Origin of the sequence: Pseudomonas lalkuanensis, assembly GCF_008807375.1 — a bacterium.
Classification (GTDB): Bacteria; Pseudomonadota; Gammaproteobacteria; order Pseudomonadales; family Pseudomonadaceae; genus Metapseudomonas; species Metapseudomonas lalkuanensis.
In genome coordinates this window covers 1953780-2181338 of sequence record NZ_CP043311.1, presented here as the reverse complement: position 1 = coordinate 2181338, position 227559 = coordinate 1953780, and the positions used below count along the sequence as shown (strand labels likewise).

201 protein-coding genes, 10 tRNA genes and 1 pseudogene (2 of these 212 running past the window's edge) are annotated in these 227559 nt (G+C 64.6%); 60 read left to right on the top strand and 152 right to left on the bottom strand.

Translation table 11 applies throughout. The features are described from left to right. Positions 1-189, top strand: partial view of a class II poly(R)-hydroxyalkanoic acid synthase gene (gene phaC, locus FXN65_RS10260; protein WP_151133092.1) — the 3' portion only. The gene continues 1497 nt to the left of window position 1, outside the view; the window shows 189 of its 1686 coding nt (coding positions 1498-1686); the start codon falls outside the window, past its left edge; its stop codon occupies positions 187-189. Positions 190-251: 62 nt separating this feature from the next. Here phaC and FXN65_RS10255 read toward each other — a convergent pair whose 3' ends face one another. The 11 genes from FXN65_RS10255 to FXN65_RS10205 form a co-directional block, all read right to left on the bottom strand. Further along, complete coding sequence (locus tag FXN65_RS10255; protein WP_151133091.1) at positions 252-1337, bottom strand: AI-2E family transporter; 1086 nt, start codon at positions 1335-1337, stop codon at positions 252-254. Positions 1338-1436: 99 nt separating this feature from the next. After that, on the bottom strand, positions 1437-2240 hold the full coding sequence (locus tag FXN65_RS10250) for a DUF4892 domain-containing protein (protein WP_151133090.1): 804 nt from the start codon (positions 2238-2240) through the stop codon (positions 1437-1439). A gap of 167 nt (positions 2241-2407) precedes the next feature. Then, positions 2408-3271 (bottom strand): alpha/beta fold hydrolase, encoded by an 864-nt coding sequence (locus tag FXN65_RS10245; RefSeq protein WP_151133089.1) that lies wholly within the window; start codon positions 3269-3271, stop codon positions 2408-2410. Next, complete coding sequence (locus FXN65_RS10240; protein WP_151133088.1) at positions 3268-4074, bottom strand: alpha/beta fold hydrolase; 807 nt, start codon at positions 4072-4074, stop codon at positions 3268-3270. Before FXN65_RS10240 ends, FXN65_RS10245 begins: the two co-directional genes overlap by 4 nt. Before the next feature lie 85 nt (positions 4075-4159). Continuing rightward, positions 4160-4810, bottom strand: coding sequence for a LysE family translocator (locus FXN65_RS10235; RefSeq protein ID WP_151133087.1), 651 nt, complete (start codon positions 4808-4810; stop codon positions 4160-4162). A gap of 42 nt (positions 4811-4852) precedes the next feature. Then, on the bottom strand, positions 4853-5656 hold the full coding sequence (locus FXN65_RS10230) for an AraC family transcriptional regulator (RefSeq protein WP_151133086.1): 804 nt from the start codon (positions 5654-5656) through the stop codon (positions 4853-4855). Between the two features lie 123 nt (positions 5657-5779). Beyond that, positions 5780-6223, bottom strand: a complete 444-nt coding sequence (locus FXN65_RS10225) for a hotdog fold thioesterase (protein ID WP_151133085.1) — start codon at positions 6221-6223, stop codon at positions 5780-5782. Between the two features lie 50 nt (positions 6224-6273). Continuing rightward, positions 6274-7941, bottom strand: coding sequence for an AMP-binding protein (locus FXN65_RS10220; protein WP_151133084.1), 1668 nt, complete (start codon positions 7939-7941; stop codon positions 6274-6276). A gap of 104 nt (positions 7942-8045) precedes the next feature. Then, on the bottom strand, positions 8046-8510 hold the full coding sequence (gene sixA / locus FXN65_RS10215) for a phosphohistidine phosphatase SixA (RefSeq protein WP_151133083.1): 465 nt from the start codon (positions 8508-8510) through the stop codon (positions 8046-8048). After that, positions 8507-8854 carry a DUF4389 domain-containing protein gene (locus FXN65_RS10210; protein WP_151133082.1) on the bottom strand — a complete coding sequence of 116 codons (348 nt, stop codon included), beginning with the start codon at positions 8852-8854 and terminating at the stop codon, positions 8507-8509. Before FXN65_RS10210 ends, sixA begins: the two co-directional genes overlap by 4 nt. A 29-nt stretch (positions 8855-8883) precedes the next feature. After that, positions 8884-9906 (bottom strand): NAD(P)H-dependent glycerol-3-phosphate dehydrogenase, encoded by a 1023-nt coding sequence (locus FXN65_RS10205; RefSeq protein ID WP_151133081.1) that lies wholly within the window; start codon positions 9904-9906, stop codon positions 8884-8886. A gap of 323 nt (positions 9907-10229) precedes the next feature. Here FXN65_RS10205 and FXN65_RS10200 point away from each other — a divergent pair, with 323 nt between their 5' ends. The 4 genes from FXN65_RS10200 to FXN65_RS10185 all read left to right on the top strand — a co-directional run bounded on the left by FXN65_RS10200 (position 10230) and on the right by FXN65_RS10185 (position 15958). Continuing rightward, positions 10230-12137, top strand: a complete 1908-nt coding sequence (locus FXN65_RS10200; protein WP_151133080.1) for an ATP-binding protein — start codon at positions 10230-10232, stop codon at positions 12135-12137. Between the two features lie 261 nt (positions 12138-12398). Next, entirely contained in the window at positions 12399-12914 is a 516-nt protein-coding gene (gene fabA, locus FXN65_RS10195; RefSeq protein WP_151133079.1) for a 3-hydroxyacyl-[acyl-carrier-protein] dehydratase FabA, read from the top strand. A gap of 11 nt (positions 12915-12925) precedes the next feature. Beyond that, positions 12926-14143: a beta-ketoacyl-ACP synthase I gene (gene fabB / locus FXN65_RS10190; protein WP_151133078.1), complete on the top strand. Its 1218-nt coding sequence runs from the start codon at positions 12926-12928 to the stop codon at positions 14141-14143. Positions 14144-14332: 189 nt separating this feature from the next. Beyond that, positions 14333-15958 (top strand): methyl-accepting chemotaxis protein, encoded by a 1626-nt coding sequence (locus FXN65_RS10185; protein WP_151133077.1) that lies wholly within the window; start codon positions 14333-14335, stop codon positions 15956-15958. 86 nt (positions 15959-16044) lie between these two features. Here FXN65_RS10185 and mddA read toward each other — a convergent pair whose 3' ends face one another. From mddA to FXN65_RS10160, 5 genes are all read right to left on the bottom strand, one after another. After that, positions 16045-16818, bottom strand: a complete 774-nt coding sequence (gene mddA, locus FXN65_RS10180; protein WP_151133076.1) for a methanethiol S-methyltransferase — start codon at positions 16816-16818, stop codon at positions 16045-16047. 99 nt (positions 16819-16917) lie between these two features. Continuing rightward, entirely contained in the window at positions 16918-19740 is a 2823-nt protein-coding gene (locus tag FXN65_RS10175) for a PAS domain-containing hybrid sensor histidine kinase/response regulator (RefSeq protein WP_151133075.1), read from the bottom strand. A gap of 154 nt (positions 19741-19894) precedes the next feature. Continuing rightward, on the bottom strand, positions 19895-20614 hold the full coding sequence (locus tag FXN65_RS10170; RefSeq protein WP_151133074.1) for a response regulator: 720 nt from the start codon (positions 20612-20614) through the stop codon (positions 19895-19897). Between the two features lie 65 nt (positions 20615-20679). Then, positions 20680-21144, bottom strand: coding sequence for a DUF3859 domain-containing protein (locus FXN65_RS10165; RefSeq protein ID WP_151133073.1), 465 nt, complete (start codon positions 21142-21144; stop codon positions 20680-20682). A 63-nt stretch (positions 21145-21207) separates the two neighbouring features. After that, positions 21208-22230 carry an amidohydrolase family protein gene (locus tag FXN65_RS10160; RefSeq protein WP_151133072.1) on the bottom strand — a complete coding sequence of 341 codons (1023 nt, stop codon included), beginning with the start codon at positions 22228-22230 and terminating at the stop codon, positions 21208-21210. Positions 22231-22368: 138 nt separating this feature from the next. Here FXN65_RS10160 and FXN65_RS10155 point away from each other — a divergent pair, with 138 nt between their 5' ends. Next, positions 22369-22788, top strand: coding sequence for an OsmC family protein (locus tag FXN65_RS10155; protein WP_151133071.1), 420 nt, complete (start codon positions 22369-22371; stop codon positions 22786-22788). 20 nt (positions 22789-22808) lie between these two features. Further along, entirely contained in the window at positions 22809-23669 is an 861-nt protein-coding gene (locus FXN65_RS10150) for a pirin family protein (RefSeq protein WP_151133070.1), read from the top strand. Between the two features lie 160 nt (positions 23670-23829). Here the strand turns inward: FXN65_RS10150 and FXN65_RS10145 are convergent, their stop codons facing one another. From FXN65_RS10145 to FXN65_RS10120, 6 genes are all read right to left on the bottom strand, one after another. Next, on the bottom strand, positions 23830-24555 hold the full coding sequence (locus FXN65_RS10145) for a dienelactone hydrolase family protein (RefSeq protein ID WP_151133069.1): 726 nt from the start codon (positions 24553-24555) through the stop codon (positions 23830-23832). A gap of 3 nt (positions 24556-24558) precedes the next feature. Further along, the gene (locus FXN65_RS10140) at positions 24559-25347 is read right to left on the bottom strand and encodes a dienelactone hydrolase family protein (RefSeq protein WP_151133068.1); all 789 of its coding nucleotides are present in this window, start codon (positions 25345-25347) and stop codon (positions 24559-24561) included. 160 nt (positions 25348-25507) lie between these two features. Continuing rightward, positions 25508-27406 (bottom strand): molecular chaperone HtpG, encoded by a 1899-nt coding sequence (gene htpG, locus FXN65_RS10135; protein ID WP_151133067.1) that lies wholly within the window; start codon positions 27404-27406, stop codon positions 25508-25510. Between the two features lie 142 nt (positions 27407-27548). After that, complete coding sequence (locus tag FXN65_RS10130; protein WP_151133066.1) at positions 27549-28796, bottom strand: MFS transporter; 1248 nt, start codon at positions 28794-28796, stop codon at positions 27549-27551. Between the two features lie 40 nt (positions 28797-28836). Next, on the bottom strand, positions 28837-29280 hold the full coding sequence (locus tag FXN65_RS10125) for a PaaI family thioesterase (protein ID WP_151133065.1): 444 nt from the start codon (positions 29278-29280) through the stop codon (positions 28837-28839). Further along, positions 29277-29732, bottom strand: a complete 456-nt coding sequence (locus FXN65_RS10120) for a PaaI family thioesterase (RefSeq protein ID WP_151133064.1) — start codon at positions 29730-29732, stop codon at positions 29277-29279. The genes FXN65_RS10125 and FXN65_RS10120 overlap by 4 nt, the downstream gene beginning before the upstream one ends. 167 nt (positions 29733-29899) lie before the next feature. Between FXN65_RS10120 and FXN65_RS10115 the strand changes: the two genes are divergently transcribed. After that, a complete protein-coding gene (locus FXN65_RS10115) occupies positions 29900-30124 on the top strand; it encodes a hypothetical protein (protein WP_151133063.1) in 225 nt (74 codons plus the stop codon). Between the two features lie 59 nt (positions 30125-30183). Here FXN65_RS10115 and FXN65_RS10110 read toward each other — a convergent pair whose 3' ends face one another. The 12 genes from FXN65_RS10110 to sdhC all read right to left on the bottom strand — a co-directional run bounded on the left by FXN65_RS10110 (position 30184) and on the right by sdhC (position 44404). After that, positions 30184-30573: an MAPEG family protein gene (locus FXN65_RS10110; protein WP_151133062.1), complete on the bottom strand. Its 390-nt coding sequence runs from the start codon at positions 30571-30573 to the stop codon at positions 30184-30186. Continuing rightward, entirely contained in the window at positions 30570-31304 is a 735-nt protein-coding gene (locus FXN65_RS10105) for a DUF599 domain-containing protein (protein WP_151133061.1), read from the bottom strand. Before FXN65_RS10105 ends, FXN65_RS10110 begins: the two co-directional genes overlap by 4 nt. A gap of 124 nt (positions 31305-31428) precedes the next feature. Beyond that, positions 31429-32742 carry a branched-chain amino acid transport system II carrier protein gene (brnQ, locus tag FXN65_RS10100; protein WP_151133060.1) on the bottom strand — a complete coding sequence of 438 codons (1314 nt, stop codon included), beginning with the start codon at positions 32740-32742 and terminating at the stop codon, positions 31429-31431. Between the two features lie 311 nt (positions 32743-33053). After that, positions 33054-33941 carry a succinate--CoA ligase subunit alpha gene (sucD, locus tag FXN65_RS10095; protein WP_028629428.1) on the bottom strand — a complete coding sequence of 296 codons (888 nt, stop codon included), beginning with the start codon at positions 33939-33941 and terminating at the stop codon, positions 33054-33056. Further along, positions 33941-35107, bottom strand: coding sequence for an ADP-forming succinate--CoA ligase subunit beta (gene sucC / locus FXN65_RS10090; protein ID WP_151133059.1), 1167 nt, complete (start codon positions 35105-35107; stop codon positions 33941-33943). The genes sucD and sucC overlap by 1 nt, the downstream gene beginning before the upstream one ends. Positions 35108-35306: 199 nt before the next feature. Continuing rightward, positions 35307-36743: a dihydrolipoyl dehydrogenase gene (gene lpdA, locus FXN65_RS10085; RefSeq protein WP_151133058.1), complete on the bottom strand. Its 1437-nt coding sequence runs from the start codon at positions 36741-36743 to the stop codon at positions 35307-35309. A gap of 69 nt (positions 36744-36812) precedes the next feature. Beyond that, positions 36813-38042 carry a 2-oxoglutarate dehydrogenase complex dihydrolipoyllysine-residue succinyltransferase gene (odhB, locus tag FXN65_RS10080; protein WP_151133057.1) on the bottom strand — a complete coding sequence of 410 codons (1230 nt, stop codon included), beginning with the start codon at positions 38040-38042 and terminating at the stop codon, positions 36813-36815. A 44-nt stretch (positions 38043-38086) separates the two neighbouring features. Beyond that, positions 38087-40918 carry a 2-oxoglutarate dehydrogenase E1 component gene (locus tag FXN65_RS10075; protein WP_151133056.1) on the bottom strand — a complete coding sequence of 944 codons (2832 nt, stop codon included), beginning with the start codon at positions 40916-40918 and terminating at the stop codon, positions 38087-38089. Positions 40919-41163: 245 nt separating this feature from the next. Beyond that, entirely contained in the window at positions 41164-41880 is a 717-nt protein-coding gene (locus FXN65_RS10070; protein ID WP_151133055.1) for a succinate dehydrogenase iron-sulfur subunit, read from the bottom strand. Between the two features lie 11 nt (positions 41881-41891). Next, positions 41892-43664 carry a succinate dehydrogenase flavoprotein subunit gene (sdhA, locus tag FXN65_RS10065; RefSeq protein ID WP_151133054.1) on the bottom strand — a complete coding sequence of 591 codons (1773 nt, stop codon included), beginning with the start codon at positions 43662-43664 and terminating at the stop codon, positions 41892-41894. A gap of 3 nt (positions 43665-43667) precedes the next feature. Further along, positions 43668-44036, bottom strand: a complete 369-nt coding sequence (gene sdhD, locus FXN65_RS10060; protein ID WP_044875205.1) for a succinate dehydrogenase, hydrophobic membrane anchor protein — start codon at positions 44034-44036, stop codon at positions 43668-43670. Continuing rightward, on the bottom strand, positions 44030-44404 hold the full coding sequence (sdhC, locus tag FXN65_RS10055; RefSeq protein ID WP_151133053.1) for a succinate dehydrogenase, cytochrome b556 subunit: 375 nt from the start codon (positions 44402-44404) through the stop codon (positions 44030-44032). The genes sdhD and sdhC overlap by 7 nt, the downstream gene beginning before the upstream one ends. A gap of 362 nt (positions 44405-44766) precedes the next feature. On the opposite strand from sdhC, the gene gltA reads away from it, so the two are divergent. Next, a complete protein-coding gene (gene gltA / locus FXN65_RS10050; RefSeq protein ID WP_151133052.1) occupies positions 44767-46053 on the top strand; it encodes a citrate synthase in 1287 nt (428 codons plus the stop codon). A 65-nt stretch (positions 46054-46118) separates the two neighbouring features. Here the strand turns inward: gltA and FXN65_RS10045 are convergent, their stop codons facing one another. Genes FXN65_RS10045 through FXN65_RS10035 form a run of 3 tightly spaced genes read right to left on the bottom strand, consistent with a single transcriptional unit; the run spans position 46119 to position 47928 of the window. Beyond that, entirely contained in the window at positions 46119-46721 is a 603-nt protein-coding gene (locus FXN65_RS10045; RefSeq protein WP_151133051.1) for an START domain-containing protein, read from the bottom strand. 46 nt (positions 46722-46767) lie between these two features. Next, positions 46768-47025, bottom strand: a complete 258-nt coding sequence (locus FXN65_RS10040; protein WP_151133050.1) for a YkgJ family cysteine cluster protein — start codon at positions 47023-47025, stop codon at positions 46768-46770. 45 nt (positions 47026-47070) lie between these two features. Further along, complete coding sequence (locus tag FXN65_RS10035) at positions 47071-47928, bottom strand: hypothetical protein (RefSeq protein ID WP_151133049.1); 858 nt, start codon at positions 47926-47928, stop codon at positions 47071-47073. Positions 47929-48001: 73 nt separating this feature from the next. Here FXN65_RS10035 and FXN65_RS10030 point away from each other — a divergent pair, with 73 nt between their 5' ends. Further along, on the top strand, positions 48002-48343 hold the full coding sequence (locus tag FXN65_RS10030) for a DMT family protein (RefSeq protein ID WP_151133048.1): 342 nt from the start codon (positions 48002-48004) through the stop codon (positions 48341-48343). Here FXN65_RS10030 and FXN65_RS10025 read toward each other — a convergent pair. Further along, positions 48333-49211, bottom strand: coding sequence for an NAD(P)-dependent oxidoreductase (locus FXN65_RS10025; RefSeq protein ID WP_151133047.1), 879 nt, complete (start codon positions 49209-49211; stop codon positions 48333-48335). The genes FXN65_RS10030 and FXN65_RS10025 overlap by 11 nt on opposite strands. Positions 49212-49327: 116 nt before the next feature. Between FXN65_RS10025 and FXN65_RS10020 the strand changes: the two genes are divergently transcribed. Both FXN65_RS10020 and ppnP read left to right on the top strand, forming a co-directional pair. After that, positions 49328-49870, top strand: a complete 543-nt coding sequence (locus FXN65_RS10020) for an exonuclease domain-containing protein (RefSeq protein WP_151133046.1) — start codon at positions 49328-49330, stop codon at positions 49868-49870. A gap of 77 nt (positions 49871-49947) precedes the next feature. Next, complete coding sequence (gene ppnP, locus FXN65_RS10015) at positions 49948-50229, top strand: pyrimidine/purine nucleoside phosphorylase (RefSeq protein ID WP_151133045.1); 282 nt, start codon at positions 49948-49950, stop codon at positions 50227-50229. Between the two features lie 115 nt (positions 50230-50344). Here ppnP and murB read toward each other — a convergent pair whose 3' ends face one another. From murB to FXN65_RS09975, 8 genes are all read right to left on the bottom strand, one after another. Then, entirely contained in the window at positions 50345-51364 is a 1020-nt protein-coding gene (gene murB, locus FXN65_RS10010) for a UDP-N-acetylmuramate dehydrogenase (RefSeq protein WP_151133044.1), read from the bottom strand. Continuing rightward, entirely contained in the window at positions 51361-51825 is a 465-nt protein-coding gene (locus FXN65_RS10005; RefSeq protein ID WP_151133043.1) for a low molecular weight protein-tyrosine-phosphatase, read from the bottom strand. The genes murB and FXN65_RS10005 overlap by 4 nt, the downstream gene beginning before the upstream one ends. Further along, positions 51825-52589 (bottom strand): 3-deoxy-manno-octulosonate cytidylyltransferase, encoded by a 765-nt coding sequence (gene kdsB, locus FXN65_RS10000; RefSeq protein ID WP_151133042.1) that lies wholly within the window; start codon positions 52587-52589, stop codon positions 51825-51827. Before kdsB ends, FXN65_RS10005 begins: the two co-directional genes overlap by 1 nt. Next, complete coding sequence (locus FXN65_RS09995) at positions 52586-52771, bottom strand: Trm112 family protein (protein WP_077525327.1); 186 nt, start codon at positions 52769-52771, stop codon at positions 52586-52588. Before FXN65_RS09995 ends, kdsB begins: the two co-directional genes overlap by 4 nt. A gap of 39 nt (positions 52772-52810) precedes the next feature. Beyond that, on the bottom strand, positions 52811-53815 hold the full coding sequence (gene lpxK / locus FXN65_RS09990; RefSeq protein WP_151133041.1) for a tetraacyldisaccharide 4'-kinase: 1005 nt from the start codon (positions 53813-53815) through the stop codon (positions 52811-52813). Further along, positions 53815-54261 (bottom strand): ExbD/TolR family protein, encoded by a 447-nt coding sequence (locus tag FXN65_RS09985; protein WP_151133040.1) that lies wholly within the window; start codon positions 54259-54261, stop codon positions 53815-53817. Before FXN65_RS09985 ends, lpxK begins: the two co-directional genes overlap by 1 nt. Next, a complete protein-coding gene (locus FXN65_RS09980; RefSeq protein ID WP_151133039.1) occupies positions 54258-54893 on the bottom strand; it encodes a MotA/TolQ/ExbB proton channel family protein in 636 nt (211 codons plus the stop codon). The genes FXN65_RS09985 and FXN65_RS09980 overlap by 4 nt, the downstream gene beginning before the upstream one ends. A 72-nt stretch (positions 54894-54965) precedes the next feature. Further along, positions 54966-57191 (bottom strand): DNA internalization-related competence protein ComEC/Rec2, encoded by a 2226-nt coding sequence (locus FXN65_RS09975; protein WP_178119296.1) that lies wholly within the window; start codon positions 57189-57191, stop codon positions 54966-54968. 173 nt (positions 57192-57364) lie between these two features. Here FXN65_RS09975 and FXN65_RS09970 point away from each other — a divergent pair, with 173 nt between their 5' ends. Then, a complete protein-coding gene (locus tag FXN65_RS09970; protein ID WP_151133038.1) occupies positions 57365-57892 on the top strand; it encodes a DUF2062 domain-containing protein in 528 nt (175 codons plus the stop codon). Between the two features lie 128 nt (positions 57893-58020). On the opposite strand, the gene FXN65_RS09965 is transcribed toward FXN65_RS09970, so the two are convergent. From FXN65_RS09965 to FXN65_RS09955, 3 genes are read right to left on the bottom strand one after another with little or no spacing between them, the layout of a single operon-like run. Next, on the bottom strand, positions 58021-59265 hold the full coding sequence (locus FXN65_RS09965; protein ID WP_151133037.1) for a lipoprotein-releasing ABC transporter permease subunit: 1245 nt from the start codon (positions 59263-59265) through the stop codon (positions 58021-58023). Position 59266: 1 nt separating this feature from the next. Continuing rightward, positions 59267-59950: a lipoprotein-releasing ABC transporter ATP-binding protein LolD gene (lolD, locus tag FXN65_RS09960; protein ID WP_151133036.1), complete on the bottom strand. Its 684-nt coding sequence runs from the start codon at positions 59948-59950 to the stop codon at positions 59267-59269. Further along, entirely contained in the window at positions 59943-61193 is a 1251-nt protein-coding gene (locus FXN65_RS09955; protein WP_151133035.1) for a lipoprotein-releasing ABC transporter permease subunit, read from the bottom strand. The genes lolD and FXN65_RS09955 overlap by 8 nt, the downstream gene beginning before the upstream one ends. A 167-nt stretch (positions 61194-61360) precedes the next feature. Here FXN65_RS09955 and FXN65_RS09950 point away from each other — a divergent pair, with 167 nt between their 5' ends. The 3 genes from FXN65_RS09950 to FXN65_RS09940 are packed head-to-tail and all read left to right on the top strand — an operon-like array spanning position 61361 to position 62970. After that, on the top strand, positions 61361-61945 hold the full coding sequence (locus tag FXN65_RS09950; protein ID WP_151133034.1) for a PilZ domain-containing protein: 585 nt from the start codon (positions 61361-61363) through the stop codon (positions 61943-61945). 9 nt (positions 61946-61954) lie between these two features. After that, positions 61955-62245 (top strand): phosphodiesterase, encoded by a 291-nt coding sequence (locus FXN65_RS09945; RefSeq protein ID WP_151133033.1) that lies wholly within the window; start codon positions 61955-61957, stop codon positions 62243-62245. A 2-nt stretch (positions 62246-62247) separates the two neighbouring features. Next, positions 62248-62970: a glycerophosphodiester phosphodiesterase gene (locus FXN65_RS09940; protein ID WP_151133032.1), complete on the top strand. Its 723-nt coding sequence runs from the start codon at positions 62248-62250 to the stop codon at positions 62968-62970. A gap of 215 nt (positions 62971-63185) precedes the next feature. Here FXN65_RS09940 and sthA read toward each other — a convergent pair whose 3' ends face one another. The 11 genes from sthA to FXN65_RS09885 form a co-directional block, all read right to left on the bottom strand. Next, entirely contained in the window at positions 63186-64580 is a 1395-nt protein-coding gene (sthA, locus tag FXN65_RS09935) for a Si-specific NAD(P)(+) transhydrogenase (RefSeq protein ID WP_151133031.1), read from the bottom strand. Positions 64581-64730: 150 nt separating this feature from the next. Next, entirely contained in the window at positions 64731-64958 is a 228-nt protein-coding gene (gene nqrM, locus FXN65_RS09930; protein WP_151133030.1) for a (Na+)-NQR maturation NqrM, read from the bottom strand. Between the two features lie 2 nt (positions 64959-64960). Continuing rightward, positions 64961-65968: an FAD:protein FMN transferase gene (locus FXN65_RS09925; RefSeq protein ID WP_394351288.1), complete on the bottom strand. Its 1008-nt coding sequence runs from the start codon at positions 65966-65968 to the stop codon at positions 64961-64963. After that, the gene (nqrF, locus tag FXN65_RS09920) at positions 65961-67187 is read right to left on the bottom strand and encodes an NADH:ubiquinone reductase (Na(+)-transporting) subunit F (protein WP_151133028.1); all 1227 of its coding nucleotides are present in this window, start codon (positions 67185-67187) and stop codon (positions 65961-65963) included. The genes FXN65_RS09925 and nqrF overlap by 8 nt, the downstream gene beginning before the upstream one ends. A gap of 9 nt (positions 67188-67196) precedes the next feature. Then, positions 67197-67805 (bottom strand): NADH:ubiquinone reductase (Na(+)-transporting) subunit E, encoded by a 609-nt coding sequence (nqrE, locus tag FXN65_RS09915; protein WP_151133027.1) that lies wholly within the window; start codon positions 67803-67805, stop codon positions 67197-67199. Next, positions 67805-68479, bottom strand: coding sequence for an NADH:ubiquinone reductase (Na(+)-transporting) subunit D (locus FXN65_RS09910; RefSeq protein WP_151133026.1), 675 nt, complete (start codon positions 68477-68479; stop codon positions 67805-67807). The genes nqrE and FXN65_RS09910 overlap by 1 nt, the downstream gene beginning before the upstream one ends. Then, positions 68476-69264 carry a Na(+)-translocating NADH-quinone reductase subunit C gene (locus FXN65_RS09905; protein WP_151133025.1) on the bottom strand — a complete coding sequence of 263 codons (789 nt, stop codon included), beginning with the start codon at positions 69262-69264 and terminating at the stop codon, positions 68476-68478. The genes FXN65_RS09910 and FXN65_RS09905 overlap by 4 nt, the downstream gene beginning before the upstream one ends. Next, on the bottom strand, positions 69257-70468 hold the full coding sequence (locus FXN65_RS09900) for an NADH:ubiquinone reductase (Na(+)-transporting) subunit B (RefSeq protein WP_151133024.1): 1212 nt from the start codon (positions 70466-70468) through the stop codon (positions 69257-69259). Before FXN65_RS09900 ends, FXN65_RS09905 begins: the two co-directional genes overlap by 8 nt. 1 nt (position 70469) lies before the next feature. After that, the gene (locus tag FXN65_RS09895) at positions 70470-71807 is read right to left on the bottom strand and encodes a Na(+)-translocating NADH-quinone reductase subunit A (protein ID WP_151133023.1); all 1338 of its coding nucleotides are present in this window, start codon (positions 71805-71807) and stop codon (positions 70470-70472) included. A gap of 275 nt (positions 71808-72082) precedes the next feature. Next, positions 72083-73480 carry an amino acid permease gene (locus tag FXN65_RS09890; protein WP_151133022.1) on the bottom strand — a complete coding sequence of 466 codons (1398 nt, stop codon included), beginning with the start codon at positions 73478-73480 and terminating at the stop codon, positions 72083-72085. 93 nt (positions 73481-73573) lie between these two features. After that, a complete protein-coding gene (locus FXN65_RS09885; RefSeq protein ID WP_151133021.1) occupies positions 73574-75040 on the bottom strand; it encodes a glyceraldehyde-3-phosphate dehydrogenase in 1467 nt (488 codons plus the stop codon). Between the two features lie 136 nt (positions 75041-75176). On the opposite strand from FXN65_RS09885, the gene mfd reads away from it, so the two are divergent. From mfd to FXN65_RS09870, 3 genes are read left to right on the top strand one after another with little or no spacing between them, the layout of a single operon-like run. Further along, the gene (gene mfd, locus FXN65_RS09880) at positions 75177-78617 is read left to right on the top strand and encodes a transcription-repair coupling factor (protein ID WP_151138727.1); all 3441 of its coding nucleotides are present in this window, start codon (positions 75177-75179) and stop codon (positions 78615-78617) included. 34 nt (positions 78618-78651) lie between these two features. Then, the gene (locus tag FXN65_RS09875; RefSeq protein WP_151133020.1) at positions 78652-79173 is read left to right on the top strand and encodes a CsiV family protein; all 522 of its coding nucleotides are present in this window, start codon (positions 78652-78654) and stop codon (positions 79171-79173) included. Positions 79174-79179: 6 nt separating this feature from the next. After that, entirely contained in the window at positions 79180-81810 is a 2631-nt protein-coding gene (locus tag FXN65_RS09870) for a DEAD/DEAH box helicase (RefSeq protein WP_151133019.1), read from the top strand. Between the two features lie 38 nt (positions 81811-81848). On the opposite strand, the gene FXN65_RS09865 is transcribed toward FXN65_RS09870, so the two are convergent. Genes FXN65_RS09865 through FXN65_RS09850 form a run of 4 tightly spaced genes read right to left on the bottom strand, consistent with a single transcriptional unit; the run spans position 81849 to position 84880 of the window. Continuing rightward, entirely contained in the window at positions 81849-82586 is a 738-nt protein-coding gene (locus tag FXN65_RS09865) for an S-methyl-5'-thioinosine phosphorylase (protein WP_151133018.1), read from the bottom strand. A gap of 9 nt (positions 82587-82595) precedes the next feature. Continuing rightward, positions 82596-83594, bottom strand: coding sequence for a beta-N-acetylhexosaminidase (gene nagZ / locus FXN65_RS09860; RefSeq protein WP_151133017.1), 999 nt, complete (start codon positions 83592-83594; stop codon positions 82596-82598). 9 nt (positions 83595-83603) lie between these two features. Next, the gene (locus FXN65_RS09855) at positions 83604-84128 is read right to left on the bottom strand and encodes a L,D-transpeptidase (RefSeq protein ID WP_151133016.1); all 525 of its coding nucleotides are present in this window, start codon (positions 84126-84128) and stop codon (positions 83604-83606) included. A 44-nt stretch (positions 84129-84172) separates the two neighbouring features. Then, the gene (locus FXN65_RS09850; protein WP_151138725.1) at positions 84173-84880 is read right to left on the bottom strand and encodes a TetR/AcrR family transcriptional regulator; all 708 of its coding nucleotides are present in this window, start codon (positions 84878-84880) and stop codon (positions 84173-84175) included. A 222-nt stretch (positions 84881-85102) separates the two neighbouring features. Here FXN65_RS09850 and lexA point away from each other — a divergent pair, with 222 nt between their 5' ends. After that, positions 85103-85714, top strand: a complete 612-nt coding sequence (lexA, locus tag FXN65_RS09845; protein WP_151133015.1) for a transcriptional repressor LexA — start codon at positions 85103-85105, stop codon at positions 85712-85714. A 10-nt stretch (positions 85715-85724) separates the two neighbouring features. Further along, entirely contained in the window at positions 85725-86198 is a 474-nt protein-coding gene (sulA, locus tag FXN65_RS09840; RefSeq protein WP_151133014.1) for an SOS-induced cell division inhibitor SulA, read from the top strand. Between the two features lie 80 nt (positions 86199-86278). Here sulA and FXN65_RS09835 read toward each other — a convergent pair whose 3' ends face one another. The 6 genes from FXN65_RS09835 to fadB form a co-directional block, all read right to left on the bottom strand. Further along, positions 86279-86512: a hypothetical protein gene (locus tag FXN65_RS09835; protein WP_151133013.1), complete on the bottom strand. Its 234-nt coding sequence runs from the start codon at positions 86510-86512 to the stop codon at positions 86279-86281. A 70-nt stretch (positions 86513-86582) separates the two neighbouring features. Beyond that, on the bottom strand, positions 86583-87101 hold the full coding sequence (locus FXN65_RS09830; RefSeq protein WP_151133012.1) for a DUF6586 family protein: 519 nt from the start codon (positions 87099-87101) through the stop codon (positions 86583-86585). 66 nt (positions 87102-87167) lie between these two features. Continuing rightward, positions 87168-89774, bottom strand: a complete 2607-nt coding sequence (gene topA / locus FXN65_RS09825) for a type I DNA topoisomerase (protein WP_151133011.1) — start codon at positions 89772-89774, stop codon at positions 87168-87170. A gap of 116 nt (positions 89775-89890) precedes the next feature. Beyond that, positions 89891-90127 carry a DUF1653 domain-containing protein gene (locus tag FXN65_RS09820; RefSeq protein WP_178119295.1) on the bottom strand — a complete coding sequence of 79 codons (237 nt, stop codon included), beginning with the start codon at positions 90125-90127 and terminating at the stop codon, positions 89891-89893. Between the two features lie 173 nt (positions 90128-90300). Beyond that, entirely contained in the window at positions 90301-91476 is a 1176-nt protein-coding gene (gene fadA / locus FXN65_RS09815) for an acetyl-CoA C-acyltransferase FadA (RefSeq protein ID WP_151133010.1), read from the bottom strand. Between the two features lie 19 nt (positions 91477-91495). Continuing rightward, positions 91496-93643: a fatty acid oxidation complex subunit alpha FadB gene (gene fadB / locus FXN65_RS09810; protein ID WP_151133009.1), complete on the bottom strand. Its 2148-nt coding sequence runs from the start codon at positions 93641-93643 to the stop codon at positions 91496-91498. 475 nt (positions 93644-94118) lie between these two features. On the opposite strand from fadB, the gene FXN65_RS09805 reads away from it, so the two are divergent. Next, the gene (locus FXN65_RS09805) at positions 94119-94925 is read left to right on the top strand and encodes a hypothetical protein (RefSeq protein WP_151133008.1); all 807 of its coding nucleotides are present in this window, start codon (positions 94119-94121) and stop codon (positions 94923-94925) included. 44 nt (positions 94926-94969) lie between these two features. Here FXN65_RS09805 and FXN65_RS09800 read toward each other — a convergent pair whose 3' ends face one another. Next, positions 94970-95404 carry a hypothetical protein gene (locus tag FXN65_RS09800; protein ID WP_151133007.1) on the bottom strand — a complete coding sequence of 145 codons (435 nt, stop codon included), beginning with the start codon at positions 95402-95404 and terminating at the stop codon, positions 94970-94972. An 87-nt stretch (positions 95405-95491) separates the two neighbouring features. Between FXN65_RS09800 and FXN65_RS09795 the strand changes: the two genes are divergently transcribed. Next, positions 95492-95932 carry a universal stress protein gene (locus tag FXN65_RS09795; RefSeq protein WP_151133006.1) on the top strand — a complete coding sequence of 147 codons (441 nt, stop codon included), beginning with the start codon at positions 95492-95494 and terminating at the stop codon, positions 95930-95932. 27 nt (positions 95933-95959) lie between these two features. Here FXN65_RS09795 and FXN65_RS09790 read toward each other — a convergent pair whose 3' ends face one another. Together FXN65_RS09790 and FXN65_RS09785 are read right to left on the bottom strand one after the other, a co-directional pair. Then, positions 95960-96646 carry a DUF6901 family protein gene (locus FXN65_RS09790; RefSeq protein ID WP_151133005.1) on the bottom strand — a complete coding sequence of 229 codons (687 nt, stop codon included), beginning with the start codon at positions 96644-96646 and terminating at the stop codon, positions 95960-95962. 20 nt (positions 96647-96666) lie between these two features. Next, positions 96667-98568 carry an ATP-binding cassette domain-containing protein gene (locus tag FXN65_RS09785; protein ID WP_151133004.1) on the bottom strand — a complete coding sequence of 634 codons (1902 nt, stop codon included), beginning with the start codon at positions 98566-98568 and terminating at the stop codon, positions 96667-96669. A gap of 185 nt (positions 98569-98753) precedes the next feature. Between FXN65_RS09785 and FXN65_RS09780 the strand changes: the two genes are divergently transcribed. Next, a complete protein-coding gene (locus FXN65_RS09780; RefSeq protein WP_151133003.1) occupies positions 98754-100688 on the top strand; it encodes a transglycosylase SLT domain-containing protein in 1935 nt (644 codons plus the stop codon). Positions 100689-100789: 101 nt separating this feature from the next. Here FXN65_RS09780 and FXN65_RS09775 read toward each other — a convergent pair whose 3' ends face one another. From FXN65_RS09775 to yegS, 3 genes are all read right to left on the bottom strand, one after another. After that, complete coding sequence (locus FXN65_RS09775) at positions 100790-101593, bottom strand: MOSC domain-containing protein (protein ID WP_151133002.1); 804 nt, start codon at positions 101591-101593, stop codon at positions 100790-100792. Positions 101594-101661: 68 nt separating this feature from the next. Then, positions 101662-102588, bottom strand: a complete 927-nt coding sequence (locus tag FXN65_RS09770; protein ID WP_151133000.1) for a chemotaxis protein CheV — start codon at positions 102586-102588, stop codon at positions 101662-101664. 132 nt (positions 102589-102720) lie between these two features. After that, positions 102721-103620: a lipid kinase YegS gene (gene yegS, locus FXN65_RS09765; protein ID WP_151132997.1), complete on the bottom strand. Its 900-nt coding sequence runs from the start codon at positions 103618-103620 to the stop codon at positions 102721-102723. A 207-nt stretch (positions 103621-103827) separates the two neighbouring features. Between yegS and FXN65_RS09760 the strand changes: the two genes are divergently transcribed. Then, complete coding sequence (locus tag FXN65_RS09760; protein WP_151132995.1) at positions 103828-104526, top strand: pirin family protein; 699 nt, start codon at positions 103828-103830, stop codon at positions 104524-104526. 81 nt (positions 104527-104607) lie between these two features. Here the strand turns inward: FXN65_RS09760 and FXN65_RS09755 are convergent, their stop codons facing one another. The 3 genes from FXN65_RS09755 to FXN65_RS09745 are packed head-to-tail and all read right to left on the bottom strand — an operon-like array spanning position 104608 to position 109358. Then, on the bottom strand, positions 104608-106167 hold the full coding sequence (locus tag FXN65_RS09755; RefSeq protein WP_151132993.1) for an FGGY-family carbohydrate kinase: 1560 nt from the start codon (positions 106165-106167) through the stop codon (positions 104608-104610). An 18-nt stretch (positions 106168-106185) separates the two neighbouring features. Further along, on the bottom strand, positions 106186-107760 hold the full coding sequence (locus tag FXN65_RS09750; RefSeq protein WP_151132991.1) for a glycerol-3-phosphate dehydrogenase/oxidase: 1575 nt from the start codon (positions 107758-107760) through the stop codon (positions 106186-106188). A gap of 2 nt (positions 107761-107762) precedes the next feature. Continuing rightward, positions 107763-109358 (bottom strand): FAD-binding oxidoreductase, encoded by a 1596-nt coding sequence (locus FXN65_RS09745; protein ID WP_151132989.1) that lies wholly within the window; start codon positions 109356-109358, stop codon positions 107763-107765. A 125-nt stretch (positions 109359-109483) separates the two neighbouring features. Between FXN65_RS09745 and gliR the strand changes: the two genes are divergently transcribed. After that, positions 109484-110512, top strand: coding sequence for an AraC family transcriptional regulator GliR (gene gliR, locus FXN65_RS09740; protein ID WP_151132987.1), 1029 nt, complete (start codon positions 109484-109486; stop codon positions 110510-110512). Between the two features lie 126 nt (positions 110513-110638). Here the strand turns inward: gliR and FXN65_RS09735 are convergent, their stop codons facing one another. Together FXN65_RS09735 and moaB are read right to left on the bottom strand one after the other, a co-directional pair. Beyond that, positions 110639-111853, bottom strand: a complete 1215-nt coding sequence (locus FXN65_RS09735) for a molybdopterin molybdotransferase MoeA (RefSeq protein WP_151132985.1) — start codon at positions 111851-111853, stop codon at positions 110639-110641. Next, entirely contained in the window at positions 111850-112389 is a 540-nt protein-coding gene (moaB, locus tag FXN65_RS09730) for a molybdenum cofactor biosynthesis protein B (RefSeq protein WP_151132983.1), read from the bottom strand. The genes FXN65_RS09735 and moaB overlap by 4 nt, the downstream gene beginning before the upstream one ends. A 67-nt stretch (positions 112390-112456) precedes the next feature. Between moaB and mobA the strand changes: the two genes are divergently transcribed. The 3 genes from mobA (at position 112457) to FXN65_RS09715 (ending at position 113583) form a co-directional block, all read left to right on the top strand. Beyond that, the gene (gene mobA / locus FXN65_RS09725; RefSeq protein ID WP_151132981.1) at positions 112457-113044 is read left to right on the top strand and encodes a molybdenum cofactor guanylyltransferase MobA; all 588 of its coding nucleotides are present in this window, start codon (positions 112457-112459) and stop codon (positions 113042-113044) included. Positions 113045-113122: 78 nt separating this feature from the next. Continuing rightward, positions 113123-113344, top strand: coding sequence for a YgdI/YgdR family lipoprotein (locus FXN65_RS09720; RefSeq protein ID WP_151132979.1), 222 nt, complete (start codon positions 113123-113125; stop codon positions 113342-113344). Between the two features lie 162 nt (positions 113345-113506). After that, positions 113507-113583 (top strand) — tRNA-Pro (locus tag FXN65_RS09715). 221 nt (positions 113584-113804) lie between these two features. Here FXN65_RS09715 and FXN65_RS09710 read toward each other — a convergent pair. From FXN65_RS09710 to FXN65_RS09700, 3 genes are all read right to left on the bottom strand, one after another. Continuing rightward, positions 113805-114041: a glutaredoxin family protein gene (locus FXN65_RS09710; RefSeq protein WP_151132977.1), complete on the bottom strand. Its 237-nt coding sequence runs from the start codon at positions 114039-114041 to the stop codon at positions 113805-113807. Positions 114042-114087: 46 nt separating this feature from the next. Then, positions 114088-115239: a DUF5610 domain-containing protein gene (locus tag FXN65_RS09705; protein ID WP_151132975.1), complete on the bottom strand. Its 1152-nt coding sequence runs from the start codon at positions 115237-115239 to the stop codon at positions 114088-114090. An 88-nt stretch (positions 115240-115327) separates the two neighbouring features. Next, positions 115328-115885: a TetR/AcrR family transcriptional regulator gene (locus tag FXN65_RS09700; protein ID WP_151132973.1), complete on the bottom strand. Its 558-nt coding sequence runs from the start codon at positions 115883-115885 to the stop codon at positions 115328-115330. Between the two features lie 157 nt (positions 115886-116042). Here FXN65_RS09700 and FXN65_RS09695 point away from each other — a divergent pair, with 157 nt between their 5' ends. From FXN65_RS09695 to FXN65_RS09680, 4 genes are all read left to right on the top strand, one after another. After that, the gene (locus FXN65_RS09695) at positions 116043-116636 is read left to right on the top strand and encodes a glutathione S-transferase family protein (RefSeq protein WP_151132971.1); all 594 of its coding nucleotides are present in this window, start codon (positions 116043-116045) and stop codon (positions 116634-116636) included. Positions 116637-116653: 17 nt separating this feature from the next. Next, positions 116654-117580, top strand: a complete 927-nt coding sequence (locus FXN65_RS09690) for a pyridoxamine 5'-phosphate oxidase family protein (protein WP_151132970.1) — start codon at positions 116654-116656, stop codon at positions 117578-117580. Positions 117581-117584: 4 nt separating this feature from the next. Next, positions 117585-118451: an MBL fold metallo-hydrolase gene (locus FXN65_RS09685; RefSeq protein ID WP_151132968.1), complete on the top strand. Its 867-nt coding sequence runs from the start codon at positions 117585-117587 to the stop codon at positions 118449-118451. A gap of 106 nt (positions 118452-118557) precedes the next feature. Next, entirely contained in the window at positions 118558-119826 is a 1269-nt protein-coding gene (locus tag FXN65_RS09680) for an OprD family porin (RefSeq protein ID WP_151132966.1), read from the top strand. A gap of 82 nt (positions 119827-119908) precedes the next feature. Here FXN65_RS09680 and FXN65_RS09675 read toward each other — a convergent pair whose 3' ends face one another. After that, positions 119909-121117, bottom strand: coding sequence for an ammonium transporter (locus FXN65_RS09675; protein ID WP_151132963.1), 1209 nt, complete (start codon positions 121115-121117; stop codon positions 119909-119911). 354 nt (positions 121118-121471) lie between these two features. Here FXN65_RS09675 and FXN65_RS09665 point away from each other — a divergent pair, with 354 nt between their 5' ends. The 6 genes from FXN65_RS09665 to FXN65_RS09640 all read left to right on the top strand — a co-directional run bounded on the left by FXN65_RS09665 (position 121472) and on the right by FXN65_RS09640 (position 126269). Then, positions 121472-121786, top strand: a complete 315-nt coding sequence (locus FXN65_RS09665) for a DUF883 family protein (RefSeq protein ID WP_151132959.1) — start codon at positions 121472-121474, stop codon at positions 121784-121786. A gap of 2 nt (positions 121787-121788) precedes the next feature. Next, a complete protein-coding gene (locus FXN65_RS09660; protein ID WP_151132957.1) occupies positions 121789-122178 on the top strand; it encodes a phage holin family protein in 390 nt (129 codons plus the stop codon). Next, positions 122175-122492 carry a hypothetical protein gene (locus FXN65_RS09655; RefSeq protein ID WP_151132955.1) on the top strand — a complete coding sequence of 106 codons (318 nt, stop codon included), beginning with the start codon at positions 122175-122177 and terminating at the stop codon, positions 122490-122492. Before FXN65_RS09660 ends, FXN65_RS09655 begins: the two co-directional genes overlap by 4 nt. A 121-nt stretch (positions 122493-122613) precedes the next feature. Further along, positions 122614-123786, top strand: a complete 1173-nt coding sequence (locus FXN65_RS09650; RefSeq protein WP_151132953.1) for an EAL domain-containing protein — start codon at positions 122614-122616, stop codon at positions 123784-123786. A 61-nt stretch (positions 123787-123847) separates the two neighbouring features. Next, positions 123848-125179, top strand: coding sequence for a deoxyguanosinetriphosphate triphosphohydrolase (locus FXN65_RS09645; protein WP_151132952.1), 1332 nt, complete (start codon positions 123848-123850; stop codon positions 125177-125179). Between the two features lie 25 nt (positions 125180-125204). After that, positions 125205-126269: an FUSC family protein gene (locus FXN65_RS09640; RefSeq protein WP_151132950.1), complete on the top strand. Its 1065-nt coding sequence runs from the start codon at positions 125205-125207 to the stop codon at positions 126267-126269. Between the two features lie 12 nt (positions 126270-126281). Here the strand turns inward: FXN65_RS09640 and FXN65_RS09635 are convergent, their stop codons facing one another. Together FXN65_RS09635 and FXN65_RS09630 are read right to left on the bottom strand one after the other, a co-directional pair. After that, positions 126282-129902 carry a transporter substrate-binding domain-containing protein gene (locus tag FXN65_RS09635; RefSeq protein WP_151132948.1) on the bottom strand — a complete coding sequence of 1207 codons (3621 nt, stop codon included), beginning with the start codon at positions 129900-129902 and terminating at the stop codon, positions 126282-126284. 8 nt (positions 129903-129910) lie between these two features. Then, a complete protein-coding gene (locus FXN65_RS09630) occupies positions 129911-130579 on the bottom strand; it encodes a response regulator transcription factor (protein ID WP_178119433.1) in 669 nt (222 codons plus the stop codon). A gap of 349 nt (positions 130580-130928) precedes the next feature. On the opposite strand from FXN65_RS09630, the gene FXN65_RS09625 reads away from it, so the two are divergent. Continuing rightward, positions 130929-133883 carry an HD domain-containing phosphohydrolase gene (locus FXN65_RS09625; RefSeq protein WP_151132945.1) on the top strand — a complete coding sequence of 985 codons (2955 nt, stop codon included), beginning with the start codon at positions 130929-130931 and terminating at the stop codon, positions 133881-133883. A 202-nt stretch (positions 133884-134085) separates the two neighbouring features. On the opposite strand, the gene FXN65_RS09620 is transcribed toward FXN65_RS09625, so the two are convergent. Next, positions 134086-134427: a YggL 50S ribosome-binding family protein gene (locus FXN65_RS09620; protein ID WP_151132943.1), complete on the bottom strand. Its 342-nt coding sequence runs from the start codon at positions 134425-134427 to the stop codon at positions 134086-134088. 224 nt (positions 134428-134651) lie between these two features. Between FXN65_RS09620 and dacB the strand changes: the two genes are divergently transcribed. Continuing rightward, on the top strand, positions 134652-136109 hold the full coding sequence (gene dacB, locus FXN65_RS09615) for a D-alanyl-D-alanine carboxypeptidase/D-alanyl-D-alanine endopeptidase (RefSeq protein ID WP_151132941.1): 1458 nt from the start codon (positions 134652-134654) through the stop codon (positions 136107-136109). 33 nt (positions 136110-136142) lie between these two features. On the opposite strand, the gene FXN65_RS09610 is transcribed toward dacB, so the two are convergent. Together FXN65_RS09610 and rlmKL are read right to left on the bottom strand one after the other, a co-directional pair. Further along, positions 136143-138920, bottom strand: coding sequence for a sensor domain-containing diguanylate cyclase (locus tag FXN65_RS09610; protein WP_151132939.1), 2778 nt, complete (start codon positions 138918-138920; stop codon positions 136143-136145). A gap of 174 nt (positions 138921-139094) precedes the next feature. Further along, positions 139095-141272, bottom strand: a complete 2178-nt coding sequence (rlmKL, locus tag FXN65_RS09605) for a bifunctional 23S rRNA (guanine(2069)-N(7))-methyltransferase RlmK/23S rRNA (guanine(2445)-N(2))-methyltransferase RlmL (RefSeq protein ID WP_151132937.1) — start codon at positions 141270-141272, stop codon at positions 139095-139097. A gap of 432 nt (positions 141273-141704) precedes the next feature. On the opposite strand from rlmKL, the gene rmf reads away from it, so the two are divergent. Continuing rightward, the gene (gene rmf, locus FXN65_RS09600) at positions 141705-141920 is read left to right on the top strand and encodes a ribosome modulation factor (RefSeq protein WP_151132935.1); all 216 of its coding nucleotides are present in this window, start codon (positions 141705-141707) and stop codon (positions 141918-141920) included. 100 nt (positions 141921-142020) lie between these two features. Here the strand turns inward: rmf and FXN65_RS09595 are convergent, their stop codons facing one another. After that, positions 142021-143043, bottom strand: coding sequence for a quinone-dependent dihydroorotate dehydrogenase (locus FXN65_RS09595; protein WP_151132934.1), 1023 nt, complete (start codon positions 143041-143043; stop codon positions 142021-142023). A 57-nt stretch (positions 143044-143100) separates the two neighbouring features. Then, complete coding sequence (locus FXN65_RS09590) at positions 143101-143322, bottom strand: DUF2835 domain-containing protein (RefSeq protein WP_151132932.1); 222 nt, start codon at positions 143320-143322, stop codon at positions 143101-143103. A gap of 147 nt (positions 143323-143469) precedes the next feature. On the opposite strand from FXN65_RS09590, the gene FXN65_RS09585 reads away from it, so the two are divergent. Next, on the top strand, positions 143470-144339 hold the full coding sequence (locus tag FXN65_RS09585) for a DUF6685 family protein (RefSeq protein ID WP_151132930.1): 870 nt from the start codon (positions 143470-143472) through the stop codon (positions 144337-144339). Between the two features lie 189 nt (positions 144340-144528). Here the strand turns inward: FXN65_RS09585 and FXN65_RS09580 are convergent, their stop codons facing one another. Further along, positions 144529-149391 carry an NAD-glutamate dehydrogenase gene (locus FXN65_RS09580; RefSeq protein WP_151132928.1) on the bottom strand — a complete coding sequence of 1621 codons (4863 nt, stop codon included), beginning with the start codon at positions 149389-149391 and terminating at the stop codon, positions 144529-144531. 408 nt (positions 149392-149799) lie between these two features. Here FXN65_RS09580 and FXN65_RS09575 point away from each other — a divergent pair, with 408 nt between their 5' ends. The 6 genes from FXN65_RS09575 to FXN65_RS09550 all read left to right on the top strand — a co-directional run bounded on the left by FXN65_RS09575 (position 149800) and on the right by FXN65_RS09550 (position 156624). After that, positions 149800-150759 (top strand): AAA family ATPase, encoded by a 960-nt coding sequence (locus FXN65_RS09575; RefSeq protein ID WP_151132927.1) that lies wholly within the window; start codon positions 149800-149802, stop codon positions 150757-150759. Positions 150760-150881: 122 nt separating this feature from the next. Continuing rightward, positions 150882-151757 (top strand): DUF58 domain-containing protein, encoded by an 876-nt coding sequence (locus tag FXN65_RS09570; protein WP_151138721.1) that lies wholly within the window; start codon positions 150882-150884, stop codon positions 151755-151757. Further along, a complete protein-coding gene (locus tag FXN65_RS09565) occupies positions 151754-152245 on the top strand; it encodes a DUF4381 domain-containing protein (protein WP_151132925.1) in 492 nt (163 codons plus the stop codon). The genes FXN65_RS09570 and FXN65_RS09565 overlap by 4 nt, the downstream gene beginning before the upstream one ends. Beyond that, entirely contained in the window at positions 152238-153257 is a 1020-nt protein-coding gene (locus FXN65_RS09560) for a vWA domain-containing protein (RefSeq protein WP_151132923.1), read from the top strand. The genes FXN65_RS09565 and FXN65_RS09560 overlap by 8 nt, the downstream gene beginning before the upstream one ends. Beyond that, positions 153254-154975 (top strand): VWA domain-containing protein, encoded by a 1722-nt coding sequence (locus FXN65_RS09555; RefSeq protein WP_151132921.1) that lies wholly within the window; start codon positions 153254-153256, stop codon positions 154973-154975. Before FXN65_RS09560 ends, FXN65_RS09555 begins: the two co-directional genes overlap by 4 nt. After that, positions 154975-156624 (top strand): BatD family protein, encoded by a 1650-nt coding sequence (locus FXN65_RS09550; protein WP_151132919.1) that lies wholly within the window; start codon positions 154975-154977, stop codon positions 156622-156624. Before FXN65_RS09555 ends, FXN65_RS09550 begins: the two co-directional genes overlap by 1 nt. Before the next feature lie 263 nt (positions 156625-156887). Here the strand turns inward: FXN65_RS09550 and FXN65_RS09545 are convergent, their stop codons facing one another. The 10 genes from FXN65_RS09545 to FXN65_RS09500 all read right to left on the bottom strand — a co-directional run bounded on the left by FXN65_RS09545 (position 156888) and on the right by FXN65_RS09500 (position 171227). After that, the gene (locus FXN65_RS09545) at positions 156888-159263 is read right to left on the bottom strand and encodes an efflux RND transporter permease subunit (RefSeq protein WP_151132917.1); all 2376 of its coding nucleotides are present in this window, start codon (positions 159261-159263) and stop codon (positions 156888-156890) included. 19 nt (positions 159264-159282) lie between these two features. Continuing rightward, positions 159283-160371 (bottom strand): WD40/YVTN/BNR-like repeat-containing protein, encoded by a 1089-nt coding sequence (locus tag FXN65_RS09540; RefSeq protein WP_151132914.1) that lies wholly within the window; start codon positions 160369-160371, stop codon positions 159283-159285. Positions 160372-160572: 201 nt separating this feature from the next. Then, positions 160573-161940, bottom strand: a complete 1368-nt coding sequence (locus FXN65_RS09535) for a DUF1329 domain-containing protein (RefSeq protein WP_151132911.1) — start codon at positions 161938-161940, stop codon at positions 160573-160575. A 63-nt stretch (positions 161941-162003) separates the two neighbouring features. After that, positions 162004-164040 (bottom strand): DUF1302 domain-containing protein, encoded by a 2037-nt coding sequence (locus FXN65_RS09530; protein ID WP_151132908.1) that lies wholly within the window; start codon positions 164038-164040, stop codon positions 162004-162006. Positions 164041-164559: 519 nt separating this feature from the next. Then, complete coding sequence (pepN, locus tag FXN65_RS09525) at positions 164560-167217, bottom strand: aminopeptidase N (RefSeq protein WP_151132906.1); 2658 nt, start codon at positions 167215-167217, stop codon at positions 164560-164562. A gap of 155 nt (positions 167218-167372) precedes the next feature. Next, the gene (locus FXN65_RS09520; protein WP_178119293.1) at positions 167373-168203 is read right to left on the bottom strand and encodes a DUF2797 domain-containing protein; all 831 of its coding nucleotides are present in this window, start codon (positions 168201-168203) and stop codon (positions 167373-167375) included. Then, a complete protein-coding gene (locus FXN65_RS09515) occupies positions 168203-168463 on the bottom strand; it encodes a YeaC family protein (protein WP_151132903.1) in 261 nt (86 codons plus the stop codon). The genes FXN65_RS09520 and FXN65_RS09515 overlap by 1 nt, the downstream gene beginning before the upstream one ends. Before the next feature lie 39 nt (positions 168464-168502). Beyond that, the gene (locus FXN65_RS09510; protein ID WP_151132900.1) at positions 168503-169369 is read right to left on the bottom strand and encodes a rhomboid family intramembrane serine protease; all 867 of its coding nucleotides are present in this window, start codon (positions 169367-169369) and stop codon (positions 168503-168505) included. Beyond that, on the bottom strand, positions 169366-170340 hold the full coding sequence (locus FXN65_RS09505) for a metallophosphoesterase (protein ID WP_151132897.1): 975 nt from the start codon (positions 170338-170340) through the stop codon (positions 169366-169368). The genes FXN65_RS09510 and FXN65_RS09505 overlap by 4 nt, the downstream gene beginning before the upstream one ends. Next, on the bottom strand, positions 170340-171227 hold the full coding sequence (locus tag FXN65_RS09500) for an NAD(+) kinase (RefSeq protein WP_151132895.1): 888 nt from the start codon (positions 171225-171227) through the stop codon (positions 170340-170342). The genes FXN65_RS09505 and FXN65_RS09500 overlap by 1 nt, the downstream gene beginning before the upstream one ends. A 94-nt stretch (positions 171228-171321) precedes the next feature. On the opposite strand from FXN65_RS09500, the gene FXN65_RS09495 reads away from it, so the two are divergent. Further along, positions 171322-172266, top strand: a complete 945-nt coding sequence (locus FXN65_RS09495) for a DUF1853 family protein (RefSeq protein WP_151132892.1) — start codon at positions 171322-171324, stop codon at positions 172264-172266. Positions 172267-172350: 84 nt separating this feature from the next. On the opposite strand, the gene FXN65_RS09490 is transcribed toward FXN65_RS09495, so the two are convergent. The 6 genes and pseudogenes from FXN65_RS09490 to FXN65_RS09460 form a co-directional block, all read right to left on the bottom strand. Then, complete coding sequence (locus FXN65_RS09490; RefSeq protein WP_151132889.1) at positions 172351-172650, bottom strand: hypothetical protein; 300 nt, start codon at positions 172648-172650, stop codon at positions 172351-172353. 129 nt (positions 172651-172779) lie between these two features. Beyond that, positions 172780-173610, bottom strand: a pseudogene (locus FXN65_RS09480) (hypothetical protein); the annotation flags it as partial. 486 nt (positions 173611-174096) lie between these two features. Beyond that, a complete protein-coding gene (locus FXN65_RS09475; protein ID WP_151132881.1) occupies positions 174097-175203 on the bottom strand; it encodes a cyclic nucleotide-binding domain-containing protein in 1107 nt (368 codons plus the stop codon). A gap of 4 nt (positions 175204-175207) precedes the next feature. Further along, a complete protein-coding gene (locus FXN65_RS09470) occupies positions 175208-176173 on the bottom strand; it encodes a 1-aminocyclopropane-1-carboxylate deaminase/D-cysteine desulfhydrase (RefSeq protein WP_244620754.1) in 966 nt (321 codons plus the stop codon). A 70-nt stretch (positions 176174-176243) separates the two neighbouring features. Beyond that, a complete protein-coding gene (locus FXN65_RS09465) occupies positions 176244-177614 on the bottom strand; it encodes a coiled-coil domain-containing protein (RefSeq protein ID WP_151132876.1) in 1371 nt (456 codons plus the stop codon). A gap of 388 nt (positions 177615-178002) precedes the next feature. Beyond that, positions 178003-180039 (bottom strand): NADPH-dependent 2,4-dienoyl-CoA reductase, encoded by a 2037-nt coding sequence (locus FXN65_RS09460; protein WP_151132874.1) that lies wholly within the window; start codon positions 180037-180039, stop codon positions 178003-178005. 205 nt (positions 180040-180244) lie between these two features. On the opposite strand from FXN65_RS09460, the gene FXN65_RS09455 reads away from it, so the two are divergent. Together FXN65_RS09455 and FXN65_RS09450 are read left to right on the top strand one after the other, a co-directional pair. Then, positions 180245-181177 carry a carbon-nitrogen hydrolase family protein gene (locus FXN65_RS09455; RefSeq protein ID WP_151132871.1) on the top strand — a complete coding sequence of 311 codons (933 nt, stop codon included), beginning with the start codon at positions 180245-180247 and terminating at the stop codon, positions 181175-181177. Continuing rightward, a complete protein-coding gene (locus FXN65_RS09450; protein WP_151132869.1) occupies positions 181174-182211 on the top strand; it encodes an AraC family transcriptional regulator in 1038 nt (345 codons plus the stop codon). Before FXN65_RS09455 ends, FXN65_RS09450 begins: the two co-directional genes overlap by 4 nt. 253 nt (positions 182212-182464) lie before the next feature. Here the strand turns inward: FXN65_RS09450 and FXN65_RS09445 are convergent. The 12 genes from FXN65_RS09445 to gspE form a co-directional block, all read right to left on the bottom strand. Beyond that, positions 182465-182541: transfer RNA gene (locus tag FXN65_RS09445), tRNA-Asp, on the bottom strand. Positions 182542-182643: 102 nt separating this feature from the next. After that, a tRNA-Asp gene (locus FXN65_RS09440) sits at positions 182644-182720 on the bottom strand. Between the two features lie 36 nt (positions 182721-182756). Beyond that, positions 182757-182832: transfer RNA gene (locus tag FXN65_RS09435), tRNA-Val, on the bottom strand. A 147-nt stretch (positions 182833-182979) separates the two neighbouring features. Further along, a complete protein-coding gene (locus FXN65_RS09430; RefSeq protein ID WP_151132867.1) occupies positions 182980-183498 on the bottom strand; it encodes a type II secretion system protein M in 519 nt (172 codons plus the stop codon). Between the two features lie 2 nt (positions 183499-183500). Continuing rightward, positions 183501-184643, bottom strand: coding sequence for a type II secretion system protein GspL (gspL, locus tag FXN65_RS09425; RefSeq protein WP_151132864.1), 1143 nt, complete (start codon positions 184641-184643; stop codon positions 183501-183503). Continuing rightward, positions 184640-185611, bottom strand: coding sequence for a type II secretion system minor pseudopilin GspK (gspK, locus tag FXN65_RS09420; protein ID WP_151132862.1), 972 nt, complete (start codon positions 185609-185611; stop codon positions 184640-184642). Before gspK ends, gspL begins: the two co-directional genes overlap by 4 nt. Continuing rightward, positions 185608-186330: a type II secretion system minor pseudopilin GspJ gene (gspJ, locus tag FXN65_RS09415; RefSeq protein ID WP_151132860.1), complete on the bottom strand. Its 723-nt coding sequence runs from the start codon at positions 186328-186330 to the stop codon at positions 185608-185610. Before gspJ ends, gspK begins: the two co-directional genes overlap by 4 nt. Beyond that, the gene (gspI, locus tag FXN65_RS09410; protein ID WP_151132858.1) at positions 186327-186719 is read right to left on the bottom strand and encodes a type II secretion system minor pseudopilin GspI; all 393 of its coding nucleotides are present in this window, start codon (positions 186717-186719) and stop codon (positions 186327-186329) included. Before gspI ends, gspJ begins: the two co-directional genes overlap by 4 nt. Next, the gene (gene gspH, locus FXN65_RS09405) at positions 186716-187303 is read right to left on the bottom strand and encodes a type II secretion system minor pseudopilin GspH (RefSeq protein ID WP_151132856.1); all 588 of its coding nucleotides are present in this window, start codon (positions 187301-187303) and stop codon (positions 186716-186718) included. Before gspH ends, gspI begins: the two co-directional genes overlap by 4 nt. Then, the gene (gene gspG / locus FXN65_RS09400; RefSeq protein WP_244620753.1) at positions 187303-187689 is read right to left on the bottom strand and encodes a type II secretion system major pseudopilin GspG; all 387 of its coding nucleotides are present in this window, start codon (positions 187687-187689) and stop codon (positions 187303-187305) included. The genes gspH and gspG overlap by 1 nt, the downstream gene beginning before the upstream one ends. Positions 187690-187738: 49 nt before the next feature. Next, a complete protein-coding gene (gene xcpS, locus FXN65_RS09395) occupies positions 187739-188953 on the bottom strand; it encodes a GspF family T2SS innner membrane protein variant XcpS (protein WP_151132852.1) in 1215 nt (404 codons plus the stop codon). After that, positions 188954-190441, bottom strand: coding sequence for a type II secretion system ATPase GspE (gspE, locus tag FXN65_RS09390; protein ID WP_151132850.1), 1488 nt, complete (start codon positions 190439-190441; stop codon positions 188954-188956). 265 nt (positions 190442-190706) lie between these two features. Between gspE and FXN65_RS09385 the strand changes: the two genes are divergently transcribed. Together FXN65_RS09385 and gspD are read left to right on the top strand one after the other, a co-directional pair. Further along, positions 190707-191351, top strand: a complete 645-nt coding sequence (locus FXN65_RS09385; protein WP_151132849.1) for a type II secretion system protein N — start codon at positions 190707-190709, stop codon at positions 191349-191351. A 4-nt stretch (positions 191352-191355) separates the two neighbouring features. Continuing rightward, a complete protein-coding gene (gene gspD / locus FXN65_RS09380; protein ID WP_151132847.1) occupies positions 191356-193314 on the top strand; it encodes a type II secretion system secretin GspD in 1959 nt (652 codons plus the stop codon). A 103-nt stretch (positions 193315-193417) separates the two neighbouring features. Here gspD and FXN65_RS09375 read toward each other — a convergent pair whose 3' ends face one another. The 17 genes from FXN65_RS09375 to leuC all read right to left on the bottom strand — a co-directional run bounded on the left by FXN65_RS09375 (position 193418) and on the right by leuC (position 211770). Then, positions 193418-194197: an SDR family oxidoreductase gene (locus FXN65_RS09375; RefSeq protein ID WP_151132845.1), complete on the bottom strand. Its 780-nt coding sequence runs from the start codon at positions 194195-194197 to the stop codon at positions 193418-193420. Next, positions 194194-195405 carry an O-succinylhomoserine sulfhydrylase gene (locus FXN65_RS09370; RefSeq protein ID WP_151132843.1) on the bottom strand — a complete coding sequence of 404 codons (1212 nt, stop codon included), beginning with the start codon at positions 195403-195405 and terminating at the stop codon, positions 194194-194196. The genes FXN65_RS09375 and FXN65_RS09370 overlap by 4 nt, the downstream gene beginning before the upstream one ends. A gap of 78 nt (positions 195406-195483) precedes the next feature. Further along, on the bottom strand, positions 195484-196989 hold the full coding sequence (gene purF / locus FXN65_RS09365) for an amidophosphoribosyltransferase (protein WP_151132842.1): 1506 nt from the start codon (positions 196987-196989) through the stop codon (positions 195484-195486). Positions 196990-197078: 89 nt separating this feature from the next. Then, positions 197079-197591 (bottom strand): CvpA family protein, encoded by a 513-nt coding sequence (locus FXN65_RS09360; protein WP_028631332.1) that lies wholly within the window; start codon positions 197589-197591, stop codon positions 197079-197081. 95 nt (positions 197592-197686) lie between these two features. Next, a complete protein-coding gene (locus FXN65_RS09355) occupies positions 197687-198367 on the bottom strand; it encodes an SPOR domain-containing protein (RefSeq protein ID WP_151132841.1) in 681 nt (226 codons plus the stop codon). A 5-nt stretch (positions 198368-198372) separates the two neighbouring features. After that, positions 198373-199659, bottom strand: a complete 1287-nt coding sequence (folC, locus tag FXN65_RS09350; RefSeq protein ID WP_151132839.1) for a bifunctional tetrahydrofolate synthase/dihydrofolate synthase — start codon at positions 199657-199659, stop codon at positions 198373-198375. After that, positions 199656-200528: an acetyl-CoA carboxylase, carboxyltransferase subunit beta gene (gene accD, locus FXN65_RS09345; RefSeq protein ID WP_151132837.1), complete on the bottom strand. Its 873-nt coding sequence runs from the start codon at positions 200526-200528 to the stop codon at positions 199656-199658. The genes folC and accD overlap by 4 nt, the downstream gene beginning before the upstream one ends. 37 nt (positions 200529-200565) lie before the next feature. Beyond that, positions 200566-200829, bottom strand: coding sequence for a hypothetical protein (locus FXN65_RS09340; protein WP_151132835.1), 264 nt, complete (start codon positions 200827-200829; stop codon positions 200566-200568). 1 nt (position 200830) lies between these two features. Beyond that, on the bottom strand, positions 200831-201448 hold the full coding sequence (locus FXN65_RS09335) for a phosphoribosylanthranilate isomerase (RefSeq protein ID WP_151132834.1): 618 nt from the start codon (positions 201446-201448) through the stop codon (positions 200831-200833). A 56-nt stretch (positions 201449-201504) separates the two neighbouring features. Further along, a complete protein-coding gene (gene truA / locus FXN65_RS09330; RefSeq protein WP_151132832.1) occupies positions 201505-202365 on the bottom strand; it encodes a tRNA pseudouridine(38-40) synthase TruA in 861 nt (286 codons plus the stop codon). A 3-nt stretch (positions 202366-202368) separates the two neighbouring features. Then, complete coding sequence (locus FXN65_RS09325) at positions 202369-205329, bottom strand: FimV/HubP family polar landmark protein (protein ID WP_151132830.1); 2961 nt, start codon at positions 205327-205329, stop codon at positions 202369-202371. A gap of 142 nt (positions 205330-205471) precedes the next feature. Continuing rightward, positions 205472-206500, bottom strand: a complete 1029-nt coding sequence (locus tag FXN65_RS09320) for an aspartate-semialdehyde dehydrogenase (protein ID WP_151132828.1) — start codon at positions 206498-206500, stop codon at positions 205472-205474. 108 nt (positions 206501-206608) lie between these two features. Further along, positions 206609-207721: an aspartate-semialdehyde dehydrogenase gene (gene asd / locus FXN65_RS09315; protein ID WP_151132826.1), complete on the bottom strand. Its 1113-nt coding sequence runs from the start codon at positions 207719-207721 to the stop codon at positions 206609-206611. Between the two features lie 57 nt (positions 207722-207778). Next, complete coding sequence (leuB, locus tag FXN65_RS09310; protein WP_151132824.1) at positions 207779-208861, bottom strand: 3-isopropylmalate dehydrogenase; 1083 nt, start codon at positions 208859-208861, stop codon at positions 207779-207781. Positions 208862-208903: 42 nt separating this feature from the next. Continuing rightward, complete coding sequence (locus FXN65_RS09305) at positions 208904-209668, bottom strand: class I SAM-dependent methyltransferase (protein WP_151132822.1); 765 nt, start codon at positions 209666-209668, stop codon at positions 208904-208906. Between the two features lie 17 nt (positions 209669-209685). Beyond that, positions 209686-210330 (bottom strand): 3-isopropylmalate dehydratase small subunit, encoded by a 645-nt coding sequence (gene leuD, locus FXN65_RS09300; protein WP_151132820.1) that lies wholly within the window; start codon positions 210328-210330, stop codon positions 209686-209688. Positions 210331-210345: 15 nt separating this feature from the next. Further along, positions 210346-211770 (bottom strand): 3-isopropylmalate dehydratase large subunit, encoded by a 1425-nt coding sequence (gene leuC, locus FXN65_RS09295; RefSeq protein WP_151132818.1) that lies wholly within the window; start codon positions 211768-211770, stop codon positions 210346-210348. 170 nt (positions 211771-211940) lie between these two features. Here leuC and FXN65_RS09290 point away from each other — a divergent pair, with 170 nt between their 5' ends. Together FXN65_RS09290 and FXN65_RS09285 are read left to right on the top strand one after the other, a co-directional pair. Further along, positions 211941-212828 carry a LysR family transcriptional regulator gene (locus FXN65_RS09290; protein WP_151132816.1) on the top strand — a complete coding sequence of 296 codons (888 nt, stop codon included), beginning with the start codon at positions 211941-211943 and terminating at the stop codon, positions 212826-212828. 112 nt (positions 212829-212940) lie between these two features. Beyond that, a complete protein-coding gene (locus FXN65_RS09285; protein WP_151132814.1) occupies positions 212941-216627 on the top strand; it encodes a sensor domain-containing protein in 3687 nt (1228 codons plus the stop codon). A 48-nt stretch (positions 216628-216675) separates the two neighbouring features. Here FXN65_RS09285 and FXN65_RS09280 read toward each other — a convergent pair whose 3' ends face one another. Further along, complete coding sequence (locus FXN65_RS09280; protein WP_151132812.1) at positions 216676-217122, bottom strand: Hsp20 family protein; 447 nt, start codon at positions 217120-217122, stop codon at positions 216676-216678. 122 nt (positions 217123-217244) lie between these two features. On the opposite strand from FXN65_RS09280, the gene FXN65_RS09275 reads away from it, so the two are divergent. Further along, positions 217245-217979: an SDR family oxidoreductase gene (locus FXN65_RS09275; protein ID WP_151138717.1), complete on the top strand. Its 735-nt coding sequence runs from the start codon at positions 217245-217247 to the stop codon at positions 217977-217979. Positions 217980-218000: 21 nt separating this feature from the next. Here FXN65_RS09275 and FXN65_RS09270 read toward each other — a convergent pair whose 3' ends face one another. Then, on the bottom strand, positions 218001-218975 hold the full coding sequence (locus FXN65_RS09270) for a tRNA dihydrouridine synthase (RefSeq protein WP_151132810.1): 975 nt from the start codon (positions 218973-218975) through the stop codon (positions 218001-218003). A gap of 126 nt (positions 218976-219101) precedes the next feature. On the opposite strand from FXN65_RS09270, the gene FXN65_RS09265 reads away from it, so the two are divergent. Further along, the gene (locus FXN65_RS09265; RefSeq protein ID WP_151132808.1) at positions 219102-219491 is read left to right on the top strand and encodes a hypothetical protein; all 390 of its coding nucleotides are present in this window, start codon (positions 219102-219104) and stop codon (positions 219489-219491) included. 3 nt (positions 219492-219494) lie between these two features. Here FXN65_RS09265 and FXN65_RS09260 read toward each other — a convergent pair whose 3' ends face one another. The 12 genes from FXN65_RS09260 to FXN65_RS09205 form a co-directional block, all read right to left on the bottom strand. Further along, positions 219495-219944, bottom strand: coding sequence for an acyl-CoA thioesterase (locus FXN65_RS09260; RefSeq protein WP_151132806.1), 450 nt, complete (start codon positions 219942-219944; stop codon positions 219495-219497). After that, positions 219941-220591 carry a bifunctional 4-hydroxy-2-oxoglutarate aldolase/2-dehydro-3-deoxy-phosphogluconate aldolase gene (locus FXN65_RS09255; RefSeq protein WP_151132804.1) on the bottom strand — a complete coding sequence of 217 codons (651 nt, stop codon included), beginning with the start codon at positions 220589-220591 and terminating at the stop codon, positions 219941-219943. Before FXN65_RS09255 ends, FXN65_RS09260 begins: the two co-directional genes overlap by 4 nt. Positions 220592-220705: 114 nt before the next feature. Then, complete coding sequence (locus FXN65_RS09250; RefSeq protein WP_151132802.1) at positions 220706-221548, bottom strand: alpha/beta hydrolase; 843 nt, start codon at positions 221546-221548, stop codon at positions 220706-220708. A gap of 11 nt (positions 221549-221559) precedes the next feature. Then, entirely contained in the window at positions 221560-222099 is a 540-nt protein-coding gene (locus FXN65_RS09245) for a TetR/AcrR family transcriptional regulator (RefSeq protein ID WP_151132800.1), read from the bottom strand. Between the two features lie 168 nt (positions 222100-222267). Next, positions 222268-222343, bottom strand: a tRNA-Glu gene (locus FXN65_RS09240). Positions 222344-222405: 62 nt separating this feature from the next. Further along, positions 222406-222481 (bottom strand) — tRNA-Ala (locus FXN65_RS09235). 43 nt (positions 222482-222524) lie between these two features. Further along, positions 222525-222600 (bottom strand) — tRNA-Glu (locus FXN65_RS09230). A 63-nt stretch (positions 222601-222663) separates the two neighbouring features. Continuing rightward, positions 222664-222739, bottom strand: a tRNA-Ala gene (locus FXN65_RS09225). Positions 222740-222782: 43 nt separating this feature from the next. Beyond that, positions 222783-222858 (bottom strand) — tRNA-Glu (locus FXN65_RS09220). A gap of 39 nt (positions 222859-222897) precedes the next feature. Continuing rightward, positions 222898-222973: transfer RNA gene (locus FXN65_RS09215), tRNA-Ala, on the bottom strand. Positions 222974-223119: 146 nt separating this feature from the next. Further along, the gene (gltX, locus tag FXN65_RS09210; RefSeq protein ID WP_151132798.1) at positions 223120-224601 is read right to left on the bottom strand and encodes a glutamate--tRNA ligase; all 1482 of its coding nucleotides are present in this window, start codon (positions 224599-224601) and stop codon (positions 223120-223122) included. Positions 224602-224627: 26 nt separating this feature from the next. Continuing rightward, complete coding sequence (locus tag FXN65_RS09205; protein ID WP_151132796.1) at positions 224628-225548, bottom strand: LysR family transcriptional regulator; 921 nt, start codon at positions 225546-225548, stop codon at positions 224628-224630. Between the two features lie 108 nt (positions 225549-225656). Here FXN65_RS09205 and FXN65_RS09200 point away from each other — a divergent pair, with 108 nt between their 5' ends. Together FXN65_RS09200 and FXN65_RS09195 are read left to right on the top strand one after the other, a co-directional pair. After that, entirely contained in the window at positions 225657-226703 is a 1047-nt protein-coding gene (locus FXN65_RS09200) for an HlyD family secretion protein (protein WP_151132794.1), read from the top strand. Then, positions 226693-227559, top strand: partial view of an MDR family MFS transporter gene (locus FXN65_RS09195; RefSeq protein ID WP_151132793.1) — the 5' portion only. It continues 693 nt past the right edge of the window; the window shows 867 of its 1560 coding nt (coding positions 1-867); the start codon lies at positions 226693-226695; the stop codon falls past the right edge of the window. The genes FXN65_RS09200 and FXN65_RS09195 overlap by 11 nt, the downstream gene beginning before the upstream one ends.

Here is a 227559-nt window from a genome sequence, read left to right as displayed (position 1 = left end):
AGCAAACTGTCGTCCGACCCGCGAGCCTGGTATTTCGACGCGCAGCAGCAGATTGGAAGCTGGTGGCCTGCGTGGCTGGACTGGATCCAGGCGCGCTCCGGTGGGCAACGCAAAACCTTGAAGACCCTGGGCAATCAGGCCCATCCACCCATGGAGGCGGCGCCGGGCACCTATGTGCATTCAAGCTGAGGTCCAGGCACGGCTTCATCCTGCCAGCCCGGAAGGGTTTCCTGCACGGGCAGACGCCCCCCTCAGGATGGCGGGTTTTCCTGTTCCTTGACCTCAGGCGGAACCACCAGTTGCGGCGGTGCATGGCCGATCCAGTCGGAGATCAGGCTGTACGCCACCGCCAGCAGCGTCGGGCCGAGGAACAGGCCCATGAAGCCGAACGCAAGGATGCCGCCAAACACACCCAGCAGCACCACCACCAGCGGCAGGTTGCCGCCGCGGCTGATGAGGTAGGGCTTGAGCACGTTGTCCACGCCGCTGATGACGAACATGCCCCAGATGCCGAGGAACACCGCGTAGCCGTAATCGCCGTGCCAGGCCAGCCAGGCCGTCGCGGGCACCCAGACCAGCGGCGGCCCCATGGGGATCAGGCTGAGAGCGAAAGTGACGATGCCCAGCACCAGGGCGCCGGGCACGCCAGCGATCCAGAAGCCGACCAGTGCCAGCACCCCCTGGGCGGCAGCGGTGCCGATCACGCCGTTGACCACCCGTTGCACGGTGCCGGCCACCAGGCCCAGGTAATGCTCGGCGCGGTCGCCGATCAGGCGTTCCAGCGCCTTCTCGACGAACAGCGCCATGCGCGGGCCATCACGATAGAAGAAGAACACCAGCACCAGGCTGAGCACCAGCTCGACCATGCCGCCGCCGATCTGTGCGGTACGCGCCAATACCCAATTGCCGGCCTGCCCCATGTAGGGCTTGAGGCTGGCGAAAAAGGCTGCCCCCTGGGCGTCGATGGAATGCCAGGCACGCACCAGCCGTTCACCCAGCAGCGGTACCTGATGCAGCCACTCCGGGGGTGGCGGCAGCCCCTCCATCTGGACGTTCTTCGCCAGCTCGGTGGCATCGCGTACGTGCTCGGCCAGGTTGCCCAGCAGCCACGCCAGCGGCAACGCCACCAGCAGCATCCAGCCTGCGGTGAGCAGAGCAGCGGCAGCAGATTCGCGTCCTTTCAGCGCACTGCTGAGCAGACGCATCAGAGGCCAGCTGGCGAATGCCAGCACCGCGGCCCAGAACAGCGCCGAGACGAAGGGCGCGAGCACCCAGAGGCTGGCACCGAGCAAGGCGAGCAGGAGGATCTGCACCAGTAGTCGGTCGTTGTTGAACATCCCAGGGTCACTCCGGCGATCAGAAAGAAAGGGCCGTACCTGCCACCACGCAACGTGCGCGAGGCAGTCACAAGCATAGAGACTGCTGTCGAGGGTTTCTCAGCGCAGCAGGTTCAGGTGCAGTCCGGGCTCCCTGCCCTCGCCCAGTTCCAGCCGCGCGGCGCGCACACCCTGCTCCACCAGCGCTTCGCGCCAGGCTTCGGCACCGGCGCCGGCCAGGCTGATGCGCAGGGTGCTGTCGAGGTTCAGGCAGCGTCCCAGCAGGGTCGCCCAGGCCTCCGAAGGCTGGTCGGACAGGCGCGCCAGGTGCAGCTCGCCGCTGCTCTTGAGTTCACGCATCAGGGTGTCGGGCGTGGGCAGCAGTTCGCCCAGTGGCGCATTGGCGTCAAGCTGCTCGGCGTGCAGGTAGGCCCTGCGGTTGCCGCGGGTGATGCTGTAGAGGGCCAGGAGGCTGTCCTGGCGGGGCTCGGCCAGGCGTAGCAGGAGGTAGGCCTGTTGCTCGTCCGGACCAAACAGCTTGGAGTTGCCGAAGATGGCATTGGCCCAGAGGTTGCTGGAGCCGCAGTCGCGCCCCTGGCACCAGTAGAGCAGCTCGGCGCCGCTTTCCAGCAGGTCCCTGCGGGCGCGGTCGAAGGCTTCGTTCGAGCTGTGGTCGGCGGGCAGGCGGTAGGTCACCGAGGTCTGCCGGCCTTCGGCCTCGACCTTGCGCTCCATGCGCAGTTGATTGCTGATGCGGCGGATGGAGCTCTGCGGGTAGACCCGTTCCTGGTCCGGGCTCTCGCGGAAATCGGTGATCTCCGCATGGGGGAAGCGCGGCAGCGCCGCCAGGTCGTGGCTGTCAGGCAGGTCGGCTGCCTGGGCGGATGCTGCCAGCAGCAGGCCGGCAAGAAAGGTGAGGCGCATGCGCATCCTTAACGATATGTCCTGGAGTGAGCAGTCTGGACCAGCTTTCCGGTCTTTTCCTGCCGCGCCCCACCGAAGGCGCCCCCTGCGCAACGGCGTCGAACAGGTCGACCATCCTGCTGTTCCCTGACCAAAAGCCGCCAGCCTTCCCGGTTGGCGGGTGCAAGTCAAGGAACGGCAAAGAAGGGATTGAAACAGTCTGCTACGGCCTGGGCGCCGGCCTCGTCGTCCAGGTGCAGGTGATGTTTGCCGGGCAGGCGGCGCACCTCTAGCGCCAGCCCTTCCACCAGCCCCGCGAACCTGGGCTCGGTGTGCAGCAGACCCTGCTCGGCCAGCACCAGCATGGCCGGGCACTTCACGGCCTGGGCGAAAGCCAGGGCATGGGCACGGGTGAGGCGCAGTGGCGACGGCAGCGTCAGGCGGCTGTCGGTGCGCCAGGTATAGCCGCCGGACACCGGCATCAGGCCACGTTCGGCGAGCAGCTCGGCGGCCTCGCGGCTGACTCCGCCGGTGCCGTGCATGCGCGCCTCGACTGCGCGATCGATCGCTGCGTAGACCGGCTTGCGCTTGCCGGCCAGGGCGAGTTGCGCGCGCAGCGCCTCACCCAGCTTGGCCGGGGCCTGCTCGGCTTCGCCGGTGTAGGGCATCAGGCCGTCGATCAGGGCCAGGCGCTCGACCCGCTCCGGCATGGCGCCGGCCAGCATCACCGAGACGATCGCGCCCATGGAGTGGCCCAGCAGGGAGAAACGCTCCCAACCCAGTTGTTCGGCCACCAGCAGCACGTCGGCGGCGTAGTCCCACAACAGGTAGCTGGCGCCGGGCGCGCGGTGGGCGGACAACCCGTGGCCGGCGAAATCCAGGGCGACGATGCGCAGGCCCGGCAAGCGCGGCGCCAGGCGGGAAAAGCTGTTGGCGTTGTCCAGCCAGCCATGCAGGGCGATCACCGGCTGGCCGTCTTCCGGACCGTGGAGGTGCGCGGCCAGTTCGATATGGGGCAGGTTGAGGCGGATTTCCTGGACCTGGGCAGTCATGCAGTGGCCTCCTGGCGGCGGCCGTCCCAGCGGCCGAATACGGATTTGAGCAATTCGGCGGTTTCCTGCGGGCGTTCCAGGGGGAACATGTGCCCGCCGGGCAAAGACAGGTACTCCCCTTGCGGCACCCGTTTCACCAGACGCGCATGGTGCGGCAGCACCACCCTGCTGTGGCGGCCGCGCACCAGTGCCAGGGGCACCTTGAGCTGCTGCGGCTTGCCCGGAATGCGATGGGGCACGCTGCGGTAGATGTTGATTTCGGTGGCGGCGTCGAACTTCAGCCGCAGGGATTCTCCCTGACGCGCCAGGCCATGGCGGACGTAGGCGTCCAGGCACTCGGGGTCGAAGCGGCGGAACAGGGTCTTGCCGGCGAAATAGTCGCGGGCTTCGCTGAAATCGCTGAACTCTTCGCGTCGGCCGAGGGTGCGGCCGGCGGGAGTGATACGGTCGATGAAGCCGAAGCGCTTGGCGGCGCGGATGACGATGCGGTCGGCCAGGGTCAGCACCGGCGAATCCAGCATCACCACGCCGCGATAGAGGTCGGGCCTGCGCAGCGCGGCGTGGTAATGCAGGACGCCGCCGAGAGAGTGCCCCAGCCCCCACACCGGCTCGCCACGTCCTTGCAGGTGATGGATGAGTTCGTCCACCAGGTTTTCCCAGTTGTCGTTCACCGGGAAGCGCGGGTCGTGGCCGTGCTGCTCCAGGTGCTCGACGCGGAAGTCCGGCGCCAGGGCGGAGAACAGCTTGCCGTAGGTGGCCGAAGGGAAGCCGTTGGCATGGGCGAAGAAGATGGTGTGCGACATGGCGTCCAGCTCGTCGGGGAATGCAGGAGATTCTCCGGCAGCCCCGCGAGCGCGGCAATGACTGTAACCGCCAGTGATGATGGCGCTATTGCCATAAGCCCGGTGCCAGTAGTCGCCCCGCCAGCCCCAGGGCCACCAGCAGGAACACCAGTCCGCAGGCCAGGTCGATGGCCGGGGCCGCACGCAGCAGGCGCTGCTGGTTGCTGGCGCGGGTGAGCACCAGCCCCAGCAGGCTGAACCAGCCCAGGCCCATGCCGAAGAGGATCGCGGCGGCGCCGAACTTGCCGGCGGCGGACATATCCGCCGGAATCAGTCCCGTCAGCAGGGCAAGGAAAAACACCAGCGCCTTGGGGTTGGACAGGTTGGTGGCCAGGCCGCGCAGCCAGGGCCCCAGGCGGGAAGATGACAGTTCACCGCCGAGGGTTCCCCTATCGCCCTGCCCGCGCCGGAACCAGCTGCCCACGGCACCGACGCCGAGCCAGCCGAGGTAGCTCGCTCCCAGCAGTTGCAACAGGTCGAAGAGGATGGGCGAACGGCTGACCAGCAAGGCCACGCCCGTCAGCACCAGGATGCCGTGGATGAGGATGCCGCAGGCGAGACCCAGGGCACTGAGCAAGCCGGCGCGGCGCCCCTGGTGCACGGCGGTGCGGACCACCAGCGCGACGTCGGGGCCGGGGCTGACCAGGGCGATGGCGAACACGGCCGCCAACGACAGCAAGACGGAAGTCTCCTGCATGGAAGTTCTCCAGGATCGGGGGGATTCAGCGCTATGGGCGGCTCAGCGGCTGCGCAGCTTCGCCGGTGGCAGGCCGTAGGTACGGCGGAACAGCCGCGAGAAATGCGCCTGGTCGTAGAAGCCCAGGTCCAGGGCCACTTCGCTCAGGTTCTCACCGCGCAGCACGCGTGGCAGGGCACGTTCCAGGCGCAACTGGGTCAGCCACTGGTGGGGAGGCAGCCCGCACTGGCGGTTGAAGCGCCGCAACGCCTGCCAGGGACTGAGGCCGCAGAACGCGGCCAGTTCCTCCAGGGAGGGTGGCGAGTCCAGCCGCGATTCGAGCCATTCCCGCAACCGCACCCAGGTACGCGCGTCGAAGCCTTGTTCCGGTTCGCGGACACGCAAGGTGGAACCCCGCCCCAGCAGGTTGGCCAGGGCCGGCCACAGCAGGCTCTCCTGCTCCAGCCGCGAGCCCTCGAGCAGCGCGCCGTGCAGGCCCTGCAACTGGCCGCGCAGTCCGGCGTCGCGAAGGATGCTGGTGGTCAGGCGCGGCGCGCCCTGGCGGTCGTCGCTGAGGGTGCGGCTGGCTTCGTCCAGCCAATGCGGATCAAAGGCCAGCACGCGGATCTGGTAACCCTGGCCATCGACGCCGGCGCCATCGTGGATCTGCTCCGGCGCCATCAACAGCACATCCCCGGTGTCGGCCTGGTGGCTTTCACCCTGGTGCAGGTAGCGCTGCCGGCCACGCACAACCAGCCCCAGGTGGTACTCCAGATGGAAGTGCCGGGGGAAGCTGAAACGCTGGTGCTGGGCGTCGATCAAGCGAACGCCGGGCAGGCAGCTGGGGATGTGATGAGTCTGGTCCATGGGCGCCACTCTACTCCTTGGCGCCGGGTGGTTCTTGGACAAAATTGCGGGGCGGATCGATGGGTATCGCTTCGCTCCACCCATCCTACGAGTCTGACCTCCGATGGTGGGCTGAAGCCCACCCTATGCCCGTGGAGGCTCGGCACCCAACGGGACGATGGCCATGGTCAGGCGGGAGATGCAGCTCGGCTTGCCGTCCTCCCCGGCCAGACGGATGTCCCACACGTGGGTCGTGCGTCCCAGGTGCACCGGCCGGGCAACGGCGGTGACGCGGCCACTGCGCACACCGCGCAGGTGGTTGGCGTTGACTTCCAGGCCGACACAATAGAAGCGGCTGGTGTCGATGCACAGGTAGCTGGCGGTAGAGCCCAGGGTTTCCGCCAGCACCACCGAAGCGCCGCCGTGAAGCAGGCCGTAGGGTTGGTGGGTGCGCTGGTCGACCACCATGCTGGCGGTCAGGGATTCGTCGTCGTAGGCCTCGAAGCGGATATCCAGGCCCTCGCCGATGGTGTTTTTCAGGGATTCGTTGAGTTGCGCAAGATCAGGGGGTTGATTCCACAGGCCCATGGGGTCACTCCTTGTGGGAAGCCGGGACGCGGAGTCCCGGCCAGGCGGATTCACTCGTGCCAGACCACGGCTTCCTGGCGTTCGAGCCATTCGGGGAAGCGCTTGCCGTAGGCATCTTCGACGATGTTGCGCTTGATCTTCAGCGTCGGGGTGAGGAAGCCGTTGTCCACCGCCCAGACATCCTTGACCAGCACCAGCCCCTGCAGGCGTTCATGCTTGTCGAGATCTCCATTGACCTCCTCCAGCAGGCTGCGCAGGCTGATTTCCAGATCGGAGCGGGCAGCGTTCGCCGCTTCCTGCCGCCCCACTTCGGACAGCACGCAAAGCGCCATCGGCTGCGGCAGGCCATCGCCCACCACGCAGACCTGCTCGATACGCGGGTGCACGGCCAGGCGGTTCTCGATGGGCGCCGGGGCCACGTACTTGCCCTTGCTGGTCTTGAAGATTTCCTTGATGCGCCCGGTCAGGCGCAGATTGCCCTTGGCGTCCTGCTCGCCCTTGTCGCCGGTGCGCAGGTAGCCATCCGCCGTAATGGTTTCGGCGGTCTTCGCCGGGTCCTTGTAGTAGCCCTGCATGGTGGCGCCGCTGCGTACCAGCACCTCGCCCTCCTCGCTGATGCGGACTTCCACGCCGGGGCTGTTGCGGCCGATCCAGCCGGGCATCACTTCGCCCTTGCGGCACAGGTGGGAGTAGCCGCAGTTTTCGGTCATGCCGTAGACCTCCAGCACTTCCAGTCCCAGGCGCTTGTACCAGTCCAGCAGCGCCCCGGGCACTGGCGCTGCGCCGCACAGGGCGTTGCGCACGGCATCCAGGCCCAGGCCGGCGAGCACCTTGCGGCCGACGATGCGGCCGATGATCGGCAGCCTGAGCATGCGATCGAGCTTCTTCGCCGGCATCTTCGAGTAGACGCCCATCTGGAACTTGGTCCAGATCCGCGGCACGCCGAAGATGGCGGTCGGCCGGGCACGGCGCAGGTCGTCGAGGAAGGTTTCCAGGCTTTCGGCGAAGAACACCGTCTGCCCGGCGTAGAGCGAACCCATTTCGACGAACATGCGCTCGGCCACATGGCACAGCGGCAAGTAGGACAGCAGGCGGTCTTCCTCGCCGGTCTGGAACATGTCCATGCCGTGGGTGGCGGCGAACGCGAAGTTGCTGAAGTTGTGCATCACGCCCTTGGGCGTGCCGGTGGTGCCGGAGGTATAGATGATGGTGGCGAGCTGGTCGGGGGCGCTGCGGGGGCTGTCCTGGATCGGGTTGGCGGCCTGCAGGTCGGCCCAGCTGAAGTCGAACTCACCGGCCGGGTGGATCGGCAGGGCGATGGTTGGAACGCCCTCGGGCACGCCACTCGCCATCGCGGGCCAATCGTCGAGCTTGCCGATGAAGGCCAGCGCCGATTCGGAATGTGCCAGCACCTGCTGGACCGATTCGGCGGTGAGGTTGGGATACAGGGGAACGGAAACGTGGCCGGCCATCCAGATGGCGAGGTCGGCGATGATCCAGTGGGCGCAGTTCTTGGAGATGATTGCGATGCGGCTGCCCTGGGGCAGGTCGCGCCCCCGCAGCCAACTGGCGGCCCGGCGGGCCTGCTCGCCTACTTCCCCCCAGGTCAGCTCCTCGATCCTTCCGCCGCCTAGTGGCTGGATCAGGTAGCGCTTGTTCGGGTGACGGGACTCACGATCGAAAAACACTTCAAGCGGCAAACGGACTGCATCAGCCACAGGGCCTCCTCCTTTGTTCTTTTTGTGGGGGACAACCAAGCACTTGCTTGGGTGACTATTCCACGCACCCGGAGGAGGCGCAAGTTAAGAAATGTTGCGATTCGTCAGTGACGGCGAACGTGATGCACGGTGCGCAGGGACATCAGGCCGGGCACCAGCAGATCGCCTTCCAGCTCGGCCAGACTGGCCGTGCCCATGGGCACCGGTTCCTGGCGATGGCCGTGGATGAGGAAACCCGCGAGGTCACTGACGAAGGGGTTGTGGGTGACCAGCAGGAGGTCCTGTTCGCCGCGCTCGGCGAGGAAGTCGAGGGCTTCCCGCGGATCGCTGTCGGGGGTCAACCAGGGGACTGTTCCGACAGCGGCAATGAAGCCCAGGGCATCGCGAACCAGTTCGGCAGTCTGCTGCGCCCGGACGTACGGGCTGGCGAGAATCGCCCCCAGAGGCCGGCCGGCAAGCACGGCTGCGGTCTGCAGCACATCCTTGCGGCCGTGACGGGTCAGTTCGCGCTGCGCATCGGTAGCGGCGCGGGGCTCGGCCTCACCGTGGCGCAGCAGCCAGAGCCTCATAGCTTGGGCTCTTCGTCACGCACAGGGTGGGCGGCCGGCGGTACTTCGTGTGCGGCTTCCCCCTGGGGCGCGCGGGCCTCGGGCCAGTCGGCGAAGGGCCAGGGCTTCTCTTCGGTGTTGAAGGTGCCGAAGCGGCCGATCTGCGCCAGGTACTGGCTGAGACTGTCGCCGAAGGACAGCAGGCCGCCGTTGGGTGCACCGTAGAACGCGCGATAGCCGAGTTGCAGCAGCACCACGGCGCCGAGGACGATCTCGGCCAACTGCCAGACGATGACGAAAATGAGCATCCACAGGACGCGCAGCAGGATGTGCTCGCGCTGCAGATCTTCGCGCTCTTCACTCATGGGGGGATCTCCTTGTCCGAAAGGGTGAATCAGAAACCGGTGGTTGGAATGAAGTCTACGTCGGTCTTCGGCTCGCCGCGCATCAGCAGTTCGATCACCTGAGCCAGCGTACGCCCCTCGAAAAGGATGGCATGCAGGCCTGCGACCAGCGGCATGTAGACCTGCAGCTCTTCGGCACGGGTCTTGAGTACCTTGAGGGTGTTGACGCCTTCGGCCACCTCGCCCAGGCGCGCCACGGCGTCTTCCAGCGACAGACCTTCGCCCAGCGCGTAGCCCACCTGATAGTTGCGGCTCTTGGGCGAGGAGCAGGTGACGATCAGGTCGCCCACGCCGGCCAGGCCAAGGAAAGTCATGGGATTGGCGCCGAGCTTGACCGCGAAGCGGGTCATTTCCGCCAGGGCGCGGGTGATCAGCATGCTCTTGGTGTTCTCGCCCATGTCCAGCGCGGCGGCCATGCCGGCGATGATGGCGTAGACGTTCTTCAGGGCCCCGCCCAGCTCGACGCCGAAGCGGTCCTGGCTGGCGTAGACACGGAAGGTGCGGCCATGCAGGGCCGACTGCACGCGCTTGCAGAGCTCGGCGTCCTCACTGGCGACCACAGTGGCGGTCAGTGCGTGGTCGGCAATTTCCTTGGCCAGGTTGGGGCCGGAAATCACGCCGATTCGGGCGTCGGGGGCCACTTCTTCGAGAATCTGGCTCATCAGCTTGAAGCTCTGCGCCTCGATGCCCTTGGTGGTGCTGACCAGCAGCTTGCCGGCCAGTTGCCCGGCCACCGGCTCCAGCACCTTGCGCAGCGCGCTGGACGGCAGGGCAACGAACACCAACTCGCAATCGGCGAGTACGGCGGACAGGTCGGTATCCGGCTCTACGCCGGGGAGGATCGTCACACCCTTGAGGTAGCGCGGGTTCTCGCGCTGGGTACGGATCGCCTCGGCCTGTTCCGGGTCGCGCATCCAGTGCCGTACGCGCTGGCCGTTCTCGGCCAGCAGGTTGGCGATGGCGGTGCCGAAGCTGCCGCCGCCGAGCACCGCAACGGGTTGCTGTTCAGTCATAACGGGTCCATGTAGGCCATAGGAATGGCGAATCCGCGCATTATACGGAGGCGCCGCCTGCCAGCCAGCCTCTATCCGGGGCCTTTTGCGCTGGAAAGGCGCCCATCCTCGGTTAAGATGCTGCAGTTTTTGGCGCCAGAAGCGCCCCTTGGTTCCCCGGCAACCTCAACGCAGCAAAAATTCCCCCGGCAACGGGGCGCAACGGGACTAAAGTTCCAGCATAGAACCGCTCCACGGATGACCCTGCACCGAGGCAATAGGAAGATGTGCCCACCCTCCCCACGACGCCCGCCCCCTCCCGCAGCTCAGGGAGCGGCGCACTTATGACCTTGCGGCGCCGCTGGGACATCCATACCCGCACTCAGCTCATCAGCCTCGGCCCGGCATTGCTACTGACCCTGCTGCTCACCGGTTTCTTCACCTTCGCCCGCTTGCAGGACCTGCGCCAGGAGCTGAACCACACCGGCCAGCTGATCGCCAGCCAACTCGCCCCGGCGGCGGAATACGGTGTGGTCACCGGCAATCTGGAAGTGCTGGAGGGCCTGCTCCAGGCCAGCCTGGGCACACCCCATGTGCGCTTCCTCGAAGTGCGCGACCGCGCCGACAATATCCTCGTCTACCTGGAGCAGCAGGAAAGCCTGGAAAAGACCGGCACCCAGGTCGAGGTCTTCCACGCGCCCATCATCCAGCAGCAGCTCCACCTGCAGGCCCGGCGCACCTATGCCAGGGGCGATGGACGCAGCAACGACAGCAACTACCTGGGCCGAGTCGTGGTGGGCATGTCCAACGACGCCTTCAGCAGCCGCCAGCAGGAAATCCTCTTAAAGGCCACGGTGCTGGCCGTGATCGCGCTGCTCCTCACCTTTCTCCTCGCCCGCCGCCTGGCCACCCGCCTGTCGCAACCCATCAGTGCCATGGGCGACGCGGTCAAGGCGATCCAGGATGGCAACTACAACGCCAGCTTGCCGGTGGTAGATGACAGCGAGTTGGGCGACCTCGGTCGCCACATCAACAACCTCGCCAGCGGCCTTGAACAGGCCAGCCAGGAGCAGCAGCAGGCGATGGGCCAGTTGATCAAGGCGCGCGAGGAAGCGGAAATGGCGAACCGCGCCAAATCCGATTTCCTGGCCATGATGAGCCACGAACTGCGCACCCCCATGAATGGTGTCCTGGGCATGCTGCAGTTGCTGGAAACCACCGAGATGACCGATGAACAGGCCGAGTACGCGGCGCTGGCCACGGAATCCACCGAGCACCTGCTGAAGGTGATCAACGACATCCTCGATTTCTCCCGCATCGAGCGTGGCGCGCTGGAACTGGAGCGCATCCCCTTCAACCTTCTGGACCTGATCCTCGGCTCGGTGCAGGTGTTCCAGCACAGCGCCCAGCAGCGCGGGCTGACCCTGACCCTGGACACCCAGGAAGGCCTGGAGAGGGTCGAGGTGCACGGCGACCCGACGCGCCTGCGGCAGATCCTGGTCAATCTGGTGGGTAATGCGCTGAAGTTCACCGAAGAAGGCGGCATCAAGGTGGAAACCCGCTGGCAGGCGCTGGACAGCGAAGTGCTCTGGCTCACTTGCGCGGTACATGACAGTGGCATCGGCATCCCGCCGGACCGCCTGGAACATATGTTCGACGCCTTCCAGCAGGCCGATCACTCGATTTCCCGCCGCTACGGCGGCACCGGCCTCGGGCTGCCCATCGCCCGCACCCTGGCCGAACGCATGGGTGGCACCCTGCGCGCCGAGAGCCATGAAGGCTCGGGTTCGATCTTCACCCTGGAGATTCCTCTGCCCTTCCGCCCCCAGAGCTCGGAAACGCTGACCGATCAGGCCCATGGGCACGGCGCGGGCACCGGCCAGCACGTACTGCTGGTGGAAGACAATCCGGTGAACCAGACCGTGATCGAGGCCATGCTGCGCAGCCTCGGCTATCAGGTGAGCCTGGTGGGCGACGGCGCCCAGGCGGTGCATCAGGCCTCGCGCCATCACTATGCGGCCATCCTCATGGACTGCCGCCTGCCGGTTCTCGACGGTTACGAGGCCACGCGCCAGATTCGCCAGATGAATGGCGGCGCCACGCTGCCGATTATCGCCCTGACCGCCAACGCCCTGCAGGGCGACCGCGAGGCCTGCCTGGCCGCGGGGATGAACGACTACCTGGCCAAACCCTTCAAGCGGGCGGATCTGCTGCGCGTCATGCAGCGCTGGTTGAGCAAGCCGTCGGACTGAAACGATTGGTGCCGTTTCCAGACATTCGTCGAGTGTCCGGGGATGTTAAAGTGCGACACGCTTTGCGAGCGGGAGGTCCCCCGGCAGCCCCTTGCGACGGGCCGCTGTCATACCAGGTGAACGACTGTGCTCGGCATTCTGTGACTTTCACCGCAACGCAACAGTCTATGACTAGTCTGCCGCCTGACGCCCCCTACAACGGCCACGGCAGAAGGATGAATGCAAAGCCCTGTGCCAGACGGGGACCATTGAGGAGCTCGCATGACCAAACAAAACGCCTATACCCGGGAAGACCTGCTGCGCTGCAGTCGCGGCGAGCTGTTCGGCCCTGGTAATGCGCAACTGCCCGCCCCCAACATGCTGATGATCGACCGCATCGCGCATATCAGCGAAACCGGCGGGAAGTACGGCAAAGGCGAGATCGTCGCCGAGCTCGATATCAACCCTGACCTGTGGTTCTTCGCCTGCCACTTCGAAGGCGACCCGGTCATGCCCGGCTGCCTCGGCCTCGACGCCATGTGGCAGCTGGTCGGTTTCTTCCTCGGCTGGCAGGGCAATCCCGGCCGTGGCCGCGCCCTCGGCTCCGGCGAAGTCAAGTTCTTCGGCCAGGTCCTGCCGTCCGCGAAAAAGATCACCTACACCATCCACATCAAGCGCACTATTAATCGTTCGCTGATCCTCGGTATCGCCGATGGCACCGTTGCCGTCGACGGCCGCGAGATCTACAGCGCCGAAGGCCTGCGCGTCGGCCTGTTCACCTCTACCGACAGCTTCTGAAGGACATCCGCATGCGTCGCGTCGTGATTACTGGCCTGGGCATCGTCTCCTGCCTGGGCAATGACAAAGCCACCGTCTCCGAGAACCTGCGCGCCGGCCGTTCCGGTATCCGCTACAACCCCTCCTATGCGGAGATGGGTCTGCGCAGCCAGGTTTCCGGCTCCGTGAACCTGAACCTGGAAGAGCTGATCGACCGCAAGCTCTTCCGCTTCATGGGCGATGCCGCTGCCTACGCCTACCTGGCCATGCAGCAAGCCATCGAAGACGCCGGCCTGAGCGCCGAGCAGATCTCCAACCCGCGCGTGGGCCTGATCGCCGGCTCCGGCGGCGCTTCCACCGTCAACCAGATGGAAGCCATCGACACCCTGCGCGAGAAAGGCGTCAAGCGCATCGGCCCATACCGCGTGACCCGCACCATGGGCAGCACCGTTTCCGCATGCCTGGCCACCCCCTTCCGGATCAAGGGTGTGAACTTCTCCATCTCCTCCGCCTGCGCCACCAGCGCACACTGCATCGGCCAGGCCATGGAGCAGATTCAGCTGGGCAAGCAGGACATGGTCTTCGCCGGCGGCGGTGAAGAAGAGCATTGGAGCCAGAGCTGCCTGTTCGACGCCATGGGCGCCCTCTCCACCCAGTACAACGACACCCCCGAGCGCGCTTCCCGCGCCTATGACGCCAAGCGCGACGGCTTCGTCATCGCTGGCGGCGGCGGCATGGTCGTGGTCGAGGAGCTGGAACACGCCCTCAAGCGCGGCGCCAAGATCTACGCCGAGATCGTCGGCTACGGCGCGACCTCCGACGGCTACGACATGGTCGCCCCGAGCGGCGAAGGCGCCATCCGCTGCATGCAGCAGGCGCTGTCCACCGTCGACACCCCGATCGACTACCTGAACACCCATGGCACCTCCACCCCGGTGGGCGACGTGGCGGAGATCCGCGGCGTACGCGAAGTATTCGGCGACAAGGCCCCGGCCATCAGCTCCACCAAGAGCCTGTCCGGTCACTCCCTGGGCGCCGCCGGCGTACAGGAAGCCATCTACTGCCTGCTGATGATGGAAGGCAAGTTCATGGCTGGCTCGGCCAACATCGACGAACTGGACCCGGAGGTGGCAGACATGCCGATCCTGCGCGAGACCCGCGAAGGCGCCAAGATCGACACCGTCATGTCCAACAGCTTCGGCTTCGGCGGCACCAACGCCACCCTGGTACTGCGCCGCTTCAACGGCTGATCCCAGACCCGGCGGTATCCACAACGCCCGTATCCCCCCGGATACGGGCGTTGTCGTTTATGGGGCGTCCACTTCTTCCATCAGGTTTGTAGGGCTTTTCCGAACCGTCTATCCCGCCATCAAGAAGCACCGCCCTCCTCCGCTAAAGGGACCAGCAACACCCCATTCGTCCCGGATCGGAGTAGACAGATGTTCCTTCGCCAATTCCCCATCGCCTACCGTGCCGCCTTCGGCTTCGCCATCATCACCCTGATGCTGGTCGGCCTCGGTGGCTTCGCCCACAACCGCATGACTGCCATCAACAAGGCCTCCACCGAGATCAGCGAATTCTGGCTCCCCAGTGTGCAGGCCTCCGGCCAGATGGGCCTGCTCATGGCCACATTCCGCCTCAGCGAGATGAACCACGTGCTGGCCCAGGACAGCGACACCATGAATGCCCAGGAGCGACGCATGGATATGCTGCTCGCCGAACTTGCAAAGGTGGAGACGGCGTACCAGTCATTGCTGCAGCTGCCGGAGGAGAAGCAATTGTTCGAGGAGGTACTCAGCGCCAGCCGCGACTACATGAACAGCCACGAGGCCCTGTTGCAGCTGTCGCGCCGTAACGACACCGAACGCGCCTACGCGCTGATGCGTGGCGAGCAGTACCAACGCTACGAAAACCTGTCACGAAACCTCGCCGCATTGATCGACCTCGACCAACGCCAGGCGGGGGAATCCAGCCGCCGCGGCGACGAAGTCGTCAAGGACGCCACTCGCTCCGTAGTGCTGGTAATGGTGCTGGCGGTCCTGGCCAGCATCGCCATCGCCTGGCTACTGACCCAAAGCATCGTCGGCCCCATCCGCGAGGCCATGCGCACCGCAGAGCGGGTGGCCGGTGGCGATCTCACCGGCGAACCGGACAGCTCCGGCCGCGACGAACCCGCCCGGCTGATGCAGGCCCTGCAGTCCATGCGACAGTACCTGCGCGGCACCATCGAACAGATCGGCCATTCCGCCACACAGCTCGCTTCGGCAGCGGAAGAGCTCTATGCGGTAACCGAGGAAGGCAACCGCTCGCTGAACCGCCAGCACGACGAGATCGAGATGGCCGCGACAGCGGTAAACCAGATGAGCGCGGCGGTCGAGGAAGTGGCACGCAATGCCGCCTCCACCTCAGAGGCCTCCACCACTTCGGAAGGCGTCGCGCTCAGCGGCCGCGAACAGGTAGAGGAAACCGTCCAGGCCATTCGCGGAATGGGCGAGGAAGTCACCCGTTCCACGCAAATGGTGGCGGACCTCGCCGGACAGGCCCAGGGCATCGCCACGGTGCTGGACGTAATACGTTCCATCGCCGAGCAGACCAACCTGCTGGCCCTCAACGCCGCCATCGAGGCGGCCCGTGCCGGTGAGCAGGGACGCGGCTTCGCCGTGGTGGCCGACGAGGTACGTGCCCTCGCCCACCGCACCCAGGAGTCGACCCGAGAGATCGAACAGATGATCGCCGCCATTCAGGCCGGCTCCGATGCGGCCGTCAGCGCCATGAACAAGAGCGATACCCATGCGCAGGATATGGTCAAGTTGGCGGAAAGTGCTGGGCAGGCCCTGCAAGACATCGCCCGGCGGGCCGGCGAGATCAACGAGCGCACCCTGGTGATCGCCACCGCCGCCGAGCAGCAGGCCCAGGTGGCCCGCGAGGTAGACCGCAACCTGGTGAACATCCGCGATATCTCGGTGCAGACCTCGGCCGGCGCCAACCAGACCGCCGCCGCCACCCATGAGTTGTCGCGCCTGGCGGTGGAGCTCAACGGCATGATCGCGCGCTTCGTGGTCTGACTCCCGGGGAACAGGGCCTTGGCCCGGCACCCATCGCCGAACATGAAAAAGGGCGCCACTGAGGCGCCCTTCTGTATTCCCGGCGATCAGGCCGCTTCGCGGCCACCCGCCGCCTTCTCCCGCCCGCCAATGCGCGGCAGCAGCATGGGCACCTGGCTGCGATAGTCGGCGTACTCCGGATGCGCCCGCAGCAGGTCGCGCTCTTCCAGCTGGATGGCGGCCAGGATGTAGATGCTGGTCAGCACGGCGAACAGCAGGTGGGTCGCACTCATGGTCGGGGTGGCCCAGAAGCACAGGAACCAGCCCAGGTAGAGCGGGTGGCGTACCAGCTTGTAGGCCCCCGGCGTCTTGAACTCCAGCTCGGTGTAGGGCGTGCCCAGCAGGTTCAGCCAGACCTGGCGCAGGCCGAACAGGTCGAAGTGGTTGATCAGCAGGGTGGCGTAGAACACCAGCGCCCAGCCGAAACCGAAGGTGGCGCCCAGTACCAACCGGCCGGAGCGGTTCTCGATATTCCAGATCTCGCCACCGAGTGGCTGCCAGTAGCTGTACAGCAGGATCAGCGCCAGGCTGGAAAACAGCACGTAGGTGCTGCGCTCGGCCGCCGGCGACACCCACTGGGTCCACCAGGCCTTGAAGGCCGGCCGTGCCATCAGGCTGTGCTGGACGGCGAAGATGGCCAGCAACAGCACGTCGATTCCCAGGGCGGTCCAGAACGGCAGGCGCGGCTCGCCATCCAGGGTTCGCGGCGCGAACGGCAGATTGGCGATGAAGCCGATGGAATAGACGAAGGTCGCGAAGAAGATCAGGTAGCTGATCAGACCATAGGAAAAGATCGAAATGCGCTTGAAATAGGTGAACATGATGCGCTCCTGCCGGGGGTTCTGGTCGGCGGGATCGCTCCGCTCCGCCTTGGACACCAGCTTCGCCCCGGCCTGTATCAGCCCGATGGCTGACAGCGCTCAGTTTGTTTCCGCTTTGTATCCGCTCCCGGGGCTCTCCAGCCAGACCTGCAACAACTGGTGCAGGCGCTGCTGGTCAAGCGGCTTGGTCAGCAGCGCCTTGACACCCTGTTGCTGCACTTCGCTTTCCAGCAGGGAGTCGCTGAAACCGGTGTAGAGCACAATGGGCAGGTCGGCGCGAGACGCCAGCAGACGCCGCGCGAGTTGCAGGCCGGACAGGCGCGGCATGCTCTGGTCGAGGATGACGAAATCCCAGGCGTAGGGATCGGCGCAGAGCAATTGGCTGGCCTGCTCGGCATCACAGAAGATGCCGGGTTCCAGCCCCCAACCCTCCAGCAATTCACCCATGAACTCAGCCACCGTGGCGTCGTCGTCCACCACCGCCACGCGGCCGCACAGGGCCGAGCGCAGGAATGGCCGGGCAGCGGCCGGCGCACTGGCCTGTTCCCCCCCTGCCGCGGGACTGTGGGCCGGCATCAGCACGCGAAAAGTGGCGCCCTGCTCAGGGGTGCTGTCCAGGTGGATATGGCCGCCGTACTCATGGACGATGCCATGCACCATGGACAGCCCCATGCCACTCCCCTGGCCGGTGGCCTTGGTGGAGAAGAACGGTTCGAAGATCTGTGCCCGAAGCGCCGGGTCGATCCCCGGACCGCTGTCGCTGACCGTCAGTGCTACATAACGACCCTTGATCCGCTGCTGGCAGGAGGCGCAGACCCCCTCCAGCTCTTGCTGGCCCAGGCTCACCCGCAGCTGGCCGACGCTGCCCATGGCATCGCGGGCGTTGATGCAGAGGTTCATCAGCACCTGCTCCAACTGCACCGGATCGGCCAGCACCCGTGGCAGGTCGTGGTCGAGCTGAACTTCCAGCTCCACCGTGGCCGGCAACGTGGACTCCACCAGGCGGATGAAGTCCCCCAGCAGCAGGTCCAGCGCGACCACCTGGGGCTTGCCACGGCTGCCCCGGCTGAAGGTGAGCATCTGCTGGATCAGGTCGCGAGCCTTTTCCGCCGAACGCTGCACCCGCGACAGGTACTTGCCCAGGCGCTCGTCGCTGCCCTGCTCCGCCAGCTCCTGGGCCATCACGGTGTAGCCCAGCATGCTGGTCAGCAGGTTGTTGAAGTCGTGGGCGATGCCCCCGGTCAGATGCCCGATGGCCTCCATCCGCTGGGCCTGGCGCAGCTGCTGCTCCAGGCGCGCGCGCTCCTCCTCGGCCTGGGTGCGTTCGGTGATGTCGCGCAGGTAGCAGATGAAACGCGGCCCCTCGTCCCCCGGCACCTGGGTCAGGGCCAGTTCGGCGGTGAATTCGCGTCCGTCGGCACGCTGCGCCACCACTTCCATGCGCTTGCCGAGGAAGGCGCCGTGACCGGTCTGCAGGTAGTGCTCCAGGGCGTGCTCGTAGGCCTCGCGGAAGCGCGGCGGAATGATCAGTTTGAGCAACGAATGCCCCAGCGCCTGCTCGCGGGTGAGGCCGAAGCACTGCTCGGCGGCAGGGTTGAACGCCAGCACCTGCCCGGCCTCGTCCATGCTGATGAAGCAATCCAGGGCGGTATTGGTGATGGCGCGGTACTGCAACTCGCTGGCACGCAGGGCCTGTTCGGCCTCCTTGCGCTGGGTGATCTCGCGGGTGATGCCGAGGATTCGGTCGATACCGCCGATGGTCACGCGCTTGAGCAGCACCTCATCCCAGTGCAGGCTGCCGTCGCGGTTGCGCCGGTGCCATTCGAAGCGCTGCACCTGGCCTGCTGCGGCCCGTGCCAGGTAACCGGCGGCTTCCTTGCCGGTATAGGGCGCGTAGCCGGCACTGAAGGCATCGATTTCCAGCTTGAGCATTTCCTCATAGCTGTAGCCGTAGGCGCGGCAGGCCTTGGGGTTGACGTCCACCAGGGCGCCGCTGTCGATGTCGTGGACGAAGATGGCGTCCTCGGAGGTATCGAAGATCGCCCGGTAACTGGCTTCCGCCTCCAGCCGTTCGATTTCTGCCGCCGCCCGTACCGAGAAGATGCGCAGCACCGATTCCACCTTGTCGCGATCGGACATCGGCCCCAGCCGGCCAGCGGCGATCAGGCCCAGGGGACGGCCGTCGCTGGCGAACAGCGGGTAGCCGGCGTAGCTGTCGACGCCGAAGGCAGCCAGCACTTCGTCTGTGGGGTAGGAACTACGCAGGTCGCGGGGCACGAAATGGAAACTGCGGCCGAACACCTCGGAGCAAGGCGTGCCCTTGAGGGAATATGTGGCGTTCTGGTGCAGCTTCCCGCCGTAGTAGAGGGCCAGGGTGGTGAGGCTTTGCGGCCCTTCGTCGCTGATGCGGCTGACGTAGGCGAAATCGGCGTTCAGCGAACGCACCATGTAGCGGGCGATGGCCTCGAACACCTCGTTCCCGGTGGCGGCCGACACACCCAGGGCAACGAAGCGCAGCACCTCTTCCAGGCTCTTGCGTGAACTGATGTCGGTGGAGATGCCGCAGATGGCGCTGACTCTGCCCTCGCCGTCGAACAGCGGGAACTTGTTCGACAGATAGGTGCGGATGCTGCCGCCCATCGGCACCTGCTCCTCGAACTCCAGCTCATGGCCGAGCTGGATCACCCGCAGGTCGTTGGCCCGCAGTACGTCGGCAATTTCCGGGGGAAAGAATTCGTGGTCGGTGTGCCCCAGCACCCGGTCGGCGCGCACCTTGAACAAGCGCTCGAAGGCCCGGTTGACCAGCACCAGGCGGCCGTCGAGGTCCTTCACGTAGATCACCGCACTGCTGCTGTCGACGATCTGCCGCAAGCGATGCTCTTCGGCGCTGATGGCGAAGCGGCTGGTCAGGGGCTGGCTCACCGTAAGGCCCTCCGGGGCTGGCGGACTCGCCTGATTATGGAACAGCCCGGCTACGGCCGAACGGCCCGGGTTGACATTGAAACAATTGAAACAAAGCAGCGATGCGAGATGGATTGAGCACTGCCCGCCCCATCTTGCAGATACAGTTCCGCTTTCAGCCCGGCACGAACATGTAACCCACGCCGCGAACGGTGCGAATGATCTGCGGCTTGTCCGGGTCCTGTTCCAGCTTGCGGCGCAAGCGGGCGATACGGATGTCGATGGAACGGTCGAAGGGGTTCCAGTCGCGGTGCTGGGTGAGGTTCAGCAGCTGGTCGCGGGAAAGCGGCCGGTTGGGGCGCTGGGCGAAGGCCTGGAGCAGGTCGAACTCCATGGCAGTCAGGGGGATTTCCTCGCCCGCGGCGTCGAACAACTGACGGCTCTGCAGGTCGAGGCGGCACAGGCCGAGTTGCAGGCAGGGGCTATCGTTGTCCGCGACAGGCTGGGCGGCGGGCGCAGGATTGCGGCGATAACGCCGCAGCACGGTCTTGAGCCGTGCCAGCAACTCGCGCGGGTCGAAGGGTTTGGCCAGGTAATCGTCAGCCCCGACTTCCAGGCCGACGATACGGTCCAGCGGCGTGCCGGCGCCGGACACCATGATCACCGGCAGGTCGTGATGCTCGCGCAGGTAACGCGCCAGGCTCAGGCCGTCCTCGCCTGGCAGCCCCACGTCCAGCAGCACCAGGTCGGGCAGCGCTTCGGCCAGCCGCGCACGCAACTGGGCGCTGTCGCCCACGGCCTGCACCTGATAACCCTGGCCGCCGAGGTAATCCAGCAGCATTTCGCGGATTGCCTCATCGTCGTCCACCACCAGGATGCTGATCTGTTCGGCCATGGGCCCGCGCCTCGCGCCTGCTTCAGACCCAGCGACTATAGCGCGCCATCACGACGCGCGTGGGATCAACGAACGGTGAAGCGCTGGCGGGCCAGCAGGCGGTCGCCCTGGAAGACCATGAACTGCCACTCGCCCGGCACCACTTCGTAGTGTTCGGTGAACTCGAAGGCCATCACGTCGGTGGGGGCACCCGGTGCCATTTTCTGCTCCACGACGAACTTGTCGTGGCGCTTGCCGTCCGGGCTGATCACGCCGGGGGTGAGATAAAGCAGGGTCAGCGGGGTGTCCTTTTCCTGCTTGCCGACCAGGGTGTAGCGCATGCCGAACTTGGTGCCCAGCTTGGCCGGGATCTCGTCGGTCGGCTGGATCGTCTGGTTGCTGCGGGTCAGCACACGCTCGCCCGGCTGGTAGTCCTGGTACTGGGATTCGAAGATGCCGTATTCCACCGGCCCCTCCACGCGCACGTCAGCCAGGGCAACGCCGGAAGCCAGGCCGAGGGCCACGAGTGCTGTCAATCGAAAGGGGATCATGTCGCGCTCCTTGTTTGCGGTGGCGCGAGGTTATGACGCGGCCATGACAACCTCGTGACAGGCTCACTGCGCTGCGGCATTTCCCGGTTTCCGGGGCAGTACGGCGAGGAAATTGTCCCGCGCCACCTTGTGCGCCACCGGCTCCGGCAAGGCATCGAGGAAGGGGCGGTAGGTCGACAGGTAATCCCCCAGCCCGTCGAAACGCCCCACTACATCCGAGCCCAGCATGAAGCGCTCCGGGTGACGTTCCACCAGCGCCAGCCAGCGGCGGTCCGGCTTGCCATCGGCGTCCAGCAGGTAGGGTTCCAGCACGCTCCAGGAGAGGTCGATGTAGAGGTTGGGGTAATCCGCCAGCAGGCGTTCCAGGGTGGGCAGGAGGAAATCCAGCTTCGTCTGGTGGCGGTGGATTTCCATGCTGGACCCGGCGTGGGCCCAGATGAAGCGCACATGGGGATGGTTGCGCAGCGGCTCTTCAATTTCCTGCAGGAACAGCGGATTGCGCTCGCGTTTGGAGGTGATGTTGGAGTGCAGCAGCACCGGCAGGTCGTATTCGGCGGCCAGGTGATAGATGCGGCTCATGGCCTCGTTGTTGGCCCGCGGCGTGTCGCCATCGATCAGGGCGGTGAGGTCGTCGTGGCGGGTGAAGACTTCGCCGATCCCCTGCCAGAGCCCCGGATCCAGCTCCAGCATGCGGCGGATGTGGGCATCGGAGTTCTTGTCGTTGGGATTGAAACCGCTGAGAAAGGGATGGAAGCGCTTGCGCTGTTGATCCGGCAGTTGCTTCACCGCAGCGGCCACCAGCACATCCGTGGCGCTGTACCAGTAGGCGCCCGCGTCGTCTCCGGCGTAGTAGCGAGGCCGCTTGGGTTCGTCCTCGTGCCACTTCTTGGCCACCGGAATGCCGGAAATCATCACGTGGTCGATGCCGCCCTTGTCCATCGCCTGCAACAGGGCCTGCATGCCGTCGCTTTCCTGGAAGAAATCCACGTAGTGCAAATGGGCGTCGCTGTAGCGGTAATCGCGCGCCTCGCCGGGAATCGCCAGCGCCAGCAGGAGCGCGGCGAGACTGGTCCTGAATGGAAACAAGGCTCTTCCTCCGGGATGGGTGAGTGACGTTGGACCGGCGTCGCGATGGCCGTGTTCAACACCACAAGCCGCTGCCCGGCTGCTGGCCTTTGCGCTAGCCTAGCGAGACTCAATCGCTCACAGGCCAGGAGGCCCTCGATGACTATCCGTCTCACCCGTGATTCCGCTACCGGCACTCGCCAGCGCATCGAACTGGAGGGCAAGGCACCGCTGTTCACAGACCTGCCGACGGACCTGGGCGGTGCCGGTGCGGACCCGGAGCCCCATGACTACTTCGATGCCGCCCTGGGCAGCTGCAAGGCCCTGACCGTCACCTACTACGCGCAGAAGAACGGTATTCCGCTGACCGGCGTGGACGTCGAGGTGAACCGCGACGACAGCGAGGAACGCAAGGGACACTACCGCCTGGACGTTAAGCTGACCCTGCGCGGCCCCCTCAGCGACGAACAACGCGCCACCCTGCTGCGCATCGCCGACAAGTGCCCGGTGCACAAGCTGATGACCCAGGTGGAGGTAAGCATCGAAACGCGCCTTGCCGAAGGCAACTTCAGCCAGTGACCCGCGCAGGAAGTCCGAGCATGAACATTCTCACCATCCGCCCGCGCGCCGAAGAGGTTGCCGGGCAACCGATCCTCCGCCCGCTGCCCTCGGCCCAGTGCCGCAGCGTCGGGCCCTTCGTGTTCTTCGACCACATGCTGGAGGCGGACTACGCGCCCGGCGAGGGCATGGACGTGCGCCAGCATCCGCATATCGGTCTTTCCACCCTCACCTACCTGTTCGAGGGCGAGCTGCAGCACAAGGACAGCCTGGGTTCGGACCAGTTGGTGAAGCCGGGAGACGTCAGCTGGATGACCGCCGGCCACGGCGTCGCCCACGTCGAACGCACCCCGGCCAACCTCATGGCCAGCGGCTCCCGCGCCCATGGCCTGCAGGTCTGGCTCGCCCTGCCGAAGGAACTGGAAGATTGCGAGCCCAGCTACAGCCATCACCCGGCAGCCAGCCTGCCGACCCAGGACGCCCTCGGCGTGCGCATCCGACTGATCGCCGGCAATGGGTTCTGCCTGGAATCCCCGGTACCGGTGCTCTCCCCTACCCTCTATGCCGACCTGCAACTGGAAGCCGGCGCCACCCTGACCATTCCCTGTGAGCATTCACAACGGGCGCTCTACCTGCTGGAAGGTGAAGCCCTGCTGGACGACCAGCCGCTGGAACCGCGCAGCATGGTGGTCCTGCCGGAAGGCGTCGAGTTCGTGCTTTCTGCCTGCAGCGGCTGCCAGCTGGTGATGATCGGCGGCGCCCCGCTGGACGGGCCACGGCGGATGAACTGGAACTTCGTGGCCAGCAGCCCGGAACTGATCGACCAGGCACGCAGCCGCTGGGCGGCCGGCGACTGGCCTGTGGTGCCGGGGGAAACCAGCCGGATCGAATTGCCGCGTTGATGGCATAGCGGCGAATTGATTCGCCAGACGGGACGTAGTGCCGCCACAGGTTGGAGGGGATTGAGCGCTTTTTTGTGGGAGCGATTTGGTCGCGAAAGGGTATGGCACCGAGTCCGGGGCAAGTTCGCGAATGAATTCGCTCCTACAAATGGCGTGAAGCTCAGGCGAAAACCTCGTCCAGCAAGGCATACATCGCGGCAAAGGCCCGTTTTGAGACCTTGGCGTTGTATTTCGCCGTGCCAGGATTGTCGGCCGCAGGGTCGGTAAAGGAGTGCACCGCTCCGCCGTAGCTGATCAACTGCCAGTCCACGCCCGCTTCGTTCATTTCCCCGGCGAAGGCCGCAAGCTGGTCACGCGGCACCAGCGGGTCCAGGGCGCCATCCAGCACCAGCACTGCACCGCGGACATTGCGCGCATCGGCCGGATCGGGCGTATCCAACGCGCCATGGAAGGACACCGCGGCCTTCAGCGGTGCTCCGGCCCGCGCCAGCTCCAGCGCGCAGGTGCCGCCGAAACAAAAGCCAAACACCGCCAGCCGAGCCGCATCCATGGGTGCCGTCTGCTGGCCGCGCAAGGCTTCCAGGGCCGCCAGCAGGCGCCTGCGCAACAGCTCGCGGTCCTGCTTCAGCAGCAGCATGGCGGCCCCCGCCTCCGCCGGGTTTACCGGTCGCACCGTCGCGCCATAGACGTCCACCAGCAACACGCGATAACCGCGACTGGCGACCTGCCCGGCGAGCTCCTCGGCCGCACTGCTGACCCCGAACCAGTTGGGGGCCATCAGCAGCCCCGAACGCGGTGCCGGGTCGGCGACATCGAACAGCAGGCGGCCTTCGAAAGCCACACCATCGACTGAGTAGCGGAGAGTCCGGGCCTCGATCTGCGTCATGGATTACCTCGCTCCGGTGAAGACCTCGTCGAACAGATCGTTCATTGCCTGGTAGGCCCGCGCGGCGACCTTGGGATTGTATTCATTACGTCCCGGCACGTTGGCGCCGGGCTCGGTGAAGGAGTGCACCGCGCCTCCGTAGCTGACCAGCTGCCAATCGGCCTTGGCGGCGGTCATTTCGGCGATGAAGGCGTCCACCTGGGTCTTGGGCACTGCCGGGTCATCGGCACCATGCAGTACCAGGACCGGCGCGCGGATGTTACGGGCATCGGCCGGGTTGGGCGTGTCCAGGTTGCCGTGGAAGGATACGAAGCCCTTCAGCTGCGCCCCGGAGCGTGCCAGCTCCAGCACGCTGCCACCGCCGAAGCAGAAACCGATGGCACCAAGGCTGGCCAGGTCCAGCGGCACCTTCGCCCCCTGGGCCTTGAGCGTCTCGACGCCAGCCTGGGCGCGCTTGCGCATCAGCGGCCGGTCACTCCGCACCGCAGTGGCGGCGGCCCTGGCTTCCTCCGGCTTGGTCGGGCGGACGCCCTTGCCATACATGTCGGCGATGAAAATCACGTAGCGCTGGCCGGCAATGCCCTTTGCCTGATCGGCAGCAGCCGTCGTCACCCCCATCCAGTTGGGCACCATCAGCAGGCCTGGACGCGGGGTTTTCACCGCGTCGTCATAGACCAGGGTGCCCTCGAACGGCTTGCCGTCGATTTCATAAGGCACCGCCTGGGTGACCATGGCCGCCCAGGTCGGGCCGGCGAATGCGAGCAGCAGCGAGGGCAGCAGCAATCTGTTCATGGACGATCTCCTGTCACGGAGGGATGACTGAGCTTAGACCCTCTGGCGGAGTGAACTTCCCAACCTGTTTCACGAAGGATCTCAAGCCCTCGAACGACCCGGAATCCCGCGCCAAATAAAAAGGCCCGCAATCGCGGGCCTTTTCCACTCCTGTCGTCTATCAGGCAGAGAGCTCCACCAACAGCTTGTTCAGACGGCGCACGTAGGCGGCCGGGTCCTTCAGGCTGTCGCCGGCGGCCAGGGCTGCCTGGTCGAAGAGGATGTGGGACAGTTCGCCGAAGCGGTCTTCGTCCTGCTCGCCGTCCAGTTTCTCGATCAGCGGGTGGGCCGGGTTGATCTCGAAGATCGGCTTGGAGTCCGGAACCTTCTGGCCGCTGGCTTCGAGGATCTGGCGCATCTGCAGGCCGAGGTCCTGTTCGCCAATGGCGAGGATCGCCGGGGAATCGGTCAGGCGGTGGGAAACGCGCACTTCGCTGACCTGCTCATCCAGTACCTGCTTCAGTCGCTCGATCAGCCCTTCCTTGGCCTTGGCGACTTCTTCCTGGGCCTTCTTGTCCTCTTCCGAGTCCAGCTTGCCGAGGTCGAGGTCTCCACGGGCGACATCGACAAAGCCTTTGCCGTCGAAGTCGGACAGGTAGCTCATCAGCCACTCGTCGATGCGGTCGGTGAGCAGCAGAACTTCGATGCCCTTCTTGCGGAAGACTTCCAGGTGCGGGCTGTTCTTGACCTGCGAGTAGCTCTCGCCGGTGAGGTAGTAGATCTTGTCCTGGCCTTCCCGCATGCGGCCGGTGTAGTCGGCCAGGGACACGCTCTGCTCGCCCGACTCGTCGCTGGTGGCGGCGAAGCGCAGCAGGCCGGCGATCTTTTCCTTGTTGGCGAAGTCCTCGGCCGGGCCTTCCTTGAGCACCTGGCCGAAGTTCTTCCAGAAGCCCTTGTACTGCTCGGGTTCGTTCTTCGCCAGCTTCTCCAGCATGTCCAGCACGCGCTTGGTCAGGGCCGACTTCATGGAGTCGATCACCGGGTCCTTCTGCAGGATTTCGCGGGAGACGTTCAGCGACAGGTCATTGGAGTCCACCACGCCCTTGATGAAGCGCAGGTAGAGCGGCAGGAACTGGTCAGCCTGATCCATGATGAACACGCGCTGCACGTACAGCTTCAGGCCACGCGGGGCCTCACGGTGGTACAGGTCGAACGGGGCGCGGGCCGGAACGTAGAGCAGCGAGTTGTACTCCAGCTTGCCTTCGACCTTGTTGTGGCTCCAGGTCAGCGGGTTCTCGAAGTCGTGGGCGACGTGCTTGTAGAACTCCTGGTATTCCTCGTCCTTCACCTCGGTGCGCGGACGTGTCCAGAGGGCACTGGCGCGGTTGACGGTTTCCCATTCCACCTCGGCAGGCGCCTCTTCACCGTGCAGCTCCTTCGGCAGCTCGATGGGCAGGGCAATGTGGTCGGAGTATTTCTTGATGACGTTGCGCAGGCGCCAGCCGTCGGCGAATTCCGCTTCATCGGCCTTCAGGTGCAGGACGATGCGGCTACCGCGCTCGGCCTTTTCGATGGTAGCGACGTCGAACTCACCCTCACCCTTCGATGCCCAGTGCACGCCCTCGGCGGCAGGCAGGCCGGCGCGGCGGGTGAAGACGTCGACCTTGTCGGCAACGATGAAGGCGGAATAGAAACCCACGCCGAACTGGCCGATCAGATGGGAATCCTTCTTCTGGTCGCCGGACAGGTTCTTCAGGAAGTCGGCGGTGCCGGACTTGGCGATGGTGCCCAGGTGCGCGATCACCTCGTCACGGCTCATGCCGATGCCGTTGTCTTCGATGGTGACGGTGCGGGCATCCTTGTCGAAGCTGACCCGGATCTTGAGATCGGCGCCGCCTTCCAGCAGCTCGGGCTTGGCCAGCGCCTCGAAGCGCAGTTTGTCGGCAGCGTCGGAAGCGTTGGAAATCAGCTCGCGAAGGAAGATTTCCTTGTTGGAATACAGGGAATGGATCATCAGGTGAAGCAATTGCTTCACCTCGGTCTGGAAGCCCAGGGTCTCTTTTTGAGTTTCCACACTCATGGTCGTCTAACTCCACTTGGATGGCTTGAGCCGCATGTGCGGCGGCGGATGTCATCCAGATGGGGCCTTCGACAAGGATTTCAAGTGTTTAGCAAAACGCGGGTGTCATCGCTGTGATGGGGGCTTCAGCGCCCCATACAGTTCAGGGCTCGAGCAGCTCGACGTGGGAAACCTCGTCCAGGTCGAAGCTGAAGCTGGCGGCACCCGCTCCGCCCAGGTTGCGGCGGATGAGGATGCGGCCTTCGTGGTCCAGGCCGGTGAAGCGGCCTTCGGCGGTGCTGCCACGCACCGTGTACACACGCATGCTGAGCGCCTGGTACTGGCTGGGATTGCTCAGCAGGCGCTGCAGCGAGAACCGCAGGCGACGATCCACCGGGCGGGCGGCGTCCGCAGCGGGTGCCGAGTCTTGTGCCGCACTGGGTGCCTGGGGTGCCGAATTGGGTTCGGCCAGGGGCGGGAAACTGTCGCGGCCCACACGCCAGCCCTTGGTCTCGCTCTTGGCAAGTTGAAGCGCCAGGCGCTGGGCCTGGCCATCGACCCGGGCCTCCACTTCAAGGTCCAGCTCGCGCGCCGGCAGGCTGACAGCCGGCAACGGCATCAGCTCGACATTGCGGGTGGTGAATCGTCGTTGCAGATAGTCGCGTATCACGTAGGCCAGGGTGTCGCGAGAATCGTAGGTCGGGTCCACCCGGCCTTCGCGGTAGCGCAAGCGGTCGGTGAAGACCTCAAGGTGGCCGGTGAGCGTCGTGGCGAACTTCGGCGGCAGTACCAGGTGGAAATCTCCTGCGAGGCGGTTCGGCGCCACCGGCCGGAGGTCCAGGTGCAGGGTGTAGCCACGGGGAATGCGCCGTGCTTCCGGCAGTTCCTGCTCCGGCAGCAGCCAGTTGATCTCGACTTCCGGTTTCGGGCCGACGTCCTGGGGCAGTATGTCCAGGCGCAGGGCGCCCTGGGGCTGGTTGCCGAGGCGGATGGTCAGCTCACGACGGGCGTAGAAGTCCTGCCCTTCACGCAGGCTGAGAATGCCATCCACCAGTTCGGCCTCCAGCGGTGAAAAGCGCTGGCCGTTGAGTTCGCCGTTCAGGCGGATATCCAGCTCGGACCTGACCCGATCCTCCTCGCCCAGCCAGCGCAGGCTGAGAATCGCCTGGAGGCGCTCCGGATCCTGGGCGGCGAGCATGGTCAGCCCCACCACCAGCGGGATGAAGCCCATGGCGCCCAGTGCCACGGCCTTGCGTGCGTTACGCCAGTGGTAGAGCACGTAGGCCAGGGTGACCGGCGGCAACAGGCTGCCGAAGCCCCAGAGCAGGCTGGTGCCGAACGCCAGCATGACCAGCCAGACGAGACCGGTGACGATCAGCAACAGGCCGCCAAGAATCAGTAACGCAACCATCGGGCTTTCCTTGTGAACGACCGGACGCGCCTGGCGCGCCTCAGGGTTCGTCGACCTTGAAGTGGGCGCGCGCGGTGGCGATGGGTTCGGTCTGGGTGGTCTGCCAGGCGGTGATGGCAACGTTGGCGACGCGGCGGCCTTGTCGCCAGACCTGGCACTGGACGTAGGTGTCACGATAGTGCCCGGCGCGAAGGTAATCTATCGAGAAGTCGATGATTTTGGGCATATGTGGCGTACCCATGAACATCAGCAGGTGAAGCATGGCCGCATGCTCCATGAAACCGGCGATCACGCCGCCATGGATGGCCGGCAGGGTCGGATTGCCGATGTTGTCCTTGTTCGCCGGCAGGCGGAACACCATGTCGTCCCCGAGACGCAGGCATTCCATGCCGATCAGCTTGGCGTAGGGAATCAGGCACACCAGCGAGTCGTAGTCATTCTTCTCATGGGCTTCACGCACCAGGGCGTTGAGGTCAAGGCTCATGCCGCACCTCCCTGCTTCAACTGACCCGGCTTGCCCATACGCATGAATGCGCCGACCACGTGGGCGATGGGCTGGGCCGGATCGTCCTGGTAGGCATAGCCGCGGGTGAAGATGACGTTGGGCGTCACCCGGTAGCACTCAGCGAAACCGAAGACGTCCTTGTGGGGTTCGGCCGGATGCATGTAGTCGATGCGCAGATCCAGGGTCGGGCAAATCTCGAATTCCGGCAGCACGCAGACGGTGGAGATGCCGCAGGTAGTGTCCATCAGGGTGGTGATGGCGCCGCCGTGGATCACGCCGGTTTCCGGATTGCCGATGATCTGGGTGCTGTAGGGCAGGCGCAGGGTCAGGCCCTGAGGGGTCGCATCGTGCACGCTGAGGCCGAGCACCTGGCAATGGCGCAGCGCCGCGAGAAAGCGCTGCGCCCGTTCGATAAGGGAGTTGTCCGTCATGACTGCAACCTTGGCGGAAGTTGGCTAAAGAGCCGAATAATACCCTGCGGACGGGCGGTCGTTATCGACAAGTGCTGGAACCAGATTTTTTTAAAAGACGTTGAACTTAGAATCAGCTAAGAAACTCCAACGGCTATCTACGAGGAAAGCCACACATGGAGGCTCAAATGAAGAAAACCCTGTCTCTCGCCCTGCTGCTGGCCGCCAGCCTTGGTCTCGCCGCCTGCGACAAGAAGGAAGAGGCTCAGGCACCGGCTGCACCGGCGACCGAATCCCAGCCGAGCGCTCCGGCGCCCGCCCCGACCCCGGCTCCGGAAACCGCCCCGGCTCCGAGCGCACCGGCCGCTCCGGCCGCTCCGGACACCGCACCGTCCGAGGAGCAGAGCCAGTAAGCTTCCGGCAGCACCAACGACAAGGCCCGCAATGTGCGGGCCTTGTCGTTTACGGGGGATCAGAGCACGGGGCTGAGCATCAGCAGGAGAGAACAAACCAGGCCGACGCCCCAGACCAGGCTGCGCAGGCTGGCCTTGTCGTTCCAGTAGAGGAACAGGTACAGCACCCGCGACACGATGAAGACTATTGCCAGCAGGTCGACGAACCAGCCCTGACTCTGGGTGACATGGGCCACCAGCACGCCGGCCGCGAACAACGGGAATATTTCCAGGGTGTTCTGGTGTGCCGCCACCGCCCGTGCGCCGAAGCCGGTCAGCCGCGCCTGCTGCGCACGTGGATTGCGGTTGTCATACCCCCTGCCCTCTTCGTGCATGGCCTTGGCCACCGGCACCTTGGCCAGGTAGATGAGCAGAGCGGTGAAGAACAGGCACCAGAACGGAATACTCATTCGACTTTCTCCTTGGGCGCTTCCAGCGCCTGGGTCGGGGTGTAGACCATCACATCCAGTACATCCGAGTGGAACTCGCGGCGGTAGAGCACCAACACCACCCCGGCGGTGACGAGCATGAAGAACCAGGGGTTGATGAACCAGGCCAGCATGGCCAAGCCGAAGTAGTAGCTGCGCAGGCCGAAGTTGAACTGGTTGGCCGCAAGCGAGATGACCCGTGCGGTGCGCTCGGCAAAGGCTTTCCTTTCCTGTTCGCTGACGTGCTTCTCGCCGATCATCGGCGCGGACCCCACCAGAATCGCGGCGAAGTTGTACTGGCGCATGCACCAGCTGAAGGTGAAGAAGGCGTAGACGAAGACGACCGCCAGCCCCAGCAGCTTGAGTTCGGAAATGCCGCGGCTGGCAGGTTGAACGAATGGCAGGTCCGCCAGCACCGACACCGCTCGGTCGGTGGATCCGAGCACGGTGAGGATGCCGGCCAGGATGATCAGGGTGCTGGACGCGAAGAAGGAAGCATTGCGCTCCAGGTTGCCGATCACGCTGGCGTCGGCAATGCGGTTGTCGCGCAGCAGCAGACGACGCATCCAGTCCTCGCGATAGAGATGCAGGACAGACGCCAGGCAGGCGGTGTCCCTGCCCTTCCAGATGGCGTAGCGGGTATAGCCCACCCAGCAGGTGAGGAACCAGAGGATGGCCAGCAGGTGGGGCCAGTTGCGCAGAATGGTGGACATGCGAATTCCTTTTAAGAACACGGCCGATTATAGCGACCCATTAGCAAGCCCCTGCAGGGTCTGACGGCACCTGATCGCAATAAAAAGGCCGCCCGGAGGCGGCCTTTTTCGCACTTGCCGTCAATCAGACAGCGACTTCCACGGGCTTGCCCAGCAGGCGGTCGTAGATGCTGGCCGCGGCCAGGGCGGCGACGGACGGCAGCAGCCAGGCGAGCCCCTGTTCAGACAGCGGCAGGTGAGACAGCCATTGCGGCATCCAGCCCGCGAGTTCGGCACCCTTGAGGGCGTCGATCAGGCCGAACAGCAGCGACACCAGCATCACCGGCGCCACGACGCGGCCCGGGGAGTGCCACAGCCCCACGCAGAAGCTCAGGGCCACCAGCACGATGCACGGCGGGTAGATGGCGGTGAGTACCGGCACCGAAACCTGAATCAGCTTGGTCAGGCCGAGATTGGATACCACGAGGCTGAACGCGGCGAGGATGATCACCAGGCTGCGGTAGGACAGCGGCAGCAGACGGCTGAAATACTCGGCGCAGGCACAGGTCAGGCCGACGGCGGTCACCAGGCAGGCCAGGGAGATCAGCAACGCGAGGAAGGTGCTGCCGAGGTTACCGAAGGTGTGCTGCACGTATGCATGCAGGACCGCGGCGCCGTTGGTGGCGGCACCAGCGATGTCGTGGCTGTTGGCACCCAGGCGGAACAGGCTGATGTACACCAGCGCCAGACCGACACCGGCGATCAGGCCGGCGATGATGGCATATCGGGTGATCAGGCGCGGCGACTCGACGCCACGGGAACGGATCGCGTTCACGATGACGATGCCGAAAACCAGGGCACCGAGGGTGTCCATGGTCAGGTAGCCGTTGATGAAGCCCTGGGAGAAAGGCGCGGCCTGGTAGGCCGGGGTGGCGTCACCGATTTCGCCCATGGGCAGCATGAATGCCGCGATGCCGAGGATGGCCAGCGCCACGATCTTCATCGGCGCCAGCACTCGGCCGACGGTATCCAGCAGGCGGCCGGGATACAGGGACACCGCCAGTACCACGATGAAGTACAAGAGGCTGTAGGCGAACAGGGCCAGCGGGGTATCGCCGGTCAGCGGCGCCAGGCCGACTTCGAACGAGACGGTCGCGGTACGCGGGGTGGCGAACAGCGGGCCGACCGACAGGTAGCAGATCGAGGCCAGGAGCACGCCCGCCGTCCTGCCGATGGGGCTGCTTAGGGAGTCCATGGCGCCCCCGACCTTGGCCAGGGCGATGACCGTTACCACCGGCAGGCCGACGGCGGTGATCAGGAAGCCCAGGGCTGCCATCCAGACGTGGGGACCGGACTGCAGGCCGACAATGGGCGGGAAAATGATATTGCCGGCTCCGACGAACAACGCGAACGTCATGAAGCCGAGTGCCAGGACATCCTGGCCTTTCAAGGATTTCATTGGGGAATTACCACATCGCTGAAACAGGGTTTACCGAAGGGGTTTCCCGATCGGGTCGGGGGAAACGTCATCCATCCGTTTGGGATTGATCGCTGGTGCCCGACCTTCGCCCTTGTGGGGCATGGTGAGCGGCATGGTTGCTAGCCTAGGGATTTTACCGAGGGAAGCGCCTGACGTGGGTCAGGTTGTCGGAGTAGCAACCGTTTCTGTCGCTTGGCCGACAAGCGGTTGCACTTTCACGCAAGAGGGTTGCACCTCGAACGACAAAGGCCACCCCGAAGGGTGGCCTTTGTTGGGGGAATCAAGTCGCCTTAGGCGTTCTTGACTTCCCAGCCGGTCAGCTCGGCCAGGGCCTTGCCGATGTCGGCCAGCGAACGCACGGTTTTCACACCAGCGTCCTGCAGGGCAGCGAACTTCTCGTCCGCGGTGCCTTTGCCACCGGAGATGATGGCGCCAGCGTGGCCCATGCGCTTGCCGGGCGGTGCGGTCACACCAGCGATGTAGGACACCACCGGCTTGGTCACGTTGGCCTTGATGAAGGCAGCAGCTTCTTCTTCAGCGGAACCGCCGATCTCGCCGATCATGACGATGGCTTCGGTCTGCGGGTCTTCCTGGAACAGCTTCAGGATATCGATGAAGTTGGAGCCCGGGATCGGGTCACCACCGATGCCCACGCAGGTGGACTGGCCGAAACCGGCGTCGGTGGTCTGCTTCACGGCTTCATAGGTCAGGGTGCCGGAACGCGACACGATGCCTACCTTGCCCGGCAGGTGGATGTGACCCGGCATGATGCCGATCTTGCACTCGCCGGGAGTGATCACGCCCGGGCAGTTCGGGCCGATCAGGCGTACGCCCAGCTCGTCGCACTTGACCTTGGCGTCCAGCATGTCGAGGGTGGGGATACCCTCGGTGATGCAGACGATCAGCTTGATGCCGCCGTTGGCCGCTTCCAGGATGGAGTCCTTGCAGAAGGGGGCCGGAACGTAGATCACCGAAGCTTCGGCGCCGGTGGCTTCAACGGCTTCCTTGACGGTGTTGAACACCGGCAGGCCCAGGTGGGTGGTGCCGCCCTTGCCGGGGGTCACGCCGCCGACCATCTTGGTGCCGTAGGCGATGGCTTGTTCGGAGTGGAAAGTACCCTGGCTACCGGTGAAGCCCTGGCAGATGACTTTGGTGTCTTTGTTGATCAGGACGCTCATTACTTGCCCTCCGCGGCCTTGACGACTTGCTGTGCAGCGTCGGTCAGGCTGGTCGCCGCGATGATGTTCAGACCGCTCTCGGCCAGTACCTTGGCGCCGAGGTCAGCGTTGTTGCCTTCCAGACGGACGACCACCGGGATCTTCACGCCAACTTCCTTCACCGCGCCGATGATGCCTTCGGCAATCATGTCGCAACGAACGATGCCGCCGAAGATGTTCACCAGTACGGCAGCGACGTTGCTGTCGGACAGGATGATCTTGAACGCTTCGGTCACGCGCTCCTTGGTCGCACCGCCGCCAACGTCGAGGAAGTTGGCCGGCTTGCCGCCGTGGAGGTTGACGATATCCATGGTACCCATGGCCAGGCCGGCACCGTTGACCATGCAGCCAATGTTGCCTTCCAGGGCCACGTAGTTCAGTTCCCACTTCTGCGCATGGGCTTCACGAGCGTCGTCCTGGGACGGGTCGTGCATGGCGCGCAGCTTGGGCTGGCGGTACATGGCGTTGCTGTCGATGTTGATCTTGGCGTCCAGGCAGTGCAGGTTGCCGTCAGCCTTGATTACCAGCGGGTTCACTTCCAGCAGGGCCAGATCGTAGTCCTGGAACAGCTTGGCCAGGTTCACGAAGATGTGGGTGAACTGCTTGATCTGGTCACCTTCCAGGCCCAGCTGGAATGCCAGCTCACGGCCCTGGTAGGGCTGGGCGCCGACCAGCGGGTCGATGGTGGCCTTGAGGATTTTCTCGGGAGTTTCGTGAGCAACTTTCTCGATGTCCACGCCACCTTCGGTGGAAGCCATGAACACGATGCGGCGGCTGGAACGATCTACCACGGCGCCCAGGTACAGTTCCTTGGCGATGTCGGTGCAGGATTCAACCAGGATTTTGCTGACCGGCTGGCCATTGGCGTCAGTCTGGTAAGTCACCAGGCGCTTGCCCAGCCAGTTGGCGGCGAAGGCCTTGGCGTCTTCCTTGCTCTTGACCAGCTTCACGCCGCCCGCTTTACCGCGGCCGCCAGCGTGGACCTGGGCTTTCACAACCCATTCGCTACCACCGATTTTTTCGCAGGCTTCTGCGGCTTCTTCCGGGGTGTCTACGGCAAAGCCCTTGGATACGGGCAGGCCGTATTCAGCGAACAGCTGCTTACCCTGATACTCGTGGAGATTCATGCTTGTCTACCGTCTTCGTTTAGGTATTGCGCATTCGGCGCTGCATTCGTGGTGCCGCGCCACCTGTGACTGCTTATGAAGGCAGTCCGGCGGGCGTTCCGCGGTGAGCCCCTGCCGTCTGGCCAGGACTCACGACGGGCTACCCGCCGTGGTTCCGGACCCTGCACAGGCCACGCGCGATCTGTGCAGGGGGTGTTGCTCAGCGCTTCTTGCGGTTGGCGATGTGGATGGCGTGACCATTCACAGCGAGGGCCGCTTCATGCAGCGCTTCGGACAGGGTCGGGTGCGAGAAGACCATCATGCCCAGGTCTTCGGCGCTGGTGCCGAATTCCATACCGATGGCACCTTGCTGGACCAGTTCTGCGGCGCTCGGGCCGATCACGTGGACACCCAGTACGCGGTCGGTCTTGGCATCGGCGATGACCTTGACGAAACCGGCGGTGTCGTTGGCAGCCATGGCACGGCCGCTGGCGGCGAACGGGAAGGTACCGACGTTGATCTCGACGCCTTCGGCCTTCAGGGTCTGCTCGGTCTTGCCGACCCACGCGATTTCCGGGTGGGTATAGATGACCGACGGAATGAGGTCATAGTTCATCTGGGCTTTGTGGCCGGCGATGCGCTCGGCGACCATGATGCCCTCTTCCGAGGCCTTGTGGGCCAGCATCGCGCCACGTACCACGTCACCGATGGCGTACACGCCCGGAACGCTGGTAGCGCAATGGTCGTCGACGAAGATGAAGCCACGCTCGTCCAGGGTCACGCCGCTGTCGGCAGCCAGCAGATCGGTGGTCACCGGGCGACGGCCCACGGCCACGATCAGCTTGTCGAAGGTTTCCTTCTGCTCGCCATTGGCGTCGGTGAAGCTGACGGTAACCTGCTTCTTCTTCACCTCGGAGCCGGTCACGCGGGCGCCCAGGCGAATCTTCAGACCCTGCTTGGTCAGGACCTTCATGGCTTCCTTGGAAACCTGCTCGTCGGCGGCCGGGAGGAACTTGTCCAGGGCTTCCAGCACGGTCACTTCGGCACCCAGGCGGGCCCAGACGGAGCCCAGCTCCAGGCCGATCACACCGGCACCGATCACGCCCAGCTTCTTCGGCACGGCCTGGAAATCCAGGGCGCCGGTGGAATCGACGATCACGTCCTGGTCAACGGGAGCCGGCGGAATGTCTACCGGCTTGGAACCGGAAGCGAGGATCACGTTCACGGCTTCGACGATCTGTACCTTGCCGTCGGAACCGGTCACTTCGACCTGCTTATTGGCCAGCAGCTTGCCATGGCCTTCCAGCAGGGTGACGCCGTTGGCCTTGAACAGGGTGGCAACGCCACCGGTCAGGTTCTTCACGATGGTGTTCTTGCGACCAACCATGGTGGGAACGTCGATGGAGACGCCCTTGGCTTCGATACCGTGGACTTTGAAGGCCTCGTGGGCCTCATGGTACTTGTAGGAGCTGTCCAGCAGCGCCTTCGACGGAATGCAGCCGACGTTCAGGCAGGTGCCGCCCAGAGCGGTCTTGCCTTCCTTGTCCTGGTACTTCTCGATGCAGGCGGTCTTCAGGCCGAGCTGAGCAGCCTTGATGGCGGCAACATAGCCGCCAGGGCCCGCACCAATCACTACCACGTCGAATTTCTGGGTCATAACTCATTCCTTCTCGTATGAAACCGGACGGCCCCTGCAAGGGGGGCCGCCGTTAAGAGAGACTGCCGATCAGACGTCGAGCAGCAGACGAGCCGGGTCTTCCAGCAGGTCCTTGATGGTCACCAGGAAGCTTACGGCCTCCTTGCCATCGATCAGGCGGTGGTCGTAGGACAGCGCCAGGTACATCATCGGCAGGATCACGACCTGGCCATTAACGGCCATCGGGCGCTCCTGGATCTTGTGCATACCGAGGATGGCGGTCTGCGGCGGGTTGACGATCGGGCTGGAGAGCAGCGAGCCGAACACACCACCGTTGGAGATGGTGAAGGTACCACCAGTCATCTCTTCGATGGTCAGCTTGCCTTCTTTGGCCTTCTTGCCGAAGTTGGCGATGCCGCCTTCGATTTCGGCCAGGCTCATGAACTCGGCGTTACGCAGTACCGGAACCACCAGACCGCGGTCGCTGGACACGGCAACGCCGATGTCCTGGTAGCCGTGGTAGACGATGTCGCTGCCGTCGATGGAAGCGTTAACACCCGGGAAGCGCTTCAGGGCTTCGGTGGCGGCCTTCACGAAGAAGGACATGAAGCCCAGGCGAACGCCGTTGTGCTTCTTCTCGAACAGGTCCTTGTACTTGGCGCGCAGGTCCATGACCGGCTTCATGTTGACTTCGTTGTAGGTAGTCAGCATGGCCATGGTGGACTGGGCTTCGACCAGACGCTCGGCGACCTTGGCACGCAGGCGGGTCATCGGTACGCGCTTCTCGATGCGATCGCCGGCAGCGAAGATCGGAGCCTCGCCAGCCGGGGCAGCCGGCTTGGCAGCGGCCGGTGCGGCGGCCGGGGCGTTCTTCTTGGCTTCAACGGCGGCAACCACGTCTTCCTTGGTCACGCGACCGCCCTTGCCGGTGCCGGCAATGCTGTTCGGGTCGATGCCATTCTCTTCGGCCAGCTTGCGGGCAGCCGGAGAGAGGATGGCGTCGTCGGCCCCCGCGGCGGCCGGAGCAGCGGCCTGGGCCGGAGCGGCAGCCGGGGCAGCAGCGGCAGGAGCAGCAGCCGCGGCGCCAGCGTTAAGCTTGCCCAGCAGTTCGCCGCTGAGAACGGTGTCGCCTTCGTTCTTGACGACTTCAGCCAGGACGCCGTCGGCTTCCGCCAGGACTTCCATGACCACTTTGTCAGTTTCGATGTCGACGATCAGCTCGTCGCGCTTGACCGCATCGCCCGGCTTCTTGTGCCAGGTAGCCACGGTGCCGTCGGCAACCGATTCCGGGAAAGTGGGGGCTTTGATCTCGATAGCCATTGTTCAGGGTTCCTATCTAATTCGGTTTCTTCAGCGCGAAGGCGTTAAACAGTAAAGGCATCTTGCAGCAGTTTTTCCTGCTGCTCAGCGTGCATGGAGGCGTAGCCGCAAGCCGGGGCTGCAGAACCTTCACGACCGGCGTACTCGAGGAACAGGCCCTTCTTGTGGGCTGTCGCGACACGACGCATGTGGTGCTGGCTGCAGTACCAGGCGCCCTGGTTCATCGGCTCTTCCTGGCACCAGACGATGTGCTTGAGGTTCTTGTACGGAGCCAGAATCTCAGCCAGTTCGTCCTCGGGGAACGGATACAGCTGCTCGATACGCACGATGGCGATATCTTCGCGGCCTTCGGCACGGCGTTTCTCCAGCAGGTCGTAGTACACCTTGCCACTGCACAGGATAAGGCGATCCACCTTCTTCGGATCGATCGCGTCGATCTCGTCGATGACGGTCTGGAAGGAGCCTTCGGCCAGATCTTCCAGGGTCGAGATAGCCAGTTTGTGACGCAGCAGGGACTTCGGAGTCAGGGCCACCAGCGGCTTGCGCAGCGGACGGATCACCTGGCGACGGAGCATGTGGTAGACCTGGGCCGGAGTGGTCGGCACGCAGACCTGAATGTTGTGCTCGGCGCACAGCTGCAGGTAACGCTCCAGGCGCGCGGAGGAGTGCTCCGGACCCTGGCCTTCGTAGCCGTGGGGCAGCAGCATGGTCAGGCCGCACAGACGGCCCCACTTGTGCTCGCCGCTGGTGATGAACTGGTCGACCACTACCTGGGCGCCGTTGGCGAAGTCACCGAACTGGGCTTCCCAGATCACCAGCGCGTTAGGCGTGGTGGTGGAGTAGCCGTATTCGAACGCCAGCACGGCCTCTTCCGAGAGGTAGGAGTCGTACAGATCGAACTTCGGCTGGTCGGCGAACAGATGCTGCAGCGGCAGGTAGGTGCTGGCGTCCTTCTGGCTGTGCAGCGCCGCATGACGGTGCGAGAAGGTGCCGCGACCCACGTCCTGGCCGGTGATACGCACCGGGTGGCCTTCGAACAGCAGGGTGGCGTAGGCCATGGTCTCGGCGAAGCCCCAGTTGATCGGCATCGCCCCGGCGCCCATCTTCTGACGGTCTTCGAGGATCTTGGCGACCTGACGCTGGACCACGAAGCCTTCCGGGATTTCCAGCAGCTTGGTGGAGAGCTCCTGCAGGGTCTTCAGATCGAAGCGAGTATCGTGACGAGCGGTCCAGGCGTGACCCAGGTAGGGGCGCCAGTCGACGAAGAGCTCCTTGTTGGGCTCCTTCACCAGGCTCTTGACCACGTGCTGGCCGTTGTCCAGGGCGGTACGGTACTCGTCCACCTTGGCCTGGATGCCGGCAACGTCGAGCACGCTGGCGGCGCTCAGGGCATCGGCGTACAGCTCACGGGTGGTGCGCTGCTTGGCGATCTGCTGGTACATCAGCGGCTGGGTGCCGTTCGGCTCGTCAGCTTCGTTGTGACCACGACGGCGGTAGCAGACCAGGTCGATGACCACGTCACGCTTGAACTGCATGCGGTAGTCGACAGCCAGTTGGGTGACGAACAGCACGGCTTCCGGATCGTCGCCGTTCACGTGCAGGATCGGCGCCTGGATCATCTTGGCGACGTCGGTGCAGTACTCGGTGGAACGCGAGTCTTCCGGACGGCTGGTGGTGAAACCCACCTGGTTGTTGATCACGATGTGAATGGTGCCGCCCGTCTTGTAGCCACGGGTCTGCGACATCTGGAAGGTTTCCATCACCACGCCCTGACCGGCGAAGGCTGCGTCACCGTGGATGGAGATCGGCAGTACCTTGTCGCCGGTCTTGTCCTGGCGACGGTCCTGGCGGGCACGCACGGAACCTTCGACCACCGGGGAAACGATTTCCAGGTGGGACGGGTTGAACGCCAGGGCCAGGTGAACTTCGCCACCGGGGGTCATGACGTTGGAGGAGAAGCCCTGGTGGTACTTCACGTCACCGGACGACAGGCCTTCGGTCTTCTTGCCTTCGAACTCGTCGAACAGGTCGCGCGGGTTCTTGCCGAAGGTGTTGACCAGGACGTTCAGGCGGCCGCGGTGGGCCATGCCAATGACGATTTCCTTCAGGCCATAGGAGCCGGAGCGCTGGATGATCTCGTCCAGCAGCGGAATCAGGCTCTCGCCGCCTTCAAGGCCGAAACGCTTGGTGCCCGGGTACTTGGTGCCCAGGTACTTTTCCAGGCCCTCGGCAGCGGTCAGGCGCTCCAGCAGGTGGCTCTGGACTTCCGGCGAGAACGCGGGACGGCCGCGCACGCTTTCCAGGCGCTGCTGGAACCACTTGCGCTGCTCGGAATCGACGATGTGGGTGAACTCGGCACCGATGGTGCGGCAATACGTCTCGTTGAGGGTCTGCTGAATCTCGCGCAGAGTAGCCTCTTCTTTGCCGATGTAGAGCTCACCAGTGCGGAAGGTGGTATCGAGGTCGGCGTCAGTCAGCCCGTAATGGCGGATCGACAGGTCAGCCGGAGCCGGACGCTGCCACAGACCAAGCGGGTCGAGCTTGGAAGCCTGGTGGCCGCGCATGCGGAATGCCTGGATCAGACGCAGGACTTCAACCTGCTTCTTCTCGTGCTCAGAGCTCACTGCACCAGCGGACACCGGTTGGGCGCGGCGCTGATTCTTGGCGAGCAGGACGAAATGATCCCGGATGGTGGAGTGCGAAACGTCGGTGGCAAGATTGCCGTCGGTCGGCAGCTTCTGGAAGTAAGTGCGCCACTCTTCGGGCACAGCGTTGGGATCGTGCAGGTAAAGCTCATAGAGCTCTTCCACATATGCAGCGTTACCACCGGATAGGTGGGCACTGTTCCACATGCGCTGCATTTCGCTTTCTTGCATGCTTTGTCACCCTCGATAAGGGGACACCATCGGCATGGACACCACTAGGGCTAAGAAGTCCTGGCACAGCGACTTCGGTAAAGCCACCAAGGATCCCGCAGATAGTCCGGGCACCAGCCCGGTTGCCCCTGCTGGTCATCTATATATTTTTCAAATAAGGGACACGGCTTTGTGAGCTGCGTTCCTGGTTTTACTGCGGTACCGACCAGGCCGGTACCGCAGGTGTTACGCGTACAGCAATCGAATCAGGTACCGCTTTGCAGCAGCATGTTACGTACGTGGCCGATTGCCTTGGTGGGGTTCAGACCCTTCGGGCAAACGTTCACGCAGTTCATGATGCCGCGGCAACGGAACACGCTGAACGGATCGTCCAGCGCAGCCAGTCGCTCTTCGGTCTTGTTGTCACGGCTATCGGCCAGGAAACGATAGGCCTGCAGCAGCGCAGCGGGACCGAGGAACTTGTCCGGGTTCCACCAGAAGGACGGGCAGGAAGTCGAGCAGCAAGCGCACAGGATGCACTCGTACAGACCGTCCAGCTTCTCGCGATCTTCCGGGGACTGCAGACGCTCGATGGCCGGAGCCGGAGTATCGTTCTGCAGGAAGGGTTTCACCTTCTCGTACTGCTTGTAGAAGATGCTCATATCGACGACCAGGTCACGGATGACCGGCAGACCCGGCAGCGGACGAATCACCAGCTTGCCGCCCTTCAGGCCAGCGGCCGACAGCGGAGTGATGCACGCCAGGCCATTCTTGCCGTTGATGTTCATGCCGTCGGAACCGCAGACGCCTTCACGGCAGGAGCGACGGTAAGAGAAACCTTCGTCCTGTTCCTTGATCAGCGCCAGTACGTCGAGGACCATCACGTCCTTGCCGTCGGTGTCGATCTGGAAGTCCTGCATGGTCGGAGCGCTGTCGCTCTCCGGGTTGTAGCGATAGACGCTGACAGTAAGAGTCTTGGACATCTCGGCCACCCTTAATAAGTACGTACTTTGGGTTCGAACGCCGGAACAGTCTTCGGCGCGAAGTTGACAGCGCGCTTGGCAACGCGCTTCTCACCCGGGAAGTACAGGGTGTGGCACAGCCAGTTCTCGTCGTCGCGGTCTTCGAAGTCTTCACGGGCGTGAGCACCACGGGACTCTTTGCGCACTTCGGCGGCGATGGCGGTGGCTTCAGCGACTTCCAGCAGGTTCTGCAGCTCCAGCGCTTCGATACGCGCGGTGTTGAAAGCCTGGGACTTGTCGTTGATCTTCACGTTGGCGATGCGCTCACGCAGCTCGGCCAGCTGAGCGATACCCTTCTGCATGTATTCGCCAGTACGGAATACGCCGAAGTAGTTCTGCATGCACTGTTGCAGCTCGCGCTTCAACGGAGCGACTTCTTCGCCGCTGGTGCGCTCGTTGACACCGGACAGACGCTTGAGGGACTGCTCGATGTCGGTCTCGCTGGCGCCGCGCGCCTCGATACCTTCCTTGAGCGCCTTCTCCAGGTGCAGACCGGCGGCACGGCCGAATACCACCAGGTCGAGCAGCGAGTTGCCGCCCAGGCGGTTGGCGCCATGAACCGATACGCAAGCCACTTCGCCCACGGCGAACAGGCCTTCGACAATGGTGTCGTTACCGTTGGCGTCCTGGGTGATGGCCTGACCATGAATGTTGGTGGCAACGCCGCCCATCATGTAGTGGCAGGTCGGGATAACCGGGATCGGAGCGACGACCGGGTCGACGTGCGCGAAAGTTTTGGACAGTTCGCAGATGCCAGGCAGGCGGCTGTGCAGGACTTCCTCGCCGAGGTGGTCGAGCTTCAGCAGTACGTGGTCCTTGTTCGGGCCCACACCGTTGCCGGCGATCACTTCCTTGACCATGGAACGGGCGACCACGTCGCGGCCGGCCAGGTCCTTGGCGTTCGGAGCGTAACGCTCCATGAAGCGCTCGCCATGGGCGTTGATCAGGTAACCACCTTCACCACGGCAGCCTTCGGTGACCAGTACACCAGCGCCGGCGATACCGGTCGGGTGGAACTGCCACATTTCGATGTCCTGCACCGGCACACCAGCACGCAGGGCCATGCCCACGCCGTCACCGGTGTTGATCAGGGCGTTGGTGGTGGAGGCGTAGATACGACCAGCACCGCCGGTGGCCAGAACCACGGCTTTGGAACGGATGTATACGGTTTCGCCGGTCTCGATGCAGATGGCGATGATGCCGACCACGGCGCCGTCCTGGTTCTTCACCAGGTCAACGGCGTACCACTCGTTGAGGAACGAGGTGCCGTTCTTCAGGTTGGCCTGGTACAGGGTGTGCAGCAGTGCGTGACCGGTACGGTCGGCAGCGGCGCAGGTACGGGCAGCCTGACCACCCTTGCCGAAGTCCTTGGACTGACCACCGAACGGACGCTGGTAGATACGCCCCTGTTCGGTACGGGAGAACGGCAGGCCCATGTGTTCCAGTTCGAACACGGCTTCCGGACCTACGGAGCACATGTATTCGATGGCGTCCTGGTCACCGATGTAGTCGGAGCCCTTGACGGTGTCGTACATGTGCCAGCGCCAATCGTCGTTCGGGTCGGCCGAAGCGATGGCACAGGTGATGCCGCCCTGGGCGGATACGGTGTGGGAGCGGGTCGGGAAGACCTTGGTCACCACAGCGGTCTTGTGGCCACCCTGGGCCAGTTGCAGCGCAGCGCGCATGCCGGCGCCGCCACCACCTACGATGATGGCGTCGAAGGAAAGAGTACGAATGCTAGCCATGGATCACACACCCCAGAGAATCTGCACGCCCCAGACGAAGAACGCGAACATTGCCATGCCGCATACCGCCTGGAACAGGAAACGCACGACAGTCGCCGCCTTGCCCAGCGCCATGGGCGTCAGGTAGTCGGTGGAGATGGTCCACATGCCAACCCAGGCGTGAACGCTCAGGGCGACCAGGGCCAGCAGGCTGAAGATGCGCATTGCGGTGTGGGAGAACAGACCGTGCCAGTCGGCATAGGTCAGACCCGGATTGAACAGCAGGTAGCCCAGCAGGAAGAGGAAATAAGCCGCGAGAACGACCGCAGAAACACGCTGAGCCATCCAGTCATATAGGCCCGAACGCGAGAAGTTCGTGACGTTGGTTACCATACCCACACCCCCAGCAGCACGATCAGCACCGCAGAAACTACGATGACGATTTTCGAGCCCAGCGCACCGCCCTCGAGCGTTTCGCCGACGCCCGCATCCATTACCAGGTGGCGCACACCGGCGACCAGGTGGTAAAGCAGCGCGGACAGGAGGCCCCAAATCACCAGCTTGGCCAGCGGACTGGTCAGGCACGCTTTTACCTGCTCGAAGCCTTCCTCGGAGCTCAGCGACTTGTCGAGCGCGAACAGCAGCACGGCAATACCGAAGAAGAGGATGACGCCGGAGATACGATGCAGGATGGACGTGTAAGCAGTGATGGGGAGTTTGATGGTCCTGAGATCTAGGTTTACAGGTCGTTGGCTATTCACGGCTTTTTTTTCACACTGAGGCCCCTAACAAACAGGGCAAGTTGTCGGGAAGTGCACTGATCAGGTACCCCTCACCAAAGGGAGTGCCGACCTCCAGAATATGGGCCCAGGGCCCCTGGCGATCGGGCGCTGAGTATAGACAGTTAGCTGACTAATGACAATGCGAACTCCTGCCCCCAAAAGCGGATTGCGCTGCCTATATAAAAGGCGTAAATAGCCCCTCTTTTTTCGCCGAAAAACCCACGCAAACCCCACTGCCACATGGGTTTCTTCAAATTGACATTCGAATTTATAGCTCTATAGTGTCCCGGGCCCTGCGTGGGGGGCTGTCTGATGATTTCAAGCATAACTAGGAGGCCGCTATGGCTGACAAAAAAGCGCAGTTGATCATCGAGGGCGCAGCCCCCGTAGAGCTGCCCGTTCTGTCCGGAACCATGGGACCCGATGTAGTCGATGTGCGGGGCCTGACCTCCACGGGCTGCTTCACCTTTGATCCTGGCTTTATGTCGACCGCCTCTTGCGAGTCGAAGATCACCTACATCGACGGCGACAAGGGCGTATTGCTGCACCGTGGCTATCCGATCGAGCAGCTGGCAGAGAAGTCCGACTACCTGGAAACCTGCTACCTGCTGCTGAACGGCGAACTGCCGAACGCTGAAGAGAAGGCCAAGTTCGTTGGCACCATCAAGAACCACACCATGGTTCACGAGCAGTTGAAGAGCTTCTTCAACGGCTTCCGCCGCGACGCCCACCCGATGGCGATCATGTGCGGCGTGGTGGGTGCCCTCTCCGCCTTCTACCACGACTCCCTGGACATCAATAACCCGCAGCACCGCGAAGTTTCGGCGATGCGCCTGGTCGCCAAGATGCCGACCATCGCGGCAATGGCCTACAAGTACTCCATGGGCCAGCCCATGATGTACCCGCGTAACGACCTGAATTACGCGGAAAACTTCCTGCACATGATGTTCAACACCCCGGCCGAGATCAAACCGATCAGCCCGGTGCTGGCCAAGGCCATGGACCGCATCTTCATCCTGCATGCGGACCACGAGCAGAACGCTTCTACTTCCACCGTTCGTCTGGCCGGCTCCTCCGGCGCCAACCCCTTCGCCTGTATCGCTGCCGGCATCGCGGCCCTCTGGGGCCCGGCACACGGCGGCGCCAACGAAGCGGTGCTGACCATGCTGGACGAGATCGGCGACGTATCGAACATCGAGAAGTTCGTGGCCAAGGCCAAGGACAAGAACGATCCGTTCAAGCTGATGGGCTTCGGCCACCGCGTCTACAAGAACTTCGACCCGCGCGCCAAGGTCATGAAGCAGACCTGCGACGAGGTTCTGGCCGAGCTGGGTATCAACGACCCGCAGCTCGAGCTGGCCATGAAACTGGAAGAGATCGCGCGCAACGATCCTTACTTCAAGGAGCGCAACCTCTACCCGAACGTGGACTTCTACTCGGGCATCATCCTCAAGGCCATCGGCATTCCGACCAGCATGTTCACCGTGATCTTCGCGCTGGCGCGCACCGTGGGCTGGATCTCGCACTGGAAGGAAATGCTCTCCGGTCCGTACAAGATCGGTCGTCCGCGCCAGCTGTACACCGGTTACGAGAAGCGCGATTTCGTCGCGCTGGAAGGCCGCAAGTAAGACATACCGCCAATGAAGAAGGCTGCCGATAGGCAGCCTTTTTTATTTCAACTTCGTCTAGGCGTTCAGCGTTTTTCCGCCCGCTGGCGCATCGCTTTCAGGGTATTGAAGGGCGCATCGACCACGAAACTGTTCGCCAGCCAGGATGGCACGCTTCCTCCTGGTTCGGTGTGTACCTGATAGGTCACCTCCACCTCCCCCGCGCCCTTGGGCACCAGTTTCCAGAAACCTTGCACCTCGGTCACCCGCACGAAGCCATCGGCTTCCGGCAGGTATTTGGGCACGCCCTGCAGAACGCGCGTCACGCTGCCATCGCCTCCGGTCTCGGAGGTGACGTGCAACACCGAGTCGCGCGGAGTGACCGGCCAGGGCGTATTGAAGCGGGTGTAGGTCCAGCTCTGCGCCCCTTCACTCTTGAGCAGCTTCTGCTCCTTGCACTCGTGGATCCAGGCGCAAGAACCAACGACGTCTTCCTGCAGCGCACGCAGGGTGGCCATGTCGGCCTTCATCGTGGCGACGCCGCGATAGGCCTTGTACCTGGACCCGGGCACCTCGCTCAGGAACACCTTGATGCCGTCCTCATCCTTGGCCAGTTTCCAGTCCTCGGCCTGGACGGTGGATGCCGCCAGCAGCCCCAGGGCACAGAGCGCCGCAACCTTGATTCTCATGATCTCTCCTTGCTCAGGCGGTACCGGCAACCTGCCGGCAGATTGATTAGGCGGCCGAAGTTACCTGCTCCAGCCAACCGAGCAGGCGGATGGCCTCTTCGCGACTCTCTCCACAGACCTCGGAGTCCGCATCGAAATCGCCACAGACCGCCGGTCGGCGCGGATCACCGAACAGCTGGCAGAGGTTCTCCACGGACAGATGCAGGCAACGCTCACCCGCGGGCTTGCCTTCAGGCATGCCGGGCAGCGGGGAACTGATGGATGGAGCTATGCAGCAGGCGCCACAGCCTGGGCGGCAATGCATGGCGAAGAACCTCGAACGACGGGAATGACGACACGAAGCGCCATTTTACTTGGGCGAAGCCGGTGTTGACACGACCCCGGACACCGAAGATTGCCGGGCACGCAGCTCTTCGAGGCTGTCCCCCTTGTAGATGCGCGCCTTGAGCCGCCCCTCATGCACTTCCAGTCCAACACGTTGAGGATCACGCAGATCGAATACCTGATAGGCACTGGACTGGCTGTGGAAGGCCCGCAGGCGCGAAGTCACGAAAAAGGCCTGAGTCGCTGAAGTGCTCCAGCCCCCCGCCTCCGCCGGTCGACTGCCGGCCGCCGGCACCGTCAGGCGCCGCCCCGACATGTCATAGATGCCGGACACCTCGCCAAAACCGAAGATCCGCTCCCCCGCCTCGCGGCGCCAGCCCAGGTACAGTCGATTCAGCGCCGGATCGCCCAGGTACACGACCAGCACCAGACCGCGCTCGCCATCATCCTCCAGGGCCAATACGTAACTGCTCAAGCCCCCATCGGCACAGCGCAACTGCCCCTTCAGCGTGAGCCTGCCCCCCATGCGCTCGAAGGCTTCCAGGCTCTGCTCGCGGCATAGCCGGTCACGACGATCATGCAGCTCCCGCCCCGAATCGAGCAGACCCGGTGCCGCCTGCCCCGTTCCGGCCGCCAGAAAACCATCCTCGGCGGCCCAGAGCACTTTTTCCGGCCGCCCCTGGGGATAGACGCTAAAGCCCCGACCGCTCCACGACAGCCGATAGCGACCGAAGTCAAAATCCCGCCCCACCTTGAACGCGGGCGGCACATGCAGCGTCGCGATCACGGGCTCCTTGCGCCAGGCATCGATGCCGCGCAGCACTGCGATCGCCATCCCGAGCAGCACGATTGCCACAAACCCCAATTCACGCCAGAAGACCATGGCTCGCCCCTTTCCTTGAGAATCAGCACCCATTAGGCTTGCGCGCTCCTCCCAGACTCAGAGCACCCCCATCATGCCTGTATGGATGCAGACCGCCGCCCTGCTCGCGCTGTCCAACGTATTCATGACCTTCGCCTGGTATGGCCATCTCAAGACCCTCAACACCAAGCCCTGGGTGATTGCCGCACTTATCAGCTGGGGAATAGCCCTGTTCGAATACATGATCATGGTGCCGGCCAACCGCATCGGCTACACCGAACTCTCGGTCGGCCAGCTGAAGATCATGCAGGAGGTGATCACCCTGGCCATCTTCGTCCCGTTCAGCGTGCTCTACATGCAACAACCACTGAAGCTGGACTATCTGTGGGCGGGGCTATGCCTCTTGGGCGCGGTCTATTTCATCTTCAGGAGCTGATCGGCCTCTTCAACCGCGCGATCAGGCTTGATGTGTCCCAACGCCCGCCACCCATGGCCTGGACCTCGGCATAGAACTGGTCCACCAGCGCTGTGACAGGCAGCTGCGCGCCGTTGCGCGCCGCTTCGTCCAGCACGATGCCAAGATCCTTGCGCATCCAGTCCACGGCGAAGCCGAAGTCGAACTTGCCATCCAGCATGGTCTGGTGGCGATGCTCCAACTGCCAGGACTGCGCCGCCCCCTTGCTGATGACCTCCATGGCGCCTTGAGGATCGAGGCCCGCGCACTGGGCGAAATGCAACGCCTCGGCCAGTCCCTGCAGCAGTCCGCCGACGCAGATCTGGTTGACCATCTTGGTGAGCTGACCGCTCCCCACCGGCCCCATGCGGCGGATCATCTTGGCGTAGCTGTCGATCACCGGCGCGGCGCGATCGTAGAAGGCCTGTTCGCCCCCCACCATCACCGACAACATGCCTGCCTCGGCCCCGGCCTGACCGCCGGATACCGGGGCGTCGAGGAAGCCCAGCTCACGCTCGGCGGCCAGGACGGCCATCTCCCGCGCCACGTCAGCCGAAGCCGTGGTGTGATCCACCAGGATCGAACCGGGCGCCATTCCTGCGAACGCACCATCCGCCCCCAGCAGCACTGCCCGCAGATCGTCGTCATTACCGACGCAGACCATCACGAATTCCGCCCCTTGCGCCGCCTCACGCGGCGTGTCGAAGGCATCACCGCCGAACTCGTCGCACCACAGCGCGACTCGCCCCGGCGTGCGGTTGTAGACGCGAACCGAATGCCCCTCGCAAGCCAGGTGCCCGGCCATGTTGAAGCCCATTACCCCCAGACCGATGAACGCTACTTCAGCCATTGTTGTTCTCCTTCGTCGACCTGCGGAAAAGCCTAACACGCAGTTTGCCGACCCGCGAAAGCGCCACCATACTCGCTCCGGGCAGGACTCGACCGCCCCATGCCAAGGAGAACTCCATGCCACACTGGCTGGTCATCGATCTGGAAGCCACCACCGAAGAAGGCGGCTGGCCCCTGGAAGAAATGGAAATCATCGAGATCGGTGCGACCCTCGTTCGCACGGATGGCCATGAAGTGGACCATTTCCAGCGTTTCGTGCGCCCCGCACGCCGCCCGTGCCTGACAGGCTTCTGCCGCCAGCTAACCCACATAAGCCAGTCCGACGTGGACGGCGCTGCGAGCCTGCCTCAGGTATGGCAGGCCTTCGAACGCTGGCTCAGCCATCACAGCCCGCGCCTGGTGGGATGGGCGAGCTGGGGCGACTACGACCGCCACCAGCTGGAACAGGAATGGCACCTGCACGGTCTGGAAAGCCTGCTGGCCGCCGTACCGCACCTGAATCTCAAGCAACGCTTCGCCGAAGTACGCCAACTCAAGCGCGCCGTGGGCCTGCACACTGCCCTGCAACTGGCGGGCCTGCACTTCCAGGGCCAACAGCACCGCGCCCTCGAAGATGCCCGCAACACCGCGCGCCTGCTGCCTCTGGTGCTCCCCACTTGAAGACTCGAACCTAGTGACGGCATAACCCGCCTTGGGCATACTGTCGGGCCCTTTCAGACCCCCTCCAGGAGCCCAGCATGTTCAAGGTCAACGAATACTTCGACGGCACCGTCAAATCCATCGCCTTCGGCATGAGCGAAGGCCCGGCCACCATCGGCGTGATGGCTGCTGGCGAGTACGAGTTCGGCACCAGCCAACTGGAAGTGATGCACGTCATCGCCGGCGCCCTGACCGTGAAACTGCCGGGCAGCGACGCCTGGGAAACCTTTGCCGCCGGCAGCAAGTTCACCGTTCCGGCCAACAGCAAGTTCCAGCTGAAAGTAGCCCAGGACACCGCCTATCTCTGCGAATACCGCTAAGCGCCCGCCTCGGGCCTGACGCGCGTCGGCGAGACCGCCTCAAAGGCAGCCTTTCCGATTCGAGAGAAGAAAAACCGGCCAAGTGGCCGGTTTTTTCATTTGCGGGAAGCGCGCCTCAGATCAGGTTCGGTTCCATTTCCAGCTCTACGCCGAACTTCATTGCGATATCCGCCTGGATGCGTCGGGCCAGCTCATGGAGCTGGTTCCCGGTGGCCGAGCCGTAGTTCACCAGCACCAGGGCCTGCAGCCGGTGCACGCCGGCATCGCCTTCGCGAAAGCCCTTCCAGCCGGCACGCTCGATCAGCCAGCCGGCGGCCAGTTTCACCTGCCCGTCCGCCTGGGGATAGGCGACCAGATCGGAATGCTCGCCACGCAGGCGCTGGGCCAGGTCGGCATTGACCAGCGGATTCTTGAAGAAGCTGCCGGCGTTGCCCAGTTCAGCGGGGTCGGGCAGCTTTTCGCTACGAATGGCGCAAATGGCGCGACTGACATCACTGGGTGTCGGCGCATCGATACCCTCCGCCTGCAGACGTTGGCGCACCGGACCATAGTCCAGATGCAACTGCGCGGCGCGGCTCAGGTTGAAACGCACCCGCAGGATCAGCCAACGGCCCGCCTCGCGCTTGAACAGGCTGTCGCGATAGGCGAACTGGCAGTCCTGCAGACCGAAATCACGCAGCTCGCCAGTTAACCGATCCAGCGCGGTCAACCCGGCGAACACGTCTTTCAGCTCGACGCCATAGGCCCCGATGTTCTGCATGGGGGCGGCGCCGACGGTGCCGGGAATCAGGCTGAGATTCTCCAAGCCGCCCATGCCCTGCTCCAGGGTCCAGAGCACCAGCGGATGCCAGGGCTCCCCAGCTTCGGCCTCCAGCAGCACCTTCACGCCATCGTCAGCCAGGACGCGAATGCCACGGCTGGCCATGCGAAGCACCAACGCATCCACATCGCGGGTCAGCAACAGATTGCTGCCACCGCCGATCACCAGCAGCGGAAGACCGCGCTGGGCCGCCAGGGCGATGGCTTCACGCACCCCGGCATCGTCGTGGGCTTCGGCGAACAGGCGCGCCTTCACGTCCACACCGAAGGTGTTGTAGGGCTTGAGGGACAGGTTTTCGTGCAGGACCAGGCTCACAGGCGCCCCTTGATTTCCAGGATCAGCGCATCGCAGGCCTGCTCCACCAGGTCGAGTACCTGCTCGAAGCCTTCCTCGCCGCCATAGTACGGATCCGGCACCTCATCCAGCGCGAGTTGGTAGCGGCGCAGGAACAGGTCGACCTCGGCCGAGGAACTGCCAGGACGCAGCCGGCGCAGATTGGACAGGTTGCTCTCGTCCATCGCCAGAATCAGGTCGAAACGAGCGAAGTCATCCGCAGCCACCTGCCGTGCACGCAACTGCGAAAGGTCGTAGCCGCGACGCTGGGCTGCCACGCGGGTACGGGCGTCAGGCGCCTTGCCCACGTGCCAGTCGCCGGTGCCGGCGGAGTCCACCTGCACCTGCTCGAGCAGTCCGGCTTCACGCAACTTGTGCCGGAGCACGCCTTCGGCAGTGGGCGAACGGCAGATATTGCCGAGGCAAACGAACAGAACGCGCATCAAGCCCCCAGCAGGCGCCGGACGCGCTCGAGGTCTTCCGGGGTATCGACGCCAGCGGGTGGCGCTTCCAGGGCGTCAGCCACATGGATACGCACGCCGTGCCAGAGCGCACGCAGCTGCTCCAGGCACTCGGTGTTTTCCAGCCAGCACGGACCCCAGGTGACGAAGTCATGAAGGAAGCCCGCGCGATAGGCATAGATACCGATATGACGGCGATAGGGCACGTCCGCTGGCAACTGGTCACGGCTGACCGCGAAGGCATCACGGGCCCAGGGCAACGGCGCACGGCTGAAGGTCAGCGCCAGGCCATTGAGGTCGGCGACCACCTTCACCACGTTGGGATTGAAAAGCGCCTGCACATCCTCGATCGGCTCGGCCAGGGTGGCGATGCCGGCTTCCGGGTGAGCGGCGAGGTTGGCGGCCACCTGATCGATGATGGCCGGCGGGATCAGCGGCTCGTCACCCTGCACGTTGACCACGATGGCATCGCTGGCCAGGCCGAGCTGGCTGGCCACTTCGGCCAGGCGATCGGTACCGGAATTGTGGTCCACACGGGTCAGCAGCACCTCGGCGCCAAAGGCACCGCAGGCTTCGACGATACGCGCATCATCAGTGGCCACCACGACGCGCTGGGCGGCACTGCGCCGCGCCTGCTCCCACACATGCCGGACCATCGGCTTGCCGGCGATGTCCTGCAGCGGCTTGCCGGGTAGGCGGGTCGAGGCGTAGCGGGCAGGAATGACGACGGTAAAAGCCTGGGTCATTTGTCCAGCCGCTCGTCGACATTCAGGGTGCGGGCTTCACCTTCCAGCATCACCGGGATGCCGTCGCGCACCGGGAAGGCCAGGGCATCGGCCTTGCAGATGAGTTCGCTCTTGTCGTCGGCCAGCTTCAGCGGGCCCTTGCACAGGGGACAGGCGAGGATGTCGAGGAGTTTCGGGTCCATGAGTGAATCCTTGAGACGGCAGCCCAAGGGCTACCTGGGTTAGAAGTGGTTCGGCAGCAGGCGGGCCAGTTGTCCGTCGAACCAGGCGACGAAGGCTGGAGACGGATCGGCATCGACCGCCAGGTACCACCAGTCGGCAGCGGCGAAAGCCCGGCACTTCACCGCATCCTTCTCGGTCATCAGCAGCGGTAGCGGCGGGGTGAAATCCAGGGCTTCCGGGCTATAGACCGCGTGATCGGCGAAGGGGTGCGGAATCGGGCGCCAGTTTAGCGCCTCCAGAGTCCTGAAGAAACGCTGGGGGTTGCCGATGCCGGCCACCGCGTGCACGGCCTGGGCCGCAGGGAAATGCGCCAACCCCACCCGCTCGCCGCTCTTGAGGTTGACCAATACGCTCGGCCGCAGCTTGAAGGCGAAACCTTCGGAGGAATCGGCACCGGCGCCGTTGCGCAGCACGGCATCCACCGAATCCAGGCGCTCCGGAGGCTCACGCAGGGGGCCGGCAGGCAGGCAGCGGCGATTGCCGAGCCCGCGGGCCGCATCGATGAGAACCAGCTCCAGGTCGCGCCCCAGACGGTAATGCTGCAGGCCGTCATCGCTGAGGATGAGGTCCAGCTCTTCCTGGTCCAGCAGGGCCTTCACCGCGCGCGATCGGTCCGGATCGATCATCAGTGGAACGCCGCTGCGCTGGACGATCAGCAGAGGCTCGTCGCCGGCCAGCTCGGCGCCCTGCTCCGCGCGCACCCGCCAGGGCAACTGCGGCGGTTTGGCGCCATAGCCACGACTGACCACACCGACACGCAGCCCGCGTGCCCGGCAGTGTTCGATCAGCCAGAGGATCATTGGTGTCTTGCCGGTGCCGCCAACGGTGATGTTGCCGACAACGATCAGGGGGACGGGAGGGCGGTAGCTGTTGCCCTGACCCGAGAGAAAGGTCGCGCGCTTGCGCGCTGCCACCCGGCGATAGAGCCACTCCAGCGGAGCAAGCAGACCCAGGGCCGGATGGCCTCGGTACCAGGCGTCCAGCAAACGGTCGGAGAAGGCCATCAGGGCTTCTTGGCCGGGTCGGACTCGATGGTGGTCATGCGCAAGTGACTGAAGCCGAGCTTGCCGGCGGCGTCCATGGCAGTGATCACCGATTGATGGGTGGTGCGGGCGTCAGCGGTGATCACCAGCGGAAGGCTGTTATCGCCTTCCGACTCGCGCCCCAGGGCCGAGATCAGCGTGGCCAGGTCGCTTTTGACCAGGTTCTGGCCATTGAGCGAATACTGGCCATCTGCAGCAATGCTCAGCTCCAGGGTCTTCAGCTGGGTTTCCTCGGGCGAGGTGCCGCTCACCGCTTCAGGCAGCTCGATCTTCAACTGGCTCGGCTTGCTGAAAGTGGTGGTCACGACGAAGAACAGCAACAGCACGAAGATCACGTCGATCAACGAAGTGAGGTTGAGGAAGACCTCCTCGCGGGCGACATTGCCCGCCCTGCGGCGGAACTTCACGCTTTGGCTTCCTCTGCGAAGTCGACCTCGCGATCACCCTGGACCACTTCCACCAGCTTGATCGCCTCCTGTTCCATGGCCACCACCAGCTCGTCGACACGACGCAGCAGGTAGCGGTGGAAGAATACCGCCGGGATGGCCACGATCAGGCCCGCCGCGGTGGTCACCAGGGCCTTGGCGATACCGCCGGCCAGGATCGGCGCATTGGCCATGCCGTTCTCCATGAAGCCGCCGAAGATCTCGATCATGCCGAACACCGTACCCAGCAGGCCGAGCAGCGGCGCCATGGCCGCGATGGTGCCGAGGGCGTTGAGGTAACGCTCCAGCTCATGAATCACGCGGCTGGCGGCTTCCTCGATGCACTCCTTCATGATCTCGCGACCATGCTTGGAGTTGGCCAGGCCCGCTGCCAGCACTTCACCCAGCGGCGAAGAGGCGCGCAGATCCTTGAGCTTCTGGCTGTTGAGTTGCTTGTCCTTGATCTGACGCCAGACCTGGCCAAGCAGGTGCGGCGGAGAAACCCGGCTGATACGCAGAGTCCACAGACGTTCAGCGATGATCGCGGTGGCGGCGATGGAACATAGAATGATCGGCAGCATCATCCAGCCACCGGCTTTGACCAACTCCCACACGGTAGGAAATCCCCTTCGGAAAAGTGGCGCCACTCTAGCATAGGGTCAGGCCCTCGCCGACCGCCGCCGTTCTCATTTTTCCCTCCAGAACACGGACTTTTCTCGCTCGACTTCCGGCTCGCCAAAAGCGCCAAGACGCAGCAACAGGTGGCCCTGCTCCGCCGTGTCGTGGATTTCCGCGGGCAGCGCGCGGATTCGCGATGCGACCAACGGATGCGGGTGGCCATAGGCATTCAGATGACCGCGGGAAATCAGCACCTTCTCCGGTTTCACGGCGCGCAGGAAAGCGGCGCTGGAAGAAGTCCGGCTGCCATGGTGCCCGGCCACCAGCCAGCGCGCCGCGAGCGGCTGGCCGCTGGCGATCCAGGCTGCCTCCCCTCTAACGCCCAGATCGCCGCTGAGCAGTATGCGCTCGCCGGCGGCTTCGACGACCAGCACGCAGGAGCTGTCATTGCTGTCGCCACCCGGCGGCGGCTGCCAGACCAGGAAATCCACGCCGTCCCAGGACCAGGCCGCGCCCGCCGCGCAGGGCTCTGCTTCAAGATCTGGCGCAAGGCGTTCGGGCTCGCCGCTGAGTACCCGATCCACGGTCAATCCGCGTCGAACCGCCAGAGCCCCACCGGCGTGGTCCGAATCGGCATGGCTGATCAGCATCAGGCCGAGCCGGGATACGCCAAGGCCTCGCAGGGTGGGGACCACCACCCGTTCGCCGATATCGAAGTCGCCCCGGCGCGGTCCGGCGTCATAGAGCAACGCGTGCTCGCGGGTACGCACCAGCACTGAAAGCCCCTGCCCGACATCCAGCACCCGCACCTCGGCCTGACCGGGTCCTAAGCGCTGCTGTGGCGGGAAAAGCGCCGGCACCAGCAACGCCAGGCCGAGTGCGCGAAACGGCACGCCAGCCGGCGCTATCAGCAGAAGGACACCCATCGCACCCAGCGACCAGGCCCACACCGGGAGCTGTACGGGTATCCACGCAGGCAGCTGCGCAGACGTCCAGGCCAGCACCTGGAACAGCAGTTCCAGCGCACCTCCGGCCAGCCATAGCAACGCTTCTCCCAACCACGGAATGCCCAGTGTGGCGGCCCCCAACAGGGCCAGCGGCAGCACCACCAGACTGACCCAGGGCACCGCCACCAGGTTGGCCACGGGGCCGCTGAGACTGATGGGCAACGCCAGGGCCAGCAGCAGCGGCGCAAGGCCGAGACCCATCACCCATTGGGCGCGCCACCAGGTCATCCACCAGCGCCAGGCACCCAGACGTCCGGCGAAAGCCAGGACCAGCAACGCCACTGCGCCGAAAGACAACCAGAAACCGGTCTGCAGGACCACCAGGGGCTCGACCACCAGCACAACGCAGAGCGCGGCCAGCAAGGGAGTGAGGAACCCCAGGTGGCGAAAGCGCAGACGCCAAAGCAGGACCACCGCCAGCATCACGCAGGCCCTTCTGACCGGCACGTCGAACCCCGCCAGGATTCCGTAACCGAGCCCACCAATGAAGGCCATGGCGCACGCCCAGGGCAACCAGGGCAAGCGCCTTGGCCAGAGCCCCAATCGCGCGAGAACCGCTACAAGGCCGTAGAGCACGCCGGCGAACAGGGTGATGTGCTGCCCGGAGATCACCATCAGGTGCGTGGTACCAGTGTCTTGCAGCAGGCGCCAGTCCCGATCCTGCAGGCCGGAGCCATCGCCCAGCACCAGCGCGGCGAGCCCGCCGGCCCGGTCCCATGCGTCCACCTGGAGCAGGCGTTGGCGCAACTGGTCGCGCCAGGCAACCGGACCGCTGGCCGGAGACAGGCGCTCACCCGCCTTTACCGAGCCGGTCGCACCGATGCGCCTTGCCAGCAGCCAGGCTTCGAAATCGAAGGTCGCCGGATTTGCGAGACCGCGCGGCCGCTTGAGGCGCACCGCCAGGCGCCAACGCTCTCCTGCCAGTACCCGCGGTCCGTCGTGCCAGGACAGCCGCAGGCGCTGGGGCAACTGCGCACGAGGTGCATGAATATCCTCCAACTCGAATCGCACCACACCATCTGCCCTGCTCGGCAAGCCGACCACCCTCCCCTCCAGCCAGCGGACCTGACCGTCCAGACGCAGCTCCAGGCGGTCATCCAGCGCCCATTGGGCGCTCAGGCAGGCCCAGCCGATCCCGAGCAGGAACAGCCCGATTCGCCAGGCCCGCGAGCCCAACAGCAGCAAGCCGAGAATCAGCTGGAGATAGAGCCACCAGACAGGCGGCAGGATGGGCATCCAGCGCAAAAGAAGAAGGCCGACAGCAAAGGCGGCCAGGCCCGAGACCATGGATATCCGACTCCCTTTCCCTGGGACGGCAAGCGCGGCAACGTCCTGTGCCGCCCAGCGCTGGCCGATGCAAGCCGCGCAAATCCCCTTACACTTGCCGACACAAACTGACCCGGCGATGTCATTTCCGGGTGTGCATAATACCCGGCGCTTCCGTCCGCCAGAGACCGCCCATGCCGCGTCGCATCTTCAAACGCTACATGCCGAATCCGGACACCATCAGGGAACACAAATCCCTGCGTTTTCTCGGCACCCTGATCCATGATCCGAACCTCTGGCACCTCAATCGCCACTCGGTCGCCCGCGCCATGGCCATGGGCCTGTTCGCCGCGTTCGTGCCGATCCCCATGCAGATGCTGCTGGCCGCCGGCCTGGCCATCATGGTGCGCGCCAACCTGCCCATCTCCGTGGGCCTGGTCTGGCTGACCAACCCCATCACCATGCCGCCGGTTTTCTACTGCACCTACAAGATGGGGGCCTGGATCATGCAGATATCTCCGCGCGCGCTCCCCGATGAACTGACCTGGGAATGGATCACCCAGGAACTTTCCACGCTCTGGCAGCCGTTTCTCCTAGGATCACTGGTCTGTGGCGTGCTGGTCGGGGCGCTCGCCTACATGCTGACCATGCTTTATTGGCGCTGGTGGGTCGGCCACAGCTGGCGCAAACGCCAGAAGGCGCGCCGGGAAGTCAGCCGCTGAGCAAGTTCACGGACTGATACGTCGCCAAACGCCGGCGCACACAGCGCGCCCTTCCCATCGACGTCGTCGCACCAGGAAAGAAGAACGCCGCATCTGATGCGGCGTTTTCATTTGCAGAGCGCGACCGGTTACTCGTAGCGCAGGGCTTCGGCCGGCTGGGTCTGGGCCGCGCGCCAGGCCGGGTAGATAGTGGCGAGGAAGCTCAAGACCAACGCTGCCGTGCAGATCAGCACCACGTCACCCAGCTGCAGTTCGGAGGGCAGGTAGCTGACGAAGTAGACGTCGGAGCTGAAGATCTGCCTGCCGCTGGCGCGCTCAAGGGCGGCGATCCACTGGCTGACGTTGAGCGCAGTGATGATGCCCAGCACGGTACCGATCAGGGTGCCGACGAAGCCGATCACACTGCCCTGCACCATGAACACCGCCATGATCTGCCTGGGCGTGGCCCCGAGGGTGCGGAGGATGGCGATATCCGCGCGCTTGTCGGCGACCACCATGATCAGCGTGGCGATGATGTTGAACGCCGCCACGGCCACGATCAGCAGCAGAAGGAGACCAATCATGGTCTTCTCCATTTTCATGGCACTGAACAGGCTGCCCTGGGTATGGGTCCAGTCGTCGGCGCGATAGCCCTGCCCCAGCTCGGAAACGAGCTGCTTCGACACTTCCGGCGCCTGGAACAGGTCCTTCAGCGCGATGCGCACACTCTGCACCTGGCCTTCCGGCAGGCGCTGGATGACAGAGGCATCGGCGATGTTGATCAGTGCCAGTGTGCTATCCAGTTCGGCGCCAACCTTGAACACGCCAACCACATTGAAGCGCTGCATGCGCGGGGTGATGCCGCCCGGGGCGCTGCTCACCTCGGGGACGATCAGGGTCAGCTTGTCGCCGACGTTGAGGCGGAAGCGCCTCGCGGTGATCTCGCCGATGACGATGCCGGACTCTCCCGGCTTCAACGCATCCAGGTCACCCTGCACCATGTGCTTGCCGATGATGGAGACCCTGGTTTCTTCACGGGGATCGATGCCGTTGATCTGAACCGGCTGCATCATGCCCTTGAACGAGAGCATGCCCTCCAGCTCGGCGAAGGGCACCGCCCCTACTACCTCCGGGTGCTTCATCGCGGCGTCGGCCACACGGCGCCAGTCATCCAGGGGCTGATCGGCGCTCAGGGTGGCATGGGACACCATGCCGAGAATGCGCGAGCGCATTTCCTTCTGGAAACCGTTCATCACCGAGAGCACCACGATCATGGCCAGCACGCCCAGCGCCAGGCCGATCATCGAAGTCAGCGAGATGAACGATATGTAGTGGTTACGGCGCTTGGCGCGCGTATAGCGCGTGCCGATGAAGATCGGGAGAGGTCTGAACATCTCAGGCAGCCACCAGTCGGCCTTCTTCCAGGCGCAGCACCCGATCCATCTGGCGGGCCAGCTGCAGGTCATGGGTCACCACCAGGAAGGCGGTCTGCAGGGAGCGGCTCAGCTCCTGCATCAGCTCCTGGATTCCGTGGGCGGTGTGCTGGTCGAGGTTGCCGGTGGGCTCGTCGAGCAGCACCAGCGCCGGGTTGTTGACCAGCGCACGGGCGATGGCCACACGCTGACGCTCGCCACCGGACAGCTCCGCCGGCTTGTGCGACAGGCGATGCCCAAGGCCCACGCGTTCCAGCAGCGCCGTGGCGCGCTGACGCGCTTCACCGATGGCGGTGCGGCCGATCAGCAGCGGCATGCAGACGTTCTCCAGGGCGGTGAACTCCGGCAGCAGGTGGTGGAACTGGTAGACGAAGCCCAAGGCGCGATTGCGCAGCAGGCCACGCGCGGTCTCGCTGAGGGCGGACAGCTCTTCGCCGGCCAGCCAGACGCTGCCCTTGCTCGGGGTATCCAGGCCGCCCAGCATGTTCAGCAGGGTACTCTTGCCGGAGCCGGAGCTTCCTACGATGGCCACTCGCTCGCCCGGATTCAGCTCCAGTTCGACGCCAGCCAGCACCTCGACCGATTGCGGACCTTCCTCATAGCTCTTGCCCAGGTTGCGGCAACTCAGGACTGCCTTGTTACTCATAGCGCAATGCCTCTGCTGGCTGGGTGCGCGCGGCACGCCAGGCGGGATAAAGGGTGGCGAGGAAGCTCAGGACCAGCGCGGCCGAACAGACCATCACCACGTCCTCGGCCATCAGTTGGGATGGCAGGTAATCGATGAAATAGACCTCGGCGCTGAGGAACTTGTGTCCCAGCAGGTGCTCCAGCAGGGCGATGGCATCGCTCACGTTGAGTGCGGCGAGAATGCCCAGCACCCCGCCAATGAGGGTGCCGACGACCCCGATCACCGTGCCCTGGACCATGAAGATGCCCATGATCTGCCGGGGCGTGGCGCCCAGCGTACGGAGGATGGCGATATCACCGCGCTTGTCGGTCACCACCATCACCAGGGTGGAAATGATGTTGAAGGCGGCCACGGCCACGATCAGCAGCAGGAGCAGGCCGATCATGGCCTTCTCCATCTTGATCGCCTGGTAGAGGTTGCCGTGGGTACGGGTCCAGTCGCGGGCGTAGAAATCCTCGCCCTTCAATTCGCCGGCGATCTGCCAGGCAACCTGGGGCGCCTGGAACAGGTCATCGAGCTTGAGGCGCAGGCCCTGCACCTGGTCCGGTTGCCAACGCTTCAGGCGGGCGACATCGGACAGGTTGGCGACAGCCAGGAAGCCGTCCAGCTCACCGGCACCGACATGGAAGATGCCGACCACGGTGAAGCGTTTCATGCGCGGGAAGACGCCGGCAGGGGTCACCGCCACTTCGGGCATCACGAAGGTGACCTTGTCGCCCATGCCGACGCCCAGCTTGGTGGCGGCGCGGTCGCCGATGACGATGCCGAATTCGCCGGGCTTCAAGGCAGCCAGGCTTCCCTCGCGGAAGAAGTCGCCGATGATGGAGACCTTGGCCTCCTCCTGCGGGTCCACGGCATTGACCAGCACCTTCTGCACCTTGCCATCGGCGGTCAGCAGGCCCTGGACCTGGGTGTAGGGAGCCACGGCCTTCACCTCGGAATGGCGGGCGACGCCTTCGGCCAGCTTGCGCCAGTCGTTGATGGGTACGGCGGATTCCACCGTGGCGTGCGGCACCATGCCCAGCACGCGGGTGCGCATCTCATGGTCGAAGCCGTTCATGACCGACAGCACCAGGATCATCACCAGCACGCCGAGGGCCAGGCCGATCATGGAAGTCAGGGAAATGAAGGAGACGAAGTAGCTACGGCGCTTGGCGCGCGTGTAACGGGCGCCTATGTACAGGGACAGCGGTCTGAACATGGAAGTGGAGTTCGCTGGCGAAAGAAGGGACGTCCTTGTGGCGGGGCCTGGCGAGCAGCGTTTACACTCAAATTCTGTTCGTGATCTGTCGCGGCGCCCCGGGCGACGCAAACGGACTTGCGATAACGGAACAGCTCTTCGACCACCACTGCTGCCATGGGTTCGCCATGTCGACACGAGACGCGGATGACCGCCGCGAATACTACCGCATCGAAGATACGATCGCACTGGAATTTCACCCGCTGAAACAGGGCGAAACAGCTGATGCAAGCGGCGCCGACAGCGCTTCCCAGCTGTTCAGCCTGCTCAGCGAACTGCACCTGATGGACTTCGAATCCCAGCACCTGCTGCGACATATCCATGAGCGCGATCGCACGTTGGCCGGCTACCTGAAGGTCATCAACAAGCGCATCGACCTGCTTGGCCAGGCACTCGCCCAGAGCCTGCTGCGGGATATCGGTCCGGCACGTCAGGTCACCCTGTCCGAAGGCGGCATCAGCTTCTGCAGTGCGCAACCCCTGGAACCGGGCACCCACCTGGCGATCAAGATGGTACTGATGCCCCAGGCCCTCGGCATGCTGCTGCGCGCCGTGGTGGTCCATAACCAGCTCCGCGAGGATGGCCAGTTCGAAATCGGCACCGAGTTCGAGGCGCTGACCGACGCCCAGCGCCAACTGCTGGCACGGCACATCCTGCAGAAACAGGCCCAGCAGCGACGTCAGGCCCGCGAACGCTCCTCCCCTTCCTCCTGAGACCCTCGCATGACGCGCCCCGGCCTGTTGCTGACCTGTCTCCTCCTCACGCTGCCCGCTGGGGCACAAACCATCGAAATTCCCGTCGGCGACCAGGGCGACCAGGCCCTTTCGCTGCCGGCACGCGGTGAGAGCCAGCACGCCGTGCTGGAGCGCTTCGGCCTGCCCGACGAAGAACACCCCGCGGTCGGCAAGCCCCCCATCAGCCGCTGGGACTACCGCGAATTCTCGGTCTACTTCGAAAGCGGACGCGTCATCGACAGCGTTCGCCACCATCAACCCAGAGCACCAAGGGAATAAACGTGACCCTGATCTACGGCCATCGAGGCGCCAAGGGCGAATGCCCGGAAAACACCCTGGCCAGCTTTCGGCAATGCCTGTCACATGGCGTGAAGCGTTGCGAGCTGGACCTGCACTTGTCCCGTGACGGCGAGCTGATGGTGATCCACGACCCCAGCCTGAAGCGCACTACGGGCCGCCGCGGCAAGGTAGCGGAGCATGACTCCGAGGAGCTGGTGACCTACGACGCCCGCCTGGGCGGTCCCGGTTGGCACCAGCCCTGCCCCATTCCGCGCCTGGCGACGCTGTTCGAGCACTGCGACTTCGAGCACTGGCAACTGGAAGTCAAGAGCGCATCAAGGGTACGTGCCGCGCGGACGGTGCTGGCGATCCAGGAACTGGCCGAGCGCCATGGCCTGATGGACAAGGTGACCGTCACCTCCAGCTCGCGGGAAGTGCTGCGCGCACTCAACCGCCTGACGCCGAAGCTGTCCCGCGGCCTGGTGGCCGAATACGCCTGGCTCGACCCGCTGAAGGTGGCCAAGCACCACGGCTGCGACCTGCTGGCACTGAACTGGACCCTGTGCACGCCGGAACGCCTGCTGCGAGCCCAGAAGGAAGGACTGCACGTGTCGGTGTGGACAGTCAATGAACCGGCCCTGATGCGCCGCCTGGCGGACTTCGGCGTGGACAGCATCATCACCGACTTCCCCGGACTGGCCAGCACCACCGTCGGGATTCGCTGAATACCCAATCCATCCGGCCCAATGGGAGCGAATTCATTCGCGATTGAAATCGCGCCCACAACTCTGGACGGTCCCCATGAAAAAACCGGCCGCAAGGGCCGGTTTTTCGTTCTAGGTGTCGCCTGATCAGAAGCTCTCCCGGTTCGGCCAGCGCCAGGTGCGCGGATCGTCGAGAGGATCCTCCCCGGCCGGTTCAGGCGCCCGGCCGGTGCCGCTCAAAAAAGCCGGTTGAGGCCGTCGAACGCCGCCACCCGGTAGGCTTCCGCCATGGTCGGGTAGTTGAAGGTGGTGTTGACGAAGTACTTGATGGTATTCGCCTCGCCCTTCTGGTTCATGATCGCCTGACCGATGTGCACGATCTCGGACGCCTGATAGCCGAAGCAGTGGACGCCGAGGATTTCCAGGGTTTCGCGATGGAACAGGATCTTCAGCATGCCCACCGGCTCGTGGGAGATCTGCGCGCGGGCCATGCCCTTGAAGAAAGCCTTGCCCACTTCGTAGGGGATCTTCGCCTGGGTGAGTTCGCGCTCGTTCTTGCCGATGGAGCTGATCTCCGGAATGGTGTAAATGCCGGTCGGCACGTCATCGACGAAGCGCCAGCTGTCGTTTTCGACCGCGCTGCCAGCGGCCGAACGGCCCTGGTCGGCGGCGGCACTGGCCAGGCTCGGCCAGCCGATCACATCGCCAGCGGCGAAGATGTTGCTGACCTCGGTGCGGTAGTACTGGTCGACGTTGATCTGGCCACGGCTGTTGACCTTGATGCCGATGTTTTCCAGGCCCAGCTTGTCGGTGTTGCCGGTACGGCCGTTGCACCACAGCAGGCAGTCGGCCTTGATCTTCTTGCCGGACTTGAGGTGCAGGATCACCCCGTTCTCCAGGCCCTCGATGCGCTCGTACTCCTCGTTGTGGCGAATGAGCACGTTGTTGTTGCGCAGGTGATAGCTCAGGGCGTCGGAAATCTCGTCGTCGAGGAAGCTGAGCAACTGGTCGCGATTGTCGATCAGGTCCACCAGCACGCCCAGGCCGCTGAAGATGGAGGCGTATTCGGAGCCGATCACGCCGGCTCCGTAGATGATGATGCGACGCGGCGTGTGGGTCAGGCTGAGGATGGTGTCGCTGTCGTAGATGCGCGGGTGGTGGAAGTCGACGTCCGCCGGGCGGTAGGGACGCGAGCCGGTGGCGATGATGACCTGCTTGGCCACCAGCTTTTCCACCACGCCGCTGGTGCAGACCACTTCCACGGTTTGCTCGTCGTGGAAGCTGGCGGTGCCGAAGAACACATCGACGCGGTTGCGCGCGTAGAAGCCGGTACGCGAGGCCACCTGCTTGGAGATCACCCGCTCGGCGCTCTTCAGCACGTCGGGGAAGGAGAACCAGCGCGGCTCGCCGATCTGGCGGAACAGCGGGTTGGTGTTGTACTGCATGATCTGCCGTACCGAGTGGCGCAGGGCCTTGGACGGAATGGTGCCGAGGTGGGTGCAGTTGCCGCCGACCAGCGGGCGGTTGTCCACCACCGCCACCTTGCGACCCGCCTTGGCGGCGTTCATCGCCGCGCCCTCACCCGCCGGGCCGGAACCCAGCACCACTACGTCGTAGTTGTAGACAGCCATGCTTACTCCTCATAACGGGCCGGGGCGCCCTCTGGCGCCCCCGGCAAGGTCCGCGGCGAACCACACCGCGGAATTCGGAACCTGTTTCGGCGATCCCGGGCGGGACCCTGAACTGGCGTGCAGCTTAGCCGAGCCGCTTGGCGCTGCACATTAGCGCTTGGTCGCGTCGTAGGCGAGTGCTGAATCCACTACATCGCCATCGCGGCGCACTTCTTCGCATTTCTCACGATTGCCGCCACAGATGGAGCACTCCTTTTCGATGCCCAGGTTGGCGATACCACCACAGGAGCCGGCGATCGGCTTGCGTCCCATGATCACGCCGACGGCCATGCCCAGCACCACCAGCAGCATGATCACGAACACCAGAATGAAGGTCATGCTCACTTCTCCTCTTGCTCGAACAGTGCGTGAAAGCGGCGGCTGCCACGACTCCTGAATCCATCACCTTCGCGCGTCACGAAGAGCGCGGCGATACCATGGCGTTCGGCATAGGCCGCCCCCTCCTCCGGCCCCAGCACCATCAGCAGGGTAGACAGGCCGTCCGCCCGCAACGCCGACTCGTCCACCACGGTCACCGCCGCAAGGCTGTGGCTGATCGGCGCCCCGGTCTTCGGGTCCAGCGTGTGGGAGTAGCGCTTGCCATCCCTGACAAAGTAGTTGCGATAGTCACCCGAGGTGGAAACGCCAAGCCCGTCCAGCCGAATGACTTGCTGCGCAGACTGGCGATCATCGCGCGGCGCTTCGATGGCGATGCGCCAGGGCGCGCCATCGGGCTTGCGACCGATGGCCTTGAGCTCGCCGGTGATCTCCACCAGGGCACTGCTGACACCCAGCTCGCCAAGCCTTGCCACCACGCGGTCGACCGCATAGCCGGCGGCGATGCTGTTGAAGTCCAGCTGCACCGCCGCGTCCTTGCACAGTTCTGCCCCCCGAATGGACAGGTGCTGATGGCCGACGTCAGCCTTCGCTGCGGCAATGGCTTCGGCGCCAGGCACCTGGTCGCCCCGGGACTGCGGGCCAAACCCCCAGAGATTGAGCAGCGGCTCCACCGTCATGTCGAAGGCGCCCGCACTGTCCTTCGACAGTTCGCCGGCGAAGGAAACCAGCTCCAGCATCGAGGCAGGCAAGGCCATGCAGCTGCCCGCAGGCAAGGCATTGAAACGCTCCACCTCGGAGTCGGCACGGTAGGTGGACATCTGCTGGTCGATCTCCGCCAGGATGTCCTCCACCTCGTTGCGCGCCTGCTCCACCGAAGGACCGGACGCGCTGCGCAGATACTTCACCGAGTAGCTGCTGCCCATGGTGGGGCCGCCGAACCGCTCCAGGCTGTCGCCGCAACCGGCCAGTAGCAAACCGGCCGACAGCAGGAAGGCAATGCGCTTAGCCACCGAAGTCATCCAGCAGGATGTTTTCCCGCTCCACACCAAGATCGGTGAGCATCTTGATCACCGCGGCGTTCATCATCGGCGGACCGCACATGTAGAACTCGCAATCCTCCGGGGCCGGGTGATCCTTGAGGTAGTTCTCGTACAGGACGTTATGGATGAAGCCCTTCAGCCCCGTCCAGTTGTCCTCCGGCTGCGGATCGGAAAGCGCCAGGTGCCACTGGAAGTTCGGGTTTTCGGCGGCCAACTGGTCGTACTCCTCGGTATAGAAGGCTTCGCGCAGGGAGCGCGCGCCGTACCAGAAGCTGATCTTGCGCTTGGACCCCAGGCGCTTGAGCTGGTCGAAGATGTGCGAACGCATGGGGGCCATGCCCGCGCCACCGCCGATGAAGACCATCTCCGCCTCGGTGTCCTTGGCGAAGAACTCGCCGAAGGGGCCATAGACCGTGACCTTGTCGCCCGGCTTGAGGCTGAACACCCAGGAAGACATCTGCCCTGGCGGCAGGTCATCCTTGCCCGGCGGCGGCGAGGCGATGCGGATGTTGAATTTGACGATGCCCTTCTCGTCCGGGTAGTTGGCCATGGAGTACGCGCGGATCACCGTCTCATCGACCCTGGACACGTACTTCCACTGGTTGAACTTGTCCCAGTCGCCGCGGTATTCGGGCTGGATTTCGAAGTCCTTGTAGGCCACCTCATGGGGCGGGCATTCCAGCTGCACGTAGCCACCGGCGCGGAAATCCACGCTCTCCCCTTCCGGCAGGCGCAAGGTCAACTCCTTGATGAAAGTGGCCACGTTGGGGTTGGACTCCACCGTGCACTCCCACTTCTTCACGCCGAAGACCTCTTCCGGCACTTCGATGTGCATGTCCTGCTTTACCGGGGTCTGGCAGGACAGTCGCCAGCCTTCCTTCGCCTGGCGGCGGGTGAAGTGGGATTCCTCCGTGGGCAGCATTTCCCCGCCGCCGCTCTCGACGATGCATTTGCACTGGGCACAGGTGCCGCCGCCACCACAGGCGGAGGACAGGAAGACGTTATGGGATGCCAGGGTCTGCAGCAGCTTGCCGCCGGCCGGGACAGTGATGGTCCGCTCGCCGTTGATCACGATGTTCACGTCGCCGCTGGATACCAGCTTGGCGCGAGCCGCCAGGATGATTACCACCAGCCCGAGGACGATGGCGGTGAACATGCCAATGGCGAGGAAGATTTCGAAACTCAGCATGTCCTTTCCTTAGAGCTGCACACCAGAGAACGACATGAAGCCGAGGGACATCAGGCCGATGGTGATGAAGGTGATGCCGAGGCCCTGCAGGCCTTCGGGGACATCGCTGTATTTCAACTTCTCGCGGATGCCCGCCAGCAGTGCAATGGCCAGGGCCCAGGAGAATCCGGAGCCGATGCCGTAGACCACACTCTCACCGAGGTTGTAGTCGCGCTCCACCATGAACAGCGAGCCGGCCATGATGGCGCAGTTCACCGTGATCAGCGGCAGGAACACCCCGAGGGCGTTGTAGAGCGAGGGCACGTACTTGTCGAGCAGCATCTCGAGGATCTGCACGATGGCGGCGATCACCCCGATGTAGCTGAGCAGGCCGAGGAAGGACAGGTCTACATCCGGCAGTCCGGCCCAGGCCAGGGCGCCGTCCTTCAGCAACAGGCTGTACAGCAGGTTGTTGGCCGGCACGGTGATGGCCTGCACCACGATCACCGCGATGCCGAGGCCGATGGCGGTTTCCACCTTCTTCGAGATGGCGATGAAGGTGCACATGCCGAGGAAGAAGGCCAGGGCCATGTTCTCGACGAACACGGCCTTCACGAACAGGCTGAGGTAATGCTCCATCAGTAGGCCTCCTTGTTGGATACCTGGGGCGCGATCTTGTACGCCGGCGCCTCTCTCTGCTCGGTCTTCCAGCTGCGCAGGGCCCAGATGATCAGGCCGATGAGGAAGAACGCCGAGGGCGGCAACAGCAGCAGGCCATTGGGCTGGTACCAGCCGCCATCATTGATCACCGGCAGAACTTCATAGCCCAGCAGCTTGCCGGCGCCGAACAGCTCGCGAACGATGCCGAGGACGATCAGCATGGCGCTGTAGCCAAGGCCGTTGCCGATGCCATCGAAGAACGACAACAGCGGCGGGTTGGCCATGGCAAAGGCCTCCGCGCGCCCCATCACGATGCAGTTGGTGATGATCAGGCCGACGAACACCGAGAGCTGCTTGGACAGGCTGAAGGCGTAGGCCTTGAGCACCTGGTCGACCACTATCACCAGCGACGCAATGATCACCATCTGCACGATCATGCGGATCGAGCTGGGGATCTGGCTGCGGATCATCGAGATGAACAGGTTGGAGAAACCGGTCACCAGGGTCAGGGCGATGGACATCACCAGCGCGGTCTTCAGGTTGGAAGTGACCGCCAGGGCCGAGCAGATACCAAGGATCTGCAGGCCGATGGGGTTGTTGTGCAGGATCGGGTCCAGCAGGACCGACCGGATAGTGGGTTGCGCCATGTTCATGCCTCCCCGTCGTTCAGCTTGGCCAGGAAGGGACCGAAGCCGTTCTTGCCCAGCCAGAAATGCAGCAGGTTGTTGACGCCCTTGCTGGTCAGCGTCGCGCCGGCAAGGCCGTCGACCTGATGACTGGCGTTCGGTGATTGCGCGTCGACGCTGCCCTTGATGATCTGGATGGCCAGTTGGCCCTGCTCATCGAACAGGTTCTTGCCATTCCACAGCGCCTTCCATTTCGGGTTGTCTACTTCACCACCGAGTCCCGGGGTCTCGCCGTGCTGGTAGAAGCCGAGACCGACCACGGTATTGAGGTCGCCCTTTAGCGCCAGGAAGCCGTAAAGGGTCGACCAGAGACCGTAGCCACGCACTGGCAGGATCAGGGTCTGCAGCTTGCCGTCCTGCTCCACCAGGTAAACGGTGGAGAAACGCTCGCGACGCTTGATGGACGCGATGTCCTGCTCGGCGGGCAGGGCATCGGACAGCTGCGGGTCCTTGGCGGCCTTCAACGGGTCGAAGCCGGCGACCTGGATCGCATCGCTGAATTCGCCGGTAGAGAGGTCCACCACCTTCGCACGGATGCGCTCGGCATAGAGCTGCTTCACCTCGTCAGCGGACATGCCCGCTTCGCCCAGGCCGGCGATGGCGAGAATGCTGCGCTGCTTGTCCAGCTCGCGGTTTTCCACCTGTACCGGCTTCAACGCCACGGCGCCACCCGCCACGAACACGGAACACACCAGGCAGACCACCAGGGCCACCATCAGGGTGCGGACAGTGGATTCTTTCTGGTTAGCCATTACGTGCCAGCCTCCGCTTGATATTGGCCTGGACGACGAAATGGTCGATCAGCGGCGCGAACAGGTTGGCGAAGAGAATCGCCAGCATCATGCCTTCCGGGAAGGCCGGGTTGACCACGCGGATCAGCACCACCATCAGGCCGATAAGGGCGCCGAACAGCCATTTGCCGGTGTTGGTCATGGAGGCGGACACCGGGTCGGTGGCCATGAACATCATGCCGAAGGCGAAGCCGCCCAGGACAAGGTGCCAGTACCAGGGCATGGCGAACATCGGGTTGGTGTCCGAACCGATGGCGTTGAACAGCCAACTGGTGGCGATCATGCCGAGCATCACGCCGGCGACGATGCGCCAGGCTGCGATGCGGGTGAACAGCAGCACGCCGCCGCCGATCAGGATGGCCAGGGTACTGGTTTCGCCGATGGAGCCCTGGATGGTGCCCAGGAATGCATCCATCCAGCTGATGCCGTGGCCGACGATGTTCTCGACACCGCCTGCAGCGCCCAGGCTCAGGGAGGTGGCGCCGGCGAAACCGTCCACCGCGGTCCACACCTCATCGCCGGAAATCTGTGCCGGATAGGCGAAGAAGAGGAAGGCGCGGCCGGCCAGGGCCGGGTTGAGGAAGTTCTTGCCGGTGCCGCCGAAGACTTCCTTGCCCAGGACTACGCCGAAGCTGATACCGAGCGCCACCTGCCAGAGGGGGATGCTCGGTGGCAGGGTCAGGGCGAAGAGCACGGAGGTGACGAAGAAGCCTTCGTTCACTTCATGGCGGCGAATGGAGGCGAACAGCACTTCCCAGAAGCCGCCGACAATAAAGGTCACGGCGTAGATGGGCAGGAACCAGGCCGCCCCCTGGATGAAGTTGTCCCACAGGCTGTTGGGGTCGAATCCGGCCAGCGAACCGATCAGCGCGAAGCGCCAACCCTCCTGGTCCGCCAGCAGATCAGGGCTTTGTGCGAACACCAGGTTGGCCTGGTAGCCGACGTTCCACATGCCGAAGAACATCGCCGGGAAGGTGCAGAGCCAGACGGTGATCATCATTCGCTTGAGGTCGATACCGTCGCGCACATGGGCCGTGGTACGGGTCACGTTGGCGGGGCGATAGAAGAAGGTATCCACCGCCTCGTACAGCGCGTACCACTTCTCATAGCGACCACCCTGCTCGAAGTTGTGCTCGATGCGGTCAAGGAATTTTCTAAGGCCCATCTCAGCCCTCCTTCTCGATACGGCTGAGGTTGTCCCGCAGGATCGGACCGTACTCGTACTTGCCGGCGCAGACGTAGCTGCACAGGGCCAGGTCTTCTTCGTCCAGCTCCAGGCAGCCGAGCTTCTGGGCCATTTCGGTATCGCCGACGATCAGGTAGCGCAACAACTGGGTGGGCAGGATGTCCAGGGGCATCACCGACTCGTAGTTGCCAACCGGCACCATGGCGCGCGGGCTGCCGTTGGTGGTGGTGCTGAAGGCGAACTTGCGGCCACCCAGCAATCTGGAAACGAAGATGTTCAGCACCGAGTGCTTGTTCACCCCGGCTCGCAGGTAATGCAGCAACTCGCGGTCATTGCCTTCGCGCAGGCAGGACACCTGCAGGTGATAGCGGCCGAGGTAGGCGCAGGCGCCGCGAGAGGTACGCCCCCCCAGCAGCGAGCCGGACACCACGCGGTTGGCGCCGGGCTGCAGTTCGCCTGCGGTGAGCTCTTCCAGGCTGGCACCGAGGCGGGCGCGCACCAGGCGGGGCCTCTCCACCACCGGCCCCGCCAGGGAGACCACACGTTCCACCCAGAGACGTCCGGTGGTGAACAGCTTGCCGATGGCGATCACATCCTGATAGCCAATGTGCCAGACACTCTTGCCGGCACTTACCGGATCGAGGAAGTGGATGTGGGTACCAGGCAGGCCTGCCGGATGCGGCCCGGCGAACGACTCGCTGCGAACCTGGGCCAGACCCGCACCCGGTAACTCGACACCTTCGGCCTTGCAGAGGAATACGCGGGCCAGGTGGGCGAGCACCTTGAGGCCATGCTCGAAGTCCGCGGCATGCTCGGCGATCACCAGCACGGGATCGGCGGCCAGCGGATGAGTATCCATGGCCGTGACGAAGATGGAGCTTGGCGTGGCGTCGATCGCCGGGACGCGGCTGAACGGCCGGGTGCGCAGCGCAGTCCAGAGGCCGGAACGGATCAGGTTGTCGCGCACTCGCTCGTGGCCGAGCTGGTCGAGTTGTCCGGCGGCGTACTGCTCGAAGAGGATTTCGTCCTCGCCCGCGAGGTCGATCACCACCGACTGCAGCACGCGTTGCTCACCGCGATGAATGGCGCTGATCACACCGGCACCTGGCGCGGTGTAGATGACCCCGGGGGTTTTCTTGTCGGAGAACAGTGGCTGGCCGAGTTTGACCCGATCCCCCACCTGGACATCCATGGTCGGCTTCATGCCGTGATAGTCGAAGCCGATGACGGCGACGCTGCGAACCGGGCGCCCTGCCTCGATTCGCTGGACCGGCTCACCTGCCACCGGCAGGTGCAGCCCTCGCTTGATTCTGATCATAGGTTTCGCCTGAAACAGAAGTGCTTCCCGGCACAGCTCGCTGGCCAAAAGACCAGCATCGCGCCAGGCATGATCTGGCACGAACGCGCTGAATTCCGAACGATTAAGAGGGGGATTATAGAGAGCGCACGGCAACCGCGCCAACCAAAGGCTTTCTTTTCATGGACTTAGGAAATGTCTGGCGACAAGGCGTCCGCTTCTGAACGAAGGGTCATCACCGCACCCCAATGAAAAACGGGAGCCAGAGGCTCCCGTCTTCCCGTCCGCCACGGACTTCAGTGAGCGGTCGCGCGTGCCGCGGAACGCTTGAAGTAGTAGCAGACGCCGATCAGGGCCAACCAGAAGGGAATGGCATAGACCGATACATTGATGCCCGGAATCATCAGCATCACACCGAGGATCAGCGCCACGAACGCCAGGCACAGGTAGTTGCCGAGCGGGTACCAGAGCGCCTTGAAGGAGGGCTCGACACCTTGGGCAACCATGCTCTTGCGGAACTTAAGGTGGGACAGACTGATCATCGCCCAGTTGATCACCAGAGCCGCCACCACCAGCGCCATCAGCAGTTCCAGGGCCTTCTGCGGCGCCAGGTAGTTCACGACCACGCAGAGGAAAGTGATCAGTGCGGAGAGGCCAATGGCAAGTACCGGCACGCCACGGTCGTCCACCTTCATCAGTGCCCTGGGCGCATCGCCCTGCTCGGCGAGACCGTAGAGCATGCGACTGTTGGCATAGACACCGCTGTTGTAGACCGACAGGGCTGCGGTCAATACCACGAAGTTCAAGATATGGGCCGCAGCATCGCTGCCGATCAGCGAGAAAATCTGCACGAAGGGGCTGCCGCTGTAGGGATCGCCCGCAGCGTTCAGGGTCTCCAGCAGCTTGTCCCAGGGATAGAGCATCAGCAGCACGCTGAGGGCGCCAATGTAGAAAATCAGGATGCGGTAGATGACCTGGTTGACGGCCTTGGGAATCACCTTCTTCGGCTCGCTGGCTTCGGCAGCGGTGATGCCGATCAGTTCCAGGCCACCAAAGGAGAACATGATGATGGCCAGCACCATCACCAGGCCTTCCAGGCCATTGGGGAAGAAACCGCCATGGCTCCAGAGGTTGCTCACCGCCGCCTGTTCACCGCCCGCACCGCTGACCAGCAGGTAGATGCCCAGGACGATCATGCCGATGATGGCCACCACCTTGATCAGGGCGAACCAGAATTCCGCTTCACCGAAGACCTTCACGTTGGCCAGGTTGATCAGGTTGATCAGCACGAAAAACACCGCCGCCGACACCCAGGTGGGCACCTCCGGCCACCAGAACTGGATGTACTTGCCCACGGCGGTCAGCTCGGCCATGCCCACCAGGACGTACAGCACCCAGTAGTTCCAGCCGGAAAGGAAACCCGCATAGCCGCCCCAGTATTTGTGGGCGAAGTGACTGAAGGAGCCGGCCACCGGCTCTTCGACGATCATCTCGCCGAGCTGGCGCATGATCAGGAATGCGAAGAAGCCGGCAATGGCGTAGCCGAGAATCATCGACGGCCCCGCCGACTTGAGCACCCCGGCCGAGCCCAGGAACAGGCCGGTACCAATGGCGCCGCCCAGCGCGATTAGCTGGATGTGGCGGTTTTTCAGGCCCCTTTTGAGCGGCCCCTGGTGAAGGTGATGTCCTTCCATCTGGGAATTCCCCAAGCGATTCTTGTTATCCGATTACAGACGCAAAAATGAAAAACGGGAGCCCGAGAGCTCCCGTTTTTCACAGGTCACGACTTAGCGCGGGAAAGACGGCGGGTTTACACCTGCCATATCTTCCATCACGCGGACCACCTGGCAGCTGTAACCGAACTCGTTGTCGTACCAGACGTACAGGACAACGCGGTTATCGTTGCAGATGGTGGCTTCAGCATCGACCACACCGGCGTGGCGGGAACCGACGAAGTCGGAGGACACCACTTCCTGGGAGGAGACGTAATCGATCTGCTTGTGCAGATCCGAATGCATGGCCGCCTGGCGCAGGTATTCGTTGATCTCGTCGCGGGTGGTGGCCTTCTCCAGGTTCAGGTTCAGGATCGCCATGGAGACGTTCGGGGTCGGAACGCGGATGGCGTTGCCGGTCAGCTTGCCCTTCAGCACCGGTAGGGCCTTGGCGGCGGCGGTGGCGGCACCGGTCTCGGTGATCACCATGTTCAGCGGAGCGCTGCGGCCGCGACGGCTGCCCTTGTGGAAGTTGTCGATCAGGTTCTGGTCGTTGGTGTACGAGTGAACGGTTTCGACGTGGCCGTTGACGATGCCGAACTGATCATTGACCGCTTTCAGCACCGGCACGATGGCGTTGGTGGTGCAGGAAGCGGCGGAGACGATCTTGTCGTCGGCAGTGATGTCGCCGTGGTTGATGCCGTGAACGATGTTCTTCAGCGCGCCCTTGCCCGGAGCGGTCAGGACGACGCGGTCGATGCCCGGGCACTTCAGGTGCTGGCCCAGACCGTCGGCGTCACGCCATTTGCCGGTATTGTCGACCAGCAGGGCGTTCTTGATGCCGTAGGCGGTGTAGTCGATCGAGGCGGGATCGTTGGAGTAGATCACCTGGATCAGGTTGCCGTTGGCGGTCAGGGTGTTGTTTTCTTCGTCGATGACGATGGTACCGTCGAACGGACCGTGTACGGAGTCACGACGCAGCAGGCTGGCGCGCTTGACCAGGTCGTTCTCGGCGCCCTTGCGGACGACGATGGCGCGCAGGCGCAGGCCGTCGCCACCACCGGTCTTCTCGATCAGGATGCGCGCCAGCAGGCGGCCGATGCGGCCGAAGCCGTACAGCACGACGTCGGTACCTTCGCGGGCAGCGCCGTTCTGCTTGCCAACCACGTCGGCCAGCTCGTCCTTGGTGAACTGTTCGATGCTGCGGCCATTACCTTCGGCCTTGAACTTGGCAACCATCTTGCCCAGGTCCACGGAAGCGGCGCCCAGCTTGAGCTCGCTCATGGCCTTGAGGATCGGGAAGGTTTCGTGAACCGACAGCTCGGCTTCATCCGCGAGGCGGTGACGAGCAAAGCGGTGGGCCTTGAGGATGGCGATCACGGAGCGGTTGATCAGGCCACGGCCATAGATCGAAGTCACAACATTGTTGTTGCGATACAGCTGGCCAATCATCGGAATCATGGCTTCCGCGAGGGCTTCACGATCGATCCATTCACCGAGACACTGGTCGGGCTTCTGAGTCACGGGCAGTACCTTCCACATGTAGGGGATGAAAAAAGGGGCTACATTATGACGGCGCACGCAGGCGCCGGCAATCAGCAGCGGCCCCAACACTGACATCCGCTAGTCGGGATAGTTACAATCCGCCGATCTTTTTCCGACCGGAGCCACCTTGCCCGTGTCCGTACTGCGCCTTCCGCCTCTTCCCACCACCGCCGGCAAGCAACATTGGGGCAACCTGCCCGGCGCCGCCCTGAGCCTGGCCATCGCCGAAGCCGCCAGCGCCGGCAAGGGTTTCACCCTGCTGCTGACCGCCGACAGCCAGACCGCCGAGCGCCTCGAGCAGGAACTGGGTTTCTTCGCCCCGGACCTGGACGTCCTGCACTTCCCCGACTGGGAAACCCTGCCCTACGATCTTTTCTCGCCGCACCAGGACATCATTTCCCAGCGCGTCGACACCCTTTACCGGCTGCCCGAGGTCAAGCGCGGCGTACTGGTGGTGCCCATCACCACCGCCCTGCACCGACTGGCGCCCACACGCTTCCTGCTGGGTTCCAGCCTGGTGCTGGACGTCGGCCAGAAGCTCGATGTGGAGCAGATGCGACTGCGCTTCGAGGCTGCCGGCTACCGTTGCGTGGACACGGTCTACGAACATGGCGAGTTCGCCGTCCGTGGCGCCCTGATCGACCTGTTCCCCATGGGCAGCGACCTGCCCTATCGCATCGACCTGTTCGATGACGAGATCGAAACCCTGCGCACCTTCGACCCGGAAACCCAGCGCTCGGTGGACAAGGTGGAATCCATCCGCCTGCTGCCGGCCCGCGAGTTCCCGCTGGACAAGAAGGCCGTCACCGATTTCCGCGGACGCTTCCGCGAGCGCTTCGACGTCGACTTCCGCCGCTGCCCCATCTACCAGGACCTGGCCAGTGGCATCACGCCGGCGGGCATCGAGTATTACCTGCCGCTGTTCTTCGAGGAGTCGGCGACCCTGTTCGACTACCTGCCGGCGGACACCCAGGTGTTCTCCCTGCCCGGCATCGAGCAGGCCGCCGAACAGTTCTGGACCGACGTGCGCAACCGCTACGAGGAACGCCGCGTCGACCCCGAGCGTCCGCTGGTTCCACCTGCCGAACTGTTCCTGCCGGTGGAAGACTGCTTCGCCCGCCTCAAGGGCTCGCCTCGCCTGATCCTGAGCCAGGAAGACATCGAGCCCGGCGTTGGCCGCGAGCGCTTCTCCGCCCGCGCCCTGCCGGACCTCGCCATCCAGGCCAAGGCCACCGAACCGATGTCGGCGCTGCGTCGCTTCATCGAGGAATTTCCCGGCCGCGTGCTGTTCAGCGCCGAATCCGCCGGCCGCCGCGAAGTGCTGCTGGAAATGCTCGCCCGCCTCAAGCTGCGCCCGCAGGAAGTGGACGGCTGGCCGGACTTCGTCAGCAGTGCCGAGCGCCTGGCCATAACCATCGCGCCGCTGGATGAGGGCCTGTTGCTGGACGACCCGGGCCTGGCCCTGATCGCCGAAAGCCCACTGTTCGGCCAACGGGTAATGCAGCGTCGCCGCCGCGAACGCCGTAGCGACGCCGGCGACAACGTGATCAAGAACCTCGCCGAGCTGCGCGAAGGCGCGCCCGTGGTGCACATCGACCACGGCGTTGGCCGCTACCTGGGCCTGATCACCCTGGAAATCGACGGCCAGGCCGCCGAATTCCTCGCCCTGCAATACGCCGAGGAAGCCAAGCTCTACGTGCCGGTGGCCAGCCTGCACCTGATCGCCCGCTACACCGGCAGCGACGATGCCTTGGCCCCCTTGCACCGCCTGGGCTCGGAAGCCTGGCAGAAGGCCAAGCGCAAGGCCGCCGAGCAGGTCCGCGATGTCGCTGCCGAGCTGCTGGACATCTACGCCCGCCGCGCCGCCCGCGAAGGTTACGCCTTCAAGGACCCGAAGGCCGACTATGCCACCTTCTCCGCCGGCTTCCCCTTCGAGGAAACCCCCGACCAGCAGGCCGCCATCGAAGCCGTGCTGGCCGATATGCTCGCGCCCAGGCCCATGGATCGCCTGGTGTGCGGCGACGTCGGCTTCGGCAAGACCGAAGTCGCGATGCGTGCCGCCTTCGTCGCGGTGCACAGCGGCAGGCAGGTCGCCGTACTGGTGCCCACCACCCTCCTCGCCCAGCAGCACTACAACAGCTTCCGCGATCGCTTCGCCGACTGGCCGGTGACCGTCGAAGTGATGAGCCGCTTCAAGTCGGCCAAGGAAGTGGAAGGTGCGGCGCAACAACTGGCCGAAGGCAAGATCGACATCATCATCGGCACCCACAAGCTGCTGCAGGATGACGTTCGCTTCAAGAACCTCGGTCTGGTGATCATCGACGAAGAACACCGTTTCGGCGTGCGCCAGAAGGAACAGCTGAAGTCCCTGCGCAGCGAGGTGGACATCCTCACCCTCACCGCCACGCCCATTCCGCGAACGCTGAACATGGCGGTGGCCGGCATGCGCGACCTGTCCATCATCGCCACGCCGCCCGCGCGCCGGCTATCGGTACGCACCTTCGTCATGGAGCGGCAGAAGACCGCGATCAAGGAAGCGCTGCTCCGCGAGCTGCTGCGCGGCGGCCAGGTCTATTACCTGCACAACGAGGTGGCGACCATCGAGAAATGCGCCGCCGAGCTGGCCGAACTGGTGCCCGAGGCGCGCATCGCGGTCGGCCACGGCCAGATGCGCGAGCGCGAACTCGAACAGGTGATGAGCGACTTCTACCACAAGCGCTTCAACGTGCTGGTGGCCTCGACCATCATCGAAACCGGCATCGACGTGCCCAGCGCCAACACCATCGTCATCGAGCGTGCCGACAAGTTCGGCCTGGCCCAGCTGCACCAACTGCGCGGCCGCGTCGGCCGCAGCCACCACCAGGCCTACGCCTACCTGCTGACGCCGCCACGCAAGCAGATGACCCCGGACGCCGAGAAACGCCTGGAAGCCATCGCCAACGCCCAGGACCTGGGCGCCGGCTTTGTGCTGGCCACCCATGACCTGGAAATCCGCGGCGCCGGCGAACTCCTCGGCGAGGGCCAGAGCGGCCAGATCCAGGCCGTTGGTTTCACCCTCTACATGGAGATGCTCGAGCGTGCGGTGAAAGCCATCCGCAAGGGCGAACAGCCGAACCTGGAACAGCCCCTGGGCGGCGGCCCGGAGATCAACCTGCGGGTTCCGGCGCTGATCCCCGAGGACTACCTGCCGGATGTCCACGCGCGCCTGATCCTCTACAAGCGTATCGCCTCCGCGGCGGACGAAGACGGCCTGAAAGAGCTGCAAGTGGAGATGATCGACCGCTTCGGCCTGCTGCCCGAACCCAGCAAGCACCTGGTGCGCCTGACCCTCCTCAAGCTGCAGGCGGAGAAGCTTGGCATCAGGAAAGTCGATGCCGGCCCGCAAGGTGGCCGCATCGAGTTCGCCGCAGACACCTGCGTCGACCCGCTGGTACTGATCAAGCTGATCCAGGGCCAGCCCAAGCGCTACAAGTTCGAAGGCGCCACCCTGTTCAAGTTCCAGGTGCCCATGGAGCGCCCGGAAGAACGCTTCAACACCCTCGAAGCCCTGTTCGAACGCCTGACCCCGCAGTAGTCTGCGGAATGATTGCCCCTATAAGGAACAACCCATGCGTGCCATTCGTAACTTCGCCCTGCTGCTCGCCCTGCTCGCCCCGGCAGCTTTCGCCGACGGCCTCTATTCGGTGGAAATGATCATCTTCCGCCAGTCCGGCGATCCGATTCCCGCCAGCCAGCCGGCGCCGGACGACTGGGCCGCCGGCAGCCAGTCCATCGAAGGCAGCGAGCGCGGCACAGCGCTGGACGGCGAAGCGGCCAAGCTCAACCCCAATGCGGGTTACGAGGTGCTGCTGCACAAGGCCTGGTCGCAGAACCTGTCCGCCACTCCGAACATGGTTTCGGTGACCTCCGGCGAACAACAGCTGGGCCATTATCCGGTGGAAGGCACCCTGGCACTCACTCTCGATCGCAGCGTCGACGCCCAGGCCGACTTCTGGATCAACCAGTTCGACGGCAGCGGCCTGATCAGCAGCAGCGAGCGCCTGCGTCAGGGCACCCGCCTGAAGAATGGAGAACTCACCTTCCTCGACCACGGCAACCTGGGCATCCTGATCCGCATCAGCCCGCTCTAAGGCACCATGAGTGTCCTGCTCGACCAACTGAGGCAACTGGACTGGCGCCTGGACTTCGATCCAGGCGCGCTTTCCCGTGGCCTCAAGTACGCCACGGAAGATCGCATCCGGCTGCTCAGCCTGAGCGACAAGGCCATAGAGACCAGTTGCGAAGGCTCCGAAGGCCACTTCTACACGCAGCGAATCCGACTCGCCCCCAAAGGCCTGGGCGTGGTCGGCAATTGCAGCTGCCCGGTGAACTACAACTGCAAGCACTGCGTCGCCGCCATCATCGTCCTATTGGCGCAACCCGCCGACGGCTGGCAGCCGCCGCCTCCCCCAGCCGAGCGCCTGGTGGACGACCTGCCGCCGCTGCCGCACCTGATCCTCGGCAGCCACGCCCAGAGCCAGTACGACCTGCGCAGCGGGCGCATGGTGGGCAGCCAGCAGCATCGCGCCGGCCTGATCTTCGAATATGGCAACGCACAAGTTCACGGCAAGTCGGCGAAGCCGGAGCGGCTGCATCACCGCAGCAATGGCGAACGCCTGTCCATCGCCCGTCACCCCCGGGCCGAGCAGGCCTGGCGTGATGTCCTGCGCCAACTGGGATTCAAGGAAGCCCTGCGGCAGAGCCTGGCGCTGCCCGTCAACAGCGCAGAGATGTTCGAACTGCCCAACGACGAGCAGTGGCTGCACTTCATGCGCGAACACCTGTCGGCACTGCGCGAGCAAGGCTGGAAAATCGATATTCGCCCGGGTTTCCAGTTCGACCTAACCCAGGTGGAAGGCTGGTACGCCGAAGTCGACGAAGCGCCGGGCCGCGAATGGTTCGACCTGGAGTTGGGCATCGTCGTCGAAGGCCGCCGCATCAGCCTGTTGCCGGTGCTCCTGCGCCTGATCCAGCGCAACCCCGAACTGCTCGATCCGCAGAACCTGCAACGACGCAAGGACGACGACCAGTTGCGCCTGCAACTGGACGCCACTCGCGCCGTCGACGGTCGCCCGCTGCAAGTGATGCTGCCGTTCTCCCGCCTCAAGCCGGTGCTGACCACCCTGGGCGAGCTCTATCAGCGCGATCAGGACCCGGCCCAGAGCCTGCGCCTGTCCCGCCCCGATGCCGCGCGACTGAGTCAACTGGAAGGCCTCGACCTGCACTGGCAGGGCGGCGACGAGCTACGCGAACTGGCGCGCAAGCTGCGCGACAGCGGCAAAGTCACCATCACTCCACCCACGGGCCTGAATGCCGAGCTCCGTCATTACCAGCTTGAGGGCCTCGCCTGGCTGCAGACCCTGCGGGACGTCAACGCCGGCGGCATCCTGGGTGACGACATGGGCCTGGGCAAGACCCTGCAAACACTTGCCCATCTGCTGCTGGAGAAGGAAAGCGGCCGCCTCGATCGACCTGCCCTGGTGGTCATGCCCACCAGCCTCATTCCGAACTGGCTGGACGAGACGGAGCGCTTCGCACCGGACCTGCGCGTGCTCGCCCTGCATGGTCCCGGCCGGAAGAAGGCCTTTGCGCGCATGGCCGAACACGACCTGCTGCTCACCACCTACGCGCTGCTCCCCCGGGACCTGGAGCATTTCACCGAACTGCCGCTGCACGTGCTGATCCTCGACGAGGCGCAATTCATCAAGAATCCCACCAGCAAGGCGGCCCAGGCGGCGCGTCAACTGGAGGCCCGCCAACGGCTCTGCCTCACCGGCACGCCGCTGGAAAATCATCTCGGCGAACTCTGGTCACTGTTCCATTTCCTGATGCCGGGTTGGCTCGGGGACAGCCAGAGCTTCCTGCGCAATTACCGCAATCCCATCGAAAAACACGGCGACGCCACCCGCCTGGCCCATCTCAATGCCCGCCTCAAGCCCTTCCTGCTGCGTCGTAGCAAGGAGGCGGTGGCCACCGAGCTGCCGGCCAAGAGCGAGATCACCCAATGGGTCGAACTCAGCGACCGCCAGCGCGACCTGTATGAAACCGTGCGCCTGGCGATGGACCACAAGGTGCGCGACGAGATCGACCGCAAGGGTCTCGCCCGCAGCCAGATCGTGATCCTGGAGGCGCTGCTGAAGCTGCGCCAGGTGTGCTGCGACACTCGCCTGATCGAAGAGAGCGGTACCCGCACGCGCGGCAGCAGCTCAGGAAAGCTGGACAGCCTGCTGGAAATGCTGGAGGAGCTGATTGCCGAGGGCCGCAAGGTGCTGCTGTTCTCCCAATTCACCAGCATGCTCGCCCTGATCGAGGACGAGCTGCGCAAGCGCAGCATCGACTACGTGCAGATCACCGGCGACACCCGCGACCGGCGCACGCCGGTGCGGCGCTTCCAGAACGGCGAGGTTCCGCTGTTCCTGATCAGCCTCAAGGCAGGCGGCACCGGCCTCAATCTCACCGCCGCCGACACGGTGATCCACTACGACCCCTGGTGGAACCCGGCGGTGGAACGCCAGGCGACCGACCGCGCCTACCGCATCGGCCAGGACAAGCCGGTTTTCGTCTATCGACTCATTTCCCGGGGAACGGTGGAAGAGAAGATCCAGCAACTGCAAGCGCAGAAAGCCGCACTGGCGAGAGGCATTCTGGACGGCCGCGAGAAGGAAGGCTGGCGATTGGCCGAAGAGGACATCGATGCCCTGTTCGCCCCCTTGCCCCGACTAAGCTGAACCGCAGGGAGGGCTGCGTGCAGGCGTGTTGAAAGACCTCAGCCTTTCAGCACGTGAGCCAGCACGCCACGCACCTTGCCGATACCCTCGGCCAGGGCAGCCTCGATCTCGGCCATGGTGATGATGCCTTCGGACTTGCCGGCGGCTGGATTGACCACCAGAGACAGGCAGGCATAAGGCAGGTTCAGCTCACGCGCCAGCGCTGCCTCAGGCATGCCGGTCATGCCGACGATGTCGCAGCCATCACGCTCCAGACGGACGATCTCGGCCACGGTTTCCAGGCGCGGACCCTGGGTGCAGCCATAGACGCCAAAGTCACTGTGCGGGAAGTCGCAGGCGTTCAGGGCCTCCAGCAGCCGGGCACGCACCCCTTCGTCATAGGGGTGGCTGAAATCAATATGGGTGACGTGATCCAGGTCACCCTCGAAGAAGGTGCCGATGCGCCCGTGGGTGTAGTCGATCACCTGATGCGGCACAACCAGGTGGCCACTGCCCATGGCCGGATGGATGCCACCTACCGCGTTCACCGCAATCACCGCCTGGGCACCGGCATGCCTGAGGGCCCAGAGGTTGGCGCGGTAGTTCACCTGGTGGGGCGGAATCCGGTGCGGATGACCGTGACGAGCCAGGAACAGCACGTCATGCCCGGCATATTCGCCACGGACGATACCTGCCGAAGGCGCGCCGTAGGGCGTTTCAGGGTTGAGCAGGGCTTTCATGCTCAGGCCTTCGAGCTGAGTCAGGCCTGTTCCACCAATGATGGCGTAGACGGTCATGTCGGTTCCTCAATCGATCAACTGAGCATCGCGCAGGGCCGCAACGGCCTGCAGCCAGCGGGGATCCTGGCGGTATTCGGTACCTGGGAAAGCGCGGCGGCGCATCCGTGCCAGGCTGGCCGGCGGCTTGGCGCCAAGACGCTGCAGACGCGCCAGGGCCAGCTCGGCAGAAGCGCGGTCGTTGCACACCAGCCCCATGTCACAACCGGCGGTCAGCGCCGCCTCGATACGCTCGGCGGCATCGCCGACCACGTGGGCACCCGCCATTGACAGGTCATCGCTGAAGATGACGCCGGAGAACTTCAGTTCGCCGCGCAGGATTTCCTGCAGCCATCGCCGGGAGAAGCCGGCGGGCTGATTGTCCACCTGCGGATAGATGACGTGTGCCGGCATCATGCCGTCCAACTCGGAAGCCAGACGGGCGAAGGGAACCAGGTCGCTCTGGCGTATCTGCTCCAGGCTGCGCTCGTCGGTAGGGATCGCCACATGGGAGTCGGCCTCCGCCCAGCCGTGGCCGGGGAAGTGCTTGCCGGTCGCGGCCATGCCGGCCTGGCGCAGGCCACGGATGAAGGCACCCGCCAGGCGCGCAGCGCGCTCCGGGTTGCCTTCGAACGCGCGGCTGCCGACTACTGCACTGCGCTGGTGGTCGAGGTCCAGGACCGGCGCAAAGCTGATGTCCAGGCCAACGGCGAGCACTTCGGTCGCCATCAGCCAGCCGCACTGCTCCGCCAGTTGCTCGGCGTTGTCGTTGTCCGCGAGGGCACGCATGGCGGGCAGGCGCAGGAAGCCCTGTCGCAGACGTTGCACGCGGCCGCCTTCCTGGTCGACCGCGAGGATCAGGTCGGGGCGAACCGCGCGGATGGAAGCACAGAGCTCACGCACCTGGCGCGGGCTTTCGATATTACGGGCAAAGATGATCAGTCCGGCGACTTCCGGCTGACGGAGGATCTGCCGATCCTCGGCGGTCAGCCAGGTGCCGCCGATATCCAGCATCAGGGAACCTTGCATGGAAAATCCTTAAGAGAGTTGTGCCACCGCCCAGTCCGGGCAAGGCGCTTCGTCTATGCGTACCGCACAGTGGACGGGCACGCGATCGAAGAGTTCCAGCACATCGGCGTTGCGCAGACGAATGCAACCATGGGATAGCGGAACACCCATGGGTTCGCTGTCCGGCGTGCCGTGCAGATAAATGTAGCGGCGGAAGCTGTCCACCTGGCCGAGGCGATTGCGGCCAGGCTCGCGACCGCTCAGCCAGAGGATGCGGGTGAGAATCCAGTCCCTACCGGGAAAGCGTTCATGCAACTCGGCATTCCAGACCTCACCGGTCCAGCGCCGCCCACGCAGGACAGCACCAAGGGGCAAGCCGTCGCCGATTCGCGCGCGGATCTGGTGCAGTCCTCGGGGGGTGCAGTTGGAGCCATTGGTTTCGCCCGCGCCATTCAGGGCGGTGGAAACTGGCATGCGCAGCACCAACTGCCCTTCGGCAAAGCCATAGAGCTGCTGGTCGGCGATGGAGATATGCAGGAGATCGAGGTTTTGCATGGGCCGCAAGCTTAGCCGATCAGCCTGCCTGCGCCCAAGTGGATTTAAGCCTTGGCGGGTGCTGCCGGCGCCTTGATGCGCGGCTTGAGCACCGCACTGGCCAACGCATCGTCAGTCACTCCGGTTTCAGCACGCATGCCGGCTGCCAGGAACGGAACCATCAATCGCATCACCTGCTCGATGGAGGTGTTCACGCCAAAGTCGTTTTCCGCCATTGCGCGCAGCGCCTTGATACCCGACATGCTGAACGCCGCGGCGCCGAGCATGAAATGCACGCGCCAGAAGAGCTCAAGCGGCGGCACCTTGGGTGCGGATTCGTTCACCAGCAGCATGTAGCGGCGGAAAACCTTGCCGTAAACCTCTTCGAGGTACTTGCGCAGGTGGCCCTGGCTCTGACTGAATGCGAGTCCGAGCAAACGCATGAAGATCGACAGGTCATTACCGCTACGGGGCTTTACCGCGAGGGCCTGCTCGACGAGCATTTCCAGTAGCTCTTCGAGGCTGGCCTTGCTCTCCGCCTTGGATTGGCGGCGGTCCAGCTCTCGTTCAAGGCTCTGGCAGAATGGACCGAGGAAGCGCGAGAAGACCGCCTGGATCAGCGCCTTCTTCGAGCCGAAGTGATAGTTCACAGCCGCCAGGTTGACCCCGGCCTTACTGGTGATCAGGCGCAACGAGGTCTCGGCGAAGCCTTTTTCCGCGAACAGCTGTTCCGCAGCATCCAGAATGCGTTCTACGGTTTCCGACTGGGCCATGGCTCCTCCGCCTGACAAACACTTGTTTGAAACATACGTTTCAGCCCGCCAGCTTGTCAAGCCGTGCTCACCATTATCTGACGCCATGGTCACTCACCGGGCCAGCGGATTTTCCCGACCATCGGTCGCCCCTTCTACTTTCCCTCCTCAAAAAAGAAGCGTTGCCAAGGCTGGATCACTGTATATAATTCCAGTCACTGTATAAAAAGACAGAGCGCCACCATGCTGAAACTGACGCCCCGCCAAGCCGAGATTCTCGCATTCATCAAGCGCTGCCTTGAAGACAATGGCTTCCCTCCGACCCGCGCGGAAATTGCCCAGGAACTCGGCTTCAAGTCCCCCAATGCCGCCGAAGAACACCTCAAGGCCCTGGCCCGCAAAGGCGCGATCGAGATGACGCCAGGCGCCTCTCGCGGCATTCGCATCCCCGGATTCGAACCCGGCAACAATGAAGTCGATGGCCTTCCGGTGATCGGCCGAGTCGCCGCCGGCGCGCCGATTCTGGCCCAGCAGAACATCGAAGAATCCTGCCGTATCAACCCCGACTTCTTCCATCCCCGCGCCGACTACCTGCTGCGTGTTCGCGGCATGTCGATGAAAGATATCGGTATCTACGACGGCGATCTGCTGGCCGTACACAGCACCCGCGAAGCCCGTAACGGACAAGTGGTCGTTGCCCGTCTGGGCGAAGAAGTCACCGTAAAGCGCTTCAAGCGTGAAGGCGACAAGGTCTGGCTGATTGCCGAGAACCCCGAGTTCGCCCCCATCGAAGTGAACCTGGATGAACAGGATCTGGTGATCGAAGGTTTGAGTGTCGGCGTGATCCGCCGCTAAAGGAGGCCTTATGCAGTTCCCGCAGTCGCTTGGTCGGTCCCAGCTTCCCCTGTTCCACGATGCCATCCTGGCCAATCCCGTGGTACCGATGCTGACCGAAGTGGTCGAAGATCCGCGCCCGGAAGAGCCGGAAGCGTTCAGCGAACTGTCCCTGCGCGGCGCCACCGGGCACTGCCGGAACCTCCTGGCCTCGGTATTGCGGGAACTGAGCGAGGAACAGGACGCGCGCTGGCTGACGCTGATCGGCGCCCCCGCCGGCCTGACCCGCGACTGGCTGCGCGACTCCGGACTCAATCGGGAACGTATCCTGATCCTGCAACCTCGCGGTGAGCAAAGTGCCCTGGAACTGGCTTGCGAGGCCCTGCGACTGGGCCGCAGCCACACCGTCGTCAGCTGGCTGCAGCTCGGCCAGAAAGCCAAGCAACAACTGGCCCAAGCCGCGCGCAAAGGCGGCGCACAGAGCCTGAACATCCTGTTGGGTTGATTAAGCGACGGGGCCAGGGAAGACCTGGGCCCTGTGACATCAGACGGTAACCGAATCAGCGGAAGATCCGGCTCCAGAGATCAATGCAGGACGCGCGGACCTTCATGATGGTCCATATCACCTTCCGCCAGACGGCCAGCCATCTGAACGCCAACGTTCAGCATGGCCTTGGCGACTTCCAGATGGTGCCCCTGCAGGAACGCCTTGGCATCAGCGGAGAAATCCAGCGTCACCAATGCTTCCTCGTCCTCGGCCCGGCGCAGGATGATGCGCCCGTCAGGCAGTTCGACTATTTCCAGAAAGGACGTTGGCATAGGTTCAGATCTCCACGAAAGCGGCCATTGTACCAGCGAGCCGCCAGCACGCCCTAGCCCGTCGATCAAATCAGCATTCGCTGAGCGTTTCCCGGAAGCGCAAGGCGAGGGATTTCAGATTCTGTCTCCACGACTCAAGGCACTCCCGCGACAGCGGCGCCTCTTCCTTTTCCACACTGACCGCAGTGATCAGCGGCAAGGTCGGATCGACCTTGGCCTGCCTGGGCGCCTGGGGCGGCTGGAACAACGCGAAATAGGCGGCAAGGAGCTCGGCCAACCAGGTTTCCCGCTGCTGGGCCAGTTCCACCAGCTCGGCCAGCTCAGGGCTGGGGGCAGCAGCCAGCACTTCTTGCGTCAGCAGTAATTCGACACGCGGAGCGTTGGCTTCCGGAAGACGGTAGTAACCAGCGATTTCATGACACAGGCCAAGCAATGCACCGTAGAGGTGGAAGAGCGATGCTTCCCGCTCGGATTGCACCAGCGCCTGGGCGTTCATCGCCCTGCCCTCCTCCGCCTTGCGCCAGGATTCCAGCGACAGGCCTGCGAAGAAGATCTTCTGGTTGGTGCGGGTATAAAGCTCGTGGGCCATGACGGCGCCCTCCACAGGTGATTCCGGCAGTATATGCGCGCCCGGTGCCGGGCGCGCTGCAGTCGGTCAGCGCTTGTCTTCGACCTTCCACTTGCCGCCATCGAAGAAGGCACGCCAGCCGGTGGGCTTGCCGTCCACCTCGGTCTGCACGTACTGCTCCTTTGTCTTGCGACTGAAGCGAATTACCGCCGGACGTCCCTCGGGGTCCTTCTTCGGCGCGTCGAGCAGGTAGTGATACTTCGCGTCCAGCTCATCCTTGTGCGGGATCAGTTCCTGTACCAGCGGTGCACGGGTTTCTCGGTTCTTCGGGAACTGGCTGGCAGCCAGGAACAGGCCGGAAGCGCCATCGCGCAGCACATAGATATCGTCGACCTTCTCGCACTTCAGTTCCGGCATGCGAATCGGATCGATCTTCGGCGGCGCAGCCTCGCCGCTCTTCAGCAGCTTGCGGGTGTTCTTGCAACTGGCGTTGGTGCAGCCGAAGAACTTGCCGAAGCGCCCTGTCTTGAGCTGCATCTCGCTACCGCACTTGTCGCACTCCAGGCTCGGACCTTCGTAGCCCTTGATGCGGTACTGGCCCTGCTCGATCTCGTAACCCGAGCAATCCGGGTTGTTGCCGCAGATATGCAGTTTGCGGGTTTCATCCAGCAGATAAGCATCCATAGCAGTCGCGCAGATCGGGCAGCGATGCTTGCCCCGCAAAACGCGGGACTCCGATTCACCCTCGTCGTCCGCGGCGATTTCGTCGCCCGGCACGAGGTTGATGGTGGCCTTGCAGCGCTCCTTCGGCGGCAGGCTGTAGCCCGAGCAACCGAGGAACACGCCGGTCGAGGCGGTACGGATCATCATCGGACGACCGCACTCGCGACAGGGAATATCGGTCAGCGTAGGCTGATTGGCGCGCATGCCCTTGTCGGTGCCTTCGGCCAGCTCCAACTTCTTCCTGAAGTCGCCATAGAACTCGTCCAGCAGGTGCTTCCAGTCGCGCTCGCCCTGTGCGACGTCGTCCAGATGCTCTTCCATGCCGGCGGTGAAGCCGTAGTCCATCAGGTTGGCGAAGCTTTCGTTCAGGCGCTCGGTAACGATGTCGCCCATCTTCTCCGCGTAGAAACGACGGTTGTGCACGGTGACGTAGCCGCGCTCCTGAATGGTGGAGATGATCGCCGCGTAAGTGGACGGACGGCCGATGCCACGTTTTTCCAGTTCCTTGACCAGGCTGGCTTCGGAGTAGCGCGCCGGCGGCTTGGTGAAGTGCTGGCTGGGCTCGAGCTTGAGCAGTTCGAGCAGTTCGCCCTCGCTCATTTCTGGCAGGACATCGTCCTCGCCCGGCTTGCTCTGCTGCGGCAGTACGCGGGTGTAACCGTCGAACTTGAGAATGCGGCCCTTGGCGCGCAGCTCGAACTTGCTGGCGGTGACGCTGACACTGGTAGACAGATACTCGGCCGGCGGCATCTGGCACGCCACGAACTGGCGCCAGATCAGGTCGTACAGACGCTCGGCATCACGTTCCATGCCAGACAGCTGGTTCGGCCGCAGGTTGACGTCGGAGGGACGGATCGCCTCGTGGGCCTCCTGGGCGCCTTCCTTGCTGGAGTAGACGTTCGCCTTGGACGGCAGGTATTTCTGACCGAACTCGCCCTCGATGAAACCACGCACCATGGCAATGGCGTCGGCGGAAAGGTTGGTCGAGTCGGTACGCATATAGGTGATGTAGCCGGCCTCATAGAGGCGCTGGGCCATCATCATGGTCTTCTTCACCCCGAAGCCCAGGCGGTTGCTCGCGGCCTGCTGCAGGGTGGAGGTAATGAAGGGCGCGGACGGACGACTGGAGGTCGGCTTGTCCTCACGCTTGGCAACGGTGTAGCTGGAAGCCTTGAGCTTCTCCAGGGCGGCCATGGCCTGGGCTTCGTTCAGCGGCTTGAAGGCCTCACCGTTCTCACGCGCCACTTCGAAACGAACTTTGGCGCCCTTGGCAGTGCCGAGGTCGGCATGCACTTCCCAATACTCTTCGGGTACGAAAGCACGGATTTCGCGCTCGCGCTCAACCACCAGTTTCACCGCCACCGACTGCACACGGCCAGCGGACAGGCCACGGGCGATCTTCTGCCAGAGTAGCGGCGAGACCATGTAACCCACCACGCGGTCGAGGAAACGGCGAGCTTGCTGGGCGTTGACGCGGTTGATGTCGAGATCGCCGGGTTGGGAGAAGGCTTCCTGGATGGCCTTCTTGGTGATTTCGTTGAACACCACGCGCTTGTAGCGACTGTCATCGCCACCGATGGATTCCCGCAGGTGCCAGGCGATGGCCTCCCCTTCGCGGTCCAAGTCGGTTGCGAGATAGATGGTGTCGGCATCCTTGGCCAGACGGCGCAGTTCCTCGATCACCTTTTCCTTGCCGGGAAGGATCTCGTACTTCGCCTTCCAGCCGTGATCGGGATCGACGCCCATGCGCGCAACCAGCTGGCGCTTGGCCTTTTCCTTGGCGGACAGGGCCGGCGCTTCGCCGGCGGTCTTGCCGCGCTTGGCCGGTTCCTTGGCGGCACTGGTCGAACCGCTGGTGGGAAGGTCACGGATGTGGCCGATGCTCGACTTCACCACGTACTGGTTGCCCAGGTACTTGTTGATGGTCTTGGCCTTGGCCGGGGATTCCACGATGACCAGCGATTTGCCCATGGATCGGTGTGTTCCTGAATGAAAAATTTAAAAGGCGGGAGCCGCCTGTCGCGGCACCGCTATATATAGTGGCCAGCGCGGCGCGGTCAAGCGCGCCCCTGGCTGCCCCAAGCCCCTCAGGGCTGCGGGAACGGGTCCGGCTCGGCACTCACCAGAGCGAAGCGCGCAATCTGCTCGCCGTCCACCTGAACCGTTTCGGTGAACATGCTGAGTGGTCGCACCCAAAGGCCGTATTCGCCGTAGAGGGCCTGGTAGACCACCAGTTCCTCCTCCGTCTCGGAATGCCGCGCAATGCCGATGACCCGGTATTGCTGACCCTTGTAGTGACGATAGAGACCCGGTTGCAGGCGCATGATTGCCTCACAGTGATGAATGCAGGCTATCCCGCAAAGGTTGCGCATGGTGCCGTGTGATTCGGCTTGAAGCCAGCCCTTGCATGAAAATTCCTGCGAAGTATCTCCACATGAAAGCAAAAACCGGGGCACAGGGCCCCGGTTTCTTCATCCATCTTGCGCGTCGAGAAGACTCACACGCGCTCGAAGATGGTGGTGATGCCCTGGCCGAGGCCTACGCACATGGTGGACACGCCGAAGGTACCGCCATTCTGCTTCATCACGTTCAGCAAGGTGCCGGAGATACGGGCACCAGAGCAGCCGAACGGGTGACCCAGGGCGATGGCGCCGCCGTGCAGGTTGACCTTCTGCTCCATCTTGTCGAGGAGTTTGAGGTCCTTCAGCACCGGCAGGGCCTGGGCGGCGAAGGCTTCGTTGAGCTCGACGAAGTCGATGTCGTCCATGGTCAGGCCAGCACGCTTGAGCGCCTTCTGGGTGGACGGCACCGGACCGTAACCCATGATCGCCGGGTCGACACCGGCAACCGCCATGGCACGAACAACGGCCATCGGCTGGATGCCCAGATCCTGGGCGCGCTGAGCGCTCATCACGATCATGCAGGAAGCGCCATCGGTGATCTGCGAGGAAGTGCCCGCAGTCACGGTGCCGCCTTTCGGGTTGAACGCCGGCTTGAGGTTGGCCAGGCTTTCCAGCGTCGTCTCCGGACGAATGGTTTCGTCGAAGTCGAACACTTTCAGGAACCCATTCTCGTCGTAGCCCTGCATCGGGATGATTTCATCCTTGAACTTGCCTTCGACGGTCGCCTTGTGGGCCAACTGGTGCGAACGCAGACCGAACTGGTCCTGGGCTTCACGGCTGATGCCATGCATCTTGCCAAGCATCTCGGCGGTCAGGCCCATCATGCCGGACGCCTTGGCGGCATACAGGGACATGTGCGGGTTCGGGTCGACGCCGTGCATCATGCCAACGTGGCCCATATGCTCCACGCCGCCCACCACGAACACGTCGCCGTTGCCGGTCTGGATGGCCTGCACAGCAGTGTGCAGGGCGCTCATGGAGGAACCGCACAGACGGCTGACGGTCTGGCCGGCGCTGGTGTGCGGGATCTGGGTCATCAGCGACGCCATGCGCGCGATGTTCCAGCCCTGCTCCAGGGTCTGGTTAACGCAGCCCCAGATCACATCCTCGACTTCCGCCGGATCGACCTTGGTGTTGCGCTCCAGCAGCTTGCTGATCAGGTGTGCCGACATGTCTTCGGCACGGGTGTTGCGGTGCATGCCACCCTTGGAGCGACCCATCGGGGTGCGGCCGAAGTCGACAATGACTGCATCTCTAGGATTCAGGCTCATATTCTTCACTCTCGCTCAATTAGCCGAAAAACTTCTGGCCGTTCTTGGCCATTTCGCGAAGCTTGGCGGTCGGGTGGTACAGCGCGCCCAGGTCAGCGTACTTGTCAGCGATGGCCACGAATTCGGCCACGCCGATGCTGTCGATGTAACGCAGCGCACCACCGCGGAAGGGCGGGAAGCCGATGCCGTAGATCAGGCCCATGTCGGCCTCGGCAGCGGTCGATACGATGCCATCTTCCAGGCAGCGTACGGTTTCCAGGCACAGCGGGATCATCATGAAGTTGATGATGTCTTCGTCGGTCAGCTCACGCTGTTCCTTGACGATCGGCTTCAGCACTTCGTAGGCGACCGGGTCGGAGACCTTCTTCGGCTTGCCGCGCTTGTCCATTTCGTAGGCGTAGAAGCCCTTGCCGTTCTTCTGGCCCAGGCGGTTGGCGTCGTACATCACGTCGACGGCAGTCTTGCCTTCGACAGCCATGCGATCCGGGAAGCCTTCGGCCATTACATCGCGGCCGTGGTGGCCAGTGTCGATGCCGACCACGTCGGACAGGTAGGCCGGACCCATGGGCCAGCCGAATTTCTCCATGATCTTGTCGATGCGGACGAAGTCGACGCCCAGCTCCAGCAGCTTGGCGAAACCGCCGAAGTACGGGAACAGCACGCGGTTCACCAGGAAGCCGGGGCAGTCGTTGACCACGATCGGGTTCTTGCCCATCTTCTTGGCGTAGGCAACGGTGGTGGCAACAGCCACTTCGCTGGACTTCTCGCCACGGATCACTTCCACCAGTGGCATCATGTGCACCGGGTTGAAGAAGTGCATGCCGACGAAGTTCTCCGGACGCTTCAGGGCCTGGGCCAGGTAGCTGATGGAGATGGTGGAGGTGTTGGAGGCGAGGATCGCGTCTTCGCGAACGTGGCCTTCCACTTCGGCCAGCACGGCGTGCTTGACCTTCGGGTTCTCGACCACGGCTTCAACAACGATGTCGACGTTGCCGAAATCGCCGTAGGACATGGTCGGACGGATCGCGTTCAGGGCTTCAGCCATCTTCTCGGGCTTCATGCGGCCCTTCTCGACGCGTTTGCCGAGCAGCTTGGAAGCTTCCTGCAGACCCATCTGGATACCCTCTTCGCGGATATCCTTCATCAGGATCGGAGTGCCCTTGGAAGCAGACTGGTAGGCGATGCCGCCACCCATGATGCCAGCGCCGAGCACGGCAGCCAGTTTCACTTCCTTGGCAGCTTCGTCGTACTGCTTGCCCTTTTTCTTCAGTTCCTGGTCATTCAGGAACAGGCCGATCAGGCTGGTGGCAACCGAAGTCTTGGCCAGCTTCACGAAACCGGCAGCTTCGACTTCCAGAGCCTTGTCACGACCGAAGTTCGCGGCTTTCTGGATGGTCTTGATGGCTTCTACCGGGGCCGGGTAGTTCGGGCCGGCCTGGCCAGCGACGAAGCCCTTGGCGGTCTCGAAGGCCATCATCTGCTCGATGGCGTTGAGCTTGAGCTTTTCCAGCTTGGGCTGGCGCTTGGCCTTGAAGTCCAGCTCGCCGGAGATGGCGCGCTTGACCAGGTCCAGTGCGCCGGCCTGCAGCAGAGCGGGAGCGACAACTGCGTCGACGGCACCGACTTTCAGGGCGTCCTCAGCACGGTTCTCTTTGCCGGAGGCAATCCATTCGATGGCGTTATCGGTACCGATGATGCGCGGCAGGCGCACGGTGCCGCCGAAGCCCGGGTAGATGCCCAGCTTGACTTCCGGCAGACCGATCTTGGCGGTGGTGCTCATCACGCGGTAGTCGGCTGCCAGGCACATTTCCAGGCCGCCACCCAGGGCGATGCCGTTGATAGCGGCAACGGTGGGGACTTCGAGGTCTTCGAAGGCGCTGAAGATCTTGTTGGCTTCGAGGTTGCCGGCAACCAGTTCTTCGTCGGGCAGCTGGAAGTTGTCGACGAATTCGGTGATATCGGCGCCGACGATGAAGACGTCCTTACCGCTGCTGACGATCACGCCTTTGACCGAAGCATCGGCCTTGATGGCTGCGACTGCATCACGCAGTTCATTCAGGGTGAGACGGTTGAACTTGTTGACGGACTCACCCTTGAGGTCGAATTTCAGTTCGACGATACCGCCCTCAAGAGCCTTAACCGTGATGGCTTTACCTTCGTAAATCATCAACTGATCTCCACGGTTTGGGAAACTGGACTGTACGCATCGGAGCCAACCGGCGGACTCGCCTCCCGGCGCTGCCGGAGCATAGTCCCGAACGGTGGGGCACACCCGCCGATACGATATTCGGGCTGTATGGCTAGAATCGTCATACAAGACAAACGCTTGATTCATACGCCCGTTTGATTCGGGTGAGCGCAGATTCAGGGAAAAGTCAGCGCTTGTCAATCTCGCAACGTGACCGGCCAGCCACGTTCAAAACGCTCTGCCAATAGCCTCGCACCCCATCGGGGCGAGAGCGGCGGTAAAAATTCACGCGAATGATCTCGACCTATCATGATCGCCGTTGATTGGCGTAAAAGCCCTCGGCAGGCCGCTGGCAAATTGCCTGTTCCACGAGTACAGTCGTGCCACTCGAACCGTCAGGATTCGAGCGCCAGAACAACAACAATCAAGGCCAATGGCCCACGGAGAAGCACCCATGACGAGCCGCCTGCTTGCCATTCTGCTGGGTACCCTGCTCACTCTTCCCACTTTCGCCTCCACCCAGGCTTTCCCGGCGGACAGCCTCCTCAAGCTGCACCAGATGCGCCTCGCAGCTCAACGCAGTCTCGGCGACTTCTATATGTACAACGGCATGGAGGGTGACCAGCGCTACGCGCGCCTGATCGATGAGTCGGTGCAGCAAGCGGATGCCCGCCTGAAAGAACTGGGCGAAATGCCCGGTGAAGCGTCGAAAGTCCTGCGGACCCAACTGACGCAGGAATGGCAGAGCTACAACAGCGAACTGTCCGGCCTGGTCACCGCGCTCAAGCAACAGGGCTTTACCGACCTGCAGCCGGTAGCCGACCTGACCGCTCGCAACAAGCGCCTGATGGACCTCTCCAACGAGCTCTACGCCAAGATCCAGCAGGAAGGCGCGACCCAGGTCCCACCCCTGACCCAGCGCAGCCGCGACCAGAGCCTGCTGATGCAGACCATCGCCGTGGACTACGCATCGCGCAGCGCATCCATCGGCGGCAGCTTCATGGGGGGCAACGGCGGCAAGGCCATCGATGAACTGGCCGGCGAATTCGCCAACCAGTTGGCCAGCCTCGAACAGGCGCCGCAGAACACCCCGGAAATCCGCCAGGCGCTGGATGGCATCAGCACCAAATGGCGCTACATCGAGAAATCACTGAAGAACTACAACGAGAACAGCGTTCCGTTCCTCATCAACAAGTACTCGGACCGTATCATCGACGGCCTGGAGGACGTCTCCGCGCGCTACTCGGCTGCCCAGAGCTGAACCGCCAATACCTGGCGCGGCTGCGACAGCGCCGCGCCCACCCTTCAGGCCAGCGACTTCAACGCGTCGGCAATGCGCTGCAGGTCTTCCGCCGTGCCCCGCTCGCCCCAGTAGAGGGCGACCATCTGCGCACTGGCTTCCACCTTGTAGACATCCTTCGGCAAGCTAGCCAGATGGGTCAGCACCGCCGCGTCCTGGCAAGGCTCACGCCACTGGTTCAGCCACTTGCCGGGCTCGCTTTGCCAGTAGCACCAGGCCTCACGCCCGCGCAGGCGCGGTCGGTGGTATTGGGCGCAGGAATGCGGCGGTTCCTGGACCAGCCAGTGTGGCCACTCCTGCCGTGACAGCTGCATGGCCAGCCCCATTCGCCGCGCCTGCATGCGCAGCTCCATGCGGCCTCGCTGCCCCTTCGAAGGCACCAGCCAGACCAGGGGACTGAGCACCGCCAGAAGGAGCAACATGACAATCCAGAAGGTCATAAAGGTTATCTCCGCGCAAAAGCCTGTGTTAAACGTTCCGGACAGCCATACTTGTGAACATGTGAAATCTTAAGGAGGAGTCACCCCATGCCCTACCAGCACATTCTGGTCGCCGTCGACCTTACCGATGAGTGCCATCCGGTGGTGCGTCGTGCCCAGGCACTGGCTCAGGCCAGCAAGGCCAAGCTGTCGCTGGTGCACATAGTCGAACCGATGGCCATGGCCTTCGGCGGCGATGTACCCATGGACCTTTCCATGCTCCAGCAACAGCAGTTCGAACAGGCCCGCGAGCGCCTGCAGACCTTCGCCGGCAGCTACTCCGAACTCACTGCCGATCAGCGCCACCTGGCCTACGGCCAGCCCCGGCAGGAAATCCATCGCCTCGCCGAGGAACAGGGCTGCGACCTGATCGTGGTCGGCAGCCATGGCCGCCACGGCCTCGCCCTGCTGCTCGGTTCCACTGCCAATGACGTTCTCCACGGCGCACCTTGCGACGTGCTGGCAGTGCGCCTGAAGAAACCTGAATAAATAGAAGCGAATCGCCGGGCGCGGGCTTCAATCGAAGCCTTCGCCCGCGCTCATCACCAGGGGCCGGATCTTCTGCAACTGGGTTTCCAGCGAGTAGGTCATGCTGGAAGCCATGGAGAAGAAGGTTAGGAAGGCCTTGAGGTTGGAATCACCTTCGCAGGTATCGTGGATGCGCTGCCAGAAGGCCTGGTTCACCAGCTGCAATTGCTGGAACAACCGCACCAGCCCCTTCAGCTCCCAGTCCGCATGGCGCCCCTCGCGGAAATTGAAGTACTGCCGGGCCAGGTAGAGCGAAACCGCCCTGAGGATGAACTCCTGATTGCTGGCGAACGGCAGATGCTGCTGCGCCATCGGCTTGAGCTTTCCCAGCACCGGGCAGGCGCTGGTGGCCATGATCACCCCCAGCAGGGCCCGCAGCCCCTCTTCCAGCCCCACCACCTTGGCGTATTCACGATCCGGCGTACGCACCAGGACCTGAACCTTCTTGAAGGCCGGCAGCCCCTGGAAGTCCTCGATCACACGGTGCAGGTCAACTGCGGCCGGGCAGTGGCTGTAGGCATCCTTGCTGAGCGGGCAGTTGCTGCACTGCTGGTGTTCCAGGCGAGTCCACTTCGGCGCGGCGCTCGCACGCTCCGCGTCGTATGCACGCTCCAGCTCGATGCGGTAGCTGAACTCGTGCAGATCATCCAGGTTGATACGGTATTCGATGGCCATGGGCGCTCCGGCTCACTTCCTCAACTGTCTTCCAGCTCCGCCCAACGCTCGATCAGGCGGTCCAGTTCCTTCTGCAAATCATCCAGGCGCTCCAGCACCATGCGGGTCTGTTCCGCAGGGCGCTGATAGAAGGCCGGATCGGAAATCTCCGTCTGCACCTTCGCCTGCTCCGCCTCCAGGGCCTCGATCTGCCCGGGAATGGCCTCAAGCTCACGTTGCAACTTGTAGCTCAGCTTTTTCCTGGGTGCCTCAACCACGACAGGAGCGGGCTCGGCAGACTTGGGAGTTTCGACCTTGGCCTCACGGGTTTCACCCACACCGAGAAGACGCGGTGAGCCGCCCTGGCGCAGCCAGTCCTGGTAGCCACCGACGTATTCGCGAACGCGGCCCTGCCCTTCGAACACCAGCGTGCTGGTGACCACGTTATCGAGGAAGGCCCGGTCGTGGCTGACCATCAGGACGGTACCGGGGAAGTTCAGCAGTACTTCTTCGAGCAGTTCGAGGGTTTCCACGTCCAGGTCGTTGGTCGGTTCGTCCAGCACCAGCAGGTTGGCGGGCTTGCTGAACAACTTGGCGAGCAACAGTCGTGCCCGCTCACCACCGGACAACGCCTTCACCGGCGTGCGGGCGCGCTGCGGACTGAACAGGAAGTCACCCAGATAGCTCAGCACATGGCGGCTCTGGCCGTCGATGGTGATGAAATCACGACCCTCGGAGAGGTTATCGATGACGGTTTTTTCCAGATCCAACTGGTGACGCAACTGGTCGAAATACGCCACTTCCAGGCGAGTACCGATCTCGATGCTGCCGCTGGTGGGCTGTAGATCGCCCAGCAACAGCTTGAGCAGCGTGGTCTTGCCGGTTCCGTTGGCACCCAGCAGGCCGATACGGTCGGAGCGCTGCAACACCAGGTTGAAATCGCGGATCAGCGGTTCACCGCCCGGATGGGCAAAGCTGACGTTCTCCGCCACGATCACCTGCTTGCCCGATTTCTCCGCGGCTTCCAACTGGATCGTCGCCTTGCCCTGGCGCTCACGACGCTCGGAACGCTCGACACGCATCGCCTTGAGTGCACGTACCCGGCCTTCGTTGCGGGTACGACGGGCCTTGATGCCCTGGCGAATCCAGACTTCTTCCTGGGCCAGGCGCTTATCGAACAGGGCATTGGCCACTTCTTCCGCCGCCAGCTGCTGTTCCTTGTGCACGAGGAAACTGGCGTAGTCGCCGTTCCAGTCGATCAGGTGGCCGCGGTCCAGTTCGAGGATGCGGGTGGCCAGGTTCTGCAGGAAGGAACGGTCGTGGGTGATGAACAGTACCGCGCCGCTGAAGCCCAGCAGGGCTTCTTCCAGCCAGGCGATGGCGCCGATGTCCAGATGGTTGGTGGGCTCGTCGAGCAGCAGCAGGTCGGGCTCGGCCACCAGGGCCTGGGCCAGCAGGACACGCCGGCGCCAACCGCCGGAAAGCTCGGCCAGGGTCTTGTCCGCCGGCAGCTGCAGACGGCTCAAGGTGCTGTCCACCAGCTGTTGCAAGCGCCAGCCGTCGCGCGCCTCGAGATCCTGCTGGACCCGCGCCAGGCGCGTCAGGTCATTCTCATCGTTGATATGCAGGCTAAGGTGGTGGTACTCGGCCAGCAGCTTGCCGACATCCGCCAGCCCTTCGGCTACCACATCGAATACGGTGCGATCATCAGCGAGCGGCAGCTCCTGCGGCAGTTCGCCGATCTTCAGCGCCGGCGCCTTCCAGATCTCGCCGTCATCGGCGAACTGGTCGCCCTTGACCAGGCGCAGAAGGCTGGACTTGCCGGTACCGTTGCGGCCGATGATGCACACACGCTCGCCCCGGGCGATCTGCCAGGACACCTTATCCAGCAGCGGCATGGCGCCGTAGGCAAGGGATACGTCGGTGAACTTGAGCAGTGTCATTGCGGGGCCTCCAGGATCAGGGCGCGCATTCTACCCGACTTGCCGCACCGTCTCTCGGGCAATTTTTACCGCCGGTTTCCCCTGCTGGCGCAATGCTTTAACCGCCCCTGCCTAAAGGCTAAGCTAGGCGCTATTCGATGCCCCAAAGCGGGCATTCACAATGATTTATCTGCCCCGGAAGTGTCATGCGCAGCCGTCTGCTCAACCTGTTTTCCTGCTTGTTCCTTTCCACGGTCGGCCTGCATGCCACCGAGGCCTCCTCGGCCCCTCTCGCCCAGCAACGCCTGATGTACGACGAGGCCAAACGCGCTCTCGCCAAGGGCGATTCCGGCCCCTACCAGCGCTATGCCAATGCCCTGCGCGACTACCCACTGGAACCCTACCTGGCGTACGACGAGCTGACCGCCCGTCTGAAATGGGCAAGCAACGAAGAGATCGAGAAATTCCTCGCCGAGCATGGCGACCTGCCCCAGGCCGGCTGGATGAAATTACGCTGGCTGCGCTGGTTGGCCGAACGCGGCGAATGGCAGACCTTCATCAACTACTACGACCCCAAGCTCAACTTCACCGAGCTGGACTGCCTGTTCGGCCAGTATCAGCTCAAGCACGGGATGAAGAAGGAAGGCTATGCCACTGCCAAGAAGCTCTGGCTGGTGGGCAAGTCCCAGCCCGACGCCTGTGACGTGCTGTTCGGCATGTGGAGCGCCGAAGGCCAACTGACTGAGGAGCTGCGCTGGAAGCGTGCCAAGCTGGCCGCCGAAGCGCGCAATTACGGCCTGGCCAAGCACCTGGTAAAAACCATGCCGCGCCTGGGCACCCAGGGCAACCTCATGGTGGAAGTGGCGCAAAAGCCCCAGCTGCTGAGCCAGACCGCCCGCTTTGCGCCCGCCGACCGCCACATGGCTGACGCCGCGGGCCTCGGCCTGCGCCGGCTGGCCCGCCAGGACCCGGAAAAGGCGCTGAGCCTGCTGGACGTGTATGCCGCTCGACTGCCCTTCTCCAAGGAAGAAAAGGTCGCCATCGCCCGCGAAATCGGCCTGACCCTGGCCAAGCGCTTCGATTCCCGCGCCCTCACGATCATGACCAAATACGATCCCGAGCTGCGCGACAACACCGTCAGCGAATGGCGCGCACGCCTGCTGCTGCGCCTCGGCCGCTGGGACGACGCCTACCAGTTGACCCGGCAGATGCCCGAAGACCTGGCCAAGACCAACCGCTGGCGTTACTGGCAGGCGCGCAGCCTGCAGTTGGCCCAGCCGGAGAGCCAGCAGCCGATTCCCCTCTACCAGCCGGTCGCCCGTGAGCGTGATTTCTACGGCTTCCTTGCCGCCGACCGCATCCAGGCGCCCTACCAGCTGAACAACAAGCCACTGGCCATCGACCCGAAGGTCATGCAAAAGGTGCGCAACACTGCGGGCATCCGCCGTGCGCTGGAATTCCACGACCGTGGCGAGATCGTCAACGGCCGTCGCGAGTGGTACCACGTCAGCCGTCTGTTCGACCGCAACGAACTGGTCGCCCAGGCCAAGATCGCCTACGACCTGCAGTGGTACTTCCCGGCCATTCGCACCATCAGCCAGGCCCAGTACTGGGATGACCTGGATATCCGCTTCCCCATGGCCCACCGCTCGACCCTGACCCAGCAGGCCAAGATTCGCGGCCTGCACTCGAGCTGGGTCTTCGCCATTACCCGCCAGGAAAGCGCCTTCATGACCGACGCGCGCTCCGGCGTCGGCGCCATGGGCCTGATGCAACTGATGCCAGGCACCGCCAAGGAAACCGCGCGCAAGTTCGGCATTCCGCTGGCCTCGCCGAACCAGGCTCTCAATCCCAGCGTCAACATCCAGCTCGGCGCAGCCTACCTGAGCCAGGTGCACGGCCAGTTCAACGGTAACCGGGTACTCGCTTCGGCCGCCTACAACGCAGGCCCAGGCCGCGTGCGCCAGTGGCTGAAAGGCGCCAATCACCTGTCGTTCGACGTCTGGGTAGAAACCATTCCCTTCGACGAAACCCGCCAGTACGTGCAGAACGTTCTGTCCTACTCGGTGATCTACGGCCACAAGCTGAACGCGCCGCAACCCCTGGTGGACTGGCACGAGCGGTATTTCGACGATCAGTAAGAAACAGAAAAGGGCGCCAGTTGGCGCCCTTTTTCATTTGGCCTCTCCCCGCGAAGCTCATAGGGCGGCTTCAGCCCACCAGCACGCCTCGCATCGGTCCGCTACTCCAGCACCTCGACCTCCATCCCCACTTCCAGCACGCCGGCGCTGCGGTTGATCAGGTTCTGTCCGAAGTAGACCTCGCCTTCCCGCTCGCGGTAGGTCTTGAGCGTGGTCAGCGGCTCGCGGTCAGCGTTGCGTTCGCCGGTAGCCGGATCGATGGTCGTCAGGATGCAGCGGCTGCAGCCCTTGGCCACGCTGAACTCGATGCCGCCGATGCGGATGCGCTTCCAGCCGTCCTCGGCATAGGCCTCGCTGCCCTCCACCACCAGGTTCGGACGGAAGCGCAGCATTTCCAGCGGCCGCCCTACCCGCTTGCTGAGGTCGTCCAGCGAAGCCTGGCCGATCAGCAGCAGCGGATAGCCGTCGGCAAAGCCCACCTTCTCCTCGGGCAGCAGGCTGCCGGGAATGTCCCGTGCACGGTGATCCGGCACATGGACCAGGCGGCACGCCTTGCCGAGGAAACCACTGAGCCATTCCGCCGCTTCGTCGCCGGCGTCCGGCACATGCATCGGCGCGCCCCAGACGAAGGTGCCGCGCAGATGGGTGTCGGGATCTGGCAGCGGCACCTCCAGGGTGGGCAGGCCCGCGGCGCTCAAGGTCAGGCCGCCGGCATCGTTCCAGCGCGCCGAGAGTTGGGACATCTGGGAAAAGGCGCGCTGGGTCAGGAATCGGCCATTGTCTGCATCCACCAGCATCCAGCGCCGATCTCCCGCCAGGCCCAAACCATCGAGCCGCGCCTGCTGGAGGGGTTCGCCAATGGCGGATTTCATGGGGAATCGATAGAGGGACGAGAGACGCAACATGGCCAGCTTCCTGATCGGCGTTTGAGCGAAGTGCCCGTTATACGCAGCCGCCCCCTGTCAGCTCAAGCTCATCGATCCCGCTGAAGGCGATCCAGCACCACGTCCACCAGCTTGTCGGGCTGGAACTTGGAGAGGAAGTTGTCGCAACCGACCTTTTTCACCATGGCGTCGTTGAAGCTGCCGGACAGCGACGTGTGCAGCACCACGTAGAGGTCGCGCAGGCGCGGATCGTTGCGGATCTCGGTGGTCAGGCGATAGCCGTCCATCTCCGGCATTTCCGCATCGGTGAAGATCATGAGCAGTTTCTCGGTCATGTCCACGCCACTATCGGCCCAGGCCTTGAGCATTTTCAGCGCCTTCAGGCCGTCACCTGCCACGTGCATGCGCATGCCGAGCTGCGACAGGGTTTCGCGCAACTGGGTCAGCGCCACGCTGGAGTCGTCCACCAGCAGCACCTCGCGCCCGATGGCCATCTGCAGCAGCGGGTTGTGCAGGCGGTCCGCGGAAACGCGCGTACTCATCGGCACGATCTCGGCCAGGACCTTTTCGACGTCGATGATCTCGACGATCTGCTCGTCCACCTTGGTGATGGCCGTCAGGTAGTGCTGGCGGCCGGCACTGCCGGGCGGCGGCATGATGGATTCCCAGTTGAGGTTGAGGATGCGGTCCACGCCGCCCACCAGGAATGCCTGCACCGAGCGGTTGTACTCGGTCACGATGATGGTGCTGCGCTCATCCGGCACCAGCGGACGCATGCCGATGGCCTGGGACAGGTCGATCACCGGCAGGGTCTGGCCGCGCAGGTTGACTACGCCACACACCACCGGATGGCGCTGCGGAATCAGGGTCATCTTCGGCAGCTGCAGGACTTCCTGCACCTTGAACACGTTGATGGCGAAGAGCTGACGGCCGCTCAGGCGGAACATCAGGATTTCCAGCCGGTTCTCACCCACGAGTTGGGTGCGTTGATCGACGGTGTCGAGAATGCCGGCCATGGAACTTCCTCTGCTACGAATGCGATGGTGGGCAGGACTGCCTCGCAGCTTTTCGGCAAGCCACCGGAAAACTGAAGACATAGCACTACGCCATCATGCAACAGTCAATCCCATGACGCCAGCTCGCCGACGCTAAGCGCGGAGCAGCAATGGGGACTGCGCCGGCAGATGCACCCGCAGCGCCCCGGCCCGCGCGGTGATGCGCAGGCGCACGCTTTCCAGCGGCTCGCCATCGAGATTCAGGTCCAGCCCTTCCGGTGCTTCCACGTCCACCCAGGGCAAGCGTGCGCTGACCGAAACCGATTCCAGGCCCAGGATGCCGCCGGACAGCAGCGTGGCCAGCGTGCCCACCACGTCCTGCGGTGCCGGAATGATGCAGAGGTCCAGCAGTCCGTCGTCCACAGTGGCCTGCGGGCACAGGGGGTGCCCGCCGCCCGCCTGGCGTCCATTGCCGATACCAAGGGCGAGAAACTCCCCTTCCCAGTTGAAGTCCGGCCCACGGAAGCGGCCGAACGCCGAGTGCACCTCGGAGAAGCGGCTCAACCCGGTCAGGAAATAGGCCGCACCGCCCAATACCTTCTTCAGGTCTTCCGGGGTATTGGCGGTGATCTTCGAGCCGAACCCGCCGGTTGCCATGTTGAGGAACAGATGCCCATCGGCCTCCCCCAGATCGATTGCGCGCGGCGCCACGTCCAGCAGCGCCAAGGCATCCTGCGGATCCAGCGGCACGCCGGCTGCCCGCGCGAAGTCGTTCGCCGTGCCCAGCGGCAGCAGCGCCAGGCTGGCGTCACTGCCCGCCTGGACCACGGCTTCGGCCACATCGCGAAGGGTGCCGTCGCCACCACCGGCGATCAGCGTCCGATAGCCCGCTGCCAGGGCTTCCTCCACCAGCCGCCGGGCGTCGCCACCTTCCCAGGTCACCCGCACCGCAAGCTCCCAGCCCGCAGCACGGCGCGCCTGGACAGCCGCTCGCACCTCATCGTTGGACGCCTGCTTGCCGTGCAGGATCAGCAAGGCCTTGCGCTCGACCATGATCACCTCCATCACTCGGGAATGGCCGGAGTATAGGACCCTGAGCGCTCCGGCTCGGAGCCACGGGCAATTTCAAGGAGGGCAAACAATCTATTTATTCGATTTATTTGCCGTACAAATTGCGCTTTTACGCAGTTATATGATGATTGATCATGCCACCCATTCCTCCCGGAGAACCCCCTCCGCGAGCAGACAGGAGACCCGAACATGATCGAAGTACGCCCCTTCGCCGAACTGGGTGGTGCCAACCACGGTTGGCTGAACGCGCGCCACCACTTTTCCTTCGCCGGCTACTACGACAACCTGCGAATGAACTGGGGCCAGTTGCGCGTGTGGAACGACGACGAAATCGCCCCCCACTCCGGCTTCCCGCCACACCCGCACCAGGACATGGAAATCATCACCTACGTCCGCGAAGGTGCCATCACCCACCAGGACAACCTGGGCAACAAGGGCCGCACCGAAGCCGGCGACGTGCAGGTGATGAGCGCGGGCACCGGTATCGCCCACAGCGAATACAACCTGGAGGACGAAACCACCAGGATCTTCCAGATCTGGATCATGCCCACCGAGTACGGCGCAGAACCGTCTTGGGGCACCCGTCCGTTCCCGAAAGGCGAGCGCGCCGGCAGCTTCGTGACCCTGGCCAGCGGCATCGACGAAGGCAGCGACGCCCTGCATATCCGCGCCAACGCCCGACTCGTCGCCGCGACCCTGAAAGCCGGCCAGACGGCCGAGTACCGCCTGGACAATGGCCGCAAGGCCTACCTGGTGGCCGCCAAGGGCCGATACGATGTGAACGGCGTCTCCGCCGAAGCCCGGGACGGCGTTGCGGTGCGTGATGTGGAGGTGCTCAGCTTCAGCGCCAGCGAGGACAGCGAGATCGTCCTGGTGGATGTGGCCTGATCAAGCGCTTTCCCCTGTGGGAGCGAATTCATTCGCGATTGAAATCGCTCCCACAAGAAGTTTCCACGTTCCATCTGGCGATCATGCCGGGTATCCGGTGATTTCCCTGATCTTCCGGTACAGCGGGCGCAGCTGCTTGTACATCCCCTGGTAGACCTCCCGGTACAACCGCTCGTAGGTGAGCCGCGCCTGCGGGTCCGGCTGGAACACCCGCCCCACCCGCGTCATGGCGCGGATCGCGGTGGGGAAGTCCGGGTGCAGCCCCAGCCCCACCGCGCAATCGATGGCCGCTCCCAGGCCCGACGTCTCGTAGACATGGGGCCGCTCCGCCGGCAGGCCGAAAATGTCGGCAGTCAATTGCATGGCCGCATCGCTCTGGGAACCGCCGCCCGACACCCGCAGGCGGGTGATGCTCGTACCGGAGCGTTTCTCGATCTGTTCCTTGCCCTGGCGCAGGGCGTAAGCCAGGCCTTCGAGGATCGCGCGATAGATGTGCGCACGGGTGTGCACATCGCCGAACCCTATGATCGAACCCTTGGCCTCCAGGCCCGGCTCACGAATGCCGGGTGACCAGTAGGGCTGCAGCATCAGCCCCATGGAACCGGGTGGCACAGTATTGACCAGCTCGTCGAACAGCGCCTCGGGCTCCACATCCAGCTCCTTCGCCCTCTGCATCTCGCGCAGGCCGAATTCCTGCTTGAACCAGCTGACCATCCAGAAGCCGCGGTAGATCATCACCTCGGTGTTGAAGTGATCGGGAATCGCGGCCGGATAGGGCGGGATCAGCGGGATGGTTTCCAGGTACTTGCGGCGCGTGGTGTTGATGGTCGCCGTAGTGCCATACGACAGGCAGGCGGTGCTCGGCTCAACGCCACCGGCGCCGATCACTTCGCAGGCCTTGTCGGCCCCCGCGGCGATCAGCGGCAAGCCCTCGGGAATACCGGTATGGCGGCTGGCTTCGGCGGTGATGCTGCCCAGGCGCTCACCAGGCTTGAACAGTTCCGGCAACTGCTCGCGGCGCACCGGCATCGACTGCCACTTCCAGTCCCGTGGCGCGGCCCATTGCAGGCGCTTGTAGTCGAACGGCAGATAGGCCACCTGGCATGCCACCGAGTCGACGAACCGGCCGCACAGGCGATGGCTGAGGAAGCCCGAAAGCAGCAGCACCTTGTGGGTCCGCGCCCAGAGCTCGGGCTGGTTCTGCGCCACCCAGTTGGCTTCGGCCTGGGCGCGGAAATAGTCCACGGTGCCTTCCAGGCCAATCGCCTTGAACAGCCAGCCCCAGGGCCCCTTGATGCGTCCCTGCACTTCAGCCTGGCGCTGGTCGAGCCAGAGGATGGCCGGGCGCAGCGGATTGCCCTGTTCGTCGACATTGATCACCGTGCCACGCTGGGTGGTCAGCGACACGCCACGGATCAGGCTGCGGTCGATCTTCACCGACTCCCAGAGCAGCCGGCAGGCTTCGCCCAGGCTGTCCCAGTAATAGTCCGGGTCCTGTTCGGCCCAGCCGGGCTGGCTCGAATAGTAGGCCTCCAGCGGCACCTTGCCCTTGCCCACCAGGTTGCCTTCCAGGTCGAACAGCAGCGCCCTTACGCTCTGGGTGCCGTTGTCGATGGCCAGCAGATAGCTCTTTTCGCTCACGATGCGTCCTTGTTCTTGTTATTCGGGCAGGCTGTAGCAGCGTCGGTAGAGCGCCAGGTAATCGGACTCTTCCCGCGCCCAGCGGGCATCATCCCAACCCAGCAGCGGCTGGCACAGGGCGCGAACGCGGGGCAGCTCTCCACGTGCGCCTTCGGGCAGCAGCAGGCCGAGCCGGGTCCGGCGCAACATCAGGTCATCCAGGTGCAGCACCAGCTCACCTTCCGCCGCCCAGGCCAGTTCGGCCCAGAGGGTATCGGTGGCGCCGACGCGTTCATTGCCCAGCCGCTCGACCCAACGCGCAAGTTCCGCCACCGCCCGTCCATGACGCCCGACCAGCCGCAGGTGCTGGGCAGGCGACAGGGCCGGGAGCGCGGGGGCGGCAACCGGTGGGAACACCGGGCCATCGCCGTCGTCCACGGTGCGCCCGACAAAACCTGCGCACGCATGCAGCACTTCCAGTGCCAACAGGCGGAAGGTGGTCAGCTTGCCGCCCGCGAGGGTCACGCAGCCGGGTTCGGTCCAGAGGACATGCTCACGTTTTTCATCCGAAGGCTTGAGCTGCGAATCGCCATTGCTCACCACCGGCCGCACGCCGGCGAAGGTGGACAGCACATCGGCGCGTGCAATCGCCGCCGCCGGGAACTGCAACGCGCAGGCCTGCAACAGATAGTCCACTTCGGTCTCGCTGATGCGCGCGTCCTGGTCCAGACCCTCCCCATGATCGAGGTCGGTGGTACCGATCACCGTCGCCCCCTCCCAGGGGAACACGAACACCGGCCGCCCATCGGCGGGATGCATGAAGCTGATGGCATGGGCCAGCGGCAGACGCCAGCCCGGCACCAGCAAGTGACTGCCGCGCAGCGGGCGGATATGTTCGGTTCCCTGGGCCGCGCGCAGGCGATCAGCCCAGGCCCCCGTCGCCAGGGCCACGGCGCGGGCACGGAAGGTGAACCGCTGGCCGCTCTCCAGATCCTCGACCTCCAGGCCGCTCACCCGGCCCTGATCACGCTTGAGATCCACGACGCGCATGCCGTTCAGCGCCTCGCCGCCTTCGGCGCGTGCTTCACCCAGCACCCGCATGACGAGCCGGGAATCGTCCGTCACCGCATCGAAGAAACGGGTGCCACCCTGCAGTCCGCCCTCGCCCAGGCCGGGAACGAGATAGCGCAGTTGCTGCAGCGGGTAATAGAGGTGGTTGCGTCGTCCGGCCAGGGCGTCATAGACCGCCAGCAGGCTGCCGAACACTCGCGGCCCCGGAAAGCCGCCACGATGGGGCATGACGAAGCTCAGCGGGTCCACCAGTCCGGGGGCTTCGGCCAGCAAGCGCTGGCGTTCGCGTACCGAAGCGCGGGTCAGCCCGAACTGCCCCTTGGCGATGTAGCGCAGGCCGCCATGAACCATCTTCGACGAGCGACTGGAGGTGCCCCAGGCAAAATCCCGCTGTTCCAGCAGCAGGCACTTCCAGCCTCGCCGAGCCGCTTCCCGAAGGACGCCGGCACCACAGATGCCACCACCGACGACGATCAGGTCCCAATCCTGAGCGGCCAGTTCAGGCAGGGCAGCGGCACGCCAAGCGGCGTTCCAGGCGTACATGCTCAGCCCTCGAGGAGGACGCCGGGAGCGAGGCGCCCCTCGGGGTCGAAGTGCTGCGCCAGGCTGCGCAGGGCGGCCATGCCCAGCGGCCCCTTCTCCACCGGCAGCCAGGGCGCATGGTCGCGGCCGACGCCGTGCTGGTGGCTGATGGTGCCGCGATTCTGCGCGATCTCTTCACTGGCGGCGCGTTTCAACTTGCTCCAGCGCGCCAGCGCTTCCGCGTAGCTGCCGCCCGGACGGTAGACATAGGTGGTGTAGATGCTCGACCCCTCACCGTAGACATGGGACAGGTGGGTGAACACATGCACCCGCTCGCCCTCCTCCTTCAGTCCGTTGCGCAGGCTGGCTTCGATCCTGTTGAGCAGGCTGTCGACATTGACCCAGTCGGTGGCAGTTTCCAGCGTGTCCACCACATAGCCGGCACTCCACAGGGCGTGGCGCAGATAGGGGAAGCGGAAGCGATTGTGTTCCCACTTCTTGCCCAGCAGGGTGCCGGTGAACACGCCGCCGAAGCTCTTCAGCAGGCGACGGGCCTGCTTCAGCGAAGCGGCGTTCTGCCCGCGGCTGCCGGTAACGCCGAAGGTCAGCATGCACTTGCCGGCCCCGGCACCACGCAGGGCGAGGTACTTCTCCAGCAGGGCGATCTGCCCCGGATGGCCGGCCAGCGCCAGCTGGGTTTCCGTCTCGATGGCATTGGACAGGCGCAGCATGGACAGCGGCACCCGCGCCTGGGCCAGGCTGCGGATCCCTTTCAGAGCCTGATTCCAGCTGGGCAGGAAGACGGCGTAGAAGGACTCCTGCTCGGCCAGCCGGGTGACCCGCACCCGTACTTCGGAGATCACCCCGAATCGCCCTTCCGAGCCGAGCACCATTTCGCGCAGGTCAGGGCCCGCCGCCGACGCCGGGAAGGTGGGCAGCTCCATGGGGCCGGCGAAGGTCTCCAGGGTACCGCCGGCAAACAACTGCTCGATGCGGCCGTAGCGCAGGGACTGCTGGCCGCTGGAACGACTCGCAACCCATCCGCCAAGGGTGGACAGCTCCCAGGACTGCGGGAAATGGCCGAGGGTGTAGCCACGGGCACGAAGCTGGCTTTCCACCTGCGGGCCGCTGGCGCCAGGGCCGAAGGTGGCGATCTGGCTCACCTCGTCCAGCTCCAGCAGACGATTCATGCGCTCCAGGGAGAGGGTCACCACCGGCCGCTCGCCAGCCTGGGGATTGATGTGGCCGGCTACCGAAGTACCACCGCCATAGGGAATCAGCACCAGGTCGCGTTCGACGGCCAGGGCCAGCAACTGGCGGACCTGCTCCGGGGTTTCCGGAAAGGCCACGCCATCGGGGAACAGCCCGAAGTCACCCTCACGCATCGCCAGCCAATCCGGCAGGCTCTGGCCACGGGCATGACGCACGCGGGTCTCGGGATCCAGGGTGATCAGCGGATGGGGGGCCAGCCGCGAAGCCGGCACGCGCGCCAGCACCTGTTCCAGGCTGGCATCGGGCAAGGGCTGCCCTTCACTGATGCGCTCGGCCAGGAACACCGCTCCATTGGCGGGCAGCTCCACCACCGTCGCCTCATCGCCCCAGCCGTTCCAGCGTCGCATGCCGTTCTCCTTGTTCGGGTTGTTTCGAAGGTTTTCGATGGCTGCCTATACTAGCCAGCCCCCCAAAGGCGTCACTGTCGGATCGGGACAGTGGCAATCGCCAATCAGGACATAACAAGAAACACATGCAAGCGCTCGGCTATACCTCGGTTCCCGCACTTCTCAAGTACCTGCGCCATGCGGAACAACTTGGCATGGATCAGGCCTCCACCCTGGCCGCGGCCGGCATTCGTCCGGACGACCTCGCGGACAACAGCAAACGCCTGCCCAGTGAAGCCCACGAGCGCCTGCTGACCTACCTGATACGGGAATCCGGCGACGTCCTCTTCGGCCTGCATTCGGCGCGCTACGTACAGCCCGGATCCTGGAGCGTGCTGGGCTACATCACCATGAACTGCGCCACCCTCGGCGAGGCCATGAGCCGCATCGCCCCCTACGAGAAACTCGTGGGCGACATGGGGGTGAGCCGCGTGGAAGCCGACGGCGACAAGGTCCGGATGATCTGGAGCTGCCGCCACCAGGACCCGGTGATCCGCCGCCACATGGTGGAGAACGTGCTCGCGTCCTGGTTGCTCTACGCCCGCTGGATCGCCGACATGCAGCGTTCACCACAGGAAGTATGGTTCGAACACGTCCAGCCCGAGGCGACCCGCATCGAGGAATACGAAGAAGTGTTCGGTTGCCCGGTGCGTTTCGAGCAGACCTGCAACGCCCTGTTGGTACCGATGGAATACCTGGCTGTGCCCCTGCGCCAGGCAGACGCCAACCTGCTGCGCACCCTGGAAGAACATGCCCTGGCCCTGATGGCCGGGCTGGATGACAACGAGCCACTGCCGCAACGGGTGAAGAATGCCCTGCGCCTGCTGCTCAAGGACGGCCTGCCGCGCAAGGAGCGGGTGGCGGAAAAGTTCCACATGACGGTGCGCACCCTGCAGCGCCACCTGCAGCAGGCCGGCACCAGCTACCAGCAGATCCTCGATGAATTGCGCCGTGAGCTGGCCGAGCACTACCTGCTACGCAGCGACTTGCCGATCCAGGACATCGCCTGCTATCTGGGCTTCACCGAGTCGCGCTCCTTCCACCGCAGTTTCAAGGCGTGGACGGGGCAGACGCCGGGGGAGTACCGGGAGGCGAAGAGGCGCGACGCGCCCTGATTGCAGCAGTCTCCTGTAGGAGCGATTTCACTCGCGAAGCAGGCCGCATGCCTGCCCTGGGGAGTCTGATGAGGCTCCATTCGCGAATGAATTCGCTCCCACAAGAACAGACAAGCCTGACTGTCGTCAGGCCTGCAACTCACTCAACGGAATGAAACGCAAGGTATCACCCTCGGCCAGGGTGGTGCCCTCCAGCACCTCAACCAGTCCCTCGGCCCAGGCCGCACTGCGCAGCACGCCGGAACTCTGGTTCGGGTAGATCACCGCACGGCCGTTCTCCAACCGCGCGCGCAGGTACTCGCGTCGATTGCCCGGCTTCTTCCAGATGAATCCGGCCGGCACCGTGAAGCCGAGCGGTTCCAGCTCTTCCACACCAAGGCGGCGCAGAAGGTAAGGCCGGGTAAGCAGGCCGAACGTCACCAGGGTGGAAGCTGGATTGCCCGGCAGGCCGATCACCGGGACACCCCGGAAATGCCCGAAGGTCAGCGGCTTGCCCGGCTTGATGGCCAGTTTCCACAGCGCCAGCTCACCTTCTTCACGCAATGCCACGCCAAGGAAGTCCGCTTCCCCCACCGACACGCCGCCGGTGGAGAGGATCAGGTCCACCTGCCCCAGTTCTCCCAGGGCCTTGCGGGTGAGCGCCAGGTCATCGGCGAGGATCCCGGCATCCACCACAGCGCAGCCCAGGCGCTTGAGCCAGGCGATCAGCAGGCTGCGGTTGCTGTTGTAGATCTGCCCCGGCCCGAGGGGCTGGCCGGGGGGTACCAATTCGTCACCCGTGGAGATCACCGCTACCACGGGACGGCGGCGCACCAGCAGTTCGGCGGCACCCAGGGAGGCGCACAGGCCCATTTCGATGGGGCCCAGACGGGTGCCGGCGGGCAGCACGGTTTCGCCAGTACGGGTTTCCTGGCCACGGGCGCGGACGTTCTGCCCAGCCCTCATCGGTTCGAGGAAGCGCACCCGGCCATCGTCCAGGACTTCGGCGTTCTCCTGCATTTCCACCAGATCCGCGCCCTCGGGCAGCGGCGCACCGGTGAAGATGCGCGCACAGGTTCCCGGCTGCAGGGGGGCCGGTGCGCTGCCGGCGAGGATCCGCTGACTTACCACCAGCGGCTCGCCCCGCCAGTCGGCCAGGCGCAAGGCGTAACCGTCCATGGCGCTGTTGTCCCACGGCGGCAGGTCGAGGCCCGCCACCAGCGGTTCGGCCAGCACGCGGCCATCGGCATCGGCCAGCGCGACCGTTTCACAGGCTTCGATCGGTGCAGCCGCCGCCAGGTCGAGCAGACGCCGCAGGGCGTCCTCGACCGGCATCAGGCCGGGATGGTCGCAACCGCTCATCCGCGGCTCTCGCAGGCGTTGGCCTGGGTCAGGTGCGGCACGAAGTTGCAGGGGCGATGACGGTTGTCCAGTTGCTCGGCGAGGATGCCGTCCCAGGCAGTGCGGCAGGCATTGGTGGAGCCCGGCAGGCAGCAGACCAGGGTGCCATTGGCCAGACCCGCCAGGGCGCGGGACTGCATGGTGGAGGTTCCGATATCGCTGACGGAAATCTGCCGGAAGTATTCGCCGAAGCCATCCACCTGCTTGTCCAGCAGACAGGCAACCGCTTCCGGGGTGCTGTCGCGGCCGGTGAAACCGGTGCCGCCGGTGATCAGCACCACCTGCACATGGTCGTCGGCGATCCAGGTGGCGACCTGGGCGCGGATCTTGTACAGGTCATCCTTCAGCAGCACGCGCGCGGCCAGGTTGTGGCCAGCGGCGGTGAGGCGGTCGACGAAGAGCTGGCCGGAGGTGTCGGTCTCCAGGCTGCGGGTATCACTGACAGTAAGAACGGCGATATTGAGCGGCACGAACACCGCCTCGGCCTTGTGACTCATGGCAGGCTTCCAGTTGTAGGAGTGAATGCCCGGTGTTATATCACAGCGCCGCCACGGAGACCGCGCCATGTCCGACAAGCCTCTGCCACCCTGCTCTGTCCTGCTGCTTTCAGGCGGCCGCGGGCAGCGCCTTGGCGGCCTCGACAAGGGCCTGGTGGAGTGGCAAGGCCGCCCGCTGATCGCCTGGTTGCATGAACGGGTGCGCCCCTTCACCGACGACCTGATCATCTCCTGCAACCGTAACGCAGATCGCTATGCCACCTGGGCCGACCAACTGGTGCAGGACGACAGCCCCGACTATCCCGGCCCGCTGGCCGGTATCCGCGCGGGCCTCGCGGTGGCCCGCCATGAGCAGGTACTGGTCCTCCCCTGCGACGCCCCCAAGGTCGACGATGCGCTGATTAACGACCTGCTCGCCGCCGCCTGCGATCACCCCGTGATGGTCCGCCAAGGCAACTTCTGGGAGCCACTGTTCTGTGTCCTGCCCCGCGCGGTGCTGCCGGTATTGGAGGCCGGATGGCAGGCCGGGGAACGCAGTCCGCAGCGCATCCTCCGTCAATTGAATCCGGTTGCCGTGGACTGCTCCGAAGGCGATCCACGACTGGCCAATTTCAATACACCCGACCTGCTGGCTCATTCACCACTGAAGGACTGAGTCAGATTGCCGGAACTTTGCCGGGAAGTTTTTCGTCAGAAGCTGCGTACAACCAGCGTAATCATCAAGGAGATGACGATGAACCAGCGGATCGCCCCCGCTTTCCTGCTCGCAATGGGCCTTTTCACTCTGACCGGCTGCTCCTCGCCGACCGTGATCACCCTCAATGACGGGCGCGAGATCCAGGCCGTGGACAAACCCGACTACGACGAAGACTCGGGCTTCTACGAGTTCGAACAACTGGATGGCAAACATGCCAAGGTGAACAAGGATCAGGTCCGTACCATCAAAGAGCTCTGATTCCTCAGGCCCGCTTACGCCCTCCCGGCGAAGCGGGCCCTCACCTCCCCCGGCAACCCCGCGCCGTTCGCAGCTTCCCACCTCCCAAAGCAAAAAAATCAAAAAAACTTTCGCTAACCCCTTGTAGGCCAAAAGTTTTTCTGTAGAATGCGCGCCACACAACGGAGCGTAGCGCAGCTTGGTAGCGCGTCTCGTTCGGGACGAGAAGGTCGCTGGTTCGAATCCAGTCGCTCCGACCAAATCCCGAAAAACCCGCCTTGAAGGCGGGTTTTTTATTGCCTGCGATTTTTCATCGCCACGACGCTCCACGACCAATGCTTTCCAGCCATCGATGACTTCATCGGCGGCCGGAACATCGCTGCAGGACGTGGAAGGGGGTAGTTCCCTGGGCAGGGGCGGGATGATTGGCGCAGGACCGCGCGAAGGGCATCACTGCCTGAACTGCGTCAGGAAGTAGCGATCACTTCAGAAAAGATGCCACCTGGCAGGCATCGAAGGGCCAGCCCAGTTCGCTGCCGGTATCGCAACGGCGCAGGACCGGAATACGCAGGCCGTAGCTTTCGACCCACTCCTCGCGGTCGGCTATGTCCACCAGTTCCACCATCAAGCCACGCTCGACGAAGGGCATGAGCACGCCTTCGGCTACCTCGCAGAGGTGGCAGCCGAGGGTGCCGAAGAGTTGGCATTCAGGAAGCATGGGGACGCGCCTCGAAGATCAGCGAGGCGCGAAGTCTAGCACGGGGTCAGTCGTCAGTGGATTCGCTCTTGGCCTTGTCCAGCAAGGGCTGCAGGCCATCCAGCAAGCGGCTGTTGAGGCGCCCGGCCTTGGCCAGTTGCTCCGAGTCGAAACGCTCGTCGAGGCCGAATCCACCTTTGAGCAGTTCTTCCAGCGCACCACGGCCGTTCTCGGCCAGCTCGCCAGCATTGCGCAGCGCCTGCAGAAGGCTGTTGGCGTAATCCTTGAGGTTGCCATTGACCGCACTGGCCGCCTGTCCACCCTGCTGGGCGACGGCGCCGTATGCGTCGGTGGCCTGCATGACCTTGGTCTGGGTCAGGTGCAGGGACATGGAAGCCAGTTGCTCGCCATCCATGTCCAGGGCCATGGCCCGGTCGAAGGCGCCGGCCAGGTCGCCGGAGTAGAACTTGCTGGAGATGTCCTGGACCTGGCCGAGCAGGTCGCTCAGTGCCGCCTTCTCTTCGTCGTCCAGCTCCCCATCCACCTCGATCTGCCAGGCGCCGATCTGCAGGCTGGACGATCGGCTGCTGACGGACAGCAGCGAATTCTTGCCGTCGCTCGCGACCGCCACGCTGCTGCGCGACCAGCTGGACGAGGCCTGGGCGATGGAAATGCGCAACGTGTCGCCGTCGCGGGTTTTCACTTCCAGGTCGAAGGTTTCCGCCTGGGCCTTGAAGCGTTCGCTGTAGCCCGCGACCGCCACCGCCCCGCCGACCTGGGGAGATTGCGCCGGCTGGGTGTAGGTCTTCTGCAACTGGTCCAGGCCATCCTGGATGCGGCCGAAGGTGTCATCGATGTCGTCAGCGACCTTGCCGCCCAGAACACCGAGGCCGTCCAGAACCTTGCGCGCGTCGTCGAAGCCTTTCTGAATTCCGGCGCGGGCCTGGTCCAGCAGCCCCTTCAGCTTGGCCGGATCAGCACCGTCTGCCTTCTCGCTGCGCAGGCGCTGGTCGATGAAGCCCAGCACACGGTCTGCGACCTTCTCGGGGGTGTACTTGGATGCCTTGTCGCTCAGGGCACCCGGCTCGAGCCCCAGACGCTCGCCCAGGCGCCCTGCGAGAACTTCCTGGGCATCCGCCTGCTTGCGCGCCAAGGCGGAAGCCAGGCCGGGGAAGGAGGAACGATGGGCGGAAGAAGCGAGGGAAGCCAGGGCATTCATGTCGGGAGCATCCGGAGTCGACGGTGTCCTTTCCTTGGCGGCCGAAGGCCGAAGAACTTGAACTGCCGACGACAAACGGAGCCCGGATTCAGACCCCGGCAGCGCGTAGCAGCTGTTCCGCGGCGTCCTTCGCCTCCAGCGCCTGGTCGTTCGGTCCCTGGATGTGGGCCATGCTGATCGCCCCTTCCATCAGGTACTGCAGCTGACGTGCCAGACGCTCGGACTGAGCGGCGCCCAGGCGCTGCAGGGCGGCGATGAAGTAGTTCTGCGTGGCAATCTTGTAGGACGCCGCCAGACGATGCACCGGATGGGCGCGGTCGTGGAATTCGGCCGCCGCATTGATAAAGGCGCAGCCACAGAACTCGTCCTGCCGCAGCCATTCGTCCAGGCCGTCGAATACCCGCAGGATGGCTTCCCGCGGCGGCAGGTTGGCGAAAGCCCACGCCATGCGCTCGGCCGCCGGCGCGAAGCGGGATTCCAGGGCGGCCATGATCAGCTCGTCCTTGGACTTGAAATGCTTGTAGAGGGTCATCTTGGCCACACCGGACTCCGCCAGGATGCGGTCGATGCCGGTGGCGTGGAAGCCTTCGCGATAGAAGAGCGAAAGGGCTGTGTTGACCAGTTGATCGCGTTTACTCGATGCCATTGCAGCCTCCTGAACCGGCGCATTATGCGCATCCCCCCTGAACCGCTCAAACCACACGGGCGCGGAATGCGCAGGCGAAGCGAAATTCGCCCTTGAAATATACAGACCTGTCTGTCTACTATCCAGTTCAGTTTCCAACCAATGCGAGGGACTCGCCATGCAACTTCACGACTTCTACCTCTCCGGCAACTGCTACAAGGTCCGCCTGTTCCTCAGCCTGATCGGCCAGCCCGTCGAGCTGCTGACCGTCGACCTGCCCAAGGGCGCGCAGAAGCGCCCGGAGTTCCTCGCCCTGAATCCGCGCGGGCAGGTCCCGGTACTGGTTGATGACGGACAGCCGCTGGTCGACTCCCAGGCCATCCTGGTCTACCTGGCGCGACGCTATGCGGATCCGCACTGGTACCCGCTGGACGCCGTCACCGAGGCGCGGATCGCCAGCTGGCTGAGCCTCACCGCCAACGAGATCCACAACGGTGCAGCACGGGCCCGGGTGGGGCTGAAGTTCGGCCGCCCCGTGGACCTGGACGACGCCCAGGCCCGCGGCCGCCAGGTGCTGGAACTGGTCAACGCGCACCTGGCCGACCACACCTGGCTGGTCGGCGAGCAGCCCACCATCGCCGACGTGGCGGTCTACCCCTACCTCGCCATGGCCGATGAAGGCGGCCTGGACCTGACGCCCTACCCACACCTGCACGCCTGGTTCGCGCGCATTCGCGCCCTGCCCGGCTATGTCGACCTGCCCCACTTCTGAGGAACCCGGAGGCCATCATGAGCAGTCCGTTCCACCCTGGCGAACAAGCGATCCAGACCCGTGTCGGCGTACGCGAACAGGTAGAGGCCATGGGCAGCAGGATGATCCGCGATCACATGCCGGAGCAGCATCGCCTGTTCTTCGCCCAGTTGCCCTGGCTGCTGGTGGGCAGCCTGGACAGCGACGGCCAGCCACAGGCCTCCGTGCTGTGGGGCAAGCCGGGCTTCGCCCACTCACCAGAGCCCAGCCTGCTGCGGGTCAACGCCCGCCCGCAGGCCGACGACCCGCTGGCCGCCAACCTGCACAGCGCGGCACGCATTGGCCTGCTCGGCCTGGAACTGCCGACGCGACGGCGCAATCGCATGAACGGCCCGCTGCTGGACAACGACGCTGAAGGCTTCGCTCTCGCGGTGCAGCAGTCCTTCGGCAATTGCCCGAAGTACATCCAGGCTCGTGACTGGCACTGGCATGACCGCTCCGCCGGCCCACTGGAACAGGGCGATGGCCTCGACCCGCGCTGGCTGGAACTGGTCAAACGCAGCGACACACTGTTCATCGCCAGCCAGCATCTCGACCCGGAAACCGGCGGCGTCGACATCTCCCACCGCGGCGGTACGCCAGGTTTCGTGCAGTTGCGCGACGACGGCCGACTCTGGCTGCCGGACTACAGTGGCAACCAGATGTTCAACACCCTCGGCAACCTGCTGCTGGAACCCCGCTGCGGGTTGCTCTGGGTGGATTTCGCCAGCGGCGACCTGCTGCAACTGGAAGCCCGCGCGGAAATTCTCTGGCCGGGCCAGGGCGGCTCAGCCGGACTGCCCGACCTGCCCGGAGCCGAACGGCTGGTGGCGCTGACCCCTGGCCGCTGGCGCCTGCGTCGCAACCGCCTGCCGCTGGGCTTCGACAGCGCTCGCCCCTCCCCTTTCCTGCCTCAAGGACACTGATTCCATGCGTCTACGTTCCTACTTCCTGTTGTTCCTGCTGGGGGCGTTCAGTGCGGTCGCCCAGGCCGAGGGGCTGCGCTTCTCGCTGGTGAAGACATCCGAGACCGAAACCCTGGATGCCTTCACCGTGGCCGACGGCAAATGGACCGAGAAAGTGAAAGCCAACCATGTGGCGGTACTGATCCAGCACCACGCCGCCACCCTGCTCTTCGATACCGGACTCGGTCGCCAGGTGGACAGCCAGTTCAGCGCCGAGATGCCCTGGTGGGACAAGCCCCTGATGCAGTACCAGGCCGTGAACCCGGCCCGCGACCAGCTCGACAGGGACGGCATCCAGGTCGACCGCATTCTGCTCAGCCATGTCCACTGGGACCACGCTTCGGCACTGGCGGACTTCCCCGAAGTGCCGGTCTGGGCGCCCTATGAGGAGATCGAGTTCACCGAGATCGCCACGCCGCCGGCCATCCTGCCCAGCCAGTTCGCCCACGGAGTGAAATGGCACCCTTTCACCTTCCTCCCCATCCCCTTCATGGGCTTCGAGGAAAGCCTCGACCTGTTCGGCGATCGCAGCCTGGTACTGGTACCGCTCAGCGGTCATACGCCGGGTTCGGTGGGTCTGTTCCTGACCCTGGAGGACGGGCGGCGCTTCTTCTTCACCGGCGACGTCAGCTGGCGCCTGGAAGGTTTCACCGGACCGAAGGAGAAGTTCTGGGTCAGCCGCAGGATGGTCGACAACGACCGTGAAGCTACGCGCGCACAGCTGCAGAAAGTGCATGACCTGCTCCAGCGCGAGCCGGGCCTGATCGTGGTGCCGGCCCATGATGCCGCGGTGCAGGATCGGCTCGGCTATTACCCGCAATGGGTGCAGTGAGAGACCGACCATCGTCTAACTGCAAAAGTTGTAACGAAATGCTTTAGTCAAATCGTTGTAACAGGACGACCCGACCGACCTGAAAACCAACGAGGAGACAATAACAATGAGCAAGACCTCGCTTGCGCGAGCCGTGGCCCTGGCCGCGCTCGGCGCCAGTGTCACCCTGCCGGGCGTCGCCCAGGCCGAGTTCATCAAGGACAGCAAGGCCAGCCTGGAGCTGCGCAACTTCTACTTCAATCGTGACTTCCGCCAGGAGGGAGCCGCCCAGTCCAAAGCCGAGGAATGGGCCCAGGGCTTCCTCCTGCGTTACGAATCCGGCTTCACCGAAGGCACCGTTGGCGTGGGTGTGGACGCCCTGGGCCTGCTGGGCGTCAAGCTTGATTCCAGCCCCGACCGCAGCAACACCGGCCTGCTCAAGCGCGACCGCGAAACCCGCCGCGCCCAGGACGAGTATGGCGAGCTCGGCCTGACCGCCAAGCTGCGCGCGTCCAAGAGCGTGCTCAAGGTCGGCACCCTGCTGCCCAAGCTGCCGGTGGTCCAGTACAACGACTCGCGCCTGCTGCCGCAGACCTTCAAGGGCGGCCAGCTGAACTCCATGGAACTCGACGGCCTGACCTTCGATGCCGGCCAGCTCAAGCAGGTGAACCAGCGCGACTCCTCCGACTACGAGGACATGACCATCACCACCGGCGCCGCACGCGCCATCACCGTCCGCAGCGGCACCACCAGCGACAAGTTCAACTTCGGCGGCGCCAGCTACAAGTGGACCGACAACCTCGTCACCGGCTACCACTACGGTGAGCTGCAGGACTTCTACAAGCAGCACTATTTCAGCGCTGTGCACATGCTGCCACTGGCCGACAAGCAGTCGCTGAAGAGCGACCTGCGCTACGCCCGCTCCACCGACGACGGCACCAGCAACGTCGACAACAAGGCCTTCGGCGCCATGTTCACCTACGCCCTGGGCGGCCACGCCTTCGGCCTCGGCTACCAGAGCATGAGCGGCGATACCGGCTTCGCCTACATCAACGGCACCGACCCCTTCCTGGTGAACTACGTACAGATCGGCGACTTCGCCAACAAGGACGAGAAGTCCTGGCAGGCTCGCTACGACTACAACTTCGCCAGCATCGGCATTCCCGGCCTGACCTTCATGACCCGCTACCTGTCCGGCGACAACATCGACCTGGGTGCGGGCCGCGAAGAAGGCAAGGAATGGGAACGCAACATGGACATCGCCTACGTGTTCCAGGAAGGCGCGCTGAAGAATTTCGGCATCAAATGGCGTAACGCCACGGTGCGCTCCACCAACTTCGGCAATGACCTCGACGAGAATCGCCTGATCCTCAGCTACGTCGTGCCGCTCTGGTAAGTTCGCCAGGCAATGAAAAGCCCGCCAGATGGCGGGCTTTTTCTTTCGTCCTGCGGGCGAATCCATTCGTCAACGTGGGGGCTCAATCCTGCGAGGTAGCCCCGATCTTGTGGATCGACAGGTCGGCGCCGTAGTACTCCTCTTCCTGGCTCAGGCGGATGCCCCAGACCGACTTGAGCAGGCCGTAGACCGCAAAGCCACCCACCAGCGCCACCAGCACGCCGACGCCGGTGCCGATCAACTGGCTGACGAAGCTGACGCCCCCCAGCCCGCCCAGGGTTTCCTGGCCGAAGATGCCGCAGGCGATGCCGCCCCAGACGCCGCACAGGCCATGCAACGGCCAGACGCCGAGCACGTCGTCGATCTTCCACTTCACCTGGGTGGCGGTGAACGCCCAGACGAACAGGGCACCTGCGATCGCACCGGTGACCAGGGCGCCCACCGGGTGCATCAGGTCCGAGCCGGCGCAGATCGCCACCAGGCCGGCGAGCGGCCCGTTGTGCAGGAAGCCGGGGTCGTTGCGGCCCACCAGCAGCGCGGCGACCGTGCCGCCGACCATGGCCATCAGCGAGTTCACCGCCACCAGGCCGCTGACGCCTTGCAGGGTCTGGGCACTCATCACGTTGAAGCCGAACCAGCCGACGATGAGGATCCAGGAACCCAGCGCCAGGAAGGGAATGTTCGACGGGGCGAAGGCGACCAGGCGGCCTTCGCGGTAGCGGCCATTGCGATGGCCCAGCAGCACCACGGCGCCGAAGGCCAGCCAGCCACCAACCGCGTGCACCACCACCGAGCCGGCGAAGTCATGGAAGCTCGCGCCGAAGCTGTTCTTCAACCAGTCCTGCAGGCCGAAGTTGCCATTCCAGATCATCCCCTCGAAGAAGGGGTAGATGAAGGCGACGATCAGCAGCGTGGCGCAGAGCTGCGGACAGAATCGGGCGCGTTCGGCGATGCCGCCGGAAATGATGGCGGGAATGGCCGCGGCGAAGGTCAGCAGGAAGAAGAACTTCACCAGGGCGTAACCATGGTCGGCGGCGAGTGCGCTGGCCGGTTCCAGGAAGGTCACGCCATAGGCGATCCAGTAGCCGACGAAGAAATAGGCCAGTGTCGAGATCGCAAAGTCGGAAAGGATCTTCGACAGGGCGTTGACCTGGTTCTTCTGGCGCACCGTACCCACTTCGAGGAAGGCAAAGCCGGCGTGCATGGCCAGCACCATGACGGCGCCCATCAGGATGAACAGGGTGTTGGAACCGTGGATCAGGGTTTCCACGGCGCTATTGAGGTTTTCCATTGGCGAAGACAACTCCGGCAGCGAGGAAAAAGCACCAAAGCGGTTCAGGCGAAGCTTCCTGCGCACCATCCTGAAGCCATGCCGCACCGCAAAGGATCGAACCCGAATCCCGATCTGGTGCAGGCCGGCCAGCGCAGGAAAAATCCCGAACGGCGTTTCTTTTTGATTTTCATGAGGTTGGACGCTGCCTCCAGGTTTCGACGGGCCATCCAGGGCGCCCCGATCCAGCGCATTTCGCCACAACCGCGCACCAGCCCGATGCAAGCGCTGTACCAGCGGGAGGACGGAAATTCTGGATGAACCTTGGACAAAGGCACCTACTCTTAGGCATTGAGTCCTACAAGGAGAATCGCCATGCCCCGTAAGACCGCCGCCCGCGCCCAGGATGACCTGCTGGCCGACTTCCAGAGCCTGGTCAGCGACACCGAGAAACTCCTGCAAGACACCGCCAGCCTGGCAGGCGAACAGGCCGACGAGTTGCGCCTGCAGATCAATGAAAGCCTCAAGCGCGCCCGCGACACCCTTCGCGACGCCGAGCAGAACCTGAAGGAACGCGGCCAGGCCGCGGTACAGGCCACCGAGGACTACGTCCAGGAACATCCCTGGCAGAGCGTGGGCCTGGCTGCCGGTATCGGCTTTCTGCTCGGCCTTCTGGCCGCTCGGCGCTGACCATGAGTGAAGAAACCCCTTCCGCCCAGGAGGCGGGACGCGGCCCTTCGCCCGGACGCCTCGGCGCCTCGCTGCTCGGCCTGCTGCAAGGCCATGTGGAGCTGTTCGGCATCGAGCTGCAGGAACAGAAGGCCAACAGCCTCTACCTGCTGCTGTTCGGCGGACTGACGCTGATATTCGCCATGCTCCTGTTGATCGGGCTGTCCGGGCTGATCCTGGTCCTGCTCTGGGAAAACTGGCGCTTCGAAGCACTCGGCGGCCTCTGCCTCTTCTACCTGCTGGCGACCATCTATTGCGGTGTGCGCCTGCGGGCAGCGGTGGATGACGAGGAATCGCCTTTCAGCGCGACCCTCGAAGAACTGGCCCGTGACCGGGAGCGCCTGCTGCCATGAGCCTGCCGGAACTACCCCGCAACGCGAGCCGTCGCGACATGCGCAAGGCGCTGATCCGCCTGCGCCTGGAAATGCAGCGCCAGGAACTGCGCCACGAATCCCTGCTGCTGACCCAGCCCTTGCGCCAGGCGCGGGAGCTGACCCGCAAGCTGGATATCCCCCACGCCCCACTCTGGGGCATCGCGGCCGTGGCAGCCCTGGGCTTCTTCGCCGCGCGCAAGGGCAGCCTGAAGCGCGGCCTGCGCCTGGGCGGTGCGCTTCTTCCCTTGCTCCAGACGCTGTTGAAAGTCCCGCCGCGAGACGATTCCGGCTGACCTCCAGCTGGAGGAAGGCAACTGGCCACATTCTTGCTACGGGTGAGCGGCCCGTCGCACCAGCCATGGGCATCGACTTGCGCCATGCGCAATCCCATGGCCTTCCAGCTAAGGAGTCAACGTGATCGATGGGCAACCGCTCGCCTGCTTCCAGCCCTTCATCGATACCGCTACCGGGCTGATCGCCGGCGTCGAAGCCCTGGGGCGGCTGCGCCAGCCGGACGGCAGCCTGCAATCGGTCGGCCCCCTCTTCCTCGACTCCAGGACGTCCCCGGCGGCCCTGCGTCGGCTCGACCGGCAATTGCGGGAAGATGCCCTGCAGCGCTTGCACACTGCCCCGGCGGAATGGTTCCTCAGCCTGAACATCTCCCCGCGCTGGATCAGCCGCCTGCGTCCGGGGCAGCCCTTGCCCAGCCTCAAGCAACTGCAGCGCTTCGGCGTAGCGGCCGAGCGCATCGTCTTCGAAATCACCGAACTGGGCGGCGCCAGCCAGCGCCTGGCGGAAGTGGTGGCGCGTTATCGTGAAGCCGGCGCGCGGATCGCCATCGACGACTTCGGCGCCGGCTACTCCCAGCTCGACCGGGTGCTGGCCCTGCAACCGGACATCCTCAAGCTCGACATGCGCCTTTTCCAGGCCGCGGCCCGTGGCGGCCCCAGCAGCGAAGTGGTGAAGGCCCTGGCGCAAATGGCCGAGAAGACCGGTTGCTGGATCATCGCCGAGGGCGTGGAAACCGAAGCCGAGCTGGACTTCGCCCTGGAATGCGGCGCCCGCTACGTGCAGGGTTACCTGTTCGCCGCGCCGCGCGTGGAGTTCTTCGCGACCGACGCCTTCGTCCAGCGCTTCGCCCTGCTGCGCGACCGCTATGTGCAGAGCAAGCTGGCCGAGCGCGCACGCCTGATGACCCTGCGCCGCAATCTCAACCAGCTGATGGCGCAGTTGCGCACCTGGGTAGAAAGCGGCGCTCCGGCATCGAGCCTGGCCAGCCCCGATGACTATCCCTGGCTGCTGCGCATCTACCAGTGCGATCGCAACGGCACCCAGACCAGCCCCAACCTGCAATGGGGGCCAGGCGGCTGGCAGGAAGACGCAAGCTATCTGGGCCACAACTGGTCCTGGCGCCCCTACTTCTACCAGCTGCTGGCCGAGGGCTGGGAAGAGCGCCGCCTGACCCTGTCCACAACCTACCGCGACGCGACCACCAACCAGTACTGCCTGACGGCCGGGCAGTTCATCGACAACGGCCGCCGCCTGCTGCTGGTGGATATCGACGCAGCCGGCCTGGTAAGGGACTGAACCGCCGCCGGGCGCTTGGGTTAGAGTAGGATCTTCGGCCACTGAACGGCGAGGACAGGCCTTGGACTGGCAGACCCTGCTCACCCGCGAACGACTCGGCAAACCGGTGCACAGCACCGATGAGCTGGGCCGCAGCCCCTTCCACAAGGACCACGACCGCATCATCTTCTCCGGCGCCTTCCGGCGTCTCGGACGCAAGACCCAGGTGCACCCGGTCTCCAGCAACGACCACATCCACACGCGCCTGACCCACTCACTGGAAGTGAGCTGCGTCGGGCGGTCCCTGGGCATGCGCGTGGGCGAAACACTGCGCGACGCACTGCCGGACTGGTGCGAGCCTTCGGACCTTGGCGTTATTGTCCAGTCGGCCTGCCTGGCCCACGACATCGGCAACCCGCCGTTCGGCCACTCCGGCGAGGACGCCATCCGCCACTGGTTCGAGCAGGCTGCCGCACGGGGCTGGCTGGACGCCATGAGCGACGCCGAGCGCGCCGACTTTCTCAGTTTCGAGGGCAACGCCCAGGGCCTGCGTGTGCTGACCCAGCTGGAGTATCACCAGTTCGACGGCGGCATGCGCCTGACCTACGCCACCCTCGGCACCTACCTGAAATACCCCTGGACTTCGCGTCACGCCGAGGCCCTGGGCTACAAGAAGCACAAATTCGGTTGCTACCAGAGCGAGCTGCCGTTGCTGGAGCAGATCGCCACCAAGCTGGAACTGCCGCGCATCGACGAACACCGCTGGGCACGCCACCCGCTGGTCTACCTGATGGAGGCGGCGGACGACATCTGCTACGGCCTCATCGATCTGGAAGACGGCCTGGAGATGGAGCTGCTGGATTACGACGAGGTCGAAGCCTTGCTCCTCGGCCTGGTTGGCGACGACCTGCCGGAAACCTACCGCCAGCTCGGCCCCAGGGATTCCCGCCGGCGCAAACTGGCCATCCTGCGCGGCAAGGCCATCGAACACCTGACCAATGCCGCCGCCCGTGCCTTCGTCGATCAGCAGGACGCCTTGCTCGCCGGCAGCCTGCAGGGCGACCTGGTGGAACACATGCACGGTCCGGCCAAGCACTGTGTGCTCCGCGCCAAGGCCATCGCCCGCGAGAAGATATTCCAGGACAAGCGCAAGACGCTCCACGAGATCGGCGCCTACACGACGCTGGAGATCCTCCTCAACGCATTCTGCGGCGCGGCGCTGGAGCAACATGGAGGCCGCTCACCGTCGTTCAAGCACCGGCGCATCCTCGACCTGCTCGGCAACAACGCCCCCGATCCCGACTGGCCGCTCTATCGCGCGTTCGTTCGGGTCATCGACTTCATCGCCGGGATGACCGACAGCTACGCTACCGAAATGGCCCGTGAGATGACCGGCCGCTCCAGCCCGACCTGATCCAGTGCCTCCAGGAGCCGTGTCGATGCGCAACCTGCTCAGTCGAAGCCTTGGCTGGCACGCCGGCCCGCCCACCTGGGGCCCTGCCCTGATGGCGGGCGTGGGCTGCGGCCTGCCGCTGGTGCTGGGCCTGTTCACCAGCCACAGCGGCTTCCTCTGGGCCGCCACCGGTGCGTTCCAGGCCGCCCTGGCCAATCCCTACCATCGCCTCGGCATGTTGCGCATGAGCCTGCTTACGAGTCTTGGTGCAATCGCCGCCGGGATGGGCTTCTGGGCCGCAAGCCATCCGCTGCTGAGCCTCGCCAGCTTCGCCCTCATGGGGCTGCTGTTGGCGGTGATGCAGCGCTATGGCACAGAGTTCGGCAAGTTGGGCGCGGGGCTGGCGGCCTGCCTTTGCCTGGGTCAGGGCCAGGCGGGACTCGGCAACCTTCACAACGGCCTTGCAGTGGGTGCCCTGTTCGCCATCGGTGGGCTTTGGGTGATGTTGCTGGCGTTTGCCTTGCGCGGTTCCCGGGGGATGCGGCTGTGGCCGCTGATGCCGCGACTGGGCAAGTTCGCGCGGGTCATGCGTCGCCATGCCCAGCGGCTGCCCCAGCGCCTCTGGTTGATCCATGCGCTGGCCTGCAGCCTGGCGGGCGCCCTGGCCGGCCTGGCGGTCAACCTGTCCGGCCTGCCACGGGGCTACTGGCTGACGCTGACGGTGATGACCACTATCCAGATGGATCTCAACAACAGCCTGGAGCGCGGCATCCAGCGCAGTCTGGGCAGCCTCATCGGTGCGCTGATCCTGATCGGCATCGGCAGCTGGCTGCAGGCCCCCGCGCTGCTGGTGGCCTGCATGCTGCCGCTGATCGTGCTCAGCCGCGCCTACATCGCCCATCACTATGGCCTGTTCGTGGTGCAGACCACCGTGTGTTTCGTTCTGCTGGCGGAGAGCCTTTCCAACGACTGGCACCTGCCCGAGCTTCGTCTCTACAACACGCTGCTCGGGGCTGGATTGGCGCTGCTGGTGGCCTATCTCGCCCATCGCGCACGCCTGCGCTGGGCCACTCCCGCCCCGCGAATGGAAACCGCGCCCCAGGGCGACTGAGCATTTTCGCCTTCAGCCGCCCAGCAGCAGTTCGAGCTCTCGCTGCAGGCCGCCAAGGCTTTTCCCGATCGCTACGCCCAGACGCATCAGCTCGGCGACATTGGCGCCGCGCCGATGGGCAGCACCGAAGGCAATGCAATGGGCGAGCAGCGGCTGGGCGTCGATCAACTCCATTGCACCTTTGATCTTGTGCACCAGGCGCTCGAGATCGTCCCAGCGCTCCTCGCGCAGCAGGCTCGCCATCTCCTGGGTATCGGCCTCGTTGGCCTTATGCAGTTCGTGCAGCAACAGGCGCGCCACTTCGGGCGATCCCCCCGTGGCACGATCCAGCTGGCTGAGGTCGAAACGGACGGAGTGTTCGGCCCAGCCCAACCCGGCGTCGGGGTCCAGCACGCGCAGCAGGTAACGCTGCAGGCCTTCGAGACCGATGGGTTTGAACAGACAGTCGTCCATACCGGATTCGCGGCAGCGCACCAGTTCCTCTGGCTGGGCGTTGGCGGTAAGGCCGACGATCAGCGCCGGCTGCGTATCGCGTTCACGCTCGTGCTTGCGGATGCGTCGTACCAGCTCGTAGCCATCCATCACTGGCATGTTGCAGTCGGTGATGATCAGGTCGAATACCGAGGCCATCCAAAAGCGCAGCGCCTGCTCGCCATTCTCCGCCTGTTGTGCCGTCTGCCCCAATTGCTCCAGCTGCTGCACCAGCATCATGCGGTTGATCGGGTGATCGTCCACCACCAGCACGCGCAGGGCACCGGCGGGTAGATCGCCAACCTCCGGCGACTCCGCGACCGTCGGCAGCGGCTCCAGACGTGGCAGGCACAGGCTCACCGCCATCCGCGTTCCGACACCCGTCTCGCTGCGCATATCCACTTGGCCATCCATCATGTCCACCAGCCGGCGGCAGATGCTCAGGCCCAGACCGGTACCGCCGCGCCCCGCATTCATGCTGCCGGCCACCTGGGTGAATGGCTGGAACAACCGTTTCTGGTCTTCTTCGGCGATGCCGATCCCGCTGTCCTCGACCACCACAATCAACTGCAGTTGCTCGTCGTCCACCGGACGGGCTTCCAGCTCCACGCGGATGGCGCCCTGGTCGGTGAACTTGATGGCATTGCTGACGAGGTTCGAGAGGATCTGCTTGTAGCAGGACGGGTCCACCAGGACATCGTCCTCGCTCTGCATATCCAGGCTCAGCGACAGTTGCAACCCCTTCTGCCGCGCCAGCCCCTCGAATACCCGGATCACCGACTCGGTCAGGGCGCGGGGCGACTGACGACCGGGCTCCAGCGTCATGCGTCCGGACTCGATCTTGGCGATGTCGAGGATGTCGCCGATCAGTGCCAGCAGGGAGTCGGCCGAGCTTCGAGCTACCCGGATCGCCTCCCGATCCAGACGCTCGCGTTTCAGGGCCAGTTCGAGCATGCCGGTGATGGCATTCAGCGGTGTGCGGATCTCATGGCTCATGGTGGCGAGAAAACTGCTCTTGGCCACATTGGCGGATTCCGCCTGCTCCTTGGCCTGACGCAGCTCCTCCATCAGACGCTTGCGTTCGGTGATGTCCACCCAGCCACAGATCAGGCCCCGGACACGCTGCCTGGCATCGCGATAGGGAATTGCCCAGCAGGAGACCTCCAGCACGCATTCGCGCAGATGCAGCTGTTGGTCGCGAAACAGCGCCTCCCCCTCTTCCAGGGCGCGCCGGCTCAGCTCTTCCAGTACCCCCAGCTCTATCCCGGCATCGGCATGCAGGCCTTCCACCTTTGCCAGTCGCCGGCCGATCAACGCCTCTCGCGGCACGCCGATGGCTTCGATGAAACTGCGGTTGCAGGTGATGGTGCAGCCGTCCAGGTCCCGTACCGACAGGGGGAAGGGGATGCCATCGATCAGCGAACGCTTGAAGGCCAACTGGTCGTTCAAGCGACGCTGTTCCCGCTCGCGACGGCGGACCTGGCGGCGCAGGTAGAGCACCCAGGCGGCGAACACCATCGCCACGAGCAGAAAGACGAAACCCACCTGATAGAGCCGAGCCTGGTACTCGATCCAGCGGCTATCGACCTCTTCGGCCCGGGTGTACCAGCGGTTGATGAGGCTGCCCAACTCGTCCGGAGAAATGGACAGCAATGCCTTGTCGAGGATGCTCCGCAATTCAGGCGCATTGCGGGAAACGGCGAAGGCGAAGCGGCCTGGATCCCGGCCTACCGTGTCAGCGATGCGGAGCCGCCCCGGATAATAGCGGTTGATCAGGAAGGTGGAAGACGCCATGGCATGAAGCGCCGCGTCGAACCTGCCTTCCACGACGCCAGAAAGCCCCTGGATGCCGGTTTCGACATCCTGCAGCAGCAACTTGGGGTAGTGATCGCGAATGTACGGGATCAGCGAATGCCCGGCGGGAATAGCGAGCGTTCGCCCGTCGAGGTCGTCGAGTCCCTGCGGGCTGTCGTCGGAGTCCCGCACCACCAGCACGCTGCTGGTGCTGAAGTATGGGCGGGTGAAGCTGAGACTCTGGCTGCGCTCAGGGGTGGAAAACAGCGTGGCGGCCATGTCGGCCCGCCTGGCACGCAGGTCGGCAAGCATGTCCTGGGCCGAGGAGCGTGCACTGACCTCGAACTCCAGCCCCGTCCTCTGCCGGATCAGATCCAGAAGGTCCGGCACGATGCCCCGGAATTGGCCCTGGCTGTTGAAGAAGGTCATTGGCTCGAAGGTTTCATCGACCACCAGCCGCGCGGGGCCATGCCGCTCCAGCCAATGCATTTCGCGCTTGGTGAGCTGGGGGCGAAGATTGTCCAGGAACATGCCCGCACCACCGCCCCAGCGCTTGAGGATTTCGGTGCGCATGCTGTCCGGGATCGCGGAGATCGCCGCGTCGAGAATCCGCAGCAAGCTCTCGTTGCCCCTGGCCACGGAAAAACTCACGCCCCCGCCATCGAACCCGGCGAAGTTGGTCATGCGCAGGTTGATGAGGTAGCCCTGCCTTATCAGGTAGTTGGCGGCGATGGCGTCGCCGATGAAGACATCGCTCTGGTCGAACGCCACCGACTGCAGTGCGCTGCGCACCGAGTCGTAGCGGACCGAACGCGCGTTGGGATAGGCCTGGCAGAGCATTTCGAGGCTCGGGCCTTCCGTGGAATAGGCCAGACGCAGCCCGTCGAGGTTTCCCGACGCGGCACGTCGGTCATCGATACGCGTCACCATCACCGGCTGCTGCTGCATGTAAGCGATGCTCCGGGACAGTCCGGGGCTGGCGGAGTCGCCGTCCATGCTGTTGCCCAGCAGGTCGATCTTCCCGCTGCGCAGGGCATTGCGGGCCAGCTCCCGGTCCGCAAAGCGCACCACCTCGGTCTCAACGCCGATGGACTGGGTGATCAGACGTACGAAGTCCGCGGTCACGCCTTCGTAATCCTGGCCGCTGGCGGTGATGTCGAACGGCGGAAAATCGGGCTCGTTGGTGCCGATCCGCAGGACGCGCTTCTCCTGCAGCCAGCGCTTGTCCCGTTCCTCCAGCGGCACTCGCAGGTCCCGGGCCTGGGAGCGCCCCAGCAGTTCCAGGCTGCGTTGGTCGTCCGCCATGCAGATCGCAGGCGGCAGCGTGCCTGCGAGCAGCAGGCAAATGAACAGGGCGATAGGACGCATGGAGACGATCAGACCAGGGCGTTGCGGTTGGCGAACTCCACCAGTTCGATCAGGGATCGTGCGTTGAGTTTGAGGAGCAGTCGGGTCTTGTAGGTGCTGACGGTCTTGTTGCTGATGAACATCTCCTCGGCAATGTCCTTGTTGCTGTAGCCATTGGCGAGGAACTTGAGCACCACCAGCTCGCGGTCGGACAGACGCTCGATCATTTCGTTCTCGTCGGGCAGGCCGACCTGGCGCTTGCCGGACTTGATCACGTCGCTGGGGAAGTAGCTGTAGCCGGACAGGACCGCACGCACCGCCGCTGTAACTTCAGCGAGGTCGCCTTCCTTGCAGACGAAGCCTGCGGCGCCGGCCTGCATGCAGCGCGTCGCATAGTGGTTGGGGTTCTGCCCGGTCAGCACCAGCACCCGCAGCGGCAGGTCCAGCGCATGCAGGCGGGAAATGACGTCCAGGCCGCCGAGCTTGGGAATACCGATGTCGAGGATCACCAGGTCCGGCTGCTCCTCCCGCGCCAGCGCGATGGCATCCACGCCGTTATCCGTCTCCGCGACGACTGCATAACCTTCGCGATCCAGCAACAGGCGTACGGCAAGGCGAATGACCGGGTGATCGTCGACGATCATCACCTTATAGGCGGACTCGCTTCCAGGTTCGAGGAAATCGTCCAGATTGACCATTTTGCTCACAGCATCGCTCCCTTGCGCGGTTTGGTGGCTGCCAAGATAGAGAAGCGACTTGCACTGTCGACCCCCGAAACAGACCGGTCATGGCATTCAGGAATCGACCTACCCCACCTTGCGTTTCCTCCTACAGCGGGGAGCTGATTTCGACGGCGGCACGCGTTCAATTCCCGCTAGATGACGGTCATTTCCATGGCCACCAGTGCTCCCGAACAATCTGGCGATCAACCATTTCCCGACGCGCCGCGCCGACAGGCCCCGCCCCATGGCAAATTGCACGACGGGCGTCACAAGCCTCATCTATGCTCCTGTAGCCCCTCAGGGATAGGGTTAAGGAGCTGCTGCAATGCCGCAAAAGTTCGCTGAGCGTCGCTTTCCGCTGCACGTGCACATCAGTGCGCTCTTCACCCTGCTCCTATTGTTCACCGGCGTGGTCCTGGGCCTGTTCAACTATCGCCAGACCAGCCAGATCATCCTTTCCAGCAGCGATGAACTCTTCGGCCGCATCAGCCAGGAAGTGGAAACCGACCTGCAGCAGACCTACCAACCCATCTACCACCTGCTCAACCTGCTGGCCCTGGGCGGAACCAACCAGCGCCTGAACAGCTTCGACCGCCTGGACATCCTGCTAAGGCCCCTGACCCAGGCCCTGCATGACAATCCCAAGCTGGCGGCACTCTACGTCGGCTATGACGATGGTGACTTCTTCATGGTCCGCCACCTTCGCAACGACATGCTGAAGAAGACCTTCAACGCCCCACTGAATGCGGTCTATCAGGTCTGGAGCATCGAGCGGGACAACCTGACCCGCGCCCGTTCCCTGACCTTCTTCTTCGACGGCCAGCTCAACGAGATAGTCCGCCGCCAGGAACTGAAGGAGCGCTACGATCCACGCAGCCGGCCCTGGTTCTACGGGGCGCTGGAGCAGGATGAACCGATCACCACGGCCCCCTATGTGTTCTTCTCCAGCGGCGCAGTCGGCACGACCCTGGCGCGCCCGGGCGGCAGCGATTCGGTGGTAGGCGCCGACCTGACCCTGGACGACCTGTCGGCCACGCTGGCCAGCCACCGGGTCACACCCTCGACCGAAGTGGTCCTGTACCAGCCCGACGGCCGTGCGGTTGCCTACCCCGACACCAGCAAGCTGGTCAAACGCATCAACGGCGCGCCTGAGTTGGGCGAGGTGAAGGACTTCAGCCCCCCACTCGCCGCCCTGATCGGCCTCGCCGGGCAGGAAGACTTGCGCACCAGCGCGAAGATCGGCGATCGCCGTTGGGTAATCGCGCGCCAGCATCTCGCCGAAGGCGGGCCCAAGGGCCTGAATCTGGCCATCCTCGCCCCCGAGGACGAACTGCTCGACGATGCCTACCGCATCCGCTGGCAAGGCGCGATGCTGACGCTGGCCATCCTGCTGCTGTGCATCCCGCTCGGCATCCTGCTTTCGCGCATCGTGGTCAAGCCACTGCGGGCGTTGGTGGTCCAGGCCGAAGCCATTCGCAGCTTCAATTTCAGCCTGCCTGCCATGGGGCGCTCGCCGGTGCTGGAGGTGGACCAACTGGCGGTCTCCATGGCGCGGATGAAGGAAACCATCTCCAGCTTCCTGGAGATTGCATCCAGTCTCTCGGCGGAAAACCGCTTCGACAACCTGCTACGCCGCGTCCTTGACGAAACCATCGACATCAGCGAAGCCTCCGGGGGCCTGCTCTACCTGATCGACAACCAGAAGGGCCGTCTGGAACCCCATGGCCTGTTCCTCAACGACCAGGAGCAGGATCTGGAAGCCCACGGCATCCGCGGCTTCGGCCTGGAAAGCCCGGCCATGCCGCACTGGCTCGACCTGCCGTCCCACGGCGGCCCCAGCCAGGTGTGCTCGTTCGGCTACGACCAGGCCGGCGCCTATCGGGACCTGCTGCAAACCCTGGAAAGCCCGCGAGTTCATCTGGTCAGCACCGGTCTGCATAACCGCCAGGGCATCACCATTGGCGTGCTGGTCCTGCTGCACCGCGACACGGGCAAGGAATCTCGCCCCGCCATCCTCAGGCCGGAACGCATCGCCTTCGTCGAAGCCATCTCCGGCGTCGCCGCGCTGTGCATCGAAAGCCAGCGCCTGCTGGAGAAACAGAAGCAATTGCTGGACGCCTTCATCCAGCTGATGGCCGGAGCCATCGACGCCAAGAGCCCCTACACCGGCGGCCACTGCCAGCGCGTGCCGGAAATTACCCTGATGCTGGCCCGTGCCGCCGCCGCCAGTAACGAGACGGCATTCCGGGGTTTCCAACCCACGGACGAAGAATGGGAAGCCCTGCATATCGCCGCCTGGCTGCACGATTGCGGCAAGGTGACCACCCCAGAGTACGTGGTGGACAAGGCCACCAAGCTGGAAACCCTGAACGATCGCATCCATGAAATCCGCACCCGCTTCGAGGTGCTCAAGCGCGACGCCTGGGTGCGCTACTGGCAGGCCCTCGCCCAGGGCGCCGACGAGAACGAACAGGCGCGGCTGCGGGACACGGAACTCGCCGCGCTGGACGACGACTTCGCCTTCATCGCCCGCTGCAACCTGGGTGGCGAAGCCATGGCCGAAGCCGATCAGGAACGCCTGAAAGAAGTAGCCGCACGCACCTGGACCCGCACCCTGGACAACCGCCTGGGTGTGTCCTGGGAAGAGGCGCAGCGCCTCGCCCGTACACCGCCGCAAACCTTGCCGGTGGAAGAAAACCTGCTGGCCGATCGGCCCGACCATCTTTTCGAGCGCCCCGCCACCGAACTGATGCCACCGGACAACCCCTGGGGCTTCAAGTTGCAGGTGCCCGAGTACAAGTTCAATCGGGGAGAGTTGCACAACCTGTCCGTCAGCCGCGGGACCCTGACCGATGAAGAGCGCTACATCATCAACCACCACATCGTGCAGACCATCCTGATGCTCAACCACCTGCCCTTCCCCGCGCATCTGGCGAACGTGGCGGAGATCGCCGGCGGGCACCACGAGAAGATGGATGGCACCGGCTATCCGAAGCGCCTGACCCGGGAAGAAATGAGCCTTCCGGCGCGGATGATGGCCATCGCCGACATCTTCGAGGCACTGACGGCGGTGGACCGCCCCTACAAGAAGGGCAAGACCCTCTCCGAAGCGCTGGGGATCATGACCGGCATGTGCCGTGGCGCCCACATCGACCCCGACCTGTTCGGCCTGTTCATCCGTTCCGGGGTGTACATGGACTACGCCAGGCGCTTCCTCAAGCCGGAGCAGGTCGACGCGGTGGACGAAGCGGCGATGTTGGCAAAGGCGGGGCTGGCCTGATCGGGAATCCGGTCCGAAATGCGAGGGGAAATTGTGGGAGCGCTTGCGATCGCGATGCAGGTCGAGGGCCTGCCCTGTTCGCTGCGGGTACTGGATTGCAGTCCGTTCGCGAATGGATCCGCTCCCACAGAAGTTGCCCTGCAAAACAGCGGGACACAAAAAAGGGCGCCAACAGGCGCCCTTCTTCCATCCGTCATCGCACTCAGGCGTTGACCGGATTCTCCGGGTACCACACGTCGATCAGCGGGCTGACGGTGGAACCGGCCAGTTCGGCGTGGCCCTTCTGCAGCCAGGCTTCCACCTGGGTACGCTGCTCGGCGGTTACCGAACCACGCTTGCCGAGGCAAACGAAACCGTAGTCCTCGGCACCGATGAAGCCCAGGCCATTGCTTTCGATCGCTTCGTCGATGAAACGCTCGAAGAACGCCGAAACCGCTTCCGGATTCAGACCCTCCTTGTAGCTGAGGGTGAGTTCGAAACCCAGTTCCTGGAATTCATCGACGCAAAGCTTCTTGCGCAGGCGGCGGGAGCGATTGGTGGCCATATGGCAGTTCCTCGGCATAAATGACGGGCGGCACTCTAGCAGCTTCCGTTGCAACTTGCCCGTTCGCGGTGCACCCGAGGTTGCACTGGCAGACGAAATGAGTCGCGAACCCATACCGTTAGGACGGGGTTACGGCATAATGCGCCGATTTCCCGAACCCTCGTGGGAACTGTCACCATGTCATCTTCTTTCGTTACCCGCCCTCGCCAGGAGGGCAAGCTTTGATGTTCAAGTCCATTCGTACCCTTACCCTTGCTGCCCTGATTTTCCCCGTGGCCCTGCCGCTGTCCGCCGCCCAGGTCAACACCAGCCTTCCCGCCAAGGTGCAGAAAGCACTGACCGCCAACAAGATTTCCTCCAACTCGCTGTCCCTGGTGACCCTGCCGCTCACCGGCCCGGGCGCCCAGACGCTGGTCAACGCCGATGTGTCGGTGAACCCGGCGTCCACCATGAAGCTGATCACCACCTACGCCGCCCTTGAGCTGCTCGGCCCCACCTACCAGTGGAAGACCGAGTTCTACGCCGACGGCCCGCTGAAGAACGGCGTGCTCAACGGCAACCTCTACCTCAAGGGTGGCGGCGATCCCAAGCTGAACATGGAAAAGCTCTGGCTGATGATGCGCGACCTGCGCGCCAACGGCGTGCGCGAGGTCACCGGCGACCTGGTGCTGGATCGCAGCTACTTCAACCACCCGCAACTGCCGTCCTTCAACGACGACGGCGGCGACGACAACAAGCCCTTCCTGGTCGGCCCGGACTCGCTGCTGGTCAACCTCAAGGCCGTGCGCCTGATCGCCCGCGCGGAGGGCGGCAAGGCCAGCCTGGCCATGGAGCCGCCGCTCGAGAACATCCGCATCGAAAACAAGCTGCAGGTGACCAAGGCCGCCAAGTGCCCCTCCTGGCCCGATGTGCGCTACAACCCGGTGACCCAGTTCGACGGTACCACCCTGATCGCCAGCGGCAAGCTGCCGGAAGGCTGCAGCGCCCAGACCTACATGTCCCTGCTCGACCATCCGGGCTACGCCGCCGGCGCCGTGCGCGCGTTCTGGAAGGAACTGGGCGGCACCATCAACGGCAAGGACCGTGCGGGCGATGTGCCCAAGGACGCCAAGCTGCTGGCCCGTTCCTTCTCCCCGGACCTGGTTGAAGTCATCCGCGACATCAACAAGTACAGCAACAACACCATGGCCCAGCAGCTGTTCCTCAGCATCGGCGCGCGCTACCGCACCGATGCCGACGGCGACGACGCCAAGGCCGCGCAACGAGTGATCCGCAACTGGCTGGCGAAGAAAGGCATCACCGCACCTCACCTGGTCATGGAGAACGGTTCAGGCCTGTCGCGCAACGAACGGGTCAGCGCCCGCGAGATGGCCACCATCCTCCAGGCTGCGTGGCAGGGCCCCTACGCCGCCGAGTTCATTTCCTCGCTGCCGCTGGTGGCGATGGACGGCACCATGCGCAAGCGCCTGCGCCGCACGGCCCTAGAAGGTGAAGCCCACATCAAGACCGGCACCCTGAACACGGTCCGTGCCATCGCTGGCTTCAGCCGCGACAGCAATGGCAACACCTGGGCCGTGGTGGCGATCCTCAACGATTCGCGCCCCTGGGGCGCGTCGGCGATCCTCGACCAGGTGCTGGTGGACCTGTACCGCCAGCCCAAGAGCGTGGCCGGCGCCAACTGACCCTGATGGCCGCCCCTTGCGGGCGGCCCTCTCTCACTCGGCGATACGGATCTGGTTGCGCCCTGCCTGTTTCGCCGCATAGACAGCGGCATCCACGCGCCGCAGCAGATCATCGGCATCTTCCCCATCTCGCCAGGCGGCGCAGCCGAAGCTGGCGCTCACCCGCCCTACCCCCGCCACGTTCTCCTTCGCCAGCGCCTGCCATAGCGCCTGGGCGACCTGGAATGCCTGCTCGACATTGGTGTCGGGGCAGAGTACGACGAACTCTTCACCACCCAGGCGGCACAGCACATCGATGCGCCGCAGGCGCTCGCCGACCCGCATGCACAGTGCCTTGAGCACCCGGTCCCCAGCCTCGTGGCCATGACAGTCGTTGATCTGCTTGAAGTGGTCGACATCCAGCATCACCAGCGCCAGCGGACCTTCGCGGCGCTCGGCGCGAGCGATCTCCAGGTCCAGGCGCTCCTGGAAGTAGCGCCGGTTGTAGACGCCGGTCAGGGCGTCGGTGACCGAGAGCGCGCGCAATTCCTGCTCCACCAGCTTCAACCCGGTGATGTCGGTGATGTAGCCGTGCCAGAGCACCGCGCCATCTTCTCCGCGTTCAGGTACGGACTCCCCGCGCAGCCAGCGCAGGCCCTGGCGCGGCAGGAGCACGCGGAAATCCTCGCGCCACGGCGTGAGCAATTCGGCGGAGCGGCGGATTGAGCTCTGCACCCGCTCCAGGTCATCGGGATGCACACGTTCCAGAAGGCCCATGGCATCGTCCCGCACCGTTTCCGGGTCCACTTCGAAGACTTCGAGGATGCCGGCGCTGGTATAGGGGAAGCTGAAGTGCTCATTGGGCTCCATGCGGAACTGGTAGAGCACGCCGGGCACCCGTGCGCTGAGTTTTTCCAGCAGGCGATCGCGGGCTTCCAGGGCCTGCTGCACATGCTTGCGCTCGGTGATGTCGATCGCCACCCCCAGGTAACCCACCAGCACTTCGCGCTCGTCACGCACCCCCGTGAGGATCAGGCTGCCGGTGAGACGACTGCCGTCGCGGCGCTGGAAGGTCCACTCCTGCTCGTCGAAGCGGTCGCCCGCCGTGACTTCCTCCACATAGGCCTGGAAATCCGGTACCAGCTTGCCCAGGCGCTGCCCGAGCGCCCGACAGCGCTCCGCCACCTCGCTCTCCAGATGCAGCACCACCGGATGGCGGCCGATCATTTCCACCGCCCGGTAGCCGAACATGCGCTCGGCGCCGACGTTGAATTGGAGAATGGCACCACGCAGGTCGGTACTGACGATCGCCACCTGGGTCGCGGCATTCAGCAGGCTGCGGAGCTGGCCGTGGGCCATGGCCAGCTGCAGTTCCACCGCCTTGCTGGAGCTGATGTCGGTCTGGGTGCCGATCATCCGCTGCGGCAGGCCATCGGGCCCCCGCTCCACCACTTTTCCGCGATCCAGCACCCAGATCCAGCGGCCGTCCTTGTGCAGCATGCGGTGCTGGCTCTGGTACACCGCGCTGACACCGCGCAGGTGGCGCTCCAGCTCCGCCCGCGCCAGCGGCTGGTCCTGGGGATGGATCAGCCTTCCACGCGCCTCGAGGCTGTCATCCACCTCGTCCTCCCCATAGCCGAGCATGGTTTTCCAGCCACGGGAGAGAAAAAAGCGCCCGGACTGGGGCTCCCAATCCCAGACACCATGCCCGGCGCCATCCAGGGCAAAGCTCCAGCGTTCCTCGCTGAGCTGCAACTCGATCTCGCGCTCACGCAGCGCTTCGGTGCGCTCGGCCACCAACGCCAGCGCGTTCTGCCGCTGGTTGACCATCAGCAGCAGGTAGCCCGCCAGCAGCAGCGTGAATACCAGGCCGCTGATCGCTACCAGATCGGCCGTGGACAATGTGTCCTGCGCGAGGAATCCCGCGCTGGGAAGCACCTCCAGCAAGTACTGACGGTCGCCGAAGGGCACCACGCGACGGTGCAGCAGATCGCTCGCCGGAGCCTCGGCGCTCTGGTAGATCAGCTGTTCATGGCCATCCTCGCTGACATCGCTGACCCGCATCACCAGGCTCGCCAGGTTGTCCGGCGCAATGGCCGCTTCCATCTCAAGGTTGAGGCTGACCACCGACACTACAAAACCACGCAGGCGCTCATCGCTTGGCGGATTGCCGTCGTAGACCGGCGCCAGCATGACCACGCCACTGGCCTCACGCTCTACCACGCCAATCACCTGCACTCGCTCGGTAACGGTGACGCCATGGCTGCTCCGCGCCTTGGCGATGGCGGCGCGGCGCTGCGGATTGGAGTTCAGGTCCATCCCCAGCGGCACCTGGTCGATGCGCGAGGTCACGCTGTAGTAGACCGGGAAATACTCCTGCCGAGGCGGACTGACCACCAGGCTGTCGCCCTTCAGGTCGCGGATGGCAAAGCCCGCCATTCCCTCTTCGCGGGCGCGTGCCTCGAACCGCTCCCGCTCGTTTCCGGCTATTCGCGGCACCCAGGAATAGACCAGGGTGTCACCCAGCAGCGGACCGACGAATCCCTGGAACTCGCCAAGGGTGACTTCACGGGAATTGTTGAAGAAGCGCTGGACGGCATCCAGCTCCTTGAGCTGCCCATCCAGTCGCTCCTGGATGCGGCTGATGCGCTCGCCAGCGGCCAGATTGAAACGTGTGCGCAACTGGTTCTCTTCGGCGCTGCGCACCGCCTGGCTGAGCAGGAAGGTAAGCGCCGCACCGCCGAAGACGGCCAACAAGCAGACCAGCCACACCAGCGGGCGGCCGGACAGCAATGCCGACAGGGTCAGTTTTTCCGGCGCAAGCGACTGCATGCTCACATCTCGAATCTGGGTGTGGAAATACCGTCCCTGTGAGCATCAACATAGCCAGGTAGTGGCACTTTGCCTAGAAACGCGCATGAGCAGCCGACCGCCCAAGGCAAACGCCGGACGACCGGATCTTCCGGCGGGTCGATCGGAGAGCTGGGGGCGAGGCGCGCAGGCGCCTCAGCGGGTGGTCAGGCGCCAGGCGCGGTGGATCTTGGCGTTACGGGCGAAGTCCGGGTCCAGGGTCTCGGCGCTGATCTCGGTGACCGCGTAGCGCGACTCCAGCCCCTCATCCAGCTGGAACTTGCGGAAGTTGTTGGAGAAGTACAGCACGCCGCCGGGCGCCAGTCGCGCCATGGCCAGGTCCAACAACTGGACGTGGTCGCGCTGCACGTCGAACACACCCTCCATGCGCTTGGAGTTGGAGAAGGTCGGCGGGTCGATGAAGATCAGGTCGTACTCACCACGGTCCTCGGCGAGCCAGGCCATCACATCGCCCTGCTGCAGCCTGTGCTTGTCGGAAAAGCCGTTCAGCGACAGATTGCGCCGAGCCCAGTCCAGGTAGGTCTTGGACAGGTCGACGCTAGTGGTGCTGCGCGCCCCCCCCTTGGCCGCGTGCACGCTGGCGGTGGCCGTGTAGCAGAAGAGGTTGAGGAAGCGCTTGCCGGCTGCCTCGCGCTGGATGCGCAGGCGGATCGGCCGGTGGTCGAGGAACAGGCCGGTGTCCAGGTAGTCGGTGAGGTTCACCAGCAGCTTCACGCCGCCCTCGCTCACTTCCGTGAAGCGCCCTTCACTGCCCTGGCGCTCGTACTGGCGGGTTCCGCTCTGGCGCTCGCGACGCTTGACGACGACCTGGGCCGGGTCCACATCCAGCGCCTGGGGAATCGCGGCCAGGGCATCGAGCAGGCGCGCCTGTGCCTTTTCCGGGTCGATGGAACGGGGCGGTGCGTATTCCTGCACATGCACCCAGTCGCCGTAGAGGTCGACGGCCAGGGCGTATTCAGGCATGTCGGCGTCATACAGGCGGTAGCACTGGATGCCCTCCTTGCGTGCCCACTTGCCCAATTGCTTGAGGTTCTTCTGCAGGCGGTTGGCGAACATCTGCCCGCCCTCGGAGAGACGCGCGGGCTCGGCGCGCGGAGTGACGCGATCGCCCTCCCCGGCCGCCCGTCGTTCGCCGGTCACGAACTGCTCCGGCAGCACCTTGAGCAGCAGCAGCTTGCACGCCAGGGCGCCGTTCCAGAAGGCGTACTGCTTGTGGCTGCGGATACCCATGCGCTTGCCCAGTTCCGGCGCGCCGGTGAATACCGCCGCTTCCCAGCCCATGCAGGCCTGGCGCAGGCGCTCGCCGAGGTTCTGGTAGAGGTAGAGCAGGCTGGCCTCGTCGCCCAATCGCTCGCCATAGGGCGGGTTGCTGATGACCAGGCCCTTCTGGTTCTGGTCCGGGCGCGGCTCGAAGGTCGCCAGCTCGCCCTGGTAGATCTTCACCCAGTCGCCAAGGCCGGCGCGCTCGATATTGTTGCGGCCCGGCTGGATCAGGCGCGGGTCCGCCTCATAGCCACGAATCCACAGTGGCGGCTTGGCCAGGCCCGCTTCGGCGCGAACCTGGGCTTCTTCGTGAAGCTTCTTCCACAATGCCGGTACATGCCCCAGCCAGTTGGAGAACCCCCAGCGCTCGCGCTTGAGGTTGGGCGCCATGTCGGCAGCCATCATCGCGGCCTCGACCAGGAAGGTGCCGACACCGCACATGGGGTCGGCCAGGGCACCGCCCTCGGCGGCGATACGCGGCCAGCCGGCGCGGATCAGGATGGCCGCGGCCAGGTTCTCCTTCAGCGGCGCGGCGCCCTGCTGCAGGCGATAGCCGCGCTGGTGCAGGCTGTGGCCAGCCAGGTCGATGGAGAGGATCGCCTCGCCCTTGTCCAGGCGCAGGTGAATGCGCAGGTCGGGGTTCACCTTGTCAACGGACGGCCGCACGCCGTCGGCGCTGCGCAGCTTGTCCACCACCGCATCCTTGACCTTGAGCGCACCGAAGTGGGTGTTGTCGATGCCCGAACCGTGGCCACTGAACTCCACCGCCAGGCTGCCACTGGGCATCAGGTGGTCATGCCAGTCCACCGCGAGCACGCCCTGGTAGAGATCTTCGGCGTTCTGCACCGGGAAACGTCCCAGCACCAGCAGCACCCGGTTCGCCAGGCGAGACCAGAGGCAGAGGCGGTACGCGGTTTCCAGGTCGCCCTGGCCACGCACGGCGGCAACCTGCTCGCGCACCTCCTGCAGTCCGAGTTGCGCGGCCTCTTCGGCCAGCAGGCCTTCCAGGCTCTTCGGGCAGGTGAGGAAAAGTTCGTAGCGGTCCGACATTGGAATTCCAGGGCCCATTCGAGGCGATCAGCGGCACAGAACCTGAGCTGTGCGGTAACAAAATATGTGACGTAAGGTCGCAGAGCGGCCCTTCGTCGGAATGAAAAGTCGTCAGATTCGCGCGCCAAATGAAATAGCACTGCGACATCATCGATCCGGCCAACCCCGAAGCCACGGGGCTTAGACAGAAAAGTGGCAAAAAATGCTTCCGTCAGCTTATGGCCGTTGCCACCTATAAGTTACGTCCTTATGACAAAACGATCATTCACATGCCTGGGGGCATTGGTTAGAACTCAGCTTAACCCGCCGCCGCAATGGCAGTGGATGAAGGCGCGTCACGCCGGCAACGCACCTTCGGGGCAGAGCACTTTCTGCCAGGTTCCACCTGTGGAACCAATGGACATAACAGTCAACAAATGAGGGCTACACCCTATGAGAAGACTTAAGCGTGATCCGATGGAACGAGCATTCTTGCGCGGCTATCAGCACGGCATCAATGGCAAATCCCGCGATCTTTGTCCTTTCACCCATCCCACCACACGGCAAGCCTGGATCAACGGTTGGCGCGAGGGCCGTGGCGACAACTGGGATGGCTACACCGGCGCCGCCGGTATTCATCGTCTGAACGAACTCCACGCCGTCGGCTGACACAGGATCACACCGACTTCACCAAGCACGCCCCATCCGGGCGGCGGGCGCAAGCCCAGGGGCTCCCTTGAAGGGAGCCCTTTTTATTTGCGCTCGATAATTACTTCTGCAGTCCGGCGATGGCGTCCACCGCTTCGCGGATCAGCGCCGGCCCCTTGTAGATGAAGCCGGAGTAGATCTGCACCAGGCTCGCGCCAGCAGCGATCTTCTCGGCCGCATGACGGCCTTCGGTAATGCCGCCGACCGCGATGATTGGCAGACGACCGCCCAGCTCTGCGGCCAGCACTTTCACGGTATTGGTGCTCTTCTCGCGCACCGGCGCGCCGGAGAGGCCGCCGGCCTCGTCGCCATGGGGCAGGCCTTCGACGCCTTCACGACCGAGGGTGGTGTTGGTGGCGATCACCGCGTCCATGCCCGACTCCAGCAGTGCCTGGGCAACCATGGCGGTCTCTTCGTCGCTCATGTCCGGCGCGATCTTGATGGCCAGCGGCACGTGCCTGCCGTGCTGGGCAGCCAGGCTTTCCTGGCGGCTGCGCAGCGCTTGCAGCAGTTGCTTCAGCGAATCGCCGAACTGCAGGCTGCGCAGGCCGGGGGTGTTCGGCGAGCTGACGTTCACCGTCACGTAGCTGGCGTGGGCGTAAACCTTATCCAGGCAGATCAGGTAGTCATCCACCGCGCGCTCGACGGGCGTGTCGAAGTTCTTGCCGATATTGATGCCCAGCACGCCGTCGTACTTCGCCGCACGCACACGCGCCAGCAGGTGGTCGACACCCTGGTTGTTGAAGCCCATGCGGTTGATGATGGCTTCGGCCTGGGGCAGTCGGAACAGGCGCGGCTTGGGGTTGCCCGGTTGCGGACGCGGGGTCACGGTGCCGATCTCGACGAAGCCGAACCCCAGCTGGGCGAAGCCGTCGATGGCGTCGCCGTTCTTGTCCAGGCCGGCGGCCAGGCCTACCGGGTTGGGAAACTCCAGCCCCATCACCTTCACCGGCAGGCTCGCCGGCGCCTTGGTCAGCAGGCGGTTGAGGCCCAGACGGCCACCGGCTCCGATAAGGTCGATGGACAGTTCGTGGGAAGTTTCCGGGGACAGGGAGAAGAGCAGCTCGCGGGCCAGTTTGTACATGGTCGGTCGGGCATCGATCGGCGATATGGGCCGGCGATTATAGCTGCGCGGCCCCCGTCACGCGAGGCGGCGCAGGCTGAGGAGTTTGCCGTCGGCGGAAAAATCCAGCTCGAAAGTACCGCGCACGCCCCCGTGCCCCAGGTACGGGCGCAGGTGCCGGGCCGGCAGGCTGACCTTGCGACCGTCACGACTGCGTAGCAGCACACGGTTGGCCCGACCTTGATAGACTGCGAGGAATTCGTCCGCAGTCAGGGAAATATCCAGCACCAGGCTGGGCATGGAGGCATCCTCGACAATGAAGAGCTGGATTCTGCCACACCGTCCGTTCGCTCTCGCTCCCCGCCAGGCAGAAATGTCCGACACCCGGTTCGCGCAGCCGGCAAGCCTCTGCCAAACTGCCTCCCGTGACCGGGGAGTATTCAGGCCATGAGTGAGATGCAGCCATCACCTTTGAGCGCCCGCCTGGCTGCAATCGCCCAGCGTTTCGGCTTAGGTAATTCCCCGCGCCGGGTGCTCGAGCGAGCCAGCCAACTGCGACTGCCCTTCCAGCAATTGCACCTGCCCGAGGACACCATCTGGTGGCAGTCCGGCCCGCCGTTGCAGCGGCTGGTGGAATTGCCACGCGGAGCGTTGTCCGGCCCCGTCCAGGACGACAAGGCCGAAGCCCATGCCGTTCTGGTGAAGGTAGTCAAACGCGGTGAGCAGCGCCTTTCCAGCTTCGACCTGCGCCAGATCGACGGGCTTTGCGGCGGCGACCACGAACCGACGCCCTCCCCCAGCTTCGAGGACTACCTGGCCGGCCTGGACAGCCGCAAGGTGCGAATCATCAGCTACAAGGACTTCATCAAGGCCATCAGCCTCCCGCTACCGCGCTTCCTCGCCGGCGAGCCCATCAGCCTGCTCCGTGCCGACTGGTACGGCTATCGCGTGTTCTGGAACGGCGAGCAGCATGTCGAAGCCTTCGCCGCCTCCATCGCCTATGCACGGCTGCGCGCGCTGGAAGCCACCCTCCCCGCCGAGATCACCGACTACAGCCTCGATCCCGACGGTCTGGCCGTGCTGGACGAGCGCTACCACGTCCTGGCGATGCCGGCGCAGGCCTGGAGCGATCCGGCCTTCATGGGGCTGCTGCTGGACGGCGGCATCCCCTATTCGCGCCTGACCATCCTGCGCAATTCCGGCACCCCGGAGTTCATCCTGCTGCCCAAGAAGCACGCTGAAGCCACCGCCCTGGGCGAAGGCTTGCGGCTGGCCGGAGCCGCGGATGTGGTGAAGTACCTGCGCGCGCTGGGCTAGGCCCACCACCTCCGCTTCAGAGCCGGTACGCGCGGCGCCCCTACCCCCTCCCCACAAATCACCGGGCCGACTGCAGGGTGCGCTGCGCGCACCGATTCCGTTGCACAACGCTGGCGTCCCATTCTCCGGGCCAAAAAAAGCCCCGCCGGAGCGGGGCTAGAGCACTAAAAACTTACGACATCACGGGCATCAGGGGATGCATACGCCGTGCTGGCCGCTCTGGGCCAGGTCCATGAGCTCGCGGTTGGCCACTGCGTACATGGCGTAGTCGGTGGCGGTGGAGGCACGCAGTTCGACCAGCATGGCCTTCCAGCGGTCCACCAGGGCACGGTGTTGGTCCAGCCACAGTGCCACACGCTCCTCGATGTCCGTCGGACCTTCATTCATCTGCAGGACCGAGACGGTGATCGCCCGCTGCTGCCAGTCCAGGTCGTCGCGGAAGGCTTCCCGCGCCAGCGCTTGCCAGTTGCTTTCCACCGGCAGGCTGGTGATCTGCTGCAGGTACCAGGACAGGTCCAGTGCACCGCCGACGGCGAAGTAGGCGGTGGCGACTTCGATAGTGTCCTTGCCGGTGACGTCCGACGCCTCGATGATCGGCAGCAGCGTATAGAGGTGGCTGGTGCCGGCCACGACGCGAGCCAGGTCCTCCGGTGCGCCGGCCTCGACGTAGGACTGGTAGCGCGCCAGCCACTGCTCGCGGGACGGGCCTTCCAGCAGCTCGTCCAGGCGGCCGGCCAGGGCCTCCACGCGCGGGCCGAAGTGATTCACGTCACGGGCGGCATTCTGGTCTTCGCGACGGCTGCGCAGGAACCAGCGGGTCGCACGGCGGCCCAGGCGCATCAGCTCGTCCATCAGGGTCAGCTGCAGTTCGGCCGGCACCTTGTAGTCCAGGGCCTCGATCTGCTTCCACCAGTGCGGCAGGCGGAATACATCGCGCACCACCACATAGGCGCCAGCCACGTTGGCCGCGCTCATGCCGGTGGACTCCTTCAGGCGCTGCACGAAGGTGATGCCCATGTGGTTGACCAGGTCGTTGGCGATCTGGGTGCTGATGATTTCGCGCTTCAGGCGGTGGCGACGCATGGACTCGCCGAAGGTTTCGGCCAGGCGCGCCGGGAACGCGGTTTCCATTTCCTGGGCCAGGTAGTCGTCGTCCGGCACCAGGGATTTGAGCAGCGACTCCTTGAGGTCGATCTTGCTGTAGGAGATCAGCACCGACAGCTCGGGGCGGGTCAGGCCCTGGCCATTGGCGATGCGCTCGTTCAGCTCCTCGTCCGTGGGCAGGAACTCCAGGCCACGGTCCAGCTTGCCGGCCGCTTCCAGGGCGGCCATCAGGCGCTTGTACTCGCCGATCTTCTCGCGGGCACGACGCTGCGCTAGGGACAGCGCCTGGGTCTGCTTGTAGTTGTTGCCGAGCACCAGGTTGCCCACGTCATCGGTCATCTCGGCCAGCAGCTTGTTGCGCTGTTTGCCGGTCATGTCGCCATTGGCCACGATCTCGTTGAGCAGGATCTTGATGTTGACCTCATGGTCCGAGCAGTCCACGCCGCCGGCGTTGTCGATGAAGTCGGTGTTGCTGGCGCCGCCGTTGAGGCCGTACTCGACGCGGCCCAGCTGGGTCATGCCGAGGTTGCCGCCCTCGCCCACCACCTTGGCACGCAGTTCGCGGCCATCCACGCGCAGGGCGTCGTTGGCCTTGTCACCCACGTCGGCGTGACTTTCGCTGCTGGCCTTGACGTAAGTGCCGATGCCGCCGTTCCAGAGCAGGTCGACCGGCGCCTTCAGCAAGGCATTCAGCAACTCGGTGGGGGTCAGCTTGTCGGCTTCGATCTCGAAGCGCTGCTGCATCTGCGGGCTGATGGCGATGCTCTTGGCGCTACGCAGGAAGATGCCGCCGCCTTCGGAAATCAGCTTGGTGTCGTAGTCGGCCCAGGAAGAACGCGGCAGCGCGAACATGCGCTGACGCTCATGGAAGCTGGACGCCGCGTCCGGGTTCGGGTCGATGAAGATGTGCATGTGGTTGAAGGCAGCCACCAGTTGCAGCTTGTCCGACAGCAGCAGGCCGTTGCCGAACACGTCGCCGGCCATGTCGCCGATGCCGATCACGGTGAAGTTGTCCTTCTGCACATCGATGCCGCGCTCACGGAAGTGGCGCTGCACCGACACCCAGCCGCCCTTGGCGGTGATGCCCATGCCCTTGTGGTCGTAGCCGGCCGAGCCACCGGAGGCGAAGGCGTCGCCCAGCCAGAAGCCGTACTCCTGGGCGATGCCGTTGGCGATGTCGGAGAAGGTTGCGGTGCCCTTGTCGGCCGCCACCACCAGGTAGGGGTCGTCGACATCATGGCGCACCACGTTGGCCGGCGGCACCACCTTGCCTTCCTTGAGGTTGTCGGTAACGTCCAGCAGGCCGGAAATGAAGATGCGATAGCAGGCGATGGCCTCGGCCTGGATATCGTCACGGCTGCCGCCCACGGGCAGGCGGCGCGGAATGAAACCGCCCTTCGCGCCCATCGGCACGATCACGGCGTTCTTCACCTGCTGCGCCTTCACCAGGCCCAGTACTTCGGTACGGAAGTCCTCCTCGCGGTCGGACCAGCGCAGGCCGCCACGCGCCACGTCGCCGAAGCGCAGGTGCACGCCTTCCACGCGCGGCGAGTAGACGAAGATTTCGAACTTGGGCACCGGGCGCGGGATTTCGGGAATCAGGCGCGGGCTCAGCTTGAAGCTGAAGTAGGACTTGTTCTGGCCGGCCGCGTCGGGCTGGTAGAAGTTGGTGCGCAGGGTCGCCTTGATCAGGTCCAGGTAGCGACGCAGGATGCGGTCTTCGTTGAGCACCGCGACATTGTCCAGCTCACCGAGGATGGCCTGCTCGAGCTTCTGCTGTTTGTCGTCCAGATCGTCAGCCGCCAGCTTGCGCGCCAGGTAGAAGCGGGTCTTGAACAGGCGCACCAGCTCCTTGGCGATGTTGGCGTGGTTCAGCAGCGTGCTGGCGATGTAGGACAGGTCGAAGCCCAGGCGGATCTGCTTCAGGTAGCGCGCGTAGGCACGCAGCAGGGCCACGTCGCGCCAGGGCATGGCGGCGGTCAGCACCAGGCGGTTGAAGGCATCGTTCTCGGCATGGCCGCCAACGATATGCACGAAGGCGTCCTGCAGGGTGTCGTTGAGCTCCTGGATATCGACTTCATCGCCCAGGGCGCTGGTGAAGGCGAAATCGTGGATCCAGTACTGGCGACCGTCCTGGCGCACCAGGCGGTAGGGGAATTCGCCGAGCACGCGCAGGCCGAGGTTTTCCAGGATCGGCAGTACGTCGGACAGCGCCAGCGGGTTGTCGGCGTGGTACAGCTTGCAATGCAGTTGCTGCTCGCCCTGGGCCAGCGGCTGGTAGAAGCTCATCACCAGCGGGCGCTCGTCGGACAGGCTGTACAGGTGCTGCATGTCCACCACCGCCGAGTGCGGGGCGAAGCGCTCGCGATAGCCGGCCGGGAAGCCTTTCGGGAAGTCGGCGAGCACGCGGGTGCCCTGCCCTTCGCCGAAGCTTTCGTTGATCAGGCTGGCGTAATCGTCCTTCCAGGAACGGCAGGCCTGGATGACTTCCTTCTCCAGCATCGCCGTATCGACGTGCAGCTTGTTCTTCGGATCCAGGCGCAGGATGAACTGCACCCGCGCCAGCACGGACTCGGAGAAGAAGGTCCAGAACTCGCAGTCGCTGGCCTGCAGGCGCTCCATCAGGATCTGCTGGATCTTCAGGCGCGTCTCGGTGGAGTAGACGTCGCGCGGGACATAGGCCAGGGCGTAGGCGAAGCGGCCATAGGGATCGCGGCGCAGGAACAGGCGGATCTTGTTGCGTTCCTGCATCTGCACGATGGACATGGCGGTGGTGAACAGATCATCCACCGGGGTCTGGAACAGGTCATCGCGCGGCAGTACTTCCAGAACCTGAGCCAGTTCCTTGCCCAGGTGGGCCTTGGCATCGAAGCCGGAGCGGCGCTGGATCTCGGCCACCTTGCGACGGATGTAGGGGATGCGCCCAACGCTTTCGGCGTACACGGCGGAGGTGTAGAGGCCCATGAAGCGGCACTCCTTGATCACCTTGCCCTTGGCATCCAGTTCACGGATAGACACGAAGTCCGGGTAAGCCGGGCGGTGCACGCGGCTCGGCTCGGCAGCCTTGGCGAAGGACAGCAGGCTGGGCTCGTGAAGGTAGGTCAGGGCCTCGGTCTCGATGTGCAGGTCTTCTTTCTTCAGGCCCGCGCGGCGGAGCCTGGAAACACCCAGCAGGGACTTCTCGTCGTAGACCAGATGGCCGCCGCTCTTCTCGTCGGCCACGGTGAATTCTTCATACCCCAGGAAGGTGAAGTGGTCATCCAGCAGCCACTCGATGAACACCTTCACTTCGGCCAGCTCTTCCCCGTCGACCTTGAGCTTGGCCTTGTCCAGCCAGGCCAGCAGTTCCTGGGCCTTGGCCTTCATCGGCTTGAAGTCGGCCACGGCCACGCGGACATCGCCCAGCACTTCCAACAAGGCCTTTTCCAGGGTCTTCATGGCGCCGTTGTTGGCGCAGCGGTCGATCTCCAGGAACATCATCGATTCCTGGCGCACGTCCTTGCCCTGGGTGCCCTTGGGCAGGACTTCCACCAGCTCGCCCTTGGCATTGCGGCGCACGCTGATGACGTTGTTCTGCAGGGTATGGATGCTGTAACCGCGGCGGTTCAGCTCCATGCGTACCGAGTCGACGAGGAACGGGATGTCCGGGTGCAGCACTTCCACGGCGGTGTGGGTGGATTGCCAGCCGTGCTTCTCGTAATCAGGGTTGAACACCCGCACTTCGGGGCTCGCGGGATCGAAGCGCTCCAGCAGGCGCCAGGAAGACAGGGTGCAGCCGACAAGGTCGGACAGCCGGCGCTGGGTCAGTTCGTCGAGCGCGATGATGCCGAAGAATTGCTCGGCGAACAGGGCTACTTGTGGCAACGCCTTTTCGCTGACGTGCTGCGCCAGGGCCGCTTGCAGTTGGTGCTGGAAGTCGGCTTTGCTGGCTGCGGTGAAGGACGTCATGGTTGTGCTCCGCTGGGCTCGTTTCGTTGGAATTAAGCGTAGAACGCCTACGTGCGGAGGAAGGGCCACAGGTCGATCCGGGCAGTGTGACCCTGCTCCGGGAGAACGCCGGTAGACAACTGCGACCCGGCGGTCACCATTGCCGCGAAAGCTTAACGAGGGAGCAACGCGGGACGCTTACGGCGCTGCGACATATTCGTTCAATCAGAGTCCGCCTGTGCCGATGCAGGAATTCCAACTCGAAGCTGTAGGAATGGGCTACTCAACGCCCACGAATATTCGCCCGCATCACGGAACCAACGCCTGAATTCAGGCTCTTCTAGGCCGCCTACCCTGGTCTGGATTAAAGTTATGCGTCAACAACGGAGGGCTTACAGCTCTCTTTTCCCCAGTTCAACGAGCCCATCGATGGAACACCGTGAAGCGCTAGTCGCCCTGCGTAACTTCCTTTCCACCCAGATCCTTGGCCAGGAAAAACTCATCGACCGCCTGCTGATCGCGCTACTGGCAGACGGTCACCTGCTGGTGGAGGGCGCGCCCGGCCTGGCCAAGACCAAGGCCATCAAGGACCTGGCGGACGGCGTGGAAGCCGAGTTCCATCGCATCCAGTTCACCCCGGACCTGCTGCCGGCGGACATCACCGGCACCGAGATCTACCGCCCGGAGAACGGCAGCTTCGTGTTCCAGCAGGGACCGATCTTCCACAACCTGGTGCTGGCCGACGAGATCAACCGCGCACCGGCGAAGGTGCAATCGGCATTGCTGGAAGCCATGGCCGAGCGCCAGGTGTCCATCGGCCGTTCGACGTACGACCTGCCGCCGCTGTTCCTGGTGATGGCGACCCAGAACCCCATCGAACAGGAAGGCACCTACCCCCTGCCCGAAGCCCAGCTCGACCGCTTCCTGATGCATGTGCGCATCGGTTTCCCGGATGCCTCGGTGGAACGCAAGATCCTCCAGCAGGCCCGCGGCGAAGCGCTGCACGGCGAAACCAGGGCCGAGCATCAGGTCAGCCAGCAAGCGATCTTCGCCGCGCGCAAGGAAATCCTCGGGCTCTACATGGCCGACGCGGTGGAGGAGTACCTGGTGCACCTGGTCATGGCCACCCGCACCCCGGCAAAGTTCGACCCCGAGTTGGCCGAGTGGTTGGCCTGGGGCGCCAGCCCGCGCGGCTCCATCGCCCTCGACCGCTGCGCCCGCGCCCATGCCTGGATGGCTGGCCGCGACTTCGTCAGCCCCGAAGACATCCAGGCGGTGCTGTTCGACGTGCTACGCCATCGCCTGATCCTCTCCTTTGAGGCGGAAGCTGCCGGCATCGACCAGGACCGGGTGATCCAGCGCATCCTGGATGTGGTAGCGGTGGCCTGATGCGCCTGAAAGCGGCGGCCTGGAAGTTCCGGGGCAGGAAGCGCAGTCCGGCGGCGTCCGGGTTCGCTCCACCGGTCGCCAGCGCGGAAGGCGTGCATGTCGACCTGGCCGAGCTGATCGACATGCGCCACCGGGTCCGGGAAGTGCAACTGTTCTCCAGCCCCGCGCGCCGCAGCCCGCTGATCGGCCTGCACCATTCCAAGCTGCGTGGCCGTGGCGTGGATTTCGACCAGGTGCGCATCTACCAGGCCGGCGACGACGTGCGCACCATCGACTGGCGCGTCACCGCACGCACCCAGGAGCCCCATACCAAGCTTTTCCACGAAGAACGCGAGCGGCCGGTGTTCATCATTGTGGAACAGACCCAGCGGCTGTTCTTCGGCACCGGACTCGTATTCAAGTCGGTGCTCGCCGCCCAGGCCGCCAGTCTCATGGGCTGGGCGGCGCTGGCCCACAACGACCGGGTCGGCGGCCTGGTGTTCAGCGACCACGACCACCACGAAATCAAGCCACGGCGCAGCAAGCAGAGCCTGCTGCAACTGCTCAGCCGCCTGGCCCGCGCCAACCAGGCCCTCGGCAGCCCGGGCAGCGCTCAGCGCGAGGGCTTCAGCCTGGCCCTGCGCCGCGCCCGCGAGGTGCTGCGTCCGGGCAGTCTCGTAGTGATTCTCTGTGACGAACGCGCCCTGTCCGAAACCGCGGAACAGCAGATCGCCCTGCTCTCCCGCCACACCGACCTGATCCTGATGCCGGTTTCCGACCCGCTGGACCACGCCCTTCCCGCAGCCGGCCTGTTGCGCTTCGCCGAGCAGGGCGCCCAGCTGGAACTGGATACCCACGCGGCGGACCTGCGCCAGGCCTATCGCGAACAGGGCGAAGCCCGCATCGCACGTTGGGAACGCCTGGCCCAGCGTCTCGGCGTGCTGCTGCTGCCGCTGTCGACCCAGGAAGGCATGATCGAGCAACTGCGCGACTACCTGCAGCACCGGGGTGCGCGATGAGTCCGCTGGATGGGCTGGAACCGCTGATAGCCCCGGCCGCCATATCGTGGTGGCCCCCCGCGCCTGGCTGGTGGTGCCTGCCGCCGATGCTCGGGTTGCTGGGCTGGGGCCTGTGGTACTGGTGGCGGCGGCAAGTGCGGCAGGATGCCGTGGAAACCGAGCAACCGCTGGACCCGGCGCGCCAGGCTGCGCTGGAGGAACTGTCGCGCCTGTCCAAACCCTATGACGGCGCGCCGGCCGGCCCCTGGCTGCAGGAACTCAACGGACTGCTCAAGCGTCTATGCCGCATGCACTACCCCGGAGACCACAGCCACACCCTGAGCGGCCGCGCCTGGCTGGCCTACCTCGACAACCGCTGCCCGGCCGCCGGCCTGACCCGCTGGATGATCCTGGTCGAAGGCGCCTACCGCCCGCAGTGCAAACTGGATGACAAGGCCATCGCCGGCCTCTACCAGTCCGTCGAGACCTGGATCCGCAAGCATGTTTGAGTTCGCCTGGCCCTGGATCTTCATTCTCGCCCCGTTGCCCTGGGTGCTGCGCGTGCTGCTGCCACCGGCGGACAGCGGCGACGCGGCGCTGAAGGTGAGCTTCCTTGCCGACCTCGAAGGCCTGATCGGCCGGCGCGCCCGCGCCAACCTGCCGGCCTGGCGCCAGCAGGCCCCCTTCGTCCTGCTCTGGCTGTTGCTGCTCTGCGCGGCCGCCCGCCCGGAATGGGTCGGCGAACCGCAACCACTGCCCACCAGCGGCCGCGACCTGTTGCTGGCGGTAGATGTGTCCGGCTCCATGGACTACGCCGACATGAGGTGGGAGGAGGAAGACGTCAGCCGGCTGACCCTGGTGAAGCACCTGATGGGCGAGTTCATCGACGGTCGCCGTGGTGACCGCATCGGCCTTATCCTGTTCGGCAGCCAGGCCTACGTGCAGGCACCGCTGACGTTCGACCGCGAAACCGTGCGCACCTGGCTGGATGAAGCCATGATCGGCATCGCCGGCAAGAACACTGCCATCGGCGACGCCATCGGCCTGGCAGTGAAGCGCTTGCGCCAGCGCCCCGCCAACAGCCGCGTATTGGTCCTGATCACCGACGGCGCCAACACCGGGGGCGAGATCGACCCGCTGACTGCCGCGCGCCTGGCGGCCGAGGAGCAGGTGAAGATCTACACCATCGGTATCGGTGCCGATCCGGAACAAAGCGACGTGCTCGGCATCCTCGGCCTCAACCCGAGCATGGACCTCGACGAACCCACCCTGACCGCCATCGCCGAACAGACGGGTGGCCAGTACTTCCGCGCGCGCAGCAGCCAGGAACTGGAACAGATAGAGGAAAGCCTCGACCGCGTGGAACCGGTGACCCAGCGCGCCAGCCAGGCACGTCCGGCCTACTCCCTCTACAGCTGGCCCCTGGCGCTTGCCCTGCTGCTGAGCATCGCACTGGTCTGCCACGTGCTCTGGCCCCACGCCCTGCAGCAGCGCCCGCAGTGGTTGCGGAGGCGCACGTGATGGAACTCTGGCCCCACTGGTTGCGCCCTGCCTGGCTGCTTCTGCTGCCCCTGCTGGGCTGGCTGCTCTGGCAACTCTGGCACCGTGAACGACGCAGCGGACGCTGGGAGCAACTGCTGCCCCGTGCCTTCCAGCCCTGGCTCCTCAGCGGCGGCAGACTGGGCAACAACCGCTTGCCCTGGATGGCCCTCGGCCTGGCCTGGCTGCTGTGCCTGGCGGCGCTGCTGGGGCCCAGCTGGCAACTGATGGAACAAAGCACGCAGAAACGTGCCGACCCGCTGGTGGTGATGCTGGAACTGACGCCGTCGATGCTTGCCACCGACATCGCACCGAGCCGCCTCGAACAGGCCAAGCGCAAGCTGCGCGACCTGCTCGACGCCCGTCGCGACGCGCAGACGGCAATCATCGTCTATGCCGGTAGCGCCCACAGCCTGGTGCCCTTGTCCGACGACCTGATGACCAGCCTCAACCTGATCGACGCCCTGAAGCCCTCGATCATGCCGGAGAAAGGTCACCGCGCCGACCTGGCCGTCGCCCGGGCCCTCAAGCTGCTGGAACAGGGTGCCCAGGGTCAGGGCCGCCTGCTGCTGGTCACAAGCGGCCTCGACGACCAGGAACAGACAGGTATCCGCAAGACCCTCGGCTCCCGTTCGGAGCGCCTGGCCATCCTCGGCATCGGCACCGCGGCGGGCGCCCCCATCGCCCAGGAGGACGGTGGTTTCCTCAAGGACGACCAGGGCGCCATCCTCCTGCCCAAGCTCGACAGTGGCCAGCTGCGCCGCTTCGCCGCCGAGCTGGGCGGCCGCTACAGCAATGTCCAGCTCGATGAAGATGACCTGCGCGACCTGGGCTTGCTCGATGGCCCCGGAAGCCTGCGCGACACTGGCGAAATCGCCCGCCTGGCGGACTGGGCCGACCAGGGCCACTGGCTGCTGCTCCCCCTGCTGCTGATCGCAGCCTGCGCCGGGCGCCGAGGCTGGCTGTTCTGCCTGCCGCTGTTGCTGGTACTGCCGCGCCCGAGCCTGGCCATGGATTTCGAGGACCTCTGGCTGCGCCCGGACCAGCAAGGCCAGCGCCTGTTGCAGGCCCAGCAGCCTGCCGAGGCGGCGCAGCACTTCAATGACCCACGCTGGCAAGGCATGGCGCTCTACCAGGCCGGCGACTATGCCGAGGCCGCCGCTCGCTTCGCCCAGGGTGACAACGCGGCGGACCACTACAACCGCGGCAACGCCCTGGCCCAGGCCGGGGAGCTGGAAGCGGCGGTCGACGCCTACGATTCCGCGCTGCAACGCCAGCCCGACCTGGCTGCGGCAAAGAAGAACAAGGCACTGGTGGAGGAACTGTTGCGGCAGCGCGCGGCCGAAGCCAGTAGCAATGACCCTGACCAGCAAGGCAGTGAGCAGCAACAAACCGGCCAGACCGGCGAGCAGAGCACGGCGCAAACCCAGTCCGGTGAGCAGAACGCGGACAACGAGTCTCCACAGCAAGGCAGCGGCGAAACCCCGCCGGGCGGCCAGACTCGCTCCGCCACCGGCGGCAGCGCCGAAGAAGCGACGCCTACGGATGCCGCCCAGGCCCAGACCGCCAGCACCGAGCCCCTGGGCGAAGAGCGTCGCCAAGCCCTCGAACAATGGCTGCGGCAGATTCCGGACGACCCCGCCGAACTGCTGCGCCGCAAGTTCTGGTATGAACAGCAACAGCGCCAGGAAGAACAGTGATGACGCGCCTGCTATGCACCCTCCTCCTCAGCCTGCTGACGTTGGCCGCCCAGGCCGCCGGCTTCTCCGCCAGCGTCGACCGCACACGGCTGAGCGAAGGCGAGACCGTCGAGCTGACCCTCGAATCCTCCGACCCGACCCTGTTCGGCAAGCCTGACCTGACACCGCTGGACACCGCCTTCGAGGTGCTCGGCACGCGCCAGATCAACCAGCTCAGCACCCTCAACGGCAAGAACGACCGCGCCACTCGCTGGATCATTACCCTGCAGCCGAAACAGACCGGCTTCGTCACCATTCCGGCGCTGAAGCTGGGGGATGTCCACAGCGCGCCGATCACCCTGCAGGTGGCGAAGGCCGAGAAGTCCGAGAAATCCGGCCGCAGCAACCTCGCCCCGGTGTTCATCGACGCCAGCCTGGACCAGGAAAGCGTATACGTGCAGGCCCAGGCCATCCTCACCCTGCGCATCTACCACTCGGTTTCCCTTTATGACGACAGCAGCCTGAGTCCGCTGCAGATGGACGACGCCCGCGTCGAACAACTGGGCGATCCGCGCACCTATGAAAAAGAAATCAACGGCGTACGCCACGGCGTGATCGAGGTGCGCTATGCCGTCTTCCCGCAGAAGAGCGGCGTGCTGAACATCCCTCCGCAGGTGTTCAGCGCCACCCTGGTGGACCCGGCCAGCGAAACCGGCTACCAGCCCTTCGGCCCACGCCCCGGCAAGCTGACCCGGGTGAACTCGCCGCGCATCCCGCTCACGGTCCTGCCCAAGCCGGCCGACTACCCCGCCGATGTGCCCTGGCTGCCGGCGCGCAACCTGGTCCTGACCGAGTCCTGGAGTCCGGACCCCGGCAGCGTACAGACCGGCGACTCGCTGACCCGCAGCCTGATGCTGAACGTCGAAGGCCTTTCCAGCGCGCAGATCCCTCCCCTGCCGGCCACCCAGGCCCAGGGCCTGCGGCGCTATCCGGACCAGCCGCAACTGGGCAACAAGATCGACGAGCGAGGACTCATCGGTAGCCGCGAAGAGCGCGAAGCCCTGGTGCCCACCACCAGCGGCCGCCTGGAGTTGCCGGCGGTCAGCATCACCTGGTGGAACACCCGGGATAACCGCCTGGAGCGCAGCGAGATCGCCGCGCGGACCCTGGAGGTCGCCATCAACCCCGAGCTGGAAGCCAACCCGGCGCAGAGCGCGGGAACGGCGGTCGGCAATGCGGTCGTCCTGGCGCGACTCTGGCCCTGGCAACTCGCCTGCGCCCTGCTCGCCTGTACCACCCTGCTGGGCTTCGGCCTCTGGTGGCGCGCACGTCGCCAGCCGGCGATCCTGCCCACGGTCCAGACCGGCCCGAGCCCCCGCACCCTGCTGGACGAATTGCGCCGCGCCTGCCAGTCCAACGATTCCCACGCCACCCGGCAGGCCCTGGACAACTGGGCCCGCCAGCAACCGGAAACCCTCGCCGACATGGCCGCCCGCTTCGTCCCGCTGTCCGATGCCATGGACGGGCTCAACGGTGCCCTCTACAGCGAAGCCGGCCAGCACTGGCAGGGTGAAGACCTGTGGAAAGCCATCCGCGCCCTCCCCGCTCCCCAGGTGGAACAGCAAACCACGGGTGAGCCGAGCCAACTGCCTCCGCTGTATCCGCGCTGACCCTCTAGCCCCATCCCTTTGGGGCCAATCCATTCGCCGGGCAGGACGCAGGCCAACCCTGGGTTGGCGTTGAGCCCAGCCATACCCAACGCGCTGAGGTTCGGGAATCGGTGCGCGCAACGCCCCCTGCGCCAACCGTTCCGCACATCCCCAGTGGGAGCGAATTCATTCGTGATTGAGATCGCCCCCACTCGCCCCGTTCGATTCGAACGCCCATAAAAAAACCGCGGCATGTGCCGCGGTTCTTTTTCAAGCGATCAGGCTCAGTGGGCCAGCAGCGAACCACCGACCTTGCCGGCGAGCTTCTCCGGACGGATCAGGAAGCGCGCCAGGGCCGGCAGCAGCCACAGGGCACCGAACATGTTCCAGAGGAGCATGAAGGTCAGCATCAGCCCCATGTCGGCCTGGAACTTGATGGCGGAGAAGATCCAGGTGGCGACGCCGATGGCCAGGCAGAGGCCGGTGAAGAGCACGGCCTTGCCGGTGGACTTCAGGGTCTCGTAGTAGGCCTCCTGCAGCGGCAGGCCGGCACGCAGGAAGCTTTCCAGGCGGCTGTAGATGTAGATGCCGTAGTCGACACCGATACCCACGCCCAGTGCGATCACCGGCAGGGTCGCCACCTTCACGCCGATACCCAGCCAGGCCATCAGCGCGTTGCCCAGCACCGAGGTGAGGATCAGCGGCAGCACGATGCACAGGGTCGCGGCAATGGAGCGGAAGGTGATCAGGCACATCACGGCAACGCAGATGTACACCAGGATCAGGATGGTCAGTTCAGCCTGGGCGATCACCTCGTTGGTGGCCGCCTCGATGCCGGCGTTACCGGCAGCCAGGAGGAACTTCAGGCCGTCCTTGTCGTGCTCCTTGGCGAACTCTTCTACTACCGCCACGGCGCGGGACAGGGTCTCGGCCTTGTGATCGTTGAGGAACACCAGCACCGGTGCCAGCGAGCAATCAGAGTTGTACAGGCCTTCGGCGCGGCTGATGGAGTTGTTCAGCACGTCCTGGTTGCGGGACAGGGTTTCCCACTTCAGGTTGCCTTCGTTCATCCCTTTGATCACCTGCTTGGAGACGGTGACCATGGAGATGGCGGACTGCACGCCCGGCGTGTTCTCCATCTTCCACATCAGCTCATCCACCGGCGCCAGGGCCTCATGGGTGGAGCAGCCCTCGGGGCCGGTCTTGACCATGACCACCAGTACGTCGGAGCTGGTGGAGTAGTTGTTGATGATGAAGTTGTTGTCCTGGTTGTAGCGCGAGTCCGGACGCAGTTCCGGAGCGCCCTGGTCGAGGTCGCCGATCTTCAGGTTCTGGCCGTACCACAGGCCGCCACCGAAGCCGATCAGGGCGATGACCACGGAGATCGGCGCAACCACCGGGTGGGCGAAGTTGGACAGCAGGCGCCAGAACGGATGGTCGCGCTTGGCGTCCTTCTTGCTGCGCTCGACGGCCTTCTTGCTGATGCCCACGTAGGAGATCGCGACCGGCAGCAGGATCAGGTTGGTGAAGACGATCACCGCCACACCGATGGAGGCGCCGATGGCCAGCTCGCGGATCACGCCGATGTCGATGATCAGCAAGGTGATGAAGCCCACGGCGTCCGCCAGGATCGCGATCATGCCGGGCAGGAACAGCTGGCGGAAGGTGCGCCGGGCCGCCGTCAGGGCGTTGTCGGCATCACTGGATTGCAGGGCGATACCGTTGATCTTCTGCACGCCGTGGGAAATACCGATGGCGAAGATCAGGAACGGCACCAGCATCGAGTACGGGTCGAGACCGAAGCCGACGGTGTGCATCAGGCCCAACTGCCAGACCACCGCCACCAGCGTGGTGATGAGCACGGCGATGGTGCTGCGGATACACCAGGTGAACCAGTAGAGCAGCACCAGCGTGATGAGGAAGGCGATGCCGAAGAACATCACCACCATGATCAGGCCGTCGATCAGGTCGCCCACCTTCTTGGCGAAGCCCACCACATGGACTTTCACGTTGGGGTTCTGCGCCTGGTACTTTTCGCGGATCTTCTCTTCCAGCTCGTGGGAGAACTGGCGGTAGTCGAGCTTCATCAGCTTGCCCTGGTCGTTCGGGTCCGGGTAGGACTCGAGCAGGGGCACATCGACGATGCTGGACTTGAAGTTGTTGGCCACCAGGCGGCCGATCTGGCCGGACTTGAGCACGTTGTTGCGCAGCTCTTCCAGGCTGGCCGCGGAGCCGTCGTAGGTCTGCGGGATGACCTCGCCGCCGGCGAAGCCTTCCTCGGTCACTTCGGTCCAGCGAACACTCGGACTCCACAGGGACTTCAGGCCGGAACGGTCGACGCCGGGGATATAGAAGACCTCGTCGTGGATCTGCCGCAGGGTCTCCATGTACTCCTTGGTGAAGATGTCGCCGTTGACCGCTTCCACCGAGATCCGCACGGTGTTGCCCAGGTTGGCCAGGTCATTGCGGTGTTCGAGCATCTTCTGGATGTACGGATGATGCAGCGGGATCATCTTCTCGAAACTGGTGGACGGCCGTACGTGCATGGCCTGCCAGAAGAGGAAGACGCTGACCAGCAGGCAGATGACGATCACCGCCGGCCGGTTGTTGAAGATCAGGCGCTCCAGGAAGGTCGCCTTGTCCTGGTGATGGGTACTCATCGAAACTCTCCGCCTTCTCTTATAGTTGGCCCAGCTCGGCGCCGGTCGGGGACGCTACGCGTACACCGCCCTGTCCCACCAGGATCAGGTTGCCTTTCTCGTCGGCGATGACACTGGCCAGCGACAGTCGATCGCTACGGTTCACCACGGTGAAGCTGCGGCCACTGTCGGTGCTCTTCAGCACGCTGCCGCCGTGGCCAACCACTACCAGGCTGCCGTCGGGCAGCAGGGCGCCGCCGGACAGGCCGAACTCCAGTTCGCCATTGCCTGCTTTCAGCGGCACGGTTTCCCAGGTGTTGCCGAAGTCCGCGGAACGGAACAGGTGGCCGCGCAGGCCGTAGGCGATCACGACGCCCGGCTCGGCGGTCCCGAGGGCACCGAACAGCGAGCCCTCGTAGGGGCCTTCGAGGCGCTCCCAGGTCTCGCCCCAGTCGGCGGAGCGGAACATGCTGCCGGCCTCGCCCACTACGAACAGACCGGAGTCCTTCACAGCGGCGATGGCGTTGAGGTGGTACTGGTCTTCGTTGTCGAGGCGGTCGCTGGCGTCTTCCCAGTTCTTGCCACCGTCGCGGGTGGTCAGCAGAGCGCCATAGGCACCCACGGCGAAGCCGGTGCTGGCGTCCTTGAACCAGACGTCCAGCAGCGGGGCTTCCCGTTGCAGGTCTTCGAACTGCCGGGTCCAGGTCGCGCCACCGTCCTCGCTGGCGAGGATCTGCGCGTCGTGACCGACGGCCCAGCCTTTCTTGTCATCGATGAAATAGACAGCGGTGAGCATCTGGCGGGTAGGCACCTTGGCCTGGGTCCAGGACTTGCCGTTGTCGTCGGAATAGAGAATGTGGCCACGGTCGCCAACGGCCACCAGGCGCTTGCCAGCGTGGGCGACATCGAGCAGCAGGCTGCTCACGGCCTTGGGCGATTCGATGGAGAGGATGGGCGCATCAGCGGCCAGCGCGGACGCGGTTATGGGCGCAGCGGCTGCAGCAAGGACGGAGAGCACACTGAACAGCGAGAGCGCTTTGGCCAGCGGCGAGTGGAAGCGGAACGTCGGCTTGTGGAGGCTATCCACACAGAGGCCGGACGGGGTGCGCCGCATGACGGGCTCACTCATACACCTTTCCCCTTTTTGTTATAGGTGGACGCTGCCCAGGGCAGGCAGCGCACTAATCCTAGCCAGCTTTGGAAAGCGCGCACAATCAGCGGGACGTTATGTTTTGTTAAGCGCGGGTGGCGCTCTGTAACACGGGATTCCCGTTCCTCAAAAGAAAAAGGCCGCTACGAATAGCGGCCTTCTTCAGGGAGCACTGCGGGATCAGCGAGTACCGCGACGACGCAGGGCGGACGGCTTGAAGTAGCCATCGTCCGGCGTGGCCTGGGTGAAGTCGATGGTGGTCGGCTCTTCGTTGTCCAGGTTCTGCACGTGGTAGCGGCGAGCCTGCAGGTCGTGGAACACGTCGAGTGCGGACCAGGTGGTCGGCAGGTCGTAGTAGTTCTTCAGGTAGGCCACCGATACGCGCCACAGTTCGCCACGGCCGTCGTACTGGTCGACCACGGCGGCTTGCCAGCTGTCCTCGTCGAGGAACAGGGTGCGCTTGGAGTAGATGTGGCGGGCGCCGGACTTCAGGGTGCCTTCCACGACCCACACGCGGTGCAGTTCGTTGCGGGTAAAGGCCGGGTTCAGGTGGCCGGGCTGCAGCAGCTCCTTGTACTTAACTTCAGGGCTGGAAACCTTGTAGTTGTTGTACGGGATGTAGATTTCCTTCTTGCCCACCAGCTTCCAGTCGTAGCGGTCCGGAGCGCCGTTGAACATGTCGGTGTCGTCGGCGGTACGCAGGCCGTCGGCGGCAGCGATCGGGGTGTCGTAGGCAAGGTTCGGTGCACGGCGCACGCGACGCTGGCCGGCGTTGTAGCCCCAGGCCTGACGCGGCTCCTTCACCTGGTCGAGGGTCTCGTGGACCAGGGTGGCACCGCCCGCCAGGCGTGCCGGGCTCTTGGTGAAGGACAGGTAGTAGAACAGGATGTTGTTCAGGTCGGCGTAAGTACCTTGCGGGTTGTAGTACTTGAACCGGGCTTCCTGCTGCGAGGTCACCAGCGAGTAATCGCCGTTGCGCTGCACGGCCACTTCCGAGGCGCGGCGCACGATGTAGCTGCCGCGATAACGGGTGATGTGGTTCCACAGGGCCTCGACGCCGTTCTGCGGGATCGGGAACGGGATGCCGCCATAGGCGTCGGAAAAGCCGTTGCCACCGTCCAGCAGCTTGGCGGTGGTAGCGTTCTTGACGGTGTTGTCATACACCCACTGCGGCGCGGAGCCGGAGCGGCGGGTCTGGTACACCGGCATCTGGAAGCTGTCCGGGTAGGCGTTGAACAGGGCGATCTGACCGGGGGTCAGGTTGGCCTTGTACTTGTCCAGGTTCGCCTTGGTGATGGTGAACAGCGGCTTGTCTTCCGGGAACGGGTCCGGATGGTGCTGGCCGGACTTGTAGCCCGCAGGGGCCTGGGTGATGCCACCGGTCCAGGCCGGGATGGTGCCGGCGGCGTTACCGGCCTTCTCGGCACCGAAGGGGGTCAGGCTGGCGCCGAGTTTGGCGGCGTCCTGGGCCGAAACGGACGCCAGGGCGCTGCTGGCGGAGAGCGCCAGGGCAACCGCGGCGCTAATCAGCGAAAGCTTTTTCAGCATGTGGGTTCTCCGTGATGAGTCTGTATCGGGCGCCCCGGGACGCCCGTATTGTTCTTGTTGGTTTTAGAACGAGTACTTGACGCTGACGCCGATGTTGTCGCGGTCGCGAACCGAGTTGTTCTGGCCACCGCCGTAGAACTCGGTGTACTGCAGTTCGGCTTCCAGGCTGTTCAGGTAGGTCGCCTTGACGCCGAGGGTGTATGCCTTGCGACCTTCGATGAAGCTGCCGGTCTGGTAGGAGTTGCCCTCGAAGTCGTCCTTGTAGACGACGTAGGGGGAGATGTTCACGCCGGCGTAGACGTCGTTCCAGGTACCGGACACCAGCAGGGTGTAGCCATAGGCGTTCTTGTTGACCTGGTCGTCGCGATCGCCGCCGGACACATAGGAGTTGTTGCCACGGCCGGAGTAGTAGCGCTTCTGGCCGTTGAACGCGGTGTACTGCAGGTCGCTGCCACGCAGGTGCTCGGAAGCGAGCTCCGCCACGCCGATCAGGGAGTCGAAGGACAGCGACGGACCGAAGTTGTAGATGGTGCCCAGAGAGGTGTTGAAGGCTTCTACGCGCTCGGAGTTGTGAATCGAGTCACCCAGTTGCACGTCCTGGCCGCCGATGTTGACGGTGCGGCCGGACGCCAGGGACGGAGCCTGGAGCAGCAGGTCGCCCAGCAGGTCGTTGGTGGTGGCGATGCCGATCGGCAGGTTCGGGCGATAGGCCAGTTCACCGAATACCGAGGCGTCGCCCAGGGTGGTGTTGAAGCTGAAGCCGTACATGCGAATGTCTTCGGCATACTCGCGCTGCGCCTGAACCGCGTTGGCTACGTCGATAGTCGCCAAACCGCCAGCGGCAGTGGTGGAAGCGGTGGTCAGGGCGTTGGAGTAGGCACGCGCCAGAGCCGGGTTCAGCGCCGGATTTGCCAGTACCGCCTGCAGTTGAGCGACCGAGATGCCGGCCTGCGCTGCGACCGCCTGCTGCACCTGCGGTGCGAGCGCGGTAGAAGCCGCACCAGCGATCTGCGCAAGGTTCAGGCCCGCGTAATCGCCCAGGTTGGCCGCGATAGTCGGTTCCTTGGCGTGGTAGTTGACGAAGTAGAAGCCGAACTCGGTGGAGTTCAGTTCCTCGGCGATATAGCGGAATGCCACACCAAACTGGCCGTCGTTCTTGGCATTGATGTCCGGGCCGATGGAGGCCACTTTGATGTTGCCGTTTGCGTCAATGTTGCGGCCACCCTGGAGGCCACCAACACCGGCCGCACTCAGGCCGCCGTACAGCGGTGCGAGGGGCTGCAGGCGCGGTTGAGTCGAATAGGCCGTATTGCCGCCATCAGCGAACAGGTCGGTCTCGGAGTAGTAGGTGCCCACCGGGTCGATGGCCGATTCTTTCCAGTTCCACTGGTAGAAGGTTTCCATCGACAGGTTTTCGGTCAGGCCGACGTTGAAGCTCAGGGCTTCCACCGGCACCAGCACTTCCTTCAGTTCAGAGCCCGGCAGACGGAACTTGGCGGCGTCCACCGGGTTGGTGGTGTTCACGCCACCGCGGTAGAAAATGCCCTCACCCCAGTTGAACACCTGCTTGCCGATACGGCCGGTGACCGGCATGTCGGCCACGTCCCAGTTGCCGTAGAGGTAGGCGTCGAGGATCTGCGCATCACGGCCGGCCTTGTGACGGGTCTCGTAAGTGAAGCTGTCATCGTTCGGGAAGTTCTGGCTCGGCTGGGCCGGGTTGTTGTTGTCCAGGTAGTCGTTGCGCTTGTCCATGATCTGGGTGTCATAGAAAGCGGTGCCACGAACGAACATGCCGTAGTTCTTGTAGGTCGCTTCCAGGTCGGAAGTGATCTTGTAGACCTCGGAGACCAGGCCGGTATCGAAGTTGCGGTTACCGTCGTTGGTGTTGATGTCGTCGTTGTTCTTGTCGCGGCCCTGTACGCGCCACAGCTGGCCGTAGGAAACGGTGGTATCCAGCGAACCGGAAATTTCGTCGTTGGCGAAGCTGAACTCTACTGCCTGCGCCTGGGCGGCTACTAGCAGGGGCAGGATGCCGGCGAAGGCGAAACCTGCCTTGGCCGGTGCGAAACGCAACATGGGCTTGCGGGACTTGAGCTCCATCGAGTCTTACTCCGTGGACTGATCACTTTGTTATTGGCAGCCCGTCAGGCGGGCTTGTTTGTCCAGCCGCTTCGCGGCCTTGTCTTGCTTCGGCAGGAAATCCCCAGCGCAGAGCACACCCCGCTCGGAACGCACCGAAACAGGGCCAAATCATCAGCGGCTCTGCAACCATGGTGCCAAGTCGTAAATGAGCGTCAGAAAAACTCCGCAAGACATGCGACAAATTTCAGTCAAACAAGTGACTGATCATCCACTGATCAATTTCAATTTTTCTGTCCGATCTTGTCGGACGATCTGGCTCGATTTGTCACTCAAGATCACACTTGCAGGGCATGTACGCTCATACCAAAAGCTGTCTGGTCAAGGCTTTTCTGGGCTTTTAAGACCGCTTGCGCATAAACGTGCCCTGGAATATTTCCTTGAGTAACAAAAAAGTGTTACCGGAGCTAACCGGTAACACTTCATGAAGGGATGATTTCGGAGGGACGACAGCCCGCTCTCACGGGCTGTCGAAGAGCGTCAGGCGAGACTCTTGCTGACTACCTCGAAGACGTCGCTGGACAGCTCGCCGGAGGCGAGGATGCGTTCCAGTTCGGCCTTCATCAGCTGCTGGCGGCTGGCGTCGTACTTGCGCCAGCGGGTGAGCGGCGCCAACTGGCGGGAAGCGATCTGCGGGTTGAGCGCATTCAGCGTGATCACGTGGTCGGCAAGGAAACGGTAGCCGGCACCGTCGGCCCGGTGGAAGTTCACCAGGTTCTGGTTGGCGAAGGCACCGATCAGGGCTCGCACCTTGTTCGGGTTCTTCAGGGTGAAGGCGGGATGCGCCATCAACGCCTGGACGCGCTCCAGGCCGCCCGGCAGGCCGCAGCCGGCCTGGACGCTGAACCACTGGTCCATCACCAGCGGATCGTCCTTGAAGTAGTCGGCGAAACGCGCCAGGGCGTCGGCCTTCTCCTGCTCGAAGCCGGAATTCACCAGCACGGCCAGGGCCGAGAGGCGTTCGGTCATGTTGTCGCAGCCGTTGAATTGCTCCAGGCAGGCCTCCAGCACCTCAGACTTGCCGCTCTGCATCAGGTAGGACAGGGCGATGTTCTGCAGGGTGCGGCGGGCGATATGCGCAGCCTCGGCCACGTAGCCGGTGTCGCGGGAGAGCGCACGATTGGCCTTAAAACGGGCCAGCAGCGGCTGGAACAGGGCCTCGCCAATGGACTGGCGGGCGAACTCGCGGGCGGCGTGGATGGCGTCTACATCGGCCACTTCGCTGATCTCGGTGAGATAGGCCTCGCTCGGCAGCGAGAGCATCTCGGCCACCATCGCCTGATCGAGGGATTCGTCTTCCAGCAGGGTGCGGAAGGCCGTGATCAGGCGCGGGTCCAGCACCAGCTTCTCGCCGCGCTGATGCTGGCCGATCAGCTCCTGCAGGACCTGCACCGACAGCTGTTGCCCGGCTTCCCAGCGATTGAAGCCGTCGGAATCGTGCTGCATGAGGAACATCAGCTGGTCGCGGTCGTAGGGGAAGGCGAGCTTCACCGGCGCCGAGAAGCCGCGCAGCAGCGACGGCAGCGGACGCTCCGCGATATCGACGAAGGTGAAGGTCTGCTCGGCCCCGGTGACCGACAGCACGCGGTTGCCGCCCTGCGCCTTGGCTTCACCCGCCAGGCGCAGCGGAAGGTCGTTGCCGGCGGCATCCAGCAGGCCCAGCTCCACAGGGATGACGAAGGGTTGCTTGTCCTTCTGGCCCGGCGTGGCCGGGCAGCTCTGGCGGAAGGTCAGGCTGTAGGTCTTGGCCGCCGCGTCGTAGCTGTCTTCCACCTGCAGGCGCGGGGTGCCGGACTGGCTGTACCAGCGCTTGAACTGGGCCAGGTCGACGCCGTTGGCATCTTCCATGGCCTTGATGAAGTCGTCGCAGGTCACGGCCTGGCCGTCGTGGCGCTCGAAGTAGAGATCGGTGCCCTTGCGGAAGCCCTCGGCGCCCAGCAGGGTGTGGATCATCCGCACCACTTCCGAGCCTTTCTCGTAGACGGTCAGGGTGTAGAAGTTGGAAATCTCGATGAAGGAGTCCGGGCGCACCGGGTGGGCCATGGGGCCCGCGTCTTCGGCGAACTGGTTGGTGCGCAGGAAGGCCACGTCCTCGATGCGCTTGACGGTGCGCGAGTTCATGTCGGCGGAGAACTCCGCATCTCGGAACACGGTGAAGCCTTCCTTCAGCGACAGCTGGAACCAGTCGCGGCAGGTCACGCGGTTGCCCGACCAGTTGTGGAAGTACTCGTGTGCAACAACCGCCTCGACGCGCTGGTGCGCCGCGTCGGTTGCGGTCTCCGCCTTGGCCAGCACGCAACTGGAGTTGAAGATGTTGAGCCCCTTGTTCTCCATGGCGCCCATGTTGAAGTCGTTCACCGCGACGATCATGAAGATGTCCAGGTCGTACTCGCGGCCATAGACCTCCTCGTCCCAGCGCATGGACTTCTTCAGGCTGTCCATGGCGTGCTGGACCTTGTCGATGTTTTCCGGCTCGACGTAGATGCGCAGGGCCACTTCACGCTGGGTCATGGTGGTGAAGCTGTCTTCCACGCACCAGAGATCGCCTGCCACCAGGGCGAACAGGTATGCGGGTTTCTTGAAGGGGTCTTCCCAGGTGGCCCAGTGCCGACCGCCCTCCTCCGCCCCGCTGGCCACCGGGTTGCCGTTGGACAGCAGTACCGGGTAGCGATGCTGTTCCGCGCTGACGGTGGTGGTGAACTTGCTCATCACGTCCGGGCGGTCGAGGTAATAGGTGATCTTGCGGAAACCTTCGGCCTCGCACTGGGTGCAGAACATCTTGCCGGACTTGTACAGGCCTTCCAGCGCGGTGTTGGTTTCCGGGTGGATGCGTACGGTGCTGTCGAGGGTGAAGCTGGCCGCCTGCGGTTGCAGCGTCAGGTGGCTGTCCTCCAGCTGGTAATCGGCGGCGCCCAGCTCGCGATCATCCATGGACAGGGACAGTAGTTCCAGCTGCTGGCCGTCGAGCACCAGCGGCGGCAGGCCCTCGCCCCGTTCAGGGTTGCGGCGCATCACCAGCTGGGCGTGGACCAGGGTGTGGTCCTCGTACAGCTCGAAGGTCAGGTTGGTCTCGTCGATCAGGTAGTCGGGGGCCTGATAATCCTTGAGGTAGATGACTTTCGGTTGCTCGGTGCGCATGGTCGTCTCTTTGATTGCGGGGCGGCCCCTAAACCCTGGGCCGCTCTGGATGAATGGGTCAAGGTCGGAGTATGGCCTATTACCCTACCGACCTGATGACAAGGGCCTGCACGAAAAGTCGTCGGGCGAAGGCAGCTTTCGCCCTGGACCCGGAGCTATGCGGCGCTGATGGCCAACTGGTAGGCCGTGAACTTGCGCAGGTTGATCACGCCGGTATCGAGGATCAGGTACTGGCCCTTGATACCCCGCAGCGTACCCTCCACCACCGGCGTCTTGTCCAGATCGAAGCTGACGACCTTGGTCGGATAGGCATCGACCGGATAGCTGATCTCGATGGGCTGGACGTCGCTGACCGGCTGGATGGCCTGCAGGCCGAAACGATCCTGGAGCGCGCGGATGCCATCCGCGCAATGGTCGAACAGCTCGTCGCGAATGCCCTGGAGGTCCAGCGGCGGCGCCTCGCCCTTGAGCATGGCGCGCCAGTTGGTCCGGTCGGCCACCTGGCTGCGCAGCAGGTCTTCGACGAAGCCGGACTGCTGGCGGGTGGCCACGCGCATGATCGGCAGGGCCTGGCTGGCTCCCTGGTCGATCCAGCGGGTCGGCACCTGGCTGGCGCGGGTAATGCCCACCTTGACGCCCGATGAGTTGGCCAGATAGACCACGTGGTCGGTCATGCAGAAGCGCTCGCCCCACTCCGGCTCGCGGCAAGTGCCCTCGTCGTAGTGGCACTTCTCCGGGCTGACGATGCAGCTGTCGCACTGCGCCAGCTTGGTGAAGCAGGGGTAGCAGTAACCCTGGCTGAAGCTCTTCTTGGTCTTGCGCCCGCAGTGGATGCAATGGATGGCGCCGAGGAACTCCAGGCGCAGATGCTTGCCGATCAACGGGTTCGCCGCGATATCCGCCTCGCCGAGGCGGAAGCCGTATTGCACGGGTGTTTCAAGGCGCACCGACATCTTGCTGAGTGCGCCACGTCCTAGTTCCAGCATCAGTGAACCGAATTCGACTTGAACAGGATGTTGGGGATGGGTTCGGACTTGGAGCTGCACTCCTGAGGGCCCATGTAGCCGGTGCGCTCTTCCTCGGGCAGGTTCTTCAGCTCCCAGGCGATCACCGCCTGCAGCGACAGCTCCTTCTGCTCCTGGGTCAGCTTGCGGCCGTCCGGCCACTTGCCGATTTCCACGGCCAGCTTGAGGCTTTCGTAGACATCCTGGGTGATGTTGCTGATCAGATGGGCAAAAGACGACATGGGCGATTCGGGTCCTGGGAGTGGGACGGAGCGCGCATTCTACCGGCACAGACGCGCCAATGCACCGCCAAGCAGCCCGGTGGCGCAGCCGGCGACCAGGCCACCGACATGGGCGCCGTTGGCAATGGCGCCAAAGCCCAGGGTGGTGATCAGGCCGGACAGGCAGATCAGCAGCCAGACCAGCATCATCGCCATCACACCCGGTGGCAACCGGTAAGCCGGGCACGGCGCCAGGCGCTGGAATACCCAGCAATGGCCAAGCAGGCCGTAGAGCACGCCGGACAATCCGCCGAACAGGGTCGCGCCGCTGCTGAAGTACTGGGCGAAGTCCGATACCAGGCTGAAGCCCAGGGTCAGCACCAGCAGCATGAAGCCGCCCTGACGCGATTCGATACGCCGGCCCAGCTCCCAGAACCACATGCCGTTCATTGCCAGGTGGAGAATGCCGAAGTGGATCAGCATCGGCGAAACCAGGCGCCACCACTGCCCCGCTTCCAGGCTCTCGGCCAGCGGCGAGAAGTAGACGTAATCGCCCTCGATCTGGAAGTCCTGGAAGCTCAGCCAGCGAATGACCGAGAAGTTGTCCCCCAGGTTGGTAAGCGCGGCGACCACCAGGGTGACCAGCAATACCAGGCTGGTGATGCGGCTGTGCATGAGCTGTGCGAAGAATCCGGCACGCACGGGTGCTTTCGGCGCCTCCACTTGCAGCTGGAAATGCGGATCGCCGTCGGGGAAGCGCGCATAGAGTCCGCGCACCTGCTCCGCCAGTTGATCCCCGGGCACCCAGAGCACCTGTTCACCGGATTCCTCGCTGACGCGGTATGGCACGTCCAGGCGTTGCAGCAGGGCTATGAAGCCGGAAAGGTCCACCGTCAGGGGCAACCGCAATACTTCCACCGCACTCATCGGGGCACCTCGGGACGCTCCACTTCCACCCAGACGAACTTGTCCGGGTCCAGCCGGCTTTCCTGGTCGAGCCGATAGGCCACCAGCTTGCCGTACATCACTGCGCTGTAGTCCAGGCAGGCCAGGTTGCCGCGAATTGGCGCCGGTCGGCCGCGCCGCCAGTAATGGCCGACGAACAGCATGGGTTCCTGCGGCCCGTAACTGAGCAGGCGCGACTTGTGCGCCTGGGACAGGGGCTGGCTGGCCACCTGATCCGGCAGGGCGTCGGGCTGGAACACCACGTCGCCGTAGGTTTGCGGGTCCTCCGCCCAGAACTTGGTGCGGAACACCGAACGGGTGAAACCGTCGCTGCCGGTCAGGGTCATGCCGCCAGGCAGCGGCAGGTCGGTACCGCGCAGTAGGCGATCGAACACGCGGCCGGCGAAGCTGGAGGAGTCGGTGGCGGCTTTGACAAAGGCTTCGTTGATCCGCCCGTCCGGATGCATGTCCCGCAGGGCGGCGATCATCGCGCTGTCCCAGCAGGCGTGCACCATGCGGAAACGGCCACCATCGAGGAACAGCGGCAATTCGTAGAACCAGCCGAGGAAATCCCGCCAGTCCGCCGGGTGGCCTTCGAACTGTTCCAGGGTTTCCTTGATCAGCCGGGTATGACGCGGCGTGTGCTCACGGACGAAATGACGGCCGCTGCCCGGTGGCGCCGGCGTGCTCCAGGCCAGGGCGTTGTACTCGTGGTTGCCCATGATGCACAGCGCCTGCCCGGCCTCCACCATGGCGTGCACCAGGTGCAGCGCCTCGCGGATGCGCGGCCCCCGGTCGACGATGTCGCCCAGGAACAGCGCCATCCGCTGCGGGTGCCGCCAGACATCCCCCTGCTTGCGATACCCCAGGCGTTCGAGCAGGCGCTCCAGGGTATGGGCGCAACCGTGGACGTCGCCGATCAGGTCGTAGCCACGGGCGGGATCGAGGCTCATCAGTCGCCTCCACCCAGTCGGCTGCCCCAGCCCAGCTTGGTCCGGCAGACCTCGTAATAGTTGTGATCGAGGGGGTGGATCAGGCGCAGCTTCTGCGGCTTCTTGGCCACCGTGATGGTGTCGCCCGGGGCACAGGTGAAGTGGTTCTGGCCGTCGCACGAGACCAGGGGGTAGATCTGCAGATTGGGCGAAACCACGATCTTCAGCTCGCTGGTGCTGTCCACCACTATGGGCCGGCTGGACAGGGTGTGCGGATACATGGGCACGACCACTATGGCGTCGAGCTTGGGATGCATGATCGGACCACCGGCGGACAGCGCGTAGGCCGTGGAGCCGGTGGGCGTGGCGATGATCAGGCCGTCGGCCTTCTGGCTGCAGACGAACTGGCCGTCAATGTGCAGTTCGAATTCGATCATCCGCGTCGACTTGCCAGGATGCAGCACCACGTCGTTCAGTGCGTCGCCCTGGCCAATGGCTTCGCCGTGGCGACGGACTTCGGCCTCCAGCAGGAAACGCGTCTCGACGCTGTAGCGGCCGTCCAGCACCTCGGCCACCTTCACTTCCAGCTCGTCGGGACGAATGTCGGTGAGGAAACCCAGGCTGCCACGGTTGATCCCCAGTACCGGCACGTTGTGCCGAGCCAGGGCGCGGGCGGCGCCGAGCATGCTGCCATCGCCGCCGACGACGATCACCAGGTCGCACACCTCGCCGAGGATCTTCCGCGAAGAGGTCTGCAGGCCGTGGCCCGGCAGCACTTCGGCGATGGTGTCTTCGAGAATGACGTGGAGATGGCGGTCCAGCAGGAATCTTTTCAGCCGGCGAATGGTGTCGAGCACATGGGAACTACCCAGGCGACCGATGATGCCGATATTGCGAAATTGCTCCATGGGACTCCAGAGCGGCATTGGCGAGGTGAGGAATGGCGAAATTATGGGGGATAGCAGCGGACAGCGGCAAACCGCCGTCGGCTATGCTCGCAGCATGCACGCCTTCGAATCGCTGACCGACCTTCCCCGACAACTGCGCCATTGCGGCGTGCGCGACCTCGCGTGGGCCCTGCTCTCACCGCCGCTGCTCAGCCAACCGCCCTGGCGCCAGCGCCACCCGCTCAGCGCGAGCGGCTGGTTCAGCCATCCCGACCTCCTCGCCGACTGGCTGTGCGCACTCGACCGGCAACCCGCCGTTCTCGACCAGTGGCTGGCCCAGGCCCCCAGCCGGCGCCTGGGCCTCTACTACGAGCGTCTCTGGCAATTCGCCCTGGACCAGGCCCCCGATGTGGAGCTGCTGGCGGCCAACCTGCCGATCCGCATCGCCGGCCAGACCCTCGGCGAGCTCGACCTGCTGCTGCGTGACGCCGAGGGTGTGCACCACCTGGAGCTGGCGATCAAGCTCTACCTGGGACCGCGCCATGGCGACGGCAGCAACGCCTCCGAGTGGCTCGGGCCAGGCAGCCACGACCGCCTCGACCTCAAGCTCGAGCACCTCAGCCAGCACCAGCTGCCACTGTCGTCCAACCCGGAAAGCCGCCAGGTACTCGACCGGCTGGATGCCCAGCCGGCCAGCGCCGAACTCTGGCTGGGCGGCTACCTCTTCTACCCCTGGCCGGGCAACTGCACGGCGCCACAAGGCGCCAACCCGGGCCACCTGCGCGGGCAATGGCTGCGCCAGAACGAACTGGACGACTTTCTCGCGCAGACAGAAGACGGCAGCTGGCAGCCCCTGCCCCGGCAATCCTGGCTGGCGCCCGCCGTCAGCGAAGCCGAGGACCGCTGGAGCACGGAGCGTTTCCAGCACTGGCGCGAACAGCTGGAGCCGGACAGCCCCGCGCGCCTGCTGGTGCGTCTGGTGCCTCATGGGGATGGACGCTGGAAGGAAGCGGAGCGCGCCTTCGTGGTCAGTGACCGCTGGCCACTGGCGCCGCTGTAGGGCGCGCGGCTCGCCCCGGGCAAAGAGTTCCCCGAAACGCGCAGCGCCCGCAGCCGGAATGGCCGCGGGCGCTGGCTCGACCCCTTACTGCGCAACCACCGGACTAGTCCGCACGGTACCAAAGGCCGAGCGCGCCGTGGCGCCGGGGTTGCTGCTGGGCGCAATGCTGGAATTGCTCACCGTCACCCGCCAGGTGCCGTTGGCCGCCGGTGTGGCGGTCCCCAACGGGGTCACGCCGGCGCTGCTGGTGACTTCCACGCGGATGCTGTTGCCGGCCGGTCGCGACGTGGTGCCGCTGATGCCCCAGTCATAGCGCCGTGCCGACGGCACCAGGATACCGACGATGCCCGTGAGCAGCCCGCCCAGGGCGCCCGTGGTACGCACCGTGGCCGATGGGCGGCTGGGTCAGGCTGGCGACGGCGGATCGCCCACCGGGTCGATGGATTCGCGGAAGCACAGGCTGGCGCCAGCGGTGGAACTGCCGAACACCGAGATCCAGGTGCGCGCGGCACTGCGGCTGTAGCTGGCCCGAGGAACTTCCAGCGCGGTGCCCGCACGGCTACTCAAGACCTTGCCGGACAGACTGAACAGGCTGGTATGGGCCACCTGGCCGCCGGGGCCTTCGATGCGCACGTAGTGGGTGCCGAAGGGGCTGCCGGTGACCTGCTCGGCGAGATTGGGGTCACCGATGAAGGTCTCCACCACACCGGTCTGCGGATCGGTTTCCCGGTAGGGGCCGTTGCGGCTCACCCGCTACGGGCCCAGGCTGCCAGCCAGGGCGCCGCGAAAGTCGCCCGGAGCGCCAATGCCGATATCGCGGGTCATGTCGATGGCGCGGGTTCCAGGCGCATCCACCTGAAACACGTCGACCCCGTATGGGTGGGTCACGGTATAGGTGCCAGCGCTGGGCACCGTCACGCGGATACGGATGCGGGCGAAGCTGATCGGGTCGCCTTCCGCCGGCAACTCGCCATTGAAGGCCGCCTCCAGCGCCGAGACATGGAGCAGGTCGATGCCGCTGGCGGCATCGCTGATGAGGGTCTCCCCGGTGAACCAGAAGGCCTCGTCGGGAAAATTGCCAGGGAAGCTGATGGGCCGGATGTCGTCGAATACCCCTGCGCTGGGAATCAGGGTGCACATGCTGCTGCCCGGCACCATGGAGCTCTTCGCCCTGGACAGGCAGAGGTCCAGGACCCGGCCATGGGTGTCCTGGTACCAGGCGGCGAAGAAGCCGTTGGCCGGGGTGGGGGCGCCCTGGTCAACCGCGTAGAGCGCTGCCCGGACCGGCTGCAGGTCAACGCCCAGGATCAGCGAAACTGCGACTGTTGTGGCTGTTATACGCATGGCATTGCCCTTCTATGCTGGTGAGTTTCAGCCGTAGAAATGCCTGGGCGCCGGCCACGAGGAGACCTCCTCGGGAAGTTGCCCAAGTGCGGACGAAGTAATGGGAAACGCGGCGACAATGGTTGGGATTGCAGTATCCGGCGTGTTGGCGGAAGGCACTGCAATGGCCCCGGCGAAGACGCCGCACCGACGGAAACCGGCCACTCCGAGAGGAATGGGGCATCCGCGTCATCAGCGTCGTAGAGGGGCTGGAGGCGCGCAACAGTATCAAGTCGATAGTCGGAAAGTCAGACCGAAACCGGTCACCCGAAAGTGGGTGCCGGATATGCGCTGCGAACTTCCAGCGGAACTTCGGAGAAACCGCCGCCTCAGGCAACGGCATGAACTTTCGCAAACTTCAGATTACCGGCGGAAAACTTCACCGGTGCACGTCGATGTCCCCAGTTGTGGGGCGGGAAATGAACTTGTCTATGCGACGTGAGGGGATCAACGGCTGCGTTCGATCCGGCCGCCGGAACGGGCCAGGTAGCCGGCACCGGTCTCGCTGATCAACGCATCCCGCTGCAAGGCCGGCAACGCGTCCAGGCCGTCTCGCAGCGCGTAGGCGCGAAAGCCCAGCTGGGAAAGCATGAACACGGCACTGGCGCTGCGCTTGCCGCTGTCGCAATAGCAGAGATAGGTTCCACCGTTGTTCAGCAGCCGCGCCTTCAGGCGCAGCAGATGCAGGGGCATGTTCAGGGCCTCGGGCGCATGGGCGCGCTCGTATTCCTCCTGCAGGCGCACGTCCAGCCACTGGCCGCCGCTGCCCAGCATGCGCACCGCTTCGCCGAGGCTGACCTCGTCCACCACCGGTGCCTTGAGCAGTTCGAGGAAGTCCTCCCGGTCCAGCCGCTGCAGCACGCTGTCTTCCAGCAGGGTGACGCTGGCGTTGCGCGGACAATCCCCCAGCAGCGCTTCTTCACCAAAGCAGGCGCCCACTTCCAGTTCGGCCAGCAACTGCTGCTCGCTGCCGGCACCGCGAATGACTTCGGCGCGGCCGGACTGCAGGAAGTAGCAACAGTCCCCGGTCTCCCCTTCTCCCATCACTTGGCTGCCCGCCGGCAGCTCCACCCGCCGCAGGCGCTCCAGCATGCTGCGCACGTTGGCTGGCGGCACCCTGGCCAGCAATGGGCTGGCGAGCAGGGTTTCGAGCCACTCGCTGTCGCCATCCGGGCTGAGCTCAAGCATCAGGTCCTGGTGGGTCGAGCCCCAGGTCAGCTGACGCGCCAGCGTGGCGCTGTCGATGGCGAGCAGGGAGCAGTCGCGAAGCGCCAGGGCTTCGTGCAGGCGCGGCAGGGTCGGCGAAACAGGATGGCAACTGGCTTCACTGCCCGCTTCCAGGCGGGTCTCGACGCCATCGGCATCCCGCAGGAGCAGTTCGCCGGACAGCAAGTACCAGGTCACCCGCGCATGGTCCTCACGCCGGAACAGCAGTTGCCCGGCCAGCAAGGGCTGGGGCACCAGCTGCGAGCGCAACTCGCGCCACTGCTGGTCGGACAGGGCATTGAGGGGGATGAGGCTGCGCAGTTGCTGGGGAATCAGGGGTTCGCTCATGGACTCATCCTTGGGCTTCCACTGCCTGGTCAGTGTAGCCGGCCAGTCGCAACAGTTCGTCGTGCAGGGCTCTTCGCCCTTGCAGGCCGCCGGTGTGGAGCAGCACCAGGCGGCTGCCCGAGGGGATTCGGCCGGCGCGTGCTTCGTCGCGGATGGCCAGCAGGGCCTTGGCGGTATAGAGGGGTTCCAGGCCGACTCCGCCGTCGCGCTCGCAGTCCAGCAGGAAGCGCGCGAGCTCGGCATCCAGTCGGGCGAAGCCGCCACGACTGGCGTCGACCAGCCGGTAGCCCGCATCGGTGCAGCCGGCCTCGGCGAGGATGCCACTCACCTGCGCGGGCACACCGTGATCCACTGGTACCGCCAGGGCGCCGATCACCGGATGCGCGCCCGCCTCGCCCAGCACCAGCCCGGCCAGGGTGGTACCGGTGCCGACAGCGGTCCACAGGCTGTGGTAGTCCCCCCAGCCAAGCGCGGGGAGTTGCTCGCGGATCATCGCCACCAGGGCGGCGCAGCCCTGGGCACCCGTCAGGCCGCCACCCCCTTCGGGCACCGGCTGGTAACCCGGGTAGCGCTGCAGCCAGGGCTCCCAGAAATTGGCCTGATGGCGCGCCCGGTAACCGCCGTAGCCCAGCCAATGCAGCGCCATGCCGAAACGCCGGAGGTCCTGCGCGGTCGGTGTGTCCTGGGGCTCGCCACGCAGCAATCCGACGGTGGGAAAACCGAAGCGCGCACCGGCGGCGGCCAGCGCGTGCAAATGGTTGGAGTGGGCGCCGCCGAGACTGATCAGACCCTCGGCGCCGTCACGCCCGGCCCTGGCCAGCCAGGGCGCCAGCTTGAACCACTTGTTGCCGGAAACCAGCGGGTCCAGTGCGTCCAGGCGCAGCACGGCCAGCTCCAGCCCGGCGGCGTCCAGCCAGGGCAGGCGCAAGGGCTCGAGTACGGCGCGGGGATTCCAGTCAGGCAGGATCAGGGGCAATGTCGGGTCCGTTGGCGTCCAGGGAGGGGGCGCAAGGATAGATCAGGCACCGGTGCGGGTCCGCTCAACCGGCGGTACGCAGGCGTCCTCCCGAGCGATGCCGGGGACAGCAGTTGGATTCGCCGGCGACGAAGCGACTGGGGGCTTCGACGCGGTCGATCGGCATGCTGCAACGCTCGCCGCTGGGCAGGCTCGCCTCACAGGTGGGCTGCTGGTAGTGGGCCAGCCAATGGCGGTACTGGTTCTCGGAGACAAAGCACTTGGCGGCAGCGTAAGCCTGGGGGTTGTCCTGGTAACGGGTGATGTCCGCCAGCGGAATCGTCAGGTGGCCGGCGCCGGGGTGGTAGACCACGAACACGACGCCCAACTGGGCCAGGCGGTCCAGCATCTGCTGTCCGGATTGGGATTCCAGCGCCTCGCACTCCTGGCGCAGGCGATTGAGCTCGGCCTGGAGCTGGGCGTCCAACTGGTCGCGATAGGCCAGCTCGACATCGCGAATGGCCAGTTGCTCGCGATACTCGGATACGGCAGCGGCGACCCGTGTTTGCAGCTCGCTTTCGAACTGGGCGCGAAGGATGTCGGCCTCGGTGCGCCCGTGACGCTCCAGGGCGCGCAATTGCAGGTTCATTTCCTCGCGGCTGGCCTGATGGCGCTCCGACTCGTTCTCGAGCTCGGCACGCAGGCTGGCATTGGCCTCTTCCTGCTCACGCAAGGCGTGCTGCAGGGCGCGAATCTGCTCCTGCAACGCCGAATGGCTCTGGTCGGCGGCATGGCGCACGCGCGCGATGGCCTCTTCATTCTGCTGGCTCAGGGAACTGAGGCGAAGACGCTGCTGGCGGACCAGCTGGGCGGTCTTCAGGCGGTGCTCCTTTTCCATTTTCTCCGCCAGTTGCTCGGCCATCTCCTTGGTGATTTCCGGCGGGGCGTACCAGCTGTCTTCCGGTGCCACTTGGAGCTTCTCGGCATCCAGCACCTTGGGCAGTTCTTCTTCCACCAGCACGCCGAGGGTATTGAGCTTGATGGCGTCACGCAGCAGCGCCAGGTCATTGCGATCGGAATTCAGGCTCGGGTCCCACAGGTGCATCTGCTGCCAGGACACCGGGCACTGGCTGCGGCAGGCCAGGCGAATGGGGCCGGCGCCAAGATCAGGACCACGGCCGGCGCGCTCGGCCAGTTGCCGCAGCGGCAGGTTCCAGCCGGTATCGGCACGCCCCTCTTCGTCGAAGTCGAGATAGAAGAAGACCACCGCCCGGACCTGCAGGCGCGGGCTGATCATCAGGTAGGCCAGTTGCATCTGGCAGTCGGCGAACTCCGGCAGACCGACCACCCCGTCGAGGATGGCTTCGAATTCCGAGTAGAGCATCTGCTTGCAGATGCCGCGGTCGTTGAAGAACACGACGGCTTCCACCGTTTGCGGCTTCTTCAGCATGCTCATCGCTCTACCTCTGGCTTTGCGCGGTGAATCACGGCGGGCGTTGATGGGGGCCTGGTGGTACGTTTTTTTCGTCCGCACACACTGATCCGGACTTTAGAAAAGTCTAGGGGATATTAGTCGTCGAGCAATGTGACTGGGTTGGCAGAGCCCTGCCGCGACAACCTGTCGGACCAGCGGCAAGGCAAAAGTGTGACGTGGTTGGAACTGGAAATGAAACCGCCCGGCAAAAAGCCGGGCGGTTGGTGGAAAAAGCCTGGACAGGATTTCGCGAGCTAGCGGGCTGCTACGCGAAAACCGCCGAGGAAGCGCAGTTTTCGAATGCCAAATGAGCATTCCGAGGCGGTTTCAACAAGGCAGAACCGACGCGCAGCAAATCCTGTTCTGGCTTTCAGAGCTCGGCAGCGAGGCGCGAGCCTTGGTTGATGGCGCGCTTGGCGTCCAGTTCGGCAGCGACATCGGCGCCACCGATCAGGTGCACGCTCTGGCCAGCGGCTACCAGGCCCTCGTGCAGCTCGCGCAGCGGGTCCTGGCCGGCGCAGACGATCACGGTGTCCACCGGCAGCACCTGGGCTTCGCCGTCGGCCACGCGGATGTGCAGGCCGGCATCGTCCACCTTGAGGTATTCCACGGCGTTGAGCATCTGCACCTGCTTGTTCTTCAGGCCGGTGCGGTGGATCCAGCCGGTGGTCTTGCCAAGGCCATCGCCCACCTTGCTTTTCTTGCGCTGCAGCAGGAACACCTGGCGTGCCGGCGCATGGGGCTGGGCCTTGATCCCGGCGATACCGCCACGGGCTTCCAGGGCGCCGTCGATGCCCCACTCCTTCCAGAAGGCTTCGCGGCTCAGGCTGGTGGACTCGCCCTTGTGGGTGATGAACTCGGACACGTCGAAGCCGATACCGCCGGCACCGATGACCGCCACCTTCTGCCCGACCGGCTTGCGCTCGAGGATGGCGTCCAGGTAACCGATCACCATCGGGTGGTCGATACCGGGAATCTCCGGAGTACGCGGGCTGATGCCGGTGGCCAGGATGATTTCGTCGAAGCCGCCCCGGGCCAGATCCTCAACCGAAACGCGGGTGTTCAGGCGCAGGTCGACGCCGGTGGTCTCCAGCTTGCGCTTGAAGTAGCGCAGGGTCTCGTAGAACTCCTCCTTGCCTGGCACGCGCTTGGCCACATTGAACTGGCCACCGATCTCCCCGGCAGCGTCGAACAGGGTCACGCTGTGCCCACGCTCGGCGGCGACGGTGGCGGCGGAGAGGCCGGCCGGGCCAGCACCGACCACGGCGATCTTCTTCGCCTGGGTGACCGGGATGTAGTTCAGCTCGGTTTCATGGCAGGCGCGCGGGTTGACCAGGCAGCTGGTCAGCTTGCCGCCGAAGGTGTGGTCCAGGCAGGCCTGGTTGCAGCCGATGCAGGTGTTGATCTCGTCGGCGCGACCTTCGGCGGCCTTGTTGACGAAGTCCGGGTCGGCGAGGAACGGGCGGGCCATGGACACCATGTCGGCGTCGCCTTCGGCCAGGACCTGCTCGGCCACCTCGGGGGTATTGATGCGGTTGGTGGTGATCAGCGGAATCTTCACCTCGCCCTTGAGCTTGGCGGTGACCTTGGTGAAGGCCGCACGCGGCACCTTGGTGGCGATGGTCGGGATACGCGCTTCGTGCCAGCCGATACCGGTGTTGATAATGGTCGCACCCGCCGCTTCGATGGCCTTGGCCAGGGTGACGATCTCGTCCCAGGTGCTGCCACCTTCCACCAGGTCGAGCATGGACAGGCGGAAGATGATGATGAAGTTCGGGCCAACGGCTTCGCGCACGCGGCGGACGATTTCCACCGCCAGGCGCATGCGGTTCTCGTAGCTGCCGCCCCAGCGGTCGGTACGCTGGTTGGTGTGGGCGGCGAGGAACTGGTTGATGAAGTAACCCTCGGAACCCATGATCTCGACGCCGTCGTACTCGGCCTTCTGCGCCAGCACGGAGCAGGTGACGAAATCCCGGATCTGCTTCTCGATGCCCTCTTCATCCAGCTCGTTCGGCTTGAAGGGGTTGATCGGCGCCTGGATGGCCGACGGTGCGACCTGCTTGGGGTTGTAGGCGTAACGGCCGGCGTGGAGGATCTGCATGCAGATCTTGCCGCCCGCCTCGTGCACCGCACGGGTGACGATCTTGTGCTTCTCGGCCTCTTCCTCGGTGGTCAGCTTGGCCGCACCGGCATAGACGCCGCCTTCGGCGTTCGGGCCAATGCCGCCGGTCACCATCAGGCCGACGCCACCCCGGGCGCGCTCGGCGAAGTAGGCGGCCATGCGCTCGAAACCGTGGGGCTTTTCTTCCAGGCCGGTGTGCATGGAGCCCATCAGGGTGCGATTGCGCAGGGTGGTGAAGCCCAGGTCGAGGGGCGCGAGCAGGTGCGGGTAACGGGTGGCGGTCATGGTTCCTCCACAACAGGCGGTGCTATTCACGGAAGTGCCCCTGGCCTCGAAGGGCCGGAGTCGGTTGTGGGGCAGACGATAAAGAGCAGGCACTGCCCGCTCAATGATCGGAACTGACAAGTTACTGATCAAAAATGACAGCGACCCTTGGCAATCGGCAGCGTGTCCCCTACCCTGATCGGCATTTCCCGGCACCGGACATTCCATGCGCAAACTGCTGACGCCCCTGATCGCCGCCATCCTGGTGAGCTGCCTGACCGCCTATGCGGTATGGACCGGCGAACGCCCGCGCGTCCACTACCTGTCCGATCTGCGCGCCAGCCTGGCCAGCGACGTGGGTGCAGCCAGCGCGAGTGGCAACCTGCTGGCGATCCGCCCGGAGCTCTACCCCAGCGACTACCGCGATCCCGACCTGCTGCGCATGAAGCTCGTGGCGGCCCTCGACCAGGCCCGCGCCCTGGGCCTGCTCAATGAACGGACCGTGGTCGCGCTGCCCGACCACATCGGCACCTGGCTGCTGCTGCGGGACGAGAAACACAACCTCTACCAGGCCCGCACCTTCACCGAGGGCAGCCGCCTGCTCACCCTCAGCCACCCCACCCTGCTGGGCCGCCTCTACCTGCAGGGCCAGGACCTGGAGGAAGCCCTGCTGCGCGCCAAGGCCCGGCGCATGGCACGGGACTACCAGAAGCTGTTCAGCCGCCTGGCCGGCGAGTACCGGGTCACCCTCCTCGCCGGCTCCATCCTCCTCCCCTCGCCCTACCTCAAGGAAGGCAAGCTGCGCAGCGGCCATGGCGACCTCTACAACCTGGCCCTGGCCTTCTCCCCGGACGGCAACCTGCTCGGCGAGCCCTTCAGCCAGCCCTGGCCGCAAAGCACCCGCCATGAATCGCGCCAGGAACTGCAGACCGTCAGCGGCCAGGTAACCATTACGCGCAGTTGGGCTTCGGGCTATCCGCAGAGTGAAGTCACCCTGAGTGACGGCCGGACCAGCGCCAGTGAAACGCTCTTCCTCCGCGGCCGGCTCTGGCCGCTTCACAAGGCGCCGTCCGGCAGTGTGCTGACGCCCCTCGGCGCCCCGCAGGCCAGCGATGTGCCGGGTAGCCATCTGCTGAATGCCTGGCTGGGTGCCCGATGAAAACGCAACGGGTGAAGCTGGGCGACCTCTCCGTGAGTTCCGTTCTCAGCATGGCAGCGGCGCTGGAACAGGCCGGTCACTGCGCGACGGAACTGCTGGAGCGCTTCGGCCTGGATGCCGCGCGCTTCGCCGAACCCCATGGGCGCTTGTCGATCCCACGTTTCATGCGTCTCGGCCATGCCGCCATCCAGCTCTGCGGCGACCCCGCCCTCGGCCTGGCCATGGGCCGCCTCAGCCGCCTCAGCCAGCTCGGGCTCGCGGGTGTCTGCGCCGAACAGGCCCCCAACCTGCGGGAAGCAGCTCGCGCCCTGGCCCGTTTCGAACGGCTCTACGCCAGTAACTATCGCGGACAGTCGAGCTTCCACGAGGACTCAAAGGGCGCCTGGCTGCGCTTCTATTCCATCAGCCCCTACAACGCCTATAACCGCTTCGTGGTGGACTCGGTTCTGGCGGGCTGGCAGAGCCACCTGAGCCAACTGGTCGGTGCCGGCATCCGCATCGAGAAAGTGGAAATCGAATTCGCCGCACCCGACTACGCCGAGCGCTATGCCGAGCATTTCGGTTGTCCGGTGGAGTTCGAGGCGGGCGCCAATCAGTTGCGCCTGTCGCTGGACACCCTGGCGCTGCGCGGCTGTGAACACTGCCCCGCCACCTGGCGGCAATTGCTGGATATCTGCGAGAGGGAGCTGCTGCAGCTGACCCGCACCCGCAGCCTTCGCGAGCGCATCACCCAGTTGCTGGGGCCGCTGCTGCACGGGCGGGAACCGGATCTGGAAGAAGTGGCGGCACGCCTGCAGATGCCCAGCTGGACCTTGCGCCGCAAGCTGGCCGAGGAAGGCACCCAGTATCGAGCCATCCTCAATGAAACCCGCCGCGACCTGGCCATGGCCTACATCCGCGACACCGAACTGGCCTTCGGTGAAATCGCCTACCTGCTCGGCTTCGCCTCGGCGGAAGCCTTCCAGCGCGCATTCAAACGCTGGAGCGGCAGCACTCCAGGCGAGTTCCGCCGCGCCCAGCGCCAGGCAGGCTGATCACATTTCGGTAGCGTCGTCCGCCGGTTCTACCGTGTCCTGCTCGCCAGCGTGAAAATCGAGAATCTCTTCCTGGTAGTCGTCCATCACGCGTTCCTCCTGGTATCGATAGCGGTCATGGAAACAAAACCCATGCCAGGAATGTAACGATCCCAGGTGACCGGAAAATTACCCCTGGGGAGCAGCGTCGAAGAATGCGGAAGAGAGAAAAAGAAAAAGCCCCCAGGTATTGCTACCTGAGGGCTTCTCTATATGGCGCAGCGGACGGGACTCGAACCCGCGACCCCCGGCGTGACAGGCCGGTATTCTAACCGACTGAACTACCGCTGCGTGTCGGTTGGACTTGCGTCCGGTGAAACCTTTGCATCGTCTGGCGACCCGGCCCTGTGGACCTTGCCGCTTCATGCCCGAGCGACTCGAACATGGGAAATATGGCGCAGCGGACGGGACTCGAACCCGCGACCCCCGGCGTGACAGGCCGGTATTCTAACCGACTGAACTACCGCTGCGCGTCGGCCGGACTTTCGTCCGAAATTCGCAAGGATTGGTGGGTGATGACGGGATCGAACCGCCGACCCTCTGCTTGTAAGGCAGATGCTCTCCCGGCTGAGCTAATCACCCATCGCCTTGCGAGGCGCGCAATTTACGCAGAGGGCTTCGCTAAGTCAACACCCTGTATGGATTTTTTCTCCTGGCGAATCTCATGTCCCTTTTCCCGGCGCAGCAACGCGCACCATGACGGTGCGCCCGCACGAAGTCGGGGCGCAGTCAGCTCCCCACCTTCAGCGATACACGCGCGGTGACCCGGCCATCTTCGTTGCGGTCAAGTCCGGCTTCTTCGATGCGAACCCCCTGCCCTTCCAGCACGCCGAACCAACGCAGGAGACTTGGAAACGCTGCGGGTTGCAGGTTCACCTGCACCGCGCCGGGAGCATCGCTGTCGACACGCTCGATGGCCAGCCCCTGTTCGGCGGCGGTGGCGGTCACCAGCCCCTGCAGCCGCTCCGGATCCACCTGGCTCTGGGGCTGGACCCGTACTGATCGCGCCTCGGGAGCACGCTGCTGCAGATAGGCATGCAGGCCGCGCTGGGACTCGAAGTGCTCGCGTGCACTGGCCAGACGCCGCTCGGCCGGAAGCCAGAGCAGCAAGTAGAGCAGGACCAGCCCGAGGAAAATGCCGAGCCCCAACAACGCCGTGCGGTCCCTGACCGGCAGCGCACGCCAGCGTATGCCGAGGGAAGAAGCCTGCCACTGCGTCTGCAAGGGCGCCTTGATTGCATCGAGCATCTTCATCCTCCTATCACCAGGCGCGCGCTGACGCCGCTTTCGTCGCGGCTTGCCGAGCCCATCTGCACGGAAAGCCCGCTGCCGATCAGACGCTCGCGCAAGCGTTCCAGGGCATCGAAACCCGGCGCCTGTACCTGCAACGCGAGGTCGCCCCGTGTCTCGCTGAAATCCAGTTGCTGCACCCTTACCTGGGCACCTTCGGTGATCAGCGCCTGGGCCGCCTGGCCGAGCAGGGTCAGCAGACGGCCCTGCCCCGAAGCGGAGCCCTCGGCCAGGTGCTGATCGAACTGGGCCCGCAGGTTCACCAGCTTGTTGTCCTGGGGAAACAACTCTCGATAAAGGGTTTCATTGGCTGCCGCGTAGGTATCGCCCTGACGCTGCAGTTGCCAGGCCTGGACCAGGTTGAAGCCCCACTGCAACAGCAGCCACAAGCCAACCAGCCCCAGCAGTGGCTTCCAGCGCGACCAGCGCTGGCGTTCTTCCTTCAGGGTGAATTCTCCCTGGGCCAGATCGCTGCCCTTCTGCGTCGCCAGCCAGCCATAGGCATCGCCTTCATCGTGCCACTCGTCCACGCCGTCCAGTACCTGGCGAGCGGCGGGTGCATGGCCACTGCGGGGCGCTACGCAGGCGTCCTTCAGAACGGGCCAGTCGAGTTCCGCGAAACCGAGCCGGGCGCCCCCCTCGCCGCCCAGCAGCCAGCGCTGTTCCAGCCAGAGCAACTGGGTGCCCTGTTCCGGCAGCAGGTCAGCATCGACATGGATGGCGGAGGGCGCAGGACCGAGCTTGCCGGTCAGTTCCATCCAGCCTGCCAGCCAGGTTCGGCGTACGGCGAACACCCGGTTCCGGCCATCGGCCAACGCCCCGCCCAGCCCGAGGTGGAAGCTTTCCACCTCCTCGGCGAGCAGTTCCTCCACCGCGAAAGGCAATGCCTGACGCAACCAGCGCCCCTTCTGGGTAGGCAGGCGGACTGCGCAACAGGTCACCGCCTCCACCGGCAGGATCAGGCGCCAGGGTGGCGCCACCTCTTCCAGCGCCCTGGCGAATGGCAGGCGACGGCCCGTGCCTCCTTGCCAGAGCAGCACTTCCAGTTCGGCGTCCGGCTGGGTGCAGGCGGCTACCGGAAGGAAGATGCAAGCCTGTGTCATGACTGCGGCTCCTTGACGGGCGCCGGCGGCAATCCGCCCTGCCCGAGATCACGAGAGAGAACCCGTACCTTGCCGTCGCTGCTGCGCTGCAGGGTACTGACCAGAACCTGGCGGCGACCGGCAAGGCGAACCTCGCTGATCACGTTGAAATATTGACTGCCCACCGCCAGCCCCTGCGCCTCCAGCCCCATCCCGGCCAGCGCGGGCTGACCGAGAAAGGCATCCAGGCTGCGAAAACCCGTGGTTCCCCGCGCCGCCATCAGCAATCCGCCACTGTCGGCGTCCAGGTTGTCGGCCAGGGTGGACAGCACCAGCGCACTGGCGGTGTTGACGTTGAGAGACGCGTCCGACGGCAACGCGGTGACGAAAGGCAGCAGCTTGCGGTAGTCCAGCTCCGTCATGCCTAACACTAGGCGTAACTCGGACACATCGCTCATGGCGTGATTGGCCGCGCGATACGGCGGCTGCAACAGCAGGTACTGGTTGTCTTCGGCGCCATTGGGGCCGAAGGGCTCCTGGTCGCGGTCGAGCCAGTCCACCAGTCGCTCGGTGTAGGGTGCCTCGATACCCAGGCGCAGCAACAGCCGGCGGAACTGGCGGACACCCTGCTCATTGAGCTGGCCGTCCCGCACCAGGCTGTTGACGTTGAAACGGGCGCTCGGATCTTCGATGCGTACGCTGAGCGAACCACCGTCATCCAGTTTGAAGGTAGTGAGGGGCCGCGCCCAGGCCTCGCCCAGGTGATCCACCGGTGTCCGCGGATCGCCCTGGCGCAGGTCGCGCACGAGGATGGCTTCGGCCAGGGCCTCGCCGCCGAGGGCGTACTGGGCCACCTGGCGGGTGTGCAGTTCATTGCCGCTGGAACGGATGGACAGCTGGGTGCGGGCGATCAGGCCGGCACAGACGACCGTGACCACCGCGACCACCAGCAGCACGGTGAGCAAGGCGACGCCCGCCTGGCGCTTCATTGCGACGGCTCCTGGTCGCCGCTCTGTTGGCCCCCCTGCTGACCGCCCTGCGGGTTCTGCTGTTCCCCGTCCGGCTGGTTGCCCCCGGCCTGCGGCGGTTGTCGGGGCGGGGTTTCCACCAGGCGCAGCACCCGGCGCAGCTCACCATAGCGGCGGTGCTCCAGGGTCAGTTCCAGGGCGCGTGGCAGGCGATCCAGGCGCTCGTCCTCCGGCAGGCCGGCCGGCGGCCAGCTGTCCTGCCAGTCACCACTGTCGTCCATGTAGCGCAACTTCATGGAGGTAACCCCATCCAGCGCGTTCTGGACGCGCGGCAGGCTGTCCTGGGCCTGGTCCAGCACCGTCCAGTAGCGCCGCTCCAGGCGTTCGCCCGAGAGCTGCCAACGCACCCGCTGCAGGCGCGAACGCTGCATGCCGGTCGGGTTTCGCCAGCCGTTGCGGGTGAGTTCCAGGCTGTCGTTGTCACCTTCCTGCTCGCCCAGCAGCGCCGCACGGGACTCGCCATAGGCATCGCGGATGGGGCGGGAAATCACCTGGCGGATGTCCCGCTCGAAAGCCGAAATCGCCCGGACCACTTCACGCAGCTGCTGCTCCTGCACGCGTGTCGCTTCGTCCGAATCGAGGACCGCGCCGAGCATGCGCCAGGTGCCGATGGCCAGCAGCGCGAAGATGGCGATGGCGATCAGCAGCTCCAGCAGGGTGAAACCCGCCGCGCGCTTCATGGCGTGCTCCCGATGAAACCCACCAGGCGTACGCTGGCCCGGTCTTCCAGCTTGCCAACGCCGGCGCCCCGGGTCGGGCGCGGCGCCACCCAGAGAGTGACCCGCCGCAGTACCGGGTCACTGGTGCCTTCGACTTCGCTTTGCCACTCCCAGCGCCGTCCGCCGTAGTCCAGCTCGCCCTTGTCCTTGCCGGTGGAAGGTGGCGTCTCGCGCAACTGGAGCTCGGTCAGGCGGTTGTCGGCGATCCACATCGCCAGGGTCTTGTCTTCCAGGCGTGAAGCGATCTGCAGGCTGCGTGCGCTGGCGGTGAGGACGCTGGCGGCAACCACCGCGAAAATGGCCAGCGCCACCAGCACCTCGATCAAGGTGAACGCGCGACTGCTTCTCATCCGGCGCGCCCCTTGCCGCCGAGGGCCTCCACACGGGGCAGGCGGAATCCATCGCTGGAAAGCTGCAGGCGCAGACCATCCCTGCGCCGCTCACCCATTTCCAGGCGGAAGGGGCTGATTTCGCCGCTGGACAGGATGATCAGTTGCGGCACCAGCGGGGCCTTCTTCGCATCCTTGGCCTGCTTCTCGTCATTGGCGCGGGCCGGAAGCACCAGCGGTTCGCCGTCCAGCTCGATGGTCAGTTCGGCCCACTCCGGCAACTGGCGGGCACCATCGGACAGCGGCTGCCAGCGGGCGCTGGTTTCGTCGTAGTAGTAGACCTGGTAACTGTCCCGCTCCACGCGCAGGCCGTATTCGCGGTTGTCCAGCACGGCCTCGTCGGCGAGCACGCCGATCAGCCCCGCGAGGCGATCGGCTTCATTGGTGAGTTCACGGGTGGGACCGGCGACGCCGGCGCTGATCACCGCCAGGCCGGCCATGCAGGCCATGACCACCATCACCACCAGGACTTCGATCAGGGTGAAACCCGCGGACGCCAAGGCACCGGACACCCGGCCGGAGCCGCCCTGCCGCCCGCTTCTCATCAGTTGTCCCAGTTGGCGATGTCGGCGTCGTTGTCGCTGCCGCCTTCCTTGCCATCGGCCCCCAGCGAATAGAGGTCATAGGCGCCTTTGCTACCCGGCGCCAGGTATTGGTACGGGTTGCCCCACGGGTCAATCGGCAGTTTCTTCAGGTAGCCATCCTTGTTCCAGTTCTTCGCCGGCGGGTTGCCGGACGGCCGGCTTACCAGCGCCTCCAGGCCCTGCTGGGTGCTGGGATAGGCGAAGTTGTCCAGCTTGTACATGTCCAGGGCGGCGCCGATGGCCTTGATGTCGCCCTTGGCCACCGTGACCTTGGCCTGGTCGGGACGATTCATCACCTGCGGCACCACCAGAGCGGCGAGGATGCCGAGGATGACCACCACGACCATGATTTCGATGAGCGTAAAGCCCGACTGACTACGGCGCAGATTCACGCGATTACCCCACGAGTTGGTTGAGAGAAAGGATAGGCAGCAGGATGGCGAGGACGATCATCAGCACCACAGCCCCCATGACCACCAGCATGAACGGTTCGAAAAGGCCTACCAGCAAGGCGATGCTGGCGGCCAGGTCGTTTTCCTGATTGCGCGCGGTGCGGGCGAGCATCTGGTCGAGTTCGCCGGAACGTTCGCCACTGGCGATCATGTGCAGCATCATCGGCGGAAACTGCCCGCTGCCTTCCAGGGCGCGGGTCAGGCTGCCGCCTTCACGGACCTTCTGCGCGGCCACCACCACATGCGCGCGGATCACCCGGTTGGAAATCACTTCGGCGCCGATGCCAAGGGCCTCCACCAGCGGCACGCCGCTGCGGGTGAGGATCGCCAGGGTGGAAGCGAAGCGCGCGGTATCGGTGGCACGCACCAGTCGTCCCACCAGTGGAATGCGCAACATCAGGGCATGCCAGCGCTGGCGCAGGTTCGGATCGCGCAGTGCCCAGCGCGCGCCGACGAAGGCCGCAATCAGCACCAGGAGCATCAGCCAGCCCCAGTGTTTGACCAGATCGCTCAGGCCAATCAGGCCGCGGGTGAGCAGAGGCAGGGTCTGCCCCGAGTCGATGAACACCTTGACCACGTCAGGCACGACGAAACCCAGCAGGAAGGCGACGATCGCCAGCGACGCGCACATCAGGATCACCGGATAGAGCAGCGCCAGCTGGATCTTCTGGCGTGACTGCTGGCGTTGCTCGGTGTAGTCGGCCAGTTGCTCGAGCACCGGTCCCAGGTGGCCGGCGTGCTCACCCGCCGCCACGGTGGCGCGATAGAGCTCGGGGAAAGCCAAGGGGAACTCCCGCAGGCTGCTGGCCAGGCTGTGGCCTTCCAGTACCCGGGCGCGCACCGCCAGCAGCATCGACTGGATGCGTGAACTGCCCGACTGCGCAGCCGCCGCACGCAGCGCTTCCTCGATGGGCAGCGCCGCTTGCACCAGGGTCGCGAGCTGCCGAGTCACCAGGGCCAGGTCACGGGCGGACAGGCCCCGCGCAAGACTGAAGCGGCCCCGCTCGGCCTGCTCGCGAACGCGGGTGGCGCGCACTTCCAGCGGTGCCAGCTGGCGCTCGCGCAGCAGCTGGCGTACCTGGCGGGCGCTGTCCGCTTCGAGCACACCCTTCTGCTGGCGGCCCCTGGCGTCGAGTGCAAGGTATTCGAATGCGGCCATTTACTCTTCCTGGGTGACCCGCAGCACTTCTTCCACCGTCGTGATGCCTTCCAATACCTTGCGCCGGCCGTCCTCGCGGATGCTCGGGCTGGATTGCCGCGCATGGCGGACCATTTCCTGTTCAGAGGCAACGCTGTGGATCAGGCTGCGCATGTGATCGTCGAACACCACCAGTTCGTAGATACCGGTTCGCCCTCGATAGCCCTGTTGGTGGCATTCCGCGCAACCGCGGGCGCGATGCAGGAGCGGCGCGCTGTCCACCTCGACATTGAGCAACTGGCATTCGGCGGCATCCGGCTGATAGGCCTCCTTGCAATGGGGGCAGAGCACCCGCACCAGGCGCTGTGCCAGCACACCCAGCAGGGATGACGACAGCAGGAAAGGCTCGACCCCCATGTCCACCAGGCGGGTGATGGCGCCGATGGCACTGTTGGTGTGCAGGGTGGAAAGCACCAGGTGGCCGGTCAGCGAGGCCTGCACGGCAATCTCGGCGGTTTCCTGGTCGCGGATCTCGCCCACCATCACCACGTCCGGGTCCTGGCGCAGGATGGCGCGCAGGCCTCGGGCGAAGGTCATGTCCACCTTGGGGTTGACCTGGGTCTGGCCGATGCCCTCGATGTGGTACTCGATCGGGTCTTCGACAGTGAGGATGTTGCGCGTGCGGTCGTTGAGGGTGACCAGGCTGGCGTACAGGGTGGTGGTCTTGCCCGAGCCGGTGGGCCCGGTGACCAGCAGGATGCCGTGTGGACGGCGGACGGTGTTTTCCAGCAGGTCGCGATCACGCGCGCTCATGCCCAGGTGCTGCAAGGTCAGGCGCCCGGCCTGCTTGTCCAGCAGACGCAGCACCACGCGCTCGCCATTGGCCGACGGCAGCGTGGATACGCGGATATCCACCTCACGTCCGGCCACCCGCAGGGAAATACGGCCGTCCTGGGGGATACGCTTCTCGGCGATATCCAGCCGCGCCATCACCTTGATCCGCGATACCAGCAAGGCCGCCAGTTCGCGCTTGGGCTCCAGCACCTCGCGGAGAATGCCGTCGACACGGAAACGCACGACCAGGCGCTTCTCGAAGGTTTCCAGGTGGATGTCCGAGGCGTTCTCCTTGATCGCCTCGCCGAGGATGGCGTTGATCAGGCGGATGATCGGCGCATCGTCCTCCTGCTCCAGCAAGTCCTCGGTTTCCGGAATCTGCTCGGCCAGGGCGGCGAGGTCCAGGCTACCGCCGAGGTCCTCCGCCAGTTGCATGGCAGCGGAGGAATCATGCTGATAGGCCTGGGCCAGGGCCTGTTCGAAGGCTTCGCCGCTGAGGGGCCTCAGCGGCAGGCTGCGCCCGGCGAAACGCCGCGCCTCGGCCAGGGCCACCAGCTCGACGCCGGGCCGATGGGCCAGGCAAGGGTCAACTCCATCCAGCAACAGCACGCCGTGCCGCTTGGCAAAGCCGAATGGGAACCGCCGCAGCGGGGCTTCAGCGAGTGGTGGGTTCATCCGTGGGCGCCTGTTTCAGATGGGTCCGAAAGAAAGTATTGCAGCGCAATCTGACGATTGTGCACCGCTGCTGTCCGATTCTTATGATTGGTGTGAACAAAGCCACCTAAAGCCGTAAAAATTCACAGATATCTTTAGCACAGCGACTGCGTCGCAACATCATCTGTACGGCCGAGCATCGCCCTCGAACGCACTGCTATGATCAACGCAGTTCTGCCAAAACATAAAACCAGAAGAACGATACAGCCTTAGGAGTTGGACCCACTTGCAAGCCCCGGATTCCGTAAACTGGCTGCAACGCCATGCGCCAGCACTCGTCGGTGCATTGCTGGTCCTGGCCATGGGTGCCAGCTTCGCCTGGCAGACCCGGGAATGGCTGCGCGCGGTCCAGGCTCCCGCCCGCGCACCGGAGCAACAGGGAGCTCAACAGGCCACCGCCCAGCCGCTGCAGAACCTGGAGCCTTTGTTCGGCCCCGCCCCGAAAGCCCAGCCAAGCGGCCCACCGCCCACCACCAATCTGCGTCTGACCCTGCTCGGCAGCTTCGTCCACGAGGGGCCGGACAAGTCCACCGCCATCATCCAGTTCGAAGGCGGCAAACCGCGACGCTTCAACGCTGGCGAGGAGATCACCAGTGGCGTCAAGCTGCACGCGGTCTATCGCACCCATGTCGAAATCGAACGCAACGGGCGCCTGGAAAGTCTCAGCTTCCCCGAACCGCGCTCACGCTTCACCGCCGTCGGTGCCACCCCGGACGAATCGTCCACCACGGTGATCGACGAGCTCAACGGCCTGCAGGAAGACAACGCCGCCGAATTGCGCGAGCGCATGGAGAAACTGCGCCAACAGATGGAAGACCCGGAGAACACCGCCTCCGAACCTTCCGCCGAACCGCCCCAGGATAGCGAATGACACGATGACCCCGACTTTCTCGCGCCTCACGCTCGCCCTGTTCGCCGCCGGGATGCTGGCCGCGCCCCTGCCCCTGCTCGCCGCCCAACCGACCACCGAGCCGGGCAGCGCGCAGCAACAGCAGGATGCCTGGACCATCAACCTCAAGGACGCCGACATCCGCGAATTCATCGACCAGATCGCCGACATCACCGGCGAGACTTTCATCGTCGACCCGCGGGTAAAGGGCCAGGTCAGCGTGGTATCGAAAACGCCGTTGGGGATCAACGAGGTCTATCAGCTGTTCCTTTCGGTAATGGCCACCCACGGCTTCACCGTGGTCGCCCAGGACGGCCAGGCGCGGATCATTCCCAACGCCGAAGCCAAGGCCGAAGCCAGCAGCACCCGCCCTGGCGCCGAAAGCCTGGAAACCCGCGTGATCCAGGTGCAACACACGCCGGTGACGGAGCTCATCCCGCTGATTCGACCCCTGGTCCCCCAATACGGCCACCTCGCTGCCGTGACCTCGACCAATGCCCTGATCATCAGCGACCGAGCCGCCAACATCACCCGCATCGAAGACCTGATGCGCCAGCTCGACCAGAAGGGCGACCGCGACTACACCGTCCTCAATCTCAAGTACGCCTGGGTGATGGACGCCGCCGAGGTGCTCAACGCCTCGCTGAACCGAGGCCAGTCCAAGGGCACTTCCGGCACCCAGGTGATCGCCGACGCCCGCACCAACCGCCTGATCATCCTCGGCCCACCATCGGCCCGGGCGAAACTGGCGGCCCTGGCGCAATCCCTGGACACCCCGGCCTCGCGTTCGGCCAATACCCGCGTGATCCGCCTGCGCCACAACGATGCCAAGAGCCTGGCCGAAACCCTGGGCGAGATTTCCGAGGGTTTGAAGAACGGGGAAGGCAGTGCCGAAGGCGGCGCCCCTGCCAGCGGCGGCAAGCCGCAGAATATTCTGATCCGCGCCGACGAAAGCCTGAACGCCCTGGTGATGCTGGCCGAGCCGGACGTGGTCGCCGCCATGGAGGACATCGTCCGCCAGCTCGACGTGCCCCGCGCCCAGGTGATGGTGGAAGCGGCCATCGTGGAGATTTCCGGCGATATCACCGAAGCCCTTGGCGTGCAGTGGGCAGTGGACGCCCGCGGCGACACCGGCGGCCTGGGAGGGGTCAACTTCGGTAATACCGGGCTGTCGGTCGGCACCGTGCTCAACGCCATCCGCGACGACGAAATTCCCGACACCCTGCCGGACGGCGCCATCATCGGCATCGGTACCGACCATTTCGCCGCACTGATCACCGCGCTCTCGGCGAACAACAAGAGCAACCTGCTGTCCACCCCGAGCCTGCTGACCCTGGACAACCAGAAGGCAGAGATCCTCGTGGGCCAGAACGTGCCCTTCCAGACCGGCACCTTCACCACCGACGCATCCGGCGCCAACAACCCCTTCACCACCATCGAACGCCAGGACATCGGCGTAACCCTGAAGGTGACCCCGCACATCAACGAAGGTGCAACCCTGCGCCTGGAGATCGAGCAGGAAATCTCCTCCATCGCACCAACCGCCTCACTCACTGCCCAGGCGGTCGACCTGATCACCAACAAGCGCTCGATCAAGAGCACCATCCTCGCCGAGGACGGCCAGGTGATCGTGCTGGGCGGCCTGATCCAGGACGACATCACCCAGACCGACTCCAAAGTGCCGCTGCTGGGCGACATCCCCATCCTCGGCCGATTGTTCCGCTCCACCAGGGACACCCATGTGAAGCGCAACCTGATGGTCTTCCTGCGGCCGACCGTGGTACGCGACCGTGCCGGACTCGCGGCCCTGTCCGGGAAGAAGTACGACGACATCCGCATCGTCGGCGAACACGACAAGGAAGGCCGCCCGGCCATCCTGCCGCGCCATCCGGTGGAACTGTTCGACGGCCAGAAGACACCGGCCATCGACCTGCGCAAACCCTGATCGAGCACACCCTCGTCTTCGCGGCGAGGGACAATTCGAATTCTCAAGAAAAAAGGGCGGCGCACCGCCTGGTGCCGCCGCCCTTCCCTCCCCCGACTGGAAGTCAGTCGAGATAGATCATCTTGCGGGTCATTCCGCCGTCGACCATGAATTCCTGGCCGGTGACGAAGCTGGCGTTGTCCGATAGCAGCCAGGCCACCTGGGCGGCCACGTCTTCCACGACCCCCACGCGTCCCAGCGGATGCTGGTCATGGTCCAACTCGGTCAGCGGCGCTTCCTTGCGGGCGGACGGGTCGCGGGCATCGATCCAGCCCGGCGTCACGGCGTTGACCCGGATCTCCGGCGCCAGGCTCATGGCCAGTGCATGGGTCAGGGCCAGCAGGCCGCCCTTGCTGGCGGCGTAAGCCTCGCTATCGGGCGCGGACTGGTGAGCACGGGTGGAGGCGATGGTGACGATGGCCCCCTGGTGGGCCCGCAAATAGGGCGCGCAGTGCTTGGCGAGCAGCATGGTGCCCGTCAGGTTGACCGCGAGCACACGATTCCAGCGAGCCAGTTCCAGGCTTTCCAGCGGCGGATTGTGCGGTTCGGCGATGGCGGCGTTGCTGACCAGCGCATCGAGACGACCGAACTGCCCAAGCACTTCGGCCACGCCCACCGCCACCTGGCTTTCATGGGCCACATCCATGGCGACGAACCAGGCGTTCTCGCCAAGCGCCTTGGCCACTCTGGAGCCACGGGCGCGATCGATATCAGCCAGTACCACCTGCCAACCTTCGGCAATCAGCCAGGCCGCCACTCCCAGGCCGATACCACGCGCGGCACCAGTGACCAGGGCGACCTTGCCGTTGTTCGGCACGGTGGCCTGCAGGCTCCAGTCGATCACAGAGCAGCGAGCCCGAGCTCCAGGTCGGCCTTGAGATCGCCCACATCTTCCAGGCCGATGGCCAGGCGGACCAGGCTGTCGCTGATACCCGCGTTGGCACGCTCCTGCGGCGACAGGCGGCCATGGGAGGTGGTGGCCGGATGGGCGATGGTGGTCTTGGTGTCACCCAGGTTGGTGGTGATGGAGATCATCCGGGTGGCATCGATGAAGCGCCACGCCGCTTCCTTGCCGCCCTTGACCTCGAAGCTGACCACCGCGCCGAAGCCCTTCTGCTGGCGCTTGGCCAATTCGTGCTGCGGATGGCTCTCCAGCCCGGCGTAATAGACGCGCTCGACACCGGGCTGCTGCTCCAGCCACCTGGCGATTTCGAGGGCGCTGGCGCAATGCGCCTGCATGCGCACACGCAGCGTTTCCAGGCCCTTGATCATCACCCAGGCATTGAAGGGGCTGAGGGTCGGGCCCGCGGTACGCAGGAAACCCACGACTTCCTTCATGTGCTCGGCACGGCCGGCGACTACGCCACCCATGGTGCGGCCCTGGCCGTCGATGTACTTGGTGGCCGAGTGCATGACGATGTCGGCACCAAGCTTCAGCGGTTGTTGCAGGGCCGGGGTGCAGAAGCAGTTGTCCACCACCAGCAGCGCGCCCTTCTCGTGAGCGATGTCGGCCAGGGCTGGAATGTCGACCAGCTCCGCCAGGGGGTTGGACGGCGACTCGACGAACAGCAGCTTGGTATTCGGCTTGATCGCCGCCTTCCAGCCATCCAGGTCGGACAGGGCCGGGTAGTCGACTTCGATGCCGAAACGCTTGAGGTACTTCTCGAACAGGCTGATGGTGGAACCGAACACGCTGCGGGACACCAGCACGTGGTCACCACCACTGCACAGGCTCATGGCAATGGCGAGAATCGCCGACATGCCGGACGCGGTGGCCACGGCCTGCTCGGCCCCTTCCAGTGCAGCGATGCGCTCTTCGAAGGTCCGCACGGTCGGGTTGGTGTAGCGCGAATAGACGTTGCCCGGCACCTCGCCGGCAAAGCGCGCAGCGGCGTCGGCGGCGGTGCGGAACACGTAGCTGGAGGTGAGGAACATGGCCTCGCCGTGTTCACCCTCCGGGGTACGGCGCTGGCCGGCACGCACGGCCAGGGTGTCGAAGGCCGCGCCTTCCAGGTCACTGTCCAGCCTTCCGGCTTCCCATTCCTTCGTCATGTTCCCACCTCTTCAAAAAAACGTAGCCCGGATGGAATCCGGGCTATCGACCTGTGGCGCGAGACTACGGCCTGCAGATCAGTTGTTGTACAGATCGATGATGGCGCTGACCGCGTGGGCCTTGGCCTTGGAGGCGTCATTACGCGCCTGCTCGATCTTGTTCAGGTACTGCTCGTCGACATCGCCGGTGATGTACTTGCCATCGAATACGGCGCAGTCGAAGTGGTCGATCTTCACCTTGCCGCCACCTACTGCGTCGATCAGGTCCGGCAGGTCCTGGTAAACCAGCCAGTCGGCACCGATCAGCTCGGCCACTTCTTCGGTGGAGCGGTTGTGGGCGATCAGCTCGTGGGCGCTGGGCATGTCGATGCCGTAGACGTTCGGGTAGCGCACCGCCGGGGCAGCCGAGCAGAAGTAGACGTTCTTGGCGCCGGCTTCGCGGGCCATCTGGATGATCTGCTTGCAGGTGGTACCGCGCACGATGGAGTCGTCCACCAGCATCACGTTCTTGCCGCGGAATTCCAGCTCGATGGCGTTGAGCTTCTGGCGTACCGATTTCTTGCGCGCGGCCTGGCCCGGCATGATGAAGGTACGACCGATGTAGCGGTTCTTCACGAAGCCTTCGCGGAACTTCACGCCCAGGTGGTTGGCCAGTTCCAGGGCCGCGGTACGGCTGGTATCCGGAATCGGGATCACCACGTCGATGTCGTGGTCGGGACGCTCGCGCTGGATCTTCTCAGCCAGCTTCTCGCCCATGCGCAGGCGTGCCTTGTAGACGGAAATGCCGTCCATGATGGAGTCCGGGCGCGCCAGGTAGACGTGCTCGAAGATGCAGGGGGAGTACTGCGGATCAGCCGCGCACTGGCGGGTGAACAGCTTGCCTTCCTCGGTGATGTAAACCGCTTCGCCCGGAGCCAGGTCACGAATCAGGGTGAAGCCCAGCACGTCGAGGGCGACGCTTTCGGAGGCAATCATGTACTCGACGCCCTCGTCGGTGTGGCGCTGGCCGAAGACGATCGGGCGAATGGCATGGGGATCGCGGAAGCCAACGATGCCGTAGCCGGTGATCATCGCCACCACGGCGTAACCGCCCTTGCAGCGCGCGTGCACACCGGAAACGGCAGCGAACACGTCTTCCTCGGTGGGCTGCAGCTTGCCGCGGTGGGCCAGTTCGTGGGCGAACACGTTGAGCAGCACTTCCGAGTCGGAGTTGGTGTTCACGTGGCGCAGGTCGGATTCGTAGATTTCCTTGGCCAGCTGCTCGACGTTGGTCAGGTTGCCGTTGTGCGCCAGGGTGATGCCATAGGGCGAGTTCACGTAGAACGGCTGGGCTTCGGCGGAGCTGGAGGAGCCGGCGGTGGGATAGCGCACGTGGCCGATGCCCATGCTGCCGACCAGGCGCTGCATGTGGCGCTGCTGGAAGACGTCACGCACCAGACCGTTGTCCTTGCGCAGGAAGAGCCGGCCATCATGGCTGGTCACAATACCGGCAGCGTCCTGGCCGCGATGCTGAAGGACGGTAAGCGCGTCATACAGCGCCTGATTGACGTTCGACTTACCGACGATACCGACGATGCCACACATGTGACGCAACCCCTGCTAGTAGTTCAGGCTAATCAAGTACCCGTCCAGGCCGGTTGGGCATGGATGGGCATGCTTTCGGGTGCGGCGCATCAGCTGGGTGAGCTGATGCCGCTCGCGAGCCACTGACTGGTAAAGCCCAGAATGAGGTTCTTCGACCAGTCGGCGACCATTAGAAAATGCGGCAACAGCGTGGATTGCTGCCACCAGGGATCCTGTTGCACCGGCGCCAGGCTGAGCAGGCCGACCAGCAGCACGACCAGCAGCGCACCACGGGCGGCGCCAAAGGCCATGCCCAGGACGCGGTCGGTGCCGTCCATGCCGGTGACCCTGACCAGCTCGCCGATCAGGAAATTGATCAAGGCGCCAACCAGGAGGGTGGCGACAAAAAGGATGGCGCACGCGGCGATGATGCGCGCCGAAGGCATCTCGATGAATTCGGTGAGGTGCAGCGACAGGGCGCCGCCGAAGGTCCAGGCCACTACACCTGCGACTATCCACGTCAGCAGCGAGAGAGCTTCCTTGACGAAACCCCGACTCAAACTGACCAGACTGGAAACGGCGATGATGGCGATGATCGTCCAATCGACCCAGGTGAATGCCACGATGCAGCCCACAAACTGAAAAGGCGCTGCATTTTAGCAGAGCCCTTTGACTCCGGTAACCCGCGGAACCGAAAGGGCTCGATTATCCCGATCTATCAGCCCTTTTCCGGCTGGAAACGAACGATGAAGCCGTTCAACTTCTGCTGGCGGGCCAACTGGTCACGCAGGCGGTTGGCCTCGGCCCGCTCGATGACCGGTCCGACGAACACGCGGTTCATGCCTTCAACGCTGCGGATATAGGCGTTGTAACCCTGGGTCCGCAGGTTCTTCTGCAGGTTCTCGGCACTGGCGCGGCTGGACAGGCTGGCGAGCTGGATCGACCAGCTGACCGGCAGTCCGTTGACGTCCAGGCGCTTCTCGTCGGTCTTCGTCTCAGCCACGGGGGCGGCCGGAGCCGGAGCAGGCGCCTTGGCCTGTACCTGGGGTTGCGGCTGCGGTTGTGCCGGAGCGGGTACCGGAACTGCCGGCGCAACGGGCTGGGCAGGCGCAGCCGGAGCGGGCTGTTCAAGCGGCGGCACATTGGACGCCAGCGCATCTCCAGCAGGTTCCAGCGGTGGCACGGGTTCCTGGGGCAGCGCCTGGGGTTCCGGCACCTGGACCTGCTCGAGCTCGACCGGCGGCATTTCCGGCGCCTTCGGCATGGGAGGCGCCTCGACCACGACCTGGCGCAGCTCATCCTCGCGACTGAACAGCATCGGCAGGAAGATCACCGCCAGCGCCACCAGCACGAGCGCGCCGACGATACGTTGCTTGAGTCCCTTGTCCAAGACAGCCATTTCCCCTACTCCCCCGTTGCGAAGCTTTCCAGCCAGCCCAGCGCCTCAGCCACACTGTAGAACGATCCGAATACCAGGATCTCGTCGTCCGGTGTCGCCTGCTCGCACTGTGCTTCGAGTGCTGCGGCGATATTTTGGTGGACACTGACGCTTGCATGAAGGTTCGTCAATGCCGCCTGCAACTCGGACGCGGAGCGAGTGCGCGGCGTCGGCAACGGTGCCACCGCCCAGTTGGCCAGGCAGCCTTGCAGCGGGCGGAGAACCCCGGGAAGATCCTTGTCGGAAAGCAGGCCGAACACGGCCAATCGGCGCCCAGCGACAGGACGGGCGGCCAGGCGCGCAGCCAGGTATTCGGCCGCATGGGGGTTGTGCCCGACATCCAGCAGCAGGGAAACCCGCTTGCCGCGCCAGTCAATTTGGCGGCGATCCAGACGCCCGGTGACGCGAGTGCCCAGCAGGGCGGCCTGCAAGGCATCCGGTTGCCAGGGCATGCCCAAGAGCGCATACGCCTGAAGCGCCAGGGCAGCGTTTTCCATGGGCAGGTCGAGCACGGGCAGGTCGTGCAATTCCAGCACCTGGCCGGAAGCGCTCACACCGCGCCAATGCCAGTTGGCCTCGCCTTGCGCCAGGTCGAAGTCGCGGCCGCGAAGGAACAAGGGTGCGGACAGAGCATTCGCCTGCGCCAGCAGGGGTTGCGGCGGGTCCAGGTCGCCACACAGGGCAGGTTTGCCAGGGCGGAAGATGCCGGCCTTCTCGAAGGCGACACTTTCCCGGGTATCGCCCAGCCAGTCGGCGTGATCCAGGCCAATACTGGTCACCAGCGCCAGGTCGGCATCCACCAGGTTCACCGCGTCCAGGCGACCGCCCAGGCCCACTTCCAGCACTACGGCATCCAGGGCGGCATGCTGGAATAGCCAGAAAGCCGCCAGGGTGCCCATTTCGAAATAGGTGAGGGAGATTTCGCCGCGCGCCGCCTCGACGGCGGCAAAGGCGTCGCAGAGCGCCTGGTCGCTGGCCTCCTGGCCATTCAACTGGACACGCTCGTTGTAACGCAGGAGGTGCGGCGAGCTGTACACACCGACTTTGAGCCCCTGGGCACGCAACAGCGCAGCCAGGAAAGCGCAGGTGGAACCCTTGCCGTTGGTGCCGGTGACCGTGATCACTTTCGGCGCCGGTCGGCTCAGGCCGAGCCGGCTGGCAACTTCGCGGCTGCGCTCCAGTCCCATGTCGATAGCCGTGGGGTGGAGCTGTTCAAGATAGGAAAGCCAGTCGGCAAGGGTTCTCTGAGTCATGCGATAGCCGGGGAAGGAAGACGCGTCATCTGCGCCAGCAGCCGGCCAAGGCGCTCACGCAGTTCCGCGCGGGGGATGATCATGTCGATGGCGCCGTGCTCCAGCAGGAACTCGCTACGCTGGAAGCCTTCCGGCAGTTTCTCGCGCACGGTCTGCTCGATCACACGCGGACCGGCGAAGCCGACCAGTGCACGCGGCTCGCCGACGATCACGTCGCCGAGCATCGCCAGGCTGGCGGAAACGCCGCCGTAGACCGGGTCGGTCAGCACGGAGATGAACGGGATACCCTCTTCGCGCAGGCGAGCCAGGGCCGCGGAGGTCTTGGCCATCTGCATCAGGGAGATCAGGGCTTCCTGCATGCGGGCACCGCCCGACGCGGAGAAGCACACCAGCGGGCAGCGCTGCTCCAGGGCAACGTTGGCGGCACGCACGAAGCGCTCACCGACGATGGCGCCCATGGAACCGCCCATGAAGGAGAATTCGAAGGCGCAGGCCACGATCGGCATCTTGTGCAGGGTGCCACGCATGGCGACCAGGGCATCCTTCTCACCGGTGTCCTTCTGCGCGGCCGCCAGGCGGTCCTTGTACTTCTTGCTGTCGCGGAACTTCAGGCGATCCACCGGCTCCAGGTCGGCGCCGAGCTCTTCACGGCCTTCCGGATCCAGGAAGATGTCCAGACGGGTGCGTGCACCGATGCGCATGTGGTGGTTGCATTTCGGGCAGACGTCCAGCGTCTTTTCCAGTTCGGGCTTGTACAGCACCGCGTCGCACGACGGGCACTTGTGCCAAAGGCCTTCGGGGACCGAGCTCTTCTTCACCTCGGAACGCATGATCGAAGGGATCAGCTTGTCTACCAGCCAGTTGCTCATGCTCTAGTTCTCCACAGCTTTCAGGCCCGAACACGCGCTAGCGGTTCATAGCCCCGCGCATGTCCTTGAGCGAATTCATGGTTGCGATCCCGGCCCTGACAAAGTGTCCGAGAATCACCCTGGAGATGGCCTTGCCATCGCCCTCGTAAAAAACAGGCCCGATCGACGCAGCCTTGCCACGCGACCCGGCAGGCTTCGCCTGCGTGGGCAACTCGCTTATGGACGGCAGCGAAACGCCGTCCGTCACATATGCAGGAGACGCGCCGGCATCCGACCGCACGAAAGCTTCCGCGATCCGCATTTCAGCCACGTGCCCGCTGGATGAAGGCTTGAATCTTCGCGGCATCCTTGATGCCCTTGCTGGCCTCGACGCCACCGCTCACGTCCACGGCGTAGGGGCGTACCTGGCGCACCGCGTCACCGACGTTCTCCGGGGTCAGCCCGCCCGCCAGGATCAACGGCTTTGCCGCATCTCGAGGCACCAGACTCCAGTCGAAGGCTTCGCCGGTGCCACCGGGAGTGCCCGGAACATAGGTGTCGAGGAGGATTCCGGAGGCTGCGGGGTAGTGCGAAATCGCCGCGGCGACGTCGTCACCCGGCTTGACCCGCAGCGCCTTGATGTATGGCCGGCCGTAACCTGCACAGTCTTCCGGGCCTTCATCGCCATGGAACTGCAGCAGGTCCAGCGGAACTTCGGCCAACAACCGGGTCAATTCGGCGCGCGGCATGTCGACGAACAGCCCCACAGTGGTCACGAAAGGCGGCAGCGCAGCGATGATGGCCCGGGCCTGGGCTGGCGTGACCGCTCGCGGGCTCTTGGCGTAGAACACAAAACCTATGGCATCCGCCCCGGCGGCGATGGCGGCCAGGGCGTCCTCGATTCGGGTGATACCGCAGATTTTGATGCGAACGGCTGACAAGATGCAGGCACCTGAAGGCTAAAGACCTGGGATGTTAGCAAAGGCCCGACGCAGCGTCAGCCCACCACATCCGGCAATCCGGAAAGGAAGTGAGGCCCCAGGTAGCGTTCCGGAATATCGAACTCTTCCGGATACTCGACGCGGACCAGGTAGAGGCCATAAGGGTGCGCAGTCACCCCGCCCTCGCGGCGGATGCGGCCTTCCAGGACTTGCTTCGCCCACTCGACCGGCTGCTCGCCGGCCCCAATGGTCATCAGTACTCCGGCGATGTTGCGCACCATGTGGTGAAGGAAGGCGTTGGCGCGGATATCGAGCACGATCAGGCGACCATGCTCGATCAATTCCAGGTGATGCACGGTCTTGATCGGCGACTTGGCCTGGCACTGGCGGGCACGGAAGGCACTGAAATCATGGGTGCCAACCAGGCAACGGGAGGCCTCGCGCATGCGTTGGACATCCAGTGGGCGGTGATTCCAGGTCACTTCCTCGGCCATGTGCGCCGGGCGGATCTCGTCGTTGTAGATCACGTAACGATAACGCCGTGCCATGGCACTGAAACGGGCATCGAAGTTCAGAGGCATCTGCCTGGCCCAAGTGACGCTGATATCCGGCGGCAGATTGGCGTTGGCCCCCATGATCCAGGCGTGCTCGGACCTTGCCACCGGGGTATCGAAATGCACCACCTGCCCGCAGGCATGCACCATGGCGTCGGTCCTGCCAGCGCAACTGAGGGTGACGGGAGCTCCACCGGCCACGCGGGAGAGCGCCTTTTCCAGGGCGCCCTGGACGGAGGGAACCCCGTCGATCTGACGCTGGAAGCCACGATAACGCGAGCCCTTGTATTCGACACCGAGGGCGATTCTGTAAATGCCAACGGCAGCCGATTCGGCTGCCGCTGCGGGTACTGCTTCTGTCATCTATCAGCTGAGTCGTGCGATCAGTTCGCGCGCTTCCTGTTGTTGGGTGTCATTACCCTCGGACATCACCTCGTCGAGGATGTCGCGAGCACCTTCGGTGTCACCCATGTCGATATAGGCGCGAGCCAGATCCAGCTTGGTCGCGGTTTCATCGGTGCCGGAAAGGAAGTCGAAGTCGTCTTCCTCGTCCAGCCCCAGGCCCAGGTCCGAAGCCTCGTCTTCCAGCACGGCAACCGGGTCGGACTCCGGCGCCCTCTGCAGACTGTCGGAGAGCTGGTCCAATTCGGCGGTCACTTCGTCCAGCTGGGCGGCAAAGCTGTCGTTGTCGGCCACAGGCTCGGCAACCGGCTCGTCGGGCAGCGACAGATCGAAGTCAGCCGGCAGGTCGAGCAGGCCGGCACTCGCCTCTTCCACAGCCGGAGCAGTCGGCTCGACTGCCAGGGGCGCGTCAAGCTCGCTGTCCAGGCTCAGCAGGAAATCGTCCTCATCAGCGATTGCCGGCTGGGCCGCGGGTTCCAGGTCCAGGCTGAAGTCGGCCAGGTCGTCGCTGAGCTCGAGGCTCTTATCACCAGTCAGCAGCTGGTCGCCGCTACCGATGTCCAGATCGAAATCCAGGTCGGACTCGGCCTTGGCCGGTGCTGCCAGCGCATCGAACTCCAGGTCATCCAGGCTCAGCTCGTTGGCCGGTGCAGCCTCTGGCTGAACGGCAGCCGGTTTCTCCTCCGCCAGATCCAGGTCGGAACCCAGGTCGTCCAGGCTCAGGTCGAACGCGTCATCCAGGTCCGCACCGGAGGCGACCGGGGCGCTGGCCGGCACATCGTCCAGGGTCAGATCGTCGAGACTGAAGCTGTCGAGGTCATCGGCCGCCGCCAGACCAGCCGCCGCCGTCGCGGCAACGGCGACAGCCGCCATGGCCGGATACTTGCCTTTCAGCTGCTCGATGTCGCTGCCGGCACCGCCAATTTCACGGAGCTCGCTCTCCTGGCGCGCAAAGCCTTCGCGATCACCCAGTTCGGCGTGGACCTCCATCAGTTTCAGGCGGAGGTCGCTGCGATGGGGCTCTTCGTTGATGGCGCCCTGCAGGAGCTCGGCAGCCTGGTTGAAGCGGCCGTAGGCGATGTAGATGTCGGCCTCGCTGATCACGTCGCCGGTCTGCGAGGTAACGCGCTCCTCGGTCCTGGCCGGAGCGACTTCAGGCTCGTCGGCCACGGCGGCATCCAGTTCCGGGCTGGAGAACGCATCGAAGCTGTCGTCCTTCAGGTCGAGATCGCTGTCGAAGCTGTTCTCGTCACCCTGTGCAGCCAGGTTGTTCTGCAGCTCGGCCTCTTTAAGGGCATTGCGGCGCGACAGGACCATCAGCAGCACCAGCAGGGCCACCAGGGCGCTACCGCCCGCCATCAGCAGAAGCATCGGGTTGGCCAGCACGTCATCGATGATGCTGGACTGCGGCGGCTCGACCACCGGAGCGGCAGGAGCCGCCTGCACCGGCTTGGCGGGGGCGGCAGGTTTGGCCGGCTCCGCGGGTTTGGCGGGCTGCGCAGCGGCCGGCGCCGGTGCAGGCGCGGCAGGCTGTACGGGAGCGGGCGCCGGCGCTGCGGGCTGAGCCGCCGCAGGAGCAGCAGGCTGCGCAGGCGCGGGTTGAGCTGGCGCCGGCTGGGCCGGAGCGGGCGCAGCTGCAGTAGCCGGCGCTACCGGTGCAGCCGGAGCAGGTTGTGCGGGCGCCTCTGCCGGCTTGGCAGGTGCAGCGGCAGCAGGAGCAGCAGCCGGAGTTGCGGGAGCCGCAGGAGCCTGCTTGCCCTGACCGGCCATGTCGGCCTGCAGCTTGGCGAGCTGGCTGTCCTTGAGCTGGATCAGACGCTGCAGCTTGTCCATCTGGCTTTGCAGGTCGGTCATCCGGCTCTTCAGCTCGTCGTTCTCGCGACGGGTGGAGTCCAGGCTTTCCTGGGTCACGGCCAGTTTGTCGCTGAGCGCCTTGCTTTCGCCGTTGGTGCCCTTGTCGCTGCCACTGGAAGCCTTGCCGCTGGCGGCGGATACCAGTCGCAGGTTGTCCTGGGTTTCAACCTTCTCGGGAGCCTCGCCGGCGCTGCTGCGCTTGGTGGCGTCCAGCTGGCGCTTGCCCTCCCCTGCCAGGCTGCGGCCTTCACGCCAAGCGGTGTTCTGTGCCTGGACCTGGGCGAGGGCCTCGGCCTGGGAACGGCTGGCGATCTGTTTTTCATCAGGCAGGCGCAGGACCTGGCCACTCTTCAGCCGATTGATATTGCCGTCGACGAAGGCATCCGGGTTCAGGTCCTGGATGGCCAGCATCGCCTGATGCACCGAACCACTGGCGCGGGTACGGTCTGCGATCTCCCAGAGGGTGTCGCGAGAAGTCGTGCGGTATTGATCGGTCGGCGCCTTAGGCGCGGTGGCCGGCGCTGCAGCCGGGGCGCTCGGACGCGGTGCGGCGTCGACCGGAGCTGCAGGTGTGGTGCGGACTGGAGCCGGAGCCACCGCAGGACGCGGCGCCGGAGCAGGTGCGGCGACCGGAATCTTCGGCGCGGCGGCGGCGGCGGCCTGGGGAGAATAGAGCGGCGGATCGAGGAGCAGCGTGTACTCACGCAGCAGACGGCCATTGGGCCAGAGCACCTCGACCAGGAAATTCAGATAGGGTTCACGGACCGGCTTGCTGGAGGTCACCCGAATGACGCTGCGGCCGTTGGGCTTGAGGACGGGGGTGAACTTGAGGTCCTGCAGGAAGTACTGACGATCCACGCCAGCTTTGGAGAAGTCCTCGGCCGACGCCAGGTTCGGCTTGACCTCGGCCGACGCCAGGTCGCGCACTTCAAGCAGTTCGATCTCCGCTTCCAGGGGCTGGTTCAAGGACGAACGCAGGGTGACTTCCCCGAGCCCGAGGGCGTTGGCAACACCCGAAGTCAGCGCGGATGCAGCCGCGATTGCCAGCACAAGTTTGCGAACCCGAACCATAGAGTGATTCCCTTGTTTTATCTTTTTTCTCGCTGCGCGAGATGAGGGTCTTAAGTCGCTGCCTGCGCGCGCCGAAAGGGCGGCTCCCCATCAACGATAAGGCCAAGCCAGTATTGTCAAGCTAGAATATTTCTACAAATTTTCAGGTAAGTATCTTTGACAGATAGTGTTTTATCAACAACTCGGCGGACTGCACGGCATTGAGCGCAGCGCCTTTTCGCGCATTATCTGAAGCAATCCACAAATTGAGTTCACTGGGGTCGTCCAGCCCGCCCCGAACCCTTCCTACATATACCGAATCCTGTCCAACAGCGTCGCCGACAGCGGTCGGATAATCGCCCTCCTCCTCCACGAATTCGACGCCCGGAGCCTTCGCCAGCCGCTCGCGCACCCGCTCAAGGTCCACCGGCTGCTCAGCCACGACGGATACCGCCAGGCTGTCGCCAAAGAAGACCGGGGCCAGGGCGCAGGTAGCGGACACCCGAAGCTCCGGCAAGCCGAGCAGTTGCTTGATCTCGCCTGCCAGTCGCCGTTCCAGGGAAATGTGGCCATCGGCATCCGGAGCACCGGCCTGAGCCAGGACATTGAAGGCGATCTGTCGATCGAAGAAGCGCGGCTCCAGCGGGCGTGCATTGAGCAACTCAGCAGTCTGGCGGGCCAGTTCGGTGACGGCTTCTCTACCACGGCTGGATACCGCGAGACTGGCCATCACACTGAGGCGCTGCGGCTTGAGCAGATCGCCGAGCGGCGCCAGTACACAAGCCAGGGCGACCGCCGAAGCACTGGGACTGGTCAGCCGGTACGGCGCTGTCAGTGCGTCGAGCGAAGCGGGATTGGCTTCCGGAACCAGACTGGGCGCGTCAGCCGGATCGAGGGCGCCGGACAGGTCGATCAGCGAGCAACCGGCCGCCGTCGCGCGCATAGCGAAACTGCGGGTCACCGCCTCGCCGGCAGCAAAGAAGGCGAGATGGACCTGAGAGAAATCGAAATCGGCCACGTCCCGCACCCGCAGGTTACGGCCCTTGAAAGGTACGGACGCTCCAGCAGATTCGCCGCTGGCGAGCAGATGCAGGTTGCCGACCGGGAATTCCCGCTCTTCGAGGATCTGGACGAGGGTTTCGCCAACGGTGCCGGTGGCGCCGATCACGGCGATGTCGAGGGACTGGCTCATGGGGAGGACTTCTGGCGATGCGAGGAGCGGCACTTTAACCGCCACCCCGCACGCAGGCAATCGAAGGTCAGAAGGTGCCGACGAGCCTCATCGGCACCCTCCTTGCCATCAACGCTCCAGCAGGATGCGCAGCATGCGACGCAGCGGCTCGGCGGCACCCCAGAGGAGCTGGTCACCGACGGTGAAGGCGCCCAGGTACTGCGAGCCCATGTTGAGCTTGCGCAGACGGCCGACCGGGACGGTCAGGGTGCCGGTCACGGCGGTCGGGGTCAGTTCGCGCATGCTGATTTCGCGCTGGTTGGGAACCAGCTTCACCCAGGGGTTGTGCTGGCTGATCATGCCTTCGATGTCAGCGATCGGCACGTCCTTGTTCAGCTTGATGGTCAGCGCCTGGCTGTGGCAACGCATGGCGCCGATGCGCACGCAGATGCCGTCCACCGGGATCGGGCTCTTGAAGCGACCGAGGATCTTGTTGGTCTCGGCCTGGCCCTTCCACTCTTCGCGGCTCTGACCGTTGGGCAGCTCCTTGTCGATCCACGGGATCAGGCTGCCAGCCAGGGGAACGCCGAAGTTCTCAGTGGGGAAATCTTCGCCGCGCATGGCTTCAGCCACCTTGCGGTCGATGTCGAGGATGGCGCTGGCCGGGTTGGCCAGATCATCGGCAACGGCACCGTTGATGGCGCCCATCTGCTTGATCAGCTCGCGCATGTTCTGCGCGCCAGCGCCGGAGGCCGCCTGGTAGGTCATGGCGCTCATCCACTCCACCAGACCAGCTTCGAACAGGCCACCCAGGGCCATCAGCATCAGGCTGACGGTGCAGTTGCCACCGATGTAGTTCTTGGTACCGGCGTCCAGCTTCTGGTCAATGACCTTGCGGTTCACCGGATCGAGGACGATCACCGCGTCATCCTGCATGCGCAGGCTGGACGCGGCGTCGATCCAGTAACCCTGCCAACCGGCTTCGCGCAGCTTGGGGAACACCTCGTTGGTGTAGTCGCCGCCCTGGCAGGTCAGGATCACATCGAGGCTCTTCAGCTCGTCGATGCTGTAGGCATCCTTCAGCGGGGCAATGTCCTTGCCCACCGCAGGGCCCTGGCCACCGACATTGGAAGTGGTGAAGAACACCGGCTCGATCAGGTCGAAATCCCGCTCTTCCAGCATTCGCTGCATGAGAACGGAACCCACCATGCCGCGCCAACCGATCAGACCTACACGCTTCATGACAACTACACCTTTCTTGAAAAAGTGGGCCGCCGGCATTCCAGCGGGCCCGACAGATTACAGATTACGCAGTGCCGCGACCACTGCATCGCCCATTTCGCGAGTACCGACCTTGGTCGCACCGGCGGAGTAGATATCGCCGGTCCGCAATCCCTGATCCAGCACCAGGCTGACGGCCTTCTCGATGGCGTCGGCGGCAGCGGTCTGGTTGAAGCTGTAGCGGAGCATCATCGATACGGAGAGTATGGTCGCCAGCGGGTTGGCGATACCCTGGCCGGCGATGTCCGGTGCCGAACCGTGGCAGGGTTCGTACATGCCCTTGTTGTTCGAATCCAGCGAGGCAGAAGGCAGCATGCCGATGGAGCCGGTGAGCATGGAAGCCTCGTCCGACAGGATGTCGCCAAACATGTTGTCGGTGACCATCACGTCGAACTGCTTGGGCGCACGCACCAGCTGCATGGCGGCGTTGTCTACGTACATGTGGCTGAGCTCGACGTCCGGATAATCCTTGGCCACCTCCTCCACCACTTCGCGCCATAGCTGACTGGAAGCCAGCACGTTGGCCTTGTCCACCGAGCACAGTTTCTTGTTGCGCACGCGGGCCATGTCGAAGCCGACACGAGCGATACGGCGAATTTCGCTTTCGCTGTAAGGCAGGGTGTCGTACGCCTGACGCTCGCCGTTCTCCAGCACGCGCTGTTCGCGGGGCTGGCCGAAGTAGATACCGCCGGTCAGCTCGCGAACGATCAGGATATCCAGGCCGGCGACCACTTCCGGCTTGAGGCTGGAGGCTTCGGCCAGCTGCGGATAGAGGATGGCCGGACGCAGGTTGGCAAACAGGCCCAGTTGCGAACGGATCTTCAGCAGGCCGCGCTCCGGACGGATGTCACGCTCGATCTTGTCCCATTTCGGACCGCCCACGGCGCCCAGCAGTACGGCATCGGCCTGGCGTGCGCGCTCCAGGGTTTCGTCGGCCAGGGGTACGCCGTGCTTGTCGATGGCGGCGCCGCCGATGACGTCCTCAGTCAGTTCGAAGCCCAGCTGGAACTTGTCGTTGGCCACCTCCAGCACCTTGACCGCTTCGGCCATGATCTCCGGACCGATACCGTCGCCGGGAAGAATCAGAATCTGCTTGCTCATGCTTTCCTCTCGTTAGGCGCACTCCGCGCCATGCAATACTTTCTAGCGTTCGGCCCAGAGCACCAGGACATCGGTGCTGAAGGAGCCGTCCGCGGCAATTTCGAAATATTCGCGAACCTCATCGCCCACGGATGCCTGCAAGGCCAGGATGGCCTCGCGGAAGACCGCCGGCGTGCGCATGCGCTCGACCCAGGAGGCGAACTCCAGGCGCAGCCGCTGGCGCGTGTGGCTGCGCGTCTGCAGGCCGGCCTCGGCGACCTGGCGCAGCCATTCGGCGGGCGAGTAGTTGCGCACGTGGCTGGTGTCACGCAGCACTTCGACGGTCTGCAAGTGGGTGTCCAGCAACGGACGCCCGGGCGAAGCCACGTCGATGAAAGCAGCCACGCCGCCCGGCTTGAGTACGCGGCGAACTTCGCGCAGGGCCACGCCCAGGTCGCTCCAGTGATGCGCCGAATAGCGGCTGAAGACGAACTCGAAGCTGGCGTCGGCAAACGGCAGCGCCTCGGCCATCCCCTGCTGGGTGACGACATTGCCCAGGCCGCGCTGGGAAGCAGCACCGGCCACTACTTCGAGCATCTGCGCGGAGAGATCGTAAGCGATGACCTCACCGACCAACGGTGCCACCTGGAACGCCACATGGCCTGCGCCGCAACCGAGGTCCAGCACGCGCGCGTCGCCGCGACCGGCCACTTCGGCCTGCAGCAGGGCGAACTCGACGCCCTGGGCATGTACAGCGCTGCTCAGGTAGGCAGCGGCCTGCTCGCCGAACTGGCGCTGGACCACCTGCTCATGGGCCTTGTCGCTCACGTCGCTCTCCTTGATGTTCAGGCGTCGCGGAACAGCCAGGGGTTGGCCTGGCGGTGCCTGCCTTCGAAGGCCTTGATCGCTTCAGCGTCCTGCAGGGTCAGGCCGATGTCGTCCAGGCCATTGAGCAGGCAGTGCTTGCGGAACGTGTCCACCTCGAAGCGGTACAGCTTGCCGTCGGGGCGGGTCACGGTCTGTGCGGCGAGGTCGACGGTCAGTTGGTAACCCTCGGCAGCCTCGCACTGCTGGAAGAGTTCGTCGACTTCATCGTCCTTCAGGATGATTGGCAGCAGGCCGTTCTTGAAGCTGTTGTTGAAGAAGATGTCCGCGTAGCTCGGCGCGATGATCGCGCGGAAGCCGTACTCCTCCAGTGCCCACGGGGCGTGCTCGCGGGAGGAGCCGCAACCGAAGTTCTCGCGGGCGAGCAGTACGCTGGCACCCTGATAGCGCGGGAAGTTCAGCACGAAGTCCTTGTTCACCGGACGCTTGGAGTTGTCCTGGTTGGGCTGGCCCACATCCAGGTAACGCCATTCGTCGAACAGGTTGGGACCGAAGCCAGTGCGCTTGATCGACTTGAGGAACTGCTTGGGAATGATCTGGTCGGTGTCGACGTTGGCGCGATCCAGCGGAGCGACGAGACCGGTGTGTTGGGTAAAGGCTTTCATCTCGACTCTCCTTCCTTACTTGAGCAACTCGCGAACATCGACGAAACGACCGGTCACCGCAGCAGCGGCGGCCATGGCCGGACTGACCAGGTGGGTGCGGCCACCGGCGCCCTGACGACCTTCGAAGTTGCGGTTGGAGGTGGACGCGCAGTGCTCGCCGCTCTCCAGGCGGTCCGGGTTCATCGCCAGGCACATGGAGCAGCCCGGTTCACGCCATTCGAATCCCGCCTCGATGAAGATCTTGTCCAGGCCTTCCTGTTCGGCCTGCTGCTTGACCAGGCCGGAACCCGGCACCACCAGCGCCTGCTTGACGGTGGCGGCGACCTTGCGGCCCTTGGCTACTTCGGCGGCAGCGCGCAGATCTTCGATGCGCGAGTTGGTGCAGGAACCGATGAATACACGGTCGAGCTGGATGTCGGTGATCGCCTGGTTGGCGGCGAGGCCCATGTATTTCAGGGCACGCTCGATGGAGCCACGCTTGACCGGGTCGGCCTCGGCAGCCGGGTCCGGCACGCGCTGGTCCACGGGCAGCACCATTTCCGGCGAAGTACCCCAGCTCACCTGCGGCTTGATGTCTTCGGCACGCAGCTCGACCACGGTGTCGAAATGCGCGTCGGCGTCGGACACCAGGTCACGCCAGGCGGCCACGGCCTTGTCCCAGTCGGCGCCCTTCGGCGCGAAGGGGCGGCCCTCCACGTAGGCGATGGTCTTTTCGTCCACCGCCACCAGGCCTACACGAGCGCCCGCTTCGATGGACATGTTGCAGATGGTCATGCGGCCTTCGACGGACAGGTCACGGATGGCGCTGCCGGCGAACTCGAGGGCATGGCCATTGCCGCCAGCGGTGCCGATCTTGCCGATCACGGCCAGCACGATGTCCTTGGCGGTGACGCCGGCGGGCAGTTTGCCCTCCACGCGTACCTGCATGTTCTTCATCTTCTTCGCCACCAGGCACTGGGTGGCCAGCACGTGCTCGACCTCGGAGGTGCCGATGCCGTGGGCCAGCGCACCGAAGGCGCCGTGGGTGGAGGTGTGGGAGTCACCGCAGACCACGGTCATGCCCGGCAGGGTGGCGCCCTGCTCCGGGCCGACCACGTGGACGATACCCTGGCGCACGTCGTTCATCTTGAACTCGAGGATGCCGAAGTCATCGCAGTTCTCGTCCAGGGTCTTGACCTGGATGCGCGACACTTCATCGGCGATCGCTTCGAGACCGCCCTGGCGCTCGGCACGGGTGGTCGGCACGTTGTGGTCCGGAGTGGCGATGTTGGCGTCGATGCGCCACGGTTTGCGTCCGGCCAGGCGCAGCCCTTCGAAGGCCTGCGGCGAGGTCACTTCGTGAAGGATGTGACGGTCGATGTAGATCAGCGACGAACCATCGTCGCGGCGCTTCACCTCGTGAGCATCCCAGAGCTTGTCGTAGAGCGTCTTGCCGGCCATCGTCAGGTCCTCATCAGCTTGTTTCCGTGCGCAGGGGTCGAAAGCCCCTTTTGCTTGTGGGGTCGATCCTAGGGGCTTGCATCGAATAACTCAAATTCATATTTTTTATTTAAAGCATTCCATCAAGGAATGCAGAACCGACCGGCCCTCTTCTGCCATGGAGCCCAGTTATGGATCTGGCCAGCCTCAACGCCTTCATCGCCATCGCCGAGACCGGCAGCTTCTCCGAAGCCGGGGAACGCCTGCACCTCACCCAGCCAGCGGTGAGCAAGCGCATCGCCTCGCTGGAACAGCAACTCAGCGTACGCCTGTTCGACCGCCTGGGGCGCGAAGTGAGCCTGACCGAGGCCGGGCGTGCCCTGCTCCCCCGCGCCTACCAGATTCTCAATGTACTGGACGACACCCGCCGCGCCCTGAGCAACCTGTCCGGCGACATCAGCGGCCGCCTGACGCTGGCCACCAGCCACCACATCGGCCTGCATCGCCTGCCCCCCCTGCTGCGCGCCTTCACCCGCGCCTACCCCCAGGTCGCGCTGGACATCCAGTTCCTCGACTCGGAAGTGGCGTACGAGGAGATTCTCCACGGCCGCGTGGAGCTGGCCGTGATCACCCTGGCGCCGGAAACCGCCTTGCCGGTGCAAGCGGTGCCGGTGTGGAACGACCCGCTGGACTTCGTTGCCGCGCCGGAACACCCGCTGGCCCGCGACAAGACCATCTTCCTCCCCGACGTGGCGAGGCACCCGGCGGTGTTCCCGGGCGGCAACACCTTCACCCACCACATCGTGCGGCGCATGTTCGAAGCGGAAGGGCTGACGCCGAACATCGCCATGAGCACCAACTACATGGAAACCATCAAGATGATGGTGTCCATCGGCATCGCCTGGAGCGTACTGCCGCGCACCATGCTCGACGATTCGGTGGTGCGCCTGCCGCTGCAGGACATCCAGCTGTCACGCCAGCTCGGCTACATCCTGCACACCGAGCGCACCCTGTCCAACGCCGCCAAGGCCTTCATGGGGCTGCTGGACGCGCAACGCGACAACCTTGCGTATCTGTGAGGGCAAAGGATAAGTTGAGCCGCAGCACATAAGAAAAGGGCCGGGAAGGCCGTTGGAACCTTCCGCCATTCACCGGCCCGGATATCTGCCCTACCGACGGAAAGGGGCGCGCATGCGCAAAGCCAGTGACCCGAACCCTCCGCTTCCTCATATTCCTGCCCTCGATCCCGTCGCCTTCGAGCAATCCTGGCAAGACGCCGCGAGCCTTCTGGCGGCTCTGAACGGCGCCCGCCTGGGTGCCTGGTCCTGGGATATCGACTCCGGCCAGGTCAACTGGTCCCGCGGCGCCCAGGCCTTGTTCGGCCTGGACCCTCACCGACCGCTGCAACATCCGGTGGACTACATCCAGCTGATTCCCGAGGAAGACCGCGTCGAAGTCCTGCGCCTGTTCCGCGAAGTGCTCGACGGCCGCCAATCCGAACGCGCCATGCGACACCGCATCCGCTGGCCCGATGGCACGCTGCACTGGCTGGAGATCAGCGGCAGCCTGCAACCCACGACTGACGGCCGGCGCCGCATGATCGGCGTGATCCGCGACGTCACCCAGCAACAGCAGCGCGCCCAGGAGCTGGTCAACTCCCGGCAACGTTACTCCAGCCTGTTCCACCTGAGCCCGGACGTGGTGCTGCTGGTTCGCCTCACCGACAGCCTGATAGTGGAGGCCAACCAGCACTTCGAGCACGTACTGGGCTGGCCGGTGTCCGAAACCATCGGCCGCACCACCCTGGAACTGGACATCTGGGTAGACCTCGAGCAGCGCGAGTGGCTGCTGCGCAATGCCCGCAACAGTGGCGCACCGATCTCCCAGGAAGTGAAGCTGCGCACGCGCAATGGAGGCATTCTGGATGGTGTGCTCTCCAGCCAGTACATCGAACTGGAAGATCAGCCGTTCGTGATCAGTACCTTCCTCGACACCACCGAACGCAAGCGCGCCGAGAATGCCCTGCGCAGCAGCGAGGAAAAGTTCGCCAAGGCCTTCCGCAGCACGCCCGACGCGGTGGTGATCACCGACCGCGCCAGCGGCTGCTTCATGGAGGTGAACGCCGGCTTCGAGTGCCAGTTCGGCTGGAGCCAGGATGAAACCATCGGCCACAGCTCCCTGGAACTGGGCATCTGGGAGGACCCGGCACAGCGCCAGCGGATGCTCGACACCCTGCAGCGCCAGGGCCAGCTCAACGAGCTGGAAGTGAACCTGCGCCACCGCGATGGCAGCCGCGCCATCTGCCTGCTCTACGGCGAGGAAATCGAGCTGGATGGCCGCACCTGCCTGGTGCTGACGGCCCGCGATGTCACGCGCCAACGCGCCCAGGAACAGGCCCTGAAGGACAGCCAGGAGCGCCTCAACCTGGCGCTCGAATCCGCTGACCTCGGCACCTGGGACTGGCACATCGCGACCGGCATTCTCTACGGTTCCGCGCGCGCTTCGGCCCTCCACGGACTGGCCAGGGAACCGTTCGAAGGCGAATTCCGCGAGTTCTTCGTCTGCGTACCGGAAGAAGACCGCCAGACCATGCGACGCGCCTATCAAGAGCTTCTGGAAGGACGGAGCAACGACTACCAGGTGACCTATCGCACTCGCTTCAACAACGGTGCGGTGCACTACCTGGAAAGCACCGCCAAGCTCTACCGGGACGACCTCGGCCACCCGGTTCGCATGACCGGCATCCTCATGGACATCAGTGAACGGGTTCGCCGCGAACAGCGCCTGGCGGCTTCGGAAGAAAAGTTCGTCACCCTGTTCCAGGCCAGCCCCGACCCGATCTGCGTTTCGCGAATCCGTGACGGCGTGTTCGTTGAAATCAACCCGAGTTTCAGCGAAGTGTTCGGCTGGCGGCCCGACGAGATCGTCGGCAAGAGCGCTCCGCAGCTCCGGTTCTGGGCCGAGCCCGAGCAGCGCTCACGCCTGTTCGGCGAACTGCTGCGCGACCAGGGGCTGGACAACGTCGAAGCACGCTTCCACACCCGTGACGGCCGCCTGCTGACCTGCGTGGTGTCCAGCCGCTTCATCCGCGTCGAACGCCAGCTCTGCATCACCACCACCTTCCGCGACATCACCGCCCGCCAACAGGCCGAGGCGGCGCTCAAGGCCAGCCAGGAGAAGTTCGCCAAGGCGTTCCACTCCAGCCCCGATGCCATCACCATCACCGAGCGCGACACCGGCCGCTACATCGAGATCAACGAAGGCTTCAGCCGCCTGACCGGGTACCGTGCCGACGAAGTGCTGGGGCGCACAGCGAGCGAGATGAACATCTGGGCCAAGCCCGGCGAGCGCGACCACCTGCTCGAACAACTCAGGCGCAATGGCCGTGTGCACCACCTGGAAATGCTCGGCCAGCATCGCGACGGCAGCCATAAGGTCGTGGAAGTCTCTGTGGAGCAGATCGACCTGGACGGTACGGCCTGCCTGCTGCTGACTGCGCGGGACATCAGCGCGCTCAAGGACGCCCAGGCGCAGATCCAGCACCTGGCCTACCACGACCCGCTGACCAACCTGCCCAACCGCGCACTGCTGACCGACCGCCTGACCCAGCAGATCGCCCTGCTCCAGCGCCACAAGATGCGCGGAGCGCTGCTCTTCCTCGACCTCGACCACTTCAAGCACATCAACGACTCGCTCGGCCATCCCCTCGGCGATGCCGTGCTCAAGATGGTCACCGCCCGCCTGGAAGCCAGCGTGCGTCTGGAAGACACAGTTGCACGACTGGGCGGCGACGAATTCGTGGTGCTGCTGACCGGACTCGAAGGCAAGCGCTCGGAAGTCACCCACCAGGTTCGGGAAATCGCCGACAAGCTGCGCAAGCTGCTGGCCGAACCCATGCTCCTGGACGGGCATCGCCTTCAGGTCACCCCCAGCATCGGCATTGCCCTGATCCCGGACCACGGCGCGAGCCCGGCGGACCTGCTCAAGCGCGCCGACATCGCCCTCTACCGCGCCAAGGACTCCGGCCGCAACGCGATACAGATTTTCCGCAGCACCATGCAGGAGGCGGCAAGCGAACGCCTGCGACTGGAGAACGACCTGCGCATGGCATTGGCCCGCGGTGAGTTCGAACTGCACTTCCAGCCCCAGGTGGATGCTCGCAACAACCGCATCGTTGGCGCCGAAGCCCTGCTCCGCTGGCAACATCCGACTTTGGGACCTCAGTCCCCCGGCCACTTCATCCAGGTGCTGGAAGAGAGCGGCCTGATCCTCGACGTCGGTGCCTGGGTGCTGGACGAAGCCTGCAACGCCTGCGAACAGTTGCTCGCCGAGGGACTGGTCAATGCGAGGGATTTCGGACTCTGCGTGAACATCAGTCCCCGGCAGTTCCGCCAGAGCGACTTCGTCGAGCGTGTGGAGCGCGCCCTGCAACGGAGCCAACTCCCCGCCCAACTGCTGAAACTGGAAGTCACCGAAGGCATCGTCATCCAGAACATCGAGGACACCATCGGCAAGATGCGTCGCCTGAAGAAACTGGGGGCCAGCTTTGCCATGGACGACTTCGGCACCGGCTACTCCTCGCTGACCTACCTCAAGCGCCTGCCGGTGGATGCGCTGAAGATCGACCAGTCCTTCGTCCGCGATGCCACCCAGGACCCCAACGATGCAGAGATCATTCGTGCCATCGTCGCCATGGCCCGCAGCCTGGGTCTGGAAATGATCGCCGAGGGCGTCGAGCGCAGGGAGCAATTGGACTTCCTCGAACAGCAGGGCTGCCACTTGTACCAGGGGTACCTGTACAGCAAGCCCGTACCGCTGGCCGAGTTCCGCGCCCTGCTCGCCCAGAGCCAGCAACGACCGCCTGAAGGTGGACCATGAAAAAGGGCGCCCATGGGCGCCCTCTTCTTTTCCGGTAAAGCCCGGAGATCAGTTTTCCAGCACTGCGCGCTGGCCGTTGATCGGGATACGCTTGGCCTTCGCCTCTTCCGGCACCACACGCACCAGGTCGATATTCAGCAGGCCGTTCTGCAGAGCGGCGGCCTTGACCTCGATGTGGTCGGCCAGGCGGAACGACAGCTTGAAGGCGCGCTGGGCGATGCCATGGTGCAGGTAGGTGACAGACTCGTCGCTCCTCTCGCGCTTGCCGCCGCTGACGGCCAGCACGCCGCGCTCCACCTGGATATCCAGGTCTTCTTCCTGGAAGCCGGCTACGGCGATGACGATGCGGTACTGGTCGTCACCGTGCTTCTCGACGTTGTAGGGCGGATAGGTGCTGCCACCTTCATTGCGCAGGGCGGATTCGAACAGGTCGTTGAAGCGGTCGAAGCCCACGGAATGACGGAACAGAGGGGCGAGGGAAAATGCAGTGCTCATGTTGATCTCCTGAATAATCAGCAAGTATTTCGAGAGCGGGACCCGACTTCGGCGTCCCGCAGCAACCTAGATATGGACGCTCGAAAACATTTCAAGACCCCGAGGAAAAACTCATGAAAGTCATGCTGATCACCGGCGCCAGCCGGGGCATCGGCGCCGCCACGGCGCGCCTCGCCGCGCAGCGCGGCTACGCCCTGGGAATCAACTATCGGCAGCAGCGGGACTCGGCCGAAGCGCTGGTGCGTGAAATCGAGGCCGCTGGCGGCCGCGCCCTGGCCCTCTGCGCGGATGTCGGCGACGAAGCCCAGGTACTGGCGATGTTCGAACGACTTGACCAGGCATACGGGCGGCTGGACGTGCTGGTCAACAACGCCGGCATGCTGGAACGCCAGATGCGCCTGGAAGACATGGACGTCGCCCGTTTCGAGCGGGTTTTGCGGGCCAACGTGACCGGCAGCTTCCTCTGCGCACGGGAAGCCATCAAGCGCATGTCCACCCGCCATGGCGGACAGGGCGGCGCCATCGTCAACCTGTCCTCCATCGCCGCGCGCATCGGCGCGCCCAACGAATACATCGACTACGCGGCCGCCAAGGGCGCCGTCGACAGCATGACCCTGGGCCTGGCCAAGGAACTGGCGACGGAGGGGATTCGGGTCAACGCGGTGCGTCCCGGCGTGATCCGCACCGAGATCCACGCCAGCGGCGGCGAGCCGGACCGGGTCCGGCGGGTGAGCCAGTCGGTGCCCATGGGGCGTGGCGGCGAAGCCGAGGAAGTCGCCAGCGCGATCCTCTGGCTGGCCAGCGAAGAGGCGTCCTACACCAGCGGGGCATTTCTGGATGTAGCGGGCGGGCGCTAGCGCCCCGCCCCCACGGGAAGTTCAGACCGCTTCAGCCCATTCCCGGCTCAGGTCAGGCACCCAAAGCAGCGAATCGATCCGCGCGCAGTCGTTTTCACGGCGCACCTCGGCGAACAGCGCGACCGCCTCGGGGTAGCTGCGGGTAAGCATACCCAGCCACTGCTTCAGGCGGCCGGGCGCATAACGCGGCGCCAACTTCCTGCGGGCCTGGCGCCAGAAGTCCTGGAGCAAGGGCTGGAGTTCGGTCCAGGTCATTTCCTGCACCGGCTCGCCGCCGCGCGCGGCGGCGATCTGCCGGGCGAGGTCGGGACGGGATACCAGGCCCCGGCCAAGCATGATGTCTTCCACACCACTCACTTCGCGGCAGCGACGCCAGTCATCCAGGGTCCAGACTTCGCCGTTGGCGAATACCGGCACCTTGACCGCTTCCTGCACCCGCGCCACCCACTCCCAATGCGCAGGCGGCTTGTAACCTTCGACCTTGGTTCGCGCATGCACCACGATCTGCTGGGCACCAGCGTCGGCCAGGGCCCGCGCGCAATCCAGGGCGCCGTCAGGGCTTTCGAAGCCAAGGCGCATCTTCGCGGTCACCGGAATGTCCGCCGGCACGGCGCGGCGCACCTCGCGAACGATCGCATGCAGAAGCTCAGGCTCCTTGAGCAGCACGGCACCGCCACGGGACTTGTTCACCGTTTTGGCCGGGCAACCGAAATTGAGGTCGACCACCGGGGCTCCGAGCTCACAGGCAAACGCCGCGTTGTCGCCCAGGCAGACCGGGTCGGAACCGAGCAATTGCACGCGCATGGGCGTGCCGGCGCGGGTGCGGGCGCCATCGGCCAGTTCAGGGGCCAGCTTCTCGAAGGTGCTGGCCGCCAACAGGCGATCGCAGACCCGGATGAATTCGGTCACACACCAGTCGATGCCGCCGACACGGGTCAGCACATCGCGAAGGATCTCGTCGACCAGCCCCTCCATCGGGGCCAGGGCGATTTGCATGGGGGAAAGGCTCACAGGAAAAAGGCGCGTAGTTTACGCAGCATGACGGACGGCGAATATCCCGGGGAGCGTACGACGGGACTGGTGGTCGAAATTTCACCGTTTCAGTGCAGGAGAACTGCCCGGATGAATTCGCTCGTACCCGTCCTCGCCGCACTCATGCTGGCCACTACTGCGGTTTTCGCTGCCAGCGAGGCGATACTGGCGCCGCCGCAATCGGTGCCAGAGGCCTTCGGCGAGTTGCTGATCAGCCGAGACGTGAACGCCCCGAACGCCTGCGATATCGAACTTTACGTACAGAACGAGCTGGTGGCGCGGGTCGCGCCGGGCCAGTCCGTGAGCATTCCGGTCCCCGCTGGCGAAGTGAGCCTGCGGGTTGCGCAGCACGGCTCCAGTCACTGCGCAGGTCAGTTCGTCGGCACCTCCCAGTCAGCGATCATCGAGCCCGGCGAGGTCCGCCATCTGCGCATCGTGCAGGTCGAGCACGAGGTATTCCTCGCGCCCGCGGCGGACTGACGCTCAGAGCTCCAGAGGGAACGGCGGCTGCAGCGCTCTGCCGTAACCTTCGACGAACTCGCTCGGCATCCGCTTGGGCCGGCCGGAGGACAGCTCGATGCAGACGAAGGTGGTCTTCGCCCGCAGCAGCGTGGCGCCATCCTCCGGCCGAACCAGCTGGAAGCGCCGGTCCATCTTCAGTTTCTGATCCGACTCGACGATCCAGGTCCCCATCTGCAGCTCCTGGTCTTCGTAGGCGGCGGCGAGGTAATCGATCTCATGCCGGAGCACCGCCATCGCGCGATCCAGACGGCGATATTCGGCAAGGTCCAGCCCCAGGCTCTGGGAGTGGCGCCAGGCGCAGCGTTCCAGCCAGCTGACGTAGACCGCGTTGTTGGCATGGCCGAGGCCATCGATGTCGTCGGCACCGACCTTGATGTCGATGACGAACGGGTTGGACATGTCCCAGGTCATGAATGGTGCTCCAGGCTGCTGGCCAGTTCGCGGGCTTCACTGGCGAGTTGGGTGATCTGGTCCCAGGCGCGGGCGCGGATCAGGCTCGACGGCGCGATCCAGGTACCGCCCACGCAAGCCACGTTGGGCAGGCGCAGGAAGCTCAGCAGGTTATCCGGCGTCACCCCGCCGGTGGGGCAGAAGCGGATGCCGGTGAACGGGCCCTTGAGGGTTTTCAGCATCTTCACGCTGCCATTGCCATTGGCCGGGAACAGCTTCAGCGAACGGTAGCCGTACTCCAGCGCCAGCAGCACCTCCGACGGCGTCATCACACCGGGCAGGTACGGCAGACCGGAATCATCGGCAGCCGCCGCGAGACGCTCGGTGCAACCGGGGCTGACGGCGAAGTGCGCTCCGGCGTCCCGCGCTTCGAGGAACTGTTCGGTATGGATCAGGGTGCCGGCGCCCACCAGCAGGTCCGGGAACTCCTTGCGGATCGCCGATAGCGCATCGAGCGCGCGCGGCGTGCGCAGGGTCACTTCCAGCACTTCGATGCCGCCGGCGCTGAGCGCCCCGGCAAGATCCAGTGCCAGCCCGGTATCTTCGATCACCAGCACGGGCAGAACCGGTCGCGCCCGCTGCAGCACCACATCCATCGTCAGGCTCATGTCAGTTCTCCACGTTGCAAAGTTCCCGGCCCCGCGCCGAAGCCGACAGCGCCGGGCCGATGAACCTTGGAAGTAGAGCACTGACGGCGGGTCACCCGCCAGCCCCGCCGAGGCTCAACGCAGGGCTCGCGAAGCGCTGGAAGGCTCGCGAACCTGCGCCAGCAACCCGAGCACGGCACTGATCAGCCGGGGATCGGACAACAGGCGCTGATGTCCACCCAGCTCCAGGCGCAGCAACTGGCTGTCGAACCAGGCATCGTGAATGATCTGGGCGTCTCCAGCGGGTACCACCGGATCGTCGGCGGCGTGCACCACCAGCCCCGGGATATCCAATTGGTAGCGCTGCACGTCGAGACTCGCCGCGGGAATCCCCGCATGGGCCTCCACCTGGCTGACGAAATGCGCCCGCGCCCTGGGTGGCAGCCCCATGTAACGGGCGAAGCTGCGCAGCGGCCCGAGGATACGGCTGGGCGCTGAAATGCTCACCAACGCACGCGCCTGCAGACCCATCTGGCTGGCCAGCAAGGCACTGGCGCCACCCATGGAGTGCCCGATCACCGCATGCAAGGGCGGCAGCTCACCCGCCGCCTCCAGCAAGGCCCGGGCGAATAGCACGACATTGGCTTCACGCCCCGGCGAGCGGCCGTGGGCCGGCGCATCCAGCGCCACCACACCGTAACCGGCATCCACCAGAGCCTGGATCAGGCTGGCGAACTGGGTTGGGCGCCCTTCCCAGCCATGCATCAGCAGGACGGTCGGGCCACTGCCCCAGCGCAGCGCGGAAAGACCGAAGCGCAGGGTGATGCGTTCGGAGCTGCCGAGCATCGGCATCTCCCAATCCCGCGGAGGCAGGTTGCGGGGCGTCATGAACTGACGACGCATGCGCCGGGCGATGACCCGCGGGGCCAGGCGGCCGAGGGTGGCGTTGATGCCACGGATGAGGCTCAGGCTATTCATGATCAGGCTCCTCAGATGACCGCCGACTTGGCGGCGCGCAGCACGCGGTCAGACAGGTCTCCCTCACCCAGGGCGCGAGCCAGGGCCAGGCCACCCACCATCAGGGCGATGTCGGCGAGGGCCATGTCGGCCTCTTCCGGGCTGTCGCACATCGCTGCACTGAGCACTTCCAGATGCTCGACCAGCAGTGTCCGGTAAGCCTCTGGAAGCTTCGGTACCGCACCCAGGGAGCTGGGCAGCGGACAACCGGAGCGTGTGGCATCCCGGTGCTTGCGCGACAGATAGAAACCGGCTGCAAGAGCACGGCGTTCCGGCGCGGGCAGACTCGAATCAATCAACGCCATGAGGTCCCGGCGCTTGCGCAGCAATTGCTCGAACACCTCCAGCATCAGCGCGTCCTTGCTGGCGAAATGGGCGTAGAAGCCCCCAACCGTGAGTCCGGCGGCACCCATCACATCAGCCACGCCCGGCTCCTGCGGGCCCTGCTGCAACATGGCTGAAGCGGCGGCCTGCAGGATGCGCTCGCGGGTCTGGGCTTTCTTGTCGCTCATGGCGGCTTCCTCATTTGAATTACAGCCATAATATTATTTGCGTAATACAATTTGGCAAGCCGCCTGCGAGACCATTCGTCGGAGCTGGAAATTTTCGGGCGGAAAAACAAAAGGGCCACCCCAAGTTGGAATGACCCTTGAAAAGCCCGCAGAGCGGGAAATTGAAAGTGGCGTCCCCTAGGGGACTCGAACCCCTGTTACCGCCGTGAAAGGGCGGTGTCCTAGGCCACTAGACGAAGGGGACATAACCTTCGAACAGCAGGGCCAGCGCTAGGCTGGCCCTGTGTGATGCGCAAAGCATCGATTTGGTGGAGCTAGACGGGATCGAACCGTCGACCTCTTGCATGCCATGCAAGCGCTCTCCCAGCTGAGCTATAGCCCCGAATTGCTTCGGCTGCACCGGCCCGGCCGATGCTGCTGGAAAGTGGCGTCCCCTAGGGGACTCGAACCCCTGTTACCGCCGTGAAAGGGCGGTGTCCTAGGCCACTAGACGAAGGGGACAAAACCTTCTGACAACAGGGCCAGCTCTCAAGCTGGCCCTCGTGATGCGTGGCGCATCGTATTTGGTGGAGCTAGACGGGATCGAACCGTCGACCTCTTGCATGCCATGCAAGCGCTCTCCCAGCTGAGCTATAGCCCCGAACTGCTTCGGCCGTACCGGCATGACCGATACTGCTGGAAAATGGCGTCCCCTAGGGGACTCGAACCCCTGTTACCGCCGTGAAAGGGCGGTGTCCTAGGCCACTAGACGAAGGGGACGAAACCTTCATGCCTTTTCGCGACCCACTCTTGAAGGAGTGGTGGAGCTAGACGGGATCGAACCGTCGACCTCTTGCATGCCATGCAAGCGCTCTCCCAGCTGAGCTATAGCCCCGTCGCGAGGACGGGGCGCATATTAGGGGCGCCCCCTCCCGCTGTCAACAATATTTTTTCTACGAACCGAACTTTTTTATCTGGAAGAACAAACACTTACCCGACCTCGGCCAACGCGGGCCCTGACCCGCACCGACCGAAGGGCCATCAGGCGATGGCCGCGAGCAGTTTCTCCCACTCCTTGGTTTCCTTCTTCGACACACCACCGAGCAACTCGATGGCCTGGCGCAGCCGGAAGCGGCTGAGGTCGGCACCAAGGATTTCCATAGCATCCAGCACGGAGACCGAGCTGGCCTGGCCGGTGATGGCCGGGAACATCAGCGGCATGACATCACGCAGCTTGAGCTCCAGGCTCTCGGCCACTGCCTGAATGCAACCGGTGATGCGGTCCTTCTCCCACTGGCGCAGGGACTCCAGCTTCCACAGCACGAGCTGCATGACCTGGCGAACCTGGTCCGGACTCAGCTTCTTGTGCTCGAACAGCCTGGCATCCAGCGGCACGGCGCCGGAGAAGAAGAACCCCGCCAGCGGGGCGATCTGGCTGAAGGTTTCCACCCTGCCCTGCACGTGCGGCGCTATGCGCATCAGGTATTCGGGGTTGAGTGCCCACTTCTGCACTTCGGCGGCGAAGCGCTCCACCGGAAGCTCACGAATCCACTGGCCGTTCAGCCAGGACAGCTTCTCCAGATCGAAGATCGGCCCCCCCAGCGAGATACGCGACAGATCGAAGTGCTCGACCATCTCCGCCAGGGAGAACTTCTCGCGCTCGTCCGGCATGGACCAGCCCATGCGGCCCAGATAGTTGAGCATCGCCTCGGGGAGGAAGCCCATGCGCTCGTAGAAGGTGATGGAGGTGGGGTTCTTGCGCTTGGACAGCTTGCTCTTGTCCGGATTGCGAAGCAGCGGCATGTAGCAGAGCTTGGGCTGCTCCCAGCCGAAATACTCGTAGAGTTTGATCAGCTTGGGCGCCGAGGGCAGCCACTCTTCGCCACGCAGCACGTGGGTGATGCCCATCAGGTGGTCGTCCACCACGTTGGCAAGGAAGTAGGTGGGCAGGCCGTCGGTCTTCATCAGGACCTGCATGTCCATGCGATCCCAGGGAATTTCCACGTCGCCGCGGAGCATGTCCGGCACCACGCAGACGCCTTCGCTCGGCACCTTCATGCGCACTACGTGAGGCTCGCCGGCGGCGATCCGCTTGTCGGCCTCGTCCTTGGACAGGTGCATGCAGTGGCCGTCGTAGCGCGGGGTTTCCTTGCGCTCGGTCTGCTCGGCGCGCAGCTTGTCCAGCCGCTCGGCGGTGCAGAAACAGGGGAACGCATGCCCCTTGTCCACCAGCTCCTGGGAGTACTTCTTGTAGATCTCGCCACGCTCGCTCTGGCGATAGGGGCCGTGCGGGCCGCCGACGTCGGGGCCTTCGTCCCACTCGATACCGAGCCAACGCAGGGCGTCGAAGATCTGCTGCTCGGACTCACGGGTGGAGCGCAGTTGGTCGGTGTCTTCGATGCGCAGGATGAACTGACCGCCGTGCTGGCGCGCGAAACACAGGTTGAACAGGGCAATGTAGGCAGTGCCCACGTGCGGGTCGCCGGTGGGCGACGGCGCGATACGGGTACGGACGGTGGTCATGGATTGTTCTCGAAACAGAGGGACGATCAAAGGCGCGATCTTATCAGGCTGGCCGCCGCGGGCTCCAGCAAGTGACCTTCCTGAACCGGCAGGCTGCGCATCAGGAAGTCGAGGAAGGCCTTGACCTTCATCGCCTGGAAGCGCCTCGACGGATACACAGCATAGATCTCGCCACTGGGCAGACGCGCCTCAGGCAGGAGTTCGATCAGCTCGCCTCGCCGCACGGCGGGCTCGGTGAACATCAGGGGCAGCGCAGCGATGCCGGCGCCAGCCAGTACCGCTTCCCGGGCGAAGGTGATGTTGTTGCAATAGAGCACGCGCTGGCAGGGCACGCTTTCCCCCTGCAGCATCCAGTAGCGCTGGGAATCCTGCGGCAGCAGCACGGCGCGATGGCCGGCCAGTGCCTCTACCGTACGCGGAGTGCCGTGAGCTGCCAGATAGGCCGGACTGGCGCAAAGGCGCCGGGCGCTCTCGAAAAGCTTGCGGGCGATCAGCGTGGAATCCTGGGGCTGGCCGATCATGATGGCGATATCCACGCCCTCCTCCAGCGGATCGACGTTTCGCGAGGTGATCTCCACCTCGGCGGTGATCTGCGGATACTGGCGCATGAAACTGCCCAGCACCTTGCCGAGGAACAGCTGACCAAACTCGATGGGCGCCGTCACCCGCAGCAGGCCGGACGGTTCCTGCTGCAGTTGCATCACCGCCTGCTCGGCCTCGGCGAAGTCCAGCATGATCTGCCGGCAGCGCTCGTAATAGGCCAGCCCCACTTCGGTCAGGCGCAGCTTGCGAGTGGTGCGATTGAGCAGGCGGACGCCAAGTCGTTCTTCAAGCAGGGCTATGCGCCGGCTGACGGTGGATTTCTGCATGCCCAGGCTCTGCGCGGCCTGGGTGAAGCTGTGGCACTCGACCACGCGGGTGAAGATCAGCGCATCATCCAGCCCCATGATTGTTCCCTATAAGCAACAAAGTTTCTGAATTGTACTGTCTATTTGCGAGGACGGAACACTGCTAGATTCGCAACATTCTGCAAAGACTTCGAGCCCGGTTTTCATATGCCTGCAAAATTGCAACGCCGCCTGTTCATCTTCATCGCCCTGGTGGCACTGGTCATCGCCGGCTTCTTTGCCCACTGGCTGCTGATCGGCCGCTTCGTCGAGTCCACCGACAACGCTTATGTCCAGGGTGAAATCACTCGCATCTCCAGCCAACTGGGCGCCCGAATCGACGAAGTCCTGGTCACCGACAACCAGCAAGTGAAGAAGGGCGACCTGCTGGTACGCCTCGAAGCCGACGACTTCAAACTGGCCCTGGAACGTGCCCGCGCCCAGCTCGCGACCCGTGAGGCGGAACTGACCCAGGCACAGAGCAAGCTGATCCAGCAGTCCAGCCTGATCGCCGCCAGCCAGGCCGACGTGGCAGCCAGCCAGGCAACCCTTGGCCGCACCCAGATCGACCTGTCCCGCGCCCAGACCCTGCGCAAGCCCGGCTACATCTCGGAAGAGCGAGTCACCACCCTGTCCGCCGACTCCCGCGTGGCACGTTCGCAGGTCGCCAAGGCCGAGGCCGACCTCAAGGCCCAGCGCCAGCAGATCGATGCCCTAAATGCCGAGGTCAAGCGCCTGGAAGCGCAGATCGCCACTGCCCGCGCCGAAGTGGCCCAGGCCGAAATCAACCTCGGGCGCACCGAGATCCGCTCCCCTGTGGACGGCCGCGTCGGACAGCGCGCCGCGCGCAACGGCCAGTACGTCCAGGTCGGCGCCCACCTGCTGTCCCTTGTGCCGGACAGCGACATCTGGGTCCAGGCCAACTTCAAGGAGACCCAGATCGAGCGCATGGTGCCTGGCCAGACCGCCGAACTGGTGTTCGACAGCTTCCCCGACACTCCGATCGAAGCCCGTGTGGACAGCCTGTTCGCGGCGTCCGGCGCCCAGTTCAGTCTGCTGCCGCCGGACAACGCCACCGGCAACTTCACCAAGGTGGTACAGCGCATTCCGGTGAAACTGACCTTCACCGCCGACAACCCGCTCCAGGGCCGTATCCGTCCCGGCATGTCCGTTCTGGTCAAGGTACACCTGAAGGCCGAGAACCATGGCGGCTGATGCACTGGTTCGCCCTAGCGGCGAACCCACCCGGCGCGACTGGATCGCCGTGATGAGCGCCATGCTCGGCGCCTTCATGGCGGTCCTCGACATCCAGATCACCAACTCCTCGCTCAAGGACATCCAGGGGGCGCTCTCCGCCACCCTGGAAGAGGGTTCGTGGATTTCCACTTCCTACCTGGTGGCGGAAATCATCATGATTCCCCTCACCGCCTGGCTGGTGCAGCTGCTCTCCGCGCGACGCCTGGCGGTCTGGGTCTCCATCGGCTTCCTGATTTCCTCCCTGCTCTGCTCCCTGGCCTGGAGCCTGGAGAGCATGATCGTGTTCCGCGCCATGCAGGGTTTCACCGGTGGCGCGCTGATCCCGCTGGCCTTCACCCTCACACTGATCAAGCTGCCGGAACACCATCGCGCCAAGGGCATGGCGTTGTTCGCCATCACCGCTACCTTCGCCCCGTCCATCGGTCCGACCCTGGGTGGCTGGCTGACGGAGAACTTCGGTTGGGAATACATCTTCTACATCAACGTGCCGCCGGGCCTGCTGATGATTGCCGGCCTGATGTACGGGCTGGAAAAGAAAGCCCCGCACTGGGAGCTGCTGAAGCGCACCGACTACGCAGGCATCGTCACCCTCGGCCTAGGGCTGGGCTGCCTGCAAGTATTCCTCGAGGAAGGGCACCGCAAGGACTGGCTGGAGTCCCAGCTGATCGTCGGCCTGGGCAGCGTCGCCCTGGTGAGCCTGATTCTCTTTGTCATCCTCCAGGTCTCGCGCCCCAACCCGCTGATCAATCTGGGCATCCTGAAGAACCGCAACTTCGGCCTGTCGAGCATTTCCAGCGTCGGCCTCGGCATGGGC

Coding starts and splice junctions, on each gene's coding strand:
- FXN65_RS10255 (WP_151133091.1), bottom strand. CDS start 1,337: ATGTTCAACAACGACCGACTACTGGTGCAGATCCTCCTGCTCGCCTTG.
- FXN65_RS10250 (WP_151133090.1), bottom strand. CDS start 2,240: ATGCGCCTCACCTTTCTTGCCGGCCTGCTGCTGGCAGCATCCGCCCAG.
- FXN65_RS10245 (WP_151133089.1), bottom strand. CDS start 3,271: ATGACTGCCCAGGTCCAGGAAATCCGCCTCAACCTGCCCCATATCGAA.
- FXN65_RS10240 (WP_151133088.1), bottom strand. CDS start 4,074: ATGTCGCACACCATCTTCTTCGCCCATGCCAACGGCTTCCCTTCGGCC.
- FXN65_RS10235 (WP_151133087.1), bottom strand. CDS start 4,810: ATGCAGGAGACTTCCGTCTTGCTGTCGTTGGCGGCCGTGTTCGCCATC.
- FXN65_RS10230 (WP_151133086.1), bottom strand. CDS start 5,656: ATGGACCAGACTCATCACATCCCCAGCTGCCTGCCCGGCGTTCGCTTG.
- FXN65_RS10225 (WP_151133085.1), bottom strand. CDS start 6,223: ATGGGCCTGTGGAATCAACCCCCTGATCTTGCGCAACTCAACGAATCC.
- sixA (WP_151133083.1), bottom strand. CDS start 8,510: ATGAGGCTCTGGCTGCTGCGCCACGGTGAGGCCGAGCCCCGCGCCGCT.
- FXN65_RS10210 (WP_151133082.1), bottom strand. CDS start 8,854: ATGAGTGAAGAGCGCGAAGATCTGCAGCGCGAGCACATCCTGCTGCGC.
- FXN65_RS10205 (WP_151133081.1), bottom strand. CDS start 9,906: ATGACTGAACAGCAACCCGTTGCGGTGCTCGGCGGCGGCAGCTTCGGC.
- FXN65_RS10200 (WP_151133080.1), top strand. CDS start 10,230: ATGACCTTGCGGCGCCGCTGGGACATCCATACCCGCACTCAGCTCATC.
- fabA (WP_151133079.1), top strand. CDS start 12,399: ATGACCAAACAAAACGCCTATACCCGGGAAGACCTGCTGCGCTGCAGT.
- fabB (WP_151133078.1), top strand. CDS start 12,926: ATGCGTCGCGTCGTGATTACTGGCCTGGGCATCGTCTCCTGCCTGGGC.
- FXN65_RS10185 (WP_151133077.1), top strand. CDS start 14,333: ATGTTCCTTCGCCAATTCCCCATCGCCTACCGTGCCGCCTTCGGCTTC.
- mddA (WP_151133076.1), bottom strand. CDS start 16,818: ATGTTCACCTATTTCAAGCGCATTTCGATCTTTTCCTATGGTCTGATC.
- FXN65_RS10170 (WP_151133074.1), bottom strand. CDS start 20,614: ATGGCCGAACAGATCAGCATCCTGGTGGTGGACGACGATGAGGCAATC.
- FXN65_RS10165 (WP_151133073.1), bottom strand. CDS start 21,144: ATGATCCCCTTTCGATTGACAGCACTCGTGGCCCTCGGCCTGGCTTCC.
- FXN65_RS10155 (WP_151133071.1), top strand. CDS start 22,369: ATGACTATCCGTCTCACCCGTGATTCCGCTACCGGCACTCGCCAGCGC.
- FXN65_RS10150 (WP_151133070.1), top strand. CDS start 22,809: ATGAACATTCTCACCATCCGCCCGCGCGCCGAAGAGGTTGCCGGGCAA.
- FXN65_RS10145 (WP_151133069.1), bottom strand. CDS start 24,555: ATGACGCAGATCGAGGCCCGGACTCTCCGCTACTCAGTCGATGGTGTG.
- FXN65_RS10140 (WP_151133068.1), bottom strand. CDS start 25,347: ATGAACAGATTGCTGCTGCCCTCGCTGCTGCTCGCATTCGCCGGCCCG.
- htpG (WP_151133067.1), bottom strand. CDS start 27,406: ATGAGTGTGGAAACTCAAAAAGAGACCCTGGGCTTCCAGACCGAGGTG.
- FXN65_RS10130 (WP_151133066.1), bottom strand. CDS start 28,796: ATGGTTGCGTTACTGATTCTTGGCGGCCTGTTGCTGATCGTCACCGGT.
- FXN65_RS10125 (WP_151133065.1), bottom strand. CDS start 29,280: ATGAGCCTTGACCTCAACGCCCTGGTGCGTGAAGCCCATGAGAAGAAT.
- FXN65_RS10120 (WP_151133064.1), bottom strand. CDS start 29,732: ATGACGGACAACTCCCTTATCGAACGGGCGCAGCGCTTTCTCGCGGCG.
- FXN65_RS10115 (WP_151133063.1), top strand. CDS start 29,900: ATGAAGAAAACCCTGTCTCTCGCCCTGCTGCTGGCCGCCAGCCTTGGT.
- FXN65_RS10110 (WP_151133062.1), bottom strand. CDS start 30,573: ATGAGTATTCCGTTCTGGTGCCTGTTCTTCACCGCTCTGCTCATCTAC.
- FXN65_RS10105 (WP_151133061.1), bottom strand. CDS start 31,304: ATGTCCACCATTCTGCGCAACTGGCCCCACCTGCTGGCCATCCTCTGG.
- brnQ (WP_151133060.1), bottom strand. CDS start 32,742: ATGAAATCCTTGAAAGGCCAGGATGTCCTGGCACTCGGCTTCATGACG.
- sucD (WP_028629428.1), bottom strand. CDS start 33,941: ATGAGCGTCCTGATCAACAAAGACACCAAAGTCATCTGCCAGGGCTTC.
- sucC (WP_151133059.1), bottom strand. CDS start 35,107: ATGAATCTCCACGAGTATCAGGGTAAGCAGCTGTTCGCTGAATACGGC.
- lpdA (WP_151133058.1), bottom strand. CDS start 36,743: ATGACCCAGAAATTCGACGTGGTAGTGATTGGTGCGGGCCCTGGCGGC.
- odhB (WP_151133057.1), bottom strand. CDS start 38,042: ATGGCTATCGAGATCAAAGCCCCCACTTTCCCGGAATCGGTTGCCGAC.
- FXN65_RS10075 (WP_151133056.1), bottom strand. CDS start 40,918: ATGCAAGAAAGCGAAATGCAGCGCATGTGGAACAGTGCCCACCTATCC.
- FXN65_RS10070 (WP_151133055.1), bottom strand. CDS start 41,880: ATGTCCAAGACTCTTACTGTCAGCGTCTATCGCTACAACCCGGAGAGC.
- sdhA (WP_151133054.1), bottom strand. CDS start 43,664: ATGGCTAGCATTCGTACTCTTTCCTTCGACGCCATCATCGTAGGTGGT.
- sdhD (WP_044875205.1), bottom strand. CDS start 44,036: ATGGTAACCAACGTCACGAACTTCTCGCGTTCGGGCCTATATGACTGG.
- gltA (WP_151133052.1), top strand. CDS start 44,767: ATGGCTGACAAAAAAGCGCAGTTGATCATCGAGGGCGCAGCCCCCGTA.
- FXN65_RS10045 (WP_151133051.1), bottom strand. CDS start 46,721: ATGAGAATCAAGGTTGCGGCGCTCTGTGCCCTGGGGCTGCTGGCGGCA.
- FXN65_RS10040 (WP_151133050.1), bottom strand. CDS start 47,025: ATGCATTGCCGCCCAGGCTGTGGCGCCTGCTGCATAGCTCCATCCATC.
- FXN65_RS10035 (WP_151133049.1), bottom strand. CDS start 47,928: ATGGTCTTCTGGCGTGAATTGGGGTTTGTGGCAATCGTGCTGCTCGGG.
- FXN65_RS10030 (WP_151133048.1), top strand. CDS start 48,002: ATGCCTGTATGGATGCAGACCGCCGCCCTGCTCGCGCTGTCCAACGTA.
- FXN65_RS10025 (WP_151133047.1), bottom strand. CDS start 49,211: ATGGCTGAAGTAGCGTTCATCGGTCTGGGGGTAATGGGCTTCAACATG.
- FXN65_RS10020 (WP_151133046.1), top strand. CDS start 49,328: ATGCCACACTGGCTGGTCATCGATCTGGAAGCCACCACCGAAGAAGGC.
- ppnP (WP_151133045.1), top strand. CDS start 49,948: ATGTTCAAGGTCAACGAATACTTCGACGGCACCGTCAAATCCATCGCC.
- FXN65_RS10005 (WP_151133043.1), bottom strand. CDS start 51,825: ATGCGCGTTCTGTTCGTTTGCCTCGGCAATATCTGCCGTTCGCCCACT.
- kdsB (WP_151133042.1), bottom strand. CDS start 52,589: ATGACCCAGGCTTTTACCGTCGTCATTCCTGCCCGCTACGCCTCGACC.
- FXN65_RS09995 (WP_077525327.1), bottom strand. CDS start 52,771: ATGGACCCGAAACTCCTCGACATCCTCGCCTGTCCCCTGTGCAAGGGC.
- lpxK (WP_151133041.1), bottom strand. CDS start 53,815: ATGGCCTTCTCCGACCGTTTGCTGGACGCCTGGTACCGAGGCCATCCG.
- FXN65_RS09975 (WP_178119296.1), bottom strand. CDS start 57,191: ATGGTCTCGGGCCTGGCCGCCTTTGCTGTCGGCCTTCTTCTTTTGCGC.
- FXN65_RS09970 (WP_151133038.1), top strand. CDS start 57,365: ATGCCGCGTCGCATCTTCAAACGCTACATGCCGAATCCGGACACCATC.
- FXN65_RS09965 (WP_151133037.1), bottom strand. CDS start 59,265: ATGTTCAGACCTCTCCCGATCTTCATCGGCACGCGCTATACGCGCGCC.
- lolD (WP_151133036.1), bottom strand. CDS start 59,950: ATGAGTAACAAGGCAGTCCTGAGTTGCCGCAACCTGGGCAAGAGCTAT.
- FXN65_RS09955 (WP_151133035.1), bottom strand. CDS start 61,193: ATGTTCAGACCGCTGTCCCTGTACATAGGCGCCCGTTACACGCGCGCC.
- FXN65_RS09950 (WP_151133034.1), top strand. CDS start 61,361: ATGTCGACACGAGACGCGGATGACCGCCGCGAATACTACCGCATCGAA.
- FXN65_RS09945 (WP_151133033.1), top strand. CDS start 61,955: ATGACGCGCCCCGGCCTGTTGCTGACCTGTCTCCTCCTCACGCTGCCC.
- sthA (WP_151133031.1), bottom strand. CDS start 64,580: ATGGCTGTCTACAACTACGACGTAGTGGTGCTGGGTTCCGGCCCGGCG.
- nqrM (WP_151133030.1), bottom strand. CDS start 64,958: ATGACCTTCATTCTGGTGTTCGTGATCATGCTGCTGGTGGTGCTGGGC.
- nqrF (WP_151133028.1), bottom strand. CDS start 67,187: ATGCTGAGTTTCGAAATCTTCCTCGCCATTGGCATGTTCACCGCCATC.
- nqrE (WP_151133027.1), bottom strand. CDS start 67,805: ATGGAGCATTACCTCAGCCTGTTCGTGAAGGCCGTGTTCGTCGAGAAC.
- FXN65_RS09910 (WP_151133026.1), bottom strand. CDS start 68,479: ATGAACATGGCGCAACCCACTATCCGGTCGGTCCTGCTGGACCCGATC.
- FXN65_RS09905 (WP_151133025.1), bottom strand. CDS start 69,264: ATGGCTAACCAGAAAGAATCCACTGTCCGCACCCTGATGGTGGCCCTG.
- FXN65_RS09900 (WP_151133024.1), bottom strand. CDS start 70,468: ATGGGCCTTAGAAAATTCCTTGACCGCATCGAGCACAACTTCGAGCAG.
- FXN65_RS09895 (WP_151133023.1), bottom strand. CDS start 71,807: ATGATCAGAATCAAGCGAGGGCTGCACCTGCCGGTGGCAGGTGAGCCG.
- FXN65_RS09890 (WP_151133022.1), bottom strand. CDS start 73,480: ATGGAAGGACATCACCTTCACCAGGGGCCGCTCAAAAGGGGCCTGAAA.
- FXN65_RS09885 (WP_151133021.1), bottom strand. CDS start 75,040: ATGTGGAAGGTACTGCCCGTGACTCAGAAGCCCGACCAGTGTCTCGGT.
- FXN65_RS09875 (WP_151133020.1), top strand. CDS start 78,652: ATGCGTGCCATTCGTAACTTCGCCCTGCTGCTCGCCCTGCTCGCCCCG.
- FXN65_RS09870 (WP_151133019.1), top strand. CDS start 79,180: ATGAGTGTCCTGCTCGACCAACTGAGGCAACTGGACTGGCGCCTGGAC.
- FXN65_RS09865 (WP_151133018.1), bottom strand. CDS start 82,586: ATGACCGTCTACGCCATCATTGGTGGAACAGGCCTGACTCAGCTCGAA.
- nagZ (WP_151133017.1), bottom strand. CDS start 83,594: ATGCAAGGTTCCCTGATGCTGGATATCGGCGGCACCTGGCTGACCGCC.
- FXN65_RS09855 (WP_151133016.1), bottom strand. CDS start 84,128: ATGCAAAACCTCGATCTCCTGCATATCTCCATCGCCGACCAGCAGCTC.
- FXN65_RS09850 (WP_151138725.1), bottom strand. CDS start 84,880: ATGGCCCAGTCGGAAACCGTAGAACGCATTCTGGATGCTGCGGAACAG.
- lexA (WP_151133015.1), top strand. CDS start 85,103: ATGCTGAAACTGACGCCCCGCCAAGCCGAGATTCTCGCATTCATCAAG.
- sulA (WP_151133014.1), top strand. CDS start 85,725: ATGCAGTTCCCGCAGTCGCTTGGTCGGTCCCAGCTTCCCCTGTTCCAC.
- FXN65_RS09835 (WP_151133013.1), bottom strand. CDS start 86,512: ATGCCAACGTCCTTTCTGGAAATAGTCGAACTGCCTGACGGGCGCATC.
- FXN65_RS09830 (WP_151133012.1), bottom strand. CDS start 87,101: ATGGCCCACGAGCTTTATACCCGCACCAACCAGAAGATCTTCTTCGCA.
- topA (WP_151133011.1), bottom strand. CDS start 89,774: ATGGGCAAATCGCTGGTCATCGTGGAATCCCCGGCCAAGGCCAAGACC.
- FXN65_RS09820 (WP_178119295.1), bottom strand. CDS start 90,127: ATGCGCCTGCAACCGGGTCTCTATCGTCACTACAAGGGTCAGCAATAC.
- fadA (WP_151133010.1), bottom strand. CDS start 91,476: ATGAGCCTGAATCCTAGAGATGCAGTCATTGTCGACTTCGGCCGCACC.
- fadB (WP_151133009.1), bottom strand. CDS start 93,643: ATGATTTACGAAGGTAAAGCCATCACGGTTAAGGCTCTTGAGGGCGGT.
- FXN65_RS09805 (WP_151133008.1), top strand. CDS start 94,119: ATGACGAGCCGCCTGCTTGCCATTCTGCTGGGTACCCTGCTCACTCTT.
- FXN65_RS09800 (WP_151133007.1), bottom strand. CDS start 95,404: ATGACCTTCTGGATTGTCATGTTGCTCCTTCTGGCGGTGCTCAGTCCC.
- FXN65_RS09795 (WP_151133006.1), top strand. CDS start 95,492: ATGCCCTACCAGCACATTCTGGTCGCCGTCGACCTTACCGATGAGTGC.
- FXN65_RS09790 (WP_151133005.1), bottom strand. CDS start 96,646: ATGGCCATCGAATACCGTATCAACCTGGATGATCTGCACGAGTTCAGC.
- FXN65_RS09785 (WP_151133004.1), bottom strand. CDS start 98,568: ATGACACTGCTCAAGTTCACCGACGTATCCCTTGCCTACGGCGCCATG.
- FXN65_RS09780 (WP_151133003.1), top strand. CDS start 98,754: ATGCGCAGCCGTCTGCTCAACCTGTTTTCCTGCTTGTTCCTTTCCACG.
- FXN65_RS09775 (WP_151133002.1), bottom strand. CDS start 101,593: ATGTTGCGTCTCTCGTCCCTCTATCGATTCCCCATGAAATCCGCCATT.
- FXN65_RS09770 (WP_151133000.1), bottom strand. CDS start 102,588: ATGGCCGGCATTCTCGACACCGTCGATCAACGCACCCAACTCGTGGGT.
- yegS (WP_151132997.1), bottom strand. CDS start 103,620: ATGGTCGAGCGCAAGGCCTTGCTGATCCTGCACGGCAAGCAGGCGTCC.
- FXN65_RS09760 (WP_151132995.1), top strand. CDS start 103,828: ATGATCGAAGTACGCCCCTTCGCCGAACTGGGTGGTGCCAACCACGGT.
- FXN65_RS09750 (WP_151132991.1), bottom strand. CDS start 107,760: ATGTACGCCTGGAACGCCGCTTGGCGTGCCGCTGCCCTGCCTGAACTG.
- FXN65_RS09745 (WP_151132989.1), bottom strand. CDS start 109,358: ATGCGACGCTGGAACGGCTGGGGCGATGAGGCGACGGTGGTGGAGCTG.
- gliR (WP_151132987.1), top strand. CDS start 109,484: ATGCAAGCGCTCGGCTATACCTCGGTTCCCGCACTTCTCAAGTACCTG.
- FXN65_RS09735 (WP_151132985.1), bottom strand. CDS start 111,853: ATGAGCGGTTGCGACCATCCCGGCCTGATGCCGGTCGAGGACGCCCTG.
- moaB (WP_151132983.1), bottom strand. CDS start 112,389: ATGAGTCACAAGGCCGAGGCGGTGTTCGTGCCGCTCAATATCGCCGTT.
- mobA (WP_151132981.1), top strand. CDS start 112,457: ATGTCCGACAAGCCTCTGCCACCCTGCTCTGTCCTGCTGCTTTCAGGC.
- FXN65_RS09720 (WP_151132979.1), top strand. CDS start 113,123: ATGAACCAGCGGATCGCCCCCGCTTTCCTGCTCGCAATGGGCCTTTTC.
- FXN65_RS09710 (WP_151132977.1), bottom strand. CDS start 114,041: ATGCTTCCTGAATGCCAACTCTTCGGCACCCTCGGCTGCCACCTCTGC.
- FXN65_RS09705 (WP_151132975.1), bottom strand. CDS start 115,239: ATGAATGCCCTGGCTTCCCTCGCTTCTTCCGCCCATCGTTCCTCCTTC.
- FXN65_RS09700 (WP_151132973.1), bottom strand. CDS start 115,885: ATGGCATCGAGTAAACGCGATCAACTGGTCAACACAGCCCTTTCGCTC.
- FXN65_RS09695 (WP_151132971.1), top strand. CDS start 116,043: ATGCAACTTCACGACTTCTACCTCTCCGGCAACTGCTACAAGGTCCGC.
- FXN65_RS09690 (WP_151132970.1), top strand. CDS start 116,654: ATGAGCAGTCCGTTCCACCCTGGCGAACAAGCGATCCAGACCCGTGTC.
- FXN65_RS09685 (WP_151132968.1), top strand. CDS start 117,585: ATGCGTCTACGTTCCTACTTCCTGTTGTTCCTGCTGGGGGCGTTCAGT.
- FXN65_RS09680 (WP_151132966.1), top strand. CDS start 118,558: ATGAGCAAGACCTCGCTTGCGCGAGCCGTGGCCCTGGCCGCGCTCGGC.
- FXN65_RS09675 (WP_151132963.1), bottom strand. CDS start 121,117: ATGGAAAACCTCAATAGCGCCGTGGAAACCCTGATCCACGGTTCCAAC.
- FXN65_RS09665 (WP_151132959.1), top strand. CDS start 121,472: ATGCCCCGTAAGACCGCCGCCCGCGCCCAGGATGACCTGCTGGCCGAC.
- FXN65_RS09660 (WP_151132957.1), top strand. CDS start 121,789: ATGAGTGAAGAAACCCCTTCCGCCCAGGAGGCGGGACGCGGCCCTTCG.
- FXN65_RS09655 (WP_151132955.1), top strand. CDS start 122,175: ATGAGCCTGCCGGAACTACCCCGCAACGCGAGCCGTCGCGACATGCGC.
- FXN65_RS09640 (WP_151132950.1), top strand. CDS start 125,205: ATGCGCAACCTGCTCAGTCGAAGCCTTGGCTGGCACGCCGGCCCGCCC.
- FXN65_RS09635 (WP_151132948.1), bottom strand. CDS start 129,902: ATGCGTCCTATCGCCCTGTTCATTTGCCTGCTGCTCGCAGGCACGCTG.
- FXN65_RS09630 (WP_178119433.1), bottom strand. CDS start 130,579: ATGGTCAATCTGGACGATTTCCTCGAACCTGGAAGCGAGTCCGCCTAT.
- FXN65_RS09625 (WP_151132945.1), top strand. CDS start 130,929: ATGCCGCAAAAGTTCGCTGAGCGTCGCTTTCCGCTGCACGTGCACATC.
- FXN65_RS09620 (WP_151132943.1), bottom strand. CDS start 134,427: ATGGCCACCAATCGCTCCCGCCGCCTGCGCAAGAAGCTTTGCGTCGAT.
- dacB (WP_151132941.1), top strand. CDS start 134,652: ATGTTCAAGTCCATTCGTACCCTTACCCTTGCTGCCCTGATTTTCCCC.
- FXN65_RS09610 (WP_151132939.1), bottom strand. CDS start 138,920: ATGCAGTCGCTTGCGCCGGAAAAACTGACCCTGTCGGCATTGCTGTCC.
- rlmKL (WP_151132937.1), bottom strand. CDS start 141,272: ATGTCGGACCGCTACGAACTTTTCCTCACCTGCCCGAAGAGCCTGGAA.
- rmf (WP_151132935.1), top strand. CDS start 141,705: ATGAGAAGACTTAAGCGTGATCCGATGGAACGAGCATTCTTGCGCGGC.
- FXN65_RS09595 (WP_151132934.1), bottom strand. CDS start 143,043: ATGTACAAACTGGCCCGCGAGCTGCTCTTCTCCCTGTCCCCGGAAACT.
- FXN65_RS09590 (WP_151132932.1), bottom strand. CDS start 143,322: ATGCCCAGCCTGGTGCTGGATATTTCCCTGACTGCGGACGAATTCCTC.
- FXN65_RS09585 (WP_151132930.1), top strand. CDS start 143,470: ATGAGTGAGATGCAGCCATCACCTTTGAGCGCCCGCCTGGCTGCAATC.
- FXN65_RS09580 (WP_151132928.1), bottom strand. CDS start 149,391: ATGACGTCCTTCACCGCAGCCAGCAAAGCCGACTTCCAGCACCAACTG.
- FXN65_RS09575 (WP_151132927.1), top strand. CDS start 149,800: ATGGAACACCGTGAAGCGCTAGTCGCCCTGCGTAACTTCCTTTCCACC.
- FXN65_RS09570 (WP_151138721.1), top strand. CDS start 150,882: ATGCGCCACCGGGTCCGGGAAGTGCAACTGTTCTCCAGCCCCGCGCGC.
- FXN65_RS09565 (WP_151132925.1), top strand. CDS start 151,754: ATGAGTCCGCTGGATGGGCTGGAACCGCTGATAGCCCCGGCCGCCATA.
- FXN65_RS09560 (WP_151132923.1), top strand. CDS start 152,238: ATGTTTGAGTTCGCCTGGCCCTGGATCTTCATTCTCGCCCCGTTGCCC.
- FXN65_RS09550 (WP_151132919.1), top strand. CDS start 154,975: ATGACGCGCCTGCTATGCACCCTCCTCCTCAGCCTGCTGACGTTGGCC.
- FXN65_RS09545 (WP_151132917.1), bottom strand. CDS start 159,263: ATGAGTACCCATCACCAGGACAAGGCGACCTTCCTGGAGCGCCTGATC.
- FXN65_RS09540 (WP_151132914.1), bottom strand. CDS start 160,371: ATGAGTGAGCCCGTCATGCGGCGCACCCCGTCCGGCCTCTGTGTGGAT.
- FXN65_RS09535 (WP_151132911.1), bottom strand. CDS start 161,940: ATGCTGAAAAAGCTTTCGCTGATTAGCGCCGCGGTTGCCCTGGCGCTC.
- FXN65_RS09530 (WP_151132908.1), bottom strand. CDS start 164,040: ATGGAGCTCAAGTCCCGCAAGCCCATGTTGCGTTTCGCACCGGCCAAG.
- pepN (WP_151132906.1), bottom strand. CDS start 167,217: ATGCGCACCGAGCAACCGAAAGTCATCTACCTCAAGGATTATCAGGCC.
- FXN65_RS09520 (WP_178119293.1), bottom strand. CDS start 168,203: ATGCTGGAACTAGGACGTGGCGCACTCAGCAAGATGTCGGTGCGCCTT.
- FXN65_RS09515 (WP_151132903.1), bottom strand. CDS start 168,463: ATGTCGTCTTTTGCCCATCTGATCAGCAACATCACCCAGGATGTCTAC.
- FXN65_RS09510 (WP_151132900.1), bottom strand. CDS start 169,369: ATGAGTGCGGTGGAAGTATTGCGGTTGCCCCTGACGGTGGACCTTTCC.
- FXN65_RS09505 (WP_151132897.1), bottom strand. CDS start 170,340: ATGAGCCTCGATCCCGCCCGTGGCTACGACCTGATCGGCGACGTCCAC.
- FXN65_RS09500 (WP_151132895.1), bottom strand. CDS start 171,227: ATGGAGCAATTTCGCAATATCGGCATCATCGGTCGCCTGGGTAGTTCC.
- FXN65_RS09495 (WP_151132892.1), top strand. CDS start 171,322: ATGCACGCCTTCGAATCGCTGACCGACCTTCCCCGACAACTGCGCCAT.
- FXN65_RS09475 (WP_151132881.1), bottom strand. CDS start 175,203: ATGAGCGAACCCCTGATTCCCCAGCAACTGCGCAGCCTCATCCCCCTC.
- FXN65_RS09465 (WP_151132876.1), bottom strand. CDS start 177,614: ATGAGCATGCTGAAGAAGCCGCAAACGGTGGAAGCCGTCGTGTTCTTC.
- FXN65_RS09460 (WP_151132874.1), bottom strand. CDS start 180,039: ATGACCGCCACCCGTTACCCGCACCTGCTCGCGCCCCTCGACCTGGGC.
- FXN65_RS09455 (WP_151132871.1), top strand. CDS start 180,245: ATGCGCAAACTGCTGACGCCCCTGATCGCCGCCATCCTGGTGAGCTGC.
- FXN65_RS09450 (WP_151132869.1), top strand. CDS start 181,174: ATGAAAACGCAACGGGTGAAGCTGGGCGACCTCTCCGTGAGTTCCGTT.
- FXN65_RS09430 (WP_151132867.1), bottom strand. CDS start 183,498: ATGCTCGATGCAATCAAGGCGCCCTTGCAGACGCAGTGGCAGGCTTCT.
- gspL (WP_151132864.1), bottom strand. CDS start 184,643: ATGACACAGGCTTGCATCTTCCTTCCGGTAGCCGCCTGCACCCAGCCG.
- gspK (WP_151132862.1), bottom strand. CDS start 185,611: ATGAAGCGCCAGGCGGGCGTCGCCTTGCTCACCGTGCTGCTGGTGGTC.
- gspJ (WP_151132860.1), bottom strand. CDS start 186,330: ATGAAGCGCGCGGCGGGTTTCACCCTGCTGGAGCTGCTGATCGCCATC.
- gspI (WP_151132858.1), bottom strand. CDS start 186,719: ATGAGAAGCAGTCGCGCGTTCACCTTGATCGAGGTGCTGGTGGCGCTG.
- gspH (WP_151132856.1), bottom strand. CDS start 187,303: ATGAGAAGCGGGCGGCAGGGCGGCTCCGGCCGGGTGTCCGGTGCCTTG.
- gspG (WP_244620753.1), bottom strand. CDS start 187,689: ATGGTCGTGGTGGTCATCCTCGGCATCCTCGCCGCTCTGGTGGTGCCG.
- xcpS (WP_151132852.1), bottom strand. CDS start 188,953: ATGGCCGCATTCGAATACCTTGCACTCGACGCCAGGGGCCGCCAGCAG.
- gspE (WP_151132850.1), bottom strand. CDS start 190,441: ATGAACCCACCACTCGCTGAAGCCCCGCTGCGGCGGTTCCCATTCGGC.
- gspD (WP_151132847.1), top strand. CDS start 191,356: ATGACCCCGACTTTCTCGCGCCTCACGCTCGCCCTGTTCGCCGCCGGG.
- FXN65_RS09370 (WP_151132843.1), bottom strand. CDS start 195,405: ATGACGAAGGAATGGGAAGCCGGAAGGCTGGACAGTGACCTGGAAGGC.
- purF (WP_151132842.1), bottom strand. CDS start 196,989: ATGTGTGGCATCGTCGGTATCGTCGGTAAGTCGAACGTCAATCAGGCG.
- FXN65_RS09355 (WP_151132841.1), bottom strand. CDS start 198,367: ATGGCTGTCTTGGACAAGGGACTCAAGCAACGTATCGTCGGCGCGCTC.
- folC (WP_151132839.1), bottom strand. CDS start 199,659: ATGACTCAGAGAACCCTTGCCGACTGGCTTTCCTATCTTGAACAGCTC.
- accD (WP_151132837.1), bottom strand. CDS start 200,528: ATGAGCAACTGGCTGGTAGACAAGCTGATCCCTTCGATCATGCGTTCC.
- FXN65_RS09340 (WP_151132835.1), bottom strand. CDS start 200,829: ATGCGGATCGCGGAAGCTTTCGTGCGGTCGGATGCCGGCGCGTCTCCT.
- truA (WP_151132832.1), bottom strand. CDS start 202,365: ATGACAGAAGCAGTACCCGCAGCGGCAGCCGAATCGGCTGCCGTTGGC.
- FXN65_RS09325 (WP_151132830.1), bottom strand. CDS start 205,329: ATGGTTCGGGTTCGCAAACTTGTGCTGGCAATCGCGGCTGCATCCGCG.
- FXN65_RS09320 (WP_151132828.1), bottom strand. CDS start 206,500: ATGAGCCAGTCCCTCGACATCGCCGTGATCGGCGCCACCGGCACCGTT.
- asd (WP_151132826.1), bottom strand. CDS start 207,721: ATGAAGCGTGTAGGTCTGATCGGTTGGCGCGGCATGGTGGGTTCCGTT.
- leuB (WP_151132824.1), bottom strand. CDS start 208,861: ATGAGCAAGCAGATTCTGATTCTTCCCGGCGACGGTATCGGTCCGGAG.
- leuD (WP_151132820.1), bottom strand. CDS start 210,330: ATGAAAGCCTTTACCCAACACACCGGTCTCGTCGCTCCGCTGGATCGC.
- leuC (WP_151132818.1), bottom strand. CDS start 211,770: ATGGCCGGCAAGACGCTCTACGACAAGCTCTGGGATGCTCACGAGGTG.
- FXN65_RS09290 (WP_151132816.1), top strand. CDS start 211,941: ATGGATCTGGCCAGCCTCAACGCCTTCATCGCCATCGCCGAGACCGGC.
- FXN65_RS09285 (WP_151132814.1), top strand. CDS start 212,941: ATGCGCAAAGCCAGTGACCCGAACCCTCCGCTTCCTCATATTCCTGCC.
- FXN65_RS09280 (WP_151132812.1), bottom strand. CDS start 217,122: ATGAGCACTGCATTTTCCCTCGCCCCTCTGTTCCGTCATTCCGTGGGC.
- FXN65_RS09275 (WP_151138717.1), top strand. CDS start 217,245: ATGCTGATCACCGGCGCCAGCCGGGGCATCGGCGCCGCCACGGCGCGC.
- FXN65_RS09270 (WP_151132810.1), bottom strand. CDS start 218,975: ATGCAAATCGCCCTGGCCCCGATGGAGGGGCTGGTCGACGAGATCCTT.
- FXN65_RS09265 (WP_151132808.1), top strand. CDS start 219,102: ATGAATTCGCTCGTACCCGTCCTCGCCGCACTCATGCTGGCCACTACT.
- FXN65_RS09260 (WP_151132806.1), bottom strand. CDS start 219,944: ATGACCTGGGACATGTCCAACCCGTTCGTCATCGACATCAAGGTCGGT.
- FXN65_RS09255 (WP_151132804.1), bottom strand. CDS start 220,591: ATGAGCCTGACGATGGATGTGGTGCTGCAGCGGGCGCGACCGGTTCTG.
- FXN65_RS09250 (WP_151132802.1), bottom strand. CDS start 221,548: ATGAATAGCCTGAGCCTCATCCGTGGCATCAACGCCACCCTCGGCCGC.
- FXN65_RS09245 (WP_151132800.1), bottom strand. CDS start 222,099: ATGAGCGACAAGAAAGCCCAGACCCGCGAGCGCATCCTGCAGGCCGCC.
- gltX (WP_151132798.1), bottom strand. CDS start 224,601: ATGACCACCGTCCGTACCCGTATCGCGCCGTCGCCCACCGGCGACCCG.
- FXN65_RS09205 (WP_151132796.1), bottom strand. CDS start 225,548: ATGGGGCTGGATGATGCGCTGATCTTCACCCGCGTGGTCGAGTGCCAC.
- FXN65_RS09200 (WP_151132794.1), top strand. CDS start 225,657: ATGCCTGCAAAATTGCAACGCCGCCTGTTCATCTTCATCGCCCTGGTG.